The 230,686-nt window shown below is 39.4% G+C and carries 239 protein-coding genes, 1 tRNA gene, 1 other RNA gene and 4 pseudogenes (2 of these 245 running past the window's edge); 111 read left to right on the forward strand and 134 right to left on the reverse strand.

What is annotated here, in order from left to right; genetic code table 11:
- Positions 1-441, forward strand: partial view of a symmetrical bis(5'-nucleosyl)-tetraphosphatase gene (locus R8G33_08255; protein MDW3095650.1) — the 3' portion only. Its footprint begins 396 nt before the window's first position; 441 of the gene's 837 nt are visible here — the last part of the coding sequence; its start codon lies beyond the left edge, outside the window; its stop codon occupies positions 439-441.
- Here the strand turns inward: R8G33_08255 and R8G33_08260 are convergent.
- Genes R8G33_08260 through lgt form a run of 3 tightly spaced genes read right to left on the reverse strand, consistent with a single transcriptional unit; the run spans position 428 to position 2,501 of the window.
- A complete protein-coding gene (locus R8G33_08260; protein ID MDW3095651.1) occupies positions 428-919 on the reverse strand; it encodes a dihydrofolate reductase in 492 nt (163 codons plus the stop codon). The two genes, R8G33_08255 and R8G33_08260, sit on opposite strands and share 14 nt — an antisense overlap.
- Entirely contained in the window at positions 916-1,710 is a 795-nt protein-coding gene (locus R8G33_08265) for a thymidylate synthase (protein MDW3095652.1), read from the reverse strand. The genes R8G33_08260 and R8G33_08265 overlap by 4 nt, the downstream gene beginning before the upstream one ends.
- Positions 1,707-2,501, reverse strand: coding sequence for a prolipoprotein diacylglyceryl transferase (gene lgt / locus R8G33_08270; protein MDW3095653.1), 795 nt, complete (start codon positions 2,499-2,501; stop codon positions 1,707-1,709). Before lgt ends, R8G33_08265 begins: the two co-directional genes overlap by 4 nt.
- Positions 2,502-2,615: 114 nt before the next feature.
- Here lgt and R8G33_08275 point away from each other — a divergent pair, with 114 nt between their 5' ends.
- Positions 2,616-4,694, forward strand: coding sequence for a thioredoxin domain-containing protein (locus R8G33_08275; GenBank protein MDW3095654.1), 2,079 nt, complete (start codon positions 2,616-2,618; stop codon positions 4,692-4,694).
- Here the strand turns inward: R8G33_08275 and tpx are convergent.
- Together tpx and gcvH are read right to left on the reverse strand one after the other, a co-directional pair.
- The gene (gene tpx, locus R8G33_08280; protein MDW3095655.1) at positions 4,691-5,191 is read right to left on the reverse strand and encodes a thiol peroxidase; all 501 of its coding nucleotides are present in this window, start codon (positions 5,189-5,191) and stop codon (positions 4,691-4,693) included. The two genes, R8G33_08275 and tpx, sit on opposite strands and share 4 nt — an antisense overlap.
- Before the next feature lie 45 nt (positions 5,192-5,236).
- Positions 5,237-5,623: a glycine cleavage system protein GcvH gene (gene gcvH / locus R8G33_08285; GenBank protein MDW3095656.1), complete on the reverse strand. Its 387-nt coding sequence runs from the start codon at positions 5,621-5,623 to the stop codon at positions 5,237-5,239.
- A gap of 77 nt (positions 5,624-5,700) precedes the next feature.
- Here gcvH and R8G33_08290 point away from each other — a divergent pair, with 77 nt between their 5' ends.
- The 3 genes from R8G33_08290 to R8G33_08300 are packed head-to-tail and all read left to right on the forward strand — an operon-like array spanning position 5,701 to position 7,614.
- A complete protein-coding gene (locus R8G33_08290; GenBank protein MDW3095657.1) occupies positions 5,701-6,144 on the forward strand; it encodes a copper chaperone PCu(A)C in 444 nt (147 codons plus the stop codon).
- Positions 6,145-6,183: 39 nt separating this feature from the next.
- Positions 6,184-6,879 carry an ABC transporter permease gene (locus R8G33_08295; protein MDW3095658.1) on the forward strand — a complete coding sequence of 232 codons (696 nt, stop codon included), beginning with the start codon at positions 6,184-6,186 and terminating at the stop codon, positions 6,877-6,879.
- A gap of 12 nt (positions 6,880-6,891) precedes the next feature.
- The gene (locus R8G33_08300; protein ID MDW3095659.1) at positions 6,892-7,614 is read left to right on the forward strand and encodes an ATP-binding cassette domain-containing protein; all 723 of its coding nucleotides are present in this window, start codon (positions 6,892-6,894) and stop codon (positions 7,612-7,614) included.
- Positions 7,615-7,647: 33 nt separating this feature from the next.
- Here R8G33_08300 and R8G33_08305 read toward each other — a convergent pair whose 3' ends face one another.
- From R8G33_08305 to R8G33_08330, 6 genes are all read right to left on the reverse strand, one after another.
- Positions 7,648-7,929 carry a peptidylprolyl isomerase gene (locus R8G33_08305; protein ID MDW3095660.1) on the reverse strand — a complete coding sequence of 94 codons (282 nt, stop codon included), beginning with the start codon at positions 7,927-7,929 and terminating at the stop codon, positions 7,648-7,650.
- 27 nt (positions 7,930-7,956) lie between these two features.
- Positions 7,957-8,175, reverse strand: coding sequence for a hypothetical protein (locus R8G33_08310; GenBank protein MDW3095661.1), 219 nt, complete (start codon positions 8,173-8,175; stop codon positions 7,957-7,959).
- A gap of 96 nt (positions 8,176-8,271) precedes the next feature.
- Positions 8,272-9,459 (reverse strand): FAD-dependent monooxygenase, encoded by a 1,188-nt coding sequence (locus R8G33_08315; GenBank protein MDW3095662.1) that lies wholly within the window; start codon positions 9,457-9,459, stop codon positions 8,272-8,274.
- A complete protein-coding gene (gene ubiH, locus R8G33_08320; GenBank protein MDW3095663.1) occupies positions 9,452-10,675 on the reverse strand; it encodes a 2-octaprenyl-6-methoxyphenyl hydroxylase in 1,224 nt (407 codons plus the stop codon). Before ubiH ends, R8G33_08315 begins: the two co-directional genes overlap by 8 nt.
- 8 nt (positions 10,676-10,683) lie before the next feature.
- On the reverse strand, positions 10,684-11,991 hold the full coding sequence (locus R8G33_08325; GenBank protein ID MDW3095664.1) for an aminopeptidase P N-terminal domain-containing protein: 1,308 nt from the start codon (positions 11,989-11,991) through the stop codon (positions 10,684-10,686).
- A complete protein-coding gene (locus tag R8G33_08330; GenBank protein MDW3095665.1) occupies positions 11,992-12,543 on the reverse strand; it encodes a UPF0149 family protein in 552 nt (183 codons plus the stop codon).
- Between the two features lie 160 nt (positions 12,544-12,703).
- On the opposite strand from R8G33_08330, the gene R8G33_08335 reads away from it, so the two are divergent.
- The 5 genes from R8G33_08335 (at position 12,704) to R8G33_08355 (ending at position 14,677) form a co-directional block, all read left to right on the forward strand.
- Positions 12,704-12,916, forward strand: a complete 213-nt coding sequence (locus R8G33_08335) for a TIGR02449 family protein (protein ID MDW3095666.1) — start codon at positions 12,704-12,706, stop codon at positions 12,914-12,916.
- A 9-nt stretch (positions 12,917-12,925) separates the two neighbouring features.
- Positions 12,926-13,234 (forward strand): cell division protein ZapA, encoded by a 309-nt coding sequence (locus tag R8G33_08340; protein ID MDW3095667.1) that lies wholly within the window; start codon positions 12,926-12,928, stop codon positions 13,232-13,234.
- Between the two features lie 26 nt (positions 13,235-13,260).
- Positions 13,261-13,442: non-coding RNA, 6S RNA (gene ssrS / locus R8G33_08345), on the forward strand.
- Positions 13,443-13,540: 98 nt separating this feature from the next.
- On the forward strand, positions 13,541-13,993 hold the full coding sequence (locus R8G33_08350) for an EVE domain-containing protein (GenBank protein MDW3095668.1): 453 nt from the start codon (positions 13,541-13,543) through the stop codon (positions 13,991-13,993).
- Positions 13,994-14,308: 315 nt separating this feature from the next.
- Positions 14,309-14,677, forward strand: a complete 369-nt coding sequence (locus R8G33_08355; GenBank protein ID MDW3095669.1) for a hypothetical protein — start codon at positions 14,309-14,311, stop codon at positions 14,675-14,677.
- 52 nt (positions 14,678-14,729) lie between these two features.
- Here R8G33_08355 and ilvA read toward each other — a convergent pair whose 3' ends face one another.
- Complete coding sequence (gene ilvA / locus R8G33_08360) at positions 14,730-16,223, reverse strand: threonine ammonia-lyase, biosynthetic (GenBank protein MDW3095670.1); 1,494 nt, start codon at positions 16,221-16,223, stop codon at positions 14,730-14,732.
- A gap of 119 nt (positions 16,224-16,342) precedes the next feature.
- Here ilvA and rpiA point away from each other — a divergent pair, with 119 nt between their 5' ends.
- Both rpiA and R8G33_08370 read left to right on the forward strand, forming a co-directional pair.
- Positions 16,343-16,996, forward strand: a complete 654-nt coding sequence (gene rpiA, locus R8G33_08365; protein ID MDW3095671.1) for a ribose-5-phosphate isomerase RpiA — start codon at positions 16,343-16,345, stop codon at positions 16,994-16,996.
- A gap of 4 nt (positions 16,997-17,000) precedes the next feature.
- Positions 17,001-17,753, forward strand: coding sequence for an aldolase/citrate lyase family protein (locus tag R8G33_08370; GenBank protein ID MDW3095672.1), 753 nt, complete (start codon positions 17,001-17,003; stop codon positions 17,751-17,753).
- A 46-nt stretch (positions 17,754-17,799) separates the two neighbouring features.
- Here R8G33_08370 and R8G33_08375 read toward each other — a convergent pair whose 3' ends face one another.
- The 4 genes from R8G33_08375 to R8G33_08390 form a co-directional block, all read right to left on the reverse strand.
- Complete coding sequence (locus tag R8G33_08375) at positions 17,800-18,345, reverse strand: lipid-binding SYLF domain-containing protein (protein MDW3095673.1); 546 nt, start codon at positions 18,343-18,345, stop codon at positions 17,800-17,802.
- A gap of 144 nt (positions 18,346-18,489) precedes the next feature.
- On the reverse strand, positions 18,490-18,885 hold the full coding sequence (gene rpsI / locus R8G33_08380) for a 30S ribosomal protein S9 (GenBank protein ID MDW3095674.1): 396 nt from the start codon (positions 18,883-18,885) through the stop codon (positions 18,490-18,492).
- Positions 18,886-18,898: 13 nt separating this feature from the next.
- Positions 18,899-19,327, reverse strand: a complete 429-nt coding sequence (gene rplM, locus R8G33_08385; protein MDW3095675.1) for a 50S ribosomal protein L13 — start codon at positions 19,325-19,327, stop codon at positions 18,899-18,901.
- 239 nt (positions 19,328-19,566) lie between these two features.
- Positions 19,567-19,872, reverse strand: a complete 306-nt coding sequence (locus tag R8G33_08390; protein MDW3095676.1) for a (2Fe-2S) ferredoxin domain-containing protein — start codon at positions 19,870-19,872, stop codon at positions 19,567-19,569.
- 99 nt (positions 19,873-19,971) lie between these two features.
- On the opposite strand from R8G33_08390, the gene R8G33_08395 reads away from it, so the two are divergent.
- Positions 19,972-21,132, forward strand: a complete 1,161-nt coding sequence (locus tag R8G33_08395; protein ID MDW3095677.1) for a (Fe-S)-binding protein — start codon at positions 19,972-19,974, stop codon at positions 21,130-21,132.
- A gap of 6 nt (positions 21,133-21,138) precedes the next feature.
- Positions 21,139-21,777 (forward strand): 2-polyprenyl-3-methyl-6-methoxy-1,4-benzoquinone monooxygenase, encoded by a 639-nt coding sequence (gene coq7 / locus R8G33_08400; GenBank protein MDW3095678.1) that lies wholly within the window; start codon positions 21,139-21,141, stop codon positions 21,775-21,777.
- Positions 21,778-21,784: 7 nt separating this feature from the next.
- Here coq7 and speD read toward each other — a convergent pair whose 3' ends face one another.
- Entirely contained in the window at positions 21,785-22,591 is an 807-nt protein-coding gene (gene speD, locus R8G33_08405) for an adenosylmethionine decarboxylase (protein MDW3095679.1), read from the reverse strand.
- A gap of 29 nt (positions 22,592-22,620) precedes the next feature.
- On the reverse strand, positions 22,621-23,049 hold the full coding sequence (locus tag R8G33_08410; GenBank protein MDW3095680.1) for an OsmC family protein: 429 nt from the start codon (positions 23,047-23,049) through the stop codon (positions 22,621-22,623).
- A 108-nt stretch (positions 23,050-23,157) separates the two neighbouring features.
- On the opposite strand from R8G33_08410, the gene crp reads away from it, so the two are divergent.
- Entirely contained in the window at positions 23,158-23,775 is a 618-nt protein-coding gene (crp, locus tag R8G33_08415) for a cAMP-activated global transcriptional regulator CRP (GenBank protein ID MDW3095681.1), read from the forward strand.
- Positions 23,776-23,808: 33 nt separating this feature from the next.
- Here the strand turns inward: crp and trpC are convergent, their stop codons facing one another.
- The 6 genes from trpC to rpe form a co-directional block, all read right to left on the reverse strand.
- On the reverse strand, positions 23,809-24,624 hold the full coding sequence (gene trpC / locus R8G33_08420) for an indole-3-glycerol phosphate synthase TrpC (protein ID MDW3095682.1): 816 nt from the start codon (positions 24,622-24,624) through the stop codon (positions 23,809-23,811).
- A 23-nt stretch (positions 24,625-24,647) separates the two neighbouring features.
- Positions 24,648-25,664, reverse strand: a complete 1,017-nt coding sequence (gene trpD, locus R8G33_08425; GenBank protein MDW3095683.1) for an anthranilate phosphoribosyltransferase — start codon at positions 25,662-25,664, stop codon at positions 24,648-24,650.
- A 5-nt stretch (positions 25,665-25,669) separates the two neighbouring features.
- Complete coding sequence (locus R8G33_08430) at positions 25,670-26,251, reverse strand: aminodeoxychorismate/anthranilate synthase component II (GenBank protein MDW3095684.1); 582 nt, start codon at positions 26,249-26,251, stop codon at positions 25,670-25,672.
- Positions 26,251-27,726: an anthranilate synthase component I gene (gene trpE / locus R8G33_08435; GenBank protein MDW3095685.1), complete on the reverse strand. Its 1,476-nt coding sequence runs from the start codon at positions 27,724-27,726 to the stop codon at positions 26,251-26,253. The genes R8G33_08430 and trpE overlap by 1 nt, the downstream gene beginning before the upstream one ends.
- Positions 27,727-27,871: 145 nt before the next feature.
- The gene (locus tag R8G33_08440; protein MDW3095686.1) at positions 27,872-28,537 is read right to left on the reverse strand and encodes a phosphoglycolate phosphatase; all 666 of its coding nucleotides are present in this window, start codon (positions 28,535-28,537) and stop codon (positions 27,872-27,874) included.
- 17 nt (positions 28,538-28,554) lie between these two features.
- The gene (gene rpe / locus R8G33_08445) at positions 28,555-29,223 is read right to left on the reverse strand and encodes a ribulose-phosphate 3-epimerase (GenBank protein MDW3095687.1); all 669 of its coding nucleotides are present in this window, start codon (positions 29,221-29,223) and stop codon (positions 28,555-28,557) included.
- A gap of 137 nt (positions 29,224-29,360) precedes the next feature.
- On the opposite strand from rpe, the gene R8G33_08450 reads away from it, so the two are divergent.
- Positions 29,361-29,843: a CopD family protein gene (locus R8G33_08450; protein ID MDW3095688.1), complete on the forward strand. Its 483-nt coding sequence runs from the start codon at positions 29,361-29,363 to the stop codon at positions 29,841-29,843.
- Positions 29,844-29,925: 82 nt separating this feature from the next.
- Here R8G33_08450 and R8G33_08455 read toward each other — a convergent pair whose 3' ends face one another.
- Entirely contained in the window at positions 29,926-30,237 is a 312-nt protein-coding gene (locus tag R8G33_08455) for a cytochrome c (protein ID MDW3095689.1), read from the reverse strand.
- Positions 30,238-30,441: 204 nt separating this feature from the next.
- Here R8G33_08455 and R8G33_08460 point away from each other — a divergent pair, with 204 nt between their 5' ends.
- On the forward strand, positions 30,442-30,759 hold the full coding sequence (locus tag R8G33_08460) for a hypothetical protein (GenBank protein ID MDW3095690.1): 318 nt from the start codon (positions 30,442-30,444) through the stop codon (positions 30,757-30,759).
- Between the two features lie 5 nt (positions 30,760-30,764).
- On the forward strand, positions 30,765-31,997 hold the full coding sequence (locus R8G33_08465) for a nucleoside recognition domain-containing protein (protein MDW3095691.1): 1,233 nt from the start codon (positions 30,765-30,767) through the stop codon (positions 31,995-31,997).
- Positions 31,998-32,074: 77 nt separating this feature from the next.
- Here the strand turns inward: R8G33_08465 and R8G33_08470 are convergent, their stop codons facing one another.
- The 3 genes from R8G33_08470 to purE are packed head-to-tail and all read right to left on the reverse strand — an operon-like array spanning position 32,075 to position 34,691.
- Complete coding sequence (locus R8G33_08470; GenBank protein ID MDW3095692.1) at positions 32,075-33,064, reverse strand: YhdH/YhfP family quinone oxidoreductase; 990 nt, start codon at positions 33,062-33,064, stop codon at positions 32,075-32,077.
- Positions 33,065-33,066: 2 nt separating this feature from the next.
- Entirely contained in the window at positions 33,067-34,197 is a 1,131-nt protein-coding gene (locus R8G33_08475; GenBank protein MDW3095693.1) for a 5-(carboxyamino)imidazole ribonucleotide synthase, read from the reverse strand.
- Between the two features lie 8 nt (positions 34,198-34,205).
- A complete protein-coding gene (gene purE, locus R8G33_08480; protein ID MDW3095694.1) occupies positions 34,206-34,691 on the reverse strand; it encodes a 5-(carboxyamino)imidazole ribonucleotide mutase in 486 nt (161 codons plus the stop codon).
- A 145-nt stretch (positions 34,692-34,836) separates the two neighbouring features.
- On the opposite strand from purE, the gene R8G33_08485 reads away from it, so the two are divergent.
- The 3 genes from R8G33_08485 (at position 34,837) to R8G33_08495 (ending at position 38,221) form a co-directional block, all read left to right on the forward strand.
- Positions 34,837-35,724 (forward strand): phosphoribosylaminoimidazolesuccinocarboxamide synthase, encoded by an 888-nt coding sequence (locus R8G33_08485; protein MDW3095695.1) that lies wholly within the window; start codon positions 34,837-34,839, stop codon positions 35,722-35,724.
- A gap of 5 nt (positions 35,725-35,729) precedes the next feature.
- Positions 35,730-36,203, forward strand: a complete 474-nt coding sequence (locus R8G33_08490) for an NYN domain-containing protein (protein MDW3095696.1) — start codon at positions 35,730-35,732, stop codon at positions 36,201-36,203.
- A 179-nt stretch (positions 36,204-36,382) separates the two neighbouring features.
- Positions 36,383-38,221, forward strand: coding sequence for a DEAD/DEAH box helicase (locus R8G33_08495; GenBank protein MDW3095697.1), 1,839 nt, complete (start codon positions 36,383-36,385; stop codon positions 38,219-38,221).
- Positions 38,222-38,252: 31 nt separating this feature from the next.
- Here R8G33_08495 and R8G33_08500 read toward each other — a convergent pair whose 3' ends face one another.
- The 3 genes from R8G33_08500 to R8G33_08510 all read right to left on the reverse strand — a co-directional run bounded on the left by R8G33_08500 (position 38,253) and on the right by R8G33_08510 (position 40,002).
- Positions 38,253-38,714, reverse strand: coding sequence for a peptidylprolyl isomerase (locus R8G33_08500; GenBank protein MDW3095698.1), 462 nt, complete (start codon positions 38,712-38,714; stop codon positions 38,253-38,255).
- Positions 38,715-38,752: 38 nt separating this feature from the next.
- Complete coding sequence (gene aqpZ, locus R8G33_08505) at positions 38,753-39,442, reverse strand: aquaporin Z (GenBank protein MDW3095699.1); 690 nt, start codon at positions 39,440-39,442, stop codon at positions 38,753-38,755.
- Between the two features lie 107 nt (positions 39,443-39,549).
- Entirely contained in the window at positions 39,550-40,002 is a 453-nt protein-coding gene (locus R8G33_08510; GenBank protein MDW3095700.1) for a YaiI/YqxD family protein, read from the reverse strand.
- A 153-nt stretch (positions 40,003-40,155) separates the two neighbouring features.
- Between R8G33_08510 and R8G33_08515 the strand changes: the two genes are divergently transcribed.
- From R8G33_08515 to R8G33_08525, 3 genes are all read left to right on the forward strand, one after another.
- On the forward strand, positions 40,156-41,319 hold the full coding sequence (locus R8G33_08515; protein ID MDW3095701.1) for a GNAT family N-acetyltransferase: 1,164 nt from the start codon (positions 40,156-40,158) through the stop codon (positions 41,317-41,319).
- Positions 41,320-41,395: 76 nt separating this feature from the next.
- Positions 41,396-42,082 (forward strand): dethiobiotin synthase, encoded by a 687-nt coding sequence (gene bioD, locus R8G33_08520; protein ID MDW3095702.1) that lies wholly within the window; start codon positions 41,396-41,398, stop codon positions 42,080-42,082.
- A gap of 167 nt (positions 42,083-42,249) precedes the next feature.
- Complete coding sequence (locus R8G33_08525) at positions 42,250-42,699, forward strand: BLUF domain-containing protein (GenBank protein MDW3095703.1); 450 nt, start codon at positions 42,250-42,252, stop codon at positions 42,697-42,699.
- 66 nt (positions 42,700-42,765) lie between these two features.
- On the opposite strand, the gene R8G33_08530 is transcribed toward R8G33_08525, so the two are convergent.
- From R8G33_08530 to R8G33_08555, 6 genes are all read right to left on the reverse strand, one after another.
- Positions 42,766-43,785, reverse strand: a complete 1,020-nt coding sequence (locus R8G33_08530; protein ID MDW3095704.1) for a class I fructose-bisphosphate aldolase — start codon at positions 43,783-43,785, stop codon at positions 42,766-42,768.
- Between the two features lie 103 nt (positions 43,786-43,888).
- Positions 43,889-45,349, reverse strand: coding sequence for a pyruvate kinase (gene pyk, locus R8G33_08535; protein ID MDW3095705.1), 1,461 nt, complete (start codon positions 45,347-45,349; stop codon positions 43,889-43,891).
- Positions 45,350-45,357: 8 nt separating this feature from the next.
- Positions 45,358-46,542 carry a phosphoglycerate kinase gene (locus tag R8G33_08540; GenBank protein ID MDW3095706.1) on the reverse strand — a complete coding sequence of 395 codons (1,185 nt, stop codon included), beginning with the start codon at positions 46,540-46,542 and terminating at the stop codon, positions 45,358-45,360.
- 73 nt (positions 46,543-46,615) lie between these two features.
- Positions 46,616-47,629 (reverse strand): type I glyceraldehyde-3-phosphate dehydrogenase, encoded by a 1,014-nt coding sequence (gap, locus tag R8G33_08545; protein ID MDW3095707.1) that lies wholly within the window; start codon positions 47,627-47,629, stop codon positions 46,616-46,618.
- Positions 47,630-47,659: 30 nt separating this feature from the next.
- The gene (gene tkt / locus R8G33_08550; protein ID MDW3095708.1) at positions 47,660-49,651 is read right to left on the reverse strand and encodes a transketolase; all 1,992 of its coding nucleotides are present in this window, start codon (positions 49,649-49,651) and stop codon (positions 47,660-47,662) included.
- A gap of 176 nt (positions 49,652-49,827) precedes the next feature.
- Entirely contained in the window at positions 49,828-50,388 is a 561-nt protein-coding gene (locus R8G33_08555; GenBank protein ID MDW3095709.1) for a thioredoxin family protein, read from the reverse strand.
- 216 nt (positions 50,389-50,604) lie between these two features.
- On the opposite strand from R8G33_08555, the gene metK reads away from it, so the two are divergent.
- From metK to R8G33_08570, 3 genes are all read left to right on the forward strand, one after another.
- On the forward strand, positions 50,605-51,753 hold the full coding sequence (gene metK / locus R8G33_08560) for a methionine adenosyltransferase (GenBank protein MDW3095710.1): 1,149 nt from the start codon (positions 50,605-50,607) through the stop codon (positions 51,751-51,753).
- A 45-nt stretch (positions 51,754-51,798) separates the two neighbouring features.
- The gene (gene ahcY, locus R8G33_08565) at positions 51,799-53,094 is read left to right on the forward strand and encodes an adenosylhomocysteinase (GenBank protein ID MDW3095711.1); all 1,296 of its coding nucleotides are present in this window, start codon (positions 51,799-51,801) and stop codon (positions 53,092-53,094) included.
- Between the two features lie 73 nt (positions 53,095-53,167).
- Positions 53,168-53,905, forward strand: coding sequence for a 16S rRNA (uracil(1498)-N(3))-methyltransferase (locus R8G33_08570; GenBank protein MDW3095712.1), 738 nt, complete (start codon positions 53,168-53,170; stop codon positions 53,903-53,905).
- Here the strand turns inward: R8G33_08570 and R8G33_08575 are convergent.
- The 6 genes and pseudogenes from R8G33_08575 to R8G33_08600 form a co-directional block, all read right to left on the reverse strand.
- Positions 53,902-54,423, reverse strand: coding sequence for a hypothetical protein (locus R8G33_08575; protein MDW3095713.1), 522 nt, complete (start codon positions 54,421-54,423; stop codon positions 53,902-53,904). The genes R8G33_08570 and R8G33_08575 overlap by 4 nt on opposite strands.
- Positions 54,420-59,885: an Hpt domain-containing protein gene (locus R8G33_08580; protein MDW3095714.1), complete on the reverse strand. Its 5,466-nt coding sequence runs from the start codon at positions 59,883-59,885 to the stop codon at positions 54,420-54,422. Before R8G33_08580 ends, R8G33_08575 begins: the two co-directional genes overlap by 4 nt.
- 33 nt (positions 59,886-59,918) lie before the next feature.
- Positions 59,919-60,989 (reverse strand): annotated as a pseudogene (locus R8G33_08585) (methyl-accepting chemotaxis protein).
- A 411-nt stretch (positions 60,990-61,400) separates the two neighbouring features.
- Positions 61,401-61,937: a chemotaxis protein CheW gene (locus R8G33_08590; protein MDW3095715.1), complete on the reverse strand. Its 537-nt coding sequence runs from the start codon at positions 61,935-61,937 to the stop codon at positions 61,401-61,403.
- Positions 61,938-61,949: 12 nt separating this feature from the next.
- Positions 61,950-62,312: a response regulator gene (locus R8G33_08595; protein ID MDW3095716.1), complete on the reverse strand. Its 363-nt coding sequence runs from the start codon at positions 62,310-62,312 to the stop codon at positions 61,950-61,952.
- 29 nt (positions 62,313-62,341) lie between these two features.
- Positions 62,342-62,710 carry a response regulator gene (locus R8G33_08600; GenBank protein ID MDW3095717.1) on the reverse strand — a complete coding sequence of 123 codons (369 nt, stop codon included), beginning with the start codon at positions 62,708-62,710 and terminating at the stop codon, positions 62,342-62,344.
- 274 nt (positions 62,711-62,984) lie between these two features.
- Here R8G33_08600 and gshB point away from each other — a divergent pair, with 274 nt between their 5' ends.
- Genes gshB through R8G33_08640 form a run of 8 tightly spaced genes read left to right on the forward strand, consistent with a single transcriptional unit; the run spans position 62,985 to position 69,436 of the window.
- A complete protein-coding gene (gene gshB, locus R8G33_08605) occupies positions 62,985-63,935 on the forward strand; it encodes a glutathione synthase (GenBank protein MDW3095718.1) in 951 nt (316 codons plus the stop codon).
- A gap of 37 nt (positions 63,936-63,972) precedes the next feature.
- Positions 63,973-64,845, forward strand: coding sequence for an energy transducer TonB (locus R8G33_08610; protein MDW3095719.1), 873 nt, complete (start codon positions 63,973-63,975; stop codon positions 64,843-64,845).
- Positions 64,846-64,848: 3 nt separating this feature from the next.
- Positions 64,849-65,418, forward strand: a complete 570-nt coding sequence (locus tag R8G33_08615; GenBank protein ID MDW3095720.1) for a YqgE/AlgH family protein — start codon at positions 64,849-64,851, stop codon at positions 65,416-65,418.
- Complete coding sequence (gene ruvX / locus R8G33_08620) at positions 65,411-65,854, forward strand: Holliday junction resolvase RuvX (GenBank protein MDW3095721.1); 444 nt, start codon at positions 65,411-65,413, stop codon at positions 65,852-65,854. The genes R8G33_08615 and ruvX overlap by 8 nt, the downstream gene beginning before the upstream one ends.
- Positions 65,851-66,351, forward strand: coding sequence for a bifunctional pyr operon transcriptional regulator/uracil phosphoribosyltransferase PyrR (gene pyrR / locus R8G33_08625; protein MDW3095722.1), 501 nt, complete (start codon positions 65,851-65,853; stop codon positions 66,349-66,351). Before ruvX ends, pyrR begins: the two co-directional genes overlap by 4 nt.
- Before the next feature lie 18 nt (positions 66,352-66,369).
- Positions 66,370-67,290, forward strand: coding sequence for an aspartate carbamoyltransferase catalytic subunit (locus R8G33_08630; GenBank protein MDW3095723.1), 921 nt, complete (start codon positions 66,370-66,372; stop codon positions 67,288-67,290).
- Positions 67,287-68,567, forward strand: coding sequence for a dihydroorotase (locus R8G33_08635; protein ID MDW3095724.1), 1,281 nt, complete (start codon positions 67,287-67,289; stop codon positions 68,565-68,567). The genes R8G33_08630 and R8G33_08635 overlap by 4 nt, the downstream gene beginning before the upstream one ends.
- On the forward strand, positions 68,564-69,436 hold the full coding sequence (locus R8G33_08640) for a dihydroorotate dehydrogenase electron transfer subunit (protein ID MDW3095725.1): 873 nt from the start codon (positions 68,564-68,566) through the stop codon (positions 69,434-69,436). The genes R8G33_08635 and R8G33_08640 overlap by 4 nt, the downstream gene beginning before the upstream one ends.
- Positions 69,437-69,694: 258 nt before the next feature.
- Here the strand turns inward: R8G33_08640 and R8G33_08645 are convergent.
- From R8G33_08645 to R8G33_08655, 3 genes and pseudogenes are all read right to left on the reverse strand, one after another.
- Positions 69,695-70,762, reverse strand: a pseudogene (locus tag R8G33_08645) (PilT/PilU family type 4a pilus ATPase).
- A gap of 27 nt (positions 70,763-70,789) precedes the next feature.
- On the reverse strand, positions 70,790-71,956 hold the full coding sequence (locus tag R8G33_08650) for a PilT/PilU family type 4a pilus ATPase (protein MDW3095726.1): 1,167 nt from the start codon (positions 71,954-71,956) through the stop codon (positions 70,790-70,792).
- Positions 71,957-71,982: 26 nt separating this feature from the next.
- Positions 71,983-73,017: a type IV pilus twitching motility protein PilT gene (locus tag R8G33_08655; GenBank protein ID MDW3095727.1), complete on the reverse strand. Its 1,035-nt coding sequence runs from the start codon at positions 73,015-73,017 to the stop codon at positions 71,983-71,985.
- Positions 73,018-73,277: 260 nt separating this feature from the next.
- On the opposite strand from R8G33_08655, the gene R8G33_08660 reads away from it, so the two are divergent.
- The 4 genes from R8G33_08660 (at position 73,278) to R8G33_08675 (ending at position 76,036) form a co-directional block, all read left to right on the forward strand.
- Complete coding sequence (locus R8G33_08660) at positions 73,278-73,973, forward strand: YggS family pyridoxal phosphate-dependent enzyme (GenBank protein ID MDW3095728.1); 696 nt, start codon at positions 73,278-73,280, stop codon at positions 73,971-73,973.
- A 12-nt stretch (positions 73,974-73,985) separates the two neighbouring features.
- Positions 73,986-74,825 (forward strand): pyrroline-5-carboxylate reductase, encoded by an 840-nt coding sequence (gene proC, locus R8G33_08665; protein ID MDW3095729.1) that lies wholly within the window; start codon positions 73,986-73,988, stop codon positions 74,823-74,825.
- 3 nt (positions 74,826-74,828) lie between these two features.
- The gene (locus tag R8G33_08670; GenBank protein ID MDW3095730.1) at positions 74,829-75,377 is read left to right on the forward strand and encodes a YggT family protein; all 549 of its coding nucleotides are present in this window, start codon (positions 74,829-74,831) and stop codon (positions 75,375-75,377) included.
- A 326-nt stretch (positions 75,378-75,703) separates the two neighbouring features.
- Positions 75,704-76,036 (forward strand): HU family DNA-binding protein, encoded by a 333-nt coding sequence (locus tag R8G33_08675; GenBank protein ID MDW3095731.1) that lies wholly within the window; start codon positions 75,704-75,706, stop codon positions 76,034-76,036.
- Positions 76,037-76,113: 77 nt separating this feature from the next.
- Here the strand turns inward: R8G33_08675 and R8G33_08680 are convergent, their stop codons facing one another.
- Complete coding sequence (locus tag R8G33_08680) at positions 76,114-76,578, reverse strand: TerB family tellurite resistance protein (GenBank protein MDW3095732.1); 465 nt, start codon at positions 76,576-76,578, stop codon at positions 76,114-76,116.
- 166 nt (positions 76,579-76,744) lie between these two features.
- Between R8G33_08680 and R8G33_08685 the strand changes: the two genes are divergently transcribed.
- From R8G33_08685 to R8G33_08695, 3 genes are read left to right on the forward strand one after another with little or no spacing between them, the layout of a single operon-like run.
- On the forward strand, positions 76,745-77,044 hold the full coding sequence (locus tag R8G33_08685; protein MDW3095733.1) for a segregation and condensation protein A: 300 nt from the start codon (positions 76,745-76,747) through the stop codon (positions 77,042-77,044).
- Between the two features lie 25 nt (positions 77,045-77,069).
- Positions 77,070-77,459, forward strand: coding sequence for an MbcA/ParS/Xre antitoxin family protein (locus R8G33_08690; protein MDW3095734.1), 390 nt, complete (start codon positions 77,070-77,072; stop codon positions 77,457-77,459).
- Between the two features lie 35 nt (positions 77,460-77,494).
- Positions 77,495-77,911, forward strand: a complete 417-nt coding sequence (locus R8G33_08695; GenBank protein MDW3095735.1) for a YkgJ family cysteine cluster protein — start codon at positions 77,495-77,497, stop codon at positions 77,909-77,911.
- A gap of 14 nt (positions 77,912-77,925) precedes the next feature.
- Here R8G33_08695 and yrfG read toward each other — a convergent pair whose 3' ends face one another.
- Positions 77,926-78,606, reverse strand: coding sequence for a GMP/IMP nucleotidase (yrfG, locus tag R8G33_08700; GenBank protein MDW3095736.1), 681 nt, complete (start codon positions 78,604-78,606; stop codon positions 77,926-77,928).
- A 55-nt stretch (positions 78,607-78,661) separates the two neighbouring features.
- On the opposite strand from yrfG, the gene cysQ reads away from it, so the two are divergent.
- Both cysQ and R8G33_08710 read left to right on the forward strand, forming a co-directional pair.
- On the forward strand, positions 78,662-79,468 hold the full coding sequence (gene cysQ / locus R8G33_08705; protein MDW3095737.1) for a 3'(2'),5'-bisphosphate nucleotidase CysQ: 807 nt from the start codon (positions 78,662-78,664) through the stop codon (positions 79,466-79,468).
- 8 nt (positions 79,469-79,476) lie between these two features.
- Positions 79,477-80,319: a lysophospholipid acyltransferase family protein gene (locus tag R8G33_08710; GenBank protein ID MDW3095738.1), complete on the forward strand. Its 843-nt coding sequence runs from the start codon at positions 79,477-79,479 to the stop codon at positions 80,317-80,319.
- Here R8G33_08710 and R8G33_08715 read toward each other — a convergent pair.
- Genes R8G33_08715 through R8G33_08725 form a run of 3 tightly spaced genes read right to left on the reverse strand, consistent with a single transcriptional unit; the run spans position 80,312 to position 84,757 of the window.
- On the reverse strand, positions 80,312-80,722 hold the full coding sequence (locus R8G33_08715; protein MDW3095739.1) for a hypothetical protein: 411 nt from the start codon (positions 80,720-80,722) through the stop codon (positions 80,312-80,314). The two genes, R8G33_08710 and R8G33_08715, sit on opposite strands and share 8 nt — an antisense overlap.
- Before the next feature lie 44 nt (positions 80,723-80,766).
- Positions 80,767-84,192, reverse strand: coding sequence for an acyl-[ACP]--phospholipid O-acyltransferase (locus tag R8G33_08720; protein MDW3095740.1), 3,426 nt, complete (start codon positions 84,190-84,192; stop codon positions 80,767-80,769).
- Complete coding sequence (locus tag R8G33_08725; GenBank protein MDW3095741.1) at positions 84,185-84,757, reverse strand: TetR/AcrR family transcriptional regulator; 573 nt, start codon at positions 84,755-84,757, stop codon at positions 84,185-84,187. Before R8G33_08725 ends, R8G33_08720 begins: the two co-directional genes overlap by 8 nt.
- Positions 84,758-84,887: 130 nt before the next feature.
- On the opposite strand from R8G33_08725, the gene R8G33_08730 reads away from it, so the two are divergent.
- Positions 84,888-85,193 carry an antibiotic biosynthesis monooxygenase family protein gene (locus R8G33_08730; protein ID MDW3095742.1) on the forward strand — a complete coding sequence of 102 codons (306 nt, stop codon included), beginning with the start codon at positions 84,888-84,890 and terminating at the stop codon, positions 85,191-85,193.
- Here the strand turns inward: R8G33_08730 and R8G33_08735 are convergent.
- The 7 genes from R8G33_08735 to R8G33_08765 form a co-directional block, all read right to left on the reverse strand.
- Positions 85,190-85,426 carry a hypothetical protein gene (locus R8G33_08735; protein MDW3095743.1) on the reverse strand — a complete coding sequence of 79 codons (237 nt, stop codon included), beginning with the start codon at positions 85,424-85,426 and terminating at the stop codon, positions 85,190-85,192. The two genes, R8G33_08730 and R8G33_08735, sit on opposite strands and share 4 nt — an antisense overlap.
- Before the next feature lie 135 nt (positions 85,427-85,561).
- Positions 85,562-85,810 carry a GlsB/YeaQ/YmgE family stress response membrane protein gene (locus R8G33_08740; GenBank protein MDW3095744.1) on the reverse strand — a complete coding sequence of 83 codons (249 nt, stop codon included), beginning with the start codon at positions 85,808-85,810 and terminating at the stop codon, positions 85,562-85,564.
- Between the two features lie 44 nt (positions 85,811-85,854).
- Entirely contained in the window at positions 85,855-92,166 is a 6,312-nt protein-coding gene (locus R8G33_08745) for an OmpA family protein (protein ID MDW3095745.1), read from the reverse strand.
- Positions 92,167-92,229: 63 nt separating this feature from the next.
- Entirely contained in the window at positions 92,230-93,339 is a 1,110-nt protein-coding gene (locus R8G33_08750; protein ID MDW3095746.1) for a hypothetical protein, read from the reverse strand.
- Between the two features lie 35 nt (positions 93,340-93,374).
- Positions 93,375-93,878, reverse strand: a complete 504-nt coding sequence (locus R8G33_08755) for a hypothetical protein (GenBank protein ID MDW3095747.1) — start codon at positions 93,876-93,878, stop codon at positions 93,375-93,377.
- A 13-nt stretch (positions 93,879-93,891) separates the two neighbouring features.
- Positions 93,892-94,905, reverse strand: coding sequence for a hypothetical protein (locus tag R8G33_08760; GenBank protein ID MDW3095748.1), 1,014 nt, complete (start codon positions 94,903-94,905; stop codon positions 93,892-93,894).
- Positions 94,902-97,298 carry a DUF11 domain-containing protein gene (locus tag R8G33_08765; GenBank protein ID MDW3095749.1) on the reverse strand — a complete coding sequence of 799 codons (2,397 nt, stop codon included), beginning with the start codon at positions 97,296-97,298 and terminating at the stop codon, positions 94,902-94,904. Before R8G33_08765 ends, R8G33_08760 begins: the two co-directional genes overlap by 4 nt.
- A gap of 416 nt (positions 97,299-97,714) precedes the next feature.
- Between R8G33_08765 and R8G33_08770 the strand changes: the two genes are divergently transcribed.
- Together R8G33_08770 and R8G33_08775 are read left to right on the forward strand one after the other, a co-directional pair.
- Positions 97,715-98,110, forward strand: a complete 396-nt coding sequence (locus R8G33_08770; GenBank protein ID MDW3095750.1) for a YbaN family protein — start codon at positions 97,715-97,717, stop codon at positions 98,108-98,110.
- Between the two features lie 228 nt (positions 98,111-98,338).
- On the forward strand, positions 98,339-98,605 hold the full coding sequence (locus R8G33_08775) for a hypothetical protein (protein ID MDW3095751.1): 267 nt from the start codon (positions 98,339-98,341) through the stop codon (positions 98,603-98,605).
- 18 nt (positions 98,606-98,623) lie between these two features.
- On the opposite strand, the gene djlA is transcribed toward R8G33_08775, so the two are convergent.
- Positions 98,624-99,418 (reverse strand): co-chaperone DjlA, encoded by a 795-nt coding sequence (gene djlA, locus R8G33_08780; protein ID MDW3095752.1) that lies wholly within the window; start codon positions 99,416-99,418, stop codon positions 98,624-98,626.
- Positions 99,419-99,489: 71 nt separating this feature from the next.
- Here djlA and R8G33_08785 point away from each other — a divergent pair, with 71 nt between their 5' ends.
- Positions 99,490-100,149, forward strand: coding sequence for an MOSC domain-containing protein (locus R8G33_08785; protein ID MDW3095753.1), 660 nt, complete (start codon positions 99,490-99,492; stop codon positions 100,147-100,149).
- A gap of 23 nt (positions 100,150-100,172) precedes the next feature.
- On the opposite strand, the gene R8G33_08790 is transcribed toward R8G33_08785, so the two are convergent.
- The gene (locus R8G33_08790; protein MDW3095754.1) at positions 100,173-100,517 is read right to left on the reverse strand and encodes a cupin domain-containing protein; all 345 of its coding nucleotides are present in this window, start codon (positions 100,515-100,517) and stop codon (positions 100,173-100,175) included.
- 108 nt (positions 100,518-100,625) lie between these two features.
- On the opposite strand from R8G33_08790, the gene R8G33_08795 reads away from it, so the two are divergent.
- Positions 100,626-101,402 carry a LuxR C-terminal-related transcriptional regulator gene (locus R8G33_08795; protein MDW3095755.1) on the forward strand — a complete coding sequence of 259 codons (777 nt, stop codon included), beginning with the start codon at positions 100,626-100,628 and terminating at the stop codon, positions 101,400-101,402.
- Positions 101,403-101,605: 203 nt separating this feature from the next.
- Positions 101,606-102,541 carry a GGDEF domain-containing protein gene (locus tag R8G33_08800; protein MDW3095756.1) on the forward strand — a complete coding sequence of 312 codons (936 nt, stop codon included), beginning with the start codon at positions 101,606-101,608 and terminating at the stop codon, positions 102,539-102,541.
- A 4-nt stretch (positions 102,542-102,545) separates the two neighbouring features.
- On the opposite strand, the gene R8G33_08805 is transcribed toward R8G33_08800, so the two are convergent.
- Together R8G33_08805 and R8G33_08810 are read right to left on the reverse strand one after the other, a co-directional pair.
- Complete coding sequence (locus R8G33_08805) at positions 102,546-103,235, reverse strand: iron-containing redox enzyme family protein (GenBank protein ID MDW3095757.1); 690 nt, start codon at positions 103,233-103,235, stop codon at positions 102,546-102,548.
- Positions 103,236-103,285: 50 nt separating this feature from the next.
- A complete protein-coding gene (locus tag R8G33_08810) occupies positions 103,286-103,936 on the reverse strand; it encodes a metalloregulator ArsR/SmtB family transcription factor (GenBank protein ID MDW3095758.1) in 651 nt (216 codons plus the stop codon).
- Between the two features lie 386 nt (positions 103,937-104,322).
- Here R8G33_08810 and R8G33_08815 point away from each other — a divergent pair, with 386 nt between their 5' ends.
- Genes R8G33_08815 through R8G33_08840 form a run of 6 tightly spaced genes read left to right on the forward strand, consistent with a single transcriptional unit; the run spans position 104,323 to position 108,287 of the window.
- Positions 104,323-104,781 carry a transcriptional repressor gene (locus tag R8G33_08815; GenBank protein MDW3095759.1) on the forward strand — a complete coding sequence of 153 codons (459 nt, stop codon included), beginning with the start codon at positions 104,323-104,325 and terminating at the stop codon, positions 104,779-104,781.
- Positions 104,753-105,202 carry a MerC domain-containing protein gene (locus R8G33_08820; protein ID MDW3095760.1) on the forward strand — a complete coding sequence of 150 codons (450 nt, stop codon included), beginning with the start codon at positions 104,753-104,755 and terminating at the stop codon, positions 105,200-105,202. Before R8G33_08815 ends, R8G33_08820 begins: the two co-directional genes overlap by 29 nt.
- The gene (locus R8G33_08825; protein ID MDW3095761.1) at positions 105,138-105,770 is read left to right on the forward strand and encodes a DUF2796 domain-containing protein; all 633 of its coding nucleotides are present in this window, start codon (positions 105,138-105,140) and stop codon (positions 105,768-105,770) included. The genes R8G33_08820 and R8G33_08825 overlap by 65 nt, the downstream gene beginning before the upstream one ends.
- The gene (locus R8G33_08830; protein ID MDW3095762.1) at positions 105,770-106,459 is read left to right on the forward strand and encodes an ABC transporter ATP-binding protein; all 690 of its coding nucleotides are present in this window, start codon (positions 105,770-105,772) and stop codon (positions 106,457-106,459) included. Before R8G33_08825 ends, R8G33_08830 begins: the two co-directional genes overlap by 1 nt.
- Before the next feature lie 11 nt (positions 106,460-106,470).
- The gene (locus R8G33_08835; protein MDW3095763.1) at positions 106,471-107,739 is read left to right on the forward strand and encodes an FtsX-like permease family protein; all 1,269 of its coding nucleotides are present in this window, start codon (positions 106,471-106,473) and stop codon (positions 107,737-107,739) included.
- Positions 107,736-108,287, forward strand: coding sequence for a DUF3299 domain-containing protein (locus R8G33_08840; GenBank protein MDW3095764.1), 552 nt, complete (start codon positions 107,736-107,738; stop codon positions 108,285-108,287). Before R8G33_08835 ends, R8G33_08840 begins: the two co-directional genes overlap by 4 nt.
- Before the next feature lie 85 nt (positions 108,288-108,372).
- Here R8G33_08840 and R8G33_08845 read toward each other — a convergent pair whose 3' ends face one another.
- The 11 genes and pseudogenes from R8G33_08845 to moaC all read right to left on the reverse strand — a co-directional run bounded on the left by R8G33_08845 (position 108,373) and on the right by moaC (position 116,709).
- Complete coding sequence (locus tag R8G33_08845) at positions 108,373-108,651, reverse strand: hypothetical protein (GenBank protein MDW3095765.1); 279 nt, start codon at positions 108,649-108,651, stop codon at positions 108,373-108,375.
- Between the two features lie 22 nt (positions 108,652-108,673).
- Positions 108,674-109,780: an FAD-dependent oxidoreductase gene (locus R8G33_08850; GenBank protein MDW3095766.1), complete on the reverse strand. Its 1,107-nt coding sequence runs from the start codon at positions 109,778-109,780 to the stop codon at positions 108,674-108,676.
- On the reverse strand, positions 109,780-110,475 hold the full coding sequence (locus tag R8G33_08855; protein ID MDW3095767.1) for an SDR family NAD(P)-dependent oxidoreductase: 696 nt from the start codon (positions 110,473-110,475) through the stop codon (positions 109,780-109,782). The genes R8G33_08850 and R8G33_08855 overlap by 1 nt, the downstream gene beginning before the upstream one ends.
- Before the next feature lie 205 nt (positions 110,476-110,680).
- Entirely contained in the window at positions 110,681-111,583 is a 903-nt protein-coding gene (locus R8G33_08860) for a DUF3445 domain-containing protein (GenBank protein MDW3095768.1), read from the reverse strand.
- Positions 111,584-111,754: 171 nt separating this feature from the next.
- Positions 111,755-112,132 (reverse strand): annotated as a pseudogene (locus R8G33_08865) (DUF4437 domain-containing protein).
- Between the two features lie 36 nt (positions 112,133-112,168).
- Positions 112,169-112,244, reverse strand: a tRNA-Phe gene (locus R8G33_08870).
- 257 nt (positions 112,245-112,501) lie between these two features.
- Positions 112,502-112,774, reverse strand: a complete 273-nt coding sequence (locus R8G33_08875) for an oxidative damage protection protein (GenBank protein MDW3095769.1) — start codon at positions 112,772-112,774, stop codon at positions 112,502-112,504.
- A 9-nt stretch (positions 112,775-112,783) separates the two neighbouring features.
- Entirely contained in the window at positions 112,784-113,833 is a 1,050-nt protein-coding gene (gene mutY, locus R8G33_08880; GenBank protein ID MDW3095770.1) for an A/G-specific adenine glycosylase, read from the reverse strand.
- On the reverse strand, positions 113,823-114,374 hold the full coding sequence (locus R8G33_08885) for an SRPBCC family protein (protein ID MDW3095771.1): 552 nt from the start codon (positions 114,372-114,374) through the stop codon (positions 113,823-113,825). The genes mutY and R8G33_08885 overlap by 11 nt, the downstream gene beginning before the upstream one ends.
- A complete protein-coding gene (locus R8G33_08890; protein ID MDW3095772.1) occupies positions 114,374-116,191 on the reverse strand; it encodes an AsmA family protein in 1,818 nt (605 codons plus the stop codon). The genes R8G33_08885 and R8G33_08890 overlap by 1 nt, the downstream gene beginning before the upstream one ends.
- 41 nt (positions 116,192-116,232) lie before the next feature.
- Complete coding sequence (gene moaC, locus R8G33_08895; GenBank protein MDW3095773.1) at positions 116,233-116,709, reverse strand: cyclic pyranopterin monophosphate synthase MoaC; 477 nt, start codon at positions 116,707-116,709, stop codon at positions 116,233-116,235.
- 105 nt (positions 116,710-116,814) lie between these two features.
- Between moaC and moaD the strand changes: the two genes are divergently transcribed.
- Positions 116,815-117,048, forward strand: a complete 234-nt coding sequence (gene moaD, locus R8G33_08900; GenBank protein MDW3095774.1) for a molybdopterin converting factor subunit 1 — start codon at positions 116,815-116,817, stop codon at positions 117,046-117,048.
- Positions 117,049-117,054: 6 nt separating this feature from the next.
- Here the strand turns inward: moaD and R8G33_08905 are convergent, their stop codons facing one another.
- The 5 genes from R8G33_08905 to R8G33_08925 all read right to left on the reverse strand — a co-directional run bounded on the left by R8G33_08905 (position 117,055) and on the right by R8G33_08925 (position 121,443).
- Positions 117,055-118,434 carry a DegQ family serine endoprotease gene (locus R8G33_08905; GenBank protein MDW3095775.1) on the reverse strand — a complete coding sequence of 460 codons (1,380 nt, stop codon included), beginning with the start codon at positions 118,432-118,434 and terminating at the stop codon, positions 117,055-117,057.
- A 72-nt stretch (positions 118,435-118,506) separates the two neighbouring features.
- Positions 118,507-119,415 (reverse strand): DnaJ C-terminal domain-containing protein, encoded by a 909-nt coding sequence (locus R8G33_08910; protein MDW3095776.1) that lies wholly within the window; start codon positions 119,413-119,415, stop codon positions 118,507-118,509.
- A 90-nt stretch (positions 119,416-119,505) separates the two neighbouring features.
- The gene (locus R8G33_08915; protein ID MDW3095777.1) at positions 119,506-119,928 is read right to left on the reverse strand and encodes an Hsp20/alpha crystallin family protein; all 423 of its coding nucleotides are present in this window, start codon (positions 119,926-119,928) and stop codon (positions 119,506-119,508) included.
- A 135-nt stretch (positions 119,929-120,063) separates the two neighbouring features.
- Entirely contained in the window at positions 120,064-120,546 is a 483-nt protein-coding gene (locus R8G33_08920; protein MDW3095778.1) for an asparaginase domain-containing protein, read from the reverse strand.
- 30 nt (positions 120,547-120,576) lie between these two features.
- Positions 120,577-121,443 (reverse strand): YicC/YloC family endoribonuclease, encoded by an 867-nt coding sequence (locus R8G33_08925; GenBank protein MDW3095779.1) that lies wholly within the window; start codon positions 121,441-121,443, stop codon positions 120,577-120,579.
- Positions 121,444-121,547: 104 nt separating this feature from the next.
- On the opposite strand from R8G33_08925, the gene rph reads away from it, so the two are divergent.
- From rph to R8G33_08960, 7 genes are all read left to right on the forward strand, one after another.
- Complete coding sequence (rph, locus tag R8G33_08930; GenBank protein MDW3095780.1) at positions 121,548-122,261, forward strand: ribonuclease PH; 714 nt, start codon at positions 121,548-121,550, stop codon at positions 122,259-122,261.
- Positions 122,262-122,278: 17 nt separating this feature from the next.
- Positions 122,279-122,896, forward strand: coding sequence for an RdgB/HAM1 family non-canonical purine NTP pyrophosphatase (rdgB, locus tag R8G33_08935; protein MDW3095781.1), 618 nt, complete (start codon positions 122,279-122,281; stop codon positions 122,894-122,896).
- Positions 122,897-122,900: 4 nt separating this feature from the next.
- On the forward strand, positions 122,901-124,064 hold the full coding sequence (gene hemW, locus R8G33_08940; GenBank protein ID MDW3095782.1) for a radical SAM family heme chaperone HemW: 1,164 nt from the start codon (positions 122,901-122,903) through the stop codon (positions 124,062-124,064).
- A 2-nt stretch (positions 124,065-124,066) separates the two neighbouring features.
- Positions 124,067-124,264: a CPXCG motif-containing cysteine-rich protein gene (locus R8G33_08945; GenBank protein MDW3095783.1), complete on the forward strand. Its 198-nt coding sequence runs from the start codon at positions 124,067-124,069 to the stop codon at positions 124,262-124,264.
- 390 nt (positions 124,265-124,654) lie between these two features.
- The gene (gene rpmE / locus R8G33_08950) at positions 124,655-124,861 is read left to right on the forward strand and encodes a 50S ribosomal protein L31 (GenBank protein MDW3095784.1); all 207 of its coding nucleotides are present in this window, start codon (positions 124,655-124,657) and stop codon (positions 124,859-124,861) included.
- Positions 124,862-125,014: 153 nt separating this feature from the next.
- Positions 125,015-126,466, forward strand: a complete 1,452-nt coding sequence (locus tag R8G33_08955; protein MDW3095785.1) for a M48 family metalloprotease — start codon at positions 125,015-125,017, stop codon at positions 126,464-126,466.
- A 93-nt stretch (positions 126,467-126,559) separates the two neighbouring features.
- Positions 126,560-127,453, forward strand: a complete 894-nt coding sequence (locus tag R8G33_08960; GenBank protein ID MDW3095786.1) for a 5'-3' exonuclease H3TH domain-containing protein — start codon at positions 126,560-126,562, stop codon at positions 127,451-127,453.
- A gap of 5 nt (positions 127,454-127,458) precedes the next feature.
- On the opposite strand, the gene hemH is transcribed toward R8G33_08960, so the two are convergent.
- From hemH to R8G33_08985, 5 genes are all read right to left on the reverse strand, one after another.
- Positions 127,459-128,565 (reverse strand): ferrochelatase, encoded by a 1,107-nt coding sequence (gene hemH, locus R8G33_08965; GenBank protein ID MDW3095787.1) that lies wholly within the window; start codon positions 128,563-128,565, stop codon positions 127,459-127,461.
- Positions 128,566-128,619: 54 nt separating this feature from the next.
- Complete coding sequence (locus R8G33_08970; protein MDW3095788.1) at positions 128,620-129,165, reverse strand: HNH endonuclease; 546 nt, start codon at positions 129,163-129,165, stop codon at positions 128,620-128,622.
- 166 nt (positions 129,166-129,331) lie between these two features.
- A complete protein-coding gene (locus R8G33_08975; GenBank protein MDW3095789.1) occupies positions 129,332-129,766 on the reverse strand; it encodes a DUF3106 domain-containing protein in 435 nt (144 codons plus the stop codon).
- 1 nt (position 129,767) lies between these two features.
- On the reverse strand, positions 129,768-130,130 hold the full coding sequence (locus tag R8G33_08980) for a hypothetical protein (protein ID MDW3095790.1): 363 nt from the start codon (positions 130,128-130,130) through the stop codon (positions 129,768-129,770).
- Entirely contained in the window at positions 130,127-130,717 is a 591-nt protein-coding gene (locus R8G33_08985) for an RNA polymerase sigma factor (GenBank protein ID MDW3095791.1), read from the reverse strand. Before R8G33_08985 ends, R8G33_08980 begins: the two co-directional genes overlap by 4 nt.
- 352 nt (positions 130,718-131,069) lie before the next feature.
- On the opposite strand from R8G33_08985, the gene R8G33_08990 reads away from it, so the two are divergent.
- From R8G33_08990 to R8G33_09000, 3 genes are all read left to right on the forward strand, one after another.
- Complete coding sequence (locus R8G33_08990; GenBank protein MDW3095792.1) at positions 131,070-133,265, forward strand: primosomal protein N'; 2,196 nt, start codon at positions 131,070-131,072, stop codon at positions 133,263-133,265.
- A gap of 61 nt (positions 133,266-133,326) precedes the next feature.
- Complete coding sequence (gene argS, locus R8G33_08995) at positions 133,327-135,078, forward strand: arginine--tRNA ligase (protein ID MDW3095793.1); 1,752 nt, start codon at positions 133,327-133,329, stop codon at positions 135,076-135,078.
- An 11-nt stretch (positions 135,079-135,089) separates the two neighbouring features.
- Complete coding sequence (locus R8G33_09000; GenBank protein ID MDW3095794.1) at positions 135,090-135,620, forward strand: SPOR domain-containing protein; 531 nt, start codon at positions 135,090-135,092, stop codon at positions 135,618-135,620.
- A gap of 22 nt (positions 135,621-135,642) precedes the next feature.
- Here R8G33_09000 and R8G33_09005 read toward each other — a convergent pair whose 3' ends face one another.
- Positions 135,643-136,239, reverse strand: coding sequence for a hypothetical protein (locus tag R8G33_09005; GenBank protein ID MDW3095795.1), 597 nt, complete (start codon positions 136,237-136,239; stop codon positions 135,643-135,645).
- Positions 136,240-136,521: 282 nt separating this feature from the next.
- Between R8G33_09005 and nadA the strand changes: the two genes are divergently transcribed.
- Positions 136,522-137,553 carry a quinolinate synthase NadA gene (nadA, locus tag R8G33_09010; GenBank protein ID MDW3095796.1) on the forward strand — a complete coding sequence of 344 codons (1,032 nt, stop codon included), beginning with the start codon at positions 136,522-136,524 and terminating at the stop codon, positions 137,551-137,553.
- A 57-nt stretch (positions 137,554-137,610) separates the two neighbouring features.
- Positions 137,611-138,810, forward strand: a complete 1,200-nt coding sequence (locus R8G33_09015) for a hypothetical protein (GenBank protein MDW3095797.1) — start codon at positions 137,611-137,613, stop codon at positions 138,808-138,810.
- 1 nt (position 138,811) lies between these two features.
- Here the strand turns inward: R8G33_09015 and R8G33_09020 are convergent, their stop codons facing one another.
- Genes R8G33_09020 through speA form a run of 3 tightly spaced genes read right to left on the reverse strand, consistent with a single transcriptional unit; the run spans position 138,812 to position 141,903 of the window.
- Positions 138,812-139,057, reverse strand: coding sequence for a YcgL domain-containing protein (locus tag R8G33_09020; protein ID MDW3095798.1), 246 nt, complete (start codon positions 139,055-139,057; stop codon positions 138,812-138,814).
- 2 nt (positions 139,058-139,059) lie between these two features.
- Positions 139,060-140,031, reverse strand: coding sequence for a hypothetical protein (locus R8G33_09025; GenBank protein ID MDW3095799.1), 972 nt, complete (start codon positions 140,029-140,031; stop codon positions 139,060-139,062).
- A 3-nt stretch (positions 140,032-140,034) separates the two neighbouring features.
- Positions 140,035-141,903 carry a biosynthetic arginine decarboxylase gene (gene speA / locus R8G33_09030; GenBank protein MDW3095800.1) on the reverse strand — a complete coding sequence of 623 codons (1,869 nt, stop codon included), beginning with the start codon at positions 141,901-141,903 and terminating at the stop codon, positions 140,035-140,037.
- Positions 141,904-141,949: 46 nt separating this feature from the next.
- On the opposite strand from speA, the gene speE reads away from it, so the two are divergent.
- On the forward strand, positions 141,950-142,801 hold the full coding sequence (gene speE / locus R8G33_09035) for a polyamine aminopropyltransferase (protein MDW3095801.1): 852 nt from the start codon (positions 141,950-141,952) through the stop codon (positions 142,799-142,801).
- A 69-nt stretch (positions 142,802-142,870) separates the two neighbouring features.
- On the opposite strand, the gene R8G33_09040 is transcribed toward speE, so the two are convergent.
- The 3 genes from R8G33_09040 to R8G33_09050 form a co-directional block, all read right to left on the reverse strand.
- Positions 142,871-144,121, reverse strand: coding sequence for an ammonium transporter (locus tag R8G33_09040; GenBank protein MDW3095802.1), 1,251 nt, complete (start codon positions 144,119-144,121; stop codon positions 142,871-142,873).
- Positions 144,122-144,151: 30 nt separating this feature from the next.
- A complete protein-coding gene (gene glnK, locus R8G33_09045; GenBank protein MDW3095803.1) occupies positions 144,152-144,490 on the reverse strand; it encodes a P-II family nitrogen regulator in 339 nt (112 codons plus the stop codon).
- 174 nt (positions 144,491-144,664) lie between these two features.
- Positions 144,665-145,366 (reverse strand): TorF family putative porin, encoded by a 702-nt coding sequence (locus tag R8G33_09050; GenBank protein MDW3095804.1) that lies wholly within the window; start codon positions 145,364-145,366, stop codon positions 144,665-144,667.
- Between the two features lie 238 nt (positions 145,367-145,604).
- On the opposite strand from R8G33_09050, the gene R8G33_09055 reads away from it, so the two are divergent.
- Positions 145,605-145,847, forward strand: coding sequence for an accessory factor UbiK family protein (locus R8G33_09055; protein ID MDW3095805.1), 243 nt, complete (start codon positions 145,605-145,607; stop codon positions 145,845-145,847).
- Positions 145,848-145,922: 75 nt separating this feature from the next.
- Positions 145,923-147,437 carry a YifB family Mg chelatase-like AAA ATPase gene (locus R8G33_09060; protein MDW3095806.1) on the forward strand — a complete coding sequence of 505 codons (1,515 nt, stop codon included), beginning with the start codon at positions 145,923-145,925 and terminating at the stop codon, positions 147,435-147,437.
- A gap of 3 nt (positions 147,438-147,440) precedes the next feature.
- Here R8G33_09060 and R8G33_09065 read toward each other — a convergent pair whose 3' ends face one another.
- The 3 genes from R8G33_09065 to R8G33_09075 form a co-directional block, all read right to left on the reverse strand.
- Positions 147,441-147,917 carry a c-type cytochrome gene (locus tag R8G33_09065; GenBank protein ID MDW3095807.1) on the reverse strand — a complete coding sequence of 159 codons (477 nt, stop codon included), beginning with the start codon at positions 147,915-147,917 and terminating at the stop codon, positions 147,441-147,443.
- A 498-nt stretch (positions 147,918-148,415) separates the two neighbouring features.
- Positions 148,416-149,060, reverse strand: coding sequence for a thiol:disulfide interchange protein DsbA/DsbL (locus R8G33_09070; GenBank protein MDW3095808.1), 645 nt, complete (start codon positions 149,058-149,060; stop codon positions 148,416-148,418).
- Between the two features lie 121 nt (positions 149,061-149,181).
- A complete protein-coding gene (locus R8G33_09075) occupies positions 149,182-149,802 on the reverse strand; it encodes a c-type cytochrome (protein ID MDW3095809.1) in 621 nt (206 codons plus the stop codon).
- A 120-nt stretch (positions 149,803-149,922) separates the two neighbouring features.
- On the opposite strand from R8G33_09075, the gene yihA reads away from it, so the two are divergent.
- Positions 149,923-150,531 carry a ribosome biogenesis GTP-binding protein YihA/YsxC gene (yihA, locus tag R8G33_09080; protein ID MDW3095810.1) on the forward strand — a complete coding sequence of 203 codons (609 nt, stop codon included), beginning with the start codon at positions 149,923-149,925 and terminating at the stop codon, positions 150,529-150,531.
- A 155-nt stretch (positions 150,532-150,686) separates the two neighbouring features.
- Here the strand turns inward: yihA and R8G33_09085 are convergent, their stop codons facing one another.
- Complete coding sequence (locus tag R8G33_09085; protein ID MDW3095811.1) at positions 150,687-151,046, reverse strand: hypothetical protein; 360 nt, start codon at positions 151,044-151,046, stop codon at positions 150,687-150,689.
- Positions 151,047-151,187: 141 nt separating this feature from the next.
- Positions 151,188-153,902 carry a DNA polymerase I gene (gene polA, locus R8G33_09090; protein MDW3095812.1) on the reverse strand — a complete coding sequence of 905 codons (2,715 nt, stop codon included), beginning with the start codon at positions 153,900-153,902 and terminating at the stop codon, positions 151,188-151,190.
- Between the two features lie 88 nt (positions 153,903-153,990).
- On the opposite strand from polA, the gene R8G33_09095 reads away from it, so the two are divergent.
- From R8G33_09095 to R8G33_09105, 3 genes are read left to right on the forward strand one after another with little or no spacing between them, the layout of a single operon-like run.
- Positions 153,991-154,713 carry a TIGR00730 family Rossman fold protein gene (locus R8G33_09095; GenBank protein MDW3095813.1) on the forward strand — a complete coding sequence of 241 codons (723 nt, stop codon included), beginning with the start codon at positions 153,991-153,993 and terminating at the stop codon, positions 154,711-154,713.
- A 43-nt stretch (positions 154,714-154,756) separates the two neighbouring features.
- Entirely contained in the window at positions 154,757-155,263 is a 507-nt protein-coding gene (locus R8G33_09100; GenBank protein MDW3095814.1) for a TRAP transporter small permease subunit, read from the forward strand.
- Positions 155,264-155,265: 2 nt separating this feature from the next.
- Positions 155,266-156,636 carry a TRAP transporter large permease subunit gene (locus R8G33_09105; protein ID MDW3095815.1) on the forward strand — a complete coding sequence of 457 codons (1,371 nt, stop codon included), beginning with the start codon at positions 155,266-155,268 and terminating at the stop codon, positions 156,634-156,636.
- Position 156,637: 1 nt separating this feature from the next.
- Here the strand turns inward: R8G33_09105 and R8G33_09110 are convergent, their stop codons facing one another.
- The 15 genes from R8G33_09110 to R8G33_09180 form a co-directional block, all read right to left on the reverse strand.
- Positions 156,638-156,871 (reverse strand): hypothetical protein, encoded by a 234-nt coding sequence (locus R8G33_09110; GenBank protein MDW3095816.1) that lies wholly within the window; start codon positions 156,869-156,871, stop codon positions 156,638-156,640.
- 147 nt (positions 156,872-157,018) lie between these two features.
- A complete protein-coding gene (locus R8G33_09115) occupies positions 157,019-158,131 on the reverse strand; it encodes a TRAP transporter substrate-binding protein (protein MDW3095817.1) in 1,113 nt (370 codons plus the stop codon).
- 35 nt (positions 158,132-158,166) lie between these two features.
- Positions 158,167-160,350, reverse strand: coding sequence for a DNA helicase II (gene uvrD / locus R8G33_09120; GenBank protein ID MDW3095818.1), 2,184 nt, complete (start codon positions 160,348-160,350; stop codon positions 158,167-158,169).
- A gap of 65 nt (positions 160,351-160,415) precedes the next feature.
- Positions 160,416-161,981 carry a ubiquinone biosynthesis regulatory protein kinase UbiB gene (gene ubiB, locus R8G33_09125; protein ID MDW3095819.1) on the reverse strand — a complete coding sequence of 522 codons (1,566 nt, stop codon included), beginning with the start codon at positions 161,979-161,981 and terminating at the stop codon, positions 160,416-160,418.
- Between the two features lie 13 nt (positions 161,982-161,994).
- Positions 161,995-162,585: an SCP2 sterol-binding domain-containing protein gene (locus R8G33_09130; protein MDW3095820.1), complete on the reverse strand. Its 591-nt coding sequence runs from the start codon at positions 162,583-162,585 to the stop codon at positions 161,995-161,997.
- A 1-nt stretch (position 162,586) separates the two neighbouring features.
- On the reverse strand, positions 162,587-163,333 hold the full coding sequence (ubiE, locus tag R8G33_09135) for a bifunctional demethylmenaquinone methyltransferase/2-methoxy-6-polyprenyl-1,4-benzoquinol methylase UbiE (protein ID MDW3095821.1): 747 nt from the start codon (positions 163,331-163,333) through the stop codon (positions 162,587-162,589).
- An 8-nt stretch (positions 163,334-163,341) separates the two neighbouring features.
- Positions 163,342-163,704 carry a DUF971 domain-containing protein gene (locus R8G33_09140; protein ID MDW3095822.1) on the reverse strand — a complete coding sequence of 121 codons (363 nt, stop codon included), beginning with the start codon at positions 163,702-163,704 and terminating at the stop codon, positions 163,342-163,344.
- 37 nt (positions 163,705-163,741) lie between these two features.
- A complete protein-coding gene (hslU, locus tag R8G33_09145; GenBank protein MDW3095823.1) occupies positions 163,742-165,082 on the reverse strand; it encodes an ATP-dependent protease ATPase subunit HslU in 1,341 nt (446 codons plus the stop codon).
- A gap of 19 nt (positions 165,083-165,101) precedes the next feature.
- Positions 165,102-165,620: an ATP-dependent protease subunit HslV gene (hslV, locus tag R8G33_09150; protein MDW3095824.1), complete on the reverse strand. Its 519-nt coding sequence runs from the start codon at positions 165,618-165,620 to the stop codon at positions 165,102-165,104.
- A gap of 128 nt (positions 165,621-165,748) precedes the next feature.
- Positions 165,749-166,651: a tyrosine recombinase XerC gene (xerC, locus tag R8G33_09155; GenBank protein MDW3095825.1), complete on the reverse strand. Its 903-nt coding sequence runs from the start codon at positions 166,649-166,651 to the stop codon at positions 165,749-165,751.
- A 17-nt stretch (positions 166,652-166,668) separates the two neighbouring features.
- Positions 166,669-167,397 carry a DUF484 family protein gene (locus tag R8G33_09160; protein ID MDW3095826.1) on the reverse strand — a complete coding sequence of 243 codons (729 nt, stop codon included), beginning with the start codon at positions 167,395-167,397 and terminating at the stop codon, positions 166,669-166,671.
- Positions 167,394-168,221: a diaminopimelate epimerase gene (gene dapF / locus R8G33_09165; GenBank protein MDW3095827.1), complete on the reverse strand. Its 828-nt coding sequence runs from the start codon at positions 168,219-168,221 to the stop codon at positions 167,394-167,396. The genes R8G33_09160 and dapF overlap by 4 nt, the downstream gene beginning before the upstream one ends.
- 37 nt (positions 168,222-168,258) lie before the next feature.
- Positions 168,259-168,678 carry a CoA-binding protein gene (locus R8G33_09170; GenBank protein ID MDW3095828.1) on the reverse strand — a complete coding sequence of 140 codons (420 nt, stop codon included), beginning with the start codon at positions 168,676-168,678 and terminating at the stop codon, positions 168,259-168,261.
- Between the two features lie 35 nt (positions 168,679-168,713).
- A complete protein-coding gene (lysA, locus tag R8G33_09175; GenBank protein ID MDW3095829.1) occupies positions 168,714-169,979 on the reverse strand; it encodes a diaminopimelate decarboxylase in 1,266 nt (421 codons plus the stop codon).
- 68 nt (positions 169,980-170,047) lie between these two features.
- Entirely contained in the window at positions 170,048-170,182 is a 135-nt protein-coding gene (locus tag R8G33_09180; GenBank protein ID MDW3095830.1) for a hypothetical protein, read from the reverse strand.
- Between the two features lie 98 nt (positions 170,183-170,280).
- Between R8G33_09180 and R8G33_09185 the strand changes: the two genes are divergently transcribed.
- Complete coding sequence (locus R8G33_09185; GenBank protein MDW3095831.1) at positions 170,281-170,946, forward strand: carboxylesterase; 666 nt, start codon at positions 170,281-170,283, stop codon at positions 170,944-170,946.
- On the opposite strand, the gene argH is transcribed toward R8G33_09185, so the two are convergent.
- Entirely contained in the window at positions 170,943-172,370 is a 1,428-nt protein-coding gene (gene argH / locus R8G33_09190; GenBank protein MDW3095832.1) for an argininosuccinate lyase, read from the reverse strand. The two genes, R8G33_09185 and argH, sit on opposite strands and share 4 nt — an antisense overlap.
- An 88-nt stretch (positions 172,371-172,458) precedes the next feature.
- Here argH and R8G33_09195 point away from each other — a divergent pair, with 88 nt between their 5' ends.
- The 16 genes from R8G33_09195 to R8G33_09270 all read left to right on the forward strand — a co-directional run bounded on the left by R8G33_09195 (position 172,459) and on the right by R8G33_09270 (position 186,646).
- The gene (locus R8G33_09195) at positions 172,459-173,535 is read left to right on the forward strand and encodes a histidine kinase (protein MDW3095833.1); all 1,077 of its coding nucleotides are present in this window, start codon (positions 172,459-172,461) and stop codon (positions 173,533-173,535) included.
- Positions 173,536-173,579: 44 nt separating this feature from the next.
- A complete protein-coding gene (locus R8G33_09200) occupies positions 173,580-174,311 on the forward strand; it encodes a LytTR family DNA-binding domain-containing protein (GenBank protein MDW3095834.1) in 732 nt (243 codons plus the stop codon).
- Positions 174,312-174,344: 33 nt separating this feature from the next.
- The gene (gene hemC / locus R8G33_09205) at positions 174,345-175,268 is read left to right on the forward strand and encodes a hydroxymethylbilane synthase (protein MDW3095835.1); all 924 of its coding nucleotides are present in this window, start codon (positions 174,345-174,347) and stop codon (positions 175,266-175,268) included.
- 5 nt (positions 175,269-175,273) lie between these two features.
- Positions 175,274-176,047, forward strand: a complete 774-nt coding sequence (locus tag R8G33_09210; GenBank protein MDW3095836.1) for a uroporphyrinogen-III synthase — start codon at positions 175,274-175,276, stop codon at positions 176,045-176,047.
- 42 nt (positions 176,048-176,089) lie between these two features.
- Complete coding sequence (locus tag R8G33_09215; protein MDW3095837.1) at positions 176,090-177,247, forward strand: uroporphyrinogen-III C-methyltransferase; 1,158 nt, start codon at positions 176,090-176,092, stop codon at positions 177,245-177,247.
- Entirely contained in the window at positions 177,244-178,413 is a 1,170-nt protein-coding gene (locus R8G33_09220) for a heme biosynthesis HemY N-terminal domain-containing protein (GenBank protein ID MDW3095838.1), read from the forward strand. The genes R8G33_09215 and R8G33_09220 overlap by 4 nt, the downstream gene beginning before the upstream one ends.
- Positions 178,414-178,432: 19 nt before the next feature.
- Positions 178,433-179,335, forward strand: a complete 903-nt coding sequence (locus tag R8G33_09225; protein MDW3095839.1) for an NAD-dependent epimerase/dehydratase family protein — start codon at positions 178,433-178,435, stop codon at positions 179,333-179,335.
- Positions 179,336-179,390: 55 nt separating this feature from the next.
- Complete coding sequence (locus R8G33_09230) at positions 179,391-179,870, forward strand: Na+/H+ antiporter subunit E (GenBank protein MDW3095840.1); 480 nt, start codon at positions 179,391-179,393, stop codon at positions 179,868-179,870.
- Positions 179,867-180,142 (forward strand): monovalent cation/H+ antiporter complex subunit F, encoded by a 276-nt coding sequence (locus R8G33_09235; GenBank protein ID MDW3095841.1) that lies wholly within the window; start codon positions 179,867-179,869, stop codon positions 180,140-180,142. Before R8G33_09230 ends, R8G33_09235 begins: the two co-directional genes overlap by 4 nt.
- Positions 180,142-180,471 (forward strand): monovalent cation/H(+) antiporter subunit G, encoded by a 330-nt coding sequence (gene mnhG, locus R8G33_09240; GenBank protein ID MDW3095842.1) that lies wholly within the window; start codon positions 180,142-180,144, stop codon positions 180,469-180,471. The genes R8G33_09235 and mnhG overlap by 1 nt, the downstream gene beginning before the upstream one ends.
- Positions 180,472-180,491: 20 nt before the next feature.
- The gene (locus tag R8G33_09245; protein MDW3095843.1) at positions 180,492-181,001 is read left to right on the forward strand and encodes a DUF4040 domain-containing protein; all 510 of its coding nucleotides are present in this window, start codon (positions 180,492-180,494) and stop codon (positions 180,999-181,001) included.
- Complete coding sequence (locus tag R8G33_09250) at positions 180,998-181,420, forward strand: Na(+)/H(+) antiporter subunit B (GenBank protein MDW3095844.1); 423 nt, start codon at positions 180,998-181,000, stop codon at positions 181,418-181,420. Before R8G33_09245 ends, R8G33_09250 begins: the two co-directional genes overlap by 4 nt.
- Positions 181,420-181,782: a cation:proton antiporter subunit C gene (locus tag R8G33_09255; GenBank protein MDW3095845.1), complete on the forward strand. Its 363-nt coding sequence runs from the start codon at positions 181,420-181,422 to the stop codon at positions 181,780-181,782. The genes R8G33_09250 and R8G33_09255 overlap by 1 nt, the downstream gene beginning before the upstream one ends.
- Positions 181,779-183,251, forward strand: a complete 1,473-nt coding sequence (locus R8G33_09260; protein MDW3095846.1) for a monovalent cation/H+ antiporter subunit D family protein — start codon at positions 181,779-181,781, stop codon at positions 183,249-183,251. The genes R8G33_09255 and R8G33_09260 overlap by 4 nt, the downstream gene beginning before the upstream one ends.
- Positions 183,251-184,723: a proton-conducting transporter membrane subunit gene (locus R8G33_09265; GenBank protein ID MDW3095847.1), complete on the forward strand. Its 1,473-nt coding sequence runs from the start codon at positions 183,251-183,253 to the stop codon at positions 184,721-184,723. Before R8G33_09260 ends, R8G33_09265 begins: the two co-directional genes overlap by 1 nt.
- Positions 184,724-184,951: 228 nt before the next feature.
- Positions 184,952-186,646: a Na(+)/H(+) antiporter subunit D gene (locus R8G33_09270; protein MDW3095848.1), complete on the forward strand. Its 1,695-nt coding sequence runs from the start codon at positions 184,952-184,954 to the stop codon at positions 186,644-186,646.
- Between the two features lie 58 nt (positions 186,647-186,704).
- On the opposite strand, the gene R8G33_09275 is transcribed toward R8G33_09270, so the two are convergent.
- Positions 186,705-187,127 carry a nuclear transport factor 2 family protein gene (locus R8G33_09275; protein ID MDW3095849.1) on the reverse strand — a complete coding sequence of 141 codons (423 nt, stop codon included), beginning with the start codon at positions 187,125-187,127 and terminating at the stop codon, positions 186,705-186,707.
- 5 nt (positions 187,128-187,132) lie between these two features.
- Between R8G33_09275 and R8G33_09280 the strand changes: the two genes are divergently transcribed.
- The 3 genes from R8G33_09280 to R8G33_09290 are packed head-to-tail and all read left to right on the forward strand — an operon-like array spanning position 187,133 to position 188,732.
- Positions 187,133-187,468 (forward strand): Rieske (2Fe-2S) protein, encoded by a 336-nt coding sequence (locus R8G33_09280; protein ID MDW3095850.1) that lies wholly within the window; start codon positions 187,133-187,135, stop codon positions 187,466-187,468.
- A 58-nt stretch (positions 187,469-187,526) separates the two neighbouring features.
- The gene (locus tag R8G33_09285; GenBank protein ID MDW3095851.1) at positions 187,527-188,438 is read left to right on the forward strand and encodes a bile acid:sodium symporter family protein; all 912 of its coding nucleotides are present in this window, start codon (positions 187,527-187,529) and stop codon (positions 188,436-188,438) included.
- Between the two features lie 6 nt (positions 188,439-188,444).
- Entirely contained in the window at positions 188,445-188,732 is a 288-nt protein-coding gene (locus R8G33_09290; GenBank protein MDW3095852.1) for a hypothetical protein, read from the forward strand.
- Positions 188,733-188,748: 16 nt separating this feature from the next.
- Here R8G33_09290 and recG read toward each other — a convergent pair whose 3' ends face one another.
- The 6 genes and pseudogenes from recG to R8G33_09320 all read right to left on the reverse strand — a co-directional run bounded on the left by recG (position 188,749) and on the right by R8G33_09320 (position 195,288).
- A complete protein-coding gene (gene recG / locus R8G33_09295; GenBank protein MDW3095853.1) occupies positions 188,749-190,818 on the reverse strand; it encodes an ATP-dependent DNA helicase RecG in 2,070 nt (689 codons plus the stop codon).
- Between the two features lie 21 nt (positions 190,819-190,839).
- Positions 190,840-191,220, reverse strand: coding sequence for a RidA family protein (locus R8G33_09300; GenBank protein MDW3095854.1), 381 nt, complete (start codon positions 191,218-191,220; stop codon positions 190,840-190,842).
- Between the two features lie 34 nt (positions 191,221-191,254).
- Positions 191,255-193,438, reverse strand: a complete 2,184-nt coding sequence (locus R8G33_09305; GenBank protein MDW3095855.1) for a RelA/SpoT family protein — start codon at positions 193,436-193,438, stop codon at positions 191,255-191,257.
- Between the two features lie 25 nt (positions 193,439-193,463).
- Positions 193,464-193,826, reverse strand: coding sequence for a DNA-directed RNA polymerase subunit omega (gene rpoZ / locus R8G33_09310; GenBank protein ID MDW3095856.1), 363 nt, complete (start codon positions 193,824-193,826; stop codon positions 193,464-193,466).
- A 146-nt stretch (positions 193,827-193,972) separates the two neighbouring features.
- Positions 193,973-194,521: pseudogene (gmk, locus tag R8G33_09315) on the reverse strand (guanylate kinase).
- Positions 194,522-194,610: 89 nt separating this feature from the next.
- Positions 194,611-195,288: an OmpA family protein gene (locus R8G33_09320; protein MDW3095857.1), complete on the reverse strand. Its 678-nt coding sequence runs from the start codon at positions 195,286-195,288 to the stop codon at positions 194,611-194,613.
- Between the two features lie 213 nt (positions 195,289-195,501).
- On the opposite strand from R8G33_09320, the gene R8G33_09325 reads away from it, so the two are divergent.
- Together R8G33_09325 and R8G33_09330 are read left to right on the forward strand one after the other, a co-directional pair.
- Positions 195,502-196,071 (forward strand): hypothetical protein, encoded by a 570-nt coding sequence (locus tag R8G33_09325; GenBank protein ID MDW3095858.1) that lies wholly within the window; start codon positions 195,502-195,504, stop codon positions 196,069-196,071.
- Between the two features lie 11 nt (positions 196,072-196,082).
- The gene (locus R8G33_09330; GenBank protein MDW3095859.1) at positions 196,083-196,865 is read left to right on the forward strand and encodes a hypothetical protein; all 783 of its coding nucleotides are present in this window, start codon (positions 196,083-196,085) and stop codon (positions 196,863-196,865) included.
- Positions 196,866-197,146: 281 nt separating this feature from the next.
- Here the strand turns inward: R8G33_09330 and phoU are convergent, their stop codons facing one another.
- The 9 genes from phoU to R8G33_09375 all read right to left on the reverse strand — a co-directional run bounded on the left by phoU (position 197,147) and on the right by R8G33_09375 (position 208,211).
- The gene (gene phoU / locus R8G33_09335) at positions 197,147-197,866 is read right to left on the reverse strand and encodes a phosphate signaling complex protein PhoU (protein MDW3095860.1); all 720 of its coding nucleotides are present in this window, start codon (positions 197,864-197,866) and stop codon (positions 197,147-197,149) included.
- A gap of 87 nt (positions 197,867-197,953) precedes the next feature.
- Entirely contained in the window at positions 197,954-198,775 is an 822-nt protein-coding gene (gene pstB / locus R8G33_09340) for a phosphate ABC transporter ATP-binding protein PstB (protein MDW3095861.1), read from the reverse strand.
- Between the two features lie 34 nt (positions 198,776-198,809).
- Positions 198,810-200,474 carry a phosphate ABC transporter permease PstA gene (gene pstA / locus R8G33_09345; protein ID MDW3095862.1) on the reverse strand — a complete coding sequence of 555 codons (1,665 nt, stop codon included), beginning with the start codon at positions 200,472-200,474 and terminating at the stop codon, positions 198,810-198,812.
- 5 nt (positions 200,475-200,479) lie between these two features.
- Positions 200,480-202,732, reverse strand: a complete 2,253-nt coding sequence (locus R8G33_09350; protein MDW3095863.1) for an ABC transporter permease subunit — start codon at positions 202,730-202,732, stop codon at positions 200,480-200,482.
- Between the two features lie 133 nt (positions 202,733-202,865).
- Complete coding sequence (locus tag R8G33_09355; GenBank protein MDW3095864.1) at positions 202,866-203,840, reverse strand: phosphate ABC transporter substrate-binding protein PstS family protein; 975 nt, start codon at positions 203,838-203,840, stop codon at positions 202,866-202,868.
- Positions 203,841-203,920: 80 nt separating this feature from the next.
- Positions 203,921-205,258, reverse strand: a complete 1,338-nt coding sequence (gene phoR / locus R8G33_09360; protein MDW3095865.1) for a phosphate regulon sensor histidine kinase PhoR — start codon at positions 205,256-205,258, stop codon at positions 203,921-203,923.
- Positions 205,258-205,950: a phosphate regulon transcriptional regulator PhoB gene (phoB, locus tag R8G33_09365; GenBank protein MDW3095866.1), complete on the reverse strand. Its 693-nt coding sequence runs from the start codon at positions 205,948-205,950 to the stop codon at positions 205,258-205,260. Before phoB ends, phoR begins: the two co-directional genes overlap by 1 nt.
- A gap of 193 nt (positions 205,951-206,143) precedes the next feature.
- Positions 206,144-207,433, reverse strand: a complete 1,290-nt coding sequence (locus tag R8G33_09370) for a putative porin (GenBank protein MDW3095867.1) — start codon at positions 207,431-207,433, stop codon at positions 206,144-206,146.
- 232 nt (positions 207,434-207,665) lie between these two features.
- Positions 207,666-208,211 carry a phosphatase PAP2 family protein gene (locus R8G33_09375; protein MDW3095868.1) on the reverse strand — a complete coding sequence of 182 codons (546 nt, stop codon included), beginning with the start codon at positions 208,209-208,211 and terminating at the stop codon, positions 207,666-207,668.
- 223 nt (positions 208,212-208,434) lie between these two features.
- On the opposite strand from R8G33_09375, the gene R8G33_09380 reads away from it, so the two are divergent.
- The 4 genes from R8G33_09380 to ppk1 all read left to right on the forward strand — a co-directional run bounded on the left by R8G33_09380 (position 208,435) and on the right by ppk1 (position 213,646).
- Positions 208,435-209,241 (forward strand): UDP-2,3-diacylglucosamine diphosphatase, encoded by an 807-nt coding sequence (locus tag R8G33_09380; protein ID MDW3095869.1) that lies wholly within the window; start codon positions 208,435-208,437, stop codon positions 209,239-209,241.
- A gap of 63 nt (positions 209,242-209,304) precedes the next feature.
- Positions 209,305-210,351 carry a glycosyltransferase family 1 protein gene (locus tag R8G33_09385; protein MDW3095870.1) on the forward strand — a complete coding sequence of 349 codons (1,047 nt, stop codon included), beginning with the start codon at positions 209,305-209,307 and terminating at the stop codon, positions 210,349-210,351.
- Positions 210,352-210,389: 38 nt separating this feature from the next.
- Positions 210,390-211,547 carry a glycosyltransferase gene (locus R8G33_09390; protein ID MDW3095871.1) on the forward strand — a complete coding sequence of 386 codons (1,158 nt, stop codon included), beginning with the start codon at positions 210,390-210,392 and terminating at the stop codon, positions 211,545-211,547.
- A complete protein-coding gene (gene ppk1, locus R8G33_09395; GenBank protein MDW3095872.1) occupies positions 211,547-213,646 on the forward strand; it encodes a polyphosphate kinase 1 in 2,100 nt (699 codons plus the stop codon). The genes R8G33_09390 and ppk1 overlap by 1 nt, the downstream gene beginning before the upstream one ends.
- On the opposite strand, the gene R8G33_09400 is transcribed toward ppk1, so the two are convergent.
- The 5 genes from R8G33_09400 to ispB all read right to left on the reverse strand — a co-directional run bounded on the left by R8G33_09400 (position 213,630) and on the right by ispB (position 220,193).
- The gene (locus R8G33_09400; protein ID MDW3095873.1) at positions 213,630-215,129 is read right to left on the reverse strand and encodes a Ppx/GppA phosphatase family protein; all 1,500 of its coding nucleotides are present in this window, start codon (positions 215,127-215,129) and stop codon (positions 213,630-213,632) included. The genes ppk1 and R8G33_09400 overlap by 17 nt on opposite strands.
- Before the next feature lie 48 nt (positions 215,130-215,177).
- Positions 215,178-215,981, reverse strand: coding sequence for a general secretion pathway protein GspB (locus R8G33_09405; GenBank protein ID MDW3095874.1), 804 nt, complete (start codon positions 215,979-215,981; stop codon positions 215,178-215,180).
- 5 nt (positions 215,982-215,986) lie between these two features.
- Entirely contained in the window at positions 215,987-217,684 is a 1,698-nt protein-coding gene (locus R8G33_09410) for an AAA family ATPase (protein MDW3095875.1), read from the reverse strand.
- A gap of 124 nt (positions 217,685-217,808) precedes the next feature.
- Entirely contained in the window at positions 217,809-219,185 is a 1,377-nt protein-coding gene (gene cysS, locus R8G33_09415) for a cysteine--tRNA ligase (GenBank protein MDW3095876.1), read from the reverse strand.
- A 39-nt stretch (positions 219,186-219,224) separates the two neighbouring features.
- Positions 219,225-220,193, reverse strand: coding sequence for an octaprenyl diphosphate synthase (ispB, locus tag R8G33_09420; protein ID MDW3095877.1), 969 nt, complete (start codon positions 220,191-220,193; stop codon positions 219,225-219,227).
- 223 nt (positions 220,194-220,416) lie between these two features.
- On the opposite strand from ispB, the gene rplU reads away from it, so the two are divergent.
- From rplU to proB, 4 genes are all read left to right on the forward strand, one after another.
- Positions 220,417-220,728, forward strand: a complete 312-nt coding sequence (gene rplU, locus R8G33_09425; protein MDW3095878.1) for a 50S ribosomal protein L21 — start codon at positions 220,417-220,419, stop codon at positions 220,726-220,728.
- A 17-nt stretch (positions 220,729-220,745) separates the two neighbouring features.
- The gene (gene rpmA / locus R8G33_09430; GenBank protein ID MDW3095879.1) at positions 220,746-221,003 is read left to right on the forward strand and encodes a 50S ribosomal protein L27; all 258 of its coding nucleotides are present in this window, start codon (positions 220,746-220,748) and stop codon (positions 221,001-221,003) included.
- Between the two features lie 93 nt (positions 221,004-221,096).
- The gene (gene cgtA / locus R8G33_09435; protein ID MDW3095880.1) at positions 221,097-222,125 is read left to right on the forward strand and encodes an Obg family GTPase CgtA; all 1,029 of its coding nucleotides are present in this window, start codon (positions 221,097-221,099) and stop codon (positions 222,123-222,125) included.
- Complete coding sequence (gene proB, locus R8G33_09440; GenBank protein ID MDW3095881.1) at positions 222,115-223,242, forward strand: glutamate 5-kinase; 1,128 nt, start codon at positions 222,115-222,117, stop codon at positions 223,240-223,242. Before cgtA ends, proB begins: the two co-directional genes overlap by 11 nt.
- Positions 223,243-223,272: 30 nt before the next feature.
- Here the strand turns inward: proB and rpsT are convergent, their stop codons facing one another.
- Positions 223,273-223,533, reverse strand: a complete 261-nt coding sequence (gene rpsT, locus R8G33_09445) for a 30S ribosomal protein S20 (GenBank protein ID MDW3095882.1) — start codon at positions 223,531-223,533, stop codon at positions 223,273-223,275.
- Between the two features lie 244 nt (positions 223,534-223,777).
- Here rpsT and murJ point away from each other — a divergent pair, with 244 nt between their 5' ends.
- Genes murJ through ispH form a run of 5 tightly spaced genes read left to right on the forward strand, consistent with a single transcriptional unit; the run spans position 223,778 to position 230,564 of the window.
- Positions 223,778-225,334 carry a murein biosynthesis integral membrane protein MurJ gene (gene murJ / locus R8G33_09450; GenBank protein MDW3095883.1) on the forward strand — a complete coding sequence of 519 codons (1,557 nt, stop codon included), beginning with the start codon at positions 223,778-223,780 and terminating at the stop codon, positions 225,332-225,334.
- Positions 225,335-225,345: 11 nt separating this feature from the next.
- Positions 225,346-226,275, forward strand: a complete 930-nt coding sequence (gene ribF, locus R8G33_09455; protein MDW3095884.1) for a bifunctional riboflavin kinase/FAD synthetase — start codon at positions 225,346-225,348, stop codon at positions 226,273-226,275.
- Between the two features lie 57 nt (positions 226,276-226,332).
- Positions 226,333-229,116, forward strand: a complete 2,784-nt coding sequence (gene ileS / locus R8G33_09460; GenBank protein ID MDW3095885.1) for an isoleucine--tRNA ligase — start codon at positions 226,333-226,335, stop codon at positions 229,114-229,116.
- The gene (gene lspA, locus R8G33_09465; GenBank protein MDW3095886.1) at positions 229,109-229,633 is read left to right on the forward strand and encodes a signal peptidase II; all 525 of its coding nucleotides are present in this window, start codon (positions 229,109-229,111) and stop codon (positions 229,631-229,633) included. Before ileS ends, lspA begins: the two co-directional genes overlap by 8 nt.
- Entirely contained in the window at positions 229,623-230,564 is a 942-nt protein-coding gene (gene ispH, locus R8G33_09470) for a 4-hydroxy-3-methylbut-2-enyl diphosphate reductase (protein ID MDW3095887.1), read from the forward strand. The genes lspA and ispH overlap by 11 nt, the downstream gene beginning before the upstream one ends.
- Before the next feature lie 3 nt (positions 230,565-230,567).
- On the opposite strand, the gene R8G33_09475 is transcribed toward ispH, so the two are convergent.
- A protein-coding gene (locus tag R8G33_09475; protein ID MDW3095888.1) for a type IV pilin protein crosses the window boundary here: on the reverse strand, positions 230,568-230,686 show its final stretch. Its footprint extends 295 nt past the window's final position; 119 of the gene's 414 nt are visible here — the last part of the coding sequence; its start codon lies off the right edge, out of view — the gene reads right to left on this strand; it ends in the stop codon at positions 230,568-230,570.

Consider the following 230,686-nt stretch of genomic DNA (forward strand, 5'->3'; position numbering starts at 1 on the left):
CAAAAGTGCGCCAATGAAATTGAAACTCAACTAAGGAGTAATAACTATATAGAATTTCTTTCAGAAGTTTACGGCAACACTCCTAATCAATGGAATAATGAATTGACTCAGAAAGATCGTTGGCGAGTTACATTGAATGCTCTTACCCGCCTACGCCTGTGCGATCAACATGGCAGAATGGACTTTGATTATAAAGGCCCTCTGGGAGAACAAAATAGTAATTTGCATGCATGGTTTGACATCCCAAGAAAATCTGAAGACCTTAATATAATTTTTGGTCATTGGTCTGCATTAGGCTTGAAGCATACTAATAACCTATTGGGTTTAGATACTGGCTGCTTATGGGGAAGTCAGCTAACTGCTGCACAGATTGATACATCTCCTGTAAGATTGCACCAAATTGACTGTGAAGCTAAAAAGAAAATTACTAGCGGCGAATAAATACCTTAAATATCATATTATGAGGATTTTTTTCATCTGCTTGGTATCGTTGTTCTTTTACTAGGCTCCATTGTGCTAAATCCATCTTTGGGAAATATCTGTCGCCCTCAACTTTTATATCAACATAGGTAATATATAACTCTTCTGCAAGATTCATGCATTGTTGATATATATCTGCTCCACCAATAATAAAAAGCTTTTCTTTATTTTTGACTAGCTCTAGTCCAGCTTTCAGACTGGTAACAACATCACAGCCCTTATATGTTAATGACACATCACGGCTGACTACAATATTCTGTCTCCCTGGTAACGGCTTTACTTTTAATGACTGATAAGTTTTTCTACCCATAAGCACTGGTGATCCCAGCGTTGTTCGCTTGAAATATTGCAAGTCAGCAGGACAGTACCATGGAATTGTATTACCAGCACCGATGACATTATCCTCTGCCACCGCAACAATAATCGCAATCTTCGTCATACCGCCACTGGTGCTGAAATATGAGGATGCGACTGATAATTTTTCAGTACGAAATCTTCAAATTTAAAATCAAAAATTGTATTTACTTTTCTGTTTATTTCGAGCGTTGGCAATTTGTAAGGTTCTCGTTGTAATTGCAATTTGGCCTGTTGAATATGATTTTTATAGACATGCACATCACCAAAGGTATGAATAAACTCGCCTACTTCTAAATCAATTACATGGGCAATCATAATTAATAACAGCGCATAAGAAGCTATATTAAATGGAACACCTAAGAATACATCTGCACTGCGCTGATATAGCTGACATGAAAGTTTCCCTTGAGAGACATAAAACTGGAACATTGTATGGCACGGTGGCAATGCCATTTTATCAATTTCTCCAACATTCCATGCACTGATTATATGGCGACGCGAATAAGGATTCTTTTTTAGTTGTTCAACCAAGTTACTCAACTGATCAATTGATTCACCATTTGACATTGGCCATGCTCGCCACTGGGCTCCATATACAGGCCCAAGCTCACCTTGCTCATCTGCCCATTCGTTCCAGATACTAACTCCAACTTCTTGCAATGATTTAACATTAGTTTCACCTCGCAAAAACCACAACAATTCATGAATAATAGATTTAGTATGTAGCTTTTTTGTGGTGAGCAAAGGAAATCCTTCACTCAAATCAAACCGCATTTGATAACCAAACGTAGATATTGTTCCAGTACCCGTCCTATCTTGTTGCTCAATGCCATTAGTCAGCACGTGATTAAGCAACGTTAAATATTGATTCATGATTTTTTCTCAAAGACTTTTTTATTTGCTAGCCATAACAATAACAACCCAGTAAAAATCATAGGCAAGCTGAGAAGTTGTCCCATGGTTAACCAATTAAACGCAATAAAACCTAGATGTTCATCTGGCTCTCGTGCAAATTCAACAATGAATCGAAATATGCCATACAGAATCAAGAACCAACCCGACACGGAACCTGTGACTCTAGGTTTTGCTGAATAAATCCACAAAATAATAAACATTGCCACACCTTCTAGAGCTGCTTGATATAACTGAGAAGGATGACGCGCCAAATTATCTACTTGTGGAAAAATCATGCCCCATGGAACATCCGTAGTCTTTCCCCATAACTCACCATTGATAAAATTACCGATTCTGCCAAACCCTAGTCCTAATGGTACAAGCGGGGCAATAAAGTCCCCTAAACGAAAAAACCCCCAACCTCTTTTTTGTTGATATAGCCATATCGTAATCAGCACACCAATCAGCCCGCCATGAAAACTCATACCACCTTCCCAGATTTTAAAGAGATAGATTGGATTTGCTAGAAAATGATCAAAGTTATAAAAAATAACTGAGCCTACTCGTCCTCCTACAATAACTCCTATTACAGCATAAAATAAAAAGTCACTGACTTGATCAGGCCTGATAAAACTATCTGGCTTGCATGCACGTTTTGTTCCCAGATACCAAAACGCCGCAAAACCACACAGATACATCAAGCCATACCAGCGTACAGCAAGTGGTCCTAATTGGAAGATAATGGGGTCAAATTGAGGATGGACAAACATAGCGTAAATATTAACATGCTGGAATTAATAAGTTTTATTCGTATACATCTTTGGCACTAGATACATAAAATTATTATATAGCTATAGTTATAATAAAATTCTTGAGCGTAAGTTATGTCTAAAAATCACCTAATTAACGAAACTAGTCCTTACTTGCTACAGCATGCTGACAACCCTGTAGAGTGGTTTCCGTGGGGTCCTCAAGCATTACAAAAAGCCAAGCAGGAAAATAAACCTATTTTGTTGTCGATTGGATATTCTGCATGTCATTGGTGTCACGTGATGGCACATGAGTCATTTGAAGATGTGCCAACCGCAGCATTGATGAATGAACTATTTATTAATATAAAAGTTGATCGCGAAGAGCGGCCTGATATAGATAAAATTTACCAAACTGCACAGTTCCTACTCACACAACGTACCGGTGGCTGGCCATTAACCATGTTTCTAACCCCAGACGATCACATCCCATTTTTTGGCGGCACTTATTTCCCTGAACAAGCACGTCATGGTTTACCTTCATTTAAAGATTTATTACAGCATATTTCTAAGGCCTATCTAGACAAGCCTGATGAAATAGCTAAGCAGAATCAATCTCTACAGGAAGTACTGAAAAACATATACCAATCCACCCATGCGCCGGTTTCTTTAGACAATAGTATTTTAAAAACTGCTAAGGACCAATTACTGAACACATTTGATAATCAACATGGAGGATTTGGTAAAGCTCCCAAGTTCCCACACCCGACCAACATAGAATTACTTTTACGTTATTGGCATATAAGTAAGATTTTTGGCCAAGAAGATACTCAAGCATTACATCCAGCCGTATACACATTAGAGAAAATGGCCGCAGGAGGATTATTTGATCATGTCAGTGGGGGATTTTGCCGTTATTCGGTTGATGATTATTGGATGATTCCTCATTTTGAAAAAATGCTTTATGACAATGCACCATTAATTAATTTATACAGTCAAGCTTATCAGGCGACTAACGAGAGTCGATTTAAAACTGCCGCAGAAGAATCTGCACAATGGGTAATGCGTGATATGCAATCTCCCCAAGGAGGCTATTACTCTTCTATAGACGCTGACTCTGAAGGTGTTGAGGGTAAATATTATGTTTGGGAGCAACACCAATTAGAATCGTTGCTAAGCGAACAAGAATTTAACTTGGTCAAACATCGCTTTGCTATTGATCGCGGCCCTAACTTTGAAGACAAGTATCATTTACATGAATTTGCAAATATAGAGGAGTGTGCACAAACCCTATCTATTGATGAAGAACAATGTAAAAAAATATGGCAACAAGCTCGTAAGAAGTTATACGCACACAGAGTAACAAGAATCGCACCAGGAACGGATGATAAAATCCTTACTAGCTGGAATGCATTAATGATTAAAAGCATGTTGACTGCAAGCCGTATATTTAAAAACGAACAATATTTCACCTCTGCGCAAAGAGCGTTACAGTTCATATATTCTGACATGTATAAGCAAGGCCGATTATTTGCAACATATAAAGACACCAAAGCACACCTGAATGCTTACTTAGATGACTACGCCTTCTTGCTTGATGCCATTATTGAGTATTTACAGACAGATTGGGACAGCAACTATTTGCAATTTGCGATTGAGCTTGCTGATGTACTATTTACTCAATTTGAAGACACAGAATCTGGCGGTTTTTACTTCACTGCCAATGATCATGAATCGCTTATACAAAGACCTAAAGTCACTTCTGATGAGGCCACACCATCCGGTAACGGTATCGCTGCTCATGCACTACTAAGGCTAGGCTATTTACTCTCAGAACCAAAATATTTAATTGCAGTAGAACGCACTCTTGAGTATGCAAGCCAACAAATCACTAGCACACCAATGGCGCATGCTTCTCTATTACGTTGCAGCGAAGAAATTAGTAATCCACCAGAAACTATAATAATTCGTGGGGAAAGTGACGACATTAATCAATGGCAGGAAACTTGCCAGCAGGCCTTCAACCCTCAAAGAATGACTTTTGCTATTCCAAATGATGCTGAAAATTTACCTGAAGCACTTAAAAATAAATTTGCTCAAAGTGGAGAAACGGTGGCCTACGTATGCCAAGGGACAAGTTGCCAAGCGCCGATCAATCAAATTGCACAATTAATCAACGCATTAGACAAACATTATTCGACTAATAAAAATTAACCCAGGGCTTTCAATGCTGCGTCATAATCTGGCTCATCAGCAATCTCGTTAACTAACTCGGTATAAACCACATCATTGTCAGCATCTAATACGACCACTGCTCTGGCAGTTATCCCAGCCAAAGGGCCATCTTGAATTAGAACGCCGTAATCTTCTGCAAAATTTTGATTGCGCATCATTGATAAAGTCACGACATTTTCAACTTTCTCACTGGTACAAAATCTTGACATTGCAAATGGAAGATCTGCAGCAATAATTAATACCACTATATCATTTCTATCTGCTGCAAAATCCGAAAACTTTTTGGTTGAAGTTGCACATACTGGAGTATCTAAACTTGGGACAATATTAAGTAGTTTTTTCTTGCCCACAAATTCATCTAAATTGACATTATTAAGATCTTTATCAACCAACTGGAAGTCAGGTGCTTTTACACCAATTGCCGGCAGATCTCCATTAGTATGTATTTCATTCCCTTGTAGTGTAATTGTCGCCATTTACTCCCCCAAAATTATTTTGATAAGATTTGTATTTAATCGGCACTATTTTGACTGATGACTATTATACTCGTCCATCGTCATTTTACCCTCAATAACATGATTCTGATCTACTTTAATTTTTACAATCCAGCCTTTTTCGTAAGGTGATTCATTAATCAATTCTGGCTCATCGCCTAATTGCTCATTCACTTCTATAATCTTACCTTCAACTGGACAAATAACATCCGATGCAGACTTAACTGATTCAACTACCAAGCATGCTTTACCTGCTTGTGTATTTATACCGGCTTCTGGTAATTCCACAAACACGATATCCCCCAACTGATCTTGAGCAAAATCAGTAATCCCGAGAGTAAATTCGCACTCATTTTGTGCCTGTAGCCATACATGGTTTTGTGTATAGATTCTTTCAGATATATCAGAACTCATATTTTGATCAGCTAGTTTTATCCTCTAAATAACCAGCAATGATATAATAAATAGCACCTATAACTAAACTAAAAACTATGCGTATTTTTAATATATTTGGCTTGTGTATCGCGTGCACACTAACACTTCTCTCCTGCAGCCAGCAGTCAGAAAGTCCTTTACAAATAGATACTGCTTGGATACGTGAAGCGCCTCCTGGCGCCACCGCTATGGCGGGATACATGCAAATTATTAATAATTCTGCAAACAATGTAATTTTACACAGCGCAAACAGCCCTGCTTTTAAAGCAATCGAATTCCATCGTAGTATTGAAGAAAATGGAGTTTACAAAATGGTCCCACACCTACATTTACACATAGCAGCCAACAGTACATTTGAATTAAAGCCTGGCGACTATCATTTAATGATGTTTAATCCTACCAGCGCATTAAAAGAAGGCGATACTATAGAGGTAAACTTAGTCTTTAGTAACGAGCATATAGTCAGTACTTCTGTTCCAGTAAAAAAAGCTCAGTATTGATTAGCAGATTTTATCTTCTCAATCACTCTGTAAACGTTTATGAACGATGACCAAGGGATTTTCACTACTGCCATTCAACTAATATTCACACTCGAGCCTGAATTAGTCGAAATTGTACTGCTATCCTTAAAAGTTAGTGTCACAGCAGTAATATTAGCCACTTTAATATCCATCCCTCTGGGTACTTTGCTTGGCGCTTATCATTTCAAAGGACGCGATATTATCACTGGCATAGTTAACGCGTTGATGGGACTTCCGCCAGTTGTGGTTGGCTTAGCTCTATATCTATTACTATCAAGAACAGGCCCACTTGGTGATCTAGAACTTCTATTCACCTCAAGTGCAATGGTTATTGCACAATGTATATTAATCACGCCAATAATTAGCTCCTTAACCCAACAAACGATAGAAGATTTATTTAAGCAGCATGAGCTCCAATTCAAAGCATTAGGCGCTCCCACATTTATAACACTCAGACCTTTACTTCGTGATGCTAGAACTAGTTTATTCACAGCCGTGCTCGCGGGGTTTGGTCGCGCATCAGCAGAGGTTGGAGCAGTATTGATCGTTGGTGGAAACATTAATCATGTTACTCGCGTCATGACTACCACGATTGCACTTGAAACGAGTAAAGGTAATTTAGAATTAGCGATGGCATTGGGAATTATTCTGTTAGCAATTTCATTCACCATCACCAGTTTAATGATTGTGGTGCGTAAAACACAATCTGTTTAATCGTTGAATATCATGCAATCCAACAACGAATCTCTGCCCTTGCGCCTTAATAATGTTAGCTACTGCGTGGATGAAATAACATTAATCAAAAATGTTTCTCTAGAGATAACCTCTCCTGGCACGACAGTAATTCTAGGCCATAACGGTTCAGGAAAGAGTCTATTATTAAAGCTAATGCATGGAGTAATCAACCCTAGCTCGGGACAGATAACCTGGAATAACAATCACCCCAATACCAATCAATTCTGGCGCACATTTTTACTACAGCGTCCCACTTTCTTTAAACAATCTGTGCTTTCCAATGTTGAGTTTGTATTGCGCATTGCGAACACACCTAAAAGTGAATACAAAACACGATGCCAGCAAGCGTTAGAAATATGCGGCCTGAGCAAGCTAGCTGATCGAAATACACATTCCTTGTCAGGCGGAGAATTACAAAAGCTTTCTTTAGCAAGAGCCTGGGTACTTGAGCCCAGTGTCGTATTACTTGATGAACCAACCGTGGCGCTAGACCCACCATCCGTGCTTGGATTTGAGAATATTATTCAACAGTTCAAACAATCAAATACTAAAGTAATCATGACGACTCATGATTTATCTCAAGCAAAGAGACTAGCGGATGAAATTGTATTTATTGACTCAGGAAAAGTTGTTGAGAAATCGTCGGCTGAAAAATTCTTCTCTGGGCCAGAGTCTAGTCAAGCGCAAAATTTTATTTGTGGAGAACTAGTTTAGTTTTCACGCTTGATTGGCAATAATAACTTTTAATTATTCGGTGCGTGCTGTGACTTCCAACAAGTGATAACCAAATTGAGTTTTTACTGGTCCTTGAACCTCATTAAGTGGGGCACTGAAAACAACTTCATCAAATTCTTTAACCATCATTCCAGGACCAAACTCGCCCAAATCGCCACCTGATGAACCTGATGGACATTTCGAATGTTGCTTAGCAACATCGCCAAAATCTGTGCCTTTAGAAATTTGATCTTTTAATTCGTTACACTGCTGCTCAGTGTCTACTAAAATATGCCTTGCTGATGCTTTTGCCATAATAATTTCCTAATTTAGTTAAATACCTTACTCTTCTGTAGGCGCTTCTTCACTTGTTTCTGTTTCGGTAGGCGCTTCTTCAACTGGCGCTGCTTTCTGCTCGGGAATTGTAACTAAGCCAGCATCTGCCAAGATTTTAGCTTTATCATCACCGTTAATATATTTCTTGTCTGAACCAATTACGGCATAACGGCCTGATTTCTTCTGGAAAATTTTGTTGTCACCAACTGACTTTATTTCTTTCATTTATTGTCCTATACGTTTGCTATGTTAATAATTTATGGGTGCAGATTCTAACTGATTCTGCTTAGACGATTCTAGTTAGCATTGATATCTATATACTTAGACAGGCACGCCTAATGCCTGACGCATAAAGATAAGCTTTAGTGGTAAAGCTTTATTTGTCACATTGACTCCAATCGAGCGTATTTGTTTTACTAGTGGCCGCTCTTCTCTAAACAAAGTATCAATCATCTCTAAAGAGCGTTGCATAACTAGATTTTCGCTTTTACGCGCTCGCTCATATTGACGTAATACTCGCTCACTTCCCAATGGCCGATCTGACATCTGTAGCAACTCGCTGAGGTGGGCAAGGTCTGCCAGTCCTAAATTTAGCCCTAAACCAGCCAATGGATGTACAGCATGTGCTGCATCACCAACTAGCACAACTCGATGGTCAATATACTGCGTGGCTTGTGCTCCTAGCAATGGAAAACTCTTACGCTCAGATATTGAAGTAATATCTCCCAATTTATTTTCAAATGCCTCGCTAACTTGCCGGTTAAATTCATCATTACTTAACGCCATAAGCTGATGACATTTTTGCTCCGGGATGCTCCATACAATCGAACAGGTATTGTCCTCCAATGGCAACAATGCCAGTGGTCCATCAACAGTGAAGCATTGCCAGGCAGTTTGTTGATTATCTAATTCGGTCTTGACCGTACACACCAAACCTAACTGCTCATAATGCGTACGCACATTGCTAGCACCAATACATTCACGCACTTTAGAACGTTGACCGTCCGCACCTATAACTAATTTCGCGGTTAATCGCTCACCATTATCTAATTCAACCAACATTGATGACTCAGAAATAGCCGACAACTCAAATAATGAATTGTTAGTAAAATTAGTGATATTAGAATTACTATTGACTGCATCATTTAAAGCAGTCAGCAATACTTGATTTTCAACAATCGAACCTAAAGATGAGTGACTTGTATCGCTGGCATTAAAATCAATCTGAGCACCACCATTCTGTTCCCACACATGCATTGATCTGTACGGAAACGCTCGCATATGTTGTACATCCTGCCAAACATCAATCTGCTTTAACAACTCAATACTAGCCAAGTTTATCGCGCTGACACGCAACCCATAAGCATCATCTTTCTGCCAAGGTGTATGTTCAGTATTATCAATTAATGCAACTCGTTCAAATTGCTGAACGAGCTTACATGCAGTTGCAATACCAACTATGCCTGCGCCGACAACTACCACATCAAAATCTGTTAGCGCACTAACCATGGTCTTCCATATGAGTGTCACCCAGAAAATATCTCAGCCCTAAATTACGCCTAAGCACACCACGTTGTACTGCCGGTAAACTGCTAATTATACGCACACCAATACTACGAAGTACTTTCGCCGGCCAAATTTGCGGTGCAAATAATCGTGTCAAACCATCAGTCAACTTAATTACATGATCACGATCCGGCATACGTTTCTGCTCATATTCATTCAGCATAACTGGGAAGTGTTCAGGCTTAAAGCCAATCTCAGTCAACATATGTACCAAAGTATGCACATCTCTCAAACCAAGATTAAACCCTTGAGCAGCTACTGGGTGCACTGTCTGTGCAGCATTTCCAATTAACACCGCGTGCGGCCTAGTTAACTCATTACTTGTCGTTAATGATAAGGGATAAGCACTTCGTTTCCCCACTTCTAAAAATTTTCCTAACCGATAACCAAATGCTTTTTGCAAACTTTGCAAAAATTCTTCATCGTTCATCTGCAAATATTCATCTACATTTGCTTTAGCTTGTGTCCAAATTAAAGCACAATAACCATCCTGAATTGGCAGAACCGCCAATGGGCCATGCTGAGTAAAGCGTTCATAGGCAATATTGTGATGTTGATTCTGCGTTCTTACATTTGTGATTATTGCAGATTGCTCGTAGTCTTTATGCTCAGCAGCAATATTTAATAAAGAGCGCACCATAGAGTTACCGCCGTCCGCACCCACTAATAGCGAAGTTGCAATACTTAATTGCTCACTATCAAAATTAACTGTTAAATCGTAACCAGCTGAATTTTCTTGCGCACTCACAAGAGAAGCAGGTGACAGTACCGTTACATTTTTTAACTGTGCTACTCGATCACTAAGTGTTTTTATTAAATGATGATTTGGCATCATATAGCCAATTGGTGAAATACCATGTTGATTTGCGTCGATTCGTGCACCACCAAAGTTTCCCTGTTCAGAAATATCTAATCTTTCAATTGCTGTCGCAGCGCTAGCCATTTCCCGCCATATACCTGCTTGAATGAACATTTGTTCTGAGCTTCGCGTCATACCTGTGGTACGCAAATCTAATACATTGGCATGCAAGGGCGCAGCTTGATTTTGCTCTAGCAGTAAAACGGAACACGGATTATTAGCCAGCGCAACCGCTAACGACATTCCGACCAAACCACCACCAACAATGACAATATCGTATGAAGTATGTGAACCAGTCATTTATATCTTTATTGGGCAGAAGACATGAAATTTTCAATCGCATCAGCTTCTTTAATCAAGGCTTGAGTTAACACCTCGTTACCATTGCGAGTTACGCGCACATCATCTTCTATTCGTATTCCAGTATCCCAGTATCGTTTTGGTACACCACGAGATTTAGCAGGGATATAGATGCCTGGTTCAACGGTTAACACCATGCCGGGCTCGAACAATCTCCATTGCTCCTCAATTTTATAATCACCAACATCATGTACATCTAAACCCAGCCAGTGACCAGTTCTATGCATATAGAAACGACGATACTCACCATCCTTAATTAGCTGTGCAGGACGGCCTTTTAATAATCCTAATTTCACCATACCTTTTGTTAGCACTCTTACTGCTGCTTCATGAGGATCATTCCAATGGTTGCCTGGCTGCACAGCCTCAATTGCAGCCAATTGCGCAGCAAGTACTAAATCATATAACTCTCGTTGTGGTTCACTAAATTCACCATTAACTGGAAATGTTCTAGTGATGTCACTGGCATAACCATGGTATTCGGCACCTGCATCTATTAATAATAAATCACCATCATTGAGTAAGTCTTTGTTATCTGTGTAATGTAAAATGCAACCATTCTCTCCGCCACCTACAATCGAAGGATATGCTGTATCACAACCTGCTTTTTTAAATTCATATAGTAATTCTGCCTCAACCTGATATTCATACAAGCCTGGTTGGCAAAATTGCATTGCCCGTCGATGTCCAGACACAGCTGCTTTAGCAGCTTTTTTCATATGGCCTATTTCAACACCTGATTTAAATAGGCGTAATTCATGTAATAAGTGCTCTAGTGCAATAAATTCGTGTGGTGTATGGGCTCCACCACGACCTTTCTCACGAATTCTATTGACCCAGCCAATCACGCGGTGATCAAAATCAGCATTAACACCCATGGTATAAAATACGCGCTCTCGTTGTTCTAAAATCCCTGGAAGAATTTCATCAATATCGCCAATTGGGAAAGCATCATCAGCTCCATATATATCTATAGCACCTTGTTGCCCAGCGCGACGTCCGTTCCATGTTTCCATTTTCATATCGCGTTCACGACAGAAAAGAATGAACTGCGCTTGTGGACGACCCGGGACTAATACAGCGACGGCTTCAGGCTCTATAAATCCAGTCAAATACATGAAATCACTATCTTGACGATAGTCAAATTCAACATCGCGATTACGAATCTTGACAGTAGAAGCAGGCACAATGGCAATTGCATCGTTACCTATCATGCGCATTAGATTTCTTCTGCGCTTGGCAAATTCTTTATACACTTACTGCAACTCCGTGGTCATTTTTATTGGCTGCAATTCTTCAGCCACAAGCAAAGCTGACATACGCACATATTCCAACAGTTCATTGTAAGATACCTCTTCATCTTCTTCTCCTGTGTCTGCTCCATGTAATTGTGAAATACGAGTTAGATCAAGCAAAATTTCAGAAGTGTCGTCTGGTAAGGTTGCTTGAGCTTGCAATCCGGCATTGGCTAATCCGAATAAGAAGCCATCGCACCATGAAGCCAGTGCAGTAACTCTAGTGGTTAAATCAATCGAATCACTATCAGGTAACAGCAATTCTAGCTGCAGCACAGGATCAGTCATCTGCGCACGTACCACTTCACATATATCAGCTAGCAAGTCATTCAATTCTTCGCTAGTAACAACATGGCTTAAGTCAGGCGCTAATGTACTAATACATGTGTCCAATGGATAAGAAATATCGAGCGCCACGGCACCACACAGGAATCCATGTAATTCTGATGCACGATCGCCAAAATCGAGCGATTGAAGTGCATTATTTAGCAGTTGATAAGCAGGTAATTGCATTTTCCGCAGTCTAACACCAATAAATGTAAATATTTATATCCTTAGGTGGGGAAATAACTCAGCTGTTTCAAGGAATTAGGCATAAATTTCAATTTGCCTTATTGACCGCTGACCCTGTAAAATCTACTATCTATCTACGCTAAATAATAATAAAAATACAATGAAGATTTCAGAAGAAGAATTCAAGAGACTCGAAATTAGAGTTAACGAGCTGATCGAAACCTGTGAACGACTAAAAGAAGAAAATCGTTTATTAAAAGCACAACAGCAATCGTATAGTAGTGAACGTGCAAAGTTACTCGATAAGCAAGAAGAAGCGCGTAGCCGCGTGGAATCTATGATTAATCGCTTAAAAGCATTAGAAACAAGCTAAATATAGTTAATGAGCTCAAATCCAATCACTGTACAGATTTTAGATAAAGAATATCGAATCGCATGCCCCGCGGGGGAAGAAGATGCGCTTCGGGAATCTGCTACTTTTTTGAACAAACGCATTATAGAAGTGCGTGAAAGTGGGAAAGTTATCGGACCTGATAGGATTACGGTTATGGCTGCATTAAATCTTGCTCATGAATTTCTATCTGAGCGTTCTGAACATGAACAAGTAACTTCCAACATTAATACTAGAGTACGCACTCTACATGAGCGGATAGATAACGCCATTCGTTCTTCTAATCAGTTGGAATTATAAGAAAACCCATCGTAAACTAACTGATAGCGCCTCTGCGATATGCGTGAGCTTGTCGTTAATTCCCTTGAGCCTATTTATACCCCCGGGATTGCTTGTTAAAAGGTCGTGTGCATACCTGCATTTGCGGGAAGCCTTAAATCTCTTACGGTGAACCCACTTGAACCGATTGGTTCAAGGTCAACGGCTACCACGGTACTCATGGAGCGCGCTTTTCCAACTCTTCTATTGATTCAACTCTCCTATAAATGATTATCCTTGTGCTAGGATAAATCTTTCTTAATTTAAACCAAAAAAAAGAGATTTTCTATGCAGTATTGGTTAATGAAATCCGAACCTAGTGAGTACGGAATTGATAATTTAAAAAAGGATAAAACTGAACACTGGGATGGAGTACGCAATTATCAGGCACGTAACATGATGCGAGATCAAATGAAAAAAGGTGATCTTGCTTTTATGTATCATTCTAATTGTGACGAAATTGGGATTGTAGGGATTATGACAATTCATCGCGAAGGCTATCCGGACCATACTGCTTTTGACAAAAAAGATAAGCACTACGACCCCAAAAGTGACCCAGAAAATCCTCGCTGGATCATGGTCGATGTAAAATACAAGCGTAAGTTGAAACGTACTATCAGCTTGCAAGAACTAAAAAATCATAAATCTTTACAAGATATGCAACTATTACGCAAAGGTAATCGACTCTCAATTATGCCCGTAACTAAAAAAGAGTGGGATTTTATTCTTTCTCTAGAATAAAAAAGATTTTTTACGCAAATACTTTAATTTTTATAAAAAATTTACAAAATCTTTGCGTTTAACACCGCAAACATACCTTTAATTGTTGTTATGTTAAAAAATAATGCAGTTTCCGTTGTTATTTTGAATAAAATTTTATGTTTTTCACTAAAAATGTTTTATAAAACAAAATATGTTTTTGTTTTTTGTTTAACAAAAAACAATGAGTGCTGACGAAAAGTTTAAAAAACAATATAAAAAAACTAGTAATTTTTAGTCTATTGTTTATACTCACGTCGTCAAAAAACGTTAACGTTAAAGTTTTGGAGGAAAAAGATGGCCGTCAAACGCAAAACTGCGAAACGCAAAACTGCTAAGCGCAAGGCACCTGCTAAACGCAAAGCTGTAAGAAAGACCGCTAAGCGTAAAACTGCTAAGCGTAAAACTGCTAAGCGTAAAACTGCTAAGCGTAAAACTGCTAAGCGTAAAACTGCTAAGCGTAAGACCGCTAAGCGTAAGACCGCTAAGCGTAAAACTGCTAAGCGTAAAACTGCTAAGCGTAAAACTGCTAAGCGTAAAACTGCTAAGCGTAAGACCGCTAAACGTAAAACAGCTAAGCGTAAAACTGCTAAGCGTAAGACAGTTAAGAAAAAGACTGCCAAGCGTAAGACAGCTAAGCGTAAAACTGCTAAGAAAAGACGTTAGGTTAAGTAGCTATGAATTAAAAGGGTCCTTTTTAGGACCCTTTTTTTGTGCTTTATTTCAAGAATAGACGATATATTGGATTATCTGTCTCATCATAGAAAGAATATCCAAGATCCACTAAGAATTGTTTAAAAGCCGTTACTTCGGATGATGGGACTTGTGCACCCACCAATACTCTCCCATAAGCCGCCCCATGATTTCGATAATGGAATAATGTGATATTCCATTGCGCACCCATAAAAGATAAAAATTTAAGTAGTGCTCCTGGTCTTTCAGGAAACTCAAAACGATAAATCAACTCGTTCCTAAGCTGAGGAGAGCGCCCACCCACCATGTGACGAACATGCAGTTTTGCCATTTCATTATCAGACAAATCATTAACTGAATAACCATGACCAGAGAGCATACTTATCAGTTTAGGCTTTTCATCTAACGCATCCTGAAATTTAATTCCCACAAATATATGCGCTTCATCATTATTAGCATAACGATAATTAAACTCGCTAATACTGTGACTACCTATCATTTTACAAAATTTCAGAAAACTGCCCTTCTTCTCAGGAATAGTGACCGCAAACAACCCTTCCCTACCTTCACCAAGCTCGGTACGCTCAGTAACATGACGCAAGCGATCAAAATTAATATTAGCGCCGCTATTGATAGCAATTAAGTTTAAATTTTTGCAGTTCTCTCGCTGAGTATATTTCTTGACTCCTGCTACTGCCAAGGCTCCTGCAGCCTCTGATACCACGCGCGTGTCATCAAAAATATCTTTAATTGCTGCACATATTTCATCAATTGACACAAGAATTACTTCATCAACATTCTCTTTAGCTAACTCAAAAGTATTCACACCAATCTGTTTAACCGCAACGCCATCAGCAAATATTCCTACTTGCGGCAAAACTACTCGCTTACCAGCTTGCATAGCGGAATACAGTGTAGAGGCATCTTCCGGCTCAACACCGATAACCTTAGTATTGGGTGAATGTTGTTTTATCCAAGCAGCAACACCGGCAATTAATCCACCTCCTCCAACCGGGATAAATACAGCATCAACCTCATCTTGGAATTGTTCTAGTAATTCTTTACCTATGGTTCCTTGCCCGGCAATCACCTCAATATCATCGTAGGGATGAATAAACACTCTCTTGGTTTGATCCGCTACCTTATACGCATAGCTACAAGCTTCATCATAATTATCGCCTGATAATATAACCTCAGCACCCATAGATTTAACAGAATCCACTTTAATTGCTGGTGTGGTTACTGGCATGATAATTTTCGCGTTAATATTTAATCGTTGCGAAGCAAGTGCAACGCCTTGAGCATGATTACCAGCCGAAGCCGCAATAATTCCAGCCGCTTTTTGGGTATCATCAAGATGACTAATTTTATTATAAGCACCGCGCAGCTTAAATGAGAAAATGCTTTGCTGATCTTCTCGTTTCAGCCAAATATTATTATCCAGCCTTTTCGATAGTGACTTTGCAAAATTCAATGCGGAGATTTCAGCCACATCATAGACAGATGCATTAGAGATCATCTCATTGACCTGAGTTACACTATATTCGGTGATATGATTAGACACCTTTGAATTTTTCACAATTTAATTAAACCTTTACAGTGCAGTATTAATAGTTACCCTTTCAACGAGCATACTTTATGGATATTAATGACAAAAAGAAATTAGCCGCTGAAGCCGCGATTGATTATATACAAATTGGCGACGTAATCGGTGTTGGTACCGGCTCAACTGCAAATTACTTTATCGATGCTTTAGCCAACATTAAAGGAAAAATTGATGGTGCTGTCGCTAGTTCTGAAGCCAGCACCGAACGTCTGAAGTCTCATGGTATCCGTGTCTTAGAGCTAAACGCTACTGGACAACTACCTATCTACGTTGATGGCGCAGATGAAGCAACACATCAACGTTCGTTAATTAAGGGCGGCGGTGGTGCCCATACTCGAGAGAAAATTGTTGCCAATGCTAGTACAAAGTTCGTCTGTATTGCTGATGACACAAAATTAGTCGATACCCTAGGTAAATTTCCGCTGCCTGTGGAAATTATTCCCATGGCGCGTAGTTCAGCCTCTCGAGAATTAGTCAAACTAGGTGGTACTCCTGAACTGCGTGAAGGTTTCACAACAGATAATGGAAATATCATTATTGATGTACACAATTTAGAAATCTTAGAGCCCATCAAAATGGAATTGAATATCAGCGCTATGGCAGGTGTAGTCACCGTTGGTATATTTGCTATTCGCCCCGCTGATATTATATTACTCGGCACAAATAATGGATTAAAAACTATTTAACACTATGGACACTTCATTTAGACAGCGACTACTTGCCAATGAGACATTAATTGGCACGCTGATAGCAACTCCCAGCAACGAAATTGTTGAGTTACTTGCCTCTTTAGAGTTTGATTGGCTTTTTATTGATGCTGAGCATGGGGCATTTGGGCCTGAAACAGTAATTTCATTACTACAAGCAGCAAATGATTGCCCTTGCTTAGTAAGAATTCCAGGACCCGATGAAGCTTGGATCAAAAAAGTTCTAGATGCAGGTGCTGCTGGAATTATTGTGCCGCAAATAAATTCACTAGAAGAAGCCCAAGACGTAGTGAATTACTCAAAGTATCCACCAATAGGCAAAAGAGGCGTTGGTTTGGGTCGTGCACATGGATACGGAAAAGACTTCTCTAGTTATCTAGAATATGCAAATCAGCAAACCGTTATTGTTTTACAGGCTGAAACCGAAGCTGTATTAAATTGTATACAAGATATATCTGCACTCGATGCTGTTGACGCGATCTTAATTGGCCCTTACGACCTTTCTGCTAGTTTAGGGTATATGGGTGATATATCTCATCCTGTAGTACAGAGCGCAATTGGGAGCGTTAAAGAAGCATGTTCTAGTCATAATACCCAATTAGGTATTTTTGGCGTGTGTGCAGACAATGTCATGCCTTATAAAGCCATGGGATTCACACTACTTACCGTAGGTGTAGACACACTGTTTGTGCAATCGGCTGCCACCGCCGAACTTCATGCGCTACGCAATGCTTAGGTACCAAATCTCAAATTTCAGTCTTAAGTGACTGGTACTGCTAAAACTACTTATTAACTTTTGAGTATTTAGTTCCTGCTAAAGATACATCGATCATTAGGCCTTTGTTGCCAAACACAAACGCAACGATTGGATCAGAAATATTGGTGGAATCAATCGAACCACCCGCACCAGCATCAGCGATTGCTATTGAACCATCAACACCAACTTCCCAGCCGGAACTATTTCGAAATTTACGCAATGCCTCATCATCCAAAAACACAATAATGATTGACTTTGTTTGTGCACCAAATTGGAATCCAAATGAAGCGCCTGTCGTTCGATAATAATTGATATTTTTATTTTTAATTCGTAAGGCACCTTCGCCAAATTCACCACCCACGAAAAAGCCTGCTTTGACAATATTTGGAAATACCAGAACACCTTTAGCATTTGCTAAAAACTCACGCCCTTCTTTTACACGCTCATTAAAAATTTCGATGGCAGCATCTACTCTAATATCAATTTCTTCTGCACTAGCAGCGTAAGAAGATGGAATCAGTATTGCACTAAGTAAAATATATATCAGAGTGCTAGCAATAATTTTTTTCATATCATGAATACCTTAATTATTTTATTTAAAGGTGATATCTATTCAAAAAGCCATAGCGATATTGTAATAACAAAATTAAAAACTAGGTATAAAAAAATGGGCTGCAATAGCAGCCCATTTTCAAACCTTATATTCTCAGAAAGATTAACGTTTTGAGAACTGCTCTTTCTTACGTGCTTTGCGCAGGCCAACTTTCTTACGCTCAACTTCTCGCGCGTCACGAGTGAGAAACCCGCCCTGCCTCAAAGAAGGACGTAATTCTTGATCGTATTTTAGCAATGCTCTTGCAATACCAAGCTGTATAGCACCCGCTTGGCCGTTCATTCCACCACCTTTGACTACTATATTTAAGTCAAATTTGCTGTCTAACTCTGTCGCCTGTAGTGGTTGACGGATAATTCTACGTGAAGTTTCACGACCAAAGTATTGCTCATCTGGTCGGGAATTAATCATGATTTCACCCTTACCAGGCTTTAGATAAACGCGTGCTGATGAGCTTTTCCTGCGGCCAGTGCCGTAGTATTGTGTAGTTGTTGCCATTATTATTTTTAACCTAGATTTCTAGCGGCTCGGGCTGTTGAGATTGATGAATATGATCTGGTCCAGCAAATACTTTTAATTTCTTGAACATCGCTCTACCTAATGGATTCTTAGGTAACATCCCCTTTACTGCAGTCTCAATCACACGTTCAGGGTGATTGTTTAACAGATCACTGAAATTTGTCTTTTTCATATTCCCAATATGCCCAGTATGATGGTAATACATCTTATCTTGGGCTTTATTGCCTGAAACCCGAACCTTATCTGCATTGACCACCACAATATAATCACCAGTATCGATATGAGGTGTATATTCTGGCTTATGTTTACCGCGCAATCTGCGCGCAATCTCAGTAGATAGACGACCTAGCGTCTTATCTGAGGCATCAATTAGGAACCACTGGCGGCTCACTTCTGCGGGTTTTGCACTAAACGTTTTCATTTTAAATTCAGGAATATATCAAAGGCGCGCAATAGTACTAGAGACAGCTGATCCAGACAAGCATCCTGCGACCATCTCTAATGTTGTATGCAAAAAAAACGCGGCCTAAGCAATTAGACCGCGTTAAACATACTACCAGGGGTAGATGGAGGAGTAAAAACAAATATACAATAATATTTGAATATGCGTATTTTCTAATATACTTAGCCAATTGTCAACTATATAGCACCACTTAAATTCTATATCTTCAATCTCTCAACTATTTCCCCATTTACTAGATGGTTATCTACAATCTCTTTTAGGTCATCAGTTGACTCATACCGATACCAGACATCATCAGGATAAACGACTGCCACCGGCCCTTCGTCACAACGATCTAAACACCCTGCGGTATTAATTCTCAGCTTACCTTGCCCAGTCAACCCAAGTTGTTTTGCATATGCCTTCACATCTTTGCGTATTTCTAGCGCACCATACTGCTGACAGCAAACACCATCTTCACGGAGATTTGTACAAATAAACAAATGACGTTTGTAATAGCTCATTAGAAGTTTCCAGAAATTTTTGTTTAAAGACTGTTACATGTAATACCGCTATTATAATTATTTAATCATACGCACCTAGAAGATTCTTTAACCATACATATGCCCCCTCCTATAAACCTGACAAAAATTGCTGACCAATGCGTGATGTGTGGCATGTGTTTACCTCACTGCCCAACTTATCAAGTCAGCCAACACGAAGCTGAATCACCCCGTGGACGTATTTCTTTGGTAAAGGCTTTTTCTGAAGGTGAGCTTTGCGCTAGTTCTGCTCTAGCAACGCACTTACAAAGCTGCACAGGATGCATGAAGTGCCAAGATATATGCCCTGCGAATGTGCCGTATCAAGACATCATTGATAATGGTAGACAACTTTATAAGGAAGAGTTGAGTTTTGCTTATAGATTTATACAGAAGTCTTCGATTGCTTTACTCACTCACCAGTGGGGACACAAATTACTTACTTCACTTAGCGTCATCGCAAAACATATTCATGCCATCAATAAGTTTTCCATCCTGTTGAGATTGATCACTAAATCTGACAGTACCAAAAATTCGAAAGCCGCTAAAAAATTCTTGACCATACTGCCTGGTTGTACGGGCTCTTTATTTGATCAACAAACGCTAGTCAGCATCATAAAACTATTAAATCAGCTAGATATACAGACTCACATTCCTGATAAAATTATGTGTTGTGGTGCTCTAGCTCAGCATAGTGGGAATCTACAACAAGCAGACAAACAGATACGTGTTATTAACCACTATATATCTACCAATAATATAAATGAGTTCATCTCTTTTGCTAGCGGTTGCGGGCGTCAATACAATCAAGTTATTACCAATAAACAGCTTGCACATAAAGATATTATTAGCTGGTTGGCTGACTCACATCAGTTCGGTACGGCAGACTTTGAATCGTGTCCTAAACGTGTGCTTGTACACAGACCTTGCACACAAGAAAACATTGAGCAAGAAAATGTCATTAAACTATTAGCGCTGATTCCTGATATAGAATTATTAGAATTTAATGACGGAATATCCTGTTGTGGCGCGGGTGGCATGCAGTTAATAACGCCTGAAGATAGCAACCGTGCATTACTTGACTCAAAAATTAACACTATCAGTACCATGCGTCCTAATGTCATTGTCTCATCAAATATTGGCTGCTCTTTGAGTTTGAAAATTGGTATACAGACAACAGGCTTGGACATTGAGGTTATCCATCCGGTAACATTATTAGCGCAGCAACTTAAGCAAAAATAATTACACATGAATATGCAAAATTTTTCTGATCGTCTAATAGCTGAGTTTGACCGTGGTTTGCGCACATTAACCAAATCATCCAGATCAGCTCAACGCGCAAACCCAGCTGAAACAATAGAAGAAAACGATCTATCAGAGAACGATGCGCAACTAAGCGGACGCTTAATGCGTGTAAATCATGCTGGCGAAATTGCTGCACAGGGCCTATATCATGGTCAGGCATTAACGGCAAAAGACAATATCACATTAACCCAAATGAAAGTGTCTGCCAAAGAAGAAGAAGACCATCTTGCTTGGTGCGAACAGCGTTTAAACGACTTACAAACTCCACGTAGTTTGATTAGTCCTTTGTGGTATATAGGCTCATATACGATAGGCGCAACAGCGGGATTATTTGGTGACCGCTGGAGTTTAGGCTTTGTTGCTGAAACTGAAGATCAGGTTGAAAAGCATCTAGATAATCACTTACAAAAACTGCCTAGCCAAGATAAGAAAAGCCGCGCAATCATTGAAAAAATGAAAGCTGATGAACAACAACACGGACAAGCAGCCAGAGATCTAGGTGGCCACCCTTTACCAGCACCGGTGCAAAAAACCATGCAGTTAGTTTCTAAAGTGATGACAACGGGTGCCTACTGGATTTAAGTATTAATTAGGACTGGTTTAAATTCATACCGTAGAATATCTCAGTCATTTCATTTCTGAGTTTAGTTTCAATTCTTTCCTGCTCATCATTTGAAATATTATCAAGCCCTTCATCAAACAAATAATTCTCCAGCTCGAACTGCCTTAACATCATCTTAGTGTGAAAAATATTTTCCGGGTACACATTGACATCAATCATTTGATATTGCTGACGAGTTTTATGCGACATATATTCTTGAATAGAATTTATTGCATGATCCTTATAAAATTTTTGACCATTCACATCTCGCGTAAAACCTCGAATACGATAATCCATAACCACTATATCTTCTTCGAAGCTATCAATAAGATAGTTCAAGGCCTTCAATGGAGAAATTTTTCCACAGGTTGAAATATCTAAATCCGCTCGAAAGGTACTTATCCCCCCATCTGGATGCGACTCGGGGTATGTGTGAGCAGTTAAGTGGCTCTTATCTAAATGCGCCACCACACTGGGAGCTTCTATAGATGAATTATCCTCATTTGTATCTTGTGTTGAATGAGCATTCTCTTCTGATATAAGCATGGTGACACTTGCACCACTTGGTTCATAATCTTGGGTCGCGACATTTAATATGGTCGCTCCAATAATATTGGCTACTTCTGTAAGCACATCTGTTAGTTTTTGAGCATTGTACGTCTCATCAATGTACTCAATGTATTCATCGCGCTGCTTTGCTGTTTTGGCATAGCAAATGTCATAGAAGTTAAAACTTAAAGTCTTAGTGAGGTTATTGAATCCATACAAAGTCAAATTTGAATCATTACCATCCATCTCAACTGTCACTTTTATTACTTACTGCCTCAACTCTGGATTGATATGTCTTGAATTTCATAGTCATAACTAATCTCAACACTCTGCTTTAACATCATAGACACTGAACAATACTTCTCTGATGTCAACTCTACGGCACGTTTAACTTGCTTATCTTGAAGACCAGCACCTTTAACAATATAGTGGACATGAATTTCAGTAAAAACAGCCGGAATTTCATCGCCTCGCTGGGCGGTAATTTCCACGATACAATCGTCGATAGCCACTCGAGATTTTTGCAGAATGCTAACAATATCAAAGGATGTACAACCACCAAGACCGAGCAAAATCATTTCCATAGGCCTAGGGCCCAGGTTACGACCGCCGTGCTCGGGAGAACCGTCCATGACCACAGAATGGCCGCTCGCAGCCTCTCCAACGAAGCTCATATGGTCTAACCATTTTATTCGTACATTCATTTGCTACCTTTCATTCTTCCTTAAATCGACACAGGGAACTTCCTATCCTAGACTTCATCAAAATAAACGAGAAGTTAGAGGTTCTTTGTGTCAAACCTACAAATTAAAATGCCTACAGTTGATCCCACAGTTGCACGCTTGCTAGAGAATTGCCATACCAAGCGATATGCTAATGCTAGCCGCATTATCCATGCTGGCGACCCTTCTACAACGCTTTATTATATAACTGGCGGTTCTGTCAGTGTAATGATTGAAGATGAGACCGGCCACGAAATGGTCTTGGCTTATTTAAATCAAGGCGACTTTTTTGGTGAGATGGGTTTATTCGAAGAAGATGAGCGTAGCGCACTTGTTGTTGCACGTGGTGAATGTGAAGTGGCCGAAATCAGCTACACCAAATTCCGCGAATTAGCTCACCAAGATCCAGATATCATGATGTTACTTGCCGGTCAGATGACGCGTCGTCTTCGTGCCACTAGTCGTAAAGTAATCAATCTCGCATTCCTAGATGTTGCAGGTCGCGTGGCCAGAACTTTACTAGATCTGGCACATCAGCCTGACGCAATGACACATCCTGATGGCATGCAAATCCGTATTACTCGTCAAGAGATTGCTAAAATTGTGGGTTGCTCTCGCGAAATGGCAGGTCGTGTATTAAAAGAACTTGAAGAACAAGGGCTAATTACTGCACACGGCAAGACAATCGTAGTATTCGGTACTCGATAATTAGATCTTGGCAATAGAGCTTACTAAATCTTACTAGTAAGCTCTATCAGCAAAAAATAATTCCTTAAGTTTTACCCCCGGATCCGGGGCACGCATAAACGCCTCTCCCACCAAGAACGAATTTATTCCATTATCTTGCATCATCTTGATGTCTTCTTGTGTATGAATTCCGCTTTCAGTCACAATCAAACAATCGTCTGGAATCATTTCTTTTAGACGCAGGCTTGTCTGCAGATCCACATCAAATGTATGTAGATTCCTATTGTTAATTCCTAACATCGTGGGATTAAGTGTTAAGGCAAGCTTAAGTTCATCCTCATTATGCACTTCAATCAGCACATCCATATTTTGCTCTTTAGCTAACTCATATAGAGAAGTTAGTTTTTCATCATCTAACGCCGCAACAATTAATAGAATGCAGTCAGCACCAAGCACACGTGACTCATAAATTTGGAAAGGATCAATAATAAAATCTTTGCGAATAGCGGGTAACGAACATGCCTTTCGCGCTAATTCTAAAACAGGCCCACCACCTTTAAAAAATTCATTATCAGTTAATACTGACATACAGGTCGCGCCACCAAACTGATAACTGCGCGCAATGGCCATGGGATCAAAATCTTCGCGAATAATGCCTTGGCTAGGTGACGCACGTTTAATCTCTGCAATCACACCTGCTTTATTAGCGCTGGCTGCTCCACGCAACATCATTTCAAACGGGCGCTTAGCATCCCCCTCTTTTGACCACTCTTTCATTTGATCAAATGTGACTCGTGTTTGCTTCTCAGCAATTTCTTTTACTTTATGCGAAAGTATTTTAGCGAGTATTTCCGGTTTATCTTCAACCATAGTTAAATTTCGATTTGATTTTTCTATATGTTATTTGTGAATTCTATTAATTGTGCCAGCGTCTGTTGCGCTGCTTTAGATGTTAATTGCTGCTTAGCTATTTTAACTCCCGCATTTAAAGAGTCGGCTTTACCTGCGACATAAATTGCAGCGCCTGCATTCAGACATACAATGTCAGCAGCAGCTCCTGACTCGCCATTTAATACCGATGCAATAATATTTGCACTATCTGACACACTAGTTACTTTGATAGCATCTAACACATTACGCTCTAAACCAAAATCTTCTGGTTTGACTTGATAGCTATTAATCTTTCCGTCTCGCAACTCACAAATGTTAGTCACACTGGAAATACTAATTTCATCTAGCCCATCTTCAGCATGAACCACTAATGCATGCTCTGTTCCTAACGATTGCAAGACATGAGCAAGCGGCTCTAACCATTGATCATCGAACACGCCTAACACTTGCCGCTGCGCATTAGCAGGATTGGTTAACGGCCCAAGCAAGTTAAACAATGTGCGCACACCCAATTCTTTACGCGGGCCAATGGCATGCTTCATACAACTATGGTGCATGGGTGCAAACATGAATCCTATCCCAACCTGTTCAACGCAAGTGGCTATCTGTTCTGGGGCTAGCTCTAACTTCACCCCTAGTTCTTCTAATACATCAGCGCTTCCTGATTTACTTGATACCGATCTATTCCCATGCTTGGCAATTTTAACGCCGGCACTTGCGGCCACTATTGATGACGCTGTTGAGATATTAAATGTTTTCTGACCATCACCCCCAGTACCACAGGTGTCTACTAATGGTTGCGCATCAACTTTCACCTTGCTAGAAAGATTGCGCATCACGCGTGCTGCTGCTGACAACTCATCAACACATTCTCCCTTCATACGCAATGCTATGATGAAGCCTGCTATCTGTGCAGAGGTCGCCTCTCCTTGCATGATGATGTTCATGGCAGATTCCATCTGCTCAGGACTGAGATCACGTTTCGCTAACACTTGTTCAAGTGCTTGTTGTATAGACATACTCATTAGTTTTGTTCTATAAAGTTTTGTAAAAGGTGATGACCAAAGTCAGTTAAAATTGATTCCGGATGAAATTGTACGCCCTCTATTGCAAGATCCTTATGTCGTACACCCATAATTTCATCAATGTCTCCATTATCTTTTTGCGTCCAGGCGGTAACCTCTAAACAATCCGGTAAAGATTGTTTCTCAATAACCAATGAATGATATCGGGTCGCAGTAAAAGGTAAGTCACAATCATTAAATACATGTTTATTAAGATGGTGCACTGGTGACGTTTTGCCATGCATAATGTCATTGGCTCTCACAATCTTGCCTCCAAATGCTTGACCTATAGTTTGATGACCCAAACACACACCAAGAATTGGAAATTTCCCTGCCAGCTTATCTACAATATCTAAAGATATACCTGCTTCGTTGGGTGTACATGGCCCAGGCGACAACACAATATAGTCTGGTTGTAACTGAGTGATTTCACGTATGCCAATATGGTCATTGCGCACCACTTTTACTTGTTGTTCGAGCTCCCCAAAGTATTGAACTAGGTTATAGGTAAAAGAATCATAGTTATCGATCATTAATATCATTATCTTGATCCTGCTTTTTCTGCAAGCGCCGCAGCACGTAGTACTGCTTTGGCTTTATTTAGCGTTTCAATCCATTCATTATCTGGCACCGAGTCATACACAATACCCGCGCCCGCTTGAACTGAGATAATGCCATCTTTAATCACTGCGGTTCTAATGGCAATGGCGGTATCCATGTCGCCATTCCAAGAAATATATCCTATAGCACCAGAATACACACCGCGTTTAATCGGCTCCAGCTCATCAATAATTTCCATGGCTCGAATCTTTGGTGCTCCCGAAACTGTCCCTGCCGGAAAAGTCGCGCGTAACACATCGATACATGATTGATCTGATGCTAATTTGCCTTTTACATTTGAAACAATATGCATAACATGTGAGTAGCGCTCTACTATCATTTTGTCTGTTAACTCAACCGTGCCAACTTCAGCGATACGACCTATGTCATTTCGCCCCAAATCAATTAGCATTAAATGTTCGGCTAACTCTTTTGGATCAGCTAACAATTCTCGTTCTAATTCATTGTCTGTTTGTTCATCATTTCCACGCGGTCGAGTACCTGCAATAGGACGTACAGTAACTTCTTCGCCTTCTTGTCGCACAAGGATTTCTGGTGATGAACCAACAATCTCAAAATCTCCCATATTTAAATAATACATATAGGGTGAAGGGTTCAATCGACGCAAATGGCGATACACATCAATGGCGCTGCCGTTAAATTCTGCATTCAGTCGTTGAGATAAGACAACTTGCATGACATCACCCGCAGCAATGTAGTGTTTTGCCTTAATGACCGCTTGCTTGAAACCTTTTTCACTAAAACCTGATACAAAATCTAATTCAGCCACTTCACCATCATGAACAGACAATGGTGAAGATGGCACATTGTTTTTCAACCCAAGTGCAAGTTCGTCGATGCGCATTTGTGCATTGACGAAACCTTGATCTTGCGCAATAGCAAGCACTACAATATAGGCAGACCCTTTTAAATTATCGAACACTAAAATTTCAGTTGACAGCATTAATACGATATCTGCTGTACCAAATTCATCAGGATTTAAGCACTTACCTAATTTGGGTTCCACATAACGAATTGTATCGTAGCCAAAGTAACCTACTAAGCCCCCCACAAATCGTGGCAAACCTTCTAGATCAGGGACTTTAAAACGATCTCGATATTGATCGATCCATCGCAAAGGATCGACTTGCTCGGTGCTTTCTACGCACTCTCCATTTTTAATAACTTCAATTTGCTCACCACGTACTCGTAAGCTTTCATCGCATTGCAAACCAATAATTGAATATCGCCCCCAACGCTCTCCACCTTGCACAGATTCAAATAAGAAACTGTTAGATGAATTTGCTAATTTTAAGTATGCACTCAAAGGGGTATCTAGATCGGCTGCAACCTCTCTAAAGACGGGGATATGAGTATAGCCTTGGTTGGCTAAATCAGAAAATTGTTGTTTGTTCATGGAAGTTTACTTTCATAGATAATAGTGTGGACACAGAATTCACTTAGCAATACAACGCCAATTGATATCAAATCGCCAACACTTACTACAAAATATAAACATTCATTAAACTCTTTTTGGGATAAGCCCAATAAAATTAAATAAGTTAAAATAAATTAGCAATCTCTTCCAAACTGTTCACACAGATTGGTTGATACTTTTCTATAGAAACGCCGCGATTATAGCCATAGGAGACGTAAATTGCACCCGTCCCAGCACAATTTGCGGTAGCAATATCGGTTTCTGAATCACCGATCATATAACCTTTGCAAGGATCACCAGACAATTGCCGTACTGCTTCTAATAACATGGCAGGGTCAGGCTTTTGCGTGGACATATCATCGCCACAGACTAGCGCTTGGAAAAAATCTGCCATTGCTAGCTTTTCTAATAATGGGGGTGTGAATTTTCTTGGTTTATTGGTGACACAAGCCAGGGGAATATTTTGCTTGGTGAAATGCTCAAGCACTTCAATACACCCAGGATACAAGGTCGTTTTTACTGCAATATTTTTCTCATAAGCAACGAAAAATAGCGACTTAGCATTTTCATACATCTCATTGCTGGGTTCCTCGTCCATTGCATGCGTCAAAGCACGTTCTATTAATTTAGCAGCTCCATTACCAATCCAAGTGCGCGCAAGCGTTTCATCGACAACTTCAAGTTCTAGCTGTTCTAACATTTCGTTCACACTGAAAGTAATATCAGGAACGCTATCGACCAAAGTCCCATCCAGATCGAAGCAAAGCCATTGCGGCAACGCAAGCGACATTCTTTGGACCTAAAGAATTAGCTAGCTTTATCTATTTCAGCACGCATAGCTGAAATAGTTTTTTGATAATCATCTGAGTTAAATATTGCAGAACCTGCAACGAATGTATCTGCGCCTGCTGCTTTTATTTTCCCAATGTTATCAATCTTAACCCCACCATCAATTTCTAAACGAATTGACAAGCCTGAATGATCAATTATTTTCCGTGCTGCTTTGAGCTTATCAAGACTCGACTCTATAAATGCTTGTCCACCAAATCCTGGGTTGACAGACATCAGTAACACCATATCAACTTTCTCAAGCACATAATCTAGATAGTGAAGTGGGGTCGCTGGATTAAATACCAAACCACTCATGCACCCCGAATCGCGTATCAATTGTAAACTCCTATCAATATGATCAGCAGCTTCAGGGTGAAAAGTAATAATGCTAGCACCAGCTTTTGCAAAGTCACTAATTAGCCGATCTACCGGAGAAACCATTAAATGCACGTCAATTGGCGCAGATACACCGTGTTTTCTTAGCGCTTCACACACCAACGGGCCAATCGTTAGATTAGGAACATAATGATTATCCATCACATCGAAATGGACTGTATCTGCACCAGCGGCAAGCACATTATCTACTTCCTCACCTAAACGTGCGAAGTCTGCTGAGAGTATTGAAGGGGCAATCCAGTTTTCCATGTCTATCTACCGCAAAAAATGGCTACTTTAACGTAGCCTAATCGTTTTTGCATGCGCTAAACCATAATTTCTATGAAACTGATATCTAATCTGCTCTATAATTTCTTGGAATAAAAACAAATCTAAACGCAAGTCTTATGAATATAGAACCTTATTACTTTTCCATCGCCATTAGCTTACATGTGCTTGCTGCAGTTGTTTGGGTTGGCGGAATGTTTTTTGCCTATATGGCACTTCGGCCAGTGGCTGCGAATCTATTAGAACCTGCCGTACGACTAGCTTTATGGTCCCGTACATTGACGAGATTTTTTATTTGGGTCTGGCTGGCAATTATTATTATTCCACTTACAGGTTACTGGATGATCTTCTCAGCCTTTAATGGATTTGCTGGTGTTGCCTGGTATATTCACGTGATGCAAGCTTTAGGTATTGTGATGATTTTGATTTTCTTGCATGTTTTCTTTGCTCCATTTATGCGTTTGCGCCGCGCAGTCAACGAAGAAAATTATCAAGAAGGAGGTAAAAACTTAGCTCAATTACGCAAGTTAATTGGATTAAATTTACTACTTGGATTGCTCACAGTTATTACTGCCATCGGCCTAGAACATGTGCCACTCTAACTAGCTAGATATACAGCAAAGCAGACAAAAAGGCCGCTTGAGTATTCAAGCAGCCTTTTTAAACTAAGTTTCTATTTTGCGATTATTGACACGCTAGACTTGAGTAATATGCTGCAAGATTAGCCATATCTTCATCACTTAAACCTGCAACCATCGGCGCCATTTGGGCATTTTTACGAGTCCCATCTTTAAATGCTTTTAACGATGCAATGAGATATTGCTCTTTTTGACCAGCAAGGTTAGGCCAAATTGGTGTAGGGCTGATTCCAGCTCCACCATGACATGCCGCACATACTGCCGACTTTGCTTTACCTGCTTCCACATCACCCGCATTTGCTGTTGTAGCAAATAATGCCACACTAGTGATTAACCCTAATAAAATTGATTTCTTCATTAAAAAACTCCTGTATTTGAAACTGATTCCAACTAATAAGCGCGGACATTGTACAATTATCAGCACAATAGACAAACAATCTAGCTAGATTGCATGACCTCAATCATATTTGTATCAATAAATTCACCAAACAATTACTCATTACCAAGTCCCAACTCAAGCTCTGCTACAATATCGTTGTCTTTAAACTGAATCGCTATATGTATGACCATTTTTCAGTCACTAGGTTTCTTGCGTATTTCATTATTAGCATTAGGTCTAATTAACGCTTTATTAAGCCCTAAACCTGGCACAGCAATTAGTCATACAGGGTTTGAAGTAATCCCTACATTAGTCGCACCCGCTTCAGCACCTATCATCATTATGGTGATCTTGTTCGATGCCTTAATGTCTAAAATTCGCGCAAGCGATTCCACTGGTGAAGAGAGTAAAAAATTCAAAACTATTATGTGGACGGAACTAGGAGTAGTCGCCTTTATGGTAATGGCCTGGTTACCTTACTACTTGGCAATCGGAAAATAATATAAATGCTAGGCTGGTTTTGGTCAGGGTGTATTGTCTTTTCATTTTTTGCTTGCTTGCTACAACTAGTATTTTTCAACAACGGCGAAATTTTTTCACAAACAATCGATGCAGTATTTGATACTGCAAAGTTAAGTGTCGAAATTGCCATCAGCTTAATCGGACTAATGGCAGTCTGGTTAGGTTTTTTTAGAATTGCTGAGCATGCAGGCTTAGCAAATTTTATTGCAAAATTACTGGCGCCATTATTTCGCAAACTTATGCCTGAAATTCCTGCTAATCATCCCAGCATTGCTTCTATGACAATGAACATGGGCGCCAATGCACTTGGCTTAGATAATGCTGCTACTCCATTAGGCATTAAAGCCATGAATGATTTACAAAACTTAAACAACAGCAAAAATACATTATCAGATTCACAAATTCTCTTTCTAGTGCTTAACACTTCGTCAGTCACAGTTTTACCAATAACGGTTTTTTTATTTCGTGCTCAACAAGGCGCATCACACCCTACAGAAGTATTTATCCCTATTCTCATTTCAACATTTGCCTCAACCATAGTTGGCTTGCTCAGCGTAGCTTACATACAGAAACTTCCTTTGCTCAATAAAACAGTACTAAGCTACTTATTCGCTTTTAGCGCCATACCAATTTTACTGGCAACATATTTCCTATCTCTACCCAAACAAGAAATGAGTATGCAAGCACAACTGTTTGCAAATTTTATATTATTCGCAACAATTAGCTTATTTTTAATTGCAGGATGGTCCAAAAAAGTTGCCGTTTATGACGCCTTCATTGACGGCGCAAAACAAGGTTTTGAAACCGCAATAAAGTTAATCCCATATTTAATTGCTATGCTACTTGCGATTGCTTTACTGCGTGCAAGCGGAATATTAACTGGATTCTTGGCTCTTATAAGCACTGCATTAAATGCATTACACATCGACACTGGATTTATTGAAGCATTGCCGACCGCAATAATGAAACCTTTTAGCGGCAGTGGTGCACGTGCAGCCATGCTGGAAGTGATGCAAACACAGGGGGTAGATTCATTCCCAGCCAAAGTGGCTGCTGTTATGCAGGGAAGCACTGAGACCACGTTTTATGTGTTAGCCGTTTATTGTGGCGCGGTTGGTATTACAAAAATACGTTATGCCATGACATGTAGCTTAATAGCAGATGTTGCCGGAATAACTACCGCAATTTTTATATCTTATGCATTTTTTGCCATTTGAATTAACTATTAGTTATTCAACACTATCACTTATATCCTTAAAACAAATGTCTTATTTAGAAAGAAACATATTTTTATTTACAAACGTACTATTTGCCTCCCATAAAGTTCGCCCTTAAGCAGATTTTCAAACGCTTGAGGCAGTTGTTCTAAACCCACTTCAGCAGTACATATTTTATCAAGCTTAACAGAAAGAAGTTCATTGCCTAATTTTTGCCATATTTGCTTTCGCACGTCTTGCGGGCATGCAGCCGAAGTTACACCCAACAATGAGATTCCACGCAATATAAATGGCATAGCTGAAGTATTAACATTAATACCACCCGCCATTCCAATACTGACTATATTTCCCCATGGCTTTACACTTTTAGTTAACCATGCAAGCGTATCGCCGCCTAAGTTGTCTATAGCCCCACCCCATAAACCCTTATGAAGGCTCGCATCATCTACATGCATAACATCATTACTTACAACTTTGCTCGCACCTAATGAATACAGATAATCATGTTGCTGTTGCTTACGTGTCATTGCCACGACTTCGTAACCTAATTGCGCTAAAAGCTCGACCGCAAAACTGCCAACTCCTCCACTTGCACCCGTCACTAACATAGGACCTTGATCAGGAGTTTGGTGATTATCCTGCAATCGTTGTATTGCCATTCCTGCCGTAAATCCTGCAGTACCTAATATCATAGATGATTTTGCATTTAAACCGGCTGGCATAGGCACAACCCATTCTGCGGGCACACGTGCATATTGACTATAACCACCGTCATGCACCTCACTCAACCCACTTCCATTGACCAATACTGATTGACCTGATGTGAATAGGTTATTTTCAGAGGAGACAACAATACCAGCTAAATCAATGCCGCCATTGAGAGGGGATTTACGTAAAATTTTTCCTTCGCCGCTACCAGCCAGTGCATCTTTATAATTAACACTGGAATATTCGACCTTAATAACAACATCACCATCAGATAAATCATCTAGTGTTAATGTTTCAATACCCGCACGTTCAAATTCTTTCCCAGCATATATGCGAAAAGCCTTAAACGATTCTTGCATATTTATTTTTCTCCCATCATTCTTTTGTAAACGAGTTGTGCATGTTTATTAGCGTCGGATACATTTTCTGCTAGCACATTAAAATGTCCCATCTTACGCCCAGGCTTTGCACCTTGTTTTCCATACAAATGTACTTTGACATTAACATCATCAAATAATGTGCTTGACGGGAAAATATTATCTTTCCACGCATCACCAAGAATATTTACCATAGCTACCGCACAATGATTTTGCGTGTCAGCTGGGGTCCATCCACATATCATCCTTACTTGTTGTTCAAATTGAGAAACATGACATGCGTCCATAGAATAATGCCCGCTATTGTGAACGCGTGGCGCAATTTCATTAACTAGCAATTGATTATCTTGGTCAACAAAAAATTCTACCGTCATAATACCAACATAATCAAGTTGCTCTGCAATACGTTGTGAAATTTCACATGCATAAGTTTGTAGTTGTGCAGAAATTCTTGCTGGCACACTACTTATATGTAGAATGCCATTTTTGTGTTCGTTTCTAGCAATCGGGAAAAAACACACTTCACCTTGTTGATTACGTCCAAGCACGACAGATATCTCTAACTGTAAATTAATGCGCTCTTCCAATATGCATGGCACTTCCTTAAAAGAAGTGAATACTTGAATTGCTTGCTGTACATCGGCAACCACTTCTTGCCCTTTACCATCATAACCAAACTCTGCAGTTTTAATAATGCATGGCCAATTCATGTGTGTTGAATTATTAAGGTCTGATGCTGCGTTTACCTGAATAAACTTGGAGGTAGGCACACCTAGATCATTAACAAAAGATTTTTCACGGATACGATTTTGCGCCACATACACCGCATCTGGGTTCGGGCTCACTCGACAATAATCTTGAAGATATTTCAGAGTGCCGGCAGGAATGTTTTCAAATTCTGTAGTCACTACCGAGCAACCCGCACCAAATTCGGCAAGCGCATCGTAATCATCGTACTCGGCTTGAATGTGTCGGCAGGCCACATCTCCAGCAGGACTATGTTGATTAGGATCAAACACCCAGACTTTATAACCCATTTGTGCAGCGGCTAAAGCAAACATTCTGCCCAACTGGCCGCCACCTAGCATGCCAAGAGTTGAATCAGGTTCAATCATGATAAAGACTATTTGGGAGGAAGAACTTTGGCAAGCACTTGTTCACGCTGATTATCACGAAACTTAGATAGTTTTTCTGCCAGTGTTGGATCACTGTTCGCCAATATGGCAACGGCAAACAATGCTGCATTTGCTGCTCCAGCTTCACCAATAGCAAACGTCGCCACGGGAACACCTTTAGGCATTTGTACAATTGAAAGTAAGGAGTCTTGACCTTGCATGTATTTGCTTTGTACTGGCACACCTAACACCGGCACTGTACTTATAGCTGCCGCCATTCCAGGCAAGTGAGCTGCTCCGCCGGCACCGGCAATAATGCACTCTAAACCACGCTCTTTTGCACTGCCCGCATACTCATAAAGATACTGGGGCGTTCTGTGCGCGGACACGACTTTACACTCGTGGTCAATTCCGAACTCTTGTAAAACATTGGCGGCATTTTCCATGACTTTCCAGTCACTATCGCTACCCATGATGATTCCAACTTTAGCCATTGATTATGCTGTCTCGTTGAGAAAAAACGCGCATTTTCCTCTTTTTGACCTGTGAACGCCAGTAAAATTAGCAGTAAAATACAAATCAGAAGTAGGCATTTGCCGCCTTTCACACTACAATTCGCGTCTTTTTTCGAGATAAATCATGCCTAAACCGGTCTTTGAAACCAAATTTACCTCTTTGCCACTATTACACAAAGGCAAAGTACGCGATATCTATGAAGTTGATGCCAATCATATGTTAGTCATCGCTACTGATAGAATTTCTGCGTTTGACGTGATTATGCCAGGACCCATCCCTAATAAGGGAGCACTACTCACAGAAGTATCTAATTTTTGGTTTCAGCGTTTTAGCGATTTAATTCCCAATCAAGTCAGCTCTATGACATTAAAAGATTTAAATCTCACTGACTCTGAAATCGAACAATCTGAAGGACGTTCAGTTATCGTCAAACGCTTAAAAGCATTACCTATAGAAGCAATTGTGAGAGGCTATCTAATAGGTTCAGGTTGGAAGGAGTATCAATCCAAACAATCAGTCTGTGGCATATCATTACCTGCCAATATACCGTTGGCTGGAAAATTACCTGAAACTTTATTCACACCTTCAACAAAAGCTGAAGCTGGTGAACACGATGAAAATATTTCATTTGAAGAAACAATTACTTTAGTGGGTGAAGACATTGCTAATCAAGTTCGCAATGTCAGTATCTTGCTTTACGAAAATGCAGCTAACTACGCACTCAGTAAGGGCATTGTTATTGCCGATACGAAATTTGAGTTTGGCCTTGATTCAAAGGGCAAACTCACGTTAATTGATGAAGTACTTACACCTGACTCTTCACGTTTTTGGCCAGCAGATGATTACACTCCAGGTCAAAACCCAAGCAGCTTCGACAAACAATACATTCGCGATTATCTAGAAACTTTAGATTGGGATAAAAAAGCTCCTGGCCCTGAATTGCCTGAAGAAATTATTAAAAACACACAAGCAAAGTATCAAGAAGCCGCTGACAAATTATTATCTAAATAGCCCCTGTGAATAAAATCGCTGTCTTTGCCGACGTTCAAAATATCTATTACACAACACGCGAGGCATATCAGCGTCAATTCAATTATCGAGCTCTGTGGCAAACCATTGCTAAACACGGGGAGATAGTCATTGCATATGCTTACGCCATTGATCGTAATGATGATAAACAAAGAAAATTTCAAAGCACACTTGAGAAAATTGGCTTCACAATAAAGCTAAAACCTTACATTCAACGAAGCGACGGCACTGCGAAAGGGGATTGGGATGTTGGCATTAGCATTGATGTCATGGACTGCGCTAAAGAAGTTGATACAGTGATTTTACTATCAGGTGACGGTGATTTTGATTTGTTACTCGAGCGTATTAAGACCAATTATGCTGTTAACACTGAAGTGTTTGGCGTGCCTTCTCTTACAGCTAACTCTTTGATAAATGCATGTAGTGTTTTTCACCCTATTGAAGATAGTCTTCTTTTGTAAGACACACCCCAAATGATCCCTGCACGCGTAGATACAACCCGGTACACTACGTGTCCTTTCTGGCATAGCTGATAAATGTTAGCCAGATTTTGAAACTTTGGGCCGTCGGATATTTCTCGGACTTATTCCCCTGATGAGACAAAGCGTTTCGCGCAGTCCACTTTAAATAGGTACACCACATGACTACCGAAACGGTCACTCAATTCAATCAACTTGCTTTAAAAAATTCAATTGTCAAAGTATTGAATGACATTGGTTACGAAACCCCATCACCAATTCAAGCGCAGACGATTCCTTTATTATTAAAAGGCAAAGATGTACTTGGCCAGGCACAAACAGGCACAGGAAAAACTGCAGCTTTCGCGTTACCACTTCTTTCTAATATAGATTTAAAGCAAAAAGATCCTCAAGTACTAGTACTTGCACCCACACGCGAGTTAGCCATACAAGTCGCCGAGGCATTTCAAAAATATGCATCAGACTTAAAAAATTTTCATGTTTTACCTATTTACGGGGGGCAAGACTATCGCGGACAGATTCGTGGCCTTGAGCGTGGTGTACACATTGTTGTTGGCACACCAGGACGCGTCATGGATCACATGCGTCGCGGCACATTAAAACTTGCCAATCTGCGGACATTAGTCTTGGACGAAGCGGATGAGATGTTACGCATGGGCTTTATTGATGATGTCGAATGGATACTTGAACAAACTCCACCTGATAGACAAATTGCGTTGTTCTCCGCCACTATGCCACAGCAAATTAGGCGCATTGCAACAAAATATTTAAATGAGCCTGAACAAGTTACGATTAAAGACAAAACTGCCACCGCAGAAAATATTCGCCAACGCTATTGGCTAGTTAGCGGTTTACACAAACTTGATGCGCTAACCAGAATTCTTGAAGCAGAAAGTTTTGATGGCATGCTTATTTTTGTGCGCACAAAAACAGCCACTGTCGAGTTAGCTGAAAAACTTGAAGCACGTGGTTATTCTACTTCCGCACTAAATGGTGACATTGCACAGAATCAACGCGAACGTACTATTCAACAACTAAAGAATGGCAAGATAGACATCCTTGTTGCCACAGATGTTGCTGCGCGAGGCTTAGATGTTAATCGCATTAGTCACGTGGTCAACTATGATATCCCGTATGACACTGAAGCATACATTCATCGTATTGGCAGAACTGGAAGAGCGGGTCGTACGGGTGATGCAATATTATTTGTCGCTCCACGTGAAAAGCGTTTATTGGGTGCGATTGAAAAAGCTACGCGAAAAAAAATACAACTCATGGAGTTACCCTCTACAGAGATCATCAATGATAAGCGTGTGGCAAATTTCAAACAAAAAATTACTGATACTTTAGCCAATGAAGATTTAACTTTCTTTTCTCAGCTAGTCGAAAAGTTCCAACAAGAACACAATGTCCCTGCAGTAGAAATTGGTGCCGCGCTTGCCAAATTATTACAAGGTGACACTCCATTACTATTACAGCACAAACCAGAAAGAAAAAATAATCGCAAAGAGCGCAAAAATGATCAGCATAGCGATCGGCCCTACAAACGACGCGAACGATCTTCAGATAAAGACGATCAAGACAAAAACAAAACTCGCAAACCGCGCGAAAGATCTGCTAGCAAAATGGACAAACCAGAAGAAGGTTTACAGCGTTATCGCATAGAAGTCGGCCATGCCCATGAGGTTAAACCTGGCAATATTGTTGGCGCTATTGCTAGCGAAGCTGGATTGGATGGGAAATATATCGGCCACATCAAAATATTTGACGATCACAGCTTGGTCGATCTGCCTGAAGGCATGCCTAAGGAAATATTTAAAGATTTGAAAAAAACTCGGGTAGCAGGTCAGCCACTTAATATTTCAATGTTTGGCGAAGATCGCCCAGATAGAGGAAGAGAAAGAAAAACTATACGTGCTAAACCCAGTGGTGGCAAACGCAAAGCAGATGAAGCTAAACCAAAAAAACGTAAATCTAAAACTAGAAAGCGTACGCGCTAGAGTACGCTTTCTTTAAATCCACACAAAATTGTTAGTGAACATGACCTTGTGAAATCTCTTCTTCAGTAGCATCTCGCACACTAATAATTTTTACATCAAAGTTTAAGGTAACACCTGCAAGAGGATGATTACCATCGACGGTGACCTGGTCACCTTCAATTTTAGCAATCACGACGCGCTGTACTTCGCCGTTAGGGCCTTGCGCTTCAAATGACATGCCTTTTTCTAAAGTCTCAACGCCTTGAAAAGCGGCTTTATCCACTACCTGCATAAGCTCTGGTGACACCTCACCATAACCCTCGGCCGGTGCTACTTCTACTTTTACTGCATCATCAGCTACTTTACCCACTAACGCTTTTTCTAAGCCTGGAATAATATTGCCTACACCATGCAAATAAGATAAAGGATCCGCACCTTCAGAACTGTCTAATACAGTACCTTCACTATCTGTTAGCGTGTAATGCATGCTAACAACCATTTTATCTCCAATCATTAAAGACATAACTTCTCCGTTATTTTTTCTCAGAAATCCTACTTATCTTCAGAGCCAATACATTGATAAATTTTTGCACCGATAACAGCTCCTACTATAGGTGCCAACCAGAATAGCCATAATTGATCGACCGCCCAATCACCAACATATACAGCAACGCCAGTACTTCGAGCCGGATTAACCGAAGTATTAGTGACTGGTATTGTTATCAAATGAATTAACGTTAAGCATAGTCCAATGGCAATCGGGGCCATTCCTGCAGGAGCACGTTTATCAGTCGCACCCATAATGACCAGCAAAAACATGGCTGTCATCACTACCTCTGCCACTAGCGCTGCTATCATTGAGTATCCGCCGGGCGAATGTTCAGCAAATCCATTGGAAGCAAATCCGGCACTCACATCAAATCCTGTGGCGCCACTTGCGATGACATAAAGCACACCACCTGCCGCTATACCACCAATTACTTGCGCGAGAATATATGGCAGTAATTGATTTGTTTCGAATCTTCCTCCTGCCCAAAGGCCTATCGATACAGCTGGATTCAAATGACAACCTGAAATATGTCCAATTGCATATGCCATCGTGAGTACTGTCAGTCCGAATGCTAATGAAACCCCTAATAGGCCTATACCAACTTCTGGGAAACTGGCCGCTAATACTGCACTGCCGCAACCGCCCAACACTAACCAAAATGTACCTATCAATTCTGCTGCATACTTGTTCATGGCATATACCCCAACATTTGCTTGTGAATTTCCGGCAATACCTTACAGCAAACAGCCATTTCAGGCGAATCAGCTCTACAGAGTTTGAAGATTAGTGCAGCAGATCGCTACTTAGAGAAATATTTACTGAGAAATTTATCGAGATGATTAGCAAAAGCCTGACGATCGCCCTTGCCATATGGTGCTTGCCCACCTGACTGAACACCGCTACCACGCATAGTATCCATGAAATCACGCATATTTAGCTGAGCTTTAATGGTGTTCACTGAATACATTTCACCACGCGGATTTAAAGCATGTGCTTGTTTATCCATAATCTCCGCAGCTAGAGGTATATCACTAGTAATCACCAAATCACCTTGTTGCGCTCTTTTAACAATTTCATTATCCGCCACATCAAAACCACTGGGTACTTGCAACATTTTAATATTCTGCAGTAACGGCTTACGAAGCGGTTGATTTGCCACTAAAATGACTTCTACGCCGGTACGCTCTGCGGCACGAAATAAAATTTCTTTTGCTGGCACTGGACAAGCATCAGCATCTACCCAAATTTTCATATATTTATAATTGTTTCACTGAGTTTTTAAAATTTGAACTAGTCCACACTAGCTCAAGCGCGTCATTATACAATTGCTGGACAATACAAAGAATTAGTAATTTTTATCGCTTAAGTTAACTGCACTATGCTGACGACGACACACAACTGGTCCATGAACCTTTTAAAAACCGTTAAATACAATTCCTTTGCTCAACTTCCAGAGCATTGCTTATCATTACTTAGAGAAATTGATGAGAAGAATTTCTTCCACGGAGGTGGCTGGTTTGAGAGTTTCAGCAAAAATACTTTAGACCCAAATGCGGAAATACACATTTACACAGTTGAAGATAACACAGACACACCAAATGCTCGTGCTATTTTATTCATGCGCTCGTCAGCTGGACAAACAGGCTCACTGTTTGAAAAACAATATTGTGGGACTAAATCAATTGCCAGCATGACTGGTCATCAAACATTATTCTATGCTCCAGCTATTCGCAGTAATGATAGTCAGTTCGGCAATGTAATTAGCGAACTGGTTAATTCTATCTGCAAAGACAAACATTCATGGGGCGTGATCGATTTAAATTTCCTAGATCCGAAATCGCAGCTATACACAGAATTATCCTCTGCATTCAAGAAATGTGGATTAGCCGTCCGGCATTATCATTGGCGCAGCTGTATTTATGAAGACGTCAAAGACACTACTTATGCAGATTACTTAGCCGCACGTTCGAAAGCCGTAAAAAAAACCTATGCTTACAAACAAAGAAAATTAGAAAAAACAGGAAAAACTCGATTTAAAGTAGTCACTGGCGTTGAAAACCTAGAACAAGCAATAGCAGATTACGAGAATGTGCTTGCACACAGTTGGAAAGGTGCCGAGCCCTTCCCTAATCATGCTGCCGGATTAATTCGTGCTGCAGCTAAAGCAAATACTCTTCGACTAGGTCTTTATTATATAGACGACAAACCTGTGGCTACACATTTATGGGTTGTGACATCAGGTCGCGCGACAATTTGTAAGCACCATCATAATTCAGAATTCAACAAAGAGTCTGTTGGCGCAATCTTAACGCTGCGTATGTTTGAATACGCCATCGACACAGAACATGTGCATACAATTGACTTTGGTGTCGGTGACGAACCTGCCAAACGCAATTGGTTACATTCAGAAGAATCTCTCGATGGAATAATAGCCTTTAACCACAAGACACCAACGGGGCTTATTGCTTTATTGTTGTATACAACATCTGAAAAATTGCACCAGCTTAAACAACTAGTAAAACCTTATTTATTACCTCTGAAAAATAAATTATTCCCCGCAAAAAAATAACTTGCTAGTGCTTGCAAACGGTCATTTATCCTATCATAGTAAGGATAATAACCAATTCGGCTAAATTACAAATCTAATGATAACTCTATTTATTACGGGCACTGACACCGGTGTTGGCAAAACCTACATTGGCCGCATTCTTGTTAAAGCATTAAATAAATCTGGCCACACCTGCGAACCTAGAAAGCCAATAGAAACAGGCTGCATACTTGATAACAATAAACTTATTCCTGATGATGCCTCTTTATATGTACAGGCCACTCACGACAAAAGCAGCTTAGATGAAGTATGTCCATATCGATACGAACCACCTATCTCACCCGAACGTGCTATTCGCCTAACAAATACAATAGTCAACGTAAAAGACTTAGCAGAAGTTTGCAAACCAATCGATAAACCTGAATTCTTACTTGTGGAAGGTGCTGGTGGTTTTTACTCACCTTTGTGTAGCGATGGCTTAAATGCTGACCTTGCACAAAAGTTAAAAGCTAATGTACTCCTAATTGCTAAAGATCGATTAGGTTGCATTAACCAAACTCTACTCACCATTGAATCTATTAGGAACAGAAACCTCAACATAACAGCCATTGTATTAAACCAAACACGTAAGCATGATGAATCTGCCATGGATAATTTAGAAGATTTACGCATGCGGCTCGATATCCCTGTCATTGCAGTGCCTAATATGATTAATGCCAACCAAGAGTTACTTGACGAACACTACAAGGCTATTGAAGAGTTATTAACAATCATTAAGCAATAGCAGCTTTAAACATTTTCCCAGACTGGGCTCTAATAACATTAAATAAATATTAAATGTCATGTTTGTACACTCTATTCTACATTATATGAATAAATATCGGAAAATAGCTAAAGTTTCTCATAAATAGGCCGATACCCTGTTTGAATAAATGAATTTGGGGTATTTACATGGATAAACCAGTACACCAGCTAATTTACATTAGTGCGGCAAACCGTGACTTTAGCGAGGAAGAATTAGAAGAGATTCTTTCAACTGCACGTGAGAATAATGCATCGCTTGGCATTACCGGCATGCTGTTATTTCATGAAGGATCTTTTATTCAAGCATTAGAAGGTCCACAGGAAAAAGTTCAAGCCCTTTATGAAAAAATTTCTCAGGATAAGCGCCACACGGAAACAGTTGTACTATATAAAGGCGATCAAGAAGAGCCAGACTTTGAGTCATGGTCGATGGGCTTTTATCGCACCAACCAAAGTTCACAAGAAAATCTCCAAGGTTTCCATAATTTTTTAGCCTCAGGATTTCGCAATAACAATAAAGAAACTGCTGGTCGAGCACGTAATGCTCTATTGCAATTCAGGAAAGGTAAGTGGCACCAAAATGTACAAGTAGCTTAATTACTTTAGTTATGTAGAAATAAAAAAGCCCGCTTTCGCGGGCTTTTTTTATCCAGGGCTACTTAATCAAGCGGCTTTTTCAGCACCAGGTGTGTATTGCCCTAAAGCTGCTTTGCCGTTACTACGTGCTCGACCTAGTAATACCTCTTGCGCCGCTTTCACATTAGCTGAATCACCGCCCCACTTAGTCATAGACGCATGTTGTAATGCACGACCGTATGAGAAAGTTAATCCCCAAGGTAGATCGATACCTAAGTTATGCATTGCATTTAAATGTGAGCTTGCTTCTTCGTCTGACTGGCCGCCTGACAGGAATGCGATACCAGGCACGTTTGCTGGTACTGTATTCATTAAACAACGAACTGTTTCTCTTGCCACTGTCTCGACATCAGCGCGATTGCTTGCACTAGCTCCAGAGATAACCATGCTAGGCTTCAAGATCATACCTTCCATTAATACGCCTTGGTTGCGTAGGTGTTGGAAGGTAATGCGTTGTGCTAATTCAGTTACTTCATAGCTGCGTTCAATTGAATGGGTGCCATCCATTAATACTTCTGGTTCCACAATAGGAACAATACCTGCTTCTTGGCTGAGTTTTGCGTAGCGTGCTAACGCATGTGCGTTAGCTTCAATGCATGCCCAGCTAGGTATATTTTCACCGATCGTAATTACTGCTCGCCATTTCGAAAAGCGTGCACCTAGATCGTAGTACTCATTAAGACGTGCGCGAAGTCCATCTAGACCTTCGGTAACTTTTTCATCAGTATGACCTGCTAACGGATGTGCGCCCGCATCAACTTTAATACCAGGAATAATTCCATTGTCACTTAAGTATTTGGGGAAAGGTGTGCCGTCGAGTAGGGTTTGGCGAATAGTTTCGTCAAATAAAATAGCGCCGCTAATGTAGTCTGATAAACCTTCAGTAGTCACTAACATATCTCGGTACGCTTGGCGCTTCTCTTCGGTTTCTGAAATTCCTAATGCCTTGAAACGTTTACCGCATGTGGGATGACTCTCATCCATTGCTAATATGCCCTTACCAGGCGCGACCATTGCTTTTGCTATTTGTTTTAACTCTTCGCTCACTTTGCACTCCTTAAAAAATTTTGCCGATATTCTACCCTAACCAATCACTATGACGCCGTGACTAAAAACTCATTTCAGTACCAGATTACTAATTATACTAGTTTTACTCTGTATGCTCAGGGTCGTCCTCTTCTTCAACCATATGACCTACACGAAGCACTTTCAAAGCATTGGTGCCTCCGTCAACCCCCATTAGGTCGCCCTTAGTAAGGATTATTAAATCATCATCTTCTACTTCATGGCAATTCTTTAGTACGGTAACTGCCGCGTGATTCACTTGCGCATGAGTTTTACCCAAGAAATCCATTGGCGCAGGAAATACACCTTTATATAGCGTGACACGACGCAATGTTTTGACGTGACGCGTTAGTGCATAAATGGGAATAGAGGAACTAATTCTCGACATCCATAACGCAGTTGAGCCAGATTCAGTTAATGCGGCAATGGCTGCTACGTTTAAGTGATTTGCCAAATACATGGTAGCCATAGCGATACCTTCATCAACACGATCACATGTAATATGGCTGCGACGAGTATGGCGTTGGGCCTCTTGTTTTTCAGAGGCACGACATATTCGGCTCATCGCTTTCACGACTTCTATGGGATATTCACCAACTGCAGTTTCACCCGATAACATCACCGCATCAGTACCATCTAGTACAGCATTAGCTACATCTGATACTTCGGCACGTGTTGGGATTGGACTATGCACCATAGACTCCATCATTTGAGTGGCGGTTATGGCCAAGCAATTTGTCTTTTGTGCTTTACTGATTAGCATTTTTTGCACTGCTGGCACTTCCGCATCACCAATTTCTACGCCTAGATCACCTCGTGCAATCATAATTGCTTCGGTACATGCTAAAATATCGTCAATATTTTCTAGCGCTTCAATCGTTTCTATTTTTGCAACAATAGAAATATTACTATTATTTTTCTTTAGTAATTTTCTTACTTGGTGAATATCATCAACACTCTTTATGAAAGAGGCTGCGATATAATCCAAATCAAGTTCGTGAACATATGCAATGTCTTTGATGTCTTTCTCTGTGATACATTCTGCTGATAGACCACCACCCTTACGATTCATACCTTTGTTACTAGAAAGCTCGCCACCGGCCAGTACTGTGGTTTTGATTATTTGCGCATCGATTTCTTCTATCTTTAAAGCAATTCGACCATCATCAAGCAATAAAATATCCCCAGCAGACACATCATTAATCAATCCTTTATAGGTAAAGCCAATCACTTCTTGATTGCCTGATTCTAAATCTAATTCAGCATCTAAATTAAATTTATCGCCAACCTTCAAAATTATTTTTTTATTTACGAATCGACCTATGCGTAATTTAGCGCCTTGTAAATCGCCCAAAATACCAACGTTATAATTCTTTTCTTCGCTAATACGTCTGACCATTTCCACACGACGCTTGTGTTCCTCCATAGTGCCATGAGAAAAATTCAATCTAACAAGATCAATGCCCGCATCAATGAGCTTTGACATGACTTTCTCATCGTCAGTCGCAGGGCCCAGCGTAATAATAATTTTTGTGCGTCGATGCATCATGCTGTTCACTTTCCTTGTGCACGCTGTTGGAGAATATCTACCGCGGGTAACAGCTTTCCCTCTAGGAATTCTAGAAATGCGCCTCCACCTGTAGAGATATATGAAATATTTTCTGCGACCCCGAATGCATCAATCGCAGCTACCGTGTCACCACCACCGGCAATCGAGAATGCATCACTGGAAGCGATGGCATTGGATAAGGCTTGTGTAGCTCCGGCAAATTGTGGGAATTCAAATACACCTAAAGGCCCATTCCAAACAATAGTCCCCGCAGCTTTCATCACACTGCTTAAATGTTTCGCACTATCAGGGCCAATATCTAAAATCATGTCATCTTCTGCCACGTCTTTTACTGATTTGATTTCCGCTACAGCATCTTCGGAAAACTCTTTTGCGCATACTACGTCTGTCGGAATTGGAATATCCGCACCGCGTTGTTTCGCTTTTTCAATCAGTTGTTTTGCTACATCAACCAAGTCGACTTCATACAAAGATTTACCCACAGGAAACCCTGCTGCTGCGATAAAGGTATTTGCAATTCCACCACCAACAACTAATTGGTCTACTTTATCGATTAATTGTTCCAATAAAGTTAACTTTGTGGAAACTTTTGAACCGCCAACAATGGCTACCATTGGGCGTTGTGGCTTCTCTAAACCCTTGGCCAATGCTTCTAGTTCTGCAGCCAATAATGGACCTGCACATGCTTGCTTGGCAAATTTAGCGGCACCATAAGTAGACGCTTGAGCACGATGCGCAGTACCAAACGCATCCATGACATAGATATCACATAACTTGGCCATCTTTTTAGCTAATGCATCATCGCATTTTTTCTCGCCCGCTATAAAACGCACATTTTCGCACAGGACTATTTGTCCCGGAGAAACATCACAACCATTAATCCAATCTTTAACTAAAAAGACTTCTTGTCCCAATGCTGCGGCCAACGCATCAGCAACTGGTTGCAAACTATATTTTTCTTCTGGTTCACCCTCGGTAGGTCGGCCCAAGTGTGACATAACCATTACTGCTGCATCTTTGGATAGCGCAAGTTTTAAGGTAGGTAGTGATGCACGGATACGCGCATCGTTACTGATGACACCATCCTTTATAGGTACATTGAGATCTTGGCGGATCAGGAGTCGGCAATTTGCCAACTCCATCTCTGCCATAGTTAGTATATTTGGCATGTTGCTTAATTAAGTAACACTTTTTGTTGGCTTAAATTTTTGTAGCCCACTAGCCTGTATCTCACTAACAATCTTATTTAGCGTTATGAAGCGCAACAGTTGTATCCAACATACGATTTGAGAAGCCCCACTCATTATCGTACCAAGAAAGTACTTTCACTAAATTCCCTTCCATTACTTTGGTCAAGCTCGCATCGAACACAGATGATGAAGGGTTATGGTTAAAGTCACATGACACCAATGGGGCATCGTTATATTCAAGTACACCTTTGAGCTCGCCTGCAGCAGATTCTTTCATGATGCTGTTAACTTCTTCGATCGTGGTGTCGCGGGTTGCAGTAAATGTTAAGTCAACGACCGACACATTAATGGTTGGCACACGCATTGAAAAACCATCTAGCTTCCCATTCATTTCAGGCATAACCAAACCTACTGCCGCCGCTGCACCTGTTTTAGTTGGAATCATTGACTGAGTTGCAGAACGTGCGCGACGTAAATCGGAATGGAATACATCTGTTAATACTTGGTCGTTGGTATAAGCATGAATGGTAGTCATTACGCCTTTTTCCATGCCAATTTTGTCATGCAACGGCTTAACTAAAGGCACTAAACAGTTAGTAGTACATGATGCATTTGAAATAACTGTATCTGATGCTTTTAACACACCATGGTTAACACCATAAACAATCGTAGCATCAACATCCTTGCCACCAGGAGCAGAGATTATGACTTTGCTAGCGCCTGCTTTTAAGTGCGCTGAAGCTTTCTCTTTGCTAGCAAAGAAGCCTGTTGATTCAAGTACAACATCAACGCCTAATTCTTTCCATGGTAAGTTTGCTGGATCTCGTTCAGAGCACGCACGAATTTTGTCGCCGTTTACTACAATGTTGTCGCCGTCGACAGAGACTGTGCCATTGAATCTCCCATGAGCTGAATCGTATTGGGTTAAATGTGCATTGGTCTGAGCATCACCTAAATCGTTAATTGCCACCACTTGAATCTCATTAGTACGATCAGACTCATATAAGGCTCGCATGATATTGCGGCCAATTCTTCCATATCCATTAATTGCAACTTTGATTGCCATTCTCTTTGATTCCTCTTGTATTAACAGTAACTAAAGTAATGCGCGTGCACGCTTAGCGATGTTTTCGGCAGTGAATCCGAAATGCTCCATCAATATACTACCAGGAGCAGACGCGCCAAATTGATCGATACCTACAACATCCCCATCTAAACCGACATACTTACGCCAGAAGTCAGTCACTCCCGCTTCAACAGCAATTCTAGCGCGAATGTTATTTGGTAAAACTGATTGTTTGTAAGCGTCATCTTGCAACTCAAACACATCGGCACTTGGCATAGACACTAAACGAACTTTGACACCATCAGCATCCAGTTGTTTCGCTGCATCCATTGAGATTCCGACTTCGGTCCCAGTAGCCAAAATAATTAGCTCTGGTTCTGCATTATTCTCAAACAATACGTATGCACCTTTTTCCACTTTTCCTAATTGTTCCTTATTACGCGTCATAAATGGCACGCCTTGACGAGAAAAAGCTAAGGCAGCTGGATGTTTAAGTTCGATGCTGGTTCTCCATGCCACCATTGATTCTACAGTATCGCAGGGACGCCAAACCATTAGGTTTGGAATGCTGCGTAAACTAGATATATGTTCGATGGATTGGTGGGTCGGTCCATCTTCACCTAGTCCAATTGAATCATGCGTGTAAACAAATAGGCTAGGCGTATTCATCAATGCTGCCATACGTACGGCATTACGTGCATAGTCTGAGAATGTTAAGAAAGTCCCGCTGTATGGAATAAATCCGCCGTGCAGGGCCATGCCATTCATCATCGCAGACATACCAAATTCACGAACTCCATAGTATATGTAGTTGCCGCTAACATCGTCTCCAAGTACGCTTTTAGATCCAGACCACCAAGTATTATTTGATCCAGTTAAGTCTGCTGAACCGCCTATTAACTCTGGTAACAATGGACCAACAGCTTCTAAAGCTAATTCAGATGCTTTTCGAGTCGCAACACTCTCAGCTTTTTCATTTATGGCTTGTAGCGCTTTTTCTGAATCAGTCGCCCAATTATCAGGGAGCACTCCGTTGTAGCGTCGCAGTAATTCCTTTGCTAATTCTGGATGCGTGCTTTGATACGACGCGAATTTCTTCTCCCACGCTTGCTGCTTCTGCGTACCTGAATCAACACAACTCCATGCATTATAAATATCCTCAGGTATTTCGAATGGGCCATGCTTCCAGCCGATTCGATCGCGTACTAATTGAATTTCTTCGGCTCCTAACGGTGCTCCATGGACTCCAGATGTGCCTTCTTTATTGGGCGATCCAAAACCAATAATTGTTTTACAGTCAATCAGTGTCGGTTGTGAAGTATTTCCCTGCGCTTGCTGGATTGCTTGATCAATTGCTACAGCATCATGCCCATCAATACCACGAATTACTTGCCAACCGTAAGATTCAAACCGCTGTGGAATGTCTTCAGTAAACCAATCTTGGACTTCACCATCAATAGAGATTCCATTGTCATCGTAGAAGACAATCAATTTGCCTAACTTTAAGGTTCCCGCTAGCGAACATGCTTCATGTGAGATCCCCTCCATTAAGCAGCCATCTCCGGCGAAAACATAGGTAAAATGATCAATTATGTCTCTATCTTTCTGATTAAATTGTGCTGCTAACATCCTCTCGGCTAGCGCCATCCCAACTGCATTCGCCAGACCCTGCCCTAATGGGCCCGTTGTGGTTTCTACTCCAGGTGCTTCTCCTACTTCAGGATGTCCAGGTGTTTTTGAATGGAGCTGTCGAAAATCTTTAATGTCCTGCATCGACAGGTCGTAGCCAGTCAGATGTAGTAATGAATAAATCAACATAGATCCATGCCCATTAGAGAGCACAAAGCGATCTCGATCCATCCAATTTGGATCTTTAGGGTTATGTTTCAGATACTTACGCCATAGCACTTCGGCAATATCCGCCATCCCCATAGGTGCGCCAGGGTGGCCTGATTTGGCTTGTTGAACCGCATCCATGCTTAACGCACGGATGGCATTTGCTAATTCTTTATGATTATCCACGAGATTATTGTGATTACCGTTAATGTAAGGTTGTACGATGCGCCAATGCTGAGGTCTATCTGTTCTGCAAGTGAAAAAATTATTCTTATTTATAAAGGCTATCAGGCATAAAGCGCCGACATTTTCCACGAGTTATCAATGTCTCGCAAGCTCACTATAGTAAATACCGAGAGAAATTAGCTATTTTTCCATTTTATATTGCAACCGACACTAGGTTTTTGCACATCTGACACAGAATTTCCTGAAATAACTGCATTCAATGCTGCGCGCAGATCACTGCCAGAAACAGCGATGTCATTACCTGGGCGTGAGTCATCTAATTGCCCTCGGTACACACATGCAAGGTTGGCATCAAATACAAAGAAATCTGGGGTACATACAGCATGGTATGCCTTAGCCACTTGCTGAGTTTCATCGAATAAATAAGGAAATAAGTACCCATTAGCTTTTGCCTCCTTCACCATGTTTTCAGGCGAATCATCAGGATAATTATCAACATCGTTCGAGTTTATAGCGATAAAAGCAATGCCTTTAGATAGGTAGTCATTTGCTAAAGAAGTCAGCTCAGATGTTATGTGCTTTACAAACGGACAGTGATTACAGATAAACATTATAACCGTCGCCGAAGAACCGCGTAATTCATTTAGCCCCTTAATTTCACCGCTGCCAGGCTCCAACAATTCAAATTCGGGTGCAATGGTCCCCAATGGAATCATCCTCGATAGTGTCTTAACCATGGTTTATCTACCTCTGAAAAAATGACAAACTTTATCGCTTAAATGTGTCACACAATGTACAATCTCGCGCTTTATTAATGCAATGGTACTAATTGGCTAGAATTCTGATAAGTTTTTAGGCATTCAAAACATATCAAATATACTGATATAACCATATCTATAGCGATACAGATCATACAATTTTACCTTTAAATTATATTCAAAGGGTTTACTACAATGAGTAACAGTTACGTGTTTACTTCAGAGTCTGTTTCTGAAGGCCACCCAGATAAAATGTCAGATCAAATTTCTGATGCTGTACTAGATGCCGCTCTGGCACAAGATCCCGATGCTCGTGTTGCCTGTGAAACGTTAGTTAAAACAGGCATGGTGGTATTAGCGGGCGAAATCACTACGACTGCCAATATTGAATATGAGCAGTTAGTTAGAGATACAGTAAACGATATCGGATACGACCATTCGGATAAAGGCTTCGATGGTAATACTTGCGCAGTTATAAATGCACTTGGTGCACAATCTCCTGATATTGCACAAGGTGTAGATCGCTCAAAACCTGAGGACCAAGGTGCTGGAGATCAGGGTCTTATGTTTGGTTATGCCAGCAATGAAACTGATGTATTAATGCCTGCACCGATTACTTATTCACATCGACTTGTGAAGAAGCAATCTGAAGTTCGTAAAAATAAACAATTAGCCTGGTTACGCCCAGATGCAAAAAGCCAAGTGACATTTAGATATGAGAATGGCGTGCCTTGTGCTGTAGATGCCGTTGTTCTTTCTACGCAACACGACCCAGACATTTCACAAAAAGACTTACAAGAAGCAGTGATGGAACACATCATCAAACCTATTCTTCCAGAAAAATGGTTGAATAGCGATACTAAATATCACATCAACCCTACAGGCAACTTCGTTATCGGTGGCCCGGTCGGTGATTGCGGACTAACAGGACGCAAAATTATCGTTGATACTTATGGCGGTATGGCTCGTCATGGTGGCGGTGCATTTTCAGGAAAAGATCCATCAAAAGTTGACCGTTCTGCCGCTTATGCAGGACGTTATGTTGCAAAAAATGTTGTTGCAGCTGGCCTTGCTGAACGTTGCGAGATCCAAATTTCATATGCGATTGGCGTTGCTGAACCTACTTCAATCTCTATCGATACCTTTGGCACTGGAAAAATCAATGACCGTGACATTGAAGAATTAGTTAGACAGCATTTTGATTTACGGCCATATGGAATTTTAACTATGCTTAACCTCAAAAAGCCTATCTATAAAACATCTGCAAGCTATGGCCACTTTGGTCGCGAAGAAGCAGAATTCACTTGGGAACGAACCGATAAAGCTGACGCATTGCGTCGGTAATAACATTATTATTTTTGCCTATTATATATGCTAGGAGCACATTCAATGAGTACCGAACAAGATTACAAAGTTGCTGATATTTCTTTAGCTGATTGGGGTCGTAAAGAAATTGCGATTGCGGAAACTGAGATGCCAGGATTAATGTCGTTGCGCAAAAAACATGCGGGACAGAATCCTTTAAAAGGTGCGCGTATTGTTGGTTGCCTGCACATGACCATTCAAACAGCAGTACTGATAGAAACATTAGTCGACTTAGGTGCTGAAGTGCGATGGTCTTCTTGTAATATTTTCTCAACTCAAGACCATGCAGCAGCTGCCATTGCAGCAAGCGGCGTACCTGTGTTTGCCTGGAAAGGCGAAACTGAAGAAGAATACGAATGGTGTATTGAACAAACTGTCACTGGCCCAAATAATTGGGCACCTAACATGTTATTAGACGACGGTGGTGATTTAACTAAGCTAATGCACGAGAAATATCCTGAAATGTTAAAAGACGTCAAAGGTGTTTCAGAAGAAACTACTACCGGTGTAAAAAGACTTTATGACATGGTAGATGCTGGCGAGTTATTAATCCCGGCGATTAATGTAAATGACTCTGTGACTAAATCTAAATTTGACAATCTATATGGTTGTCGTGAATCTCTAGTCGACGGCATTAAGCGTGCGACTGATGTAATGGTAGCTGGCAAAGTAGCCGTTGTTTGTGGTTATGGTGATGTAGGTAAAGGCTCTGCCCAGTCGCTACGTGGATTAGGAGCTACGGTATGGATTACCGAAATTGATCCTATCTGTGCATTGCAGGCAGCAATGGAAGGCTACCGTGTAGTCACTCTTGATGATGTATGCGGTGAAGCGGATATCTTTGTAACAACCACTGGTAACTACAACATTATCACCCACGACCATATGGCTGCCATGAAAGACCAAGCCATTGTTTGTAATATCGGCCACTTTGATAATGAAATTGATGTCGCTAGTCTTGAAAAATACCAATGGGAAGAAATTAAACCACAAGTGGATCATATAATTTTTCCAGATGGCAAACGTATTATCATGCTAGCTAAAGGACGTTTAGTGAATCTTGGCTGCGCAACTGGTCACCCTAGTTTTGTTATGTCCAATTCTTTCACCAACCAAGTGCTTGCTCAGCTCGAGCTCTGGAATGCTAACGGCAGCTATGAAAACAATGTCTATATTTTACCTAAACATTTGGATGAAGAGGTTGCACGTTTGCATTTAGAACAAATTGGCGTGAAGTTAACTACTCTAACTGATGAACAAGCGGCATACATTGGCGTGCCAGTCAACGGGCCTTACAAGGCAGACCATTACCGCTATTAAAATACGCTGCACACAGAAATATTCAACGCCGGTATAATCATTCATACCGGCGTTTTTATTTGGGTAATATCATTTGCGCATTCCAAGAATTTTTACAACTCAAACTCTAGAGACCTCTACACAGATTACTCTGGAAGCTAAAGCAGTTAAACACATTAAGGATGTGTTACGCATGAGTATTGGTAACCAAATTATCCTGTTTAACGGAAATGGCAATGACTATCACTCAACAATCAGTGAGCTTTCAAAAAAACATGTTGGTGTAACCATTGATAGTAAATTCATTATTAATAATGAATCATCGTTGTTAATTCATTTACTCCAACCTTTATGCCGTTCTGAAAAAATGGATTGGTGCTTACAAAAAGCAACTGAACTAGGTGTAGGCAAAATTACTCCCTTCATAAGCTCTAGAGTCAATATCAATATTACTGATAAGCGCTTAGAAAAGAAGATGGATCATTGGCATTCGGTCATTCAAAGCGCCTGCGAACAATCGGGTCGCGCTTCGCTTCCAATTATTTATGAGCCTATTGACTTTGATATAGCTATAAATAATTCACATCAAGAAGACATTAAATTAATCGCTTCACCTATGGCAAATGAAAATATTTTTTCCTCAACACAAGCTCGCGTTAACACATGCATTTGTGCAATTGGTCCTGAAGGTGGATTTGACAAGAACGAAATTACTCAAGCCCAGAAGGAAGGTTTCACTCCGATTCAAATGGGACCAAGAATTTTACGTTTAGAAACAGCAGTAATTTCAGCATTGACATTATGTCAATCACGCTGGGGGGATTTCAATTAAGCACTACGACTTATTTCAGGATGAAGCGACTCATCCATTGACCATACTGCACTCTGCAATGTAGAAAAGTCTGGCACATCTAATACTCGGCTACCAATTGAAATTGAGTGTGCGATCCAACCTTGATTATCCTCTACGTGCAAGTTACCCAAGGACTCTTCACTAAGAATAAGCGGCTTAGGAAATCCTCTACACTCAATAGCATAATGGTCATTCTCAAAGCCTTTTTGAAAAGATCTTATGACTACAATCTTTCTTTTTATAATTTCTTCTCTTTGAAAATTAGCATCAATTAAACCTTCAAAGCATACTAATGGAATCTTCCACTCATCCCACAAATACTCACCAAGCTTCCACTTAGCTCTGTTAGTTATTGCAGGCGAATAAAAATTATCCTTCCATGACAGTACATCAGCTACCATCGCTTTAGGCACCAGTATCTCTTTTTTCTGTAGGCGCAACAACAACACGCTTACACTACTATCATTTTTCACTTGATCAACTGTACTTATCATCAAAATCTTTCAATTCTCTCTAGCAGCTGTGCTTCGTTATATGGCTTACCAAGATAACAATTAACTCCTAATTCCATTGCTCGATTGCGATGTTTATCACCAGTACGTGATGTGATCATAATAATTGGAATATTCGCTAACCTTTCTTCTTTGCGCATCTGTGCTGCTAATTCATAGCCATCCATGCGCGGCATTTCTATATCTAATAGCACTACATCTGGCACTATCTTTTGCATTTTCTGCAAAGCATCGACCCCATCTTTTGCAGTCACTACTTTGTAATTATTTCTTTCTAAAAAACGCGTGGTAACTTTACGGATAGTAATAGAATCATCTACAACCATCACTGTCGCCTCTTCATCTGAATCTTTTTCTGGAACTTCCGAAACAACTACAGCATCGCTATTAGTCCGTGTCTGTATTAATCTTGCTATCCACGGAATATCTAGTATCAAAGCAACACTTCCGTCTCCCAGAATAGTTGCGCCAGAAATACCTTGAGATTGACTGAAGTGCGATGCTAGCGGTTTCACTACAATTTCCTTATTTCCATATGTAGCTTCCACATGAATCGCTAAACGATGCTCACCCATCCTTACTAAAATAACTGGGTGAGAGGCATTTTCATCTTCAAAATATAATGCACTACCTTGCAGAAGACTTGCCAAATGATGAAATGAATACTCGTGCCCAGCATAGGTATAGCTCGGTTCACTAGCACTAAATATTGTTTTCAACTCTGATACTGGCAATTGAATAACGCCTTCAACACCAGATAATGTCAGCGCATAAACCTCTTTGCCTGCTTTTAATAACAATGCATGACTGACTGCTAGAGTGAATGGAAGTCGCAAAATAAACTTAGCGCCTTTAGAAAGCTCTGAACGTGTTTCAATTCTTCCACCTAGGCGACGAATATCCTTATCCACAATGTCCATTCCAACACCACGGCCAGCAATCTTTGATACTGCACTTGCTGTGCTTAAACCTGGCTTGAAGATCAGCTGCAATATTTCTTCTTTAGTAAGGTGGGAATCAGACTTAATTAAGTTATTTTCTATTGCTTTTGCTTTAACTTTGACTGGATCGATACCTGCACCATCATCTTTGATGGTAATACTTATTTCAGATCCTTCACGCTCAAGATCAATTTTAATTTGCCCGCGACCTGGCTTATTATTTTTTACTCTATCCTCAGGTGTCTCAATGCCATGACCTACACTATTTCTTAAAATATGCTCAATAGAAGTAATCACTCCATTTAACACGCGCCGATCAACTTCAATATCTCCGCCTTGTATAATTAGATCAACTTCCTTATTAAGCTCATTAGATGTTTGTCTTATAATACGCTGCAATCTCTGCTCAACCGTATCGAAACGTATCATACGTGTATGCAATAGATTATCTTGAAGATTAGTGGTTACCACTTTTTGGTTGATAAGGACAGTTTCACCATCTTGCATATGATTCACAAACATCTCTTTAATGTTTCTTAAATCATCAACACTTTCTGCTAGTGAACGAGATAACTGCTGAATATCGGAATATCGGTCTAATTCTAGCGGATCAAAGTCTGGAAGATTTTCTTGATCATCAGCGTGCTTGAAAAGAATTTGCGCTTCCGTTTCCATTTCAAGCTTACGCAATTGTTCACGCAACCTACCAATGGTTTGTTCAAATTCAGATGTGTTAGCGGTAAACAAGTTGAATACTTGCTCCAAACGAGAACGCTGAATATTCACTTCGCCAGCATCATTAACTAAGGCGTCTAGTACATCAGCTGGCACTCTAACAATCTCATGCTTTTCTTGAGTTTTTGAAGTTTCTTCAGCATTTTCATCAATATTGATGAATTTTTTCAATGCTGGCTTCCGTTGCTCAACAGCATTTTCTTCAACATGATTAGAGTTATCATCCTCACTATTATCTTTTTGCAAATCTTTATCATTCAGCTCTAGCTCATCTGCTAATTGCTCAATAGTGCCTTGGCTAGAAATTTCACTTTCACCTGCAACTCGCTTGGTCTCTTGTTGCACACCACTTGTTAGCTGTAACTCAGCAATTAACGCATCATCCAAATAAATATCTTGTTCACGCTGCGCTGTTTCTATATTCGCATGTAGTGTATCTAGCACACGTTGAAGTATTGTAATTGAGCGTTCGGCATCAGAATTATTATCAGACAGGGCAAGCAACAAAGACTCGGTAACATGGCTAAGCTCACCAATAGTGGTAAAACCGGCCATTCTGGAACTACCTTTTAATGTATGGAATTGACGTTGCAACTCTGAAATTGCATCTCCATCATTATTATCAGCTTTAAATTTCAACAAAGATCCTTGGCATTCTGACAATACGTCCTCAGCCTCTTCAAAGAAAATTGCACACAACTCCTCATCTCTACCTGTGCTGCTATCCACCATAGAAGGTGATGATATGTTCTTCTGTGACTGAGAAAACTCTGACTTGGCATGCTCTTGGCTATGAATATCATCTTGCGCATATTTACTTAGTAATTCTTTATTGAAAATCTGTAGACGGTTGAGCAGCCCCGAGTCAAGATCAACAATTTGCTCAGACTTTTCAATTTTCCCAAGATCAGACTCAATTTGTTTTACGCATGACTGCACTAAAAGCGTTTGTTCATCCGTGAAGTCAATGTCATTCTTTATGGCAACAGAGATGATCTCTTCTAAAGGCTTGCATAAATCTGAGATATGTTGAACACCGGCAGTACGCGCACTACCACGCATTGTATGGACAGTTCTCAGTAATTCATCATCGATACGAATATCATTAGACTGTTGATTTTCTTCACCTACCGCATCACGCATTACTTTAATGTGCTGCGTCGCTTCTTCTGTGAATATTCCAGTTAGCTCATCTTGCAGTTTCTGACTAGACTCGAGCTCAACATCAGCTTGTAGATCATTAGTCTTATTCGGTATCACATGATCAACTTCTATCGAATCCGATGCCTTAACTTTAATTTCATCAATTAAACTTACAACATCTATATTATTAGCTTCTGTTGGGAATTTTAACTGCTCAACCAACAAAGGAATGCATTCTACCCCTTGTTGAAATAATGCTTGTTTTGAATCATCAATAGGCTCTTTTTTACCTAAACATTTATTACATAAGTTCTCATACTGCCATGACAATTCCGACAATAATTCAGCACCAACAAAACGACCACTACCTTTAAGAGTATGGTAACCACGGCGCATATTGGCAAAACTATCCCAATCTTTTTGCCCTGCCTTCCAAGCGTTCCAGTGATTCTTTATCTCAACAACTACTTGTTCAGCTTCTTCTATAAATGTTTCTACCAATAAAGGATCGGCTTCACCAGTCAATACAGCAAACCTTGATTTGACATTTTCACTTTGCGTATCAGTAGTTTTTTCTTGTCTATCTTGTCCGTTTAATTCTGCTGCACTTTCTTGGCCTTGAACGGCAAGTAAATCATCACTCGATAATGCTTGATCAAAAGCGATTTTCTTCAAATCATCGTCTTCAGTGTCTACAAGCTCATCTGTGAAATCATTCAGATCTGGAAGCTCATCGATTTCTTCTTGTTTATCTATTTGTTCTTCTGAACCCTGGACAGGTACATCCATATTAAGCTCTAGCTCAGAATGACTAGCCATCATGGTAGCATCGAAATCAATGTCTACATTTGCATCATTATCTACATTATTCGCTTCTTGATTAGCAGCAACCTCCATCTCAAATTCTGATTTAGAATTTTCCTGCTGGCTTATTCTCTTCAAGGCAACTTCACAATGCTCAAGTATCTGTTCAGCATAAGGTACACGAGACTCCAATTGTTCGAAGTAACATTGTAACCCCACCAAACAATCAGCTAGATCTTTAAGCGCATCATTTTCTTCACTTATATCTCTTTCAAAGCTTTCTGATGCAATGTAAGTCGCAATACCCTCAATTAGTTCTATAGGGCTAGCCAGATCAATCACGCTAATTACGCCACTAATTTCTTTTATATTTTGTACGCAACGATCAACTTTATCTTTATCATAAGAAATATGAACAACATCTGTTAACATTTCTTTAGTCTGCTCTATGCGCAACAAAACCTCAGAAATAGTTACGCTAAATGCAGCCTTGTGTTCATTATCGTAATAATTTGCATCGAATCTTAAGTTATTATCTTTTTTACTATCTGCTGATTCTTGGAAATTGATGCGATATTCAATAAAATTATTAATGCATGTCTCAATTTCTAAGACAACTTCTGACACACCCAGCAGTATCAGCTCAACATCAGCTTGATCTCCAGATTTTAATAATTCAACTTCATTAATCTGATGTTCAGCCTTACTTCTATACTCTTCAATCCCAATCATAGACAAGGTATCGCTGATTCTTTGTAGACCGGAATATAGACGATCAATATGTTTTTGCTCTTCAAGATTGCTATGTATAAACAATTCAATACAATCTTTTGCACTCGCCACATCTTCCAAAAGTGCTTTCGAGACCGTAATAAGCACTTCACTTGATGGCGCACTTAACTGCTGCCTAATTTCAGCCATATCGTGCTGTTGTGGTACCTGCTCATTTAAACGATACGACTCTTTAACCTGATTTACTATACGACCGCGATCATCTGAGATAGCAATATAGTAAAGAATATTTTTAATAATGCTTTCATCGAAACTATTGGCAAATTCATCTTCACCAACTTCAATTAATAATTTTATTTGTTTATCAAGCTTGTTAAATAATGAGGCAATACTTGCGTTAAATGGCAACGCATTGATAGCGACAGATTGCGATAATGCACTCGCCAACCACCATATTTTTTGACCAGCCACAGATTTACTAGCGCGTTGTAACCTTATAGATAATTTACATAATTGTGCAGCAGCTGTTGCAACGTCTTTCCCACTCACACAGGCCAATAAAGTTTTTTGGAAATTTGTTCTGATGACTCTCAACCAATTACCATCAACAACTTCTGTATTTTGAAGCATCGCTTGTGGAACTGTTACACCATCAACATTAGGAAAGAACAATACATTCTCAGATAGTAGTGCTGCATCTCTTGATGCACGTAAATCATTTAACAATGGCATTAACACAAGCGGTACATCTTTATTGCCAGCCTCAACGTGTCCAAGATACTCACTCAAACGCATAATTGCTCTTGAAACCACGTCCTGCGATTCTTCAACTCGCGCTGCGGTGCCATCAACCAGCATACGAATGACTTTAACAGTCTCATCTGCAAGTAACACTCCACCATGAATCTGCATGATCTGTAATGTATTTGATGCTGTATTCAAATACTTAATTGAGCGCTTAAGCTCAGTTAAGTTAGAATTATCTTCTACATATGCCTCAATAGATTGGCTTGCTTCTGAAATCAAGCTATCTACCTCTACCTTAGTAGCTGTAATTGCTCTTTGTTCCAGTGCCTGTAAAACTCTACGCATACCTATCCTTGTAAAATTTCTTTTTATTACAATTTACGATGCCATCTGCTGCTGAGAATCCGCATCACTTATTTCATGACGAATCACTTCTGTTGACTCACTTTGTGGAAGCTTAAATCCTGCTACCGATTTCTTAAGGCCATTAGATAAAACTGTTAATTCACTTACAGATGTAGCTGTTTTAGTTGCACTACTTGAAGTTTGCACAGTGATATCCTGAATTACATTCATAGTTGCTGTGACATTTGTAGATGCTTGCGACTGCCTTGTTGCCGCTGTAGAAATGTTCTGAATCAATCCGCTCAAATTAGCAGATACAGTTTCAATTTCTGTTAATGCCTCACCCGCATCCTCTGCTAGGCGAGCACCATTTACCACGTTAGCTGTACTTTGCTCCATTGAATCAACTGCTTCGTTAATATCACTTTGAATTGTTTTCACTAATGCTTCAATTTGCTTAGTTGCATTACCTGCACGTTCCGCTAATCTTTGCACTTCATCTGCAACCACAGCAAATCCGCGACCAGCTTCACCAGCGCTTGATGCTTGGATAGCTGCATTCAATGCCAGAATATTAGTTTGATCGGCAATCTCATCAATCAAACTCACCATGTTTCCAATTTCTTGCGAGCTTTCACCTAACCTTTTAATACGTTTTGAAGTTTCTTGTATCTGTTCACGAATAGTATCCATACCATCAATAGTTCGACTCACTGTTTGCGCACCCTTATGCGCAATGTCTACTGACTTTTGAGCAACTTCCGCAGAAGTGTTGGCATTTTTTGATACATGCTGAATTGAAGTTGCCATTTCTGTAATCGCCGATGTTGCGTTAGCAATTTCCCGCGATTGGATTTGGCTAGAATCTGTCAACTGCCGCGTAATGTCTTGGGTAGAAACAGCAGCATGGGATACTTGAACAGCTGTTCTATTAATTGTCGTCACAAGATTACGCAATGCATCAATTGAATAGTTAACTGAGTCAGCGATTGCACCGGTGATATCCTCAGTCACGGTTGTATGTACCGTAAGATCACCTTCAGCCAAGTTAGTCATCTCATCAAGCAATAATAAAATTGCCTGTTGATTCCGTTTGTTCTGTTCGTCGATTGCATGTAGTTGTTTCTTAACACGCGTACTCCAACGCCAACTGAAGCTCACTAGCAATGCCATAATCGAAACGCCAATAAGAAATGTTACTGCTGCTATCATTGGCTGTTGTGTTTCAACAAATAATGAAGGCATCAATACTGCCAAACTTAAAACTGCCAATGCACACACCACACCTACAGACAGAGCAATCAACATATAAAATGTCTTTCGATCTTTTCTATCCATAGCATTGTGTGAAATTATTTTAGGTACTGCCATCCTTAACCTCCAAACCGCCTACAAATGTAGACATGCTTCCGTTCTTAATTAATCTTTATTTGTGCAATTAAATTTACCTGGCTTATCTTGATTTAATTACTTCGCCCATTTTTATTATTATCTTCTCAACCTGAAACTTAGAACTTAATTGTAATTTTTTTGCGCTTCTGTAAAACGTTTATCATTGATCATTTTATTAAAATCACATATACCAAAATACACATCATTTTCTTTGTATATCCCGGACAAGTAATTCACCAGCCCACTATCCCAATGTTCTGGGTAACTATTTTCAAACTCACTTTGCTGGAGATTCATTAAACCTACAGCATGGTCAACCACAAACCCCAAAAAATTTGATCCGACTTTATTAGCAACAATTCTTCGCTTACCAATTTTCTTAATTGGATCCGAGTTAAATAGAAAATTTTTCAAATCTATCAATGTCAGCAATTGCCCCCTACAACTTGCTATACCTATTAACCACGAACGTGAAATTGGAATACGAGAATAATTAATCTGCGAGATAATTTCCGTTGTATCGTTCAATGGAAGCAATAGATCATATCGTCCCACTCTAAAATGTAACGTCTTCATCACTGAAGCGCTGTTTGCCAACACAGAACCTGACTCAGATGAGAATCTTTGATCTAGCTCACTTAAGTAATTAAACGCAGTCATAATTAATTGCTATTAGACGAGATGGTGTTGAACCGACTCCAGCAACGATTTTCCGTCAACTGGTTTAGTTATGTAAGCTTTAGCACCTTGTCTAGACGCCCAAACTTGGTCTGTTTGATCGCTCTTAGTACTCACCATGAGCACAGGAATATCAGCCGTTTCTGGTGATTTAGTTAAGAAGCGTGTTGCTTGAAATCCATTCATACCTGGCATTACAACATCCATTAAGATTAAGTCTGGATGTTCTGCTTTTGCCATTTCAATTCCTTGCTCAGCAGTCTCCGCAAGACTGATGTGGTATCCGTTCTCAGATAAAACACTTTTAAGAAAATGTCTTTCTGTTGGTGAGTCATCAACAATTAAAATATGCGCCATAATTTAATCTCGTTAGTATCTATTTATACTTATTCATTCGTTTCTTGATTGCTTGCATGGCGATTAACTGCTTGAAGCAAGTCGTCTCGAGTAAATGGTTTGGTTAAGTATTCTTCCGACCCGACAATTCGTCCTCTCGCTTTATCGAAAATGCTGTCTTTACTTGTAAGCATGATCACAGGAGTATCTCTAAATTGACGATTATTTTTAATTAATGTGCATGTTTGATAGCCGTCTAATCTTGGCATCATAATATCTACAAATATGATGTCAGGCTTATTAACAGCAATAAGCGCTAGCGCTTCAAAGCCATCTTGTGCAGTTAACACTTCACAACCTTCTTTACTCAGTAGTGTTTCAGCAGATTTCCTAATAGTTTTACTATCATCAATAATCATCACCTTAAGTGACGATAAATTTGCCGTGTTTGACTGCTCCAAGTCAGACAGTGAACTGTTTTCTATGTTTTGTGCTCCCAATTTCATTCTCCAGAGCTGTTATCCTGCAGCTCAAATCGTTTATATTTAATCAGCCAAATAACTGACTACGATGCAAATGAAGATATGTTTTATCTCTTTATATTCACACGGTACTGAACCGGACGTATTCAAGGTAGTCCTAGAACAAACTAAGCCGATATAACGGCAAATATGCCAGATAGAGGATCAAGGTATGACCGTAAAAATTGCAGTAATCATGGATCCGATTGAGTCAATCCATACCTACAAAGACAGCACATTTGCGATGCTACTAGAAGCTCAGCGCAGATCTTGGAGTATCCACTACATTCGCCCCAACAGCTTATACGTTCTGGATGGAAGGCCATTTGCACAGGTTGCTTCGCTTTCTGTTCATGATATGCCCCAGAATTGGCATCAACGGTCTGACTTCTGCGATATGTCATTATGTGATTTTAACGTCATCCTAATGCGCAAAGATCCACCATTTGATATGGAATACATCTACACCACCTATGTGCTAGAACTAGCCCAGAAATCAGGTGTATGCGTCGTCAACGACCCTATTTCATTACGCAGTATGAATGAGAAATTCTCTATTGTTAATTTTCCAAATTGTTGCGCTCCAACACTTGTGACACGTGATCGAGATAGAATTAACAATTTCATTAATGAACATGCCGACGTGGTAGTAAAACCCATGGACGCCATGGGAGGAGAGTCAATATTTAGGATTTCACCTCATGATAGTAATAAAAACTCAATTATCGACCAGATCACTGACAAAGGGGCCAACACCATTATGGCGCAACGATTCATTCCCGAAATCAGCAAAGGCGATAAACGTATTCTACTAATTAACGGCGAGCCCATTCCTTATGCTTTAGCAAGAGTACCAGCTGAAGGTGAATTCCGCGGCAACCTTGCTGCAGGTGGATCAGGACATGGGGTACCGTTAAGCGATAAAGACCGGCAGATTTGCACAGAAATTAAAACAACTTTGGTAGATAATGGAATATTATTCGCTGGTGTGGATGTTATTGGTTCATATTTAACAGAAATAAATATTACTAGTCCTACTTGTATTAGAGAACTTGACGCACAGTACGATCTAAACATTAGTGGTAGATTGTTTGACCATATTGAGACATTAATAAAATCATGATTTTTTACTAAACCTTGTAATTTTATCTGCACTCCAAATGACAGCCACCATTGCCGCCCCAAAAGTATCTTCAAGCGATAGAATTAGTTTTACACTATTGTTTGCAATTGCTTTGCACGCATTAATAATTTTAGGCTTGGGCTTTGAGTTAATTAAAAATCACTCCTCACCTCCTTCTACCATTGAGGTTATTCTGACTAAAACACAGAATGTTGATGCTCCCGAAGATGCCAAGGTGATCGCAGAACACAATCAAGTACAGAGTGGTAGCGTCGATTTCGATGCACGACCGACCTCTCCTTCAGTGACTAAAAAAGCACTACAAGGTAATGACCAAACTAGCAGTACCGAAATGACAAAAAATACTACACGTGCTGCAGAAAACGAACTGATGCTGCATCAAAATGACCCTGATGGCGAAAAATTTTCCCGTCGTATAACCAATCAAGAAAACTCCAAAATTGATCAAAAACAGCTGCGCAAAAATCAGCAAAATGTCGCACAGCTGGTATCTGAATTAAGTCGAGAAAAACAGCTATATGCAAAACGTCCTCGCATCAATCATATTGACACCTTAAGTGCAAAATCTGCAATAGAAGCAAAGTACATTAAAGACTGGGTTCAAAAGGTTGAAATCATCGGCAATATTAACTACCCAAGCCAAGCAAAACAGAAAAAACTATCTGGCACTTTGATTTTAAGTGTACTTGTAAATCATGATGGCTCGGTAATATCTTCAACTGTGCAACAGAAATCTGGAGAAAAATTATTAGATGACGCAGCTATTAAAGTAGTTAAACTAGCCTCTCCATACAAACAGTTCCCTGTCGAGATGCGAGAACAGTACGAACAATTAATGATTACCCGTACATGGGTTTACCACAGCAACAACATATTAAGCACCCAATAACACGTGTCGGATCCATCCACATCTTTACGCTCGCAAATTCTTATAGCGATGCCGACCCTATACGATCCTAGTTTTTCTAAAACTATTACTTTAATTTGTGAACATAGCGCTAAAGAGGGGGCAATGGGCATAGTTCTCAACCAGCCAACATCCCTAGATATTCATGAATTAATGGAAGCTAAAAAAACTAAACAAAAAGATAATTCGCTACATTCTATAAAAATTCATTCTGGTGGGCCGGTAGATACTAACCATGGCTTCATTCTGCATGACTGCGAAACCAATGACGATCTTAGTATACAAATAGCACCTCGATTATTCCTCTCTTCATCGACAGGCATTATAGAAAAAATTGCTCAAGGTGAAGGACCGGACAATCAAATAATTGCATTAGGCTACGCAAGCTGGTCTCCTGGTCAGCTAGAGACTGAGATCACTGCTAACTCATGGTTAACGACTGACTATGAACACAAACTAGTATTCGAAACCCCTGCCAATATACAGTGGATTGAAGCAGGCAAGCGATTAGGTATAGATCTAAATCTATTAACCACTCAGGCCGGACATGCTTGAAAATACTGCACAACACCAAGTTTACATAGCATTTGATTTTGGTGAACGTCGCACAGGAATTGCTGTAGGACAAAGTATTACAGGTATTGCTAGACCATTAGCAACTATTACAAGCATCAACAAGCAACCAAATTGGGCACTTATAGAAGATTTAATAAAACAATGGCAGCCAACCCAATTAATTGTCGGAATACCCGACGACATTGAAAAAAATAAAGCTTTGCGTAAAAAAATAAACCTCTTTTGCTCTGATCTAGCGACCAAATTTGGTCTCCCTGTTTTTACCCATGATGAAACCCTTACTTCAGATGAGGCCTATTTGCACTTAAAAAACAAAAGACGTAACAGCAAAGGCAAAATAGATAAACAGGATATTGACCAAATTGCGGCAGCAATTTTGTTGGAATCATGGATGAGTGTTAATCTACCTAAATGAACCTAAATGTTGATGAATTAATTAGCCACCTAACCAGCCAGACTCAGGAATTAGTCACAAATCTGGATACAGATCAGCCATTAATTGTTGGTATTCACACTGGAGGTATATGGATTGCTGAGCATTTACACAAGTCACTTAATTTGGAAAAACCCATGGGCATCTTAGATATCTCATTTTATCGAGATGATTTCAGTCGATTAGGCCTTAACCCAGAAGTTAAGCCATCTAAAATCCCTCTGGATATTACTGACGAGCATATCATTCTGGTGGACGATGTTTTACATACGGGGCGAACGGTACGCGCGGCACTAAATGAATTATTTGATTACGGGAGACCGGCTAGCGTACATCTAGCCGTACTAATTGATCGCGGTGGGCGTGAATTACCCATTGATGCGCGAGTGGCTGGTAAAAGAATTGACCTACCCCCTCACCAGCATGTAAAACTAACCGGACCCAAGCCACTAAAGCTTGAGACCATCACAGCGACTTAAACAAAGCCAGAATAACGGATGCAACACTTTCTAACAACTGAATCGCTAAACCAAGATCAGTTGACTAATATTTTAGATACCGCTGAATCCTTTACTAATGTGGATGGTGGAACCGTTAAAAAAGTCCCTCTGCTCAGAGGAAAAACTATAGTTAACTTATTCTTTGAGGCCAGTACCCGCACCCGCACTACTTTTGAGTTAGCAGCAAAAAGATTGTCTGCCGACGTTTTAAATATAAATATCAATTCATCTGCCACCGTCAAAGGTGAGAGCTTGCTGGATACATTACGCAACCTAGAAGCCATGCATGTTGATATGTTTATTATTCGCCACCAAGATAGTGGTGCCGCTGAATTCTTATCTCGACATATCTCCCCCCATATTAGCGTCATCAATGCAGGTGATGGGCGACATGCTCACCCTACACAAGCAATGTTGGATATGTATACAATTCGCAAAATCAAAGGTGGATTTGAAAATCTTAAAGTCGCCATCGTTGGCGACTTACTTCATTCTCGTGTTGCACGCTCACAAATTCACGCTTTACGCACATTGGGCGCAAAAGAAATTCGTGTAATAGCACCTCGCACTCTACTACCTGCCCGCATTGAAAGTTTAGGTGTAAAAGTATTCCACAAAATTGAATCTGGCTTAAAAGATGTCGACGTTATCGTTATGCTTCGTTTGCAAAAAGAACGTATGCAGGGAGCCTTGCTGCCCAGCGAACATGAATATTTCCACTTATTTGGCTTGACTAAAGAGCGTGTCGCACTTGCAGCAAAGGACGCTATCGTTATGCACCCAGGGCCAATTAATCGAGGAGTAGAAATTAGCTCTGAAGTGGCCGATGGTTCGCAGTCAGTCATATTAGAACAGGTTTCTTACAGTATCGCGGTGCGCATGGCAATCATGTCAATGTTGGCAGGAAGCCAGTCATGAAAATAGAAATCAATAACGCTCACATTGTTGATCCAGCAAATGCTATCAATAAAGTTGCTAACTTATATATTCATAATAAGACTATCGCTGCTATAGGAGATAAACCTAAAGATTGGCAAGCAGACGAAATCATTGACGCTAAAGATCGTTATTTATTCCCGGGACTTATTGACATAGCAACTCGGCTAAGAGAGCCTGGGCAAGAACATAAAGCGACTATTGCAAGCGAGACTTATGCAGCAGTCAGTGGCGGTATTACCTCCGTAGTGTGCTTACCAGATACAGAGCCAGCCATTAACTCACCCGCTGAAGTTGAGCTGATACAACAACGCACAAATGCAACCGGTCATTGCCATGTATATGTCATTGGCGCATTAACTTCACAACTGAAAGGTTCCATGCTGAGTGAAATGGCTGCACTCAAAGAAGCAGGAGTTGTTGGTGTCAGTAATGTACTGCATCCAATGGCGAACAATTTAGTGTTACGCCGTGCAATGGAATATGCATCAAGCCAAGACCTAACATTATTTTACCACCCTATGGATCACGATTTAGCTACAAATGGTTGTATCCATGAAGGCATGTCAGCCACTAGAATGGGGCTTACTGGTATCCCCACAGCTGCAGAAACTGCTGCGGTGGGCTCTTGCTTAGCACTTATTGAGCAAACCGGAGTACGAGTACATTTCTGCCGACTATCAACTCAACGTTCCTTGCAAATGTTAGAACGAGCTAAATTTGACGGCGCACCCATTAGCGCTGACATTAGTGCACATCAATTATTTTTAAGTGATATGGACATTGTAGATTTCGATGGAAACTACCATATGTTGCCCCCACTCAGAGGTAAGACAGATGTCGCAGGTTTAAGACGTAAATTACACAGCGAAATTCTTGTTGGTTTATGCTCGGATCATCAGCCTCACGAACATGACGCAAAACTAGCACCATTTGCATCTACCGAACCTGGTATCTCAGCATTAGAAACCCTGTTGCCGCTGACACTGCAGTTAGTCAAAGATGAAGTTGCTAGCTTAGTAGATGTAATTTCACTGCTAACGAATAAGCCTGCCAAGTTACTTAACATCAATGCAGGCAGTTTAACTCCAGGGCATAAAGCTGATTTATGCATCTGTGACCCCGCAATTGAATGGAAGCTCAATCCACAAACCATGCACAGTCAAGGTAAAAACACTCCATTCTTAAATAAGACGTTCAAAGGTAAAGTCACTCATACCTTCGTCGATGGCAAACTTGTTTTTAAAACTCAATCATGATCAACAGCCCTTCTATATATGCTGAAAATGCGCGCGTGCTAGAGCATGAAACACTGCCTGAAGGACAATACTTGTTACGCTTGCACACCCCAGAATGTGCTAAAACTGTCCAACCTGGCAACTTCATTCACTTGAGTTGCAGCCGTGAAAAATATAGCTTGAAACGCCCATTTTCAGTGTTGCGCAGCTCTAAAGATGAAGGTTGGATTGAAATCTTATATAAAGTTGTTGGATCGGGCACCGAACAATTAAGCAAAATAAAACCAGAAGATAATTTACATTGTATGGGGCCTATCGGTAACACATTTGCAGTTTCTAAAGATACCAAACAGCCTTTATTACTTGGAGGAGGAGTTGGTATCCCACCAATTTTATTTTTCGCAGAACAACTGAAGAAGAATCATATTACACCAATGGTGATTATGGGCTCAGAGATACCGTTTCCTTTCAAAGTACAACCTTCAAAAATTTTAATAGACTCATTACCCAGTGAAGCAATTGCTTCTATGACGTTGCTAGAGGATCTCAGCATTCCTTCTCGACTAACTAGCAAACAAAATTACCCTGGGTGCTTTGAAGGATATATCCATGAACTTGCGCTAATTTGGTTACAAGGTTTATCGGAACAAGAACGAGAAGGTATTGAAATATTTGCATGTGGGCCTAGCGTTATGCTTGAAGCAGTTGCCAAACTAAGCCAACAGTTTTCACTCCCCTGTCAACTATCTCTAGAAGAATTTATGGCTTGTGCAGTTGGGGGGTGCGCAGGATGCACTGTAGAAATCACTAATGACGCCGGTCAACGTCAGATGAAACGTGTCTGTGTTGATGGACCAATATTTGATGCTAACGCAGTTTATCCGTTATAGCTTTTTAGATGGCTTATCATCACTGAACATAGATTTAACCGAATCAAAGAAATCATCATCGTCATCATCTTCGATGGCATCTTTATTTAAATCAATATCTAAGCTCACATCTGAAAACGACTTTAATTCTTCTTGCCCTTCTTCATTCAACTGCAGCTCGCTTAAGTCAGGCACTGATTCAGAAGGATTAACACTTTTATCATCAGCAAGACTATCTGAGTTCAGCACTAAGTCCGCATGGCTATCATGCTCACCAACACTCTTAACACCGCCACCAAAGTTGATTTGCCATTCTAGATTACTACGAGAATCTGCGAAGTTAAGCGCATCATCCATAGTGATCTTTTCAGACTTAAATAACTCATGCAAACACTGATCAAAGGTTTGCATGCCTACAGCCGCACCTTTCTCCATAATTTCTTTAATGCCACCAAACTCCCCTTTGCGCACCAGCTCAGATATATAAGGCGTATTTAGCAACACCTCTACTGCGGGTATACGTCCACCATCAGTAGATGGGATAAGACGCTGAGAAATAATACTTGCTAAGTTCAGCGACAGATCCATTAGAATCTGATTTCTCGCATCAGTAGGGAAAAAATTAATAATACGATCTAACGCTTGGTTAGCATTTACAGCGTGTAATGTAGTTAAACACAAGTGGCCTGTATCTGCATATGACATAGCCGCTTCCATGGTTGCACGATCACGAACCTCCCCAATCATAATTACATCTGGGGCTTCACGCATAGCTTCACGCAAAGCATTATCATACGACAAGGTATCCAAACCCACTTCACGCTGCCCAATAATTGATTTCTTATGGGTAAATATATACTCAATAGGATCTTCAATGGTAAGAATATGACCACTTTGTTGATGGTTTCGATGCTCTATCATTGAAGCTAAAGAGGTAGACTTACCAGAACCAGTTGACCCTACTACTAAAATCAAACCATTTTGTTTCATCACCAGACTGCGTAAAACTTCAGGAAGGCCTAACTTTTCGAGCGAAGGAATCTCATGTTTGATATAGCGAATCACCAGCGACACTTCCCCACGCTGGTAATAAATATTAACCCGATATCGACCGCCGCCCATTATTGAAATACCTAGGTTCATTTCCTTGGTTAGTTCAAATTCTTTGATTTGTTGATCGCTCATGATTTCATATGCAATCTTCTTGGCTGCACCAGGCTGCAATGGCGTTTTAGAAATTCGCTGTGTTACCCCATTTAATTTCATACCAACAGGCGCACCTGTAGTGAAAAATAAATCTGATGCGGCTTTTTCCGCCATGAGTTTCAAATATGGGTTAACTGTCATGATTTAAATCACTTTATTTATTTTTAACTAACCGACCAAACCTGATTCTTGAGCATCTTCTTCAACAGTCAACTCTTCTAAACCATCTAGTAAATCCGTCGCTTTTGATTTCTTACCCTCTAACTTCAATCGTAGACGCAAATCGTTAACTGAATCTGCATTGCGCAAGCCATCTTCAACAGTAATTAAATCCTCTTCAATTAAGTCAAATAGATGCTGATCAAATGTCTGCATACCCAGCTCTCTAGATTTAGCTATCAATGCCTTCATCTTAGGAACATCGCCTTTAAAAATAAGATCAGCCATCAACGGCGAGTTGATTAAGATTTCAATAGCTGGGACACGTCCCTCAGAATCTTTAATCGGTAATAATCGTTGTGACACAATTGCTTTGAGGTTTAATGAGAGATCCATCAACAATTGAGCACGTCTTTCTTCCGGGAAGAAGTTAATTATTCTATCTAATGCTTGGTTAGTGCTATTAGCGTGCAATGTCGCTAAACATAAGTGACCAGTTTCTGCGAATGAAACCGCGTATTCCATCGTTTCGCGATCTCGTATCTCACCAATTAAGATTACATCAGGTGCCTGCCGCAAAGTATTTTTTAGTGCAATCTCAAATGTTTCAGTATCAACACCAACCTCACGTTGAGTGACAATACAGTTCCGATGTTTATGTACAAACTCTATAGGGTCTTCGATAGTTACAATATGTCCCTGGCTATGTTCATTACGATAGCCTAACATTGAGGCTAGCGAGGTTGATTTACCACAACCCGTACCGCCTACAAATATCACCAAACCATTTTTGGTCATGGAAATATCCTTAATGATATTTGGCAATCTCAACTCTTCTATTCCTGGTATTTCTGCGTTAATTACCCGCAACACCATGCCAGAACTATTTCTTTGCATAAATGCATTGACACGAAAGCGTGAAATATTGGGTAAGCTTATTGCGAAGTTACATTCTTGCGTTTCTTCATATTCACGGATTTGCCGATCATTCATGATCGAACGTACTAAGACTTGAGCATGTGATGCAGTGAGAGGCTGATTAGTTATGGGTGTCATCTTTCCATCAAGTTTCATTGATGGTGGCGCTCCGACTGTTATAAATAAATCAGACCCACCTTTTTGCAGCATATTTTGCAGCAGGTCATGCATAAATGTTATGGCCTTATCTCTATCCATTATCTCTACACTAATCTTATATTATATTAAAAATCATCTTTATTAGCAGCACGACGCCGCGCTTCTTCTTTACTGATCAAACCTTTTGCTTGTATCTCTTTTAAGCATTGATCAAGTGTTTGCATTCCAGCATTTTGGCTCGTCTGTATTGATGAATACATTTGCGCAACTTTATCTTCACGAATTAAATTTCGAATTGCTGGGGAACCCAGCATAATTTCATGCGCGGCGATTCGCCCACCGCCTATCTTTCTACATAGCGTTTGAGATATCACAGCGCGTAATGACTCCGAGAGCATTGAACGCACCATATCCTTTTCAGTCGCTGGAAATACATCAACAATTCTATCGATTGTCTTAGCTGCAGAACTAGTGTGCAATGTTCCAAATACTAAGTGGCCTGTTTCAGCTGCAGTTAATGCAAGACGAATTGTTTCCAGGTCGCGCAGCTCGCCCACTAAAATAGTGTCAGGGTCTTCACGCAATGCAGATCTTAATGCTTCATTAAATCCTAATGTGTCACGGTGAACTTCACGCTGATTAAGAAGACTCTTCTTGCTTTCATGTATAAATTCGATGGGATCTTCGATAGTAAGAATATGGCCGTATTCATTTTCATTTTTATGATTAATCATTGCGGCCAAGGTTGTTGACTTGCCAGAGCCGGTTGGGCCAGTCACCAATACCAAACCACGTGGGTATGTAGATACGTCTGCAAATATCCTCGGACAATCTAGCTCTTCAAGAGTTAGGATATTAGTTGGAATAGTTCTAAATACTGCTCCTGCTCCACGACTCTGATTAAAGGCGTTAACACGGAATCGAGCTAAACCAGGAATCTCAAATGAGAAATCTGTTTCTAAAAACTCTTCATAATCTTTACGTTGCTTATCATTCATGATGTCATACACCATTGAATGAACCTGCTTATGCTCCATCACAGGAACGTTTATTCTTCGCACATCTCCGTCGACACGAATCATCGGCGGAACACCAGCGGAAAGATGCAGATCTGAGGCTCCATTCTTTACAGAGAAAGCCAACAGTTGTGATATATCCACTTAGACTCCTTTCAGGTTACGCTATACAATCCGGTGTACATTATGATTTTGGTAGCACCTCAAATGCTGGAAATTTTAGGCACAGCCAATCTATAGATGACTACTATATAACGTCACTCGGACGATTCGCGTAATTAGGCGCTAGTATGCGACAAGCAAACGCATTGTAACGATAAACAGAGCCACTACAGTAGGCATAACGCACTGTTGTACATTGATCTAGCATTTGTTAATCACAATAAATTTCTTGCAACTAAACCATGACAACACAAAATCTAGCCAGCAATCTCAATGCAGTAAGGCAACAGATTCGAGATTCAGAGAGTCTTTATCATCGTAACGAAGGTGAAGTATGTTTAATTGCCGCAAGCAAAACACGAAGCGCAGAAGAAATTTTTGAACTAGCTGCAAATGGACAACTTCATTTTGGTGAGAACTATGTGCAAGAAGCTGTCGATAAGATAACAGAAATTACCGATATTGGGCTTATTTGGCATTTCATCGGTCCTATCCAGAAGAATAAAACCAAATTAATCGCGCAAAATTTTAGCTGGGTACACAGCATAGACAGAGAATCAGTTGCTGTTCGCCTTAATAATCAGCGACCATCGACACTGCCAGCTCTGAATGTATGCTTGCAAATTAATATCGATAACGAAATAAGTAAATCCGGCATTTTCCCTGAAGACCTATTACCATTAGCTAGGTCAGTAGAGGCACTACCTAATTTAAACTTGCGCGGTCTGATGGCTATCCCTAGTGCAACCAAAAATTTTGAGCAACAATCTATCGCATTCAAAAAAATGGCTGATTTACTGAAAGACCTAAAAGAGCAAAAGTTAGATGTAGACACGCTGTCAATGGGGATGAGCAACGATTACCAGGCTGCCATCGCCTGTGGCTCCACTATGGTCCGCATAGGTACATCTATATTTGGCCCACGCAACTACTCATGAAACAATACCGCTATGACTAATACACATTATCCATCAATTTTAATGGTAGGCGCAGGCAATATGGGTAGCAGTATTGCAGCTGGTTTAATCGCGCGGAACTGGCCAGCAAATCAAGTAACTTTTTGTGATCTTGATTCTGATAGACATCGTTTTCTGAAAGAGAAATTCCCAGATAGCCATATTATTAGCGACCCTTCTGAATTAACATCGACACCCAAAGTTGTCTTGCTAGCAGTAAAACCTGATGATATGTCATCTCTCTGCCAACAGCTGTCTACTGCTAATCTACCTACCAACACTCTATTTATTTCAATTGCTGCAGGTGTCCCTATAAATGCATTTCAAAATTGGCTTGGCGCTAAAGCGTCCATAGTCCGATGTATGCCCAATACACCAGCAGCTATTGGATTAGGTATGACTGGATTATATTGCTCGCAAAAAATTGCTCCCCCTGATAGAGAATTAGCCGATCAAATTTTAAGCTCTATTGGTAAGACATTGTGGGTGGATAAAGAATGCATGCTAGATGCCGTTACTGCCTTATCAGGCAGTGGCCCCGCATATCTTTTTTACTTCATGGAATGCCTACAGGAAAGTGGAATGTCATTAGGATTAAATTCTCAAGACAGTTATTTGCTTACATTACAAACTATGCTTGGTGCAGCACAGCTGGCCCAGCAGCAGGACATTGAATTTAAAACTCTGCGCGCCAATGTCACATCCAAGGGTGGGACCACCGAAAAAGCCATAAATTGCTTTATCGATAAAGACATGAAAAACACAGTAGATAGCGCGCTAAAAGCGGCAGCTGAGAGAGCTGGCGAAATTAGTCAAACTTTCAATAAGGAATAATCAATGCACGCAGCAAACAATGTACTCATATTCTTGATTCATACATTATTTACCTTATATATAGGTGCAGTAGTACTCCGTGTAATCTTATCTGCCACACGTGCAGATTTTTATAATCCGATATCTCAGTTCTTAGTGACCATCACGAATCCAGTGTTGGTGCCACTTAGAAAAATCTTGCCTAGTATCGGCCCTATCGATACCGCAAGCTGGGTGATGATATTTGGATTAAAAGCTTTAGAATTATTTTTACTAATGCTTATAAGAGGAATACAACCAGGCATTGGCGTTTTAATCGTCAACACCATACTCCAAGTTATAATTTTGATCGTATCTATATTTTTATACGCAGTGATAATTAGAGCAATTCTAAGTTGGTTCGCAGGCATGAATATGGGTCACAATCCAATATTATCTATATTAAATTCGATTACAGAGCCAATATTAGCTCCTGCACGCAAAGTTATTCCTCCCATAGGCATGTTTGATCTATCAGCCATGGCTGTTATTTTATTTCTTTATTCGGTACTGATTGCTTTGCGTTCAATTTAATTTCTCATTAACAGCTATTAAATCTACAAGCTTGCATATATATCTTAATAGAGCACATTAAGTATCTTATTTTGGCTTATAGATTTCTTTTAAAACCTCATACTAGGTATAACTGAAAAATAAATTCGCGCTATTCAATTTTTCTACAATTTCAGGAAATGCTTAAATAGCAGGATAAAATTGGCATTCTCTAAATCCTTGTGTACAATTCAGCAACGCACAATAATTATAAATTTAGTCGTTAAGAGATAACTACAATTTGATGGTATATAGCAATATGCCGTCTCACTTTACGTACTTATAAACTCACATTAGAGGAATATTTAATGGCCGTTAAAAAGAAAGCCGCAGCAGTAAAAAAACCACCTACCAAGTCTGAAATCTTAAACTCCGTCGCAGAAGAAACTGAATTGACTAGAAAGCAAGTTGCATCAGTATTTACTGCATTAGAAGGTCTTATTGCTAAGGAATTAAAACCTAGAGGCTCTGGTTTATTTAATATGGTTGGTCTATGTAAGATCAAGGTTGTTAAGAAGCCTGCCACTAAAGCTCGTAAAGGCATCAACCCTTTCACTGGTGAAGAGACTGTATTTAAAGCAAAACCTGCTCGCAAAGCAGTCAAAGTACTACCTCTTAAAGGCTTAAAAGATATGGTATAAAACCAGATTCAAGTCTAATAGCTTAAGCCGCAAGCGATTTATTACTTCACTTGCGGCTATGCTTATATAAAAACTGTCTATTCCTTGATATTTAGTTTTTCTAGTACTTGATGCTTTACTCGAATAAAATCAGCATGAGAAAGATATAGCCAGTCAGCTATTTTTCGAATGTGATACTCCTCGTACTTATCCAATACTCCATCCGCATAAGCGACACTCCATAACCCTTTCAACAAGCCAAGTTTGGCCTGGGCATCTAACTCTTCATTAATGAGTCTTATAAATGGATGCGAAGATGAGTATTCATCATGTTCCTGTAACGCATATTGTAAAACTTTATCGGCTTCATTCGAGCTGAGCGAAAACTGCTGGGTCAACACATTACCAATTATTTTTTGCTCATCTTTAGATATTTCAAAATCAGCACGACTCACCTCTATAAGTAGAATAGCTGCAGCTAATTCAGTCGTATGCTGCTCACTATCACTTTGAACACCAATATTTAGTGTTGATTCCAACCACTGATTAATTTTATTTAACATCTTATTATTTCATAGGGCATGACATTAATGTTAGATCTTACGGCATTTCACTTTAGATAATTCTTATATCACTATTTCAGTTAACTTGCCTGAGCGAGGATTAATTGATCATGCTATGCTTGAATTAATTTAAGTTATAGTCACAATATACAATATAATTAAGCACATGCAATCAGATAATAAACCTGGAAAAGAACAGCGCACTCTACTTGTAATGAGGAAAGTTTTATCTGCAATTATCCGTGAAACGACCCCAAATCCTGGAATGAAACACGTATTATCAGAGAACACCCGCGAAGATATTCGCATGTGTTTTGCACTAATCACTAGCAGAGAACATGAACTTGCTGAACAATCAGGCATGGAGATAAAAGAAAGGCCAAGATACGCAGATGAACCAAAGCAATCTTCTGTCATTTCTATTGATGCATTAAAAAAATCTAATACTCCATCTGAGTCAGACTAAGACTCTTGCCCCACATGAAGCGATCATGAAGATCAACAAAGATAATGCAATTATTACTCAAATGACTATGCAACTTATGGATGATTGGGGCATCGAAGGCAAACAAATCATTCAGTTATTAGCATTACCTAAGAATACACGTACGCGTCACCTGGAAAAATTTCGCAATGGAGATAGCTTTCCAATGAACGCAGAAACCATTACCCGTATCGAGCATATAGCAGGTATAGCAGATGCACTGAGAACAACCTATCCGCGCAACTTACAAATGGGTACTCGCTGGTTAAACACTCCCCATAGAAGATTTAAAAACAACACGCCAATTGATACAATGTTAAATAGCGACCAAGGGTTGCTAGAAGTACGTTCAGAACTAGATTGCGCTTATGCTTGGGATCGCTCTGGCTCCCAATAAACAACTATCAATAAACTCTATTTAGCTATCACATTATGTTAAGACTCGACGATATAAAAGTTACTTTAGACCCCAGCATTGAGATAACTCCAGAAAACAAATGTGGTTTCTGCACCAATTCAATCTGCTGCACCTATGTTACTCAGCCTATCGATACTCCCAGAAGTAAACAAGATTACGAATACTTACTATGGCAAGTCTCTCATGAGCACATTGAAGCCTATCAAGATGACGAAGGCTGGTGCTTATTAATTCTGGGCAAATGTACGCATATATTACCGCAAGGGGGTTGTGGGATTTATGACGTACGACCTCAAATTTGCCGTGATCATACTAATGATTATTGTGAGTTCGACGCTCCGTCAGAAGAGGGCTTTGAATTATATTTCCGCAATTACGATGAGTTACTTAAACACTGCAAGAAAAAATTCAAACACTGGAAACGCGGTTAGCTGTTTGCTCAACTCTAGCTCTTTATCAATCCATCAACGATGTCATGAAAGCCATTTATAGCTAAGAAGCCTTTAGTATCTTGGATCGGCAACGTGGTATCTGGCTGAAGTACACTAAGTAGATGCTTTATTCCATATCGATCTGCTGCTTGCAGCACAGACACGTTATCGTCAATTAGTAGTGTGGATTCGCGTTGATAGACTTCATCTTCGGCTAATAATGGCCAAAACTCATCATGTTCTTTTGCATAGCCATAGCTATGTGAAGTAATAACGCGATCGAACATTGGGCGAATACTTGTTTGCTCCATTTTAATATCTACACTATCGATATGTGCATTGGTCAATAATACTGATCTTTTGCCGTTTTCTTGCAGCCAGACAAGAAACTCACTGACCAATGGAAATAAACTGACTTTTGAAGCAACCTGTTGCTTTAGCTGTTTAATATCCAAATCCAGTTGCTCAGACCAATAATCAGTGCAGTACCATGTTAGATTTCCACGCTCGCGTTTATACATATCTAATAATAGTTGTTTAGCTTTAAGATCATTCATCCCTCTATTTTTACTGTATATTGATGGCACGTACTCATGCCAAAAATAATTATCAAATGCTAGGTCCATTAATGTTCCGTCCATATCTAGGAACACAGTTTTAATTTGAGCCCAATCTAAAGAGCGATTATCATTCATTACGTTTTGCTTTTTATTAATTGAAATAACTTCATAACCCGCACAAAGTGTAACAATGTTTGCTAACAGTGAGCTAAAAAATCTAAGCCAAGAAATCAACCAAGTAGCACGCGCTTCAGGGAGTATTATTCGCGAATTTTTTCAGTCATCTTATAATGTTGACATTAAAGATGACAAATCACCTGTTACTACTGCAGATTTAGCTGCTAATGATCACATCGAACAACAGCTAGACAACCTTACACCTGATATACCTAGAATATCTGAAGAATCTGATAATATAAGCTATGAAATTCGCAAGCACTGGGACACCTTCTGGTTAATCGACCCACTTGATGGAACCAGGGAATTTATTAAAAACAGACCTGACTTTACAGTCAATATTGCTCTAATTCACCATAACCGACCTATCCTTGGTTCAATTTATTTACCAATTTCTGACCAACTTTATTATTCAACTGTGGGAAACAGTGCATATCGGTGTGATCAATCAGGCGAACCCATAACAATAACTGTTACTGATAGTACACACCCAACACCTCGAATCTGTGGCAGCCGTGCCCACCATGGCAAGTTAATGCAGGCATTCTTAGACAATGTGGGCAAGCATGAGTTAATTGCCAGAGGTAGCTCAATTAAATCTTGTTTAGTTGCTGATGGCAGTGCAGACATTTACCCAAGATTTGGGCCAACTTGGGAATGGGATACAGCTGCAGCGCAATGCATCATTGAGCAGTCAGGCGGGCATATGACAACATTAGATATGAATGCTTTGTTGTATAATAAAGAATCCTTGCTGAATCCATCATTCCTTGCTTTTGGAAATAAAAATACAGACTGGAAAACCTATATCACAACATAATTACACTAATGTTTATATATAAAGCACTTTCAAGACTTCCTTTTAACACACTGTATTTCTTATCAGATATTTCTTGTTTTATTCTATTCCATCTTGCTAGGTATCGACGAAGTATTAGTTATAATAATTTACGTAGATCATTTCCCAATAAAACCACAAAACAGATAACAGCGATACAGAAGTCAGCATATCAACATTTAACAGATACTCTTCTAGAGGCTATTAAAGCTAATACGATATCTAATACGGAAGTAGAATCGAGAGTGACATTACTAGGTTTTGAAGAAATTCAAAATCTTGTTCAGAATGGACAATCTGTCTTCATGTTAACGGCTCATACCGCTCCTGTAGAATGGGTGTCTTTCGCAGCACACTTAAAATATGGATTCGCTATAGATCCAGTGTATAAGCCTATTCATTCCAAGGCGTTGGATAAATTTATCTTTACAATGCGCTCAAGACACCAAAGCACTCCAATACCTTACAAGAAGTTAGCTAAAGACGTTGTGCTAAGAAAAAGTGCAAACCGCTCAATTGCTATGCTGGCAGACTTAGAGCCACGATCAAGAGATCAATCATTAAAAGTAGATTTTCTCAACCAGACAACACGATTTTTTCTTGGTAGTGAAAAAATAATTAAACTATCTGGTTTACCTACATTTTTTATTGCCATTGAAAAAACTACTAGGGGACATTATCAAGCAACTGCAAAAAATCTCAGTTTAAATCCTAAAATTCTTGATGCAAATATTCTTACTAAAAAATATATAAATTGTGTAGAAGAATTAGTCTCAAACAATCCAGCTTCATGGCTATGGACACATAAACGATGGAAACACGCAACTACCTAATAAATGGTGGCAACTGGCCATCCATATACCAAACACCACTTTCATCTTTCCACCAAACTTGTTTATCACGAATATCGTGAACACTATTCACTCTTTCATGATAGTAAGCAATTTCCGCAATGACACTAGCCTCATCGAGCTGTTCATTCATGACTATTGAAACAACTTCGTATTTAGTTACTCTGATTTCATCAAGTATCTTAGTATTTAGCTCAACACTGCTACCATCACGTGTCTTAATATAGCTAGCTGCATCCTCATAAGCTTTCCAGCGTATAAGCTTTCCATAAGCCTTAGCCTTGTATTTTAAATCTTCTGCATCTTTCTTAGGATTACTATTGCAACCAGACAGCATCGAAACTGACAACAAAAAAGATAATAGCATCATTGAAATTTTTTTCATGATAATACCTATATTGAATACATTTGTTCTTAAGTTAAATTCTATCAATGTATAGAAATTTTCTCATTGGCTAATTTCTGTATAGAAGGATAATCTAATTTTCCCGTACCTAAAACTGGAATTTGATCTATATACAATATTTCTTTAGGCACCATAATTTCAGCTCCTCCCAGCGATGTAATATGCTGCTGAATTGTTTTTCTATCAGCATTTTCCCGTGTTGTCACCAACACTAGCTTCTCACCTTTTCGTTCATCAGCTATCGCACATACACAATGTAACTGTTCTGGCCACAACGCTGATAGCCACCCTTCAACTTGAGTCAGCGAAACCATCTCACCACCTATTTTAGCAAAGCGTTTAGCTCTACCTAAAATACTAATGAAACCCTCATCATCTATATCAACAATATCACCAGTATCATGCCAACCCTCAACAACAGGCTCAAGTACCCCTGGATTTTCTGCTCTTAAATACCCCATCATAATATTATTACCCCTGACCCACAGTCTGCCACCTTCTGATATGCCAGGTACAGGATCTAACTTAACCTCTATGCCTGGGAACATCCTGCCTACTGTGCCAAATTTACAATAACTATAATTATTTATACTTAATGCGGGTGATGTTTCAGTAACACCATATCCTTCAAAAATTCTCACTCCAAACTTATTCATCCAGATTTCTCTTGTCGATGTCTTTAGTTTTTCTGCTCCGGCGATAACATAGCGTGTAAATTGAAAATCTTCAGGATCACCATGCGTTGCATAACCACTTAAAAAAGTATCCGTACCAAATACTACTGTTGACTTAGTATCATAGATCAACTCAGGAACAATTTTATAATGCAGCGGTGATGGATATAGAAAGGTCTTTATGCCGCTTGAAATTGGCAATACCAAGCCTACGCCTAAGCCAAACGAATGAAACACTGGCAATGCATTAAAAAATCTATCCTTTGAGGAAAAATCTAAACATGATTTTACTTGTGCCTGATTTGATAATAAATTTTTATGGCTCAGCATTACTCCTTTAGGAGAACCTTCGGAACCAGATGTAAACAATATAACTGCAGGATCTTTAGTTGATGATAAATTTTTGTATATACCAATTTTAGTTTTCGCTTTAAATATTCCAAATAATTTATCTAGCACTCCAATCTCTCGCTTAATATCCTCCAAATATACAATTTTTACTTTCTCTTTAAGAATATTTTCAAATTCTTCAAGCTGTCCTAATTCAATAAATTTACGCGAAGTAATTACAGTATTAATTTTCGCAGTATCTAAAGCCGAAGTAATGCTTTTCTTACCCACTGTAAAATTAAGCATAGCAGGCACTACACCTAGTCCTTGCAATGCATAAAACGTCACTCCAGTTGCATTAGCATTTGGCAAAAGCATGCCAACATGCTCACCCTTAACCATATATTTAGACAGTGCTTTTCCCAGCACAATGCTGCCTATTAAAACTTTACCAAGACTGATTGACTTTCTCTCTACATCTTCTAGAACCTCATGATTTGAACCATACTTATCAATTGATTTAACTAAAGCATAATATAGTGACTCATCTGTATTTGTTGTTCTATACATCATGTCTGTCATAACATCATATACTTTTCTTCTAAGTGCTAACTTTCTTGCACTACCACGTACTTCTTTAGGTATACCGATATCCACTGGAGGACAAATTGAAATTGTAATTTTTGGGAACCATTTTATTTTAACCAATCCTTTAAGGCGGCCAAAATTTGTATATTCTGCACCATCAATTCTTACAGGGATTAATTTTGCACCGCCTAATTCGGCGATTTTGCCCGGACCTTCATATACTTTCATCAAGCTACCATTGTTGGTAATTCTCCCTTCTGGAAATATCACCACTTTTCTGCCATTTTTAAGCATCTTCACCAATCCCTTGACTGCCATTGGTTGTGTTGGGTCCAATGGATACATCTCAAAGAACTGTGTGAATATTTTCGCCCACCATTTTTTATTTACATCAGTATTAATTGCAAATACAGGAAGCTCGGGCATATAACTCATTAACAACGGGCCATCCAAAAACGATGTGTGGTTGGCAACAATCACATAAGGTGTAGAATCATTAGGGAAATTTTTAACCCCCTTAAGCTCTACCCTATATAATAATTTAAATAATATTCGTCCGAGAGTTTTTAGTGACTGCTTAGGTATGATTTTCATTATATATATCGCTACAATAAAATTAAGAACAGCTAACATCCAAAATAAATCCGCTATACCAAAGCCAATACTTAAAACACCTATTACCAATATAGATGCGACCACCATGAACATGGCATTGGATATATTATTTGCTGCAATAGTACGCGAACGCAGTTTGTCTTCAACTCTCTTTTGTAGCAGAGTGTACAAAGGTACTATATAAAACCCTGCTGCCACCGATAGCAGCAGCATGTCTAATAATATTCTCCAATTGTATTTATCACTTAAGAATGTGTTTATTGTATAGAGCTCATTATCTGCTGCTTTTTGAGTAATATTAGCTAATGAAAAATACAAATCCAGACTAAATAATGACATCGCAATACCCGCAAATGGAACATATCTTGCGCTAATCTCGCCCGCCATAATCAAACTGCATAATATTGAACCTACTCCAATACCCACCGTGAACATTACCAGCATCATTACTGCTACTTGTTCATCTGCAAATAACACCGTTGCTGTTAATGGGTTCAACTGTGATTGAATTACATATCCTAAAAACCAAAACCACGATATTGCAAAAATAACCCGTCTAATTTCCCAATGCTTTATTCCTAATGCATACACATCATATGTTTGTTTTAATATATTTGCATTTAACGCTAAAGATGCATTGGCACTTGTAATTTTTGGTATTAGAAAACTACAAAACCAACCAATTGCTGAACATAAAAGTAATACTACTGATATTGTTATCCCTCCATAGTCACCTAATATTAATAGTCCACCGACTATTGTTCCCAATAATATTGATAAGAATGTACCTGCTTCAACTAATGCATTACCCGATAGTAATTCTTGCTCCTTTAGCAGTTCAGGTAATATTCCATATTTCGCTGGGCCAAATAATGCTGACTGTATACCAGTTAAAAATAAACACGAAAGTAGCACCCATATTTGTTCATTAATTAATGCATATGATGCAATTAGCAGAATAGTAAATTCAAATGCTTTTATGTAACGTATTAATATATGTTTGCTAAATTTATCAGCCAGCAATCCACCAAATGCAGAAAACAAAAAAAATGGTAAAATAAAAATTCCTGCAGCCACCATATTGAGTATCGAGGCTTCAATACCCAAAGCTTTTGCAAATTTATAAGTTATTAAAATTAATAATGCCGATTTGAATATATTATCGCTAAATGCTCCCATGAACTGCACAATGAATAACGGTGAAAATCTTCTAGTAGCAAGCAAGTTAAATAAATTACTCATGATCACTGCCTTTGATCATTGTCATATTTACTATTGTTTCTGATACCAATTCACACTGTGGATAAAGATCACCGCTAATCCTTAAGTAAATTTTATTTATAGCTATTTGATGTACTGCTCCCATCACCATTGCAGTAAATATATTTTTTTCAGTCGTTTTTATCTCTCCTTCCTCTATACCTTCCTCAATTATTTGATATATCACTTGATAGGGTGTCAGCATGCCTTTAGACACATTTTTCATATGCGTATGCTGTGATGTCACGTAATAACTAAACATCAACCAATCATCATCTGCCAATTTTAGAAAACAACTCACTAATGAATGAATTTTATCTTTTAGTTGATTATCTTTAGCAACAGACAACTGCAACTGAGTAGCCAAGTATTGGTGGTATTCTTTAAATACCTGCCAGGCAAGTTGCTCTTTACTTGGGAAATAGCGGTATATTGAACCCTCAGCGACTGATGCAGATGCAGCAATTTCCTTGGTTGTTGTCTTAGATATGCCTTGCTTTATAAATAATTCAACTGCGGCAGTAACAATTTTATCTCGTGTACTCATTTTCGGCACTCAATAGCACAATGGCTGTATTGTAAGTGAGCGCTCACTCATTTTCAAGGCTAGTGAATTCTTTCAAAATCTGACACACTATTTGTCATAAAGTAAGTAATTAATTTTATTAGGAATTATTATGTTTGTTGTAACTAACCGAGTATTCGTTCACCCTGACTGGCATCAAGAATTCGAAAATAGGTTTCAAAAACGCTCAGGTCAAATCGATAAACAACCTGGATTTAAACGTATGCAGATACTAAAGCCACAGTCTAATGAAGTGCCTTATGTTGTTTATACAGAATGGGATAATGAAGCTGCTTTTAAAAACTGGGTTGGTAGTGAGGACTTTAAGCTTGCTCACAAAAATCCTATGCCCGAAGATGCTTTTACAAAAAAAGGCTCTTTAGAACAACACACTATTATTATCAGTGCCAAAGCTTAAGCAAGCTCATCAAGTAAAGAACCTAAAGTTTCATCTGCCACTTTGATAACTGCTGCAGACGCTTGCACAGTACTTTGGGCCTGCTTCACCTCAACTAAGCTATCAATAATGTTATTACTATTTGCTGATGATGAAGCATTAGATGTAGAGGCAATTTGCCCTGCAGCGCGACCAAATTGATCTAAACCACCTTGAATACCTTGAAGACCTGCTTGCATTATAGGATCAGACATAACTTTCCTTATCTTTTGATTCTTGTAGATAGGTAGCTGCTGATTTAACTAATACTTAATCTAAAACTCTCAAAAATGTTATCCGTATCACATAAATTAATGTGTATGTGAATTCAAAAATTCTAAAACAATATGCTATCTGGTAATTAGACGATAAATGATTAACAAAATAATCGCACCAAGTGTAGCAAGTCCAATACTAACAAGATTAAAACCAGTGACATCACCGATACCTAGCTGAGTTCCAATGAACCCGCCTATCATAGCACCGGCCATGCCAAGCACCATAGTGATAAATAATCCTCCTGGATCTTTACCAGGCATGATCCACTTAGCTAACGCGCCCACCAGCAAACCTAAAATTATCGACGATAAAATCCCCATTGCATTTCTCCAGTATTAATAATTAGAACACAAGCAGCAATATATTATTTTTTCAAAAGACCCTTGACTGTATTTTTATCAAACTTGAAACGCATCTTCACATAAGGTCCGTTAGCTGTATATTCTGAACTTGAAAAGTCTTCATCCTCAAATCCATCCAAATTATAGCCAATACTTAGCCACATATTTTTATAGACGTTTAGTCCAAAGGAAGGACCTAATGAATACCTATAATTATCAGCATTGCTTGAATACAAAACATCGCCATGTAGTGACAAATCGACTCTTTCATGTAAATCATAAACATACTGAAAACCTAGTAACTGAGTAACTCCATCGTATTCTTCGCTATCAATATGGTCTAAAGTATATTTAATGCCCCAGTGTGCGCCAAACTGATGTTTGCCGTCAACGGTATAGTTTAAGTTTAAATTATTAATAGCTTTTCTAGTTCGTATCCTTGAGTCTTCTCCGTTTGTATCTTCATAATTTAAATCAAATCTATTTAATATAGTTAATGCACTATTATCAGGCCTATATGCAACTGAATAGTTTATGTCTGCTTGCGCTTCATCCGCACCGTTACGTCGATCAGTATCAAATACTTGCAAATCCAATGACATTCCAACACCGGTAGCTTGTTCACGATAGTAACCCATAAACAAACTTCGCTGAATATCATTATCACTTGTGCGATATTCTACCCTTGAAGATGATGACCAGTCTCCTTGCACATAATTTGCACCTACAGATCCCGCAGTGAAATCTTCGCTAATTGTACCGGAGGCTAATGCAGTATTCTCATTAAAGGCCTGCCCACCTGGATCACGCAAGGTGTCTGAACGATCAAGACTGAAATCCAATTGAAGATTATCACTATACTGCCAACCCTGAACAAAGCCTAAGTTACTAAATACACGCTCTCCATTTTCACTTGATTGTTGTTCAACTGAGCTATTAATCGTAGCCTGACTCCACGGTGTTAACCTTGTTCCTACTCGTGAAGTATTAGTATCTTGATCTTCACCTTGCGTGTATTCATGTTCAACAAATAATTCAGTCGCTTGATTAAGGCGATAATCGATTCCTCCTAGTAGTCGAGTAGGATGATCTACAGAATTATCATTGGTTAGCTCAATGTCAGCATCAGCGCGAACTTTCAACTTACTATCAAATATATAGCGAGAAGCTCTTGCAGTTGCTAAGACAGAATCATTATCTTCCTGACTTTCTAATTTGTCTTTAGCGTATGACACTCCTGCAGCCATATCGTATAGCTTTTTTGATTTCTCGAGTTCTACTGTAGCAACTGTACGTTCATTATCATTAGCCAGCACCTCATCACGATAAACTTCACTATTAACATTCAAACTGTCATTAATTTTATAGCGCGTATCTACACCATAACGTTTACTTCCGTCATTATTCGCACTCTGTTGTTCCAATCCAAAAGATGATGCTTGCCGCCTAAAATATAAATTAGCATCTGCTTTTTCAGAATTATGCTGTAGCTCAGCCATGTATGCAGTACCATTTCGAGAGTCACCATTTGATTTTGTTTTACTAGTTGCAACTTCAATTTGAATCTCAGTTTGATTTGAGATCTCATATTTTGCATCTAGACCAATAAGGTTACCCTCTGTAGTAGTATCACCTTGAGTGATACCACTTAATCCTACTTCTAATTTTTTATCTTTACTAAACACATTAGCTCGTCCACCAGCAGTCACCTGCCGGTCACTTGACCCTGACACCTCATAGTCAGCCACTATATAGATCGGATTGAAATTATCATCTCTACTTTGCACCGGTTGCTTAAAGAATAATGTCCCATTTACGGTATCAATACTATAATCCAAGAATTGATTTAACTGCTGCTCAGAAATTACCTCCTGCGGCTGAAAACGATCTCTGGTTTCTAAACGTATTTTTTCACTATTTATAATAATGCTCGTATTAGATAAACGATATAATCCTGATGTGCCATTACCTTGTATTTCATCGCGCGCAAAAATTTGATCAGTATCTGCAGCAAAAGCATTAAAGCCATAGTTATTACCTTCAAATTCACTCTTGATGCCTGTCATGCTGCGGCTATAACGCGCTAGCTCTGTGATTGTTAATCCAGTATCAAAATCCCCGAACAACGCATAGAATTGTTGTTTTTCTATCTTTAAATATAGCTTTCTTGAGCTCGCCGCATCAAATTGTTGCTCAGTCGCATCCCCATATAATGTGTAATACTCATCAGGATCTATCGTCTGAAATAAACGTTCAGAAGAATTTCTTTCCTTTCGTTCTGAGTCATACGCTAGCGTTAGTAACCATTCGCCTTTCACTTGTCCTTTCCCATAAAATGCTAGCCGACCATTTTCATACAAATTATCTTCGTGTTGGTTATCATCCAATGCTTCTGAATTACCAGAAATGTTGTTGTATCCTGCAGTGCCTTCAGCCAGCCCTACAAGTATCCACTCTTTTTGAACTGCTTTTAACCAAGCACTAATAGTCTGTTTTCGATCATCGATAAATTCAAAATCTAAGTCTGCTTTACCACTAGTTGTACTAGGTTCAATTTCTATATAAGCAATGCCATCTTCAGCAATCTTATACCTAGTTTGACCTTTGAGTAATCCATTTAAAGGTTGCTCATCTAAACGCTTCTTTAGTGCTGAATCAGTATAGTCAGAAGAAAGTTTGTAGGATCCCACAATTCCTGGTCTAGCAGGGTAACCCCAACGATCATAAAATCTGACTGCTATTAAAATTTTACTGCGTCCGTCTGCGACTAAACGTGAATACTCTGGAACCAACTCAGCCCTTACAGGTTGGCCTGACAAATGAAGATTCTTATATATTCTTTGTTGCTCAACATCATCGCGGTTGTATGTAATTGCTTCTAGCTGATTATCCCCCTCTAAAACATCAACACCTCGCCAGCGTGTGATCATACGCTGACTATCTGTACTGACTAATTTACTATCCAACTGTAATGCACTGACCTGTTTTCCATTAAGAAATAATACTATTTTATGTTCGCGCGGATGCTTTATTGCTATACCAACCGAAGGTATTTCAGGATTTGCATTATCCACCGGCAGCAACCACTCTAATTGATTATCAGCATTTTCTAGCCAGGTTTGATCATAAACCGGAATAGCTTCAACTTTAATTTCTGGCAATATGTTTTTAATTTCAGACTTTGTATTTGGAACACTGATAATTGTGGTAGCACTCGCAGCACTGTTATCCTGTAGCACCTCTAATTGTTTTTTCTTCGTTATCTCAAGACTTTCTATTTCTATTTCAACACGACGATTCAATGCCCGACCATCCCAAGTGTCATTGTTAGCAATCGGCTGTGTATCCCCTTTCCCTATTATTTGTAATTGAGTATTAGTTAAATTTAACCCTGAATTTAGATAATCTGAAACGGCCTTTGCTCTTGCCTCCGATAAAGACTGATTATTATGATACTTATAATTGGCTCTAACTAATACAGGCACATTATCTGTGTGTCCTATGATACGAACACTATTTATTTTGTGTTTACTTAAGCTTGAAATCAGTCGATCTAAATCTTCCATACCTTTCAAATTAATTTGTGCAGATGAGGAATTAAAATTAGATCTTAAAATATGAGTATTAACCTTAGATGCTTCTTTTTGATAGAAAACATCATTAGTCACAGGCACTAAACGTTGATTTTTATTACCACCAATATCATACGTAATTAATGCTTGTGCACTTACTTCGCCTTGAGAATTCGGCACGCCTTGCGCTACAAATTGGATAAGATTATTATTTGCCAGAGTAAGTTGATCGTCTAATCGATAAGTAATAGTGCCAAATGAATTACTAGGCTCTATACCATTCACACCATTTAACAAAGAACTATCAGACACATACTCAAGACCTTGAGGAAGAATAATGCTTGCACGAACATTCTTCAGACCCTCAAATACACCATTCAATGCTAGTCTAAATAAAATTTCACTTTCATTAGCCTCACTTGATAGCTTCACTTGGATTGAATTCTGCTGAGGCTGTTTCTCACGTAAGTAGAAATTTGCGCGCCATAATAAACCTGGCTCAATATCAACAAACTGAGAATACTTATCTCCAGAAAAACGCGTATTATTTACACATTGATGTATTTCAAGATTATCAGGGATGCTTCCTGGGTCTATATAAACAACATGTGTGCCAGGCTCTATCGCTTCAAAATGATACATGCCACGCTCGTCTGTAAGCACATATCTTCCATCTTCTAAAAATAGACGCACATTAGAAATACCTTTTTGCTGCTTAATTGGCATCGCTTTTAGAGACTTAATCATACTATTTGCCTGCAAAATACTTATAGTTTCATCAACTTTATATATATTTTTTGCCCAATCACTAACCGTACTTTCTTGTTGCAAATTCTCAGTTACTAATCTAGCTCGCAACTCAAACTCACCCACATAATCTTCATTAATAATTGTCTTGAACTTTATCACTTGATTTTTATTTTTTGACCTTATGGGTAATAATAATTTTTGTCCTTGTATGACGGAATTCTCATAATTCTTATTATTTATTGTTGCAGATGAATTTTTATAAGTAAGTAATTTTGGCAATAGAATTTCTACAATTAACGCATTAGAGCGAGCGTCATTTTTTTCTATAGTCAGTGTATGTGTAAATTCATTCCCTCGCGATTCACTTTCAAGATAATAATTTACCGAACTATTGATACCATGATTTTTGACACATTCAGATTCTGCAACAGTACCAATTAAAAAACTTCTGGTGCTTAATAAATCATCAAAGACTCTAACAATAGCCTCTGCCACATTTGATCTAAATCCAGAAGCATCACTTGCTTGCACTGAATTTACAGCCGACCCAAATGGTGCTCCCGAGGTGACTTCTATCACGTACTTAATTGTCACTGTACTGGCTGCTGGTAAGTCGCCTAACTCAATTGATACAGTTCTCGCATCAGATGAAACATTTGGATCTGCAACATAATTACCATTTATTTGCAATGAATCTTTCTGGTACCTAAAACCAGTTGGCAACACATCAATTAGATTTGTATTGAAGGCGATATCTGTAGGACGATTATTTGCCACTGTAATCTCATACTGCATAAAATCACCTATAGCAACTTCATCTTTTGAAGCGCGCTTAGTAACAAACAATGCGTCATCCAGTGGATCAATTGGAATATCAACATTTAAAGGTGGGCCAACAACTAAAACAAAATCCTGTTCGAATGAAGCATTTGAATCTAACGCGAATGGTGCATTTGCTAATGTTTGTAGTTGAGCGACTGAAGCTACCGATGGAGTTATATACTCACTCGCACTTACTTCTAATCTATACGTCCCTGGCGCTACTGACGGGAATCGATATTCTCCTGCACCAAAATTATAAACTGTGCTTCCCGCATCTGTGACTGTTGAACCTGTTACTACAGTTGATGGAAATGCACTCACAAGATCATCACCAAAAACTGCCGCTGGCAAATTTGTTGCAGCATTGATTAATGTGACAGTGACACCACTCACTGGCACTCCAGTTGTACTATTAAATACTATTCCAAATGGGTCTACTAGTACATTTGTACTTACCACATCAGTGACATCAAAAATATCTGTATAACTAACTTCAATTAATTCATTTGTTATCACTGCTAATAAGCAATCATTAGGTGTTACTGGCGTTGTAACAGTTTGTATGTAACCTACAAATTCTCCGGTATCAACATCAGTCTCACTTAATTGTAAAAGCTCTTGATCACCAACGCTTGTTGAACTGATTGTCACAACTAATGTATCTCTAACCGTACTATTCAGATTTCGATTAGCATCATTAACTTGTATAAATACTGGCTCACCTTGGTGGTAGCTAGTTGCTGACACCAAATCTAGTGGACTTGAGGCATTTAATGTCCCCATTCCCAAATACGTAGGATTTCCTAAAGGTAAAAATGGTCCAGCAATATCACTTGTACTACACCCGGTTGGTGAAGTGTTTGTTGGTGTTGCCCCTAAACCTGAAGGTGAATATTGCAAGAATGATATTGTTGCCGGGCTTAAATTTACAGTCGTAGTTATATCAACTGAATTTGACAACCTTGCTTGTGGAATTGTTGCTATTTCAAAATTGGCGGTTGCAGTATTAGTAATCACCGTACCTGGTGGCACAGCATATACTTGATGGGCAAATAAGCTAAATAAAGCAATCACAAAAGCCAATATCGCTGTTTTCTGCGCGCACGCATATACAGCAAGCTGACGTACTTGCGTAATAGAACCACACACCACCTGTATGTAGTTATATATTGTTTTTGCAATCCTTCGCATTTATCAGTATGTACGCGAGCATCAAATACTCGCGTACACTTCCTGACAATTTACAATGCGTAACTAAAGTATAGTTACATCAAATGTAACAGTGCATGTTGCACCTGCCGCAATCGACCCAACATTAATTGTTAAGTTTGGACTAACAAAACTTTCGCTTGTTGCGCCACCGCAATCCGCGCTAAATGTAACACTCGGATTGTTATAAGACAGATTTGTAATATCAATTGGGTCTGTCAATGTAATTGCTGTAGCACCGATACTACCTGAATTTTCAATTTCAATAGTATATGTCACCGTTGCACCAGGAATCGCTTTAGCCGTTGCTGAAGTATTACCTAATCCATCATCGCTAACTGCAGATGACTTTCTCACTGCTACTGTGGTTGCAGTAACGACATATGTACCAGTATCGGAATGCTGACCATTAAGTGCAGTATCAACAGTTGCAGTACCAGCACCATCAGCAAATACTACCTGATTTGCACCAGCGCCAAATACTATGTCATTTGCGAGAGTATCAGCTACTGTTGGCGCGCCTAATGCACCTGTTGTCCCACCATTACCGTCATGTGCAGTTGCAATTAAGGCGATATTTGAAAGCTGCCCATTTGTTTGTGTTGATGGAATCGAACCAACAACAAATACGGTAACTTCATTTGCATTACCCGCTGCCGTTGAGCTTAACTCATCAATAAAGGTTGCTGTATCTAACGCTGGATTATATAAGCCATCTCCATCATCAACAAAAATCAACACTGAACTTGGATTAAAGTCCCCTGCAAGATTTTCAGTACTTAGCGAAAAATCTTGGAAATCAGCATTACCTTCGTTAGTCACCAAAAACTCCAATACAGAAGGAGGGTTTGGCACAGGTGTCGAACCATCTTGGCCTGGTGCCACTTGAACATTTGCACCATCTTGCCATGTTACAGTGACATCTATTTTGGTATCAACGATAAAGCTTGTAGCATCGTTGGTACCACCTTGGTTTGGATCATCAGAAGTGACTGGTACCTGTGGTGTACCACCAACCGTGTAACTCAACGTTGCCTGGTTATCAACTTGTGTCCCGGCAGCAGTACCTACTGCATGTACTTGTGATGCAAACGCCACTATGAGAGCAAACCCTAGCAGGATTTGCGATAAAAATTTATATTTAAAATTATCCATAATATGTACTCCTTGTACTTAACTCTTGGATACGACTATTTAAGAACAACTCGAAATTCGACTGTCCCTTCATCACCGGGCTGCAACTTCCCTTTGTAGGTCCAACGTATATCTGTGTAATCTTTTGCCTCAGCTACTCGATTACTACCGTCTTGTCCTACAACTGTTAGTTGATCTCGCTGATGAAACGATTTTCCACCATCTACCGAATAAAGAGTTTCAGTACCATTTCCTTTAGCACTACCTACTTTATAGATAGTGTGTTCAGGAATTGGATTTGAAATTACAATATCCTCAGCTGGCTCAGCGCCGTTATGTTTAAAACGCGTTGTATAAATTACTTCGCTACCAGGAGTTACTTTTTCAGCAGGAATACGCTTGATAATTTCATTACCTTGCTCATCCAATGAAATAACTTCTAGTTCAACGATTGAACTTACTTCAATTGCGTTAGAAGGATTAGCAATCGCCATTGATACAGCGGATGCTAATAAGAACACACAAAGTGTTTTCGTGAATGTCAGGAAGTATCTACTCACTTTGTTCTCCTATTTAGTTTATGGTTACATCGAAAGTTATAAGATGAGTAACAGCGCTTGAGATATCTCCCAAATTAACCGTTACCGTGTTTGCAGAAAAATTTCCTGCGTCCGCATCAACACCACTATCCGTCAGAGAGATAGCATTTAAATTGATACTCTCTGTCGTATATGTCGTATTGATAGGAATCGGATCGGTGATGACTAAATTGTTGACTGTGCCAACACCTGAAATAATTACTTGTAAGGAATAACGTATGGTTGCACCAGGTATAGGCGAACATGGCGCAACTGAACATCCACTACCATCACTTACAACTTGGGCTGTTTTTAAAATACTCACATCAATCGGTGTGGTATCAACTTGATAAGTGCCAGTCTCTATATCATCTGCTTGACTTACGCCAACTACTGCATCGATACCACCATCTCCCAAACCATTCAGAATCGTTCCACTCACAGCGCCAGCTGCGCTTACTGTTAATGAATTAGCAGTTAATTGGCTGATACCAGTTTCACCTACGCTTGTTGTAACTGGTATGTCACTTACTAAAAATATGACCTGGCTATCTATGCCATTAGCATCCAATAGTGGATCATTAAGCCCAGAAACATAAACAGGATCGGTTGGTGCGCCATCAAATATTCCATTGGCGTTACCATCTATATGGATATTTCCATTTACAGGGTTGAAATCATCTGTTGTCACAGCAGCGTTATCGATTAACAATGAGAATGACTCTATTCCGTTCCCAGTATTTGTTAATAGAAATGTTAGTACTTGTTGAGTTGAGCCAGGCGCTACAATAATATTTGCTGCATCCTGCCACGTAATACCCACATTAATGAGTTCCTGAACTTGGAAAACATCCGTATCAAATGCAGTTCCTGGGGTACCGCCAATATTAAAGCTGACTGTTGCAGTATTCGATACAGATGTGCCTGCTGCTACACCCACAGCCTTAACAACATTACATAATGATAAAAATATTATTATTGAAATTACTTGTGCAATTTTTTTCATCATTGCACCTGTACTCTGAAAATTATCTGGAACCCTGCTGGTGTTAAACCACTTGCCGGATTAAATTGCCCACTCGGACTTATACGTATTCGTGTTACACCTTGGTCGTAGCCATTGCCATCAGGCGTTAATGTTGCTCCGTATGTATAAATAGGTCCGCTACTTTTTGAATATTCAACATCACTTGCATAAGAATAGCTAAGACCACTTGCAGTTGTTCCGACCGGAGCATCTAAAAATTGAATAGGATCCAGCCCTTGGGCACATGGGTTGGCAACGCACAAACTAGTATTTGATGGAATAGAATCAACAATAGTTAGATTACTATCAGTCGCTCCATCTCCTTGGTTGCTTGCAGCTAATCGATATAGAACTGCTGCACCAGGAATCGCTTTTGCAATTGGTGCTACAGTCCCTAAACCATCATCGATTACTTGAGAAGTTTTAAGAAAAATTACATCTGGTGTGCCGCCAACCAAAAATGAAGCTGCAGCATTATCGCTAACAATTCCTTCAGTGCCTTCGTTTGAAGTTACTACTGCATTCCAGGTTCCTAATGGCGTTGCGGCAACTAGATAAGCATATTCAAATGTTTTTATCGCCCCACTTGCTCCCGCCAACTCTGTCATTACCGCATTAGTAACCACACTGCTTGAGTCTGCATCAATAATGCTGATTAAGGCATTGCTAATATCAAAACTACCAAATGGATCACTGACAGTTGCTCGAGCAAATATATTTGATCCTGGTAATACTGATGTTACTAGCGATCCTCCAGGAAATGCTGCGTCATAAAATTCTATATCATCAACATTAATAACTGTTTCTGACGTTAGTTCAACACGCGAGTTACTTCCGCCATTTTCAGGATAAACAAAAATCCTTCTACCACCTGAGCCAGGTGTGACATTTGTAACTGTGAGCGATATTGTTGATCCAGATGGTAGTGAAATGTCACCACTAATTGGCACTAAAAAAGTGAATGATGTAGGTGTTCCATTCAGTGATAAGTTTCTAGAGACTGTGCCTATAACTCCTAACGAGGTAGACAGTGTTACCTGCACACTTCGCGATGCGTTTCCACACGAATTACATCTATTTAGTATTAACTCAACTGGAATTGTGCCGTTATCACCATCAATAATTAAATCCGCTTGTGTCTGCGGATTTAGCACCCATGTTTCAAATACCTCATTATTCTTTCGAATACGTATTCTTGTTTGAGCTGTAGTAGGAGGTGATCTCGATAAATCCGGATCAGTATCGCCATTAGTATCTGAATATAGATATAGTGGTTTATTACCAGCAGTAATAGCCGGATTTCCCACAACCGTTGTTAAATCTGTGTCAGTGTTATCTCCAGTATTTGAATCTGGCAGTAAACCACTCACTGTTGCAGTATTTGTCACTGACGGAACTGCTGCCGCATCTACCAACACTTCAAGTGTTATATCGGACAGACTATTCCCTGCACTTAATGGACCAGGGTTAGTACAAGTGACATCTTGTCCTATTGCGCCGCATGTCCATCCTGTTCCAGTAGCGTTTACATAAGTCAATCCAGCGGGAAGTGTGTCAGTGACTGTAATTATGCCGGGGTCATCACTAGCTGCTGCGTTATTACTGACTCTTAAGGTATATGTTTCAACATCACCTTGATTAAATATTCCTGTGTGTGTTTTTGAAATTGATAAGTCAGATTCTGAATATGTGAAGTTTATGTCATGCAACGCAATCCATTGGAATGCAGTGTTTTGATTACTATATAAAATACGTATCTGGGTGATACCTGAATTAGCAAATGTAAACGTTGCTGTTCCGTTAGAACTTGATGATGATCCTGAGGTGCCTGTGACAGTATTGATACCATCAGAAGTATTCGCCGAGTTACTCGCAATGCTAGTTGGATTGAAATATGTGACACCATCAGTTGTCGCTGTCACTTGCACAACGTCAACCCATGAGCCTAAATCGACATCAAAAATATTAAAACTAACATTGCTAACTCCACCGGGATGTGTGAAATCTATAATGATTGGAATCTGCTGTAGACTTGTTGCAGGATAATCAACATTTATCTCTAATGAATCTTGTATGGGTGATAATCCTCCCGTTAAGTCATTAGTTATGAATGGACTACCATTCGCCAATCCTCCTGTATCTCCTGGCGGAGTATCGGTTGACCCATTTAGCGTTATCGAAACATCACCTGATCCAATTGTGTAAGTTTGACTAGTGGATCCTGCCGGCCAAGTCAGTGAATCCCAGTCAAGTTGTGTAGTAACATCTGCGTGGGTACTCACAGCACATAGCAACAAAATAGCCACTGCTACCCCTTGCCTAACGGCAATAGATACGCATACAGCTACCGCTAACCTGATGTTAAGATTGCCCACCTAACGACCCCACTCCATGGTTGTACAGTTTTCAATTCCTATTCGACAGAAAACCGTCTTTATTAATTTTATTATTTAAAATCAATGAGTTAATTAATTATCTATGCAAAAGACACAGATCCACGCAGTAAGCTTAAATATAGTGAGTAATGGCGGGCAGCCAGATTCAGCTTAAAAGCGTCAATTTAACGACGTATAGAGGCAAGATAGTTGGTTTTTTGACGGAGTTAACATCTCACATATTTAAATTTTCTTAGATACCTCTCGCAGATTTATAACTTATTGATAAACATAGAGATAATATATATAAGATTGCCTATCAGCCATATTAGGATCAGCCAAATAGGTCTGAGATAAAATAGCTATGATTAGATTTCTATAATTGCGCCCATTGAGTCACACAAATAAGAGTTCCCATGCAGAATAAGGCAAAACAATATTTCTTGATTTGTTCGGGCTGGCTATCGATTTTGTTAGGAGTGATTGGCATTGTTCTACCTTTACTCCCAACCACACCATTTATACTTTTAGCGGCAGGGTGCTTTGCTAAATCATCACCAAGATTTCACCAGTGGCTAATAACACACAGACTTTTTGGCCCGCTCATCGAGAGTTATAAAGACAATAAAGGCATCCCTCGTGATGTGAAAATTAAAGCAATTATCTTCATATGGGTGACACTTAGTATTTCGATATTTCTTCTAGAGATAACATGGTTACGTATAGGTATTTTTATTCTTGGTATCACCTTAACTGTATTTCTCTGGATGAAACCTACTTTAACCAAACAACCCGTCAAAATATCTGAATAAATTATACTTTCTATTTACTTGCTAGCTCTTTTTTTGGACATTATTGATTGCTCAAAATGGCACTTAACGCAATCGACTAGTTAGAGCAAAACATCTATAAACTGTGTGCTAGTTAACACTCAGATAAATTTATTCTCTAAGCGGTAGCAAAGTTGCGCTGCATGTAATTGAAACTCATTTTGCTAAATATTAATCTGGCCCTCACGGAGAACAGAGAGGAAGGTTCAGATGAATATTGAAGAGTATCGCGCATTAACAAACCGTGTATTCAATGCAATACGCAATTTTGAAACTTGCTCTAGTGAACGTGAACGTGATTATGCATTATCAGTAATATCTCAAGTTTCTTATGAGGCCTCTCTTGCTCAATGCCAAGAAGCAGACCGGATAGATTTGGAGCAGATGGATTTCGCCCTTCAGCTAGTATTAGAACTGATACAGGAAAACCCTATTCCTGAGTTCACTCCTCGAGAGCTACAAGTAGCATTACATTAAACAACTACCCAAAAATGATTAATCAACTCTTCTAGAGTTTTTAATCAGCTCATAAGCCTTTTGTATTTGCTGCGATTTATCAGTAGCTACTTGAATCATTTCCTCAGGTAAACCTTTTGATATCAGTTTGTCAGGATGATGTTGGCTCATCAAACGGCGGTAAGCTTTCTTGATTTCAGAGTCCGTATTTGTCTGTTTCATTCCCAACACTGAATAAGCATTACTAATCTGTGCAGAGTTAGGTGGCTGGTTTGGATTAGCCCCTGAATAATTGCTTTGTTGCGCGTATAACATTGCTTCCAGCTGACTCAGCATAGCAACTGGATAACCTAAAGCATTACAAATATCTTTTAGAATCTTATCTTCAGCAGGATGCTTACTTCCGTCAGCATAAGCAGCCTGTAATTGAATCTGCATGAACATCTGAATCAGAGTGATTTTTCTACCACATTCTTTTTTAAATTGAGCCAACACATCAGTCAGATCGAAATCATTTTCTTTGCCCTTATTAAATAATTCAATGGCTGCACTTCGTTGCTCTGGCTTAAAATTCATATGCTCAAATATTTGTTCGGCCATCTGTATTTCTTGCTTAGTAACATGTCCATCTGCTTTTGCGATATGTCCCATAACAGAAAATGTTGCGGTAAAAAATGCCGCTTGCGCTGTTTCTTGCGAACTATTTCCAATGCCTGCTTTGAGCCTTTTGGCTTTATCCACTTGATGTCCGAGTACTGCCCCGAGCATTCCTCCTAGCGGACCACCCAGCACCAGGCCAATACCACCTCCAGCTATTTTCCCCCACCAACTCATGAATCAATTTTCCAAATTTTTAATTGCCGCATCATTTCATTAATATGTGTTATTTGATATATGATTGCATCATGCGCATCGAAACCATTCAAGTAGGAAAACCCAAAGACATTGCTTTAGATTGGACTACTGCAATATATAAATCACCTGTCCATGGACAAGTATTCCTAAGCAAATATAATCTAGAGGGCGATAAACAAGCCGATCTGACTGTGCATGGCGGACTAGATAAAGCGGTTAATGTATACCCCATTGAGCATTACAAATATTGGAATCAACGTGCACGATTTCCATTTCGTAAACGCATTAATTTACCGTCACCACATAATGGGGCTTTTGGGGAAAATTTTACAGTATCAGGATTAACTGAGGTTGGTGTCTGTATTGGTGATATTTACCAAATTGGCAGTTGCATTGTCGAGGTTTCTCAACCGCGCCAACCTTGTTGGAAGTTAGCGCGTAAATTTAACCAAGCAAAGTTACCATTCTGGATTCAACAAACTGGAAAAACAGGTTGGTATTTACGAGTATTACAAGAAGGTCATGTCCAAAATTCAGACGTGCTTGAATTAGCCGAAAGAAACAACCCTTCATGGAGCATTGCACAAGCCAATATACTCATGCATAGCCCCGGGCAGTCAAAAGATTCCATTTCATCGCTATTAGAGTGCAAACAATTATCAACTAGCTGGAGAAACGCTCTTAAAAAACGCCTAGATGATCTCGCTTAACGATTAGTTTCAAATATAAACCCTTACAACTCACCCAACTTTCTCTGACCAACATAAAATGCAGTACCAGATGATTTTGAGGAAAATGTAACAGTTGTACCGCTATCAAAATAAATTACATCACCGGGTGTTAATGTTACTGTTTCTCCACCACTTTCAGTAATTGTCATTTCACCCTCAAGCATTATCTTGCACTCATCATATGAATAAGTGTACTCGAGAGGATTACCTGCTTCCATTCTAAAGAAGCCCCCAGCAATTGGTGCACTATCATTATTAGAAGCGACGGTATCCTGTAAATAAGCATTAATTCCGTCAATACCCAGTGAATTAATCTGTTTCGACTGCGCTTTATCAAAATGTTTCATTCCCATTATCATTCCTTTCATGTATAAACTTAGAGCTATAATAAAATAGCAACACTAACTCGTACATGGCAAATAACCCCTAAATTATTAGCGGCACAAACCAATCCATTGAAAGACCAACTCCCATCCATACAATCACTAAGGAAAGAATACATCGATTCTAATATCGATTGTGATACCCGTATGCTTAACTGTGCGGCACATATGATTATTGTGATTGATGATCCCAAGCAATTAGTACAAGTTGGTTTAGAATTCTTAGCCAGAGAATTATCTGTCTGTCGTGCTGATGCTGGATTTGCTACACCCACCCATCAACACTACACACCAATAACGGAATTTATCAGTCAATCTACAAATGCCCCGTCCATAATCGGTTTACTTTTACCAAACCAGAATGATGCCATGCAGGAAATATGGCGAACGACACCGCCAACAGCCATTAACGATGTGTCATCTCATGAGGGGCTTGGAGATTTAAAAGACTTATTCTTAGAGGCAGGCTGTAAGTCAATGCTGTTACAAAAATTGCTATGGGAAGATAAACCAATCGGTATTGCATGCATAGATCATACTTCAAAACCCCATGATTGGAATGAAGATGAAATTAACTTTATGCATACATTCTGTTCTAGATTTCTAGGCCCACTCGCTGGTATTAGTAATTATTGGTTCAACCCTAAGTTACATAGCATGTTTTCAAAACCAAGCGAGTCTGAATTAATTGCCATCCGACTAGCAGCAAAAGGTATGACCTATAAACAGATCGCGGATCATTTAAATAAATCCACCCGCACAATTGAGAATCAATTCAGAAATGCAAGAAGCCGTTTGAATGCCAGCAATCAAATAGATTTAGTCAAAAAGTGTGAGTACTGGTTATAGCACTAGCATCTACCTAACTAATCAATAACTAGGTATTACCACCGTTTATCCCTCATTTAACTCCGTTTAGTGTGCGCTAGCTAACATATTTAGCATCTACCTCATCTTCATCACAATAAATATCCTAGGTATGTGCTTAATTCTCCGGAATTAAATTGCCATTTTATGGATAGTCTGTGTCTGGTTAACATGATGAAATAGCAGTGGAAGACACTAGCCAAATATTAAAAATATTGTCAGACGATACAATTGTTACGCGTCCTTCGGATGGTCTGTTAAAGAAGCAATCCAGCTCTAATATTAGCGTTTCTGTAACAGCAATATCCGGGCCCAGAACAGGTTTATCCTTTCAACTAGAGCCAGATACAGATATCACTTTAGGACGATCACCAGAAGCTGGGTTACAGGTTGTTGATACAGGCATCTCTCGTACACATATTCGCATGCGATTCGATGGCGTTTCTGTTTTTGTAGAGGACTTAAAAAGTGCAAATGGCACCTATATCAATGGTAATAAATTGACAGACAAAATTGAAATAAAAAATGGCGATCAAGTATCCATTGGTGTTTCTACTGTACTCAAATTTTCATTAAACAACCAACTTGACGCAGAATATAAAGACTACATTGAAGATCAGTTATCTAAAGATATTTTAACAAAAGCCTATAACCGAAAAGCATTCGCTCACTTTTTAAATAGCGCCTATATCTCAGCTAAAAGAGACTTTAGCTCGCTTTGTTTATTCATGATTGATGTCGACAATTTTAAAACTATCAATGATACATACGGCCATCAAATTGGTGATAAAATTTTGAAACATATTGCAGATAAACTAATACAAACGGTGCGCTCTGCAGATATTGTTTGTCGTTACGGTGGAGATGAATTTGCAATTGTCTGCCCAAATATTAGTTCTTTAAAAGGATTACAGCTAGCAGAACAGGTTCGAAACAATGTTGAAGAAATGAACTTCTCGGTTGGCGATAAGAAAATTAACACTACATTAAGCATTGGTGTATCCAATTACCCCGACAATGAAATTAAATGTGTTTCTCAATTCATTGCTTACGCTGATAAGGCTATGTACAAAGCAAAAAGAAAGGGCCGCAATCAAATAGGCCTTTTATCTGGCGTATGATTTGCTAACTCTCAAATATTTCACGATTTAGTCCAGCATGTAAAACTCTCCGCGCGTCCATGTTGATCTTAATACCCTCATCAAATCGCTTTTGATTTTCCGGGTCATTTAGATAAGGTAGTACGGACTGTTCGATCATTTCTGAGTGTTCAATATCAAGCTCGATATGCCCTACAAACAATTCGAGATTGGCATCATTTATTCCAGGTATTTTTCTCAAGCCATTCAACAATAGTTGATAATACTTTGGAATAGGCCATTCACTGGCAACACCCACTGCTGCCACCGCAGACAACCAGTCCCCATTACGAGTAAGTTGCTCCATGGCGCTTATGTACATTTGTAACTCAGGAATAATCTTGTATTGTGAGTATGGTTTTATATCAAGTCCTATTGCTTGCATAAAGTTTCGATATAGTTGCATATGTGATTTCGTAGAATTTCCCAGACCATACTCATCATATAAAATACCTGATAATACAAACTGTATATTTTCATCAGGTGTTATTCCTAGCGTACTAGCCTGATACAGCCTTGTGCGAAGAATATGCGGGTAATACAAATTTGCAAATTTTTGTGCCTTATCGGTTTCAAACACCGAAACACTGGTTATATTTTCAATCAATGGATCATCAAAAAGAGGGTGTTCTAATAATTCATCTTTTAAGTTTTTTAAGTAGTTTCTTCCTTGCACTTCAATCTCCATGTCGTTGGCAACAAGTGCTGCCGGCTAATTTTTTATATTCATTGCTCTACTGGTAAACCTCGTAGTTTCCACTCAGGGAATCCGTCTTCTAATCGACGGGCATTAAACCCTTGAGAACGTAATAATTCGATTGCCTCAAATGCTAATAAACAGTACGGACCGCGGCAATATGCAACCACTTCTTTATCCTGTGGCAATTTATCTAGTTCACTTTCTATATTCACCATTGGGATATTGATCGCTCGTGGCAAGTGCCCTGACTCATACTCTACTTCGGGTCTCACATCTATCACTGTGACTTCTCCAGAATTTACTCGTTTCAGTAATTCGTCTCTTGAAATAGGTTCTAGCTGGTCTTTTGTTTTCAAATAACTCGATATAAGAATTTGTATTTCAGCTAAATTATTTTCGGCAATATTTCTCATTAATGCCAACAATGCGACAACTGAGTAGTCACTCAAACGATAATAGGACCTTTGACCTTCTGTTCTTTTTTTCACCAAGCCAGATCTTCTAAGGCCCTGTAGATGCTGAGATGTATTCGCCACAGTTAGCTTGGATGCTTTAGACAATTCATCTACTGAACGCTCACCTTGTGCTAAAAACTCTAATAGTTCCAATCGGTTACCATTACCTAGTGACTTCCCCACTTGAGCAAATTCTGCAAATAAGTCTTTTTTAAATGTCATACACACAGATCCAGTGAATATATTCAATTGATCAATTGAATATGGTAGAGTATTTTATCCTAACGCAACTCCAATCAATTATCACCATTTTATGAGGTGCATACTATGACCGAAAATGAATATAAAACTGCCATAAGAGATTTGATCAAGACTGTAATTGCAGGTGTAATTTTGATTTATGGATTTTTCATTTTAGCTTTCATATTTGATATTCATTAGCTGTAAATATGTGTTCTCTTTATCTATAAATTTTGTTATCCCAACTAAACACGGACACAGATTTCAACCCTACTTGATAATAAATATTCATCGTTCACAAGGTGATTGAATAGTGATAGTAATAATTATATAATGTTATGTTATAACACTGAATCACTTGAAAGATATTGAGAGAACAACACCGCCATAACACATGCATTAAGAACGCATTAGAACGAGCTGACCAAATTTGTATAAAGCAGTCGTTACGACTTACCCCGATTCGGAAGAAGGTACTCGAACTTATTTGGCAAAGCCATAAACCTATTAAAGCTTACGATCTTCTTGCTAAACTGAGCTCTGATAGTCACATAGAGAAACCCCCTACTGTATATAGAGCATTAGATTTCTTACTTGAGAATCATTTCATTCATAAAATTGAAAGCAGCAATGCTTATATCGGCTGTGAATTAGAACACCAAGCTCTTGATAGTAAATTTTTTGTTTGTGATAAATGTAAAGAAGTTAAAGAAATGCGTGAACCAAAACTAGATAAAACTTTGCTAGAGACAAGTCGTAAACAAGGCTTTACTCCTAATCAAACATCCATAGAAATTCATGGGATCTGTGCTAGGTGCGCAAAATAACATGCAAGAATATTTTGACCGATTTGCCATTTTACTATCTGGTTTATGTGCAATACATTGTATAGCATTACCTATAGCCGCAAGCATAATTCCGCTTTTAACTGCCACTGTTCATCATGGTAACGACATACATGAATTTTGGTTTCATGAATTCATATTAATGTTTATTTTACCGATTAGCCTAATTGCATTAGTAATTGGCTATCGTTCACATAAAAAAGTACTCCCGCTCCTTGTTGCTTCTCTAGGTCTAATAATTTTGATTTTTATTGCTTTATTTGCCGAACAACTTCTAATTAATAATGTCATACCTCACGAAGGCGAAACACTTTTAACGATTACTGGCGGAATAATTCATGCAGCTGGACACATACTTAATCTTCAATCGACCAGAAAAAAACACACTGCTTGCACAACTTAGGTTCCTGCAAAAATTTGTTGTGCTCGTGACACTGACATTTTCCTCTTTAGTGTCAATAGCTTCAGATCACCATGATCACCATGATCACCATGATCACCATGATCATGATATTGAGTTCACTGAGCACCAGGCACATGAACATGGCAAAGCAATAGCAACACTCTCTTACAGCAATAATCAAATCAACTTTCATATTACTTTACCAGCAATGAATACATTTGGATTTGAACATGCCCCTAAAGACAGTGATCAACAAGCAATAGTTGATGATGTAACTGAAAAATTATCGAAACCCAACAACATCATTCTATTTCAGCCTAAGTGCACTAGCACTTCATATGAGCTAAGTAATCACCATGACTATTTATCAGGATCAAACTCAGAAAAACATTACGATATTGAATTAGAATATATATTTCACTGCTCTTCCAGTGACACAATATCTATTAACTTTTCCTTATTTGAAACTCTCCCAAGCCTTGAACAAATCGAAGTTCAATATATATCAGATTATGATCAGCAACTTATCATTTTAAGCCCTCACCACCGTAATATGACAATCCATTAATGGATAAGACCAGCATTCAAGTTTCTAAACTATCATTTCGCTGGCCTAATTCAACGAATGATTTAATTAATATATCTGAATTATCCATACAGCAAGGTGAAAAAATATTTATCCATGGTGCGAGTGGCAGCGGCAAATCTACATTATTAAATTTACTCACTGGTGCGCTATCACCTAACAATGGAAAAATATCGATATTAAATCAACAAGTAGACCGCATAAAAAAATCACACTACGACGCGTTCCGCGCTGACCATTTTGGAATAATATTCCAACAATTCAATCTAATCCCCTATTTAACAGTGTTTGAAAATGTAATGCTTCCTTTATCATTTTCTAAATATCGTCTTTCTAAAATACGTGAAAGCAAGTTAAATATTAATGACCAAATATTCTCGTTATTAAATGCTTTAGGCTTAGAGCACCAATCTATAACTAATCGTAACGTTACAGAACTTAGCACCGGACAACAACAACGTGTCGCTGCAGCTCGCGCACTTATAGGCTCTCCTGAGATAATTATTGCTGATGAACCTACCTCAGCATTAGATGCAGACGCAAAACACAATTTTATTGAATTACTTTTTAATCAGACAAATAAAGCTAGTAGTACATTAATTTTTGTCAGCCACGACCATACGCTGGGTGACATGTTTGATAGAACATTATCCATGAAAAGTTTTATCTAACACACATTAATATGAATCGAGTAATTTTAAATCTAGCTGTAAAAAGTCTTCGTTTCAGAAAGTTTTCTGTAGGGCTAACTATTTTCTCACTTGCTATTAGTATTATGCTATTTCTTAGTGTAGATACAATACGAGTACAAACCAAAGATAATTTTGTAAACACAGTCTCTGATATAGATTTAATTGTTGGCTCCCGAAGTGGCTCGGTACAGCTGCTTCTATATTCGATATTTCACATAGGTAACGCCACCAATAACGTCTCCTGGGATAGCTATCAAAAGATAACTAAACATCCGCGTATAGAATGGAGCATTCCCATATCTCTGGGAGATTCACATAAAGGTTTTCGAGTTATAGGCAGTAATCAAAATTTTATTGAGCATTATCGCTATAAAAAGAATCAAAATTTGTCATTTTCTTCAGGTAAGGAATTTTCTGATTTATACGACGCTGTGATCGGATCAAATGTAGCTAATAAACTTAGCTATACATTAAATGACAGTATAATTCTTGCGCATGGTATGGGTAACGTAAGTCTTACAAAACATAGTGATTCGCCATTTAATATTTCTGGAATTTTAAACGCTACCGGTTCACCAATTGATGACAGCATCATCATTGATTTGAAAGCACTTGAAGCAATACATATTGGCTGGGAATCTGGTATTGCCCCCAAAACAAGTTCCTCCTCTATTGATTTAAAAGCTAATCATGATGAATTAGTTCCGCAATCCATAACCGCTTTCTTGCTCAAATTAAAAAGCAAACATGATGTATTTAAAATGCAACGAGCGATCAATGATTTTAATAAAGAACCCTTACTTGCCATACTGCCCGGCGTTGCATTACTAGAACTATGGAAAGTCATAGGAACTATTGAAAAAACATTATTGATTATATCGGGCGTAGTTATTTTTACATCCCTTTTTAGCATGCTGGCCATTATACTTACCAATCTAAATGCACGTCGACGCGAATTAGCAGTTCTACGCTCTGCTGGTGCATCACCGTTACAGATATTTTTATTGATGATAATAGAAACAGAATTACTCATCATCATTAGTGTCTTTATTGCGATGATAATGCTATATGTTGGTATTGGCTTGCTAGGACCCATATTACAAGGTTCTTTAGGTATTTCACTTGCTCTTACAGCACCATCATCATTTCAACTATTATTTCTTGCCTGTATATTGCTCGCAGGTTTCTTTATTGCATTAATACCTGCTATTAATGCTTATAGAAACACCTTACAAGATGGTCTTACTATTCGATCATGAAAAAAACAATTTATTTTTTATCGATAACTTTATTTACCACTTACTGCTCTTTTATACTAGCCAATGATGTACGCATCTTGGAATGGGATGAAATGATGCCTGATGGCTATGTGGAATCACTACTTAGCTATAATGAAAACAATTTTAGTGCTTCAGATAGCTTTAGCTTTGATGACAGTACTGAAGAAGCTCAAAATGCTTATGATAAGCTAAGAGAAACACTTGCATCAGCCCCCATAGTCCCAGAACTAAATAATCAATTAGTCAAGATTGCAGGATTTATTGTCCCGCTTGATTTCGACTTTGATACTGAGACTTTTAAAGAATTCTTATTGGTTCCATATTTTGGTGCATGCATTCATACACCGCCCCCACCGTCAAATCAAATTGTATACGTCTCTTCAAAAACAAGACTTGATCAAGAATGGTTAGATTATGCCGTCTGGGCTAGCGGGATCCTTAGCACTAAAAGTAAAGACAGCTTACAAGGCTACGCGGCCTATTCTATGGATGATGTTAATTTAGAAGAGTATAAAGACGAAGAATAAAAAAAGGCAATTTTAATTAAAGCCCATTTATCACTATTTTATATTAACCTCTCGCACAAAATTCAGCCTATCAAATATTGGTACGTTAAGACACTTTAATTCTTACTACATTCATGATTTCCATTTCTATTCCCGCAACTGATTCTTTAGTTGGATAATAAGTAAGATTAACTCTCTGTCCTTTTAAGTTTTTATATTTTACCTGCCGTTTATATCTAAACGGTACATCATAGCCTTCAACCATTATAGTATTGACAATCCATTTACCCGCTTCTCTCTGTACATGCGATGAAACTTTCAACATGTCTGAGTGTACGAGTTTTTCATGTTTTTTTATTAAATTTTCAGGCTCTGAATTTTTCATTAATTAAAATGTTAATTAGTTTTTAGAGGCTACCGTATAACGATGTTGCATACATACTGGCTTCTAATGCACCCTCAAGAAAACCATTATTGTTCTGTTTATAATCAGCTACTTCTGAACCAGACCATATCAATCTATCATCCCAAGACTTTTCACTTGCATCTCCAATATTATTAGCGGGATGAAATCTTTGAATCTCCTGATCTAGGTAAGTTGATGTATAGGTTTCCATTGCCCAATCTTGAAGATATACAAACTTTGGATTCATTGCTTGTTCGCCAAATATTCTAGCAATTTGTGCAATTGCCATTTTCCTAATCTCATCTTGCCTATTTCTTCTGTTAACTGCAGGTATCGAGACAAATCCAAATAAGGCATTCAAACTTCCATCATCCGATGATGCATCGTGAATTTCTTGCAAAGGACCACGATGACTAATAACGTCTCCAGAGAAACCTCTTTTACGCCAAAATCCCTCATCATATACACAAACTAATTTTGCATGTCCCGCCATCCATGTTGCAATTTGATTAAGCTGCTGTTTTCTATCCGCAGAAAACTCTGGCTTAAACTCAATATTTGATATTGCTACACGTGGAGGCAAAGCTATAACAACATAATTACTAGACACCTTCTTAGAATTATCATTATTTATATATGTTGAGATAATTTTATCAGAAGTATACTTAATAGTGTTTACTTTACTATTAAGTAAAATATTTTCATTTTTTAGTTGATTACTTAAAGCGTATGTTAATTGAGATAAACCTCCTTTTAATCGATAAGCCCCTGCCATAGACACACCAGTAACTCCACGCTGTATGTTGCCTTGATTGTCCTCATAAACAGCATCACCCTCACTTTGCTGAAAAAATATATTTTTTTCAAGGCCAAGCTCAGTTATCAATGATTTTATACGTGTTTGTCCTGGCCAAAACCAACTTGGCCCAAGATCTACTGCGGCTAGCCCTGGATCATACTCTGATTCTTGCGCACCCCAAGAAAGCACTCTGCCACCAAGGCGATCTCGTGCCTCTAATAATATGTACTCAACACCACGCTTTTGAAATTCATAAGCAGTATGAAGACCGCTTAATCCTGCCCCAATAATTAATACATCCGTGTGCATTAAAATTTTTCGTTTGTTGGCCTTAAATCTAATTCATGTGTCCATGCTGAAGGCTTTTGCTCAATTACTTGCAAGTAAGCTAGTGCGACTTCATCTGTTGACATCATATCCGAGGGATTCATTGAATGTAGTATGCGGCTGTTAGATGTATCAAGGATACCATCAAGTATCACATGTGCTACATGTATTCCTTTTTTCTGATATTCACGAGCAACAGATTGAGTCAAACCACGCAATGCAAATTTGGCGGATGCAAATGCAGAAAAATTTTCACCGGCACGCAAACTTGCAGTCGCACCCGATACTATAATTGTGCCTTCTCCGCGCTGCACCATTCCTGGCAATACCGCACGGAAAACATTAAATGCACTCATAACCATGTCTTGCCAGGCGAGTTTAAACTCATCATAAGACGTTTCTAAAAAGGGCTTTATTAATAACTGGGCAGGATTATGAATTAATACGTGTGGTACGCCATATTGATTAATTATTGATTCAATTGTATTTTTGCTTGATTTCACATCAGATGCATCAAGCTGGATGATTTTGATACGTTCATTATCATTATTAATTTTGGATCGGTTTAGTGCTACCACTTTATAATCAGACATAGCCAACTGTGTAGCAAGACTCACACCCAACCCAGGACCAGCGCCGACGATAATTGCTAGTTGTTTTTTACTTATTGAACTCATAGAGTCTTCACCTAATAATATTTATACTAATATTTTCCTCACTCAACACCTGCGTTTGATGTACTTATTTTTCTATAAACACCTTTTACTGTGTAGGATAGTTTTTATTTTTGCATTAGCAAATTTAAAATCGCTAGAAATTATACAGAGAAAATAAGATCGAAATACTTAACCGGCTTGTTAGAGGATGGATTTAGATAATTTATCAGTATTTATTATCTAAAATACCATGCAAATATATTTCAAGTAAGTCTTCATATAAACTGACCCCCATTATCTCTTTTTGATCCACAGACATTGTATTCAGGCCCTGTATTAAGTCTTCTGCAATTAAAGTATGCTTTTTCAATATACTCAGCGGCGATACATATATTTTTATACCAAATGCAATATTTTTTGTCTTGCTTAGCTTTCTAAAAGTCTGTCTTTCGCTTCTTAAAAACAATTTATCTTCAATATTGCTTATATTTAAATTGTTTATTTCTTTGTCAGGATTAGAATCATCTTTAAAAAGTGTTAAATCTGAATTAGACATTATGAACCAATTAGAACGTTGGTAGTAGACATCAGTATTTAAACCAGAAAAAAAGTGTCTAATCATATGACCTATTCTATCTTCTAAATTTGGAATTGGTGCATGTACATCCTTCATTGGTTTGCCTATTTTTTCAGATAGCTCCCAGTATGTAGGAGAACATACCGAGCCAGCTACAAGACGATAGTCATCATTGAATTTTTCTAGTAGACAAAAATCATCTGCTACAAGATAGCTTATAAGCTCTAATGGATTATTCTTATACTTTTCAAATTCATATGTTATACCTTCTGTATAACTAGTAATTGAACTGTCATTTAGTATAAATAAGTCACTTTTATATTTGGCAAGATATGAAATTATATTTTGCAAAAGTTCTCTTTGTGCAGACAAACTTTCATCAGAATATTGAATGACACGATTTGGTTGCTCATAGATGAGTTTTTTCTTTTGTGCAATTCTTTCTGGGAGATCTTTCTCATATTGAATCCATTCAGATTCTGGAATAGAAGTTAAACCGAGTCGTAAACGATTTTTTGAGCCATTAAATGGATAATATTTTGCAACCGACATTAATATTATATGTGAGAAATTTTTAAGAACTTTTAAAGCTAGTTATATTTCAGAAACCTAATCTTAGTATACTTGATGTCTGTTAGAGTTTGTAAAGTGATGTTAAGCACACAACATTTTTAATCTAAACACTAAGTATTTTAGTATTGTCTATGTTCATATATGCTGACTCTAATCCATAACAACATCAAACACACCATGACTGCGTATATAAATAATACAATCTATATCCGCATTAACTGAGAATTGATGTATCGCTTCTTGCTCAGAACTGAAATAACTACCTGCCACTAAAATATTTTTATCATCATTACCCTTAACTTGGTAATTTACTTGCCCTTGAATAATGACACCTCGTAGCATTGATTGATTAGAAAGTATTCTGCCAGAAAAGCCAGAAGGCAGCTTTACATATGTTCCATTGAGTTGATTGCTCAGAGGCTTTCCCCACAGGAACGCCACTTTAGGCGCGTCTTCTAATGAAGTGTTTCCTGATTGCTTGATCCAATGTGTATTAGATGCATCTAACCAAACGATATTTGATTCTTCTACATTGTTACTTCGTTAAATAAGTGGGTGGTAATTTGGTGGCCAGAGACGGAATCGAACCGCCGACACGAGGATTTTCAATCCTCTGCTCTACCAACTGAGCTATCTGGCCATAATCAAATTCAATAATATTGCATTATTGATCCAACGCATCTAGTTGAAATTTTCAATCCAGCCTACCCTGTTGCTATGCAACCCCGCTATGCTGGCCAGATGCTGATATAAATTAAGGTCCGTCCTTGGCGCGATAATTAAATCGCTGATCCTTAATTGCAAATTGAAACTTATATCCGTTTTAAATCAGGAATTTAGAGTTATTCGCTGATGGAAAGGGCGACATTAAACCGGGTCCAGGCTATTGAGTCAACCTTACTCTTCTGGAGCGACAAACTCTTTTGGAATTTCAGAACCTTCCCCAAACAAGAATTTTTCCATCTCTTCTTCTAGGAATTTACGGTTCTTGGGGTCTACTGGGGTTAACCGGTACTCATTAATAAGCATAGTTTGATGTCCTACCCAGGACTCCCATGCTTCTTTTGAAATAGTTTCGTAGATTCGTTTGCCTAAATCTCCAGGATAAGGAGCAAAATCTAAGCCTTCACCTTCTTTACCTATTTTTACGCATTGCACCATTCTAGACACGGTGTCTCCTTAAATTGCTAGTTGTTTAATCAGTTCATTCACAGGTGCTGCCAAACCCACTTGTGAAGAGCCGTGTTTATACCAGACCCAATCATCCGCTTCCATTACCCAGTGTATAGGGGTGTTGTACTCAACTGATACGGGTGAAATTTGCAAACGAAAATGACTGAATGTATGAGTGATTTTCGCCAATTTCTGATGTTTTTGTGGCTTCTTTTGGAAGTTACTTAAACACCACTCCATTGCACTCTGCTCACTATCGAATTCTGGAAAACTCCATAAACCACCCCATATTCCTTGATTAGGGCGTCGCTGCATTAACAAACCAGCATGTTTATTCGCAACCGCCAACATCACTGTATTGCGTAAAGGAATTTTCTTTTTAGGCCTGGAATGAGGCAATTCGTGTTGAAGATCTTTTTCAAACGCCAAACAATCATTTTTTACTGGGCAATTTCTACAGTCAGGTTTGGTCCTTGTACATAAGGTCGCCCCTAAGTCCATCATTGCCTGAGTGTATTCTGCACTTCCATTTTTAGGTGTTAATTGATCTGCAATAGCCCATAGCCTTTTTTCATTAGCTGAGCTTCCAGGCCAACCTTCCATAGCCTGATGACGTGCCAGAACTCTTTTTACATTTCCATCAAGAATAGTATGTTTTTGATTAAAACTAAGAGACAGAATGGCGCCAGCAGTGGAGCGACCAATACCTGGCAATGCAATCACTTCATTGATATCAGTGGGAAACTCACTCTGATAATTATCACGAATCAATTGTGCAGCTTTATGTAAATTACGCGCGCGCGCGTAATAACCCAAACCCGACCAGTAATGCAATACTTCATCTTGCTGCGCATCAGCAAGCTCCTTCACTGTTGCAAACCTTTGCATGAATTTTTCAAAATATGGAATGACTGTGTCTACTTGTGTTTGTTGCAACATGATTTCAGAAACCCACACGCGGTAAGCACTACGTTGCTGCTGCCAAGGTAATTGTTTACGCCCATGCTTCTGCGCCCAAACAAGTACTCGCTTAGAAAAAGAAGATTTACTTACCACTGGTAGAGAGTAAAGAATTTATCTTGTTTGCCGTATATCGTAATTGAGTGCGCAATTGTTGCTTCAACATATATGGGCCAACAAATGGCGGTAACCAGAAGTCAGGCACCATCGATGCCTGATAATTTACAAATGTACTTTGATCCTGCTCGGTAAAGGTCCAACGTGTATAGCCTGATTTAAAATTACTTAACTCAGGCACAAATGTTGTCTCTATGGTTAAATTATTTTTGACTTGAGCATCTTCAACGCGAATAATTTTTTTGCAGAAAAAAAGCATACAACCTTCCGTGACTAGCTCTACTCGCGTAATAGTTACAACATCATGTGGCAATATACGGCTTTTTTTAATTAAAGGATTAAGTTGAGTCAGATTATTATAGTCAGTAATGATAGCGTGAACTCGATGTGCTGGCGCATGTGCTAGAAACTGCATATTGAATATGTACCTGTTACCACCCTCACGGCTAACTTCAACCGCAATGTCGTTGGCATGGGCCACTGAAATGATAATCAGCAGCCCAACAAGCCATTTCTTCATTAGAACAACTTAAGTCCTTTTAACTTATCTTTAACTTTATCGTTAACTTTTTCTTTTATTTCTTCTTTCTTTTCTTCGACAACCTGTTTTTGCTTTTCACCCAAAGCAGCTTTTAAATCAATGCCATATTTAGGCTTTTCAAATGGACCTCTTATTGTAACAGGAATTGCTGCTTTACCTGGCTCGTCTGATAATCCAATAGCCATGACATAATCCAAATTAGATTCACCAATATTAATATCACCCTTTCCATTACCATAAATCAAAGGCGTAATTAGTTTCAGATCATTATTATTCGCCACACCATTTTGAATTATGAAAGTGCCTGACAAAGAATCAAAAACAAGTTCTTCTCCTGCAGGCTTAGGCTCCCTACCTTTCAAGAAGGCAATTGCTCTCTCAACATTTTTTGCCAACTTCTCACTTTGAAGTGCGCCTTCTGCAGCTTTAAAGCTAGCATTACCATTAAGACGTTTTGTTAGCGTTGATGGGCGATCCCCAGACGTAGTAACTTTAAAAGTCATTTCTGTTTTGCCGCGAATAATAGATTTACCGTCTTCAGATAAATCAGCCATAAGGCCTTCCACTGCTAGGTTTTTTAAATCGCTGCTTGCCGAATAACTCGGTGTATTACCACTGACATTTAATCCAGCACTTCCACTATAAGCACCTTGATATAAATTCATGGTTAATGGATCTAAATTAATCACACCCCCTTTACCATTAATTTTGGCCACGAGGTCTGTCATCGTTAGACCAGATGCTAGTAATTTTCCAACGTTCAGTGAACCATCTATATTTAAAGATCGCAGCATATCAACAGGCAGCTCGATTTTTGCATCCTCCTCTGTGCTAGCACTAGATGGCTGCGCTGAACTATCACTTGCAGGCACTATCTTAGCCAAATCAATCTCATCTGAGTGTAATGCAAATTTTATATTCGGCCTAGAAAAGGATTTAACACTTAAATTTCCATCTAGCGCGATATCTGCAAGACTAATATCGATAGGGTCTAACTTTAAAGACTCGCTTTTCAAGTTAGCCTCAACATTACTATTTACCTTTAAATTCAACTCGCCATTTGGCAGAGTGTCCCCTTGCGCGTCAACAGCTAAAACAAGGTCTGTTAATTGATAAACCGCAGTACTTACATTTAATCGTGCATTGGTATTCAAATCTATATCTGCAGTTAATGGTGGGTTAGTTTGATTTAACCCAAGCTGAACGCTTATTTTTGATGGCTTACCACTTCCGACAGAACCTGTTTTCAATTCTATTGGATTTAATGTTATTTTGTTGCCTGCTTGTTGGTCATCATAAACTACCTGCGAGTCAGTAATATGAATGCCTGCAACTTCTAATCCTATATCAGTGCTATCACTTGATGATGCCGATGCATCAGTGGCATTACTTGAATTAGAAGAAAGATCATCCCAGTTTGTTTTGCCATTCTTGTTTTTCTGCAAATTAACACGCAGACCTTTAAGCTCAATAGTGTCTGCTTGTACTTTCATCTTCAGAAGACTTAGGAGATCAACACTGACCCCAACTTTATCAACGCTAGCAAAGGGTTCATTACCAAAACCTTTAGCATTACTAAATTCAGCTTGACCTAGTTTCACACCTAACTTAGGAAAGAATGAAAATCCTATATCACCATCTAATTTTAGATCACGGCCGGTTGCATCTTTAACAGCAGAAATGATGCTGTCTTTATGGTCATTGGGATCCACCGTCGCAACTAAAATTGCCGCTCCGGCAACAAACACTACGATCAATATGACTAAGGCAATAATTAAGTACTTTATTATTTTCATTATGGTTACTCCTCAACCTAATATTTACATTGTTACAGTTATTAATCTCTCGTCCAGGCGCCTGACTTACCACCTTGTTTTTCTAATAATTGGATATCTGACATCGTCATGCCGCGATCAACAGCCTTGCACATATCATAAATAGTCAGCAGTGCAATTTGCACTGCTGTTAATGCTTCCATCTCTACACCGGTAGGACCGGTAGTTTTAACTGCAACTGTGCAATGCACATGGTTAGTTTCTGCTTCACAAGTGAAATTCACTTTCACAGAGGAAAGGGATAGAGGATGACAAAGTGGTACTAAATCAGAAGTTTTCTTGGCCGCCATAATACCTGCAATTCTAGCGATCCCTAGTACATCACCTTTTTTATGTCCCCCCTCTCGAATAAGGGCTAATGTATCAGCACGCATAGCAATACGCCCCTCTGCCACTGCGATTCGTTGAGTTAATGGTTTTTCGCCCACATCAACCATGTGAGCCTCACCGGCGTTATTAAAATGCGTTAACTGATTCATTATGGTGGTGTCTTATTGTATTTATTTTGCTGGCACTTATTATTGTCAGTGATACTGAATAATGGTAGATGATACACCAACTCACGAATCAGAATTATTTCGAATATGACAATTAATGTACTATTTTTTGCCAGCCTAAGAGAACAGTTAGGTAACGGAGAAGCACAACTCCCCTTCAAGCCCGATTTAACCGTTGAAGATGTGTGGAATCTGAGCACGAATCAACGTGTATTGCCAGCAAATCTCCTAGTCGCAGTGAACCAGGAATATGTCAGCTTCAATCAGCCTGTGGAAGATGGCGATGAAGTCGCATTTTTCCCTCCAGTAACGGGAGGTTAGGCGCTATCACCTAATTAAAATAAATAATCCACGATTCCCACGTTGGATATTCAGCAATAATCCACGTGATTCAATTTCAATCGCTTGCTCCAATTCTTGAAATGTACTCACCAGCCGTTTATTCACTGACAATATAATATCGCCTTTACGCAACCCTGAACTTCCTGCTGGGCTACCTGGCTCTAGTTTAGAAATTAATATCACCTGGGTCGCTTCACCATTGCGCTGCTGGACTGCAGTCATGGTTAATTCCGCGCCTGTTAACTTTTTGGATAATTTTTTACCCTTAATCGATTTTGATTGTTTTTCAGCAATCTTTGCTACTAGACGTTTTTGTTTGCCGCCACGAATAATATCAATTTCTATTTTTGTACCTACGCGAATTAATCCGATCACATTGCGAACGTCTGCTGAATCTTCAACCGGATCTCCATTCACCGCAACAATCACATCACCCGCACGCATGCCTGCTTTTTCAGCTGTGGAATCATCCTCTACTCTTGCGACGACCACACCTTTACGTTGATCAATATCGAATGCTTCTGCAAGTTCTGGTGTTAAGTCTTGGGCAGTAAATCCTAGCCGCCCTCGTTTTACTTCACCGTGTTCAATTAACTGCGCAATAATCTGTTGAGCCATATTTACAGGGATTGCAAAACCGATTCCAACACTTCCTCCATTTGGGCCAACGATTGCCGTGTTAATACCAATTAACTCGCCACGCAAATTAACTAGCGCACCACCAGAGTTTCCAGGATTAATAGATGCATCGGTTTGAATAAAGTCTTCGTATGATTCAATACCTAGACCACTGCGACCAAGTGCACTAACAATTCCCGACGTAACTGTTTGCCCTAGACCGAACGGATTCCCGATCGCCACCACAAAGTCACCTACACGCAACGCATTTGAGTCAGCGGTTTTAATTTCTGTGAGATTATTTGCGTCAACTTGAATAATGGCAACATCTGCTCCGGGATCTCTGCCGACAATAGTTGCCTCTAACTTTCTACCATCACTTAAGGTGACAACAATGTCATCAGCTTTTTCGATCACATGATTATTGGTAACGATATAGCCTTCTTTTGCATCAAGAATTACTCCAGAACCTAATCCTGTACGTTTACGTTCACGACGTTGTTGCGGCACATCAAAAAATCGGCGAAAGAATGGGTCATTAAATAATGGACTTTGTTGAACAACGGTTCCAGACGTCGCAATATTCACTACGCTAGGCGTAACCTTTTCCAACATCGGCGCCAGTGTTGGCAACGGCTCTCCACCTACACTCATAGGCAAACCCGCCGTTGCAATATTAGATATTATTGTTAGGCTAGCTATGACAGCCAAACAGGCAGCTAATATTTTTTTTATTTTATAGCTCATATTTTTCGCATAATTTTTGTTACTGCTAACATCTAAGAGTTAATAAATTTTATTCAGTTCCATTATTGGAATTTATGGCGTCCTCGGATTAAAGGAAAATTTATTTTTCATTTGCTTATAAAAATCTTTTTCTTCATCATTACTAGCCGGTGGCGTTACAATATTAAGGCGCACATAAAGATCACCCGCCGGGCGGCCAGGCATACCCTTTCCTGTTAAACGCATTTTACGTCCAGATTTTGAATTTGCAGGAATTTTTATTTCAACTTGTCCATCCAGGGTAGACACAGGTACTTTTTCTCCTAGCGCTGCTTCCCAGGGTGCAATATTAACATTGACGTAGACATCTTTACCTTCAACCTCGAACTCTGCATCATTTACAACTGATACTTCTAAATAAAGATCACCATTGGGGCCGCCATTGATTCCTGGTGAACCTTGTCCACTAAGACGAATTTTTTTGCCGCTAGAAATACCTTTAGGAATTTTTACTTGTAATGACTTACCGCCTGCTAAACGTATCGTTCTGTTCGCGCCATTAAACGCATCGCGAATTGATACATTAATGCTAGCAGTTTGATCATGTCCTGCTTGTTGAAATGAATGATGTCCCGCACCTGTTGATTGGCCAAACCCACCGCCAAACATACTTTCAAAAAAATCACTAAATCCGCTTGCGTTATCAAAGCTGCCACCATGATTTCCAAATCCACCAAATCCAGCCTGCTCCCAACCTGGTGGCGGATTAAAATCTTGTCCCGCCTTCCAGTTTGCACCTAATTGATCATACGACTGACGCTTTTGCGCATCTTTAAGCACTTCATATGCTTCGCCCAATTCTTTAAAACGCTTTTCCGCATCAGGCTCCTTACTCACATCTGGATGATACTTGCGCGCAAGACGTCGATAAGATTTCTTAATCTCATCTTCACTCGCGCCACGTTCTACACCGAGAATTTTGTAATAATCTTTATATTCCATGCTTTTAAATTTCTTAACTAAAGACGCCGCGGATTTACGCGGCGTCATTCATCCTTGCGTTATACTTAAAAAGTATCGCTTCCTATGCGACTACTGCACTTTGATTTTCTTTTGTGATTTTTCTTGCTTAGGTACGCGCACTTCTAGTACGCCATGTTCACTCTTAGCAGTGATATTATCCGCATCAATATTCTCAGGCATGCGAAAGCTTCTTAGGAAACCGCCGTAAGATCTCTCTAGACGCTTATAACCATCGTGATCACTTTCAGAATTGTCGCTGCGTTCACCTTTTAGCGTTAACGCACCATCTTCAAATACTATTTCTATATCCTTACGATCAACGCCAGGCAAATCCGCTTTTAAAATGTAGTGATCCTCACGCTCTATAACATCTACACTCGGCATCCAACGCGAAGCGTTTTCTAGTTGCCCATTAGCGGCTGATAGCCAGTTTTCTATGTTATTGAATTCACGCCATAGACTTGTTGGTTGCACATTCATTCTTGCTAACATAATCATCATCTCCAAATTTATTGCTTAATTACTACATTGGGCTAACTATTTGAAAATTCAAGCCCGCCTCATATGTTATAAATATGGTGGTGATTACATATATTTCAAGTCCTGTAGGACAAAATTTTTTGCTATTTAGTTACTCTCAAAGCGACCCGCATCACGATTTTTCCTCACTTCATCAGCGTCGAATAATTGCCCACTCATAGCTATGTAAATACCCTTAGGTAAAATGCTTACTGCTGACGTTGCAAAACCAACATTATATACCGCATCACTATCTTTAAACCTTGCTGGCTGCATTGCTCCAACTAGAACTATTGTTTTATCAGACACCCCTTTTAACGCTTGCGCCGTTTCAACCATCGTATCTGTACCATGCGTGATCACTATTTTATTACACACTTCCGCTTTAACTTTAGTGACAATATGCTCACGATCTTGATCAGTAATATCTAAACTGTCTTTCTTTAAAATGCTTTCAATATCATATGAAAAATTAACGCCCGCCTGTTTTAATATCCATTCAACCTGCGGTTCACCAATTTGGTAATCACTCAACGCATCGTAATAGACTTTATCAAACGTCCCGCCAGTACATAATATTTTTAAATCCATAGTAATTTTTCCTAAAGCAGTTTTAAATAATCACTCTATGTTTTGTACTTGTTCACGCATCTGCTCAATATTTACCTTCATATCGACCGCTGCTTGTGTTGTAACTATGTCAGCTGATTTAGAACTGAGTGTATTAGCCTCTCTATTTAACTCTTGCATAAGAAAATCTAATCGGCGGCCAACAGGTTTATCACTAACTAGTACATCATCCAATTCGGTTAAGTGGCTATCTAAACGATCTAACTCTTCATCAACATCCAACTTCTGAGCAATCATGACGAGCTCTTGCTCAAATCGATTGGACTCCATATCTACTTTCATTTCTTCAATGCGGGCTATTAACTTTGTTCTAATAGCGGTTAGTACTTCAGGGCGACGCTCACGCACAGTGCTGACTAATTGTTTTAATTGATTGCTGCGCTGTGAGATTAATTCACGCATACGATCGCCTTCTACTTTACGATTTTCAATTAATGCTTTAATAGCTTGATCAAATAATTGCTTAGCTGTTTTAGTTAGTTCTACTTGATCAATTTGCGCTTGCTCAGTCACTCCTGGCCAGCTTAGTAACTCTATAGGATTAGGAGCGCCAATATTAGGGGCTTTATTACGCAATATTTGTGTTTGCTCTAACAATCGATCTAGGAGTGTCTCATTAATACTTAAGTTGACATCCGTTTCCGCTGTCATTTTTAAGCGGAATGTACAATCAACTTTTCCACGACTCAGTAAATTCTGTACCTGCTTACGTAAATCGAACTCTGATGACCTGAGTTCTTCCGGCAAACGAAAGCCAACCTCTAAATAACGGTGATTAATTGAACGCACCTCCCATACGAAATTTCCTATGGGATAATTTTCATCGACACGCGAAAACGCGGTCATACTCTTAAGCATGTTATCTCCTTAATCGCTATTCTTTATAATATTAGTTATTAATAATTCTTCAGGGCTCAGCTAAATCTCGTATAATGCGCGCCTTCGACAATTTGGAGAAATCTATGCGACCCAGTGGCCGTTCCCCACAACAACTGCGTGACATTCAATTTACACGCAACTATACCAAGCATGCAGAAGGATCAGTACTAGTTGAGTTCAGTGACACCAAAGTCTTATGTACCGCTTCCATTGAACCCAGAGTCCCTCCCTGGATGCGTGACCAAGGCAAAGGCTGGATTACGGCTGAATATGGCATGTTGCCACGTTCGACAGGCTCACGCATGCGGCGAGAAGCCAGCCAAGGCAAGCAAGGTGGGCGCACCCAAGAGATTCAACGTCTTATAGGTCGCGCTTTACGTGCTGCTGTGGATTTAAGACTATTAGGCGAAAATACAATCACTGTCGATTGCGACGTCATTCAAGCCGATGGTGGCACACGAACCGCTTCAATTAGTGGAGGATTTGTTGCCTTGTATGATGCCATTCAATCACTGGTCAATGCTGGCGCGATTAAACAAAATCCTGTGCAATGGTTTGTGGCTTCAGTCTCAGTAGGTATTTTTGAACAAGTCCCAGTATTGGATTTAGACTATGCAGAAGATTCTAATGCAGACACTGATATGAACATTGTTATGAATGAACAACAAAAATTTATTGAAGTACAAGGAACAGCTGAAGGCCACTGTTTTGATAATGACGAATTACAACAAATGCTGACACTAGCGAAATCTGGCATCAACAGCATTATTGAGAAACAAAAACAGTGTCTTGCCTAAGCAATACATAGCTTACGATGAACAAGGAACAGCAGAAAATTGTTTTAGCCAGCGGCAATCAAGGCAAACTTCGTGAAATCAAAGCTATATTTGAGAATCAACCCTATCAACTTATCCCACAAGCAGAATGGAATGTTAGTGATGCGGATGAAACTGGCTTAACTTTTGTTGAAAATGCGTTAATAAAAGCACGTCATGCGGCCCAACATACAGGACTCATGGCAATGGCAGATGACTCTGGCATAGAAGTCGATTACCTTAAGGGTGCTCCTGGCATTTATTCTGCGCGTTATGCTGGACAGCCCTGCGACAGTCAGGCCAACAATATTAAATTGTTAGCTTCTTTAAAAGATGTTCCCATCGAATTAAGAACAGCTCGCTTCCAATGCGTCATTGTATTGATGCGCCATGCAAAAGACCCTACTCCACTAATATGTAGCGGCTCTTGGGAGGGCACAATTATTGAAAAGCAATCAGGAGTTAATGGTTTTGGTTACGATCCTCTTTTTTTTGTACCAACTCATGGCTGCACTTCAGCTGAATTATCACCTGAGATTAAAAACAGTTTGAGTCATCGTGGCCAAGCACTACGCCACCTTGCTAAAAAATTCCCTGCTTTCCTAAACCATATGTAAATATATGGAGACTGCTGACCTTACCCAGCAACAACCACTAAGCATATACATTCATTTACCTTGGTGTTTACACAAATGCGCGTACTGTGATTTTAATTCGCATGCCACGGAGCCTGATCAATTCCCAGAAACGCTATATACAAAGCAATTAATAGCTGATTTAACACAGTCCGCTAAATTAATTGACTGCCGTAAAGTTAAATCAATATTTATTGGCGGAGGAACCCCTAGCCTATTCTCTCCTGAATCGATAGCCAAAATTTTAACCGCATGTGCAGATGAAACTGAGTTATTGCCTGATTGTGAAATAACACTAGAAACCAACCCTAGTACTTTTGAATATCACAAGTTCGCAGAATTTTTATCTGCTGGTGTTAATCGTCTTTCTGTTGGTGCTCAAAGTTTTAACAATGATCAGCTATCTGCTCTTGGTCGTATTCATAATGCAACTGAAGCTATTAATGCACTGGAAACAGCGCATAAAATTGGATTTAGAAATATTAATGTAGATTTAATGTTTGGTTTGCCAAATCAGACTGTTGAAAATGCCCTAGCCGATATTAAAACCGCATGTCGTAATGGTGTAAATCACATTTCTTACTATCAACTCACGCTTGAGCCAAATACAGTATTTCATCGTTTCCCACCCAAACTTCCTAGTGACGAAATTAGTTGGGAGATACAAACCAATGCTATTCAAATATTGCTTGATTCAGGTTATCACCGTTACGAAGTATCTGCATATGCGCGAGCAAATGCTCAGTGTATCCATAATAGCAATTACTGGCAGTATGGAGATTATCTTGGCATTGGTGCCGGTGCTCACAGTAAAATTACTACCAATGAAGGTGTACTGCGAAACCAACGCACACGACAGCCAGAGAGCTATATCCAAGCTGTCGATAATCAATCACATATATTGCAACAGCATCAGGTTACAAAAGATCAGTTAGTCTTTGAATTTATGCTCAATAATCTACGCCTTGTGAATGGATTCAACATCACCACTTTCACCAGCACGACTGGCTTGCGCTGGTCTCACATAAAAGGACAAATACAAAGCTATATAGAAGAAGGGCTAATGGAAAAAACCCATGGAAATTACCGAGCAAGCCACTTTGGTTATCAATTTTTAGACGAACTCACACAGCGATTTTTACCTGCATAGTCATGTTTTTAGAAAGCACAACTACATCATGCCCTTACTGTGGAGAACTCATTGAATTCCTATTAGAGCCATTGGACTCAGATCAGCAGTACTATGAAGACTGTACAGTTTGCTGTCAGCCAATATTAATAAAATTAACCATGGACCCAGAAGGGGGAAACCCCCTATTTCAGTGCTTTCGGGCCGATGAATCATGCTAATTTTTAGCAAATTATTGGAAAAAATATGCGTGTTATGCACAGCAGCAAAATTTTCAAGTTGTATGTATATACAAAGTAACACAATAACCGTCACTTAATTAATAAACTGCAAATAATGATATATATATCAATAGCTTATGATTATGAACAAAATATAGACGATCTAACAAATTATTATTGAAACTCGAGAAATAGACTGATTTTGAAACTTTATTAACAATTTTATCCACAGATTTTGTGGATAAGTCACGAACCTTAAACTGTACAACTACTTAGCGCAAATACTCAATGATTACATTAACATTAGTGTCTATATTTATTGGATCCAGCTCTTGCCAGAAATACTAAAAATAGATTATAGTTCGCCCTCAATTTTCCAGGCCAGTACAGATGAAACCCGAGATCCACCCAGAATATAAAACTGTTGCAGTTAACTGCAGTTGCGGAAACTCATTCGAAACTCAGTCTACTTATAGCAACGACACAATGAGCATTGACGTATGTGCAAAATGCCATCCTTTCTATACTGGTAAGCAGAAAATCCTGGATACCGCAGGCCAAGTTGATAAATTCCGCCGTCGTTACGGTAAAAAATAGGCAACAACCGCACTTATTCTATATTCTTTAATGCATCAGTAGCTCTGTTCGGAACTGCTAGCTGTATATATCGTCCAATAGCTAATTATCAAGCCGTTCTTAATGGCTTGCTGGTACACTATTAATTATATTATACAGAATTTTGATGGATTCATGATGACTAGAATTTATTTACTCTTATTCGCCGTTATTACAGCCTATCTTGGTGGCTGCGCTGCCAACCCAGTCACTGGCAAACAAGATTTTGTATTAATGTCCGAGGAACAGGAGATTAATTTAGGTCGCCAAGCCCATCAACAAATTCTAAAGCAATATAAAGTCTATGATGATCCAGAACTTCAGGAATATGTAAATAATATTGTGGAAGAACTGTCAGCTAAAAGTCATCGTGATCAGCTACTTTTTCATGCAACAGTATTAGATAGCCCACAAGTAAATGCCTTTGCTCTGCCGGGTGGTTATGTCTATATCACACGTGGAATCATGGCTTATATGAATTCAGAAGCAGAAATGGCTGGCGTACTTGGCCATGAAATCGGTCATGTCACTGCAAGACATGGCGTAAGGCAGCAAAGTGCTTCCCAGATTGCGAGCATATTATCAACCGCAGCTGTAATTGCTACAGGTTCTCGAGCCATAGCAGATGCAAGTAACATTGCAGGTACCGCTTTACTCAGAGGTTATGGTCGCGAACATGAATTAGAGGCTGATCGATTAGGTGCTGAGTATCTCGCCAAAGTAGGTTACGACCCTCAGGAGATGATAAATGTAGTTGGAATTCTTAAGTCTCAGGAAGAATTTGACAAGCAGCTAGCCGAAGAAGAAGGACGTGAACCACGAGCTTATCATGGATTATTTTCTACCCACCCTGCTAATGACCTCCGCTTACAAGAAGTGATTCGTGCAGCGGATAAGTTTCGCTCTAAAAATGACCGCCCTGATGATGGAACATTTTTAAAATTAACCAATGGCATGACCTTAGGACAAAGTGAAAGAGAAGGTGTTATTCGCGGCAACAAGTTTTACCATAATGATTTAAATATCACGATCACTTTCCCACAAGGCTGGAAGATAGATAATCTTCCCGACCGCTTAATTGCATCAACCAAAACTAAAGATGCAGTCATGCAAATATCATTGCGAGACTTAAACAAAAGACAAACGCCTAAAGAGTTTATTCAAAGCCAATTTGGAGACAATTTACGTAACGACAAGCCCATCACAACTGAATCATTTAAAGGTTATACTGCTATAACTAAAACCAAAACCCCATTTGGCAATCAAGATACCCGAATAGCCGCACTATTCAAAGATAAGCAAGTATTCCAAGTGCTAGCAGCGGCCAAAGATTTAAACTTACTCAAAAAACATGACAAAGACTTCTTAGCAACAGTAAATAGCATTAGAAAACTACGCAGTAATGAAAAAGAATTGGCTAAAGCGAGGAAAATAAAAGTCATTACCGCAAAGAAAGGTGACACATTTGCTACGCTAGCAAAAAATTCACCATTAACTTCACATGCAGAAGAGCAATTAAGGTTACTGAATGGCCTTTACCCTGACGGAGAACCCACACCTGGCAAACCAATTAAAATTGTTGAGTAGATAAACACAGGTACAATCTTCAATTGTCGAGTATCATGATGACTGCTGATATCGACATTCAGTAAACTCTATTACTAATCATTATTAAAACATATGGCTAAGACTACTGCCTATCTAGTTGATTCCAGTATTTACATTTTCCGCGCCTGGTTTACCCTTCCAGATTCGCTAACAAATGATAATGGGGATCCTGTCAATGCGGTTTATGGGTTTATTGATTTTGTAGCAGGTTTCTTAGAAGAAACTAGACCTACGCACTTATCTTTTGCGTTCGATCAAAGCCTTACCAGTTCATTTAGAAATACTATCTACCCTCCTTACAAGGCAAATAGAGACCCTGCTCCAGATGAATTAAAACTGCAATTTGAATACTGCAGACGCTTTATTCAAGCAATAGGGTTTCCTTTACTCAGCAGTGATCGATATGAAGCTGATGACTTACTAGGTACTGCTGCCGCTCGTGCTCGCGCTGATGGACATAACGTTACCATTTTAAGTGCAGATAAGGATTTAGCTCAGCTAATCGAAGAGGGTGATACTTTATGGGACTATGCTAGAGATAGAAGATTTAACCCAAAAAAAGTTAAAGAGCATTTTGGTGTTCGACCAGACCAAATTGCTGATCAATTAGCATTAGCCGGAGATAAGGTAGATAACATTCCCGGAGTCCCAGGTGTTGGCATGACTACTGCTGCTAGGCTATTAACTAAGTTTGAAACTATTGATGGCTTATTAAAAAATATTCCTGCAATAAGTGATATGGGAATTCGTGGCGCTAAGCGAATCCAAGGGCTCATCGAAGAACACCAGGAAATGATCTTACTATGTAAAAAACTGACTGAGATTAAATGTGACGTTGAGACTCTACATGGTGATTATGAACTTGAACGCGGTCAATGTGACTACTCCGACCTGGATGAATTATTTAATGAAATAGGCATTGGTAATATTCGTCGTGAAAAATGGAAGAAACTAGTCGTCAATTAACTCAATTACTGCTCTGCACCTAATTGCTTTGCACGCTGCTGCGATACAATTTTTTGTTGTTGGTCATCTTCCTGATCATATGATGTCGCTCCTCTCCAACCCTGCATATGTTTAACCGCTAGTTGATAAATTGCTTCGACATGGTCTTCATTGTCATTCAGCGCTGGGATGTATTGAAATTTCTCCCCACCTGCTTGCATAAATATTTCACGATTAAGCATATCTATTTCTTCTAATGTCTCAACGCAATCTGCAGAAAAACCAGGACAAAATACATCTACAGATTCCATGTTATCCTTCGCCATCGCTTCTAAAGTTTTATCAGTATATGGCTGCAACCACTCTTCACGACCAAAGCGAGATTGGAATGTTAATTTCCATTGCTCTTCATTAAGCTGAAGTTTTTCAGCAATCAAACGTGCGGTTTTGTAACACTGACAATGATAAGGGTCGCCCGCCAACAAATATCTTTTAGGGAGGCCATGAAATGAAAACAATAACACTTGGCTTTGTTCATGTGTCGCCCAATAACGTTGGATTTGATTTGCACAGGCACTGATATAGTTTTCATCATCCGGATACTGATTGACGAATCTCAACTCTGGCATCCAGCGTAATTTTGCAAACGTACTGGCAACCGCATCAAACGTTGATCCCGTTGTGGATCCTGAGTATTGAGGATACAAAGGCAGCACTAACAATTGAGTGACGTTGTTTTCTTGCATTTTAATAAGAGCAGACTCGATAGAAGGCTTACCATAACGCATGGCAAAATCTACCTCTATATGTTCAAGATTGTGAGCAGTAAATTTTTCCTTTAACGCAACTAATTGAGACTTAGTATGGACCATCAAAGGGGAGCCTTGTTCTGTCCAAATCTTTGCATAAGTCGCAGCACTTTTACGCGGCCTTATTCTAAGTATCACCAGATTCAATACTAGCCACCACAATGGCCGTGGAAATTCTACGACTCGCGGATCCCATAAAAATTCTGCAAGATATTTACGCAATGCAGTAGGTGTAGCAGCTTCAGGTGTGCCTAAATTGGTAATTAAAAAACCCAGCTTTTCTGGACTGGTATGGTTATATTCAGATTTCCCTAGATACTTCATGATTTTTTATGACTTTGTATGCTTATTCCAACAAGCATACAACGACTAGCGCTTTTACGAAAATTTTCTCAATCTTTCGTGTAGAGGACTTGTACGAGGAAAATGAGCCAAAAGAAATTTCATCTGATCAGCCATCACTTTACGCCCCTGCAGATAAATATATTCAGCATGGGTAGGCACAAAAGGAACCGCTAATAATTCCATATTGGCTTGTTCAGGCGTGTAGTTTGCTTTCTGATTATTGCAGCGCTTACATGCAGTAACAACATTATTCCAAATATCTTCACCGCCTTGGCTAATAGGCGTCACATGGTCTCGAGATAAATCCCGACGTCCAAAACGCTCTCCACAATACATACACAGATGTGCATCGCGTTTAAAAAGAGTTTGGTTATTCAGAGGGGGAATATAACTATCGTGCAGAGACTTATTACTACCATATGTTGCAATAATCGAATTTACTTCGATGTAACTATGCATCCCAGTCTTTGCATTAACGCCACCATGAACAGTATAGAGCACCTCTCCACATGAATAGGCGACTTGTTCGGAATAATACAATTTCGTGGCATCCTGGTAATTAATCCATTCCAAGGGCATGCCGGATACATCAGTCCGTAATACTTGTTGCCAAAAAGATTGCAAAGCCTTTACTCCAAACTAGCAAGTCGAGTGCTACTCTAATGATAGTGAACCCATCTGGCAAGCTTTATACACTGATAATGATTATGAAATTTTTATTAAATCAAGCTAAACACACAAATAATTAATGTGAATTTTTAGACTTCTGCTTCCAGCGCTTGCGAATCTCTGCCTGCTCTTCTGGAGACAATTGTTTGTACCATTGATATTTTTGTTTTATTTTAGCGCGTTCTTCAGGTGGCAAAGATTGAAATTTTTTGCGCCGCTCTTGAACTACAGCTTTCTCCTTGGGAGACATATTAGCCCACCGCTTCAATCTATTTTTAATTTTATTTTTTTTCTCTTCGGGCAATGTGTCCCATTGATTTGATAACTTATTTAAACGTGTGCGCCGCTTAGGTGAAAGGGTATTCCAGTCGTTTTTTAGCGGAGCAAGTATATTTTGCTGCTTATTACTCAACTCATCCCATGTGATGACATCATCAGCAATAGCGGTTAATGAAAAACAACACATTACTAATAGAAATAAGCATGACTGTATGAATTTAACTTTATGCATTTCAACTATTTGTTTCTTGTTCTGACAACCACACATAAAAATCATATTGTTCATACAACTCAATGCCAGCATCAGCTTCAAATATTAGGCTATCCACATTGCTCATCACTTCAATATCATTAGCTATATAATTAGGTGAGTTAACAAATAAAAATAGTGCAAACATCGACACACAGGCAAAACTTGCAATACTGATCCAGACTGATTTTCGTTGAAGCCAAAGACTACTAGTGTTGTCAGATTCTAATACTTTTGCACGCGCCATTTGTAGTTTATGGCGTGTGTCCGAATCGATGTCTTGAACTGATTTATCAAGCACCAACTTTATTTGTTGATTGAATTTATCTTGTTTAGATTGTTTCATCCTACGTCTTCCAATAGTTTTTGTAATGTTTGCAAAGCACGTGACAAATGTGTTTTAACACTTCCAGATGAACACTTCATAATATTTGCTGTTTCATTCACACTAAAGCCCTCCCAGACACGCAACAAAAATGTTTGTCTTTGTCTAAGTGATAACTGACTTAGTGCCTGTTGTAATTTTTCCATGGTCATCTCACTAGTCAACTGTTGCTCAGGCGTGTGTTCTGTACTGGCAACTTGTGAGTTTAGCCAATCCTCATCTGATTCCATCTCAGTTTTAGGCCAATGCAATTTTGCTCGGACCATGCCCCATCGATGCCAATCTTTGATTTTATTTTGCAATATTCGATAGAACAATGGCCGCCATTCTTCACAAGGTCTAGCCAAATAATTCTTCATTAACGCCTCCATGGCATCTTGCACTAGATCAAGCGCATCACCACGATGGCGTGTTTCTATCATTGCCATACGAAAAGCCCGCTGCTCAACAGCACGGTAGAAATCAGCTAGTTCCAGGCGTTGATCTTGTGTAACCTTCAGTACGATTCCCTCATTATTATGTTCTAGAAACATTGGTGATTTACTCAATATAGATCGACTTACCTTTATTAACGAACGTTCACTAATATTGGTTGACGAAGACCTTTCACAACAAGTATATGGGCATCTCTTAAAGAACTTTATTCACAATTAACGTTAAAGTTCTATGAATCTAGCCATGAGATCTAAGATTGTGCATAAATTGCCATAAGTGTATGATTTTTATGCGAGAAAATTTGGCTGTAATTTAAACAATCTAAAAACTATTGGCTTAAAACGACGTTTTTCGCACTTTATTACCGCCTCTATCCACACAGTTATCCACAGCTTTTGTGGATAGTTTTATGAACGGCAATAGGGATATTTTTGATAATCTTCATGAAGTAATAATCATACACTTATGACAATTAACAAGTTTGCACAAGTTGGCATTGATACGCCGTTACGAAGATTATTTGATTATCGTATTCCTGACTCTATTTCTGAGCTTCACGTTGGCTGTCGTGTCTTGATTCCATTTGGTAAGCGTTCAGTAGTAGGTATTGTAGTTAAGCTAATTGATACGCCCAGTATTGAAGCTAGTCGACTAAAAAACATTCAAGAAAAACTTGATGTTGATGCAATTTTTAATGCTGAATCACTTGCGCTAATCCGCTGGGCAGCACGTTATTACCAATACCCATTAGGCGCTGCATTATTCAGTGCACTTCCTCCTGCGCTACGCAAATCCAAGCCAGATGATAGTCAGTCTACTGAGATTAAGTGGCTAGCAATCAACGACGCTAACGAGAGCTTAAGACGAGCCCCTAAACAAGCTCGCATTCACGCATGGATTAAGCAACATGCTGAAGGAGTCAATAAACAACAAATTAGACAACAGTTTCCAGGCAGCAGTGTGACTATAAAAGCTTTAGAACAACGTGGCTTGATTAAATCAATTGAAGTAAAAGAACAACAACTCACACAAACGCTTGCTGATAATAAATTACGATTAACAGAAGATCAAAACGACGTCAGCCAAGCCATTATCAATTCGTTGCATCAGTTTAGAGTATATTTATTGGAAGGTGTGACTGGAAGTGGTAAGACTGAAGTTTACTTTAGTATTATTTCTCAGGTACTAAAATCACCAAAAGCTCAAGTGCTTATATTAGTGCCTGAAATTGGTTTAACCCCTCAATTGCATCATCGCCTAGAAAAACATTTTGGCATTGCTATTGGTTTATTACATTCCAACATCACTGAGAAACAACGCAAAAAAACTTGGTTAAGCATCACAACTGGCGAAGTGCGTATTATTTTGGGTACACGCTTGGCAGTCTTTACGCCCATTCCTTATTTGCAGTTGATCGTAGTTGACGAAGAACATGATGCTTCTTTAAAGCAACAAGAAGGTTTTTTATACCACGCACGAGATGTTGCAATATACCGAGCAAAACAATTATCTATCCCAGTAATTCTTGGTAGCGCTACTCCTTCATTTGAATCGATTCACAATGCCACATTGGAAAAATTCCAACATTTACATCTAAATAAACGTGCACACTCAGATCTCATGCCAAAAATTCAATTTGCAGATATGCGCACTGAGAAAGCAGGGACTATCATATCCAGCCCGCTTAACAACGCGATGCACATACATTTACAAGCTGGCAAACAAGTCATTTTGTTCCTCAATCGACGTGGGTATGCCCCAGCATTGCTTTGTCATGATTGTGGCTGGGTAGCCCAGTGCTCCCACTGTGATTCCAACCTCACATACCACACAAAAATTAATAAATTAATTTGCCATCATTGTGACAGAAAAAAACTCAAACCTGAGCAATGTCCAAAATGCAGCTCAAATAATCTAATTATGCTGGGCCATGGCACACAACGTATTGAAGAGGTTCTCTCACAACAATTCCCTGCTTACTCTGCGATTCGCTTAGATAGAGACATTTCCCGTCGCAAAGGCAGTTTAGAAAAGATTTTGGCCGACATTCACCAATTAAATCATCAAATTATAATTGGCACGCAAATTCTTTCTAAAGGCCACGACTTCCCAGATGTTTCCTTAGTCGGGATATTAGATATTGATTATGGAATTCATAGTACTGATTTTCGTGCGCTAGAACGCAGCGCCCAACTATTAATTCAGGTTGCTGGGCGCTCAGGAAGACGTAGCACCCAAGGAGAAGTGTTCGTACAAACTCACACTCCCGACCACCCATTACTACAAACCTTGCTTCATTATGGCTACCCCACTTTTGCTTCTAAGGCGCTACAAGCACGATCAGAATGGAAGCTACCTCCCTTCTCACACCACATCGCTATTCGTGCTCGTAGCCAAAACAACACTCATCTATATATATTTTTGGAAAAGATTGCTGACATAGCACGACAGATGCTACCCACTGAAATAGTCGTTCAAGGTCCAATAACCCCTGCAATGGAAAAGAAAGCAGGCCAGTTTCGGGCATTTATATTATTAGTTGCTAACCAGCGTGGATTATTCACTCAATCTATTGAAACCTATTTAAATCACATTGAGACTCTTGCGGAATCTCGCAAGGTAAGATGGAGTATTGATATTGATCCAATCGATAATTTCTGATTAATTCATACATGATAAATTCAGGTACAATGCAGCGCTTTATATTATTTGGGACCAAGCCTTGAAGGAACAAATCATCCACGCTATTGCTGATGCACTTGATCAATTATCATCAGAAGGCAAAATTCAAGGTGAATTTTCTGGTGACGTTCAAGTCACGCGCAGCAAAGATCCAGCTCATGGTGACTTTGCAAGTAATATTGCATTAGTGTTCGCTAAAAAAATTGGCTTGGCACCTCATCAACTGGCTGAGCTATTAAGTATTCAATTAAGCTCCTCTGTGATATTTGAAAAAATTGAAATTGCCGGCCCCGGCTTTATTAATTTCTATATAGCTCAAAAAAATCACACTCAAGTAATTAGCACTATTCTCTCAGAACAACATAATTATGGTAGCAATACGAATGGCGCTGGAAAGTCCATCCACCTTGAGTATGTATCAGCAAATCCTACTGGGCCTTTACATGTTGGACACGGCCGAGGCGCCGCATATGGCGCTACACTAGCTAACTTATATAGCGTAAATGGTTACCAGGTACATCGTGAATACTATGTCAATGACGCAGGTCGACAGATGGATATTTTGGCTACTTCAGTATGGCTTCGATATCTTGAACTATGTGGTGCTGAATTTACTTTCCCCAGCAATGGTTATAAGGGAGATTATATTTGGGATATTGCTGCCACCGCGCATCGTTCGCATTCAGATACATATTTCATAAACCCCACATCATTTAACAAGCAACTACCTAAAGATGAACCAGAGGGTGGTGACAAAGAAACGCATATCGATGCGTTGATATCCATTGCCAAAGAAAAATTACAAACTCAAGGCTATTCAGTTTTCTTTGATTTAGCGATTGATACTATCCTATCCGACATAAAGGATGACTTACATTTGTTTGGTGTAGATTACGAACAGTGGTACTCCGAACGCAGTCTATTTGAAAGCAATAAAATCAACTCCGTCATAGAAAAGTTAAAAACTAGCAATTACATTTATGAAAAAAATGGTGCTTTATGGTTTGCCTCTTCTAAACTTGGCGACGAAAAAGATCGCGTAGTTGTTAGAGAGAATGGTCAACCCACTTATTTTGCTTCTGATATCGCTTATCACGCCGATAAATTTTCTAAAGGCTATTCACAAATAATTAATATCTGGGGCGCAGACCATCATGGCTATATCGCGAGAGTTAGAGCCGCATTAAAAGCACTAGATCTCGACGACCTCAAACTAAATATTTTGTTAGTCCAGTTTGCCAATCTTTATCGTGGCAAGGTTAAGCAGCAAATGTCAACACGCTCTGGTGAATTCGTCACTTTGCGTGAACTACGCAAAGAAGTAGGTTCTGATGCAGCTCGTTTTTTTTATGTCATGCGCAAAAGTGAACAACATTTAGATTTTGACCTAGAGCTTGCCACCTCAACTAGCAATGAAAACCCGATGTATTATGTACAATACGCACATGCAAGAATTTGTAGCGTATTAAGACAAACACAGCAGACAGCTGATAATTGTGACTTAGCTGACTTAGAAAGTCTTCTTATTGAAGACAGTGAATATAGCTTAATCAATAAAATTGCTGATTACCCTGAATTAATTGCTTCTGCGTGTCACAAGCAAGCACCACATTTATTAGTAAACTATTTACGCGAGCTATCACAAAAGTTTCATGGCTATTATAATGAAACACAGTTTCTGGTTGACTCGGAACAACTCAGGACATCCCGTTTATTACTCATTAAAGCTATTAAACAAGTATTGGTTAACGGATTAAAAATTTTAGGTGTTAACGCTCCAGATAAAATGTAGGCGGAAAAATCATGGCACGAACTAATACAAGAAAAAAAACAAAGTCAAGGTCTAGACCTAACAAACCATTACCTGGATGGGTTTGGCTAGCCACTGGTTTAATTATAGGACTAAGCGCAACATTCCTTCCTTCAATTAACGAGAAAATTAAACTTGATCAAACAGAAAATATTACAAAAGATAAAACTCCTGTGGCACCCGTCAGCAAACGTACCTTTGACTTTTATACGATTTTGCCAGAACTAGAAGTTGTAGTAGACAAGAACAGTGATGACTCATCATCAAACTCAAACAAAGAACTTCCTGCAGGAAAATATGTTTTACAGGTCGGCTCGTTTAAAAGTAGCGATGAGGCAGACAGCTTAAAAGCTCAGTTAGCCTTAATGGGAGTAGAAACTAATATTGAAATTGTAAAAGTAAATACCATTAACTGGCACCGCGTAAGGGTGGGACCAAGCGAGAATATAGATCAGCTACAATCCACTCAAAAACGACTACGCATTAAAAACATGGATTCTATTCTATTAAAAGTTCGTGGCTAATCTATACTCCGCTTCCGTCTAATTATTTGTCACACTTACAATCACACTCAGACTCTACCGACTGACTTGGAGTATTAGCATTTTCAAGACGCTGGATTCTTTCTTCTAATGCATCCATTTTTTGTTTTTGCATGGCGACTTCAACCGATGATAAATCTTTTACAGTAGCAATCTCTTTCACATCCAGGCCTTGAATTCCTGCAGTAACTAGCTTGCGCGCCTCTTTAGTTTTATTTACATTAGGAGTTAACGCATTACGCGAATCCATTAACTCAAAACTATTGTACTTCCCTGTCGTTTTACTTTCAGTGACCAGACGAACCATTGGTGAATTGCCGGAAACATCGGTTGATGCTAACTCAGAGTAATTTTCGCTATGTAACACTTCATAAGTTTTATCTCTCCTACTCCATGAGATAACCGAAAATCCGTTTTCTGTAAAAACAATATGCCCTTTCTCTCTACCTTTTCCACCAGAAAAAAGTCCATGGCCTTTTTTATTAGGATAATAATAAACATTACTCGATAGAAGGATAGACTCGTCATCGTTGACCACGCCACTGGCCCTTACTTTTCCATAAAACTCTTCATTCTCATTCGCTTGGACAAAAGTGGTCATGCTGCTAATCATTAAAAATATAATTACGTAAATTAATTTCATCTAGACTTGTACCCTTAAATTATTTGATTAATTTTGATGTCTATAATTATAAGTGAAACTAACTTATTTATAATGCGCTTCTTTGTCTTCACCTTTTTAATCTGTTCAATAATAACTTTGCTTAATCGACAAGCACTCATTCATGTAAGCACATAAAATGCACTAAATTAGTGCATTTTATGTGCTGACTATCCCTAAATGTGTATTATATTCGACCTTAATTAACCCAATTATTAGATTATGCCGTTAGAAAATTATCCCGTTACAGCAGAAATACAAGCTCAGATACCTAAATTTCAGGGCCTGAAACGCGCTGAGCTAATAGATCGAATTAAAGATTTACTGATCAAGCAAAATGCTGTCTTAGTGGCGCACTATTACACACACGAAGACTTACAGGAGATCGCAGAAGATACTGGCGGTACTGTTGCAGATTCACTTGAAATGGCACGATTTGGCAATGAACATCCAGCCTCTACATTAATTGTAGCTGGGGTTAAGTTTATGGGTGAAACAGCAAAGATTTTAACACCTGAAAAACGTGTTTTAATGCCCACACTAGAAGCAACTTGCTCCCTGGATTTGAGCTGCCCAGCTGATCAATTCAATGACTTTTGCAATCAACACTCTGATCGAACTTCAGTCGTCTATGCAAACACCAGTGCGGCCGTAAAAGCGCGCGCAGACTGGGTTGTGACTTCAAGTATTGCTGTTCCAATAATTTCCCATTTGATGGATCAGGATGAGAAGATCCTTTGGGCACCTGATAAGCATCTAGGTCGTTATTTACAAAAAGTAACAGGTGCCGATATGTTACTTTGGGATGGTTCGTGCATAGTCCATGAAGAGTTCAAGGCGCGTGCTTTGGGTGATGTTATTGAACAATATCCAGATGCTGCTGTTTTAGTGCATCCTGAATCACCACAGGACGTCATTGAAATGGCCGATGTCGTCGGCTCAACAAGCGCTCTGATCAAAGCTAGCCAGACTCTAGAGAACAAATCGTTTATCGTAGCTACAGATAACCGCATTTTTTACAAAATGAAGCAGTTAGCTCCGAATAAAACATTTATCGAAGCACCCACTGCCGGCGAAGGTGCCACCTGTAAAAGTTGCGCTCATTGTCCATGGATGGCAATGAATGGGTTACATAATTTATTAAATGTATTAGAAACAGGTGAAAATGAAATATTTGTTGACGAAGATACCCGTAAAGCAGCGTATCGCTCTACGATGCGTATGCTCGACTTCGCCCGAAACTATAATAAATAATATTTCAGCGCTGTTTAACAGCTTCCCCTGTAAGACCATCTATAGCAGGGATTTTTCATGGCAGTAGTTAACGCACCTACACTCATCGGCGAAAGACAACCGCTCACATTACAACAATTTATTGGCTTAATTAAAAAATTATCACCTGCCAAAATTGCTCAATTGCCTTTAGACATTATTCCCACAAATATTCCAGCGGACGTGGCTGAACAAGCTCCTGCAGCCTCACGTGCTGCTGTAGAAGATTTGTTAATGACTATTAACTCGGTACATTTAAAAAAACGTATTGCTGATGTCGAAAATTATGGTGAAGAAATTGTCGCAGCAATGGATAAAGCCAAAACAAGCTGTACATCAAATACCTTGAGAGTTTTTAAAAATAAAATTCTAACTTTAATCGAATTATTACAAGTCTCGAAAAAAGAAGACAAAGCTATTCCCGAACAAAGTCTGGTTGCCCAGCTGTCATCAATAAATAATTTATTAATAGATGTCCGTAGCGAAAGCTACTCAATGACATCAACAATAGATACATTGTGCGCGGTAAAACCTAACTCAGAACAAGATACAAATAGGTTTGAGGCATTAATTAAACGCATTAAAACCGCTGTCACAGTGACAGAAAATACCTTAGGTGAGTACTACATTCTACGCTTGAAGTTATTATCTAAAATAATCTCAGAAAAGAAAAAAAATATTGAAGCACATGAAAAAACCTCTAGCGAAAGCAAGGAAGAGCTAACTATCCTTAGAGAGGAGTTAGAAAAAACCAAGGGACTGTGGAATCGTACAATTAAGCGTAAAAGTACTCTTGCTGAAGAAGAAATTGTCCAGAATAGAATTCAAGAACTCATCAATGAAATCAATCAAAGTGAAATTGTTATCTCCGAAAATGACTTGATATTATGGTTAGATACTATTGTTGACGCTAGCTTAAATGAGCGCTCTCAAGTACGTGTTGCAAAATCACTGCGTACTGCACGCATTTCATTATATTACCTACTAAATCGCTTCTGCAAAGGGCAAGAAGAATCTGCTATTCAAATCGCTCAAAACCCTTTTATACAAGTTGACCCAGAACAAGCTATTCGTTACATGCTAATGTCTGAACAATTTATTCTGGACTACTTCACGAAGAAGAAGAATGAAAAGACTGCTTGGTTAAGTGGTGCTGCTGAAAATAAAATCGCGGAACTTGATAATTTACAGAAAGAAATTTTAGCTGAATTGAAACGTGCGACGCGAGGAATACTTTAACTCAAACAGATATATGTAAATCTCGAGGTAATTGCAAATAAAAACCAGCTTCAGTAAGACGTTGCTTAACTTCATCTAAATCAGCGTTCTCTAATCGTTTAATCTTTTCCAAATCAAGCTCCATAACAAATTCTAAACGCCCCAGAAGCTTATCTAGTCCTTCTGGCAATTGGTTTAAATTATTTTCTTCTATAATGTAAAGATAGGTGTCCATTTTTTTTTCACTGCGATAAATTGAGCACTGCATGATTATTGTCCGTCAACACTATCTAGTAACTTAGTATCTCCAACTATTTCTTCAACTTTTTCCAATGCTCCACTATTAATTTCTAACTCTGGTTCAACCTCTGAATCTTGATTTTTAGGTTGAGATATAGGTTGCTGCACATCTTTAGGGACAATGGCTTCAGTTTCTTGTGTATCCATTGGCTGCCGTGGCAATTCTTCTAATCCTTCAAAGTGATCTGATGTCGCACTAGTAGCTTGTTTTTCTGAATTAGATTCACCAACTACATCTTCTTCAACAGGTGGTACCAATTGTTCACCTTCGAGTAATCTCACAGCCATTGATTGAATTTGATCATTTTTATAACTTAAGCCAAGGCTACCACCATTAACTTCTGACTCAATTATTACGCTTTCATCAATAATCTCAGTGAGTATCCCTTCTATTGTCGCGCCATCTGCCATAATAACGCGTACCCGTTTATTAATAGCATGGACACGCTGCGATTCTTCAATCACCTGATATCGAGCAGCTGGTGGGGTTTTACGCGCAACTTGATTAATCTCTTCAGGAACAATTTCTTTGATTTCTAACTGTTCGTACTCACTCCCAGTCAACAAAGGATCGTAGTTTTCTTCGACTTCAAGTGAGGCATCATCGGCCTGTTGTTGATTTGGTAACGGAGTATCCTCAGGCGGAGCGATTTTATCCTCAATTACTTTTACAACCTCATGATCTGGTAAAAATGATAAGTGTGATAGAGCGCCACCAGAAATGCTCACCGCTATCCCAAGAATACCTACAATAAGGATATATAACGCCTTCCTAACATTAAGCGATGACCAATGCGTAATAATATGAATTAAAAGTGGAAATAATATTAGCAGGCTAATGACCGCCCATATTTTTTTTGATTGGAATGAGTCTAAAAACAGCATAACTATTGCTGCTATAACTAGCGCTACCCCCAACCAAAATAGACCCATTTCAAGCATGTTTTACCTTTTTATCCTATGTGTCGGCCGATCAATTGAATCAAGGTAAGTATACCCAAACAATGCATTATTTATCTCATCAATCATCCCACTAGTCGGTGCAGAATCTGCCCCCATCTGCCCAAGGCGTAGCTTGCATCGATCAATAATCTGCTGCCCTTTGATATGTATACTATTGAGCATTTCATTAACGCAGTCACCTATCTCAAGCTCAGTGACTTCAAGCTGTTGCTGGTATTGCTCGACATTTAACGCATGAGAATCTCCAAATAGATTATGCCTATCTCCCAATACCTCTTGATAAGCCCCTAATAGGAAGAAGCCAAGTAGGTAGTCCTTACTATCAGGCTTATGCAGTGATAAATGGTCTTTTAACTCACCGTCCACTGCGTACTGAGATATTTGCCCATCTGAATCACATGTTAGGTCATGCAAGCGAGTTTGCTTCAAAGGCTGTTCATTTAATCTCGCTAACGGCGCTATTGGAAATATCTGATCTAAACCCCAAACATCTGGCATAGATTGGAATATAGAAAAATTACAATAATATTTATCTACGTTTGTTTGAAATCCTTTAACTCTTGTATCGCATTGTCGCAAAATTGCTTCAGCAATCGCACGTTGTTGCAGGTCAATTTCACCACGATGAAATTTATCATTAACTAACTTTTCAAAACTAATAATAAGATGTTGAGAAATACTTTGATTATCCCTAATTGAACTGAGAAGCTGCTTACCTAACTCATATAATTCACTGTCCCTCAGATCAGTTTCACTATCATGGTGCTTATCATCATGATCCTCTACTTCCAGCACATTTGTAATTAACAAGGCATGATGCGCAGTAATAGCACGACCATTTTCTGTTACAACGTCAGGTATAGGTAGATCTTTGCGCTTACAAAAATCATTAATTGTATTCACAACTGTATTCGCATAATCCTGTATTGAATATGCTCTTGAGAAATAACTAACATCACTCTTGGATGCATAGTCAACCGCTAGACCGCCACCAACATCTATAAATTTTAGTGCAAATCCACGCTCTACTAGTGCTGAATATATTCGCATAGCTTCACTCAGACCAACTTTAAACTCTTCAAGATTAGAGATCTGCGAGCCCATGTGGAAGTGCAACAAATGCAACCAGCTTTCATATCTCCATTGAATAAGCTTATCTAAACAAATAAGAATGTCTCTAGCATCCAAGCCAAATTTTGCATTGAGCCCTCCTGAATTTTGCCACTTTCCGTTTGCAACACTACACGTTCTTACACGCATGCCCAGTTTAGGAATCACTTCAATGTTTAGGCTTTCTTGCCTGATAATGTCTAATTCCGACAAATTTTCAATCACTAAGAATACATCAACACCCATTTGCTGAGCATATAAAGCAATCCGAATATAGGCTCTATCTTTATAGCCGTTACAGATCAGCTTGCCCTGTTTTAAATCCAACAAGCCTAAAGCAACCAGTAATTCTGTTTTACTACCGACTTCTAGCCCTATATTTTCAACTTTACTAGATAGTATTGTCTCAATCACAGTACGCTGTTGGTTGACTTTAATCGGGTAGTAAGGAATATGTTTCAGGCTACAGCTAGCAGCCTTTGCGGACTTTATAAAAGCATTATCTATTTCTAAAACACGTGCCTGTAAAATTTGAGGAAATCTAATTAGTGCAGGCAATGAGAGCTCTCGTGCACGAATTTCTTTACTTACCTCTACTAAATCAATTTCAGTTGATTCGTCCGGCTTAGCGACAATGTGGCCGTGCTGATTGACATCAAAATAACCTTCACTCCAGACTGGAATATTGTAAAATTCCCGCGCTCGTTTAAGTGTCCAAGCTTCATTAAGTGTATTGGCCATAATTATTAATGCAATTTAATTAGTAAAACTTTTTGTAATAAAGCTTATGAAAATTCAAAATACAGATTCTACTTGGTTTACTGAATACTCTAAAGAAGTTGGAAGTGCCTTCTCGTTAGAAACAACTAATTTACTTCATCAAGAAAAATCTACCTACCAAAACATAGAAATATACCAAACTAAAACCTTCGGCAAGCTCATGGTGCTTGATGGGTTTATTATGCTAACTACTCGTGACAATTTTCTGTATCACGAAATGATAAGTCATCCCGCGCTATTTAGTCATGCAAAACCCAGGCATGTGGCTATTGTGGGAGGTGGTGATTGTGGCACACTTCAGCAAGTTGCCAAGCATAGTTGCGTAGAAAGAATTACCCAGATTGAAATTGACGAGCGTGTAACACGGATATCCGAAGAATATTTTCCGGAACTATGCACTTCTAATGATGACCCGCGTACTCATTTTGAGTTTTGTGATGCTATCGAATGGATGCATAACGCACCTAGTAATAGCTTAGACATAATTATTGTTGATAGCACAGATCCAATAGGTCCTGCGATAGGTCTATTTCAAAAAGAATTTTACGAGAATTGCTGGTCAGTCCTTCGTGATAATGGACTCGTGATTCAACAAAGTGGGGCGCCGCTAGTAAACTGGGAAACAATTACTTCACCTATGCACAATGAAATGCACGCTGCTAAGTTCAATCAAACAAAATCCTTATTTTTCCCGCAACCTGTTTATCCCACTGGCTGGTGGTCAGCGACAATGGCAGCGAAGAATGATATTCATCTGATTCGAGATATCGACGCTAGCAATCTAAGTTTTGACACAAAGTACTACAACTATGATATTCACTTGGGAGCATTTGCAGTACCATCTTTTTTAAAATCATAAAAAAAGCGCCCATTGCAACTGCAAGGGGCGCTCAAGGTTGGCACACTTAAATACCAGGAGTATTACTATTTATTTTGGATTTACAAATTCTGGGTAGGCTTCCATACCGCATTCTGCGATATCAACTCCTTCCATTTCATCTTCATCACTCACACGTATTCCCATTATTAGCTTAATAATGAACCATACGATTAATGAGACAATGAACGTCCATGCAAATATTACTAATGCACCATATAACTGAGTGCCAATATTCGCATCACTATTAGAAAAGACAACAGCAATTAATCCCCATACGCCAGCTGTACCATGAACTGATATAGCGCCAACAGGATCATCTAGCTTGAACTTATCGAGTGTAACAATGCTGAATACAACAATGATTCCACCGATAGCACCAATTATTGTTGCTAACAATGGAGTTGGTGTTAATGGTTCTGCAGTAATTGACACCAATCCAGCAAGTGCGCCATTAAGTGTCATCGAAAGATCAGCTTTACCAAACATTAACTTAGCCGTTATCAATGCTGCAATTACACCACCTGCCGCTGCTGCATTAGTATTTACAAATACAAGTGCGACTGCATTAGCTTCTCCAACATTTGAGACCATTAGCTCTGATCCACCATTGAATCCAAACCAACCCATCCAAAGAATAAATGTTCCTAATGTTGCAATTGGCATATTAGCGCCTGGCATAGCTACTGCTTTACCATCAGAGCTATATCTGCCTTTACGCGCACCAAGAAGTATTACGCCTGCCAATGCAGCAGTTGCGCCACACATATGCACGACACCGGATCCCGCAAAATCTAAGAACCCTGCAGCATCTAAGAAGCCACCGCCCCATTTCCAAAATCCTTGAACAGGGTAGATGAAGCCAGTCATGAAGATAGCAAACACTAAGAATGACCATAACTTCATTCTCTCTGCTACTGCTCCAGATACTATAGACATTGTCGCTGCAACAAAGACTACTTGGAAAAAGAAGTCTGATACTGCAGAGTAATAAGTATCACCACCGCTTGCGATCACATCTGCAGCTGAATTATCTTCACTACCTAAAAGGTCCAGAACAAATGGCCACCAAGTGCTATCGGTGCCGCTGTACATTATGTTGTACCCCATTAGCATGAACATCGTACATGCGACAGAATATAACGCAATATTCTTTGTTAAAATTTCGACGGTACTTTTAGATCGTACCAATCCTGCTTCTAGCATGGCAAACCCGGCTGCCATCCACATTACAAAAGCGCCCAATACTAGAAAATAAAACGTATCTAGAGCGTAAGCTAATTCTATTACTTGATTTTCCACAATTCCCTCCTAATTTAATAGGTGTTATTTTTATAGAGCTGCTGCACCTGACTCGCCAGTTCTAATTCGAATCACTTCAGCAAGTTCAGATACAAAGATTTTGCCATCACCAATTTTCCCAGTATTTGCAGCCTTGGTAATTGCGTCTAATGCAGATTGAAGCAGTTCGTCGTCAATTGCGATTTCCAATTTTATTTTTGGTAAAAAATCGACAACGTATTCTGCGCCTCGGTAAAGTTCTGTGTGACCTTTCTGTCTCCCAAAACCTTTGACTTCTGTCGCAGTAATGCCTGTTACACCAATTTCAGATAACGACTCTCTTACGTCATCTAATTTAAATGGTTTAATAATTGCTGTTATCAGCTTCATTGGTTTTCTCCCACTTGTTTTCAATTATTAGAGATTCACTCTCTATATTTATGTCTCAAAGTTGTAGGGCCTGAAATTTTTAAACCAATAAAAATCTACGTTCTTACTGAAACTTCCTGCATGCAGTTAAGACTCAGCGAGTCTTAACTGCGATTGCTTTGAGATCTGTACTAATTAGATGACATCAAATCCCCAGCTTATAGATACATAAGCTTCTGTTTCTTCATCATCGCCATCAACACTGCCATCATTAAGATCCATCGTATGAACTAGTGCTCCTGTCACCTCGAATCCTCCAAGCTCCATGGAATATCCAAGTTCAACATAATTACCTAACGCGTCATCTGCGTCGTCGCCAAAGTCACCATAAGTTAGATAAGCTCCGTTATATCCAATGGTTCCAGCCATGAAGGTATAGTCTTCACCTTCGATCATTCCATTTTTATCTAGGAAATCCGAGTTGTACTCACCAATCGTGTACTCAAAATCAAAGCTAACATCGCCCGCTGAACCACCTGTGTATAGATTTACTTCGTTGTACTCAGAATCAAAATTGTCTGAATATTGATAAGTCGTATAGCCAGCTCCTAAATAAAAGCCGCTTTCAAACTCATAGACGTATCCAGCATATAGGTCATACTCAATGCCTGTACCAACATCAGCGACCCACGTACCTGCATAAAATCCCATATACTCAAGATCTAGTCCGCCATTACCAACACCAGTATCTTGGAAGATACCGCGGAAGATATAGTCAGATAATATTCCTGCATTTCCAGTCACAATAGCGTCATCAGCAATAGAGGTTGCTGGTGCGACTAAGATTGATGATGCAACTGCTGCGCTCCCTAATAAGCTAGTAATTTTTTTGTTCATTTTATTATTTCTCCGTTGAAAATTATTTCTGTAATCTTACTTGAGACTAACAAAGCACATCTCATGCCACCGAAATAATAATTTTAAATTCAATGAGTTATAATAATTCAACGCTTTTACGCACTTATTTGAACACTGAGCAGCACCAATATAGAGCTTATTTGCCTTATTTTGGTGCGTTCAAGTATGGAATTGTTCTGAACTAGACTTGCGCGTAGTTTTCTACTAATTTGCCTTTATGAAAATCAATCCACAGCACCTAGATGAAACCATTTCCAAATTGAAAGAACTTTTGCCAGCAGATATAAGTGATTTCAAAAATACTGGCGAACAAAAGTTAAAGTTAATTTTAGAAGGCATGCTACAAAAGCTGGATATGGTCTCTAGAGAAGAGTACGAAGTACAAGCGGAAGTCCTTAAACGCACACGTCAACGCTTAGAGCAACTAGAACAACGCATAGCTCTACTCGAAGATAATTAAACCACGTATATTTTTCCTATAAGCTATTTTAGCCATGTCATCAGTTACTACTGACGACATGTAGATAGGAGAAATATGTCAATTGCGACCATTTATAGTCGTGCACAAACAGGGATGGATGCCCCATTAGTTTCTGTGGAAGTACACTTATCTAACGGTTTGCCAAATTTTACCATCGTAGGGTTACCAGAAACTGCTGTCCGAGAAAGTAAAGATAGAGTACGTGCGGCGATTATAAATTCTAACTTTGAATTTCCAGCACGCCGAATAACGGTCAATCTAGCACCTGCTGAGTTACCCAAGCAGGGTGGTAGATTTGACTTGCCAATAGCAATTGGGTTGCTTGTTGCCTCCAAGCAGCTCAGTGAAAGCGTCTTACATGATTATGAATTTTTGGGCGAACTTAGCCTTAGTGGCGAACTCCGTAAAACCATTGGCATTCTGCCAGCAGCGCACGCCTGCCAAAATATTGGATGCAAACTTATTACCTCTTTAGACAATAAAGAAGAACTCACACCGATTAGCCATAATACATATTTCTGCGCCTCGCATTTACTAGATGTGTGTGCTCATTTGAATAATATTAAAAAAATTATCACCAAGCCCGGAGTAATATCAAATAATCAATCATCTATTCAATCATCTATGTGCGATATTTATGGTCAGCAGCAAGCAAAAAGAGCTTTGTGTATAGCTGCCGCTGGACAGCACCATGTGCTTATGATTGGTTCTCCTGGGTCAGGAAAATCTATGCTTGCAAATCGTTTTCCATCATTATTGTCACCACTGAATGAATCAGAGATGTTAGAAACCTGTAGTGTATATTCAATTGCAAATGTCAGTGGTCAAAAACGTCATCCAAAGTCGCGGCCTTTTCGTTCACCACACCATACTGTATCAGCAATTGGTTTAGCTGGAGGTGGCTCGCACCCTCAACCTGGGGAAATTTCATTAGCGCATAATGGTGTTTTATTTCTAGATGAATTTACAGAGTTTGATCGACGCGCTTTAGAAATTTTACGCGAACCGATTGAAACTGGTTTTATTACTATTTCGAGAGCTTCGGCACAAATTGAGTTCCCAGCACGTTTCCAATTAATTGCAGCCATGAATCCTTGCCCCAATGGTTGTGACATTAATCAATATGGACAATGCAGATGCTCAAACCAACAGTTAAAAAAATATCGTAATAAGATTTCCGCACCTTTACTTGATCGAATAGATTTACAAGTGAGTGTCCCAAAGTTACCGACGCGGACATTATTTAATGCCAACACTGATTCCCAGCAAGACTGGCATTTGATTCATACAAATATCGAATTGGCACGGGCGCTGCAAATAGAAAGACAAGGAAAACTTAATGCATTACTAGAGGGCAAACAAATGCAGCAGGTTTGTCAGTTGCCACAAGACAGGAAACAAAAAATACTAGAGATGTTAGAACGCTTAAATATTAGCGCGCGTGCGTTTCATCGAATCTTAAAAACATCACGCACAATAGCTGACTTAGAACAAGCGAAAGACATCACTCAAACTCATATAGCCGAAGCAATGTCTTATCGTCAATTTGATAGGTTAATGAAAAATTAAAATTTACTTAATCATGAAGTCGACAGCTGCGTTGATCGCATCATCAGACATATCTACACGGCCTCCTTTAGCGGGCATGGCGCCAATGCCATTAATTGCATTCGCGTAAAGCGTGTCTATACCTTTAGCTAAGCGAGGTTCCCATGCTGCCGTGTCACCCGGTTTAGGCGCGTTGAGAACTGCCGCTGCATGACATGATGCACACACTTGCTGATAAACTTGCTCGCCACTTAAATCTGCCGCTGCCACTTGTGTTGGTGCAGCTGCCACAACTTGCGGACCTGCTCCCTCAGGAACACTCCCAATGTGTACTTCACCGACCGGTTTAACTCTTTCTGCTACAGCATTTTGAACTCGCAAATCTGATTCCATAGAATCTGAGTTGTACAAAACATTAGATATTACAAGAATCACAATAGTGAGTCCTACTAGGCCTACTAATACGGCCATGAACATGGTTGTAAACTGTCTATCTTCCAAGGTAACTCCTGATCAATATACTTGCCTAAAATTTGTGGACGCGATTATAAATCATATGTGTCGTTATCACCACGTAGTAACAAGCACATTCTGAATTTTGATTTGCCTAGAATTACTGCTTAGTTATCGATCAATACTAGCTTTCTAAAGATATTAGTCCTCGAATGAGACTATTTAGAGTGCTATATGGCGCCTCACTAGCAGTGCCTGTCAATTTGACGCCGTTCGTCAAAAGACATCTCACACCTATCAACTGCGGAATATTACCTCACTAATACACAGGTATGCTTACTGTAATCACTAGGATGTGAAAGCAAATGCGAACAGAGATACGCAGAAAAACAAAGTATATCTACTTTAGGATAATTAACGCGACAGCTATTCAAAGTAATGAACATTATGGCAATGATGGTCATTTAATCGAGCGAAACAACTCTAGCCGATTATCTTTTCCACCTTCAAATTCTAAAAAATCTCGTTATTAGCTATTAAATTCAGTTATTCACCTTCATGAACTGTCAGGCTGTTGATCACATCCACCAACTGCGAATAACCTCCCGCATCTGATGCAGAAGTTTTATATTTCCCGTCGACAATAACTGCAGGTACACCTGTCACTTGGTACTGACGAATTAATTGCTTAGCACGGTTGATTTTTGTTTCCACAGCAAATGACGCAAAACTCTCTCTAAATTTAGCTTCATCTATATCATGAGTGGCTAAATATCTTGCCATAGAGTCGAGATCATGAAGTCCGCGACCTTGTTCATGAATACCGCTAAACAAAAGTTCATGTCCTTGCTCTAATTTACCCATAATCTCGAGCGCATAATAAGCACGTGCATGTTGTTCCCAACGAGCGTTGAATATCGCAGGTACACGCACAAAATTTACATCGTCTGATTTCTCCTTCTTCCATTTATTAATATAAGGTTCAAAATCAAAACAGTGTGAACATCCATACCAAAATAGCTCAACTACCTCATGGCGTGCATCATTTTCAACTAATCTCGGAACTGCTGGATCCAGTGGGAGATAGCCTTGACCAGCAGTGGCATGTGCATGATCGTCAGCTGCGATTGCCGCTGAAACAACAAATAATAAAACTAATGTTCCAGTAATTTTTAAAAATTTTTCCATCATGATCTATCCAATTTGACTATCCAGTTGGTTGTTTACTATACACATAAAACATCTATATGCTTGATTACATTACCATTTAGAGCCTATTGATAATGGATAGTTCTGCTATAACTAGCCTATTTTAATGTAATCCCTGAATGTATTGAGCCAGTGCTTTAATTTCAGTATCAGTAAGACGCTCCGTGACACTGACCATAATTGATACCGCAGGATCAATATCTTTTTCTAACGTAGGGTCAATTGCACGATAAGCTACTAGTCTGCTTTCTGTATAAGCAGCATGTTGACCACTTAATTTCGGGAATTTAGCTGGAAGATTGCCAGCACCATTTGGAAGGTGGCAAGCCGTGCATGCGGTGACATCTTTATCAATTATTCCGCCTCGATATATAGCTTCACCCATTTCGACCAATTCTGGGTCCGCCGCGCCTGGTGTTCCAGTTTGAGCTTCATAAAAAACAGCTAAATCGTGCATATCTTGCTCGCTTAATGCAGCAGCTTGTGGAGCCATTAGTGCATTTTCACGTGTCCCATCTTTAAACATTTTAAGTTGAGTATATATATAAGGCGCACCTTGACCTGCTAATTTAGGCCACGCTGGATTGACGCTATTCCCATCTGCGCCATGACAAGCGGCACATGGGGCAGACTTAGCTTTACCAGCTTCTGCATCTCCCGCTGCATATAATGAATGACTACCGAATACAAATAGTAGAATTAATAATTTGATAGAAATTTTCATGTGACCTTCCCAAAGTGCATAATCTTAAGTTAAACAACCTATATGTTCCTCACACCACTCAGTGCGGGCGCTTTGTATACCATAAAACTATAAGGCCTCGCAAAAGTAACCCTCAATATTATGGATTTTAAAAATCAACTAGCGAATACTGCATTCTACACTAGCGCTTCATCAGCTGACTCTTTACCTCCTGATGAAGGTCATGAAGTAGCCTTTGCAGGGCGCTCAAATGCAGGCAAATCAAGTGCAATTAACCGTTTATGCCAGAAAAAAAGCTTAGCGCGTACGTCAAAAACACCCGGGCGGACTCAGCTAATTAATTTTTTTAGTGTCTCGCCATTAAACAAACTTGCTGACCTCCCTGGATATGGTTATGCAAAAGCTAGCCATAGTAAACAACGGCAATGGTTAAAATTACTTGAATATTACTTTACCCATCGGCAAGCCTTAAAAGGCACGATAATTGTGATGGATATCCGGCACCCTTTCCAAGACTCCGACCAAAAGATGATCGACTGGTGTGTACATCATCAGTGTGATGTTCATATCCTACTGAACAAATCCGATAAATTAAGCCGAAATCAGGCACATAAGCAATTACAGATTGCAAATAAAATTTTGTCGCAGTATCAAGACGCACTCACAAGCATTCAATTGTTTTCAGCTTTAACTGGCAATGGTGTTGATGAAGCCGCAAGTAAAATTAAACGATGGTTTGAAGCTGAGTAAAATAGCCCTGAAGCAAGTTGTATTGCTTCAGGGAAATATATCAGGCTTGGAATTGGGGAGACCAAGCCTTCCGCTCAGGGAGGGAAGCGGTTAGTGCATCAAATGCACATGGTAACTAAGACTTTATGGATGTGATTTAGTTCAAATTAATTTGCTTAAAAGCTTTTCTTTATATAGACCCCATAACTATCATCTTCTGCTTGTCCATACTGAGCTGGGATATCAAATTCGTAATCACTATTTTCCGATAAAGCCTTATGTAAAGACTCCGTTGTAAATACACCAATTTTTGTGTTTGGTTCAGCTAATGGTGAGAATTTTATCTCTTCCTCTTCATTACCTTGGTAGCTTGGCGCTATTCCAGATGACATCTTTACCCATTGTTGAGATGAGTTTGCATCAGCAGCTTCTACGCCATGATATAAATTTAATAACTCTTCGCGTTGCAAATCCAGTGCAAACGCAGAAGTGCTAAAAAACAGTGATATCCCCACTATAATAATTCTTCGCATCATGTTCTTATCCTCGTCCTGTTGAGAGTCCCTTCTCATATCTCAGTCTTCTGCTGAGTAGATGAGTCGCCCTGTTGGAAGAGAATTATAAGAACCCGCTTTGCTGCTAGGGACCAGACTAGATTAGCGGTTCTAGCAACACGATCAGTGGGCTTCGTCCCAGTTCAATCCACTATTGGCATCGACGACCAAGGGAACGCTCAAATCAGCGGCGGAGACCATATGTGTAATAATGTGTTGCTTAGCTTCTTCTAAAAATGTGTCCCTGATCTCAAAAACCAGCTCATCATGCACCTGCATGATCATCGAAGCAGGGGTTTTAGGTTTATTGATCCATTCATCAATACTTATCATTGCGCGCTTAATAATATCCGCCGCACTACCCTGCATTGGCGCATTTATCGCGGTACGTTCCGCATATTGGCGACGCTGTGCGTTACGCGAATTAATTTCAGGTAAATACAATCGACGCCCAAAAATTGTTTCAACAAACCCTTGTTTGTGAGCGAGTTCTCGCATTTCATCCATGTAGCTTTTAACTCCAGGATAGCGATCGAAATATAAGTCAATATATTTTTGCGCTTCACCACGATGCACTCCTAATTGTTTACCTAAACCAAAAGCAGACATGCCATAAATCAAACCAAAGTTAACTGCTTTAGCTGCGCGACGTTGATCTTTAGTAACCTTATTCAGGTCTACCGAAAATACTTCTGAAGCAGTAGCAGTATGCACATCTTTCTCTTCAGCAAAGGCAGCTACTAGTCTTTTGTCTTCAGATAAATGCGCCATAATGCGCAATTCAATTTGCGAGTAGTCGGCAGCTAACAACACTTTCTTTTTACTTGATATAAAAGCTTGACGAACACGTCGCCCCTCTTCGGTACGAATAGGTATATTTTGCAAATTAGGGTCCGTTGAAGATAAGCGCCCAGTAGACGCCACTGCTTGATGATAAGACGTATGCACTCGTCCCGTCAGCGTGCAAATTTGTTGAGGTAATTTGTCGACATAGGTTGTTTGCAACTTCTTCAATGACCTATATTCGAGGATTAGCTCAGGAAATTCGTACTCATGCGCTAACTCTTGCAACACATCTTCAGCAGTGGATGGCTGCCCTTTAGGTGTTTTACGAATAACAGGGAGCTCCAACTGTTCAAATAAAATTTTCTGCAATTGCTTTGGTGAATCCAAATTGAATTCTTCACCAGCCATTTTATAGGCCTGTTTTTCAAGTTCACTTATTTTTGAAGACAACTCTTTACTTTGAACATCCAATAGTGATGCGTCAATTAACACACCGTTACGCTCAAGTCTTGATAAGACAGATATCATTGGTACTTCAACATCACGATACAATATTGTTTGTTTCTCTAACTTAGATAATTGCGGCCAAAAAAAGTGATGCAATCTTAACGACATATCAGCGTCTTCAGCGGCATAATCAAGTGCAACATCCAAGGAAACCTTATTAAAGGTAATTTGTTTCGCTCCTTTCCCCGCGACTTCTTCAAACTTAATATTTTGATGGCCTAAGTGTAATTCACATAGGGTGTCCAGATCATGTCGGCTTGCAGTGGAGTTTACAACGTAAGATTCCAACATGGTGTCATGCTTAATACCTTCCAGTTGCACATCGTAGCGCGCTAGCACAGATTGATCATATTTCAGATTGTGCCCCACCTTTGCAATATCAGGATTCTGCAAAATATCGGTTAGCTGATTTAATATAAATGCTAATGACAATTGTCTGGGTGCATTTTCATAATCATGTGCAATCGGTAAATACGCTGCCTCCCCTGGTTTCACTGAAAAAGACATCCCCACTAAATTTGCAACCATGTAGTCTAGATTATCTGTTTCAGTATCAAACGCGAATAGCTCAGCATTTTTTAATTTTTTTATCCATGCCGTCAGTTGCTGATGGGTAAGGATTAACTCATATTCAACCTTATCTGACACTGATAGCTGGCTGGGTTTTTCATCAAGTGATTTATCCTCTCCTATTTCTTCAACCTCATTTAACCAAGTCTTAAAATTTAGTTCTGTATATATATTTTTTAAGGTTGCATTATCTCTTGGTCCAATTTGTAATTTATTAACTGCAAAATCCAGTGCTACATCATTTTTAATAGTTGCCAGGCCATACGACAGTGGTAATTGATCGACAGCTGCTCGTAGTTTTTCTCCAATCTTTCCTTTTACTTCATCTGCATGGTCAATCACTCCCTGCATAGTTTCAAATTGTTGTAACCACTTGACCGCAGTCTTAGGTCCTACACCCGGCACTCCTGGGATGTTATCCGCCTTATCTCCCATCAGTGCTAAGTAATCAATGATTTGCGCAGGCATAACACCAAACTTTTCCTCCACACCTTTTTCATCCATTCGAACATCGTTCATTGTATTAATTAAGCTAACGCGTTCATCAACCAATTGCGCCATATCTTTATCACCCGTAGAAATGAGCACACGAAAATTTTCAGATACAGCGGTTTTAGCCAAGGTACCGATTACATCATCCGCTTCCACATCTGGAACTGATAAAAGCGGAATACCCAGTGCCTCAATTAATTGATAAAGTGGAGCAATTTGGACTTGCAAATCATCAGGCATCGGTGGGCGATTCGCTTTGTAATCCTTATACATCTCATGACGAAATGTTTTCCCTTTTGCATCAAATATTACCGCTGCATTTTGTGGTTGTTCCTCTTCAATCAATTTGCGCACCATGCGTACTACTCCATATACAGCACCTGTTGGCGTGCCTTCATGATTAGTTAAAGGAGGCAGGGCGTGAAATGCTCGATATAAATAAGAGGAACCATCAACTAGGAGTAATAAAGGATCTTTTTTCATTAGTAATAAATAACTTTCATAATCGCAAATAGGCAGTATCGAACGTTATCATGTACACTCGCGCAAGGGAAAAATTGAATATCTAAGCATGGACAATAAAATAGAAAAACAGCCGCTTGAGGGCCCTGGAAAATCCAGCACTTTATCCCGTGAAAGCTGGAAAATATTTCAAATTATCGCCGAGTTTGTTGAAGGCTTTGAACGCCTCTCCAAAATTGCACCATCAGTAAGTATATTTGGTTCTGCTCGCACACCTACTGATCATGCTTTCTATAAACTGACAGAACAAATTTCACGCGAATTATCTGATGCTGGTTTTACTGTTGTCAGTGGTGGCGGTCCAGGAATTATGGAAGCCGCAAACAAAGGTGCTTTTGCCGGCAAGTCACCTAGTGTAGGACTAAATATCATGTTACCCAACGAACAGTCTGGAAATTCTTTTCAAGATATCTCACTAGACTTCAGACATTTTTTTTCCAGGAAAGTCATGTTTGTAAAATATGCTTCTGCCTACGTAGTATTACCCGGAGGGTTTGGCACACTTGATGAACTTGCTGAAATACTAACGCTCGTACAAACAGGGAAGTCTCGCAAGATCCCAATAATACTTGTGCAATCTGATTTCTGGGTGGGCTTGCTTGATTGGTTCAAAGAATCGCTACTTAAAAATGGAACAATATCTGCTTCGGATTTAGATTTAATGCAAGTTATTGATGACCCATCAGAAGTTGTTACTGCAATTTTTGATTATTATGAAGGCAGAACATTTGAGCCTTCCACAGAAGAACAAGAAAAACTACTCGAGCTATAATCTACAATTCAGAGTGTTAAGCTAATACTAACTCCAATATCTGATGCTAGAAAAAATCCAGCTATTCATAAATAATATTAACGAATGGCTTGGTCGCAGTGTTGCCTGGTTCATTATTGCCATGGTAGCAATAACATTCTTCAATGTTGTGATGCGTTATGGCTTTAACTTTGGCTTAATTGCTGTTCAAGAAAGTGTCATTTATTTACATAGCTTCGTGTTTATGCTTGCCATTGCATATACTTACAAACACAATGAACATGTCAGGGTTGATATTTTTTATTCAAAATACTCAATCTATCAAAAAGCATGGACAGATCTTTTCGGTACTCTTTTTCTACTAATACCTTTTTGTTTATATTTAATTTCATCTAGCTGGGAATATGCTACAAACTCATGGAAACTACTTGAAGGCTCACGTGAAGCTGGAGGACTACCACTAATATTTATATTAAAAACGCTAGTGCCGCTAATGCCTTTTTTACTATTATTACAGGGTATATCAACCATATGTAATAGCATCATTACGCTTAGGTCTAAACTAGATTAGCAATGGAAATTATTGCCTTCATTATGTTTCTCATTGTCATTGCTGTGTTAATGACAGGATATCCAGTAGCTTTTACTCTTGCGGGCGTATCACTTGCATTTGCATTTTTAGGAAACTTCACGAGTGGTTTTGATTCCTCGTTAATGCATGCATTACCAAGTCGTATCTTTGGCATTATGAATAATGAAACATTGATCGCTGTTCCACTGTTTGTATTCATGGGTGTGACATTGGAACGCTCCAAAATTGCCGAGAATTTACTTGACACTATGGCGCAATTGTTTGGCTCACTGCGAGGCGGCTTAGGGTATTCAGTTGTCATTGTTGGTATGTTGCTTGCCGCAAGCACAGGTATTGTGGGCGCTACTGTCGTCACAATGGGATTACTCTCATTACCTACTATGCTAAAAAGGAATTATGATCCAGCTCTTTCTAGCGGTATTATTTGTGCTTCCGGAACACTCGGACAAATTATCCCCCCTTCAATCATCCTAGTGCTACTAGGAGATGTGATTTCTTCTGCATACCAACAGGCTCAATTAGATCAAGGAATATTTTCACCTGACACAGTCACAGTAAGTGACTTATTTTCTGGCGCCATTGTGCCAGGAATGATATTAGTGACTTTTTACATTTTATATTTAATTTATATTGCATTAACAAAACCTTCATTGATGCCAGCAGCACCAATTAGCAACAACCAAACAAATTTATTCTCTCAATGTATACGCGCATTGTTTCCTCCCATTGCATTAATCGTAGCAGTTCTAGGGTCTATAATTGGGGGCTTAGCGACACCTACGGAAGCAGCTTCTGTAGGTGCTGTAGGTGCATTGTTGTTAGCACTATTTAATCGGCAGTTAAATCTAGACTGCATTCAACATATTATTCGCAGCAGTGTTCGTGTCACTTGCATGGTATTTGCAATATTTATTGGTGCGTCTATCTTCTCTTTAGTATTTCGTGGATATGGTGGCGATGACGCCATACACGAATTTTTAACTCAGCTTCCTGGCGGGGTATTTGGTGCTGTGGCGACAGTAATGCTAGTGATGTTTATTCTTGGGTTTGTATTAGACTTTATAGAAATCACTTTTGTTGTAGTTCCGATTGTAGGACCAATATTACTTATGATGGGTGTTGATCCAGTTTGGTTAGGAATCATGATTGCAATTAATTTACAAACATCATTCTTAACGCCTCCATTTGGATTCGCATTATTTTATTTAAGAGGAGTGGCGTCGAAGCTAGTCACAACCCGACAGATTTACAAAGGAGTGTTGCCGTTTATTTTGATCCAGTTGGCGGTGCTTGGGTGTCTCTCCAAGTGGCCAGAGTTGGCCACTTGGTTACCTGAGAAACTAAATTCTTAATTTAGTAAGAAGATATTTTTGGTACTAACTGGAAGTAACCAACAATTACTAGAATTAAGTAAGCCAACCCTATTGCAAAAGTTAAACCTTTTTTAGTGGCAGTGCCTTCATTGGTTGCACGCAATGGGCCGGACATGATGACTAGTGCGATGACAGCACTGACAAAAAAGAATCCTTGGGTGCCCCATTCTTTCGCATCCCACATTACTTTCCATTTGCTAAAAATATCGTCCATTATTCCTCCCGTGTTATGGCATTCTATTATCGTTATTATAAATTTTGGGCATTATATCAGCCACTTAAAATTAATTCTTAGTTTATCTAATCTATACTACGACCATCGCAAGTCTTATTTTATTCATTATTATTCAATAACTTACAATTAACGCATATTCAGGTATGCACGTTCAGATAAATTGTACCAAGCCTTAGACTTGGCCAAAAAGCCCTGATAAGAATCATATATCTCACGAGCGAATGGATCGCTACCCACCACTTCAGCCACTACTTGCTCAGACAATGCGCGTAATTTCTCAATCACATCAGCAGGAAATTCTCGTACATCAACTTTATGCTCATTAACTAATGTTTCTAATGCATCATTATTACGCGCAACGTATTCCAACATCATATTTTGATTGGCAACTCGCGCCGCATTTTGCACAATACTTTGTAAGTCACTTGGAAGGCTATTATAAGCTCCTTCATTAATGAAGCATTCAAGCGTCGTACCCGGTTCATGCCAACCTGGTGAATAATAATATTTTGCTGCTTTATGTAAGCCAAATGCTAAATCATTATATGGGCCAACCCATTCAGTGGCATCAATAACTCCTTTTTGAAGGGATACAAATAGATCTCCTCCTGGAATATTCACAGGCGTTCCGCCAGCAAGTCGTAACACTTCGCCACCCAATCCTGGGATACGCATTTTTAATCCCTGCAAATCTTCTACCGAGTTTATTTCTTTATTAAACCAGCCACCCATTTGCACCATGGTATTTCCCGCTGCCATCGGCACTAAACCAAATGGCTTATATGCACGCTGCCATAATTCCATCCCACCACCATGATATAGCCAGGCATTCATTTCGTTGGCGGACATGCCAAATGGAACTGTCGAAAAGAATTGCAATGCAGGATTTTTGCCTTTCCAGTAATACGCAGAACCGTGCCCCATTTCCGCAGTTCCAGCAGTAACAGCATCAAAAATTTCAAGCGCAGGAACAATTTCACCTGCGCCATAAACTTTGATGTTTAATCGGCCATTGGACATTTCGCTAATGGTTTGTGCTAAAAATTCTGCGCCTGTGCCTAAACCCGGAAAATTTTTTGGCCAGGTAGTAATCATCTTCCAGTTTATAGTTTTACTGGTTACAGTCGAAGATGCGACTGTCTGATTAGATGTTTGCTCATTACATGATGCAGCAGTAAAACTAGCCGCACCTACTCCAAGATATCGCAAAAACTTTCTACGTGAATTTTTATTAATCATTAGAACACCACCTCTGTCAAACTAAATTTATTTTCTTAACCAAGCACGGTTAAATTAGCGTAGGCCAACACTAACCATTTACTTCCACTGCCTTCAAACTTAACTTGTACACGAGCACTATTTCCATTTCCTTCTTGGTCCATTACCATACCTTCTCCAAACTTCTTATGTGTTACGCGTTGCCCTACACGTATTCCTGCTTCACCATCATCGATTCTTCTTTTTACTTGAGGCATTGGATCAGGACTGTGTATTGTCTGAGTCACGCGCGTACGCGGCCTCACTTCAACTATTAGCTCGGCAGGGATCTCATTAATAAACCTTGATGGTGGATTATAATTTTCATTACCATAATGTCGCCGAGATTCAGCAAAGCATAACATTAAATTTTCCCTTGCCCTCGTGATACCTACGTAACACAAGCGCCTTTCTTCTTCTACACGACCAGGCTCATCCATAGACATGCTGCTTGGGAATAAACCTTCTTCCATACCCACTAGACAAACAAGAGGAAATTCTAATCCTTTAGCAGTATGTAGAGTCATCAATTGTACGCAATCTTCCCATTTAGATGCTTGTCCTTCACCGGATTCAAGTGCTGCATTAGATAAGAACGCATCTAGCTCTGAAAGCTCCTCACCATCTTCACTTTCATAACGAAATCCTCGCGCTGCTTCTATTAGTTCATGTAAATTTTCTACTCTGGACTGACCTTTCTCAGAACGATCTTTTTCAAAATGAGTTTGTAACCCAGATAAACTAATCACTTGCTCAACCTGTTCTTCTAACTCTTGATCTTTAATTTCATCAGACAATCTTTCGATCAAATTCACAAACTGCATCAAAGCGCCTTGTGCTCTTGCTGCTAAAGAACCTTGAGATATAATTGTTTTAGTCGCATCCCATAGAGGTATAGATTCAGCACGCGCATGATCTCGAACAACATGCAATGTTCTGTCACCAATGCCACGTGGTGGATGGTTAACAATTCTTTCAAAAGCTGGATCAGCAATTCGGCTAGAACTCAACCTTAAATAAGCTAATGCATCTTTAATTTCTGCGCGCTCAAAGAATCTTAAACCGCCGTAGATACGATAAGGAATTTGTTGCGCTATCAGATTTTCCTCAAATACACGCGACTGCACATTTGAGCGGTACAATATGGCAATCTCACTGTACTTACGCCCTGGCTGAGTCACCCATTCTTTTATACGCTCAATTACAAACCGCGCTTCATCATGTTCATTATAAGCTGCATATAATTGTACCGGCGAACCCTCATTTCCTTCAGTCCAAAGCTTTTTGCCTAGACGGCCTTGATTGTGATCAATCAGTCCGTTTGCTGCTGATAATATTGTACTGGTAGATCGATAATTCTGTTCAAGACGAAATGTTTGCGTATCAGCATAATCTTTGCTGAATGAAAATAAATTTTCTATTTTCGCTCCGCGCCAGCCATAAATAGATTGATCGTCGTCACCGACAGCAAAAACTGGGTTGTTGTTCCCCGCAATCAACTTCAACCAATCGTATTGAATTGAATTTGTATCTTGAAATTCGTCAACCAATACATGTTGGAAGCGGTTACGGTAATGAATCAAGACATCTTCATTATTCCTTAGTAGCTCTAGTGAACGTAATAATAGCTCAGCAAAGTCAACTACTCCTGCGCGTTCACATGCTGCCTCATATGCGATATACACTCTTAGCAGCTGACGCGTTGTTAGGTCACCACCATCTTGTATTTGACTTGCACGCAATCCCTCATCCTTACGCGCATTAATAAACCACTGCGCTTGCTTTACTGGCCACTTCGATTCATCAAGCTCCAAACCTTTCATTATTCTTTTAACTAAACGATGCTGATCATCAGAGTCTAAAATCTGAAACGCTTGCGGCAAGTTGGCTGCTTGCCAATGCGCGCGTAACATTCGATGAGCGATACCATGAAACGTCCCTACCCACATACCTGATAAGTTTGCTTCGAGAAGACTTTCAACTCTGCCTCGCATTTCTGCCGCGGCTTTATTAGTGAAAGTCACAGCTAACAATCCGTATGGTGATACACCTTCCACATTGCACAACCAAGCTATGCGGTGTACTAGCACACGTGTTTTGCCACTGCCTGCGCCCGCTAACACCAAGGCAGGACCTGGAGTAGCCGTAACTGCATTACGTTGTTCTTGATTCAGGCCATCAAGTATAGGAGATACATCCACAATAATTTTTCACTAGTCTCGAAACCACTGCTCTTAACAGACAATTTCTTTGTTATTTGAATAAACTAAAAATAAAAGGTAATTGCTACTGCCGCAACGATTGCTATCACAGCACTCGCAATAGAAATTCGTTTTTGCTGTTTATATTTTTGTTCTAACTGTTGCACTTCCCGCTTGAGCATTTCATTTTGCTGTTTAGGTGCCTGTTGCGCACTTATCAAGTAACTATGTATTAATGAGGGGAGCTCAGGTGCTTGTTCTAACACTTTAGGCAAGTGATGGCGCATACCTTTGACTAACGCGCGCACGCCAACTTGTTCACTCATCCAGCGATCCAAAAATGGTTTTGCAGTTTTCCAGAGGTCTAGATCCGGGTCTAATTGACGACCAAGTCCTTCAATATTCAATAAAGTTTTTTGCAGTAATACAAGCTGTGGTTGCACTTCCATCTGAAATCTTCGAGCAGTTTGAAATAAGCGCAACAATAAATTACCAAACGAAATTTCACTAATTGGTTTTTGAAAAATTGGTTCACATACTGTTCTAATTGCTGATTCAAAGTGATCAATTCTAGTGTGTGCAGGCACCCAGCCAGATTCTAAATGCAATTCAGCAACACGGCGATAATCCTGATTAAAGAAGGCTAGTAGATTCTCAGCTAAGTAGCGCTGATCTTCAATTGACAATGACCCCATTATTCCAAAGTCTACTCCCAGGTACTTAGGATCATCTGGTGTCTCATAAGAAACAAAAATATTCCCTGGATGCATATCAGCATGAAAAAAATTATGTTTGAACACTTGTGTAAAGAATATATTTACACCGCGTTCAGACAATTTTTTCATATTAACGTTATTAGAATTTAATGTTTTCACATCGTTGACTGCGATACCATGTATACGCTCCATCACCATCACATTGACTCGACAATGATCCCAATACACTTTTGGCACATACAAGTCTGGGCTATCTTCAAAATTTCGTCGCAACTGACTTGCATTTGCAGCTTCACGTAATAAATCTAACTCGTCCATGACAGTCTGCTCGTAGTCTTCGACAATTTCTCGAGGACGTAACCTCCTACCATCTACCCAGTATCGATGAGCCAAGTCTGCAATTAAATGCATGACCTCTATATCTCTTTTTATAAATTTTCTCACATCAGGTCTTAACACTTTAACAACTACATCCGAACCATCATGCAAAGTTGCTGCATGGACCTGCGCAATTGACGCTGAGGCTAGCGGGGTTTCATCAAAGGCCGAAAATATTTCGCTGACATCACAGCCAAATGCTTTTTCAACAATTCGTCGCGCTTCATCTCCTGGGAATGGAGGTACACGATCTTGTAGCTTAGTTAGCTCGTCCGCAATATCATCTGAAAGCAAATCACGGCGCGTCGATAACGCTTGGCCGAATTTAATGAATATAGGACCCAAATCTTCTAGTGTTCGCCTAATGCGTACGCCGTGTGAAATATCGACTCTTCGAAACCAATGCCAAGGAAGTAATAATAATATGAAGCGTATTGGTCGGAATAAGTGAATAGCAAAAATAACTTCTTCAAGTCCATGCCGTACTAATACAATATTAATTTGGATAATACGAAAGAATTGGCGAAGTAGGCGCATAATTTAATATTGATTAATTGCGATTTTTTAAGCGATTTAATCGCGCTTCTAAACGATCGGTCTGTGCTCTAACTTTGTCGACACCTTGAATGAATTGTTCTACTTCGCCTTTAGTTGCTGAGGCTTGTATATTATCCTGAAGATAATCACGAATGTCTTGGCGCATATTGTCATTCAATTGTTTCATAATAGACTGTACTGATTTTGCACCTCTGCCCAACTGATAAGCAACTGCATCACCTGTGTACTTCGACAATATTTCTTCCCAATCTATTTCAATTTCACGTAATGTATTTTGAAACACACTTGCAATATGTGCATCGCCTTTTATTTCAATACCACCATTTTTAATTAGCTTATCTTGTTCTACGCCCATTAAAAATTCTGGTAATATTTTCAACGAAACAGAAATCTCTACATTTGCTTCTATTTCAAGATCTAACTCTTGTTGAAAGCAGTGTTGCCCAACACGCAGTAACAAAGTTTTATTAAGCTCTCGTAAATGCAGAGAAATCAGCTTACCTTTTATTTGATCTAGGCCAACTACACGTTCTTTATCTAATTCTATATATCGATTTAACCCAGCTACAATCAAATCATTCATATCAATATTTATACCCGATATGCGCAGCCACAATTCCACCACTCATGTTTACGTAGCTACAGCGGTCGAATCCAGCGTCGGCAAACATCTGTTTTAAAGTAATCTGGTCTGGATGCATTCGAATTGACTCTGCCAAATAGCGATAGCTGTCTTGATCTTTAGCCACCCATTCACCGAGCTTAGGCAAAATGGAGAAAGAGTACATATCGTAAATAGGCTGCAGCCAAGGTGCGGGCTTAGAAAATTCTAAAACGATAAATTTTCCTGCGGGCTTCAATTTTGCATACGCCGATGCTAAACATCGTTCTTTGTAGGTCACATTACGCAAACCAAAGGCCATAGTAATACAATCAAAACTATTATCTGCAAATGGTAGCGCTTCAGCATTTGCTTGCACATAATTCAGATTGTTCATTAAGCCACGATCAATCATTCTTTCCCGACCCACGCCAAGCATGCTGGCATTGATATCACACAGAACAACTTGCCCTTGGTCGCCAACGTTTTTATGTAATTCTGACGCTAAATCGCCAGTACCTCCGGCTAAATCCAATACTTTTTGTTTAGGCCTTACTGCAGCTACATGCAATGCGAATTTTTTCCACAAGCGATGCAACCCCAGAGACATTAAATCATTCATTACATCATAATTGTCAGCAACAGATTCAAACACCTGCCGCACACGTTGAGTTTTCTCCTTTGGGCTTACATTGGTATAACCGAAGTGTGTTTTATCTTGCTCACTCATAAACAAATTTAGTGTGTGTTTCTCTTATGCCCTGCGGCTTCCAAACGATCTAAGTAGCTCTTCCATTTTTCGTCTTGATTAGTACCCAAGTCATGTAAATGTTCCCAACTATACAAACCTGAGTCATGGTTATCGTCAAACACTAGTCTTACTGCATAATTACCTACTGGCTCTATGGCTGTAATATTGACGTCTTCTTTACCCACTTGCAGCACTTCAGTACCAGGACCATGCCCAGTCACTTCTGCCGATGGAGAATACACGCGCAAAAATTCGCACGTAAATTCATATCGCGAACCATCATCAAAGGCAACTTCTAGCACTCTAGACTTTTGGTGTAATTGTATTTCTGTTGGAACAACCTTAGCCATGTTTACTTCCTTGCTCTATTTAATTAATTTTACGTCACTACAGAATATAACGACTTAAATCTTCATCTTTACTTAGCTCTGAAACATTGTCATCGACATACTGTTTATCAATAACAATTTTCTGTCCGCTTTTATCTGATGCCTCAAATGACAATGATTCTAGCAATCGCTCCATGATGGTATGCAGTCGGCGTGCACCGATATTTTCAGTACGTTCATTAACATCGTATGCTGTTTGAGCGATACTTTGAATGCCGTCTTTCTCAAACTCAAGTGTAACCCCTTCTGTAGCCATTAATTCAACATATTGCTCTGTTAAGGAAGCTTTTGGCTCAACTAGAATGCTAACAAAATCCTCAACTTTTAATGCATTTAATTCTACTCTAATAGGCAAACGACCCTGTAACTCTGGAATCAGATCAGTTGGCTTTGACAAGTGGAATGCTCCAGAAGCGATAAAAAGAATGTGGTCTGTTTTTATCACGCCATGTTTTGTTGACACCGTGCAACCTTCAACCAAAGGAAGTAAATCACGTTGCACGCCCTCACGAGAAACATCGGTACCGCTGTATTCACCACGTTTGGCAACCTTGTCAATTTCATCTAGAAATACTATGCCATTTTGTTCAACTTGATGTAATGCACGCGCTTTTACATCATCTTCATTAATTAGTTTTTGCGCTTCTTCGTCTGTTAGAACTTTAAATGCATCTTTAACTTTCAGTTTACGTTGATTTGTTTTCTGCGTACCCATGTTTTGGAACATACCCTGTAACTGACTCGCCATATCTTCCATACCTGGCGGTGTCATAATTTCCACACCAAGTGGATTTGCTTTTACATCAATTTCAATTTCTTTTTCGTCCAAATCACCTTCACGTAATTTTTTCCTGAATTTTTGCCTTGTTTCACTTGCAAAACCAGCTTTATTGTTTTCAGCGCTGTTAAAATTTTCTGCTTTTGGTGGTGGCACAAATACATCTAGAATACGTTCTTCTGCCGCTTCTTCAGCACGAAACTTTACCTTTGACATTTCTACTTCGCGCATTTGATTAATAGCGCTATCGGTCAAATCTCTGATTATTGATTCAACATCTCGCCCCACATAACCGACTTCAGTGAACTTTGTAGCTTCTACTTTTATGAAAGGCGCGTTAGCAAGTTTTGCTAAGCGACGTGCAATTTCTGTTTTACCCACACCAGTTGGACCAATCATTAAAATATTCTTTGGTGTGACTTCAGTTTGCAAAGCTTCCGGCAACTGCATTCGGCGCCACCGGTTACGTAAGGCAATAGCTACTGCTCGCTTAGCGTCATCTTGACCAACTATGTGGCGATTTAATTCTTCGACAATTTCTCGCGGTGTCATACTAGACATAACAAATTCCTTTTAAACTCTATAATTCCTCAATAGCGACATTATTGTTTGTGTAAATACATATACTTGAAGCAATACTTAATGCATTGTCTACTATTTCACGAGCATTTAATTGGCTATGATCTAATAATGCACGAGCAGCCGCTTGGGCAAATGGTCCACCCGATCCAATTGCAATTAAAGAATCTTCAGGTTCAATCACATCGCCATTACCAGAAATCACTAAAGAGGTAGTTTGGTCAGCAACCGCAAGCAAAGCCTCTAAGCGACGCAACATACGGTCAGTACGCCAGTCTTTGGCCAGCTCTACAGCAGAACGTGTTAGATGCCCGCCGTGTTTTTCTAGCTTACCTTCAAAACGCTCAAATAAAGTAAAAGCGTCTGCGGTACCACCTGCAAAGCCTGCTATTACTTGTCCATTGTATAATCGGCGGACTTTCTTCGCGTTACCTTTCATCACTGTGTTGCCCAGCGTGACTTGACCATCACCACCGAGTACAACTTGTCCATCACGTCTTACTGAAACTATCGTAGTCATGCTTACGCCTTTAATTTGATCATTTATTCGACCATTAAGTTGGATAGGCGCGAATTGTACACGACTGTGTATGGGTGGGGTTATCTACCAAAATAGAGAACTAACTGCTCTATAGTTGTATATAGAGGCTATTTGGTGCGAGATTTTCTAGCTCTGGGATGAGCTTGATCATAAACCTTAGCCAAATGCTGGAAATCTAGCTGTGTGTATACCTGCGTGGTGCTTATATTTGCATGTCCCAACAATTCCTGTACTGATCGTAAGTCACCACTTGATTCCAACATGTGGCTGGCAAATGAATGACGTAACATATGCGGATGAACATGCACTCCCAACTCAGTTCGTTGTGCGCGTTCACGCATTCTTTTTTGTACCGCACGTTGTGACAAACGCGAGCCACGATTATTCACAAATACTGCGCATTCCCCAGCTAACGCTATGCTTAGCCGAAGTTGTAACCATGCACTGAGAGCTTCATTTGCTTGCTGGCCAACTGGTAAATATCGTGTCTTATTGCCTTTACCTAGAATTTTAACCTGCCTTGCTTTGAGATCTAGATTTACCAAATCTAGATTGACTAATTCAGATAAGCGTAGGCCGGATGAATACATCAGCTCCATCATGGCATGATCACGCATTTCTAATGGATTGCTATTAACACCGGTACTAAGCAGACGATCCACTTGATCAACATCTAAAACCTTGGGTAATTTCTTAGCGCCTTTAGGCGCACGTACATCAGCTGCGGGATTTGCACCAATTTGATCATTTTTTAACAGATGTTTGTAGAAGCCTCGCAATGAAGATAACAAGCGCTGCATACTGCTTTCTGCCATACCCTTACGGTGACAACTAGCAATATATGCACGTATATCATGAATACTGGTTTCGGTTATATCAGCAATTTCTTGCTTTTCTAGGTAGTCCAAGAAGTTTTGAATATCGCCTTGATAGCCTTCTAATGTTGCGGGGGAGTAATGCTTTATTGTGCGAAGATAATCTAGATATTTCTGTAAACACTGGTTAAGCATCTTCACGACAAATTTTATTATTGTTTAAGTAACTTCTTCAGTTTACGGCTAAGTAAGTCAGCAAGATACTCTAAAAACAATGTCCCCATGCCTTCGTAAAATCGATTTTCATTGGAACTGCCTAATAGCAACACACCAAAATTCTTATTACTACGCAATGGAATTGCTACACCTGATTTAACATCAACGCGTTTCACAAAAAGATCCACCAGACCTTTTCCACGCAAAAATATGCAGTCTCGGCAATTCTCTAAAATAATTTGCTTATAAAATACGTATTCTAAGTCAGTAGCAGTAATATTATTTTCTGTCGGCACAGTATACTCAGGTGCAACATCATAAAGACCTAAACGAATTTGCAATGACGGAAACTCATTATTTAGAAGATCGTTAATAATAGGGATAATATTCTTATTATGGTCAATCTCGATCAAGCGACGTGCAATTCTATGTAATTGCTCTTCAAGAATTTCATTGTCTTGTGCAATTTGTACTAAATGAAGAATCTTCTTCTCTAGACTAGCGTTTTTATCACGTAGCAGCTGAATTTGACGCTCGACTAAAGATACTGCAGTACCAGACTCATGCTTAATATCAAGATCACGCAATAGAGCGGGGTGTTGATTAAAGAACTCCGGATGCTGTAATAAATAATCTTTGACCGCTACAGGATCACTGGACGGTTCCGCTTCACTGCGTCTAGTACTCGCACTGGCACTCGCGTGAACATCGGATTTTGTTGTCATACGTTAACACTCCCCTCAAAACTAAATTCGGTTGGCCCTGTCATTAACAGACACCCTTCTTCATTACGGTGAATTTCCAACACGCCTCCCGGCATTGTAATCTGAACCGTGTCATCCACTCTATCTTTTTGTTGTGCAACAGCTGTAGCTGCGCAGGCTCCGGAACCACTTGCCATGGTCTCACCAACTCCTCGCTCAAAAATCCTTTGAATAATATTTTGTCTATTCTCAATTTGAATAAACTGAACATTGGTACGCTTTGGAAATCTTCCATCTACTTCCAACTGACTTCCTATCTTATACACATCTATTGAATCGACATCATCAACAAATATTACAGCATGTGGATTTCCCATCGAGACAACGGCAAATTCAATTTGCTGCTGATCTATTTCAAGCATGTGTGCATTGTGCTCGTTATGCTCACTAAAGGGAATCTTTTCCGAATCAAACTCTGGCACTCCCATCTCAACCGTGACATTAATGTTATCACGGACATGTAAAGTAAAAGTGCCTGCGAGCGTTTCAACCTTTATGACTTTTTTATTCGTAAGACCAAGTCTCCTCACAAACTGAGCAAAACATCTTGCACCATTTCCACACTGCTCAACTTCACTGCCGTCACTATTAAATATTCGGTAGCGAAAATCAACATCTTCCTTACTAGGTGATTGTGCAATTAACAGTTGATCGCAACCAATCCCAAGTTTTCTATGCGATAAATGACGAATATTATTGGCTGTTAAATCGAAATCTTGGCTAATACCATCAAGCAAAATAAAATCATTGCCAAGTCCGTGCATTTTTACAAAATTAAGTTTCACCGCGTTTCCGTGAGTTATAAGGTTTATTTAATTACTATTATTGCTTGTTCAATTTATTCATACCCAGACGAACAATTTCTTTATAAATACATCTATCCATGACCATAAATATTCCTGATTGCTGTGCTTTTTTTTGAGCATCTAAATTAATTATGCCTTCTTGCACCCAGATCTTATCTAGTCCCAAATCAATACATGAATCTACAATCCCCGGAATAAATTTAGGTGCACGGAAAACATTAACCAAGTCGACCTTAAATGGAATATCTTCCAGTGACTTATAAGCATTTTCACCCAATACTTCGCGTACGCCGGGACGCACAGGTATTACTGTATATGAACAATCCTGCAAATGTTTCGCTACACGGTGGCTGGGTCTATGTTTCTTTGGTGACAAACCTACAATGGCAATTGTTTTTACACTTCCTAACAATTCGGTAATTGCTTCATCATTCATCACACAATTATGTATAAGTTACTGACTATATAGAGCTAATCAGCGGGCAATAACACTTCATTTTGCCATAGTTCATCTATCGCATCTCTACGCCTAATTAGATGAACATCATCACCATCAATCATTAGCTCGCAAGGGCGCTGGCGCGTATTATAGTTACTTGCCATGGTCATTGCATAAGCACCTGCAGACATCACAGCGAGTAATTCGCCTGGAAGCAATTGCTTCATTTCACGTTGCTTTGCAAAAAAATCACCACTTTCACAAACAGGACCGACTACATCATAAACTTTATCTTCCCGATTAGCATTTAGTGTCACCGGCATTAAATTATGCCACGCTTGATACAACGCTGGACGAATTAAGTCGTTCATCGCAGCATCAACTAATACAAACTCAGTGACTTCTATATCTTTTACATACTCAACAGCAGTCACTAAAGCTCCCGCGTTCGCTACAATTGATCTTCCAGGTTCTAGCACCAATTGATAGTCCTTACCTTCAAACAGTGGCGTGATAACGTCTGCATATTGATTAAATTCAGGGGGTTTTTCATTTTCATAAGTAATCCCAAATCCACCACCCAAATCAATATGCTTTAATTTAATACCCAACTGCTCCAAATTTTCCACAAATTCAAATACATGCTCAGCCGCATCAACATAAGGTTGAGTGTCAGTAATTTGTGACCCTATATGACAATCAACTCCCACCGGCTTAACCCAAGGATCATCTTTTATAGAAGCATATAATTTAAGTGCTAATTCGCTAGTGATACCAAATTTACTTTCTTTTAAACCTGTTGAAATATATGGATGCGTATTTGGATTTACATTAGGATTAATTCGAAGTGATACATTGACATGCATTTTCATTTCAGCGGCAATTTCTCGAATACGCCCGAGCTCATACTCAGACTCAACATTAATACACCCAATTTGACAATGTATTGCTTTGCGGATTTCATCCTCTCTCTTGGCTACACCTGAAAACATTATTTTACTCGCATCACCGCCCGCAGTGAGTACACGTTCAAGCTCACCCAAAGAAACAATATCAAAGCCAGCGCCCCATTGGGAAAGCATCTGCAATACAGCGATATTGGAATTAGCCTTGACCGCGTAGCAGGGTAAAAAATCTAATGATGAAAATGCTGTGCATAACTCTACCCAGCGTGAAGTTAATGCAGATTTAGAATAGACGTAGAATGGCGTTCCATACTCTAGTGCCAAGCGAGGAATATCAACTTGTTCGACAAATAACTTATCTTGTCGATATTCAAAACCAGGGAATTGATTCACTTAAGTCCTGCTGAGTTATTGAGCGTAAATTCTTAAATTTAATTAGCTAAGAGATAGTATGTTTACGGCTATTCTTTGTCTTCATTTTGTTGTTCTGCAGTACCTTCATCTTCAGTCGGTGCGTATAGGTCACCGTACTGCCCACACGCAGTTACTACCAGGATACAAGCCAGCAAACACAGCACCAAAGCGATTCGATTCAAATTACTCTACCTAATTATTTAGTCAGCGATATATTATCCGCGCGTAATTATAACTATGTACACACAGATATAATATAGTGATCTATAATAGATAGCCTATGGCAAGTTTAGATTATCTAGAAAAAATACACGGAGACAATCCAGATGCCGCGATAATTTGGCTACACGGCTTGGGCGCTGACGCTTATGACTTCATGCCACTGGTATCACAGCTTAACTTGCCAAGTGAACTGTCAATTCATTTTGTTTTTCCTCATGCACCTGTTCAACCTGTCACTATCAACCAGGGCATGAGTATGCCCGCATGGTACGATATCTTGGAGCTCAGCCTTGAAGCTGAAGAAGATCACGCGGGTATCACATCATCTATGAATGCCATAGAGTCACTAATTGAATCTAAGTTTACTCATATTGACCCAAATAGAATTATATTAGCTGGGTTCTCGCAAGGTGGCGCTTTAGTTTTACATACACTATTACACGGCAAAGCGGCGATCGGAGGCGTAATTGCATTATCGACTTATCTACCTCTTAGAGGACTAGCGCCTGAGGCAAACAAAGGCCGAGTTTTAGGCCATGATATTTTTATGGCTCACGGCGATTACGATGAAGTATTACCTATTGATGTTGGTGATTTAGCGCGTGGGGTGCTGCTCACATTAGGCACAAAAATTACCTGGCGCAATTATCCCATGGCCCATCAACTGTGCGATGCACAGATTCAAGACATTCGTAAGTGGGTAATTAACAAGCTAACAAATTAAACGATTCTTTTGCGCGCGGCTTGTATTTGCTCACGCACTTGGCGAGGACTAGTGCCGCCCACTACTTGCTTAGATTCTGCTGAACCACGTGTTTGTAATACTGAATAAACATCCTCAGATATTACATTCGATATGGACTGATACTGTTGCAAAGACAATTGTTCCAACTCTTTACCTTCATCGATTGCAATACGTACTGCTCGACCGACAATTTCATGCGCATCTCGAAACGCCATGCCTCTAGCAACCAAATAATCTGCCAAATCGGTAGCCGTCGCATACCCTTTGTTAACTGCCTTAGCAAGATTATCAGTATTAAAAGTAATATGCGGTATCATATCTGCATAAACGCGCACGCTACCCATAACAGTATCAATTGTGTCGAATAATGGCTCTTTATCTTCTTGGTTATCTTTATTGTATGCAAGCACCTGTGACTTCATTAACGTAAGCAAGGACATTAAATTGCCAAATACCCGCCCACTCTTGCCACGCACCAATTCTGGCACGTCAGGATTTTTCTTTTGCGGCATTATCGATGACCCCGTGCAAAAACGGTCAGGCAATTCTATAAATTCAAATTGCTGTGATGCCCATAAAATAAGTTCTTCAGACATGCGTGAAAGGTGCATCAACAAGATTGAAGCAAATGAACAAAATTCAATCGCGAAGTCACGGTCACTCACTGCATCTAATGAATTATTTGTAATCGCATTAAACTCTAATTGCTCAGCCACGTAGTCACGGTCAAGAGGAAATGGCGTCCCTGCTAACGCAGCGGAACCTAAAGGCATAATGTTGACACGTTTTTTGCAGTCTGCTAAACGAGCACGATCTCTTGTCAACATTTCAAACCATGCCATCAAATGGTGACCCACAGTGATTACTTGCGCAACTTGCAAATGGGTAAATCCCGGCATCAAAGTATCAGCTTGTTTTTCTGCAGTTTCTAATATGGCTTGTTGCATACGTTCTAACTCAGCGTCAATAAATCCAATTTGCTCGCGCAGGTATAAACGAATATCTGTTGCAACTTGGTCATTCCTAGAACGACCCGTGTGCAATTTTTTACCAGGCTCACCAATCTTCGCGACTAGACGCGATTCAATATTCATATGCACATCTTCAAGATCAATGCGCCAATCAAATTTATGAGCTTCAATTTCTTCACGAATCTCATCAAGTGCACCTACTATGGCTTCACATTCATCTGTAGTTAGCACCTTAATTTTTGCCAACATACGGGCATGTGCTTGCGAACCAGCAATATCTTGCGAATACATGCGTTGATCAAATGCCACAGATGCCGTAAATTCTTCCACGAATGCATCCGTCGACTCAGTAAATCGTCCACCCCATGGTTTTTTTCCATCTGGTTTTGTTTGCTGAGAATTGGTTTTTTTATCGTTGTTGTTTTTAGACATAATGACAAATCGATCAAATGTGGCGTGAGTATACCTAGGAAAGTAGTCTTTAAAAATAAACTTGCGACGCAACTCTTTATAAATATATATGGCTCAAAGTCCTTCTCAAAGACCACCAAAACAAGATAACAGCCAAACAGAACCAGGTTTCTTACCTGATTTCTGTAATGCTCGTGTTATTTTTCTAGTCATTCTTGGTGCCATCTTACTAGCCTTTGTACTATCGCTATCATCAATTCAACCTGGTGAGGACTACTGGGTGAAATTATCAATGATAGCGCTATTTATTGTATGGATTGCTTTTGGCAACATTCTGGTTTTATGTGTCAGTCGAAGATTTCTCCATCGCCTGCAACCAATTGTGGCTGCATTCTCTTGTTATGGATTGAGCTTATTAGTGACATTAATTATATCTATACTAGCTGTGGTAACTACTCCTCAAGAGACTAATTTATTGGGTGGTGGTGACTCCATATACATGAATGGATTTTTACTTAGAAATATTGCTATAAGTGCAATAGTAAGTGCTGTGGCATTGCGATACTTTTATGTTCAACATCAATGGAAATCTAACATTCAGACTGAAGCACGCTCTAGAATTCAGGCATTACAGGCGAGAATTCGCCCTCATTTCCTATTCAATAGTATGAATACTATTGCCAGTTTGACCCAAACAGCACCAGCTAAAGCAGAAAAAGCGGTATTAGATCTTGCTGACTTATTTCGCGCTTCACTAGGCCATCAGGACAAAGTAACCCTACGAGAAGAATTGGATTTCACTAAACGTTATATCAATATCGAAGAACTCAGACTTGGAGAGCGATTAAAAGTGGAATTACACTTGCAAGATAGCCTCAGTTTAAGCACACTCATACCCGCATTGATCTTGCAACCTTTGGTAGAAAATGCGATATACCATGGTGTAGAGCCATTGACAGATGGGGGGACCGTCCGAATTGAGATCGAGAGTACCGCTCGTGAACTACAGCTTACCATCACGAACCCGAAACCTATGGAACGTGATCCACTCAGGTCTGGCAATAAAATGGCGCAAGATAATATTCGTCAGCGTTTGCAACTTGCATATGGCGATCAATCCAAAATGAAAATTAGAGAATCCGACAAAGATTATTCAGTTAGCTTCCATATCCCCATAGAAGCTTAGCTTAGAAACATAATTAAATATCAGCGAAATAAGAGGCGTAATCAATGAAAGTTTTAATTGTGGATGATGAAGCACCAGCACGTGACCGATTAATACACATGGTTTCTTCCATAGATAGTATGGAAACCAGTGGTCAAGCATCTAATGGTCTTGAAGCTGTTCGAATGGTGCAAGACTCACACCCGGACGTTGTCTTGATGGATATTCGCATGCCTGGCATGGATGGTCTCGAAGCCGCTCGCCACTTAAGCGAAATGGACGAACCACCTGCAATTATCTTTACCACTGCGTATAGCGAACATGCTCTAGAAGCCTATGATGCCAATGCCGTTGATTACTTAGTGAAGCCTATTCGCCAAGAGAAATTAGAAAAATCACTGGCCAAGGCTAGAAAATTAACTAAGGCGCAAATCGCAGCACTAAATATAGAAACCAATAATACTGGTCGCAGCCATATCTGTGCACGTATTCGCGGTAACCTAGAGTTAATACCTGTGGATGAAATTGTATATTTCCAAGCAGATCAAAAATACATCACAGTGCGTCACCTTGGTGGTGAAGTATTGATTGAAGATGCACTTAAAAATCTAGAAACTGAATTTGAGGATCGTCTTATTCGTATCCATCGAAATGCCTTAGTTAGTACTAACTACATCACTGGCATGGAGAAAAATATTGATGGTCGCTTTGTGGTTAGCTTTAAAGAAATTGACGACAAACTCGAAATCAGTCGTAGACACGTGGCAGAAGTACGAAAATTCTTGAAGTTCAGATAATCACGCGCGTCACCCTCGCACTCTATTTTCAAAATGTCACGCATTCGAATAGCAACGCGTGAGAGCCAACTCGCCCTATGGCAGGCGAATGAGGTATCTCGATTACTATCCTTACACCATCCTGATATTGACGTAGAAATTATAGGTATGACGACCGAAGGAGACCGGTTTCTTCAAGCATCATTAGCTGCCGCAGGCGGTAAAGGCTTATTCGTAAAAGAGCTCGAACAATGTCTACTAGATGATAATGCGGATATTGCAGTGCACTCAATGAAAGATGTCCCTTACGAATTACCAGCATCATTAGAAATTCATACCATCTTAGAACGTGAAGATCCTCGCGATGCGTTAGTCTCCAATCACTACAAGACATTAGACGAATTGCCTTCCGATGCTATTGTTGGCACATCTAGCACGCGGCGCGAATGCCAAATTCGTGCATTGCGCGCAGATCTGAAAATTCAGCCATTGCGTGGCAACGTAAATACGCGTTTAAAGAAACTTGATGAAGGTCAGTATGATGCTATCATTTTAGCTAGCGCAGGCCTGAAACGTTTGGGCTTTGAAGATAGGATTGTAGATTTTATCGCAACTGATACCAGCCTTCCCGCTATAGGACAAGGTGCTATAGGTATCGAATGTAGAGACAATGATTTAGCCACAAAAGAAATTCTGGCTCCTCTGCACCATGAGCCAACTTCGTTGTGTGTAATTGCCGAACGTGGAATCAGCACCGCACTATCGGCCAATTGCCATTTGCCTATTGCTGCTCACGCAACAAAATCTGCAGACTCATTAACACTAAATGCATTAGTCGGGCTGCCAGATGGCAGCAAGATTTTACGCGCTTCAGCGTCAGGTTCACATGATCAAATAACTCAAGTTATCCAACAAGTCATCAACGAACTTTTGAAGCTAGGTGCTAATGAACTCATTGATTCCTTACGAGAAGAATAATTCTGGTGGAACAGAATTTACCATTGAGTAAAACTTCTATCGTGGTGACACGACCCAGCTTGCAGAATAAGAATATCTGTACTCAATTAAGCTCAATGGGTGCTATTCCCATTGCTTTCCCCTGTATCGAAATCAGCCCAATATTAAATATAGACACGTCCAACTTTGATAAGGTATTGCCTAATTGCGATCTAGTAATTTTTATTAGTACAAATGCTGTCCACTATGGCCTCAAAACAATGCCTAATCTGTTTAAACAAGTTCCTGAATCATGCCAATTTGCAGCTGTTGGCGCTTCAACTGCACAAGCCTTAAGCGAGTATGGCGTTAAACGAATACTCTGCCCTTCAGACAAATTCGATAGTGAACAATTACTTAAATTGCCTGAGTTAGAAAAACTTAATAAAAAATCAGTACTGATCGTTAAAGGTAAGGATGGGCAAAAGTCACTGCACCATTCTCTAGAAAGTAGAGGCGCTAATGTCCTATCAGTTGATGTTTATCAAAGAACTCTGCCTAAATCTGTCAATTTGGACGCAATCAATACTAAAATTGATCTACTATTGTTTACCAGTAGCGAGACAGCCAATAATTTCTTGGAGTTGGCCCCAAATTCACTGAAAAATACATTATTAGCCTGTCAAACCCTGGTAGGACACAAAAGAATCGCAGAAAAAGTAACATCTCTTGGTTTCAAAAAATTGCCTATAATAGCCGCGACCCCATCAGATACAGATATGCTGGCTGCGATTAATCTATGGGCCCTAAACGGGCCCTAGCAGATAGACCAGTAGCACGTAGAAAATGAACGGAGAGAAATAATGAGCACTAAGGGTGACATGGAACCCAAAACAACAACCGCACCCACAAAGCCTGCGGCTAATACCAATAAGCAAAAGTCTGGCAGCGCACTGCTAGGGGTTTTTGTGTTCCTAACATTTTTATTAGCCGTTGCCGGTATAGGTGCCGGTTACTATGTGTGGCAACAAATGCAACAACAATTTCAAGCTGCTGAAGTTGAACGCAAAGCGCTTGAGCATGCATTAGGAACATTAGATCAGAACCCACGCATTCAAAAATTCAGTCGCAATTTCAACAAAAAAATTGAAGATACAAATTCCAACATAGAAAAAATATCAAAGAACATTAAATCGCTGGATGGAGAACAACAAAGACTAGCCAGTGTTGTTGAGAAAACCAGCGACATTATAGGCCGTGGGCAAAATGGTTGGATGTTAAAAGAAGTTGAACATGTATTACGCATGTCTCAACACCGATTATTACTTGATCGTGATTTTGATGGTGCAATAGCTGGGTTAAAATCTGCCGATCAACGACTTAACGACATTCATGATGTCCGTTTAATCCCCATTCGCAAATCTATAGCAAAGCAGACACAAACTTTAAATCAATTCCCCCATCCCGACTACACGGGTATCCAGCTTCAATTAGATAATACTATTGCGTCACTTAAAAATGGCTTGCTGAAACAAGCAACAGTGCAAACCGCAAACAAACAAGCATCTAACTCATCTATAGCACCTAAAGAAAATGAAAATCCCACTGACAACAAACCATTTGATGCGGAAAAGTTTTTGGCATTAGGGAAACAATTTGCTCTAGACATTCTTGAAAAAACTAAAGCAGCGTTCAGCGACTCAATTAACGTAACTCACGGCGAGCAAAAAATTGCTTTGTTTATTGAAGAACAAGAAAAGAAGCGAGCATATGATTTTTTACGTAATAAATTATTAGGCGCGAAATACTCAGTCAGCACGCGAGACGACAGTGCTTTCCACCAGCAATTAAACGCTGCGCGCGCGTGGTTAAACAATAATGATCACTTTACCAACCAAGCATCTCTCACCAAAGAGATCGATCAATTAAATAAAAACGATTTGATGCCTGAGCTACCAGATATTTCGGAACCTTCTACATTATTAGCAAAGCACATGAACAGCATTAAGGACAAGAAATGATTAAGCGAATTTTATTCATTTTACTCGTTGGACTAATTATTGCCGGTGTCGGTATTTTAATTATGCGCGAACCAGGATTTGCAGTATTTAGCTATAGTGATACCACAGTAGAAATTCCACTAATTAAGTTCTACTTCGGCACGGTTGCTGCCTTTATTATATTGTATTTCCTATTTCGCATTATTGGTGCCTTATTCCGATGGCCGAAACGCATACACTTAAAGCGCCAACAAAAACGAAATCTTGAAATCATGCATGCCTTAGAATCATCCATGCTTAACTTCAGTCAATTTAATTGGGCTGAAGCTATGCGCACGGCGACAAAGAACATTAAACAAAGCCCAATACAAAAAGCACAGCATTTGTTTACTGCTCACTGTGCGCATAACTCAGGACAGAAAGATACACGAGATGCTCACGTCACTAGTTTGAGAAAATCTGAAAGCGGCAAATCTTTAGCTAACACTATAGAGGCTGAATTTTGTTTGGAAGATGGTAAGCATGAAAAAGCACTAATGCTATTGCGTGATGAAAGCACAGATAATATTTGCAACCTAAATACACTTTGTCATTCTTATATTAAAACTAATGACATTTCAGGTTTAGAAACTTCATTACCAAAATTGCTCCCTCATGCAGATAAAGCGGCACGCATTCAATACACGGTGAATAGAAGTTTAGAATGGGCAATAAACTACTACGATGTACATTCATCTGAAATACAGTTATCTGACTTATGGAAAACTTATCATAAGCAATTACAAGCTAACCCTGTGTTATTGCGATCATATGTTCGAACTCTAATCAACCATGGACAAGATACTGCTGCAGAGCAAATTATAAAAACTCAACTTAATATCAAGTGGGATGAAGCATTAATCCAAGAATACGGCTTATTAAAAATTGACAACTTGCCTCAGAGAACCAAGCAAAGTGAAGATTGGTTACAGCAACATAAAGATAGTGCTGGTTTATTGTTAACATTGGGCCGCTTAAATAAAAATCAAAAACTTTGGGGCAAAGCAAAAAGCTATCTTGAATCTAGCTTAAGTCGTAAACCATTGGTAGGCACCTATGCCGAGCTAGCTGAATTACATGAATTATTAGATGAACCTATAGATGCTCAGCGTTGCGCTAAAAAAGGCTTACACATAGCATCAAGATAACAATACAATCATTTATCACGTGCCGACACACAATACTCCGCAACCAATTATTATCGGCTGCGGATTTCTAGGGAAACACATAGCGACACTACTGCAAGAAAAACAACAATGTCCCACCTGCGTTGTTCGGTCTCAACTTAGTCACCAGCAATTAATGGAGCATAACCTTCGCGCAGTAATCTGCGATTTGGATCATGAATTAAGTAATCAATCTGAATTCGATTTGATAAACAATCAAATTTATTACTTAGCACCTCCGAGCAGTAGCGATAATAAGGACCATCGTATCGATAATTTTTTATCCTTATGTAGAACCAATCAGCCTAGCAAGATTGTTTATATCAGCACTTCCGGAGTATATGGTGATTGTCAGGGTAATTGGGTTTCTGAAGAGAGCCCCGTTGCACCTATATCCACTAGAGCAAAACGCCGTGTTTATGCTGAAAAATCCTTGACAAGCTACTGTAATCAATATGGTTGCGATTATATTATTCTCAGGGTAGGCGGCATCTATGGCCCTGATCGTTTACCTATTGACCGACTTAAGAACCTTACAGTTATTTGTCCTGAAGAAGCTCCCTATAGCAATAGAATCCATGTTGCCGATCTCGCGTCGGTATGTTTTTCAGCCATGTCTAATAACATACAAAATGAAGTGATTAATGTCTCTGATGGGAATTCAACATCTATGTCTGACTATTATTATAAAATAGCCGACTTTGCTGGCCTACCTAGACCTCCCTGCGTGCCTATGTCAGAGGCACAATACAAATTGTCTGCCGGAATGTTGTCGTTTATTAATGAGTCTCGACTTCTTTCTACTGAAAAAATGAACAGGTTGTTAGACATTGAAATTCAATTTCCCACTCTCGAATTGGGACTTGAGGATTGCTTTAAAAATTCGGCTTTAAAAAATTTGTAAAATCGCCTAGGCATAGGTATGTTAATGATTATTCATTGATTAATTACAATTAAACTTGAAAACAATCATTTTTAGTTTTACCAGCTTAATTATACTTTGGTTACTGCTGTCTGGTTACTTCAAGACCAATTTAATTGTGTTGGGAATTCTCTCCTGCGGCTTTGTCACATACCTATCCATAAAACTCAAGATTTATAGCTCTAACCATGAGCGCATAAAATTTAATCTTCACTTACCTTTATATATTCCTTGGTTACTCAAAGAGATAGTTAAATCCAATTTGCATGTTGCTCGTTGTATCTTATCCTCGTCTGATAGCATTCAACCACAGACGATCTGTTCTAAGCCCTCACAGAAAACCAATACCGGTTTAGCTGTGCATGCTAATAGCATTACCCTGACGCCCGGCACCATTAGCGTAGATATTAATGACAATGAAATTCTTGTACATGCTTTAACAGATCATACTGCTAAAGGTATAACTAACGGCGACATCGATAAGCGTGTTAGCAAATTAGAGGACGGTATAAATTGATCGCAGGCGCGCTAATCGCAATGATGGTGGTCATGCTAATTGTGTTTTTACGCGCATGGCTAGGGCCTTCTTTGTATGATCGCATTTTGGCAATTAATACATTTGGCACAGCAACAGTATTGGCGATTGCTATTCTTGGCTTTTATATGCAGCGCCCAGTATTTATGGACATTGCGATAGTATATTCACTGATTAATTTTACAGGTACTGTTGCGATTCTAAAGTTATATCACTTTAGTGATCTAGGTCATCGTGAAGAGGACGAATCGTAATGCAGTCATTAACTCAATTCTTAAGTACCTTATTAGTATTAGTAGGTAGCTTGTTTTGCTTAATTGGCGCACTCGGCATCATGAAAATGCCTAGTTTCATTACACGTGTTCATGCAGCCAGCTTAATCGATAGCTTCGGTGCTATTTTGATTATAAGTGGTTTGATTTTATACGCGGGGCTCACTCTAACTGCGATCAAGCTAATTTTGATTTTGCTGTTTCTACTCATCACAGGCCCCACCGCTATTCATGCTTTGGTCAATACAGCGCTACATGAAGACCGTCATTTCATAACCGACACTGATGAGGATTCGTCATCGAACACATAATTGATATATTTTTATTAAGCATGCTTGCGTTCACTGCGATCGCGATTATTGCTATGCGTAATATTCTGTCAGTCATTATGTTGGGTGGTATATATAGCTTACTATCTGCAACATTCTTTGTACTATTAGATGCAGTTGATGTTGCATTTACAGAAGCTGCCGTCGGCGCAGGCATCTCTATGGTTTTATTCTTAAGTGCACTTGCAGTGACTGGCAAACATCAGGCCCTGACTCGCAAGAATCATATGATTCCCATATTTGTTGTGTTAGTGACCGGCGCAGGATTAATCTATTCTACTAGCGATATGCCTGCATTTGGCGACCCTAACGCACCAGTTCATACTCATGTAGCACCACGCTACATACAACAAAGCGGTGAAGAAATCGGCATACCCAACATAGTCACATCGGTACTCGCTAGTTACAGAGGGTTTGATACCTTGGGCGAAGTGACCGTAGTATTCACGGCATTAATTGCGGTTTTACTTTTACTTGGACTTAATAGGGGCTCACGCCAAGACAAATCATGAGTGTAAGAAAAAATCCTATTTTACTTGAATCTAGTCATTTGCTGATTCCTGCAATATTATTATTTGCTTTGTATGTTCAATTCCACGGAGATTACGGTCCTGGAGGTGGTTTTCAAGCCGGCGTTATTTTTGCCAGTGGTATTATTTTGTATGCTTTACTGCATGGTATAAAGCGCGCAGAAAAAGTGATCTCTTTAAATACTGCAAAAATCTTTGCTGCACTCGGTTTGCTTCTATATGCAGGTGTTGGTGTGTTTGGAATTCTACTCGGCGGCAATTATTTAGATTATAACGTCCTTGCACATGACCCCATACATGGACAACATTGGGGAATATTAATCATTGAGCTTGGCGTTGGCTTAACCGTTGCAGCTGTAATTATTTCTATTTTTTATGCTTTTGCTAAGTTTAAAAGATAATGATTGAACTTATAGAAAATCAATATAATTACTGGATCTGCATGTTACTCATGATGGCAGGCTTGTACATCGTGATAGACCATACCAATTTGCTAAAGAAGCTCATTGGCTTAAATATTTTTCAAACATCGGTATTTATTTTATTTATTTCAATGGGCAAACTTGACGGTGGTACTGCACCTATTTTAGAAGAAGGTTACCGAGCATTCTCAAATCCATTACCACATGTCCTGATTCTAACTGCAATTGTAGTCAGTGTTGCCACTACTGCGGTAGGTCTAGCATTGGTGGTAAGTATCAATAAGCGCTATCAATCCATCGACGAACAAGAAATTGAAAAAATCGAGCTAGAAGAAGAGTGATTGCAGCACATTACCCAATTCTACAGGTTGTAATACCGCTTATTGCAGCCCCATTATGTAGCCTGCTACCTAGATCAAGACTTCCTTGGATGTTAGCGACTTCTATTGCTTGGATTTCATTTGCTATTTCCATTTTTTTAATCTTTCAAGTAAATGCAAATGGAACTCTTAGCTATGAACTTGGTAGTTGGCCTGCACCTTGGGGCATACAATATTATATCGATACCATCAGTGCTTTTGTTTTAGTTTTGGTAACCGCTATTGCCGCAATCACACTGTTAGCATCACGCCAATTAGTCGAAAACGAGATAGACTCAAGCAAACATTCATTATTTTATACTGCATTTTTACTTTGCTTAACAGGCTTACTAGGCATTGTCGCTACTGGCGATGCATTTAATGTATTCGTATTTCTAGAAATTAGCTCGCTTTCTTCCTATGCCATGATTGCCATGGGAGATAATCGCAAGGCATTAACCGCATCCTATGAATATTTAATCATGGGTACTATTGGAGCTACTTTTATTCTTATTGGCATCGGTTTGTTGTATATGCAGACCGGAACATTAAATATGCTTGACTTAAAAGCTCGCATCCATGACGTAGATAGCTTCCGTAGCGTTCATGCTGCATTTGCATTCTTTACTGTAGGAATTTGCTTAAAACTAGCCCTGTTTCCATTACACCATTGGCTGCCGAATGCTTATGCACATGCCCCTTCAGTCGTTAGTATCTTTTTAGCTGCTACCGCAACCAAAGTTGCCTTATATTTACTCTACAGAGTTTTCTACACTATATTTGGTTTTGACTTTTCATTTAGTTTACTTCACCTAGGCTACATTCTATTGCCACTATCAATCATCGCGATTGTTATAAGTGCGTTCACCGCAATTTTTCAACCTGGAGTCAAACGTTTATTAGCTTATTCCAGCTTGGGTCAGATTGGTTACATGACCATGGGCATTTCACTGGAGACAAAAGCTGGATTGATCGCCAGTATTATTCACTTGTTTAATCACGCCTTTATTAAAGGTGCATTATTTATGTGTATGGCATGCATAATTGCGCGCATTCACTCTACTCGCTTAGAACATTTAGCTGGTGTAGGACGAGTCATGCCCTGGACTTCAGCGGCCTTTGTAATAGCTGGACTTGCATTAATCGGTGTACCTCTAACATCTGGATTCATTAGCAAGTGGTACTTAGTATTGGCTATCTTAGAAAAAGATTATTGGTGGTTAGCGCTAATTGTTTTATTCACTTCGCTATTGTCAGTCATTTATATTTGGCGTGTGATTGAGCAAATGTATTTTCGCGAACCTAATGAAGGTTATATTGATGTCAAAGAAGCACCTCCGTTATTACTCACATGCACCTGGGTAATGGTATTAATCACCCTATACTTTGGCATTGATACTCGCTATCCAGTAGAAATGGCAACAGCTGCAGCTCAGGCATTGCTTAAATAATGAATGAATTAAGCCAAAGCCTGCAAATGAATATTTTTGCCAGCATGTTGATACCTGTGATTGGCGCTCTACTAATTTTTGCCTGCGCTAGATTCCGTGGCCTCATCGAATTGATATTTGTCGGCACCGCTTTATGTTTGCTTGGTGTAACTATTTCAATAGTAAATCTAGGCTCGGATGTTTTTTATCAAAATATTTCCGTATTCACCATTATAGATTCTATTCCAATTGCATTTCACGTAGAACCTCTGGGTATTTTGTATGCCTGTGTAGCATCTGGCTTGTGGTTAGTCACTACTATTTATGCCATTGGCTATATGAATGCCAACAAGGAAAAACATTTAGCCCGTTTCTATATGTGTTTCTGTCTTGCCATGGCAGCGGTTATGGGAATTGCTTATTCAGCTAATTTACTAACCCTATTTATTTTTTATGAACTGTTGACGTTAAGTACTTACCCATTAGTTGCTCACAAAGGCACTGATGACGCCAAAGCCGGCGCACGAGTTTACCTTGGTATATTAATTGGTACATCCATTGGCTTCTTGTTAATGGCGATACTTTGGACATGGAGCATTACTGGCACACTCGATTTTAATATCGGCGGCATTCTAGAAAATCAACTGTCTGATGGTTTATTAATGTTGTTATTTGCCTTGTATGCTTTTGGCATTGGCAAGGCAGCGCTAATGCCTTTCCATCGATGGTTACCTTCTGCCATGGTCGCTCCTACACCTGTGAGTGCATTACTACATGCTGTGGCTGTAGTGAAAGCGGGTGTCTTCTGCGTATTAAAAGTAACAGTCTATGTTTTTGGTATTGATGTACTAACTACCACAGGCGCTAACTCTCCAATCATTTGGATAGCAACTGCCACCATGTTGCTAGCTTCGTTAGTAGCGTTACAACAAGATAACCTAAAAGCACGGCTCGCTTATTCCACAGTCAGCCAGCTAGCATACATAGTATTAGGGGCAGTATTGGCAACGTCAACGAGTATTATGGGTTCCTCATTGCATTTAGCAACTCATGCTGTCGGCAAAATAACTTTATTCTTTTGTGCAGGGGCTATTTACACTGCTACAAAGAAAACTCTAGTGAGTGACTTGAACGGTTTAGGACGCGTGATGCCATTTACTTTTGCAGCCTATACCATTGCTGCTATTAGTATTATTGGTTTGCCGCCCCTTGCTGGGAGTTGGAGTAAGTGGTTTCTAATTGATGGCGCCATCAGTGCTGACAGACTCATCATTGCCATTGCATTTTTAATCAGCACGATACTCAATATTATCTACTTAATGCCGATTGCTATTAATGGATTTATGGCAAAACCGAAGCAGGCAAGCACTGGCATTCAAGAAGCACCATTTGCGATAGTGATGCCATTATGTATTACAGCAGGTTTATGTTTAATACTGTTCTTTTTACTACCTTATGTTTATGACTTTTTACTTTTACTCAACTTAAGATGATCTACAATAAAAAATTCATCAATTTTGTTGTCTACACGCTATATGCACTTTGTGTGGGACTATTGCTGGTTGATGTTTTCCATCACAAACACGGGCATTTTAACTTTGAAGAATGGTTTGGCTTTTATGCCTTCTATGGATTTATAGCCTGCGTAGCAATTGTTTTATCCGCTATACAGCTTCGTAAAATTTTAATGCGGGATGAAGACTATTATGATTGATTTCTTTATGAATGATTTCATTAATCATCCCGGCATGATTTTAATTCTTGGCGGCATCGCTATTTTATTTATGCCTGGCAACATGCGTCGTATTGTCACGTTTACACTACCAATAGTTGCACTACTCGGTTTCTTAGCATATCCAGATGAATTAATTCTTACAGTTAATTTATTTGATTTCACTTTAGATCCAATTCGTATAGATGGTATAAGCTGGATCTTCACACTTATATTTATAATCGCAGCCTTCTTAACTGCAATATACTCACTACACAAATCGGATAGATTTGAGCAATCAATGATTGCTATCTATGCGGGTTCTGCAATTGGCGCTGTGCTTGCTGGAGATTTACTTACTTTATTCATCTTTTGGGAAATAAGCGCCTTATCTTCTGCAATTATTGTTTGGCTTGGCACTGGACATGATAGTCGACGAGCCGGCATGCGCTATCTATTGATACATATTACTTCAGGCTTATTATTGATGCTTGGCAGTATTTTGCATTACCAGCAAACCGACTCTATATTATTTGATGCTATGTCAATTAACACCTTATCAGGATTGTTAATCTTTCTTGCGTTTGGCATCAAGTGTGCGTTCCCATTACTGCATAACTGGTTACAGGATGCATACCCAGAAGCTAGCCCCGTGGGTACTGTTGCATTATCCGCATTTACCACAAAACTTGCTGTGTACTGTCTAGCAAGAGGCTATGCTGGCACCGAGTCGTTAATATGGATCGGAGCATTAATGACTGCCTTTCCTATTTTTTATGCTGTAATTGAAAATGATTTACGTAAAGTACTTTCTTACAGTCTTAACAATCAACTAGGATTCATGGTAGTAGGAGTAGGCGTAGGAACAGAATTAGCTTTAAACGGAACTGCTGCACACGCGTTTGCACATATTCTATATAAAGCCTTACTGTTTATGAGCATGGGAGCCGTTCTACATAGAATTGGAACTTGCAAAGCCACCGAACTCGGAGGTTTGTATAAATCCATGCCATGGACAACCATTTTTTGTCTTATTGGTGCAATGTCGATTTCGGCATTCCCACTATTTAGCGGCTTTATTTCGAAGGGAATCATACTATACGCCGTAGCCGAAGAAGGTCATTGGATTACTTGGCTTGTGTTACTGTTTGCTTCTGCAGGTGTTTTACATCACTCAGGTATCAAGGTACCTTTCTTTAGTTTCTTCGCTCATGATCAGGGGCTAAGTTGCAAAGAGGCACCTCTGAATATGTTATTAGCCATGGCTATTACTGCAATAATGTGTATTTTACTTGGAGTATTCCCTCAAATTTTCTATCAATGGCTCCCTTATTCAATGGAATTTCACCCCTACACTTTTGACCACACGATTACACAACTACAACTAATTTTCTTTTCTTTACTAGCATTCACAGTTTTATACCGAAATGGTTGGTATCCACCAGAAATTAGATCTGTCAACTTAGACTTAGACTGGTTTTACCGTAAACCACTTAATAGCTTAGTAGGATCAATGACTGTTGGCCTTGGTTCTTTACTAACAGGTATTCAAAACTTTAAACAAGGCAGTATTAAACTAATTACCACTTTTGCCTTACAGGCGCACGGTCCTAAAAGCTATATTGCGCGCGGAGCTTCAGTAGGAAGCATGGTGATTTGGGTGGCGGTGTTACTCAGTGCTTGTTTGATATTCTATTACTTTTGAATTATCAAGGTACAAAATTTTTGTATTAAATCCAAGTTAACTACTCGATGCTATTCGTTTAATGCAAACTGGGATTTCTTTTCTTTTCTGAAGCTGTGAATGCTGGGCTAGCATGGTGAGCGATCATTTTCCAACCTCCACTAGTTTGGTGATATATATTAGTTGCATATACTGATGCGACAGATTCGTCACCAACCGATAAAGTTTCTTTTACATAGTGAATTGAAACATCTTCCTGAAGTTTATAAACCTGGTCATCAATATCTATCATTGTCTCTGAATGAACCAAAAATATTTGTTCCCAACTTGCAATAATCAGGTCAAAGCTATAAATTCTGGGAGAACCTGGGTGTATGCATATAACTTCGTCTGTTTTATCCCAAATATCTTTCATCAAATTGATATCACGGGTTCTGAATGCTTGGTAGAAAGATTCTTCTACCTGCAATGAATCGGTAAATTTAATATCTAAATCGTTCAAGCAATATGCCTTTTATTAAGCTTTGTAAATTTGATGAGTTAACTGAAGTTGATTCTCGAGGTTTTGTTATATCAGAGTTTTCACCTACGCGTAATATTTTTATTGTTCGCAATTACGAATCTGTCGTCGCTTATGAAAATAGTTGTCCTCATAACTTTGCACCTTTGGATTGGTCCCCTGACAATTTTTTGAGTCAAGAAAAAGACTATATCCAATGTGCTAGCCACGGCGCTTTATTCGAAATAGAAAATGGACACTGTATTTATGGACCTTGTCTAGGCCAATCGTTGCATTCTATTGAAGTTAAAGTTGAGGATGGATTTGTGTATGCCTTTTTATAAAAAATATTATGGCAGCAACTTAGTTTACTCTTTCGGACTTCCTGCTTAGAGTAAGCACATGTCTCTATTACAACGCTATTTCCCAATGCTTGCGATTAGTGTAAGTACGTTTGCATATCTATGGCCTAGCTGGCTGGCTGGCCATAAATCGTCGATTGTATATTTACTTGGTGTCGTGATGTTTTGTATGGGTTCGTCGTTAAGGTTGGATGATTTTAGTAGAGCTTTAAGAAAGTACCCGCTGTTATTACTTGGAATAGTATTGCAATTCGGCTTTATGCCTCTAATTGCTTGGCAATTAAGCACCATTGCTGGATTATCTGCAGCATTGACTGCAGGAATGATATTGGTAGGTAGTGTTCCTGGGGGGACCGCCTCAAATGTCATTTGCTACATAAGTAAAGCTGATGTGGCACTCTCTATTACACTCACGGCAATTAGTACTTGCCTTGCGATCGTAGTAACACCTTTGCTTGCCTATATTTACCTGAATCAAACAGTCGAGGTAAATATTCTCAGTATGATGACGAGTATTTTTTACATTGTAGTATTGCCTGTAGGCTTGGGAGTGGTGTTAAATCAGTACCTTCATATTGTTGTTTTACCAATACAGAAGATTGGCGCAGATATCTCTATTATCTTAATTTGTTTCATCATAGCCATAATTGTGGCTTTGAATAGAGACAATTTATTGAGTGTTAGCCCCATTCTAGTAGGATTAGTACTTGCTCATAATATAATTGGTCTATTTTTAGGCTATATCACTACCTTATTGTTTACACGTGATAAGAATTTAAGCAAAACTATTGCTATTGAGGTGGGTATGCAAAACTCTGGACTGGCCGTGGCTCTGGCAGTAAAATTCTTTGGTGCTACTAGCGCGTTACCGGGCGCATTATTTTCTATTATTCATAATGTGACTGGTTCCTTACTTGCCAGCTACTGGGCTAAAAAAACATATAAAATTTAAATACTTATGAATACCGTCACTGCAAATATATTGGTTTTACTCGGCTGGGGTGTGACAATCGCACTAGTATATAGTCTACTAAGCGGGCCATTTGATGGTCGCATGTGCGAATCAACATGTTTCAGCATGCTCTACTGGGGTGCATTGGTATTAGCTATTTTCGGCACCCTTCTTAGCTTAATACAAGCGTTTAAGGCTAATTCAGGAATTTTTAGCAAACTTGGTGTGCTACTAGGCTTTTTCTTGTGTGCTAAGTTAATTGGTGTAATGGTGATTGGCACCATGAGTGGCTAACATATTTAATAAACTGTTAAGCGTTAGCATACTCCACTGCATTTCCTAGCCATCTTCTCAAAACAGTATCAACTCGCTCCGGATGGTTCTCTAACAACCAATGTGCAGCATTTTGCACTTCGGGCAATAACGCTAAATCTTTACTTAGGTTAGCGATACGCATCTGCATATCTCCTGACTGCTTGGTCCCTAGCACTTCTCCTGGACCACGTATTTCTAAGTCTACTCGCGCCAGCTCAAATCCATCCGTAGTTTCCCGCAACGCTTCTATACGTTTTTTAGCAACATCACCAAGCGGTGCTTTATATAGCAACACACAATTACTTTGTTTTTCGCCACGACCTACCCGTCCTCGCAGCTGATGTAGCTGCGCTAAACCAAAACGTTCAGCATTTTCAATTATCATTAGACTTGCATTTGGCACATCAACACCTACTTCAATAACAGTCGTGGCTACCATCACGTTTATCTTTTTATTAATGAAGTCTTGCATCACACTTTCTTTTTTAGCAGATTTTAATCTTCCATGTAGCAAACCAATATTTAGTTCTTTAAGCTGAGACCGAAGATACTCATGAGTGTCAGTTGCTGCCTGACTTTGTAAGACATCTGATTCTTCTATTAAACTACATACCCAATAAACTTGTGCGCCTTGCTGGCATATTTCCCTTATTCGCTTAATAATTTCATCACGCCTTGAATCGGCAATTGCGACTGTCGTTATGGGTTTTCTCCCTGGTGGCAGTTCATCAATGACAGAATAATCTAAATGCGCATACATACTCATTGCCAAAGTACGAGGTATGGGAGTTGCTGTCATGGTAAGTTGGTGTGGATAGATAGCGTGCTCAGATCCCTTCTGGGTAAGTTGCAGGCGTTGCTGAACGCCAAAACGATGTTGTTCGTCAGTAATACTTAGGGCTAAATTTTTAAACTCCACACCATCTTGAAATAATGCATGCGTCCCAACTACAACTGATGCGGTACCTGTTGCAATTAGCTCAAGCATTTCCTTTTTCTTTTTGGCTGGCAACCCTGATGAAAGCCATGCAACCTGGATCCCTAGAGGTAATAGCTGGTTTGTGAAATATCTGTAATGCTGTTCTGCTAATAATTCAGTTGGCGCCATAATAGCTGCTTGATATTGATTTTCTACCGCATACAAACATGCTACTAATGCTACTACTGTTTTACCACTGCCCACATCACCCTGAACTAAACGCATCATAGGGTGGTTAGCACTCATATCTTTTTTTATTTCTTCTAGTACTTTAACTTGCGCATTGGTGAGGTTAAATGGCAAGTTCTGCATAAAAGGTTTGACCAATGACTGATTTGATTTTAGCTGGTAACTTTTACGTAAATTGCTTCTCATACGTATTTTCATAATACTCAAGTGATGGGCGAGCAACTCATCAAACACTAATCTTTTTTGTGCTGGATGCTTTCTATCAAACAGTGCTTTTTTATCCACCCCAGCATGAGGTTTATGCACTTCATGCAGCATTGCTAAAATTGGCATATCTTTACCAAACATGTCTGGCATATCATGTAGGACGTCTTCAAATTCAGTTTTTTGTTTATCTGCCCATTTAAGTGCTTTGTCTACCAGTGATTGCAGACGTTTTTGTTGCAACCCTTTTGTGGTGGGGTATACCGGTTCAAGTCGGTCAGAAAGAACAACAGACTCATGTTCTTGTAATACACGATACTGTGGGTGAATCATTTCGATTCGATTAGCTGAACGACGCGGTTCACCAAAACAGAGAACCCGCCCGCCGTCGGCCAAACCTTTTAATTGGCTTTTACTAAAGTGAAAGAAACGAAGAGTTAGTTCACCGGTATCATCCTTCAAAGTTGCCGTCATCATACGCCGTCGCCCAAATACAACCTTGGCGTTATACACTTGGCCCATCACCTGCAATTCATTTTTACAGGTAATATCAACTATTTTTGTAATGACTGTACGATCGTTATAGCGAAGCGGTAAATGAAATAGCAAATCAAATATGGTAACAATATTTAACTTGGCTAAATTTTCAATAGTCTTAGGCGTGATGCTTGGCAGGTCTTGTAGCGCGCTCACGATTAAAAATAATGTCTAACACTAAAGTTCTAGCACAGCATCCATTTCAACTTGCGCACCTTTAGGTAGCGAAGCAACACCGATAGCTGCACGTGCAGGGTATGGTTCATTAAAGTATGTAGACATGATCTCATTCACAGTAGGGAAGCAAGACAAATCTGTTAAAAAGATATTCAACTTAACAACATTATCAAACGATCCACCTGAGGCTTCTGCAACAGCAGAAAGATTATCAAATACCTGTTTGATTTGATCGTCAATTCCTCCACTCACCAGCTCCATAGTTGCAGGATCAAGAGGGATCTGTCCTGATAAATATACGCTAGTACCTACTTTAACAGCTTGAGAATAGGTGCCAATAGCTTGAGGTGCACGATCCGTGGCTATGATCGTTTTCGTCATAGTGCTCTCCTTATTTTAAATTATTACTTAACTCTTATCCGCGCATGCGTGAAGCTTTGAGTACATTTGGATTACTGCGCAGTGTACGAATAATGCTTGCTAGTTGCTTACGATCCCGCACACCTATAGCAAAAGTAATGGTAGTACTCTTGTCATCTTTATCTTCAAAGACAATATCATCGATGTTTGAACCTGCTGCTGCAATGCGAGCAGCTAAGGTAGCAAGCACCCCTCGTTGATTAATTGTTTCCACTCTTACTGCAGCGACAAAGTCTTGTTCATGATCTTCCGCCCATGTAACAGTAACCCATTTATCTTTGAATGCATTTTTACGATCAATATTACGACAACGTTCTCTATGGATAACCAAACCCTTGCCAGAAGTCATTACTCCTATAATTTGATCACCTGGTATTGGACTACAACACTTGCCAAAATTGACCACCACACCTTCGGTCCCACGAATCGCTAAAGGAATTTTCTTTGATGATTTTCTTTTCTTTTTTGGCTTAACTTCTTCAAAACCTAATAAGCTCTGTATCATTAACTCAGCAACTCTCTCGCCCAACCCTATTTCTGCATATAAGTCTTCTAATGACTCTAAGTTGGTGCTTTCAAGTAATCGCGTAATGTCTTTATTATCTACATCGTCAAATGATCGATTATAACCAGAGAATGATTTTTTAAATATTCTTTCGCCAAGCTTGATTGCCTCTTCTCTTTGTAAATTCTTAAGATAATGCCGAATATTCACCCTGGCTTTATTGGTGGTGACAAAATTTAGCCAGCTTGTTTTAGGTCTTGCAGTTGGCGTGGATATTACTTCAACTGTTTGGCCGTTCTCTAAACAGATACTCAGTGGCGATATCCTTCTATCTACCTTTGCAGCTACACAAGTGTTGCCTAAATCTGAGTGTACAGCATAAGCAAAATCAACTGCTGAGCTGCCTCGTGGCAATACAATAATGTCACCAGCAGGAGTGAATACATAAATCTCATCTGGGAATAAATCTACTTTGACACTTTCTAAAAACTCTAATGAGTTGCCCGTGTTTTGCTGTATTTCCATAATTTCAGCAATCCACTTGCGTGTACTTGCTGGCGCGGCCAGTGAGCCTGACTTGTCATTTTCTGATTTATAAATCCAATGCGCTGCCACACCCGCTTCCGCAATAATATCCATTTCTTCAGTTCTTATTTGCACCTCTATCACAATACCCTTAGGTCCAAATAGAATAGTATGTAGTGATTGATAACCATTTTTCTTAGGGATTGCGATGTAATCCTTAAACTTCCCAGGCACAGGTTTATACAAGTTGTGCACGACACCCATGGTTCGATAACAAGTATCTATATCTTTTACTAATAAGCGAATTGCATATACATCGTATACTTCAGAAAATGTAATACTTTTATCGTGCATTTTCTTATAAATGCTATAAAGATTTTTCTCGCGCCCAAATATTCTGCTTTCTATATTGGCATTTTCTAGTTGATCACATATAGATGTCTCAACTTCACGCATAATTTGTTTGCGATTCTTTTGGTTTTTCTTAACTGCATTTTTCAATGCGCCATATCGCATTGGATACATTGCCTGAAATGCCAGGTGTTCAAGCTCAACTCTAATTTTATGCATACCTAGGCGTTGCGCTATAGGCACATAAATATCTAATGTTTCTTTTGCGATGCGACGCTTCTTATCGCTACGCATGACACTTATCGTACGCAAGTTATGTAAGCGGTCAGCTAATTTTACAATAATGATGCGTATATCTTGCACCATTGCCAACATCATTTTACGGAAGTTCTCTGCTTGCGCCTCTGCGCGCGAAGAAAATGTTAAGTGCGTAAGTTTACTTACTCCATCAACTAAATCTGCAACATCCTCACCAAACTTTTCTTTAATTTGTTCTTTAGCTGTAGGCGTATCTTCAATTACATCATGCAAAATAGCAGCTGTAATACTTTGATAATCAAGGCGCATTTCAGCCATGATTTTAGCTACTGCTAAGGGGTGGTATATATAGGGTTCGCCCGTTAAGCGCTTCTGCCCTTCATGAGCTTCAGCGCTAAACAGATATGCGTTATAAATATGCTTAACCTGTGCGGGTTCTAAATAAGTATCTAGTAATTCACATAATTCACTAATTAGAAAGCGCGTAGGATTTACTGCGTTTAATAAGGGAGTTGAATTGGGAGTGACAGCCGTCGCCATATAAAGCTAAACCAGCCGGGCTGTTTTACTGCTCCTGCTCAGAGCCGTCAGTTGCGGGAACTGCATTTGGCTCAGTACTCTCGGACTGTAACTGACTTAACTCAATACCAATTTCTGCATGAAGCGCTGCGGCTAACGCATCAACTTCACCAATCTCTTCAGAGAGTAATTCCTCAGAGCTACTAAGTGGCGTTTCCTTAAGAGACTCTTCAGTAATTAACTCATCAGCAATTTCCCTAAGAGCCACAACCGTCGGCTTATCGTTTTCCCATTCAACTAAAGGCTCAGTGCCCATGGCTATCTGTCTGGCGCGCTTACTCGCTACCATTATGAGTTTAAAACGGTTATCAATTTTTTCTAAGCAATCTTCTACGGTTACGCGTGCCACGCTTTTCTCCTGTTATATAAATGTTTCCTAATGTTCAAAGTGTAGTCGATTTTACTCTTATAAACTACTTATCTTATGGAACATCAACTTACTGCCGATACTAGCTGATTAATCACTCTCGGACTGGGTGCTACAAATTTTTCTGGGGCAGAAAAAATATGGCTCAGCATTTGAGTAGCCTCATCTATATCATCATTGATAATCAGATATTGATATTCGTGATAGTGACTTATCTCGGTTTGAGCTTGATCCATTCGTCCTTTTATAACTTCTTCCGAATCTTGCCCTCTGGCATGTAAGCGATTCTCTAATTCCTTAACAGATGGTGGAAGAATAAAAATTGATACTGCCTGTGGGTATATTTTTCGTACTTGTTGTGCACCTTGCCAATCTATTTCCAAAACAACACTGTTACCTGATGCTAGTTCTTTGTTGACTGATTGCATCGATGTTCCGTAAAAATTTCCGAAAACTTGTGCATATTCTAGAAAACTGCCGTCATCTTGTAATCTTTTAAACTGCTGCTCAGAAATAAAATGATAGTGCACTCCGTCAACCTCGCCGGGACGAGGATCACGTGTGGTATGTGATACGGCCACCTTTAATTCAGATCTTTGTGATAGGACCGCCTTAAGTAAGCTGGTTTTTCCTGCGCCCGAAGGTGCGGACACAATGTATAAAGTCGGTTGAGACATAAGGTAGATACAGACAAGTTAAAGACCCATTCAAACAAAAGGCCCTAGTAAATGCCAGGGCCTTTTCAATATTCGATCTAAATGTCTAATTAACTTGAGGTAATTGGCACAAGAGCTATTTCCACACGGCGATTTAATGCGCGACCTTGATCGGTATCATTACTTGCAATTGGATAGCTTTCTCCATATCCATAATCCTGCAATCGGCCTGGATTGATCTCTCTGCTTCCAAAGTACTCCGCTACACTTATCGCCCGCCTCTCAGATAATTCCTGATTGTATTGTTCTGAGCCAGTGCTATCTGTGTGCCCCATAACTTCAATTAAGGTCTTATCATATTCGTTAACAACAATTGTTACTGAATCAAGCACTTGGTAAAAGCTACTACTAATATCTGCACTATCTACAGCAAATGAAATATGACTAGGCATGTTGAGAATAATGTTATCTCCATCACGTGTGACGCTGACACCTGTTCCTGCCAACTTTTGACGCAATTTTGCTTCCTGCACATCCATGTAGTAACCCACACTTCCACCGGCAATTGCTCCCAACCCCGCACCTATCAATGCCCTTTTTCTTCGTTCACGGCCATCATCACCACTAATCAAACCTACAACAGCTCCTGCTGCGGCGCCTATTCCTGCACCTTTAACGGCATTACTAGTCTGTTGCTCCCCTGTGTATGGATTAATTGTTGAGCATGCGCCCAGACTAAAAACTATACTTGTAGCTATTGCTAAAATTGTGATGCGTTTCAATCTCATACGTTAATCCTCTGTTTTAAAATTTTGTGAACTGATACTTAGAAACAAACACTGTGAGAAAGTTCGCAACCGTAAATCTCTGAATTTTCACCATATATCGGCCGAACATTTAGCTATATCTTAAAAATGCTGAGCACGCTCTACTAATCACATTTTTGAATTTACAATTCATGTATATATGTTCGAACGAAAAAATTCTTTAGGGTAATCTCAATGGAGCCTAGCTCAGAAATTAATTGGCCAAGTTTAAAGGACTCGGATCCTTTAGCGACACTTAGTAGAGTAGAAAAAACTGTCGATCCAGGCAACGATACACTGGATTCTAGTCTCAAAGAAGTTGATAGATGGGCGCATCACATCTTAAAAGATGCTGGCCTACCTACAGAAATTAATGCACTTCAGGCAAGGCTTGATAATATCAAGGAAGGCTCTAGCTCGTGGTATGCAGGGAATAGCTTGCTGCAATCTTTTACTTTACGTTCGGCTTTAGATAGTGGAGACCAGGCAACTACTATTCTTCTTGGATTTTTATTAGCTGATTTTCGTTGGCAGGGTTACTTTGCTCAAGATCGTGAACAACTACTTAAAGACCAAAAATCAGTTGAAGAAATTTTAAATAAAGCTAGTAACGATGAACTTGAAATTGAAACTTATAGTGCAGCAATGAATGCGCTTAAGAAAAAATATCCACATTGTACAATTAACGCATTACGCTTATTACTTTCTAACAAACTCAATGTTAGCAAGCAGCGTTTAGATGATTTAGATATTCGTCCTGAATAATAATTAAAATTATGGAAAATAATAAAGGCATGGAAACTAGCCCGCTAACAAAAGAGCTATACTCAATCGATTGGGCCGTACGTTTTGATGAATTTCGGAAATATGATCAAACTAGTTATACTGACTTGCATCAGTTATTAGCCAAGATCGAAAACATAGTTGAGAGCGAAATCGATAGTGATGATGGTGATCTCAATGATACTAAAGTTCTAAAAGATAGATTTAGTAAGGCTGAAGTAGAATCTCCTCAATGGCATCGCTTATCTATTTTGATTCACCTTAAGATTGTACTTGCTGCCATACCTAAAGGATTAACATCAACCGCCACATTAAGCGCCATTCAAATCATGGAGCATATGTGGAAGATATTAAGCAAAGAGCAACAAGCATCTCAAAGTTCAATTATTCAAACTAAAGCAAAACCAAAGGCCAAAGTTATTAAAGCTGCTCCTGAGCCAGCGCCACGAAAAAAATCTACAACGGCTAAGTCAACCGCTAACCCTAAGAATACTAATAAGCACCCTGCAAAAACAGCTAACAAAACCGCATCAAGTAAACGTAAAAACAATGACACTCAGACAGAGAATGTTGTTATCAAAAAGCTTGCCGAAGAAGCTGGGCTCGAGGATAAATCCATGGAGACAAGATGTTATGAGGTTGCATGCTCGTTAGCAGAAGAGTACCCAGAGTACACTCTCACAGCTATACGGGTAATGACAGCTGAAAAGCTTGGTGTAACACGACAATTCGTAGAAAATTTAGATATCAAGCCAGCACGCTTCAAAAAAGCCTGATTATTCATATACTTAGCTCATTGCTAAAGACTCACGCGTTCCTATTGTACGGATCTCGCTAAGCCAATATAATCTCAGTCACAGTTCTTAGCTGCTTACTATAATAAATTTACTGGAGTTCCAATGAACTATGATGTTCCTGCACTATTAGTTGGCGTTGCTGTTGTTGTAATTGCAATTGTAATGGCCTTTGTATTTGTCTAATAGCTAATAATCACAAAAAAAGCCCCGCAAAATTTGTGGGGCTTTTTTTATGAATACAAATATTTTTTTCTAGGCGATCAGGGCTTTTTCTGAAATTCAGCCAGTGCTTGTTTAAAACTTGTATGACGGACATCCTTACCTTCAACCGTAAAGATGACATACTCACAGATATTCTTCGCATGATCTCCTATGCGTTCAAGAGCACGTGCGCACCACATGACTTTTAACCCTCTTTCAACAGAAGAGCGATCTTCAGTCATTGATTTAATAAGTTTGCGTGTAATGACGTCGTATTCTTTATTGATAGCTTTATCTGTCGCTGCTGTTTGAAAAGCACTTGCAACATCCATGCGTGCAAAAGCATCTAATGACTCCCGCAAAATTGTTTTTACTTGATCGCCTAACAACTTGAGTTCTGAAAAATACATTTCATTACGTTCTTCACTAGCAAGATCGACTGCATAACGTCCAATTTTCTCTGCTTCATCACCAATGCGTTCAAGATCTGTAATAGTTTTAATAATCGCTACAACCAAACGTAAGTCGCCCGCAGTTGGCTGCCTTAAAGCTATAATGTGATTACACTCTTCGTCAATCGCCACTTCCATGGAATTGACCTGGTAATCATTCGTCGCTACCTGTTCAGCCAAACTACTATCAGAATTAACCAAAGCTAATAAACTATTTTCGACTTGTTTCTCAACAAGCCCACCCATATTTAAAACCTTGTTTCGAGTTGACTCTAGGTCCTCATCAAACTGGTGAAGTATGTGTTGTCCTGCATTTTGTATAGACATAACTATTCAACCCTACAATTGTATTATATGCATTGTATATACATTTGCATGCTTTGTATATACGTTTAATAAATTTATTTCCACCATCTATCCATAACGTCCGGTAATGTAGTCTTCTGTCTTTTTCTCTGCTGGATTAGTAAAGAGCTTATCAGTCGCATCAAACTCAATTAATTCACCAAGATACAAGAAAGCAGTGTAGTCAGAAACGCGTGCGGCTTGTTGCATATTATGCGTTACTATCACCACTGTATACTGAGACTTCAGTTCAAAAATTAGCTCTTCAATTTTTAATGTAGATATTGGATCAAGTGCAGAAGCGGGTTCATCTAAAAGCAGAACTTCAGGTTGAATTGCAATTGCTCTGGCAATCACTAATCGTTGTTGCTGACCTCCAGAAAGTGCAAATGCATTTTCTTGCAAGCGACTCCCCACCTCATCCCAGAGTGCTGCACGCTTTAGTGACCATTCAACAGTATCTTCAATTTCTCTTTTATTTGACACACCTTGTAAACGAAGACCGTACGCGACATTTTCAAATATAGATTTTGGAAATGGATTAGGCTTTTGAAACACCATGCCTACTCTTCTTCGCAAATCTGTAACATTTACACTTCGATCATAAATATCCTCGCCTCTTAACAGCATTTCACCTTTAAGTGTGACGCTATCAACAAGGTCATTCATTCGATTCATACAACGTAGCAGTGTTGATTTTCCGCAACCACTTGGCCCAATAAACGCGGTCACTCGACTTGCAGGAATGTTCAAATTAATATCAAACAATGCTTGCTTATCACCATAGAAAAGTGAAAAGTCTTTGCATTGCAAACAAATTTCTTCGTCTTCGATCTTTTTAGATTCCTTCCCTTGAAAGACCTGATCGGATACTGGGGTATCAATAGTCATAAATTAGTTGCTCAATATATTATTACTACTTTTATTAGTGTTCCATGGTTCGATATTTTTCTCGCAAATGATTACGAATATATATCGCAGATAAATTCAGCAGCACTATTACTACGACTAAAATTAATGCTGTTGCATAAACTAGTGGGCGTGCCGCCTCAACATTGGGACTTTGAAAGCCAACATCATAAATATGAAATCCTAGATGCATGAATTTCCTTTCTAGATGCAAAAATGGCGCATTTAAATCAAGTGGTAGAGAAGGCGCTAGCTTAACTGCACCGACTAACATTAGTGGGGCGACTTCTCCTGCAGCTCGAGCCACGGCTAATATCAGCCCTGTCATCATTGCTGGACTTGCCATGGGAATTACTGTTCGCCAAAGCGTTTCTGCTTTAGTAGCGCCTAAAGCCAGCGAACCTTCTCTAACCGAACTTGGGATTCTTGCTAAACCTTCTTCTGTTGCAACAATGACAACGGGTACGGTTAATAACGCTAAAGTTAAGGATGCCCACAATAATCCACCCGAACCAAAAGTGGGTGATGGCAATGCTTCTGGATAGAACAGTTGATCAATGTTGCCACCTAAAAAATAGACAAAGAAACCTAAGCCAAATACTCCATATACAATCGATGGAACACCCGCTAAGTTATTTACAGAAATTCTTACCAGACGTGTGACAAACCCTTGCTTTGCATATTCACGCAAGTAAATCGCTGCAATCACACCAAACGGGGTCACAATGACAGACATCAGCAACACCATCATCACGGTACCAAAAATTGCCGGGAATATACCTCCCTCAGTATTTGCTTCGCGAGGATCATCTGTTACAAAGTTCTTCAAGTTAACAAAATAATGCGCAATTTTTGTCCCTAGACTCATCGCATTAGGTTTAGTCGCCTTAATAACATCAGCTAACTTGATAAGTTTCTCGCGCCCATCTTGTATAGTCATTAATACTTGGTCGCGCGCAATTTCAGCATAAAGTTTTTCTAGTTTGCTTTTGAGAACTTCATAGTCATCATCTAATTTTTTGCGCTGCGTTTCGATCTCCACCTTAGCTTTAGGATCATCTACTCCACTCAATTCTATACGCCGCTCTCTCAGTCGTAACTTTTCTATTTTGTAGTTGATCTTGCCAATTTCATACTTTTCGATTTCATGGATTTGATCGCGTAACTGGTCAACACGTTTTAATCGATCTTGTAACTCATCCCATAGAATGTTTTTTTCTATTTCTAGCGTGTTACCATTTTCACTTAGAGACTGTATAAAACCATAAAAGTTACCCCACTGAGTCCGCTCGAAGACAATGGCATCAACTGGCTTTCGCACTTCTTGTTCATTCGGTTTCACAACAAGTTTGAAGTCCACTCCATACATATCGCGGTTGCCTATTTTAAGCAGCGTTCTTTCAACAAACTCTTCTTCAAAATCAACATGCAGTCCAGAAGCGATTAGTTGCTTTGCAGGCACCGTCTCAACTTTGGCACGCTCACCCAGCAATACAACTTGATTACCGCTATCAAGGTAATCAATTTCCCAGACTGTCTTCGGCCAAAAGTGACCCAGACCTCTTACTGCTATTAAAATCAATAATCCCACAACCATAATCATGCTGATTGATACGGCACCTGCATTTAACCACACCCATGGTGTACCACTTTTGAAGAAACCAAGTTTTTCTGTATTCATATTAGTTATAAACTACTGTATTTCTTTCTTAGCCGTTGACGCACAATTTCTGCCACCGTGTTAAAAAAGAAGGTAAAGATAAATAATACAAATGCCGCTAAGAATAAAATTCTATAGTGGGTACTATCCACTTCAGATTCTGGCAGTTCAACAGCAATGTTTGCAGATAATGTACGCATGCCCTGGAAGATACTAAAGTCCATCACAGGCGTATTCCCTGTGGCCATTAACACAATCATCGTTTCTCCAACAGCACGGCCAAAGCCGATCATTACCGCAGAAAAGATGCCAGGACTTGCGGATAGCAACACAACACGAACTAATGTTTGCCATGGTGTTGCTCCCAAGGCTAAAGAACCTGATGTTAAGTGTTTAGGCACACTGAAAATTGCATCTTCTGCAATAGAGAAGATGGTAGGGATAACTGCAAAACCCATCGCAATACCAATAATTAATGCGTTGCGCTGATCAAAGCCAATGCCGAGTTCTTCACTCAACCATATACGTATATTTCCATCAAACATTACGCGCTCTAAATAAGGTGAAATTGCAACACATAACAAAGCGATTAGGATTAGCGGAATAATAAGCGCGGCTGCTTGCCAACCTTCAGGAATATATCGTTTGGTTGAACCGGGCAATTTCCACCACACCAATGACAATATAATTATTCCAATGGGCATTAATACAAAAATACTGAATACACCAGGCAAGTGTAGTTCTACAAAGGGTGCCAACCATAAGCCGGCAAGAAAACCTAAAATAACAGTCGGCAATGCTTCCATAATTTCAATGGAAGGTTTCACAATGGCGCGCATGCGTGGCGCCATAAAATATGCTGTAAATATTGCCCCACAAATTGCTAATGGCATGGCAAACAACATCGCATAGAACGCTGCTTTTAAAGTACCAAAGGTTAATGGCACTAAACTATATTTTGGCTCGAAATCACTACTCGCTGATGATGACTGCCATATGTAATCTGGCTTTACATAATCTTCATACCAAACCTTCCCCCATAATGCTGAAAAAGATGACTCAGGGTGGTGATTATCAATATTCCATACTTTTATGTTTTTGTTTCGATCTTCTGCAAGAAATATATCTGCACGTGGCGCAACCGCTAAAGTTCGAATAGCGCTATCACTTGCGGAGAGTGATAGTAAATCTCGCTCACTAGTGGTGTAGAGTAATTTTATTTTTCCTGCCTGGGTTGCCGCAATGACACCTTTACGTAGTTGTTCAGTCGCCAAAGAAACCACTGGAGAATTACCTATTTTTGATTCACGAATTTTACCTAAGCGGAATTCCAACTCACCGTCACTACGCACTTGAAACCATTGAGACAACACTCCTCTGCTATCCCCTACTAATAGCGATATTCCACCGGTTAGGAATTTTAGAATGGTCGGACGTACGTCGCCTTCAGTTACCTGAACCTTTTCTCTTAGATTAAAATTATTCTCACGAATGTCGTATGCTGACAAGTTGCCGTCTTTGGTAAGTATGTAGGCCCACTCTTGCTCAGGATCAACTAGCAAACCAAGTATAGGATCTACAGTAAGGATCTCATCTTTTTCGCTTAACTCTAGCCTGGTAGCTTCGTCAATAAATGAAGACTCTTTTATAAATGTCTGGAAAATTACCTGTCCACTTGTAGTGCGCGCTAATATAGAGGTAGATTCTTCATTATCGCCAACACCAAAATCTAATATTGGACCATCAGCCACTGGAAACGCTTCTTCGCCATAAGGGTACAAAATATTCGGGTGGATAATTCGCTTAGTCTCAGTGAACTCTAGTTCATAATTATGCTGGAAAAATAGCACCTCACCAGACTGAAGACCCACCGCCAACACACCATTAGGTTCATTGACGACTCGAAAAGAAGTAATACTGTTGTCCGCCTCAATAGGCAGATGTTTTTCTAATACAGGCTGACCATTTTCTACATTGAAAAATAATATATTCCCAGACTGACTAACACGTAATCCTATTTCGGCTTGCTCTTCTATTGCTAAATATATCGTTTCATCACTCGCACCCGGCGTTGAATACTGACCACTTTCTTGTATAGAGGGTTGACCAAATAATGGATAAACCACGCTAAGTAGAAATAGAAATATGAGTGCAATCGCTGCTATGACACTGATTCCACCAATTTCTACTACTCTACGTGCCACTAAATCGATAGCTTTACGCAGCTTCCATCGACGCTGGCCTTCGTTTATTCGGTCTGAAGTATTACTGGCTTCCATTTCCTGAATTATTCTTATGTCTTAGGTCAGTCGCTATTATATAAGAAGATTGTGAACTTAAGATAAAAAGAAAGCCCTATAAATTCTTATAGGGCTTTCGGGTACTGCTCTGATATTTATATCTGATTATAAACTACATGCCTAGTGACTTGAGTGTCTTTTCTGCAACTTTTGCTGGCAATGGAATATAGCCATCTTTAACAACCACTTTTTGGCCTACTTTAGAAAGTACCATTTTGACGAACTCACCCTCTAAAGGAGAAAGTGCTTTATTTGGGTGCTTGTTAATATAGACGTATAAGAAGCGAGCCAATGGATAATCACCTGAGATAGCTGTTTCTGCACTTGCTTCGATGTATTTATCAGAACCACCTTTAGCTAAAGGAAGTGCACGAACACCGGTGGTGATATAGCCAATCCCAGAATAGCCAATGCCGTTTAATGACTGAGTAATTGACTGCACGACAGATGCAGATCCAGGCTGTTCATTCACGGTCGATTTAAAGTCACCTTTACATTGTGCTTTCTTTTTGAAATATCCGTAGGTCCCAGATACTGAGTTACGGCCAAATAATTGAATGTCTTTTCTTGCCCATTCTCCGCTCAAGCCTAGATCGCCCCATGTATTCACAGTATCTTTAGCGCCACACTTTCGGGTGCTGGAGAAAATCGCATCAACCTGCTTAATGGAAAGACCCTGAATTGGATTATCCTTATGGGCAAATACAGCAAGTGCGTCAATTGCGACAGGTACTGGGGTTGGCTTATAGCCATATTTTTCTTCAAATGCCGCAATTTCCTTGTCTTTCATTTTACGACTCATTGGGCCCAAATTTGAGGTGCCCTCAGTCAGTCCTGGTGGTGCTGTCGATGAACCCGCAGCTTGGATTTGGATATTCACATTAGGATAAAAACGCTTGTAGTCTTCTGCCCAAAGTGTCATCAAGTTTGCCAATGTGTCTGATCCCACACTAGATAGATTACCTGATACACCACTTGCTACAGCGTAGTCTTTCAATCCTTCATCAACTTTTGGCTCAGCGATTGCGATATTAGCGGAAACTGCCACCAACGCTGTTAGCGCTGCGGTCATATGCTTAAAGTTCATTTATTCTCCTAAGAATTGCCGTAAATATCGGCGTGTTTTGATATGAGGCTGTACTTTATTACTCATTTGTTACATTTGTATTACAACATGCCAGATTTTGAGCTAACTTGCTGTTCTTCATAAACATTACGTTCTTCGGGGAAGTACAATTCCACGTTTGTTTCATGCTGTTTTTGTCTTCTCACACTTAATTTACCCCCATGTCTCTCCATCACGTGTTTAACGATAGACAGCCCTAATCCAGTGCCGCCCATATCACGTGAACGACCTTTATCGATGCGATAAAATCGCTCAGTCAATCTTGGAAGATGGGATTCATCAATTCCCTCACCTGCATTCGTAACCGCCAACAATGAACCGCCTTGAGTAACCTTATCCCAACAAATTTCAATCATTGAATTTGCTGGTGAATATTTGACGGCATTATCAATGATATTTTGTATAGCACTTTGTAACTCACGATAGTCGCCATTAATCTGAATATTAGTGTTTATGTCTAGATCGAAATGCTGATTTTTGTATATGTCTGATGATTTTAGTAATTCAATGCCTTCACGAATTAGCATGGCGATGTCTATACTTTCTGACTGATTTATTGGCAGAGGTGACCCTTCAAGTCTGGATAAAGACAATAGGTCTTCTATCAAGCCTTTTAATCGTTGCGCTTGCTCTAATGCACCACCCACTCCGCGACGAGTAAGGGGAGACATTTCTTCATGCAACAACAATGTCTCTAAATAGCCGATAATCACAGTTAATGGTGTGCGCATTTCATGCGATGCGTTGGAAACGAATTCTTTTCTCACATTTTGCAAATGCAATAAGTCACCGTGATCATTCACTATGAGTAGCTTGTTGCCGTCATCGTAACTTACTACTTTCAACATGAGATCGTTCTCAGAGCTATTTGCTGAAGAGAATTCTAATGGGTCATCAAAATTTTGATTGTTTAAGTAGCTGCTTATCTTAGGGTCTCGTACAATATTATCGACACGCTGACCAATGTCTCGGTTAATATCAATATTTAATAAAGTATTCGCGGCAGGGTTGGCCCATTCAATAGTTTGCATATGATCAACAATCAGCATGGCATCTGGCATTGCTTTAGTTGCAGCATCAAACTTCGCGAGAGAACTCTCTAAATTTTTTTCTTCTTCGTCATGGCGTTTTTTAATGTCGCAAATTTGCGTAATGATTTGATATGCTGAACCATATAGATTTGGTACTGCATCGATAGGCGCGCCAGACATCAACCAGCGTCGTAAATACATTATTTGACGCAGGTGCCAAATAATAAACGCAAATAAACCAATAGAAATTGATAAAGCCCAGTGTCCACTGAAAAAGCCAAATATTAAACTAACGATAAAAACTAATAACGCTAGCCTTAATTCAACCCAGAATGTGGCTATCCGCATTATTTCTCGACAACGAAGCGGTAACCGTAACCTCTTACAGTTTGAACCATTTTATGGCAGTGATATGGCTTCAATAATTTTCTCAATCGGAGGATATGTACATCCACAGTGCGTTCCTCAACAAACTTACTGCGGCCCCATACAAAATCCAGTAACTGTGCGCGACTGTAAACTTTATCTGGATGCGTCATAAAAAACTCTAATAAGCGGAACTCGGTAGGCCCCACCTCTATTTGCGTATCATCAATGATTACATGATGAGCATCAAGGTCAAGTACTAACTTGCCATAAGTAAGCTTATTATCCCCTTCTTCACCATCTATTCGTCGCAGCACTGCACGTATACGCGCTGATAACTCTCTAACCGAGAATGGTTTGGTAATGTAATCATCAGCTCCTGAATCTAGCCCTTCAATTTTATCTCTTTCTTCCGTTTTTGCAGTGAGCATGATTATAGGAATATGATTGGTGATTTCATCTCGCTTGATTCGTCTAACAAGTTCAAGCCCAGTGACATCTGGCAACATCCAGTCCATCAAAATTAAGCTTGGTACTTCCTGTGCAAGCTTTTCTGTTGCTTCTCTACCATCAACCGCTTCAAGAATTTCATATCCATCACTATCAAGCGCAAAATACACCATATCGCGTATTGGCTTTTCGTCTTCGACAATAAGTATTCGGTGTTTTTTCATGCGTTGTGGAGGAACCTTAGTTGTCTGTATATTTAATTGTAAATCCATAATCACTTCATTATGCCTTAATCTTATATAGCAATAGGATTATTCATTACTTAGATTAAAAGTTTGTTACAAAGATAAATAAAATACAAACATAAAAAAGGGCAGTAAATACTGCCCTCTGTTAAACATTATAGCCTATGCTAGATTAGAACTTGAATAACAAGTCTGTTTGCAAAACCTTCTCCTCATCATCATCTAACCCAGGCGCATCCTGCTCTGAATCATAGTAGTCAAGCCCGAGGATGATGTTTTTGGCAATTGCATATTTAAATGCAACCTCATTAGACTCAACACCAGTATTCCCCCCTAAACGATCTGAATCAGGCAAGAAGTCTGGAAACGCATCTGCCTCTAAATCAGCGCTAATGAACTTGAACTGCCATGTGCCTGCATTTTTAACTTTCTTATCTCCATACTTAAAGCCAAATGCACGTCCCTTATCTTCATCGCTGTCATCATTCTTAACGTAGTCAGCGAATATTGAAAAGTTCTTACCAGGAATGAAGACATCTTTTACACCTAATTCAGCAGACAAGCCAATTGCATCATAGTCGTACATATAATTTCCGCCAACTAGAGTATTGTTGCCACCACTACCGACAATTGAAGGCTCACCCTCAAGTCCATCAAATGCATAGTAGGTTCCTGCAACATTTCCAAAGAAGTTGCCCGACTTGAACTTATGACCAGCTTGCACATAGGTTAACGTTGGATCGTCGCTGTCAGTACTATACTCTTCAAGAATCCAGTGTCCTGCATTTCCGTAAGCAGTTCCCAGTGAGTTATCAGTTTGTAAATGCACCGATACTCCTTCAGGGTTTATATCACCGTCCCATAAAAGGTCTGTTGGCGCCCATAAATATGCTTTACGTTTGAACTTACCACCCACAACACTAACCCAATCAGCAGGTTTCCATTCTGCAAATGCGTAATCCAGGCGTGCGTCCTTAGTAGAAAAACCATCATCAAGCGTTTCATTAGTTGATCGTGCATCGTCACCACCACTAGCAAATCCTAAACCTACATTAACATCGTCAGTCACCTTTGCTTCAGCACCTAAACGTAAGCGATAGCGATAACGCTCTCGACTCTGTTTCTCACCAACCTCTGGATCCGCTTCTTCATACTGTCTACGTAAACGCAAATCACCTTTTAATTTAATCTTTTCAGCCCATTTGAGCTTGTCAGAAATTTTATTAACAGATGCTAGCTTCTCTTCGGCAGTTTCTTCTATTTTTGCATCTGTTCTTTCCGCATCAGCTTGTGCAGAATTTTTAAGCAAGCTGAATGCTTCTTCGCTGATAGTTCCGTTATCACGAAGTACCTTAAGCAATTCAAGCATTGCGTCATTTGAAGCATAAGCTGGGCTTGTCAATGCCACAGAAGATGCTATGAGTGCCGTAATATAAACAGCACGAATATATTTTAAATTCATATTTAACTCTCTAGTTATTAAAAAGTTTTACTGGTTAAGTCATTAGGCAAAGCGCCTTATTACATCGACTTATAGGTTTAGAAGGGGCGGATATTATTTCACTTAGATGACAGTTTCGTGACAATTCTGTCAGATTATCAGTTTATTTAAACCTCTGATTTAAATAACTGATTATTTCTTATGAGGGTTTTATGTAATTAGCGCTTCTGCAAGTTTATGGAATGCAATAAAACTATATTGTTATAACAAGCAAGCTTAATAGCGCCACTGCAGTACCAAGCAAGGCACCTGCGGCAACATCAGTAGGGTAATGCAAGCCGAGGATGACTCGAGAAATAGCCACTAAGCCAGCGAAACCCCACACTAATGAAGTAAGCTCCGGCAAGTAGTAACTAAATAAAATAGCAAATGAGAAAGCATGCATGGTGTGTCCGGAAGGAAAGCTGTAACGATCAAGAGCTGGGCCTGCTTGTTGTATGTTTTCAAAACTAATAAACGGACGTTCACGCACTAATTTTGTTTTTAGAAGTTTGTACAATGCCAGCACTAATAATGCAGTAATTAATATATGAGTAGCCTCAGAAAAGCCCTGTGAGCTGTGAAGATATGGCAAGAATGCGGCTAACGTGTACCAGAACACACCATTGCCTAGTCGACTTATTGCACGAAAAAATAGTCTTATATAAGCACGCTGACTACTATTGTTCAGCAACATGCATAGACGCATCTCTAAATGGTCTGCTCTTTGGAAAAAATCACTCATTCTTGTCTGAGACATAACAATGACTTCCGTTAACCTTTAAATTAGTTGAGCTATATCGTAATTTACTGTTGTGTTAACTCTGCAATATGTAGATGAATTTATTATTACATTATTAGTATTTTCATCGGGTTATTGGTCATTTTTAATAAATAGTTCACAAATATTTAATAAGCTTGTAACCAAATCATTATATTTTCATGGGTAATCACTAAGTAACCAGTAAAAAACGGACTTTAATTTGAGTACAGCGACATTACTTCGTGTTAGAAGTGTTTGGATTTCAGACGTTCACTTGGGATTTCGTGGATGTCAGGCAGAAAACTTACTCGATTTTCTACATAGTGTAGAAACCGAATATTTATATTTAGTCGGTGATATTGTCGATTTTTGGAGTCTTCAGAAATCTTCTTACTGGCCCCAACAACACACCAACGTTGTACGCTCCATTCTAGGCAAGGCTAAACACGGAACGAAAGTTATTTACGTTCCTGGAAATCATGATGAAGCCATGCGCGAATATGCAGGCTACTCATTTGGAAATGTAGAAATACACTTAGATTACGAACACATTACGGCGGATGGTAAAAAGCTATTAATTCTGCATGGTGATGAATTTGATACGATTGTTAAACACAGCCAAATGATTGCAAAACTTGGCAGTTGGGCCTATGACATTTTATTGCAGCTCAATCAATACGTAAATATTTTTCGCAAACTATTCAAACGTAATTACTGGTCATTAGCTAAGTATCTAAAGCTTAAAGTAAAAAATGCTGTTAACTACATTGGTAGTTTTGAGACTGCACTAGCTCACCTAGCTAATGAAAGGAAAGTTGATGGGGTGGTTTGTGGACACATACATCACGCCGAAGTTCGTCACATCAATTCAGTGCTATATTGCAATGATGGAGACTGGGTAGAAAGTTGTTCTAGTATGATAGAGCATAATGATGGCAGTTTAGAACTTATCTATTGGAGTGAGGAATATAAAAAGTCTTTACTTAGCAAAAGCAACTTGGAAGCTGATAGTCTAAACGTTGCTTAATAGTAAACTTACTATAGTGTAAATATTTGCACTAATCCTTAAAACTCATACAACATAGCTACTATGACGATATCAGCAGGCAGTCCTATCCGCCTAGTAATAGTCACCGATGCTTGGAAACCACAAGTGAATGGCGTAGTAACGACCCTGGGTAAAACTCGTGACACAGTTATAAAATTAGGCCATCAAGTTCATGTAATTAATCCAAGTGAATGCAAAACTATTCCTTGCCCTACCTATCCTGAAATTCGTTTAGCATTAGGTGCAACTAAGTATGTGAAAAAACAAATCTCGGAGTTCCAACCAACTCATATCCATATCTCGACAGAGGGCCCACTGGGACAAGCTGCTAGAAAATACTGCATTAAAAATAAACTGGCCTTTACTACCTCATACCATACTCAGTTCCCTGAATATATTAGGGAGAGATTCCCGATTCCATTAAGTATCTCTTATATGTTTTTCCGCCGTTTCCATAGCAAGGCAACACGTACAATGGTAGGTACACCACACCAACGAAAAATTTTACAAGACAGAGGATTCAAAAATATTTCTCTATGGACGCGTGGTGTAGATACCGAAATTTTTAAACCAAGAAATAAAGACTATTTAGATTATCCGCGCCCTATTTGGATTTACGTAGGTCGTGTTGCTGTAGAAAAAAACATTGAAGCCTTTTTGTCACTAGACTTGCCCGGCACTAAAGTAGTAATTGGCGATGGTCCCGCCACAGATGAGCTATGTGGAAAATATCCGGACGTTAAATTTGAAGGTTATAAATTTGGTGAAGAGCTGGCCTCGTATATTGCCAGTGGTGATGTTTTTGTATTTCCAAGCCTGACTGATACATTTGGTGTAGTAATGTTAGAAGCTATGGCATGTGGCCTTCCTGTCGCAGCCTATCCTGTTACTGGACCACGTGATGTTGTTCGTAAAGGCGTAACAGGCATCTTGGATGAAGACTTAAATAGGGCTGCGCTTCAAGCGCTGAAGCTAAATCCTCAGGACTGCATTTCTCAAGCCTTAGAGTACACCTGGGAACAGGCAACCCTACAGTTCATTAACAATCTCACTTTAGCCCACTTCAAAATAAACAAGCCGTCACTCTAATTGCATGAATTAACCATGCTTTATATTAATAAAATGACATGAATATTTTAATAATATCGGATGTTTACTTCCCCAGAATCAACGGGGTTTCAACTTCAATACAAACTTTCAAGACTGAATTTGAGAAAGCTGGACACAAAGTGACTTTGATTGCACCAGAGTATACTGGAAACGACCATCAAGACGATTCATTAATCAGGATAGCATCTCGCAGCATTCCCTATGACCCGGAAGATAGGATGATGAAGTCCGGAGAAATAAGACGTCTGATTCCAAAGCTAGATGCATATAACTTTGACATTGTACATATACAAACTCCTTTTGTTGCACATTACTCTGGGATAAGGATTGCCAAAGCATTAAGAATTCCATGCGTAATTACTTACCATACTTTATTTGAAGAGTATCTTTATCACTACATTCCAGTAGTCCCCAAATCGATTCTGAAATATTTTGCTCGCCGGTTTTCATCCAGCCAATGCAATCAAGCTCATGGTGTTATTGCTCCATCATCAATTATCGTTGAGCTATTAAAAGATTATGGTGTTAATAATAATATTAAGATTATTCCTACCGGAATTAAGAGCAAAAAGTTTGAATACGGTGATGGTAATAAATTTAAAACCTCATTTAATATTCCTAACAATAAACCAACACTTCTTAATGTCAGTCGTGTTGCATTTGAAAAAAATATCGGCTTGTTACTAGAGGTATTAAAAAAAGTAAAACAACACTTCCCTGAAATCATGCTAATAATCGCAGGCGAAGGGCCTGCAAAAAACGCATATATGCAGCAAGCTAAAAGTTTAGGGCTTGAAGATAATACAGTGTTTGTTGGCTACTTAGATAGAGATAGTGAGTTAATTGACTGTTACCATAGCGCTGATATTTTTGTCTTTAGTTCTACTACCGAAACACAGGGGCTTGTGCTATTGGAATCAATGGCAGCGGGAACACCTGTAATTTCTGTTGCCGCCATGGGCACTAAAGATATTCTTGTTGATTGCCCAGGCGCAATTATAACAACCGGCGAGATAGACGACTTTTGCGGCAAAATAGTCTCATTACTAGAGAATAAACAAGCTTATGAAAAAATAAATTTAGCAGCTGTGAATTACGCAAAGCAATGGGACTCGAGAACACTTGCTGATAAGATGTTAAGATTCTACCAAGAGGTCATTTCACTTAAAATCTAATGCCGGCTAATAAAGAAGAAAATATCAATGCGATTGATGTCAGTCGCCCCGAACTATTTATAAATCGAGAAATCAGTCAGCTCAAATTTAATGAGCGAGTATTAGAGCAGGCAAAAAATACCAACACACCGTTATTAGAACGCTTAAAATTCCTTTGTATATCGTGCTCTAACCTAGATGAGTTTTTTGAAATTAGAGTACTAGGCATTAAACAGCATATTGAATTTTCCACCGGATACACCTCTGCAGATCAAAAACCAGCTAGGCAGATATTAAAAGAAGTACATGAATCCGCCAGTATATTAATTGAAGAACAATATCGCGTTTTCAACGAGGTAATATTACCTGCGCTAGCCAATGAAGATGTTCATTTTATTGCACGCGAAAAATGGTCTCGATCTCAACGAGATTGGATTCAGCAATATTTTACAGAACAGGTTGAGCCAGTATTAAGCCCTATGGGCATCGACCCAGGACACCCATTTCCACGAATTTTAAACAAAAGTTTAAATTTTATTGTAGAAGTTGGCGGCTCAGATGCATTTGGCCGAAGCGGTCATCTTGCTGTTGTTCAAGCACCAAGGTCGTTGCCCCGATTGATTCAACTCCCCAGCGATGATAATGATGAATCAGTCAATTTCGTTTTCTTGTCCTCAGTGATTCACGAATTTGTTCATGACTTATTTGAGGGTTTACAGGTCCACGGTTGCTATCAATTTCGCGTTACACGAAATAGCGACTTATATGTTGATGACGAAATTGATGATTTACCGCTTGCTCTAGAAGGTGAACTCGCATCACGTCGTTATGGCGCAGCAGCTAGATTAGAAACCTATAAAAATACCCCTGATCATCTAATAGAGTATCTACTACAGAAATTCGACTTAGATGAAATTGATTTATATAAAGTTAATGGCCCTGTTAATTTAAATAGGCTATTAAACACCTATGACTTAATTGATCGCCCTGATTTGAAATATGATAGTTTCAAACCTTTACTGCCTGATCCAATTACGTCAGATTCAAATTTATTCAAAGTAATTTCACAACAAGATGTGTTGATGCATCACCCTTATCAATCTTTCACGCCTGTTCTTAATTTTATTCACCAGGCGGCTATAGACCCTAAAGTACTCGCCATCAAACAAACTCTTTATAGAACTGGTGCCAAGTCTCGCATAGTCGACGCATTGGTTATGGCTGCCACCTCAGGGAAGGAAGTAACAGTTGTCATTGAGTTAATGGCCAGATTTGATGAGGCTGCCAATATTGCTTTAGCTAACCGTTTGCAAAAAGCAGGTGCGCATGTTGTTTATGGGATTGTTGGAATAAAAACTCACGCCAAAATGATTTTAGTGATACGCCGTGAGAATAATAAACTAGTCCGGTATGCTCACCTTGGTACAGGTAATTACCACCAGTCTACTGCTAAGCTATATACCGATTACGGCATGTTCACATGCAACCCTGAAATAACAACTGATTTACATGAAATATTCTTACAACTCACTAGTTTCACAAAAATTCCCAGATTAAATAATGTATTACAAGCTCCATTTACTTTATATAAAACAATTATTGAATACATTGAAAAAGAAACTAAACGTGCATTACAAAACCGTAAAGCAAAAATTATTGCTCGTGTAAACTCTTTAATAGAACCACAACTGATACAAGCGCTTTATCGTGCTTCTATTGCCGGTGTAGAGATTAAACTAATTGTTCGCGGACCATGCTGCTTAAGACCTGGCGTTAAAGATATATCAGAAAATATTGAGGTCCGTTCAATAGTGGGAAGATTCCTCGAGCATTCTCGTGTATTTTATTTTTACAATGGCGGCCGTTCTAAACTATATTGTTCTAGTGCTGATTGGATGGATAGAAATTTTTTCCGTCGTGTAGAAACCGCCTGGCCCATAGAGGATCGTGCAATTAAAAAGCGTGTACTTTCTGAGTTAGAACTATTAATCAAAGACAATCAAAATGCCTGGATTCTTCAAGCGAACGGAGACTACATCATGAAAAATGTCGGCAACAAAGATAAAAAAATTACTGCTCAGTTAGAGTTGTTGAAAAAATATTCTAAAATGAAAGTTTAATATCAATTGCCTTTAAATACTCGCGTTCCTGTTGCAAATCAATTTGAGTTAAAGGCGATTGATCTATCCAGCCTTTATCAAACGCCAGTCTTATCTCAGATTTCTTAGCAGTAATTGCCTTAATAGGAAATTCATTATCTACTCGATCACGATTAAGTAATACTGCTAGCCTTAGCAAGACAATCAAGCTTTTCACTAAACTGCCTTCATCACTTTGCAAAAGATCAAACACATCCGCTCGAATCTTCCTGCGATGACAACCAACTAAACACGCTAATACTTGTTGTTCACTACTTGCAAATCCAGGCATGTCCGAATGTTGTAATAAATACGCACCATGGCGATGGTATCCTGAATGGGCAATATCCAAACCCACTTCGTGTAGTCGAGCTGCCCATCTCAACTGATTTTCATGCTCAGCACTGGTCAGTCCCCATGCCTTTTTGACTTTATTCAACAACATACATGCACTAAGTTCAGTTCTATTAGCTTGGTCAAAATCAACGTGGTATCGGTGTTCAAAACCTCGAACTGTATCAGCACGTACATCTTCGTGCTCCAAACGAAGCCGGCCTAGTAAATCAAACAATATTCCTTCACGTAATGCACCGTCAGAAAAATTCATTTGATTAAGATCAAGACTATCGAATATTGCTAGCAAGATTGCCAGACCACCAGGAAATACTGGTAAACGTTCTTTTTTTACATTAGATAGATCTAATTCCTTAGCAAGTAATAAATCTCGCACTTTAAATAATGATTCCAACGATATTTCATTACCTGTTTCAAGCTGACTGCTAGCAATTTCACTAATCGCTTTTATAGTCCCTGATGTTCCAACCTCTAAATCCCAGCCAATCCTCTTATACGAACTGACTATTGGGCGCAGCTGTAATTTAGCTGACATAAATGCTTGGTCAAAATTTTTGCGTGTCACTTTAGCGTTTGGGAAGTATTGCTCACTCATGGACACACATCCCATAAATAAACTTTCCATTCTTAAAGGGTGTATTCCTTCACCTACTATAATTTCTGTACTGCCGCCTCCTATGTCCACGACAATACGTCGATCATTCGGCCGAGAGATCGCATACGTTGTTCCTTGATAGATAAGCCGCGCTTCTTCTATCCCGGATATAACTTCAATGGGATGCCCCAGTGCAGTTTGAGCAGCTTTTAAAAACTTACGGGAATTTTTTGCCTGGCGAAGTGCATTTGTACCGATAGCTCTGACGGAATCCGCATGCATATCTCGCAGTCTTTGGCCAAATCTTTCTAAACATGCAACGGCCCGCTGCATGGCTTCTTTATCTAACTCACGTGAGGAATTTAAACCCGCACTCAGGCGCACCATTTCGCGTAGACGATCTACAATCTTGAATCGACCATGATGGTTTGTTGCTACCACCATATGAAAACTGTTTGAGCCTAAATCTAGCGCTGCAATTATTTCTGGTTCGCTTTCATCGCTGAGTGTAATCACACACCCCCATTATTTTCATCGAACATTCCTTATCCAAATGATTGTTTTTTATTGGTTACGTTCTAATAATACTTTTCCGCTACCATAATTTACGACAACACCCTCAGGCACAATGGCTGATATATACGACTGGCCACCAGGTAATTTATCTCCTTGTCTATACTTAACCATATTAATTAGCACAAAGCTTGATTTGCCACTGTCATCGTATACATGCACATTGACTTCATATTGACTTAATTGAGCTCGTTGACTAACTGGGATATCCGTTAATTTTACATAGTCAGTGTTAGAGGTTGTTGTATTTTGCTTCTCTACCGCAGCAGTGACAGAAGCTACTGTTGGTTTGCTTAATTCTATAGGTGCTGATAACGGTTTACTTGAATATTGAACTGGCGGTGTCTTCTTAACAATCTTTTTAATTGTTTTTTTGCTTGATTTTTTTACAACTTCACTTTTCGTTACTTTTGCCTCATCAAGCAATGAAGATGCTGGCAGCGTTTTGTTAGCATCATTAGAAAGCTCTATTGATTGAGGCGCTAACAGTTGGCTTGGTTCATCAATGACTACCACTAATTCCTCTTGATTATTAACGACAGGCTCAGAAGCTTCTTCTTTATTTTGTAAACTAATTTTCGACGGCTCTTTATGCAGATAAGTTTTCCAGATATACCCTATAGACAAAAAAATGATTAGCGCAAAATTTGCAGCCAAGGCTATAAGTACCCACTTTTTAAATCGATCTTCTTTTATAGTAGAACTAGTGGCATATCGAGCCGTATCTATACCAACAGCGTTTTCTGACTGACGTTCTTTTTCAGCTCGGGACAACGCATCTAATATCATTGACATTATCGTTACCCTTTATTTGTTGGCTTTAACTTAGGAACAACGCTAGTGCCGCTAACATTAATTAATTCAATAAACGTTTCTCGGCCAACAATACCATCTGCTTTAAGCCCTCTACTAGCTTGAAATTGTGTAACACGCTCAGCCAATTCTGAATTGAATTTCAAGTTATCGGCAGAATATTCAGCTTGTTGCTTACCCTCTATACCATCTAGCTGATGACGCAACCATAAAACATCAGGTCCTACAAAACCTTCTGCCAAAGATTCATTATCTGGGAATGGTGGCTTCCATAAAACAATGTAATTGCCCGACCATGTTTGCTGTAATTCTTCTGCTCTAACATCAACTTCTTTGTCATTAATTTTAATACTAAGATTATTCCCATTAGCCTTATACAACAAGACAAATATTATTTTTTGATTTGCATTCTTCAATTCTAATACTGCGGGGCGGTTATATTGAATAATATCCGCAATCACTCCTCGTCCAAATATACAACGCATGCCTGCTTTTATTGCGCGCGTACATGCTGTATCACCTGTGTATGCAGAATAATCTCTCTGCCACAGTGCAAATAAATTTGTGAACGCTGAAAAAGTATCTGCATTACCTGATTGGCTTAGCAATAGACTTGCAAACTTAGACTGCACAGGAAAATCCTGTTTGCGCATAACTGGTTCGGGCTCAACTATTGCTGTTGCTACTGGAGCAACCTCGGCAACTGGACTAGATAATTTTTTATCTATTATTTCTGCTTCAACATTAGCTTGCGCATTATTAAGAGGTGGCTTATCTGGCAATATTAAACTCCATAGGCCAATTGCAATTGCTAATAATGCAACTGAAACCCCACCTATTACCGGCCAACTCAAAGACAATTTTCTATGAGATGTTGATTTCCCCAACACCTCTGTTGCGGCATTACTTACAATGTCTTTTTTAATTAATGGCAGATTTGCGCCATAAGCACCAATTAATGCACGCTCGCATAAAGTATTCACCAACCTTGGAATGCCGCGCGACAACTTGTAAATTTCACTTACGGCTGATTTGGTAAACACCTCCCTTGTGACACCTGCAATTTTTAATCGATGTGTAATGTACTCGCCCGTTTCTTCTCTTGTAAGTGGTGTTAAGTGAAATCGTGCTGTAATGCGCTGGGATAGTTGTCTTAACTCTGGCATATCAAGCATGGTCTGCAATTCTGGCTGACCAATTAAAATTATTTGTAATAGTTTTTGAGTTGATACTTCAAGGTTAGTCAACAAGCGGACTTGCTCCAAGACCTCTGAAGTTAAGTTTTGCGCTTCGTCTATTACTACAACAATACGTTGTCCCTGACCATATGCTTTTAATAAGTATAAATTTAAGCGATCAATCAACGCTTTAATACTTGAGACATTTTTTGGATAACTCACCTGTAGCTCATCGCAAATGGATGCCACAAGCTCAACCGGAGACTGTTTAGGGTTGAGAATCAATGCGATACGCACATTATCAGTAATACTTTCTAATGCACTGCGGCATAAGGTCGTTTTACCGGTACCCACTTCTCCTGTAAGTAGTACGAAACCACCCGCTTCATCTGCACCATAGAGTAAATGCGCAAACCCATCCCGATGGCGTCTACTCAAGTATAGAAAACGCGGGTCAGGCGTGATCTGAAAAGGCTTTTCAGTTAATCCGAAATACTCTAAATACATAAGGTGTGATATGGCCTAATTATGTGGCTATTCTACTTGCAACAAACGCAAGCTGTAAAACTTACATAGACCCAATAAATTATGATTGATTTCATGCAAATGGACTAAATTGTCACAGACCAATCTATATTTTACGCCAACTCGTCCCTTCAGGCCGATCAAGTATCTCAATTCCCATCTCAGCTAGCTGGTCACGTATGCGGTCAGCACTAGCAAAGTCTTTTTCGCTGCGCGCTTGATTACGCTGTGTAATTAGACCGTCTATCATCACCTCATCAAGATCACTACTGCCGACACCAAACCATGCGCTTGGCTGTTGCTGTAATAAACCAAGCAACTGGCCACATTCAAGCATCGCACCTTTTAGTTCAGCGCGTTGCTGGTCGTCGCTAGCATTGTTAGCAAGCTTCGCCAATGCATGTAATTCACTAAATGCTAACGGTGTATTTAAATCTTCTTTAACAGCATTATAAAATTTGTCTGTTAATTCCTTTGCCGGTGTTGTTGCCTCAATACTAGCCAACTCTTCCAGCGCACCATAAAGACGATCTAAACATTTCTTTGATGAAGTTAGCAACTCATCTGTCCAATCAAGCGGACTTCTATAATGTGTACTAAGCAATGCGTAACGTACCGCCTCACCAGGAGCATTCTTTAAAAGATCATGGACCAGCAATACATTGCCAATAGACTTAGACATCTTTTCGTAATTAACATTAACAAAACCATTATGAATCCAGTAGCGACAAAATACTTGATGGTCGTGTGCACATGTACTTTGGGCAATTTCATTTTCATGATGTGGGAAAATTAAATCTTGTCCGCCACCGTGAATATCAATGGTATTACCCAGATGCTTTTCAATCATCGCTGAACACTCAATATGCCAACCTGGTCGGCCAGCGCCCCAAGGACTTTGCCAAGAGGGTTGGTCTGGTGTTGAAGGTTTCCATAATACAAAATCTGCAGGATCTTTTTTGTATGGCGCAACCTCAACACGAGCGCCTGCAATCATGTCCTCGCGATTACGCCCTGAAAGTTCACCGTAAGCTTTATATGCAGGCACATTAAACATTACGTGTTGTTCTGCTTCGTATGCAAAACCTTTATTTATTAAGCCTTCAATCATAGAGATAATTTGACCGATGTGATCTGTTGCACGTGGCTCAATATCAGGCATATCAACGCCAAGCGAGCCCATATCTTGATGGTAGATATTGGTAAATTTATTGGTAACAACATCTATTTCTACACCTTGCTCATTTGCTGCGGCATTAATCTTGTCGTCAACATCCGTTAAGTTTCTAGCATAAATTACTTTTTTATATTGCTTGCGGAGTAACTTAACTAACACATCGAACACAACTGCAGGGCGCGCATTACCGATATGTGCATAGCTGTATACAGTAGGCCCACATACATACATAGTTACACAGTCAGGATTTAGTGGTTCGAATACCTGCTTTTGTTTAGACAGTGTGTTGTAAAGTTTGATTGCCATATCTTCAAAATGTGTTTAGAAAATTAAACCTGCCCGCAATTAATACAGCCTAGAAACAGAAAATTCTGCCAAGCTATTTAATGCATTTTTATATTCAGTATTTGGCAGCCAATTCAATGCTTGCTTTGCTTTTTCAGCTTCCTTCAATGCAACATCCTCGGTATATTCCAACGCTTTAGTTTGTCTAATGACACTCATGACAAAGCCCAAACTATTACGATCACCATTCTGAATAATTTTAGCAAGCTGCTTCGCATGCTCCTCTGATGCATTTTTTAATGCATGAATAATTGGCAACGTAGGCTTGCCCTCTGCTAAATCATCTCCTACATTTTTACCCATGGTCGCACTATCAGCTCGATAATCTAATACATCATCTATTAACTGGAATGCAGTCCCTAAATGGTTACCGTAATCTTCCAATGATTGTTCTTCTTGTAGAGATCTACCAGCCAGCAAAGCACCGATTTGAGCTGCAGCCCCAAATAATCTTGCCGTCTTACATTTAATAACCTGCATATATTGTTCTTCTGTTGTCTCAGGTTCATTGCAATTCATTAATTGCAATACTTCACCTTCGGCAATGGTATTAGATGTTGTTGAGAGAATATCCATGACACGCATATCACCTACTTGGACCATCATTTCGAAAGCGCGTGAGAAAATAAAGTCCCCCACCAACACGCTGGCTTCATTTCCCCAAATAGAATTTGCGGTTTCTTTACCGCGGCGTAATTCAGAGGAATCAACCACATCATCATGGAGCAATGTAGCAGTATGGATAAACTCAATAATGGCGGCGGTCAGATAATGTTTATCCCCATCATAGCCACAAGCTCTAGCCGCCAATACCGCTATGACTGGACGCAGCCTTTTACCCCCACTATTGACGATGTATTCACCCATTTGCTCTATAAGCACTACATCTGAATGTAGCTGGGCTCTAATACTGGCGTTAACGCCATCCATGTCTTTGGCAACAAGTGCCTGTATTTCATTGAGTTGCATCTGAATTTATGAGGTTTCGCTAGATATGGCTCGCTATGAAGCGCTGTACATATTATTAAATATGCGCATAGAGCGATACCTTCCTTGCATCACTGAGTGTATATTTAGTCTATAATCATAATAATGAACGGTCATAGACTAGTAGGCAAGGCGATTGACCTGCCAGACCATAGTCGTTAGAATGCCGCGCTCTTTTTCACAAAGATACACGAACAATAATATTATGTATGCAGTTATCGCCACAGGCGGAAAACAATATCGAGTCGAGCAAGGTGATGTCCTTCGCGTCGAAAAATTAGATGTAGAAGAAGGCGGTAGCGTCGACTTTGACCAAGTCCTTATGATGGGTTCTGGTGATGACGTAAATATTGGTGCTCCTTATATCGCAGGTGGAAAAGTTAGTGCTGAAGTGCGTGCTCATGGTCGTGCCGACAAAGTTGAGATCATCAAATTCAAGCGTCGTAAGCACCATCGCAAGCAAATGGGGCACAGACAATCCTACACAGAATTAGTTATCAAAGAAATTAGCAAGTAAAAACGGAATTAATCGCAATGGCACATAAGAAAGCAGGTGGTAGTACCAGAAACGGTCGTGATTCGGAATCGAAACGACTTGGAGTTAAATGTTTTGGTGGTCAAGAGGTAGTCCCTGGAAATATCATCTTGCGTCAACGCGGAACTAAGTTTCACCCAGGACAAAATGTCGGTTTAGGTAAAGATTACACAATTTTTGCTAAGACACCGGGTGTAGTGAAATTTGAAGTTAAGGGACCTAAGAATAGGAAGTATGTCAGCGTAGTAAGCGCATAAAAGACAATTTACTTTCAATTTGAAAAGCCCCGAAATTCGGGGTTTTTTTTTGCCCAGCGTAATCACCAGAAGTAACAAAGACAGGCCAATCATATGAAGTTCGTCGACGAAGCAACTATCACAGTATACGGAGGAAACGGCGGAAATGGCTGCCTAAGTTTTCGTCGTGAGCGATTTGTTGCCAAAGGAGGACCTGATGGCGGTGATGGTGGTGATGGCGGCTGTGTTTATCTGCGTACTAAAGAAGGCATCAACACCCTTGCTGATTTCCGCTACACAAGAAGCTTTAAAGCCCAACGCGGAGCACATGGTGGTGGTAGCAACTGTACAGGTCGATCAGGTGAGGACCTATATATTGATGTGCCTGTCGGCACAGAGGTGTATGACAATAATACTGATGAATGTATTGGTGACTTAACCATCGATGGCCAAACATTATTAGTTGCAAAAGGCGGTTTTCATGGCTTAGGCAATCAACGCTTTAAAAGCTCTACCAATCGTGCGCCTCGCAAAACAACTAACGGTAGCGAAGGTGATATTCGTGAATTACGTCTAGAGTTAAAACTACTGGCTGATGTAGGTCTTCTTGGATTACCAAGTGTTGGCAAGTCATCATTAATCACCGCAGTATCTGATGCACGACCTAAAATTGCAGATTACCCATTTACCACTCTGCATCCTAACTTAGGAGTTGTACGAGTGGGTCCGCTGCAAAGCTTTGTCATGGCTGATTTACCCGGTCTCATTGAAGGTGCTGCTGAAGGCCATGGCTTAGGTATTCAATTTTTAAAGCACTTATCGCGTTGTCGTGTACTCGCGCATATGATCGATTTATCTGAACGTGGCAAAGGTGAAGATCCAATCTCTCAATTCATTACAATAGAAAAAGAGTTACAAGAATATAGTGACGCCGTTTCAAATAAAGACCGTTGGTTAGTATTTAATAAAATCGATCTACTGACGGAAGAAGAGTTACAAGACACCATGAAGCATGTATGTGATGAAATTAGCTGGAATGGCCCCGTATATGCCATTTCTACCGTTACTAGGGTAGGCTTGGATCAATTATGTAAAGATATTCTTGGTTATTTAATAGAACAAGAAAGTGAACATGAACAGTGACAATATAAGTACTCAGCAATCCAAGCGTTGGGTAGTAAAAATAGGTAGTTCTCTCATCACAGATGACGGCCAAGGTCTAAATTTATCCTTCATCAAAGCATGGATGAAAGAATTTGCTGAGCTACGCAATCAAGGTTACGAGCTGATTTTAGTATCTTCCGGAGCTGTAGCAGAAGGCATGGCACGATTGGGATGGAAGCAACGCCCGCGCACTTTACATGAACTGCAGGCCGCAGCCGCCATTGGTCAAATGGGATTAGTTCAAGCATACGAGCAGTTTCTACAACACCATGATTTACACAGTGCACAAGTGCTACTTACCCATGAAGATTTACGTGATCGACAGCGATATATTAACGCCCGTTCCACTCTAACGACATTACTAGAATTGGGCGTAATACCTGTCGTTAATGAAAACGATACAGTCGCGACTGATGAAATTCGTTTTGGTGATAATGATAACCTGGCGGCATTAGTCGCCAATCTCATTAGTGCTGATCAATTAATTATTCTTACTGATCAGGCTGGTATATTTGATAAAAATCCAAATGAATTTAAAGATGCAAAATTGATCGAATCCTGCGCTACTAATGATAGAGTTTTAGATATTGTTGCTGGCCCTTCCCATCATGCATTAGGTCAAGGAGGTATGTTGACTAAAGTTTCAGCGGCCAGAAGAGCTGAACGCTCAGGAACTTCGACGATTATCACTTCTGGGAAACAGTCCAATGCTCTACTTGCTGTGGCTAGTGGTAAATATACTGGAACCACGATTATGCCAACTATAGAACCATTAACTGCACGCAAACAATGGATAGCTAATCAATTGCAAGTAGTAGGCAAAATACAGCTTGATGCTGGAGCGAGCAATGTAATTAGGTCTGGCGGTGCTAGTCTGCTACCTATAGGGGTAAAGTCTGTTCAGGGTGTATTTAAGCGTGGCGACTTAGTCGCATGTAATGATGAGCAGGGTAATGAAATTGCCCGTGGTTTAATTAACTACAATTCTGATGAAACTAATAAGATTTTAGGTAAATCGACGTCCGATATTGAGTCAACATTGGGTTATATTGACGAACCAGAATTAATTAACCGGGATAATTTAGCGGTCCTTTAAGCTGTGCTTACATGACCAGCAAAAAAGATATTACATTGCGCGGATGCGCGAATTTAAACGTTGCTTATGTCTCGCTGCTTTGTTGGTATGAATAATACCTTTACGTGCAGATGAGTCAATCACAGGAACTGAAGCAGTGTAGAGCTGCTGAGCTTCTTCTTTATTACCCGCGTCGATAGCTTTCACAACACTCTTAATAAATGTGCGAAGTTTTGATCTCATTGCAACATTGCGTTGTCTAGATTTCTCTGCGGTACGTGCTCTTTTACGAGCTGAAGCTATATTTGCCAAAATCTGTCCTTTTAAATCTAAGCTTTGTGTTTTTGGGCGTCGAACTATGCGTTTTTCACCATAAAATGTCAACAGAATACCCATATAAAGCGCTATCAATTGATATCAAAACAGGATTATTCTGTAATTTGTTGTATGACCACCACGTATAAACGGCCACCGTTTTGCTGGTGATGCAAATACAACTCTAATAGGTTAGAGTTTTTCTTTACAAATCAATCAACTATCTGCAAATTATCTCTAAGTGAGCAAAAAACCTGTTAAATCCACCTTAACTGTTGGTGGCGCTACATTTGTCTCGCGCATATTTGGCTATGCTCGCGATGCCATTATATTTATTGTTTTTGGAGCTAACGCTGGCACAGACGCATTTTTTGTGGCTTTTCGCATCCCAAATTTTTTACGCCGGCTTTTTGCAGAGGGGGCTTTCTCCCAAGCATTTGTACCAGTAATGACGGCACATCTACATGATAGCGAAAATGATTTTAGACGCTTAATCGATCATGTTACTGGCTTGTTATCGATCATTTTACTGATTATCACTACACTAGGGGTTCTCGCCTCACCCTGGCTTATACACATTTTTGCACCAGGTTTTGATGATCCGGCACAACAATTGTTGGCCAGTGATATGCTCAAAATCACCTTCCCCTACCTTTTGTTTATTTCGCTGACTGCCTTATCTGGCAGTATTCTAAATATTCGACAAAAATTTGCGGTGCCCGCACTAACCCCGGTTTTACTCAATCTATCACTGATTGGTGCAGCAATATGGTTATCCCCAAAAATGGAAAACCCTGTGACAGCTCTTGCTTGGGGAGTGTTCATTGCAGGTATTGCACAATTATTATTCCAGATCCCTTACCTACTAAAGGCCCATTCATTACCCGTGCCGAAGCTATCAGGAGCCAAACAAGGTGTTGATAGAATCCTAAAGTTAATGCTACCAGCCATGTTTGGGAGTTCTATCGTACAGATCAATTTACTAATCAACACTATTATCGCTTCATATCTTATTGCTGGAAGTATTAGTTGGTTGTATATGTCTGATCGTTTTGTTGAGCTACCGATCGCTCTGTTTGGAATTGCTACCGCGACTGTTATTCTTCCTATGTTGTCAAAACAATATGTATCCAAGCAACATCAGGAATTTGATCAAACCATGCAATGGGCATTAAAAGTGTCTTTACTCATTTCTATTCCTGCTATGTTAGGTCTTGCAGTATTATCAGGGCCAATACTATTCACTCTAGTGCAATATAGAGAATTCAGTTTGTTTGACACTCAAATGGTTACTCTTAGTTTAATGGCATCCTCACTTGGGTTACCTGCATACATATTTATTAAAGTATTAGCGCCAGGCTTTTATTCGCGCCAAGACACAAAAACACCAGTAAAAATTGGTGTATTAGTGATATTCATTAACATATCGCTCAGTCTATTATTTATATGGTTATTGCCTGACATAAAATTACCTGGCGCGCACGCTGGCCTTTCTTTAGTCACTTCATTTTCTGCTTATGTAAATGCTAGTTTGCTATATATCTTACTTAGAAGAGCCAAGGTACTAAACGCTAGCAGGCAAAGATTAACTATGAGCCTAAAAATAATTATCAGCTCTATCGTAATGTTACTTAGTTTATGGTGGATCAATCCAGATGCGGATGTATGGGCTAGCTGGAATAGCCTTACCAGACTTGGCTCACTCATGGGTTTGATTATTATTGGTATCACCATTTACACAAGTCTATTACTAGTCCTTGGCTTGCGTCCTAGTCAATTTCGTCTGCAATCGAATTAGGCTCAATTCATATGATCCTACTTCGCGGCAGCACAAAGTTTAATAGAATCAATCAACCTACTGTGGCTACGATTGGTAATTTTGATGGATTTCACTTAGGTCATCAGGAAATCATTAATTTCGTCATAACTAAATCTGTACAGCAAAAAGCAAAGTCAGTATTAATCAGCTTTGAGCCGACCCCAAAAGAGTTCTTCTGTGGCCCCCAAGGACCCGCTCGTATTTATCCTATCCGCAAAAAAATAGAATTAGTTCGCGACTTTGGATGTGACTATTTTGCGTGTCTACATTTCAATCAGTTACTAGCAACCATGCCAGCGGTGGACTTTGTAAAGAAGATCTTGCACGATTCATTAAATATTAAAACCTTAGTCGTTGGCGATGATTTTAAATTTGGTCATCACGGGTGCGGTAATATTGATTTGCTATGCAATATGGGTGATAAACTTGGATTTCATGTCCATGTTATAAACCCAGTCTTGCACCGCCACGAGCGTGTCAGCAGCACTCTGATTCGAGAAAAATTATCACAAGGCAAGTTTGATGAAGTTGCTTCTTTGTTAAGCCGTCCATTCAAAATGTCAGGTCGTGTTTTTCATGGCGATAAAAGAGCCCGAACTTTTGGCTTCCCAACTGCAAACATTTTAATTGGTCGTTTAGTTTCGCCCATTAAAGGTGTATTCACCGTCAGCGCCAGTCATAATAATAACCAATGGCAAGGCGTTGCCAATGTTGGAAGCAGGCCTACTGTTAATGGTCAACGACAGCAGTTAGAAGTTCATTTATTTAATTGCCAACAGGATTTATATGGCAAAAGATTGGATGTGGAATTTCATACAAAGTTAAGAGATGAAATAAAATTTCCATCACTTGAAGCACTGAAACATCAAATAAGCATTGATGTTACAAAAGCACAACAATATTTTAGTCAAAGGACGTAACACTCAGTGAGCCAGGATTACAAACACACTCTAAATTTGCCAAATACTAGTTTCCCTATGAAAGGTAACTTGGCTCAACGCGAACCAGAAATGTTAAAGCGTTGGCAAGAGTTAGATATTTATCAACATATCCGCGAAGTATGTGCTGATCGTAAAAAGAAATTTATTCTTCATGATGGCCCTCCATATGCGAATGGAGACATTCATATTGGTCATGCAGTTAATAAAATTCTAAAAGATATAATTGTTAAAAGCAAAACGTTAAGTGGCTATGACGTACCATTTATTCCTGGCTGGGACTGCCATGGCTTACCTATCGAGGTGATGGTCGAAAAGAAAAAAGGTAAACCTGGTCATAAAATATCTGAAAAAGATTTTCGCCAAGCTTGTCGTGAATACGCAAAGAAGCAAGTAGACCGTCAACGTGAGGATTTTATTCGTTTAGGTGTGTTCGCTGATTGGCAAAATCCATACCTAACAATGAACTTCCAAGTTGAAGCAGACACCGTACGCGCACTCGGGAAGGTCATTGCCAATGGGCATTTAGAGAAAGGCTTTAAACCTGTTTACTGGAGCGTGGCCAGTGGCTCTGCACTTGCAGAAGCAGAAGTTGAATATAAAGATAAAACTTCCTATGCCATTGACGTTAAATTTACACCTGTAGATCAACCAGCTTTCAAGAAAAAATTTGCAGATACTGCCGAAAATACGACTGCGCATATCGTTATTTGGACGACAACACCTTGGACATTACCTGCAAACCAAGCGGTTAGTTTACACCCTGAATTTGAATACTCATTACTGGAAGTCACTCGCGATGATTCAAAGGAGCATCTATTATTAGCCTCAGATTTAATTGCATCTTGTTTAGAACGTTATGCTATTGATGAATATAAAGTCATCGGTACCTGTATCGGACAGGATCTCGAACACATACAATTGCGACACCCTTTTTATGATAAACAGGTGCCCATCATTTTAGGCGAACATGTCACCACTGAAGCGGGCACTGGTGCGGTACATACAGCACCTGACCATGGTGTAGATGATTTCATTGTTGGCAAAAAATATCAGTTAGGCACAATTAATATTGTTAATGATAATGGTGTCTATCGCGATAGCGTTGAGATATTTGCAGGCCAACATGTACATAAAGTTGATACATCTATCATTGAAAAACTGGAAGATAATTCTAACCTAGTTCATCAGCATCAAATTACCCATAGTTTTCCACATTGCTGGCGTACTAAAACTCCTTTGATATTTAGAGCGACACCTCAATGGTTTATCAGCATGAATAAAAACAACCTTCTTCAACGTTCACTAGAAGAAGTTGAGAATGTTGAGTGGTTACCTGATTGGGGTAAAGCAAGAATTATTAGCATGCTCAGCAATAGTCCAGATTGGTGTGTTTCAAGGCAACGCACTTGGGGTGTACCGATTACACTGTTTGTAAACTCCGAATCACAGGAATTACACCCAGACACCGTTACACTTATAGAAGAGGTTGCACAGCGAATTGAAAAAGAAGGCATTCAAGCTTGGTATGACTTAGAGCCCTCTGATTTGCTTGGTGCTGAGGCAAAAGATTATACCAAGGTTACTGACACCTTAGATGTCTGGTTTGACTCAGGTGTTACGCACGAGTCTGTGGTGCATCGCCAACCACAGCTCAACTTCCCAGCTGATCTTTATTTAGAGGGCTCTGACCAGCATCGTGGATGGTTCCAGTCTTCATTAAAGACAAGCGTTGCCATTAATAACCGCGCGCCTTACAAAACAGTACTCACGCATGGCTTTACTGTCGACGCAAGTGGTCGAAAAATGTCTAAGTCATTAGGCAATGTTGTTGCACCACAAAAAATATTCAAATCATTAGGCGCAGATATTTTACGTTTATGGGTAGCCTCTAGCGACTTTAGTAGTGAAATGAATGTGTCTGATGAAATTCTTAAACGTACTGCAGATTCTTACAGAAGAATGCGCAATACAGTGCGTTACTTACTTTCAAATTTACATGGCTTTGATCCTAGCAAAGATTTGGTCGCTGCAAATGAAATGATTGCGTTGGATCGATGGGCTGTGAATAGGGTTGCTGTCTTACAGAAACAAGCGATTGACCATTATGAAAAATATGAATTTCATCAACTCTATCAAGCACTACATAATTTTTGTAGTTTTGATTTAGGTAGCTTATATTTAGATATTATTAAAGATCGGGTCTACACGACACAATCAGATAGTCTTGCTCGAAAATCAGCACAGACTGCAACCTATCATATAGCTCATTCCTTATTACGATTATTAGCACCTATACTGAATTTCACTGCTGAAGAAGCTTTCTCCCATATTCCTGAAAACCAAGAGACCACTATCTTTACAAAAACTTGGTACCAAGATTTAGCTGAGCTTAGCAATGATGAATATCTTAATGCCGACACCTGGGATTTAATATTCGATGTTCGACAACTAGTACTGAAAACTTTAGAAGAATATAGAGCAAAAGGCGACATTGGTTCTGGCTTGGATGCTGACGTAGTCATATATTGTGAAAATGATACAAACAAGGCTTTATCTTTACTTGAGGATGAATTGCGTTTTGTATTAATCACATCCACTGCCACAATGAAGTCATTGACAGATAGTCCGTCAGACCTTGAGAAATCTGCTTTATCTAATGGCGAGAATATTAAAATTGCAATTCAAAAATCTAAAAATGATAAATGTGTGCGTTGCTGGCACTTGCGTGAGGATGTTGGCAGTCATAAAGACCACCCCGAACTATGCATGCGCTGCGTTGACAATGTGGATGGCAGCGGTGAAATAAGAAAATATGCGTAGATGGACAACTATTCTGGTCATTGTTTTAACTCTTCTAGATCAAGTTACGAAACGTTTTGCTGAATCAGTGCTTGAATTTGCGCAGCCAATCCCAGCAATGCCAATGTTTAATTGGATGCTCGTTTACAACGAAGGTGCTGCATTCAGTTTTTTGAGTGAAGCTGGCGGTTGGCAACGTTGGTTTTTTGTTGCTCTAGCGACAGGAGTATCCATATATATTTTTAATTGGTTACGCAAACTCCGGAGTACTGACATATTGCTAGGTTTTAGTCTTAGCTTTATCCTTAGTGGCGCGTTAGGAAATTTAATTGATCGTGCGATTTACGGCAAAGTTACCGATTTTATAGATTTTTATTATAAGGCAGACGAATGTATTTATTTTTTCTTCTACCTGCCCAATAGTGGTTGCCATTGGCCAACGTTCAATATTGCAGATATTTTAATTACACTAGGCGCTAGTTTGCTCGTAATTCAGATTTTTAAAGATAACCCTAATAATGAAAACCATACAAATTAAACTCGCCAACCCAAGAGGTTTTTGTGCTGGTGTTGATCGCGCAATTGAAATAGTAGAGCGTGCTTTGGAACAGTTTGGCGCCCCTATTTATGTACGTCATGAAGTCGTACACAACCGATTCGTGGTGGACTCATTACGTGATAAAGGTGCAGTATTTGTAGACGAATTAAATCAAGTTCCAGATGATTCAACTGTTATTTTCAGTGCCCATGGAGTCTCTAAGTCTGTTCGTAGTGAAGCTGATAGACGAAAACTCACTGTATTTGATGCGACCTGTCCATTAGTGACTAAAGTACATATAGAAGTTGTACGAAATTGCAAACATGGTCGAGATACAATATTAATAGGGCATAAAGGTCATCCGGAAGTTGAGGGAACAATGGGTCAATGTACTGGAGAACATGGCGGAAATATTTACCTCGTCGAATCTCCAGAAGATGTAGACAAAGTTATGGTAGAAAATTCTGAAGAAATTTCTTTTGTCACTCAAACAACTTTGTCTGTTGATGATACTAAAGAAATTATCGAAAGACTTAAGTATCGCTTCCCGAATATCCAATCACCCAAAAGAGATGATATTTGTTATGCCACGCAAAATCGCCAAGATGCTGTGAAGAATTTAGTTAATAACTGTGATCTATTATTAGTTATTGGGTCCATTACAAGTTCTAACTCAAACCGTCTAAGAGAAATCGCTGAGAAAAATGGTATTGAATCATATCTGATAGATGATGCTGAGCAAATTTCCGATTCATGGCTAGATGATAAAAAAAATATTGGAGTTACTGCAGGAGCTTCAGCTCCTGAAATTTTGGTTAAGCAGGTGATTGAAAAATTGGGCTCCTCAGCACATGCGAATGTGGTTGAAATTGGTGGCGTCGAGGAAAATATTACTTTTGCGGTACCAAAGGAATTAAGAACTACAAGCTAAGCTTTACCAAGCATTGGCGGGACCACCTTTTTCATTTCTAGAATTGTAAGTTAAATCTCCTAAACCACCAGAAAAAGTGGCTGTTGCGGTTAGCTGAATACATTGAGTTATAGGCTCTGCGG

The sequence above is a fragment of the Gammaproteobacteria bacterium genome (assembly GCA_033344735.1).
Taxonomy (GTDB): domain Bacteria; phylum Pseudomonadota; class Gammaproteobacteria; order UBA4575; family UBA4575; genus UBA1858.

What these genes read in the sequence shown, in the direction of transcription:
- R8G33_08260 (MDW3095651.1), bottom strand. Translation starts at nt 919, where the DNA reads ATGACGAAGATTGCGATTATTGTTGCGGTGGCAGAGGATAATGTCATC.
- R8G33_08265 (MDW3095652.1), bottom strand. Translation starts at nt 1,710, where the DNA reads ATGAATCAATATTTAACGTTGCTTAATCACGTGCTGACTAATGGCATT.
- lgt (MDW3095653.1), bottom strand. Translation starts at nt 2,501, where the DNA reads ATGTTTGTCCATCCTCAATTTGACCCCATTATCTTCCAATTAGGACCA.
- R8G33_08275 (MDW3095654.1), top strand. Translation starts at nt 2,616, where the DNA reads ATGTCTAAAAATCACCTAATTAACGAAACTAGTCCTTACTTGCTACAG.
- tpx (MDW3095655.1), bottom strand. Translation starts at nt 5,191, where the DNA reads ATGGCGACAATTACACTACAAGGGAATGAAATACATACTAATGGAGAT.
- gcvH (MDW3095656.1), bottom strand. Translation starts at nt 5,623, where the DNA reads ATGAGTTCTGATATATCTGAAAGAATCTATACACAAAACCATGTATGG.
- R8G33_08290 (MDW3095657.1), top strand. Translation starts at nt 5,701, where the DNA reads ATGCGTATTTTTAATATATTTGGCTTGTGTATCGCGTGCACACTAACA.
- R8G33_08295 (MDW3095658.1), top strand. Translation starts at nt 6,184, where the DNA reads ATGAACGATGACCAAGGGATTTTCACTACTGCCATTCAACTAATATTC.
- R8G33_08300 (MDW3095659.1), top strand. Translation starts at nt 6,892, where the DNA reads ATGCAATCCAACAACGAATCTCTGCCCTTGCGCCTTAATAATGTTAGC.
- R8G33_08305 (MDW3095660.1), bottom strand. Translation starts at nt 7,929, where the DNA reads ATGGCAAAAGCATCAGCAAGGCATATTTTAGTAGACACTGAGCAGCAG.
- R8G33_08310 (MDW3095661.1), bottom strand. Translation starts at nt 8,175, where the DNA reads ATGAAAGAAATAAAGTCAGTTGGTGACAACAAAATTTTCCAGAAGAAA.
- R8G33_08315 (MDW3095662.1), bottom strand. Translation starts at nt 9,459, where the DNA reads ATGGTTAGTGCGCTAACAGATTTTGATGTGGTAGTTGTCGGCGCAGGC.
- ubiH (MDW3095663.1), bottom strand. Translation starts at nt 10,675, where the DNA reads ATGACTGGTTCACATACTTCATACGATATTGTCATTGTTGGTGGTGGT.
- R8G33_08330 (MDW3095665.1), bottom strand. Translation starts at nt 12,543, where the DNA reads ATGCAATTACCTGCTTATCAACTGCTAAATAATGCACTTCAATCGCTC.
- R8G33_08335 (MDW3095666.1), top strand. Translation starts at nt 12,704, where the DNA reads ATGAAGATTTCAGAAGAAGAATTCAAGAGACTCGAAATTAGAGTTAAC.
- R8G33_08340 (MDW3095667.1), top strand. Translation starts at nt 12,926, where the DNA reads ATGAGCTCAAATCCAATCACTGTACAGATTTTAGATAAAGAATATCGA.
- R8G33_08350 (MDW3095668.1), top strand. Translation starts at nt 13,541, where the DNA reads ATGCAGTATTGGTTAATGAAATCCGAACCTAGTGAGTACGGAATTGAT.
- R8G33_08355 (MDW3095669.1), top strand. Translation starts at nt 14,309, where the DNA reads ATGGCCGTCAAACGCAAAACTGCGAAACGCAAAACTGCTAAGCGCAAG.
- ilvA (MDW3095670.1), bottom strand. Translation starts at nt 16,223, where the DNA reads ATGATCTCTAATGCATCTGTCTATGATGTGGCTGAAATCTCCGCATTG.
- rpiA (MDW3095671.1), top strand. Translation starts at nt 16,343, where the DNA reads ATGGATATTAATGACAAAAAGAAATTAGCCGCTGAAGCCGCGATTGAT.
- R8G33_08370 (MDW3095672.1), top strand. Translation starts at nt 17,001, where the DNA reads ATGGACACTTCATTTAGACAGCGACTACTTGCCAATGAGACATTAATT.
- R8G33_08375 (MDW3095673.1), bottom strand. Translation starts at nt 18,345, where the DNA reads ATGAAAAAAATTATTGCTAGCACTCTGATATATATTTTACTTAGTGCA.
- rpsI (MDW3095674.1), bottom strand. Translation starts at nt 18,885, where the DNA reads ATGGCAACAACTACACAATACTACGGCACTGGCCGCAGGAAAAGCTCA.
- rplM (MDW3095675.1), bottom strand. Translation starts at nt 19,327, where the DNA reads ATGAAAACGTTTAGTGCAAAACCCGCAGAAGTGAGCCGCCAGTGGTTC.
- R8G33_08390 (MDW3095676.1), bottom strand. Translation starts at nt 19,872, where the DNA reads ATGAGCTATTACAAACGTCATTTGTTTATTTGTACAAATCTCCGTGAA.
- R8G33_08395 (MDW3095677.1), top strand. Translation starts at nt 19,972, where the DNA reads ATGCCCCCTCCTATAAACCTGACAAAAATTGCTGACCAATGCGTGATG.
- coq7 (MDW3095678.1), top strand. Translation starts at nt 21,139, where the DNA reads ATGAATATGCAAAATTTTTCTGATCGTCTAATAGCTGAGTTTGACCGT.
- speD (MDW3095679.1), bottom strand. Translation starts at nt 22,591, where the DNA reads ATGGATGGTAATGATTCAAATTTGACTTTGTATGGATTCAATAACCTC.
- R8G33_08410 (MDW3095680.1), bottom strand. Translation starts at nt 23,049, where the DNA reads ATGAATGTACGAATAAAATGGTTAGACCATATGAGCTTCGTTGGAGAG.
- crp (MDW3095681.1), top strand. Translation starts at nt 23,158, where the DNA reads ATGCCTACAGTTGATCCCACAGTTGCACGCTTGCTAGAGAATTGCCAT.
- trpC (MDW3095682.1), bottom strand. Translation starts at nt 24,624, where the DNA reads ATGGTTGAAGATAAACCGGAAATACTCGCTAAAATACTTTCGCATAAA.
- trpD (MDW3095683.1), bottom strand. Translation starts at nt 25,664, where the DNA reads ATGTCTATACAACAAGCACTTGAACAAGTGTTAGCGAAACGTGATCTC.
- R8G33_08430 (MDW3095684.1), bottom strand. Translation starts at nt 26,251, where the DNA reads ATGATATTAATGATCGATAACTATGATTCTTTTACCTATAACCTAGTT.
- trpE (MDW3095685.1), bottom strand. Translation starts at nt 27,726, where the DNA reads ATGAACAAACAACAATTTTCTGATTTAGCCAACCAAGGCTATACTCAT.
- R8G33_08440 (MDW3095686.1), bottom strand. Translation starts at nt 28,537, where the DNA reads ATGTCGCTTGCGTTGCCGCAATGGCTTTGCTTCGATCTGGATGGGACT.
- rpe (MDW3095687.1), bottom strand. Translation starts at nt 29,223, where the DNA reads ATGGAAAACTGGATTGCCCCTTCAATACTCTCAGCAGACTTCGCACGT.
- R8G33_08450 (MDW3095688.1), top strand. Translation starts at nt 29,361, where the DNA reads ATGAATATAGAACCTTATTACTTTTCCATCGCCATTAGCTTACATGTG.
- R8G33_08455 (MDW3095689.1), bottom strand. Translation starts at nt 30,237, where the DNA reads ATGAAGAAATCAATTTTATTAGGGTTAATCACTAGTGTGGCATTATTT.
- R8G33_08460 (MDW3095690.1), top strand. Translation starts at nt 30,442, where the DNA reads ATGACCATTTTTCAGTCACTAGGTTTCTTGCGTATTTCATTATTAGCA.
- R8G33_08465 (MDW3095691.1), top strand. Translation starts at nt 30,765, where the DNA reads ATGCTAGGCTGGTTTTGGTCAGGGTGTATTGTCTTTTCATTTTTTGCT.
- R8G33_08470 (MDW3095692.1), bottom strand. Translation starts at nt 33,064, where the DNA reads ATGCAAGAATCGTTTAAGGCTTTTCGCATATATGCTGGGAAAGAATTT.
- R8G33_08475 (MDW3095693.1), bottom strand. Translation starts at nt 34,197, where the DNA reads ATGATTGAACCTGATTCAACTCTTGGCATGCTAGGTGGCGGCCAGTTG.
- purE (MDW3095694.1), bottom strand. Translation starts at nt 34,691, where the DNA reads ATGGCTAAAGTTGGAATCATCATGGGTAGCGATAGTGACTGGAAAGTC.
- R8G33_08485 (MDW3095695.1), top strand. Translation starts at nt 34,837, where the DNA reads ATGCCTAAACCGGTCTTTGAAACCAAATTTACCTCTTTGCCACTATTA.
- R8G33_08495 (MDW3095697.1), top strand. Translation starts at nt 36,383, where the DNA reads ATGACTACCGAAACGGTCACTCAATTCAATCAACTTGCTTTAAAAAAT.
- R8G33_08500 (MDW3095698.1), bottom strand. Translation starts at nt 38,714, where the DNA reads ATGATTGGAGATAAAATGGTTGTTAGCATGCATTACACGCTAACAGAT.
- aqpZ (MDW3095699.1), bottom strand. Translation starts at nt 39,442, where the DNA reads ATGAACAAGTATGCAGCAGAATTGATAGGTACATTTTGGTTAGTGTTG.
- R8G33_08510 (MDW3095700.1), bottom strand. Translation starts at nt 40,002, where the DNA reads ATGAAAATTTGGGTAGATGCTGATGCTTGTCCAGTGCCAGCAAAAGAA.
- R8G33_08515 (MDW3095701.1), top strand. Translation starts at nt 40,156, where the DNA reads ATGAACCTTTTAAAAACCGTTAAATACAATTCCTTTGCTCAACTTCCA.
- bioD (MDW3095702.1), top strand. Translation starts at nt 41,396, where the DNA reads ATGATAACTCTATTTATTACGGGCACTGACACCGGTGTTGGCAAAACC.
- R8G33_08525 (MDW3095703.1), top strand. Translation starts at nt 42,250, where the DNA reads ATGGATAAACCAGTACACCAGCTAATTTACATTAGTGCGGCAAACCGT.
- pyk (MDW3095705.1), bottom strand. Translation starts at nt 45,349, where the DNA reads ATGCATCGACGCACAAAAATTATTATTACGCTGGGCCCTGCGACTGAC.
- R8G33_08540 (MDW3095706.1), bottom strand. Translation starts at nt 46,542, where the DNA reads ATGCCAAATATACTAACTATGGCAGAGATGGAGTTGGCAAATTGCCGA.
- gap (MDW3095707.1), bottom strand. Translation starts at nt 47,629, where the DNA reads ATGGCAATCAAAGTTGCAATTAATGGATATGGAAGAATTGGCCGCAAT.
- R8G33_08555 (MDW3095709.1), bottom strand. Translation starts at nt 50,388, where the DNA reads ATGGTTAAGACACTATCGAGGATGATTCCATTGGGGACCATTGCACCC.
- metK (MDW3095710.1), top strand. Translation starts at nt 50,605, where the DNA reads ATGAGTAACAGTTACGTGTTTACTTCAGAGTCTGTTTCTGAAGGCCAC.
- ahcY (MDW3095711.1), top strand. Translation starts at nt 51,799, where the DNA reads ATGAGTACCGAACAAGATTACAAAGTTGCTGATATTTCTTTAGCTGAT.
- R8G33_08580 (MDW3095714.1), bottom strand. Translation starts at nt 59,885, where the DNA reads ATGCGTAGAGTTTTACAGGCACTGGAACAAAGAGCAATTACAGCTACT.
- R8G33_08590 (MDW3095715.1), bottom strand. Translation starts at nt 61,937, where the DNA reads ATGACTGCGTTTAATTACTTAAGTGAGCTAGATCAAAGATTCTCATCT.
- R8G33_08595 (MDW3095716.1), bottom strand. Translation starts at nt 62,312, where the DNA reads ATGGCGCATATTTTAATTGTTGATGACTCACCAACAGAAAGACATTTT.
- R8G33_08600 (MDW3095717.1), bottom strand. Translation starts at nt 62,710, where the DNA reads ATGATTATTGATGATAGTAAAACTATTAGGAAATCTGCTGAAACACTA.
- gshB (MDW3095718.1), top strand. Translation starts at nt 62,985, where the DNA reads ATGACCGTAAAAATTGCAGTAATCATGGATCCGATTGAGTCAATCCAT.
- R8G33_08610 (MDW3095719.1), top strand. Translation starts at nt 63,973, where the DNA reads ATGACAGCCACCATTGCCGCCCCAAAAGTATCTTCAAGCGATAGAATT.
- ruvX (MDW3095721.1), top strand. Translation starts at nt 65,411, where the DNA reads ATGCTTGAAAATACTGCACAACACCAAGTTTACATAGCATTTGATTTT.
- pyrR (MDW3095722.1), top strand. Translation starts at nt 65,851, where the DNA reads ATGAACCTAAATGTTGATGAATTAATTAGCCACCTAACCAGCCAGACT.
- R8G33_08630 (MDW3095723.1), top strand. Translation starts at nt 66,370, where the DNA reads ATGCAACACTTTCTAACAACTGAATCGCTAAACCAAGATCAGTTGACT.
- R8G33_08635 (MDW3095724.1), top strand. Translation starts at nt 67,287, where the DNA reads ATGAAAATAGAAATCAATAACGCTCACATTGTTGATCCAGCAAATGCT.
- R8G33_08640 (MDW3095725.1), top strand. Translation starts at nt 68,564, where the DNA reads ATGATCAACAGCCCTTCTATATATGCTGAAAATGCGCGCGTGCTAGAG.
- R8G33_08650 (MDW3095726.1), bottom strand. Translation starts at nt 71,956, where the DNA reads ATGGATAGAGATAAGGCCATAACATTTATGCATGACCTGCTGCAAAAT.
- R8G33_08660 (MDW3095728.1), top strand. Translation starts at nt 73,278, where the DNA reads ATGACAACACAAAATCTAGCCAGCAATCTCAATGCAGTAAGGCAACAG.
- proC (MDW3095729.1), top strand. Translation starts at nt 73,986, where the DNA reads ATGACTAATACACATTATCCATCAATTTTAATGGTAGGCGCAGGCAAT.
- R8G33_08670 (MDW3095730.1), top strand. Translation starts at nt 74,829, where the DNA reads ATGCACGCAGCAAACAATGTACTCATATTCTTGATTCATACATTATTT.
- R8G33_08675 (MDW3095731.1), top strand. Translation starts at nt 75,704, where the DNA reads ATGGCCGTTAAAAAGAAAGCCGCAGCAGTAAAAAAACCACCTACCAAG.
- R8G33_08680 (MDW3095732.1), bottom strand. Translation starts at nt 76,578, where the DNA reads ATGTTAAATAAAATTAATCAGTGGTTGGAATCAACACTAAATATTGGT.
- R8G33_08685 (MDW3095733.1), top strand. Translation starts at nt 76,745, where the DNA reads ATGCAATCAGATAATAAACCTGGAAAAGAACAGCGCACTCTACTTGTA.
- R8G33_08690 (MDW3095734.1), top strand. Translation starts at nt 77,070, where the DNA reads ATGAAGATCAACAAAGATAATGCAATTATTACTCAAATGACTATGCAA.
- R8G33_08695 (MDW3095735.1), top strand. Translation starts at nt 77,495, where the DNA reads ATGTTAAGACTCGACGATATAAAAGTTACTTTAGACCCCAGCATTGAG.
- yrfG (MDW3095736.1), bottom strand. Translation starts at nt 78,606, where the DNA reads ATGAATGATAATCGCTCTTTAGATTGGGCTCAAATTAAAACTGTGTTC.
- cysQ (MDW3095737.1), top strand. Translation starts at nt 78,662, where the DNA reads ATGTTTGCTAACAGTGAGCTAAAAAATCTAAGCCAAGAAATCAACCAA.
- R8G33_08710 (MDW3095738.1), top strand. Translation starts at nt 79,477, where the DNA reads ATGTTTATATATAAAGCACTTTCAAGACTTCCTTTTAACACACTGTAT.
- R8G33_08715 (MDW3095739.1), bottom strand. Translation starts at nt 80,722, where the DNA reads ATGAAAAAAATTTCAATGATGCTATTATCTTTTTTGTTGTCAGTTTCG.
- R8G33_08720 (MDW3095740.1), bottom strand. Translation starts at nt 84,192, where the DNA reads ATGAGTAATTTATTTAACTTGCTTGCTACTAGAAGATTTTCACCGTTA.
- R8G33_08725 (MDW3095741.1), bottom strand. Translation starts at nt 84,757, where the DNA reads ATGAGTACACGAGATAAAATTGTTACTGCCGCAGTTGAATTATTTATA.
- R8G33_08730 (MDW3095742.1), top strand. Translation starts at nt 84,888, where the DNA reads ATGTTTGTTGTAACTAACCGAGTATTCGTTCACCCTGACTGGCATCAA.
- R8G33_08735 (MDW3095743.1), bottom strand. Translation starts at nt 85,426, where the DNA reads ATGTCTGATCCTATAATGCAAGCAGGTCTTCAAGGTATTCAAGGTGGT.
- R8G33_08740 (MDW3095744.1), bottom strand. Translation starts at nt 85,810, where the DNA reads ATGGGGATTTTATCGTCGATAATTTTAGGTTTGCTGGTGGGCGCGTTA.
- R8G33_08745 (MDW3095745.1), bottom strand. Translation starts at nt 92,166, where the DNA reads ATGCGAAGGATTGCAAAAACAATATATAACTACATACAGGTGGTGTGT.
- R8G33_08750 (MDW3095746.1), bottom strand. Translation starts at nt 93,339, where the DNA reads ATGGATAATTTTAAATATAAATTTTTATCGCAAATCCTGCTAGGGTTT.
- R8G33_08760 (MDW3095748.1), bottom strand. Translation starts at nt 94,905, where the DNA reads ATGATGAAAAAAATTGCACAAGTAATTTCAATAATAATATTTTTATCA.
- R8G33_08770 (MDW3095750.1), top strand. Translation starts at nt 97,715, where the DNA reads ATGCAGAATAAGGCAAAACAATATTTCTTGATTTGTTCGGGCTGGCTA.
- R8G33_08775 (MDW3095751.1), top strand. Translation starts at nt 98,339, where the DNA reads ATGAATATTGAAGAGTATCGCGCATTAACAAACCGTGTATTCAATGCA.
- djlA (MDW3095752.1), bottom strand. Translation starts at nt 99,418, where the DNA reads ATGAGTTGGTGGGGGAAAATAGCTGGAGGTGGTATTGGCCTGGTGCTG.
- R8G33_08785 (MDW3095753.1), top strand. Translation starts at nt 99,490, where the DNA reads ATGCGCATCGAAACCATTCAAGTAGGAAAACCCAAAGACATTGCTTTA.
- R8G33_08790 (MDW3095754.1), bottom strand. Translation starts at nt 100,517, where the DNA reads ATGAAACATTTTGATAAAGCGCAGTCGAAACAGATTAATTCACTGGGT.
- R8G33_08810 (MDW3095758.1), bottom strand. Translation starts at nt 103,936, where the DNA reads ATGACATTTAAAAAAGACTTATTTGCAGAATTTGCTCAAGTGGGGAAG.
- R8G33_08820 (MDW3095760.1), top strand. Translation starts at nt 104,753, where the DNA reads ATGGGATCTGTGCTAGGTGCGCAAAATAACATGCAAGAATATTTTGAC.
- R8G33_08825 (MDW3095761.1), top strand. Translation starts at nt 105,138, where the DNA reads ATGCAGCTGGACACATACTTAATCTTCAATCGACCAGAAAAAAACACA.
- R8G33_08830 (MDW3095762.1), top strand. Translation starts at nt 105,770, where the DNA reads ATGGATAAGACCAGCATTCAAGTTTCTAAACTATCATTTCGCTGGCCT.
- R8G33_08835 (MDW3095763.1), top strand. Translation starts at nt 106,471, where the DNA reads ATGAATCGAGTAATTTTAAATCTAGCTGTAAAAAGTCTTCGTTTCAGA.
- R8G33_08840 (MDW3095764.1), top strand. Translation starts at nt 107,736, where the DNA reads ATGAAAAAAACAATTTATTTTTTATCGATAACTTTATTTACCACTTAC.
- R8G33_08845 (MDW3095765.1), bottom strand. Translation starts at nt 108,651, where the DNA reads ATGAAAAATTCAGAGCCTGAAAATTTAATAAAAAAACATGAAAAACTC.
- R8G33_08850 (MDW3095766.1), bottom strand. Translation starts at nt 109,780, where the DNA reads ATGCACACGGATGTATTAATTATTGGGGCAGGATTAAGCGGTCTTCAT.
- R8G33_08855 (MDW3095767.1), bottom strand. Translation starts at nt 110,475, where the DNA reads ATGAGTTCAATAAGTAAAAAACAACTAGCAATTATCGTCGGCGCTGGT.
- R8G33_08860 (MDW3095768.1), bottom strand. Translation starts at nt 111,583, where the DNA reads ATGTCGGTTGCAAAATATTATCCATTTAATGGCTCAAAAAATCGTTTA.
- R8G33_08885 (MDW3095771.1), bottom strand. Translation starts at nt 114,374, where the DNA reads ATGAAGAAATGGCTTGTTGGGCTGCTGATTATCATTTCAGTGGCCCAT.
- R8G33_08890 (MDW3095772.1), bottom strand. Translation starts at nt 116,191, where the DNA reads ATGAAAATAATAAAGTACTTAATTATTGCCTTAGTCATATTGATCGTA.
- moaC (MDW3095773.1), bottom strand. Translation starts at nt 116,709, where the DNA reads ATGAATCAGTTAACGCATTTTAATAACGCCGGTGAGGCTCACATGGTT.
- moaD (MDW3095774.1), top strand. Translation starts at nt 116,815, where the DNA reads ATGACAATTAATGTACTATTTTTTGCCAGCCTAAGAGAACAGTTAGGT.
- R8G33_08905 (MDW3095775.1), bottom strand. Translation starts at nt 118,434, where the DNA reads ATGAGCTATAAAATAAAAAAAATATTAGCTGCCTGTTTGGCTGTCATA.
- R8G33_08910 (MDW3095776.1), bottom strand. Translation starts at nt 119,415, where the DNA reads ATGGAATATAAAGATTATTACAAAATTCTCGGTGTAGAACGTGGCGCG.
- R8G33_08915 (MDW3095777.1), bottom strand. Translation starts at nt 119,928, where the DNA reads ATGTTAGCAAGAATGAATGTGCAACCAACAAGTCTATGGCGTGAATTC.
- R8G33_08920 (MDW3095778.1), bottom strand. Translation starts at nt 120,546, where the DNA reads ATGGATTTAAAAATATTATGTACTGGCGGGACGTTTGATAAAGTCTAT.
- R8G33_08925 (MDW3095779.1), bottom strand. Translation starts at nt 121,443, where the DNA reads ATGCTTAAGAGTATGACCGCGTTTTCGCGTGTCGATGAAAATTATCCC.
- rph (MDW3095780.1), top strand. Translation starts at nt 121,548, where the DNA reads ATGCGACCCAGTGGCCGTTCCCCACAACAACTGCGTGACATTCAATTT.
- rdgB (MDW3095781.1), top strand. Translation starts at nt 122,279, where the DNA reads ATGAACAAGGAACAGCAGAAAATTGTTTTAGCCAGCGGCAATCAAGGC.
- hemW (MDW3095782.1), top strand. Translation starts at nt 122,901, where the DNA reads ATGGAGACTGCTGACCTTACCCAGCAACAACCACTAAGCATATACATT.
- R8G33_08945 (MDW3095783.1), top strand. Translation starts at nt 124,067, where the DNA reads ATGTTTTTAGAAAGCACAACTACATCATGCCCTTACTGTGGAGAACTC.
- rpmE (MDW3095784.1), top strand. Translation starts at nt 124,655, where the DNA reads ATGAAACCCGAGATCCACCCAGAATATAAAACTGTTGCAGTTAACTGC.
- R8G33_08955 (MDW3095785.1), top strand. Translation starts at nt 125,015, where the DNA reads ATGATGACTAGAATTTATTTACTCTTATTCGCCGTTATTACAGCCTAT.
- R8G33_08960 (MDW3095786.1), top strand. Translation starts at nt 126,560, where the DNA reads ATGGCTAAGACTACTGCCTATCTAGTTGATTCCAGTATTTACATTTTC.
- hemH (MDW3095787.1), bottom strand. Translation starts at nt 128,565, where the DNA reads ATGAAGTATCTAGGGAAATCTGAATATAACCATACCAGTCCAGAAAAG.
- R8G33_08970 (MDW3095788.1), bottom strand. Translation starts at nt 129,165, where the DNA reads ATGCCCTTGGAATGGATTAATTACCAGGATGCCACGAAATTGTATTAT.
- R8G33_08975 (MDW3095789.1), bottom strand. Translation starts at nt 129,766, where the DNA reads ATGCATAAAGTTAAATTCATACAGTCATGCTTATTTCTATTAGTAATG.
- R8G33_08980 (MDW3095790.1), bottom strand. Translation starts at nt 130,130, where the DNA reads ATGAAACAATCTAAACAAGATAAATTCAATCAACAAATAAAGTTGGTG.
- R8G33_08990 (MDW3095792.1), top strand. Translation starts at nt 131,070, where the DNA reads ATGACAATTAACAAGTTTGCACAAGTTGGCATTGATACGCCGTTACGA.
- R8G33_09000 (MDW3095794.1), top strand. Translation starts at nt 135,090, where the DNA reads ATGGCACGAACTAATACAAGAAAAAAAACAAAGTCAAGGTCTAGACCT.
- R8G33_09005 (MDW3095795.1), bottom strand. Translation starts at nt 136,239, where the DNA reads ATGACCACTTTTGTCCAAGCGAATGAGAATGAAGAGTTTTATGGAAAA.
- nadA (MDW3095796.1), top strand. Translation starts at nt 136,522, where the DNA reads ATGCCGTTAGAAAATTATCCCGTTACAGCAGAAATACAAGCTCAGATA.
- R8G33_09015 (MDW3095797.1), top strand. Translation starts at nt 137,611, where the DNA reads ATGGCAGTAGTTAACGCACCTACACTCATCGGCGAAAGACAACCGCTC.
- R8G33_09020 (MDW3095798.1), bottom strand. Translation starts at nt 139,057, where the DNA reads ATGCAGTGCTCAATTTATCGCAGTGAAAAAAAAATGGACACCTATCTT.
- R8G33_09025 (MDW3095799.1), bottom strand. Translation starts at nt 140,031, where the DNA reads ATGCTTGAAATGGGTCTATTTTGGTTGGGGGTAGCGCTAGTTATAGCA.
- speA (MDW3095800.1), bottom strand. Translation starts at nt 141,903, where the DNA reads ATGGCCAATACACTTAATGAAGCTTGGACACTTAAACGAGCGCGGGAA.
- speE (MDW3095801.1), top strand. Translation starts at nt 141,950, where the DNA reads ATGAAAATTCAAAATACAGATTCTACTTGGTTTACTGAATACTCTAAA.
- glnK (MDW3095803.1), bottom strand. Translation starts at nt 144,490, where the DNA reads ATGAAGCTGATAACAGCAATTATTAAACCATTTAAATTAGATGACGTA.
- R8G33_09050 (MDW3095804.1), bottom strand. Translation starts at nt 145,366, where the DNA reads ATGAACAAAAAAATTACTAGCTTATTAGGGAGCGCAGCAGTTGCATCA.
- R8G33_09055 (MDW3095805.1), top strand. Translation starts at nt 145,605, where the DNA reads ATGAAAATCAATCCACAGCACCTAGATGAAACCATTTCCAAATTGAAA.
- R8G33_09060 (MDW3095806.1), top strand. Translation starts at nt 145,923, where the DNA reads ATGTCAATTGCGACCATTTATAGTCGTGCACAAACAGGGATGGATGCC.
- R8G33_09070 (MDW3095808.1), bottom strand. Translation starts at nt 149,060, where the DNA reads ATGATGGAAAAATTTTTAAAAATTACTGGAACATTAGTTTTATTATTT.
- R8G33_09075 (MDW3095809.1), bottom strand. Translation starts at nt 149,802, where the DNA reads ATGAAAATTTCTATCAAATTATTAATTCTACTATTTGTATTCGGTAGT.
- yihA (MDW3095810.1), top strand. Translation starts at nt 149,923, where the DNA reads ATGGATTTTAAAAATCAACTAGCGAATACTGCATTCTACACTAGCGCT.
- R8G33_09085 (MDW3095811.1), bottom strand. Translation starts at nt 151,046, where the DNA reads ATGATGCGAAGAATTATTATAGTGGGGATATCACTGTTTTTTAGCACT.
- polA (MDW3095812.1), bottom strand. Translation starts at nt 153,902, where the DNA reads ATGAAAAAAGATCCTTTATTACTCCTAGTTGATGGTTCCTCTTATTTA.
- R8G33_09095 (MDW3095813.1), top strand. Translation starts at nt 153,991, where the DNA reads ATGGACAATAAAATAGAAAAACAGCCGCTTGAGGGCCCTGGAAAATCC.
- R8G33_09100 (MDW3095814.1), top strand. Translation starts at nt 154,757, where the DNA reads ATGCTAGAAAAAATCCAGCTATTCATAAATAATATTAACGAATGGCTT.
- R8G33_09105 (MDW3095815.1), top strand. Translation starts at nt 155,266, where the DNA reads ATGGAAATTATTGCCTTCATTATGTTTCTCATTGTCATTGCTGTGTTA.
- R8G33_09110 (MDW3095816.1), bottom strand. Translation starts at nt 156,871, where the DNA reads ATGGACGATATTTTTAGCAAATGGAAAGTAATGTGGGATGCGAAAGAA.
- R8G33_09115 (MDW3095817.1), bottom strand. Translation starts at nt 158,131, where the DNA reads ATGATTAATAAAAATTCACGTAGAAAGTTTTTGCGATATCTTGGAGTA.
- ubiB (MDW3095819.1), bottom strand. Translation starts at nt 161,981, where the DNA reads ATGCGCCTACTTCGCCAATTCTTTCGTATTATCCAAATTAATATTGTA.
- R8G33_09130 (MDW3095820.1), bottom strand. Translation starts at nt 162,585, where the DNA reads ATGAATGATTTGATTGTAGCTGGGTTAAATCGATATATAGAATTAGAT.
- ubiE (MDW3095821.1), bottom strand. Translation starts at nt 163,333, where the DNA reads ATGAGTGAGCAAGATAAAACACACTTCGGTTATACCAATGTAAGCCCA.
- R8G33_09140 (MDW3095822.1), bottom strand. Translation starts at nt 163,704, where the DNA reads ATGGCTAAGGTTGTTCCAACAGAAATACAATTACACCAAAAGTCTAGA.
- hslU (MDW3095823.1), bottom strand. Translation starts at nt 165,082, where the DNA reads ATGTCTAGTATGACACCGCGAGAAATTGTCGAAGAATTAAATCGCCAC.
- hslV (MDW3095824.1), bottom strand. Translation starts at nt 165,620, where the DNA reads ATGACTACGATAGTTTCAGTAAGACGTGATGGACAAGTTGTACTCGGT.
- xerC (MDW3095825.1), bottom strand. Translation starts at nt 166,651, where the DNA reads ATGCTTAACCAGTGTTTACAGAAATATCTAGATTATCTTCGCACAATA.
- R8G33_09160 (MDW3095826.1), bottom strand. Translation starts at nt 167,397, where the DNA reads ATGACAACAAAATCCGATGTTCACGCGAGTGCCAGTGCGAGTACTAGA.
- R8G33_09170 (MDW3095828.1), bottom strand. Translation starts at nt 168,678, where the DNA reads ATGAATGATGAAGCAATTACCGAATTGTTAGGAAGTGTAAAAACAATT.
- R8G33_09185 (MDW3095831.1), top strand. Translation starts at nt 170,281, where the DNA reads ATGGCAAGTTTAGATTATCTAGAAAAAATACACGGAGACAATCCAGAT.
- argH (MDW3095832.1), bottom strand. Translation starts at nt 172,370, where the DNA reads ATGTCTAAAAACAACAACGATAAAAAAACCAATTCTCAGCAAACAAAA.
- R8G33_09195 (MDW3095833.1), top strand. Translation starts at nt 172,459, where the DNA reads ATGGCTCAAAGTCCTTCTCAAAGACCACCAAAACAAGATAACAGCCAA.
- R8G33_09200 (MDW3095834.1), top strand. Translation starts at nt 173,580, where the DNA reads ATGAAAGTTTTAATTGTGGATGATGAAGCACCAGCACGTGACCGATTA.
- hemC (MDW3095835.1), top strand. Translation starts at nt 174,345, where the DNA reads ATGTCACGCATTCGAATAGCAACGCGTGAGAGCCAACTCGCCCTATGG.
- R8G33_09215 (MDW3095837.1), top strand. Translation starts at nt 176,090, where the DNA reads ATGAGCACTAAGGGTGACATGGAACCCAAAACAACAACCGCACCCACA.
- R8G33_09220 (MDW3095838.1), top strand. Translation starts at nt 177,244, where the DNA reads ATGATTAAGCGAATTTTATTCATTTTACTCGTTGGACTAATTATTGCC.
- mnhG (MDW3095842.1), top strand. Translation starts at nt 180,142, where the DNA reads ATGCAGTCATTAACTCAATTCTTAAGTACCTTATTAGTATTAGTAGGT.
- R8G33_09245 (MDW3095843.1), top strand. Translation starts at nt 180,492, where the DNA reads ATGCTTGCGTTCACTGCGATCGCGATTATTGCTATGCGTAATATTCTG.
- R8G33_09250 (MDW3095844.1), top strand. Translation starts at nt 180,998, where the DNA reads ATGAGTGTAAGAAAAAATCCTATTTTACTTGAATCTAGTCATTTGCTG.
- R8G33_09255 (MDW3095845.1), top strand. Translation starts at nt 181,420, where the DNA reads ATGATTGAACTTATAGAAAATCAATATAATTACTGGATCTGCATGTTA.
- R8G33_09265 (MDW3095847.1), top strand. Translation starts at nt 183,251, where the DNA reads ATGAATGAATTAAGCCAAAGCCTGCAAATGAATATTTTTGCCAGCATG.
- R8G33_09270 (MDW3095848.1), top strand. Translation starts at nt 184,952, where the DNA reads ATGAATGATTTCATTAATCATCCCGGCATGATTTTAATTCTTGGCGGC.
- R8G33_09280 (MDW3095850.1), top strand. Translation starts at nt 187,133, where the DNA reads ATGCCTTTTATTAAGCTTTGTAAATTTGATGAGTTAACTGAAGTTGAT.
- R8G33_09285 (MDW3095851.1), top strand. Translation starts at nt 187,527, where the DNA reads ATGTCTCTATTACAACGCTATTTCCCAATGCTTGCGATTAGTGTAAGT.
- R8G33_09290 (MDW3095852.1), top strand. Translation starts at nt 188,445, where the DNA reads ATGAATACCGTCACTGCAAATATATTGGTTTTACTCGGCTGGGGTGTG.
- R8G33_09300 (MDW3095854.1), bottom strand. Translation starts at nt 191,220, where the DNA reads ATGACGAAAACGATCATAGCCACGGATCGTGCACCTCAAGCTATTGGC.
- R8G33_09305 (MDW3095855.1), bottom strand. Translation starts at nt 193,438, where the DNA reads ATGGCGACGGCTGTCACTCCCAATTCAACTCCCTTATTAAACGCAGTA.
- R8G33_09320 (MDW3095857.1), bottom strand. Translation starts at nt 195,288, where the DNA reads ATGAGATTGAAACGCATCACAATTTTAGCAATAGCTACAAGTATAGTT.
- R8G33_09325 (MDW3095858.1), top strand. Translation starts at nt 195,502, where the DNA reads ATGGAGCCTAGCTCAGAAATTAATTGGCCAAGTTTAAAGGACTCGGAT.
- R8G33_09330 (MDW3095859.1), top strand. Translation starts at nt 196,083, where the DNA reads ATGGAAAATAATAAAGGCATGGAAACTAGCCCGCTAACAAAAGAGCTA.
- phoU (MDW3095860.1), bottom strand. Translation starts at nt 197,866, where the DNA reads ATGTCTATACAAAATGCAGGACAACACATACTTCACCAGTTTGATGAG.
- pstB (MDW3095861.1), bottom strand. Translation starts at nt 198,775, where the DNA reads ATGACTATTGATACCCCAGTATCCGATCAGGTCTTTCAAGGGAAGGAA.
- pstA (MDW3095862.1), bottom strand. Translation starts at nt 200,474, where the DNA reads ATGAATACAGAAAAACTTGGTTTCTTCAAAAGTGGTACACCATGGGTG.
- R8G33_09350 (MDW3095863.1), bottom strand. Translation starts at nt 202,732, where the DNA reads ATGGAAGCCAGTAATACTTCAGACCGAATAAACGAAGGCCAGCGTCGA.
- R8G33_09355 (MDW3095864.1), bottom strand. Translation starts at nt 203,840, where the DNA reads ATGAACTTTAAGCATATGACCGCAGCGCTAACAGCGTTGGTGGCAGTT.
- phoR (MDW3095865.1), bottom strand. Translation starts at nt 205,258, where the DNA reads ATGCGGATAGCCACATTCTGGGTTGAATTAAGGCTAGCGTTATTAGTT.
- phoB (MDW3095866.1), bottom strand. Translation starts at nt 205,950, where the DNA reads ATGAAAAAACACCGAATACTTATTGTCGAAGACGAAAAGCCAATACGC.
- R8G33_09370 (MDW3095867.1), bottom strand. Translation starts at nt 207,433, where the DNA reads ATGAATTTAAAATATATTCGTGCTGTTTATATTACGGCACTCATAGCA.
- R8G33_09375 (MDW3095868.1), bottom strand. Translation starts at nt 208,211, where the DNA reads ATGTCTCAGACAAGAATGAGTGATTTTTTCCAAAGAGCAGACCATTTA.
- R8G33_09385 (MDW3095870.1), top strand. Translation starts at nt 209,305, where the DNA reads ATGACGATATCAGCAGGCAGTCCTATCCGCCTAGTAATAGTCACCGAT.
- R8G33_09390 (MDW3095871.1), top strand. Translation starts at nt 210,390, where the DNA reads ATGAATATTTTAATAATATCGGATGTTTACTTCCCCAGAATCAACGGG.
- ppk1 (MDW3095872.1), top strand. Translation starts at nt 211,547, where the DNA reads ATGCCGGCTAATAAAGAAGAAAATATCAATGCGATTGATGTCAGTCGC.
- R8G33_09405 (MDW3095874.1), bottom strand. Translation starts at nt 215,981, where the DNA reads ATGTCAATGATATTAGATGCGTTGTCCCGAGCTGAAAAAGAACGTCAG.
- R8G33_09410 (MDW3095875.1), bottom strand. Translation starts at nt 217,684, where the DNA reads ATGTATTTAGAGTATTTCGGATTAACTGAAAAGCCTTTTCAGATCACG.
- cysS (MDW3095876.1), bottom strand. Translation starts at nt 219,185, where the DNA reads ATGGCAATCAAACTTTACAACACACTGTCTAAACAAAAGCAGGTATTC.
- ispB (MDW3095877.1), bottom strand. Translation starts at nt 220,193, where the DNA reads ATGCAACTCAATGAAATACAGGCACTTGTTGCCAAAGACATGGATGGC.
- rplU (MDW3095878.1), top strand. Translation starts at nt 220,417, where the DNA reads ATGTATGCAGTTATCGCCACAGGCGGAAAACAATATCGAGTCGAGCAA.
- rpmA (MDW3095879.1), top strand. Translation starts at nt 220,746, where the DNA reads ATGGCACATAAGAAAGCAGGTGGTAGTACCAGAAACGGTCGTGATTCG.
- cgtA (MDW3095880.1), top strand. Translation starts at nt 221,097, where the DNA reads ATGAAGTTCGTCGACGAAGCAACTATCACAGTATACGGAGGAAACGGC.
- proB (MDW3095881.1), top strand. Translation starts at nt 222,115, where the DNA reads ATGAACAGTGACAATATAAGTACTCAGCAATCCAAGCGTTGGGTAGTA.
- ribF (MDW3095884.1), top strand. Translation starts at nt 225,346, where the DNA reads ATGATCCTACTTCGCGGCAGCACAAAGTTTAATAGAATCAATCAACCT.
- ileS (MDW3095885.1), top strand. Translation starts at nt 226,333, where the DNA reads ATGAAAGGTAACTTGGCTCAACGCGAACCAGAAATGTTAAAGCGTTGG.
- lspA (MDW3095886.1), top strand. Translation starts at nt 229,109, where the DNA reads ATGCGTAGATGGACAACTATTCTGGTCATTGTTTTAACTCTTCTAGAT.